Consider the following 190,802-nt stretch of genomic DNA (forward strand, 5'->3'; position numbering starts at 1 on the left):
GCAACCGCGTCGACCATACCGCGCAGATGGACGAACAGGCGCTGGCCAACTGGGAGGCGCTGCGGCGCTGGCGCGCCGAAACCGCGCGGGAGCACGGCGTGCCGGCCTATGTGATCTTCCACGATGCGACGCTGGCCCAGTTGGCGCGCAGCGCGCCCGACAGCATGGCGGAACTGGCGGAGGTGCCCGGTATCGGCGCGGCCAAGCTGGAGCGCTATGGCGACGAGCTGCTGGAAGTGCTGCAGAAGGCATGAGCGTCGCCCCCGCCACAGGCGGGTTGCCGGACCCCCGAGGGCCTGAGCGAAACTGGCGGGAGCTGCCGTCTCATAAAGCGATTTGCCCGAGGTAAAACAGCTTGACCGTTGATCGGTGCGCTGCTAGCATGCCGGATTCGAGTTTTTGGCTTCGGATTTCGCTCGCGCGTCGTTTGGTGGCACCCAGTGTCCGGCGATCGCCCCGGCAGGCAGGTCTTCCCTGGTCTGGCCGGCCCAGCGGGATCCCAGGCGAGCTCGCGCTCTTTGGCAAGTCTGGTTGTTCGCACAGTCCCGTCCCAGAGCGTTCTGCTCACCTGCTCCCGCCCAAAACCCGTCCTACCGTTTCGTCGATCGTCGTCGCGCTTGCGGGCGTGCCGCCGGTTCGTCGCCGAAGCGGTGTTTTTTTGTAAAACCAAGCTGGATTGAACAATGCCAACTATCAACCAACTGGTTCGCAAGCCGCGCGTCTCTGAAGTCATCAAGAGCAAGAGCCCGGCGCTTGAGAACTGCCCCCAACGCCGTGGCGTGTGCACCCGTGTGTACACCACCACGCCGAAGAAGCCGAACTCGGCACTGCGTAAGGTCGCCAAGGTGCGTCTGACCAACGGTTTCGAGGTCATCTCGTATATCGGCGGTGAAGGCCACAACCTGCAGGAACACTCGGTCGTGCTGATCCGCGGTGGTCGTGTCAAGGACTTGCCGGGTGTGCGTTACCACATCGTGCGCGGTTCGCTCGACCTGCAAGGCGTCAAGGACCGCAAGCAAGCGCGTTCGAAGTACGGCGCGAAGCGTCCGAAGGCTGCCTAAGCCTGCAACACAAGCGATGGTGGCTGGCGCCCAGCGTCATGTTGCTGTCAACAAGCGGCGGTACAACGGCCAGTTTGCTGCGCCGTGCCGTCGAGTAAGTGGTCCACCCGGCGAATTTGCCGCGCCCCTGGCGCAGGAAGGCAAGCTAGTTGGTGGCCGGAGCGCGGAAGAAACCGCACTCAACTGAATCCAAAGGAAAGAAGATGCCACGTCGTCGTGAAGTCCCCAAGCGGGAAATCCTGCCTGATCCGAAGTTCGGTAACGTCGAAGTTGCCAAGTTCATGAACGTCCTGATGCTGGACGGCAAGAAGTCGGTTGCCGAGCGCATCGTTTATGGCGCGTTCGACCAGATCGAAAAGAAGGCAGGCAAGGCCCCCATCGAAGTGTTCTCCGTTGCGATCAACAACGTGAAGCCGGTGGTGGAAGTGAAGAGCCGCCGCGTCGGTGGCGCCAACTATCAGGTTCCGGTCGAAGTCCGTCCGTCGCGTCGTTTGGCATTGGCGATGCGCTGGCTGCGTGAGGCCGCGAAGAAACGCAGCGAGAAGTCGATGGCGCTGCGCCTGGCAGGTGAGCTGCTCGAAGCCGCGGAAGGCCGTGGTGGCGCGATGAAGAAGCGCGACGAAGTGCACCGCATGGCCGAAGCCAACAAGGCGTTCTCGCACTTCCGCTTCTAAAGCGCGCGGGATTCGCAGTTGGTTGCCGGGCGGGCTGTGTTTTTACACATCTCGCCCGTTTGTGTTAGGGGCGTAGGCCAAGAGATGCCGGCGCCTCACTGACGAATTAGAGGATTAAAGTGGCTCGTAAGACTCCCATCGAGCGTTACCGCAACATCGGTATCTCGGCTCACATTGACGCGGGTAAAACCACCACCACCGAGCGCATCCTGTTCTACACCGGTGTGAACCACAAGATCGGTGAAGTGCACGACGGCGCCGCCACGATGGACTGGATGGAGCAGGAGCAGGAGCGTGGTATTACCATCACCTCCGCTGCCACCACCGCCTTCTGGAAGGGCATGGCCGGCAACTACCCCGAGCACCGCTTCAACATCATCGACACCCCGGGGCACGTGGACTTCACCATCGAGGTGGAGCGTTCCATGCGCGTGCTGGACGGCGCCTGCATGGTGTACTGCGCCGTGGGCGGCGTGCAGCCGCAGTCGGAAACCGTCTGGCGTCAGGCCAACAAGTACGGCGTGCCGCGTCTGGCGTTCGTCAACAAGATGGACCGTACCGGCGCCAACTTCTTCAAGGTCTACGAGCAGCTGAAGACCCGCCTGAAGGCCAACCCGGTGCCCGTGGTGGTGCCGATTGGCGCCGAAGACGGCTTCCAGGGCGTGATCGACCTGCTGGAAATGAAGGCGATCATCTGGGACGAAGCCAGCCAGGGCGTGAAGTTCGAATACAAGGACATCCCGGCCGAGCTGCAGGCGACCGCTGACGAATGGCGCGAGAAGATGGTCGAGTCCGCCGCCGAAGCCAGCGAAGAGCTGATGGAAAAGTACCTGGGCGGCGAAGAGCTGACCCGCGCCGAGATCGTCAAGGCGCTGCGTGACCGTACCATCGCCTGCGAAATCCAGCCGATGCTGTGCGGCACCGCGTTCAAGAACAAGGGCGTGCAGCGCATGCTCGACGCCGTGATCGACTTCCTGCCGTCGCCGGTCGACATTCCGCCGGTCAAGGGCGTGGACGAAAGCGACGACGAGAAGAAGCTCGAGCGCAAGGCCGACGACAACGAGAAGTTCTCGGCGCTGGCGTTCAAGATCATGACCGACCCGTTCGTCGGCCAGCTGATCTTCTTCCGCGTCTACTCGGGCAAGATCAATTCGGGCGACACCGTGTACAACCCGGTGAAGCAGAAGAAGGAGCGTCTGGGCCGTATTCTGCAGATGCACGCCAACCAGCGCGAAGAAATCAAGGAAGTGCTGGCCGGCGACATCGCCGCCGCGGTGGGCCTGAAGGATGCCACCACGGGCGACACGCTGTGCGATCCGTCGGCACCGATCGTGCTCGAGCGCATGGTGTTCCCGGAGCCGGTGATCTCGCAGGCGGTCGAGCCGAAGACCAAGGCCGACCAGGAAAAGATGGGCATCGCCCTGAACCGCCTGGCCGCCGAAGACCCGTCGTTCCGCGTGCGTACCGATGAAGAATCGGGCCAGACCATCATTTCGGGCATGGGCGAGCTCCACCTCGAAATTCTGGTTGACCGCATGAAGCGCGAATTCGGCGTGGAAGCCAACATCGGCGCGCCGCAGGTGGCCTACCGCGAAACCATCCGCAAGAAGGCCGAGGACGTCGAAGGCAAGTTCGTCAAGCAGTCGGGCGGCCGCGGCCAGTACGGCCACGCCGTGATCACGCTGGAACCGCAGGAGCAGGGCAAGGGCTTCGAGTTCGTCGACGCCATCAAGGGCGGTGTGATTCCTCGCGAATACATCCCGGCCGTCGAGAAGGGTATCAGCGACACGCTGCAGGCCGGTGTCCTGGCCGGCTTCCCGGTGGTGGACGTGAAGGTCACGCTGACGTTCGGTTCGTACCACGACGTGGACTCGAACGAAAACGCGTTCCGCATGGCCGGTTCGATGGCTTTCAAGGAAGCCATGCGCAAGGCCAGCCCGGTTCTGCTCGAGCCGATGATGGCCGTGGAAGTGGAAACGCCGGAAGACTACACCGGTACCGTGATGGGCGACCTGTCGTCCCGCCGCGGCATCGTGCAGGGCATGGACGACATGGTGGGCGGCGGCAAGATCATCAAGGCCGAAGTTCCGCTGTCGGAAATGTTCGGTTATTCGACCGCGCTGCGCTCGGCCACGCAAGGCCGCGCCACCTACACCATGGAATTCAAGCACTACGCCGAGGCACCGAAGAACATCGCCGAAGCAGTGATGGCGGCCAAGGGCAACAAATAAGGCTGTATGCCGCTGCGCCCACGAGGGCGCGGCGGCGTGATGAATCGACAAGACTGCATTCCATTAGGAGCTGAAGAAAATGGCAAAGGAAAAGTTCGAGCGGACCAAGCCGCACGTGAACGTTGGTACGATTGGTCACGTTGACCACGGCAAGACGACGCTGACGGCGGCGATTGCGACGGTGCTGGCTGCGAAGTTCGGCGGTGCCGCGAAGAAGTACGACGAAATCGATGCGGCGCCGGAAGAGAAGGCACGCGGTATTACCATCAACACCGCGCACGTCGAGTACGAGACGGCCAACCGCCACTACGCGCACGTTGACTGCCCGGGCCACGCCGACTACGTCAAGAACATGATCACCGGCGCTGCCCAGATGGACGGCGCGATCCTGGTGTGCTCGGCCGCTGACGGCCCGATGCCGCAGACGCGCGAGCACATCCTGCTGGCCCGCCAGGTCGGCGTGCCGTACATCATCGTGTTCCTGAACAAGTGCGACATGGTGGACGACGCCGAGCTGCTCGAGCTGGTGGAAATGGAAGTGCGCGAGCTGCTGTCGAAGTACGAGTTCCCCCGGCGACGACACCCCGATCATCAAGGGTTCGGCCAAGCTGGCGCTCGAAGGCGACAAGGGCGACCTGGGCGAAGAGGCGATCATGCGCCTGGCCGAGGCACTGGACACCTACATCCCGACGCCGGAGCGCGCCGTGGACGGCACGTTCCTGATGCCGGTCGAAGACGTGTTCTCGATCTCGGGCCGCGGTACCGTGGTGACCGGCCGTATCGAGCGTGGCGTGATCAAGGTCGGCGAGGAAATCGAAATCGTCGGTATCCGCCCGACGGTCAAGACCACCTGCACCGGCGTGGAAATGTTCCGCAAGCTGCTGGACCAGGGCCAGGCTGGCGACAACGTCGGTCTGCTGCTGCGCGGCACCAAGCGTGAAGACGTCGAGCGCGGCCAGGTGCTGTGCAAGCCGGGTTCGATCAAGCCGCATACGCACTTCACCGGCGAGGTCTACATCCTGTCGAAGGACGAAGGCGGCCGTCACACCCCGTTCTTCAACAACTACCGTCCGCAGTTCTATTTCCGTACGACCGACGTGACCGGCTCGATCGAGCTGCCGAAGGACAAGGAAATGGTCATGCCGGGCGACAACGTGTCGATCACCGTCAAGCTGATCGCCCCGATCGCGATGGAAGAAGGCCTGCGCTTCGCCATCCGTGAAGGCGGCCGCACCGTCGGCGCCGGCGTCGTCGCCAAGATCCTGGACTAAACCAGGCTGTCGGGACGGGTGGCCTCCGCCCGTCCCTGCTACCACCGGGCCGGTGACGGCCCATCGCTCTTTTAAGGAAAAATCATGCAGAACCAGAAGATCCGTATCCGCCTGAAGGCTTTCGACTATCGCCTGATCGACCAGTCGGCCGCCGAAATCGTGGATACCGCCAAGCGCACCGGCGCGATCGTCAAGGGCCCGGTTCCCCTGCCGACCCGCATCGAGCGCTTCGACATCCTGCGTTCGCCGCACGTGAACAAGACCAGCCGCGATCAGTTCGAGATCCGCACCCATCAGCGTCTGCTGGACATCGTCGACCCGTCGGAAAAGACCGTCGACGCGCTGATGAAGCTGGACCTGCCGGCTGGCGTGGACGTCGAGATCAAGGTGTAATCGATCCGACGAGACCGGCCGCCCCCGCGCGGCCGCTCTGCAGTGGAACGGCGAACGCGAGTTCGCCGTTTTCCTTTTTCGGTGCCGGAGCGCCGAAATAGCGACGTATCAACCACGTTGCAACAGCAAATCCCCCCATTTGCTGAATGCCTTGCCAGATTGCAGTTGCCCTTTCCAGGAGGCTGCGATATAGTGTAAGGCTACCCATCTATCTATGGGTATTGGGCTGGCCGCTTTGGCCGCGCGCCGTCTCTTTTGCGCAAGCCCCAGACACCAGAAACACTCAACACGTTTCGTGTATCAATCAGCCCCGGCCAATCGCAGCCGGGAATGGAGCAAACCATGAGCCTTGGCCTTGTAGGTCGCAAGGTTGGCATGACCCGTATTTTCACGGACGACGGTGAAGCAATTCCCGTGACCGTGATCGAGGTCGGCGACAACCGCGTGACGCAAATCAAGACGGACGAGACCGACGGTTATACCGCGGTGCAAGTCACCTTCGGCGCCCGGCGCGCAAGCCGCGTCACCAAGCCGCTGGCGGGTCATCTCGCCAAAGCCGGTGTGGAAGCGGGCGAAGTCATCAAAGAATTCCGCGTGGATGCAGCCAAGGCTGCCGAGCTGCAAGCCGGCGGCACGCTGTCGGTCGACCTGTTCGCGGTCGGCCAGAAGATCGACGTGCAGGGCGTGACGATCGGTAAGGGCTATGCCGGTACCATCAAGCGTTACCACTTCGCGTCGGGCCGTGCCACGCACGGTAACTCGCGTTCGCACAACGTGCCGGGTTCGATCGGTATGGCGCAGGATCCGGGCCGTGTGTTCCCGGGCAAGCGCATGACCGGCCACCTCGGTGACGTCACGCGTACCGTCCAAAACCTGGTCATCGCCAAGATCGACGCAGAGCGCAAGCTGCTGCTGGTCAAGGGCGCGATCCCGGGTTCGAAGGGCGGCAAAGTCATCGTTACCCCGGCCGTCAAGGCCAAAGCTGCGGCTTAAGGAGCGGACACATGGAACTTAAGCTCCTCCAGGACAACGGTCAGATCGGTGCAGGCGTCGCTGCCTCGCCCGAAGTCTTCGGCCGCGATTACAACGAAGCTCTGGTTCACCAGATCGTCGTCGCTTACCAGGCCAACGCGCGTAGCGGCAACCGGAAGCAGAAGGACCGCGAAGAGGTCAAGCACACCACGAAGAAGCCGTGGCGTCAGAAGGGTACGGGCCGTGCTCGTGCCGGTATGTCCTCGTCGCCGCTGTGGCGCGGGGGGCGGCCGTATCTTCCCGAACTCGCCGGAAGAGAACTTCAGCCAGAAGGTCAACAAGAAGATGTTCCGTGCCGGCATGCGCTCGATTTACTCGCAGCTGGCCCGGGAAGGTCGTATCAACGTGGTGGAGGGTTTCTCCGTCGACGCGCCCAAGACCAAGCTGCTGGCCGACAAGTTCAAGGCCATGGGTCTGGACTCGGTGCTGATCATCACCGACAGCCTCGACGAAAACCTCTACCTGGCTTCGCGCAACCTGCCGCACGTGGCGGTTGTCGAGCCGCGCCACGCCGATCCGCTGTCGCTCGTGCACTACAAGAAGGTGCTGGTGACCAAGGCGGCCGTCGCGCAGATCGAGGAGTTGCTCAAATGACGCAAGTAGCCAAGAACGATCATCGTTTGATGCAGGTGCTGCTCGCGCCGGTGGTTTCCGAAAAGGCAACCCTGGTCGCCGACAAGAACGAACAAGTGGTGTTCGAAGTCGCTCGCGACGCCAACAAGGCGGAAGTGAAGGCGGCGGTCGAGCTGCTGTTCAAGGTCGAGGTGCAGTCCGTTCAGATCCTGAACCAGAAGGGCAAGCAAAAGCGTTTCGGTCGCTTCATGGGTCGTCGCAACCATGTGAAGAAGGCCTACGTGTCGCTGAAGCCGGGTCAGGAAATCAATTTTGAAGCGGAGGCCAAGTAATCATGGCACTCGTCAAGACCAAGCCGACTTCCCCGGGTCGCCGCTCGATGGTGAAGGTTGTCAACCGCAACCTGCACAAGGGCGAACCGTACGCGCCGCTGCTGGAAAAGCAATTCCAGAAGTCGGGCCGTAACAACAATGGCCACATCACCACCCGTCACAAGGGCGGTGGCCACAAGCATCACTACCGTGTGGTCGACTTCAAGCGCAACGACAAGGACGGCATCCCCGCCAAGGTCGAGCGTCTGGAATACGATCCGAACCGCAGCGCCAACATCGCGCTGGTGCTGTTCGCCGACGGCGAGCGCCGCTACATCATCGCCACCAAGGGCATGGTTGCCGGCCAGCAGCTGATGAACGGCGCGGAAGCCCCGATCAAGGCCGGTAACAACCTGCCGATCCGCAACATCCCGGTCGGTACCACGATCAACAACGTGGAAATGCTGCCGGGCAAGGGCGCCCAGATCGCGCGTGCCGCCGGCGGTTCCGCCGTGCTGCTGGCTCGCGAAGGCGTCTACGCCCAGGTGCGTCTGCGCTCCGGTGAAGTGCGCCGCGTGCATATCGAATGCCGCGCCACCATCGGTGAAGTGGGCAACGAAGAGCACAGCCTGCGCGTGATCGGCAAGGCCGGCGCGACGCGCTGGCGCGGTATTCGCCCGACCGTCCGCGGCGTGGTGATGAACCCGATCGACCACCCGCACGGTGGTGGTGAAGGCCGTACCGCTGCTGGTCGCGATCCTGTGTCGCCGTGGGGCACCCCGACCAAGGGTTACCGCACCCGCAGCAACAAGCGCACTGCCAGCATGATCGTGCAGCGCCGCCACAAGCGTTAATCGGTAGGTAGGAGCTAAACACATGACTCGTTCTGCAAAAAAGGGTCCTTTCTGTGACGCCCACCTGCTGAAGAAGGTGGAAACGGCTGTCAGCGGCAAGGACAAGAAACCCATCAAGACGTGGTCGCGCCGCTCGACCATTCTGCCGGAGTTCATCGGCCTGACGATCGCCGTTCACAACGGCCGTCAACACGTGCCGGTGTACGTCACGGAAAACATGGTCGGCCACAAGCTCGGTGAATTTGCGCTGACGCGCACGTTCAAGGGCCACGCGGCTGACAAGAAAGCGAAGAGGTAAGGTGCCATCATGGAAGTGAAAGCGATTCATCGCGGTGCCCGCATCTCCGCCCAGAAGACGCGCCTGGTCGCCGACCAGATCCGTGGTCTGCCGATCGAGCGCGCGCTCAACATCCTGGCGTTCAGCCCGAAGAAGGCTGCCGGGATCGTGAAGAAGGTGGTCGAATCGGCCATCGCCAACGCCGAGCACAACGAAGGCGCCGACATCGACGAGCTGAAGGTCAAATCGATCTACGTCGACAAGGCAACCTCGCTCAAGCGCTTCACCGCACGGGCAAAGGGCCGCGGCAACCGCATCGAGAAACAAACCTGTCACATCACTGTGACGCTCGGCAACTAAGGAGTCACGATGGGACAGAAGATTCATCCGACTGGCTTCCGTCTGGCCGTCAGCCGTAACTGGGCTTCGCGTTGGTACGCCAACAACACGAAGTTCGCCGGCATGCTGAAGGAAGACATCGAAGTTCGCGACTTTCTGAAGAAGAAGCTCAAGAACGCTTCGGTGGGCCGCGTCGTCATCGAGCGCCCCGCCCGCAATGCCCGTCTCACCATCTACAGCTCGCGTCCGGGCGTGGTGATCGGCAAGAAGGGTGAGGACATCGAACTGCTGAAGGCCGAGCTGCAGCGTCGCATGGGCGTGCCCGTGCACGTGAACATCGAGGAAATCCGCAAGCCGGAAACCGATGCTCAGCTGATCGCCGACTCGATCACCCAGCAGCTCGAGCGCCGCATCATGTTCCGCCGCGCGATGAAGCGCGCGATGCAGAACGCGATGCGCCTGGGCGCCCAGGGCATCAAGATCATGAGCTCGGGCCGTCTGAACGGTATCGAAATCGCACGTACCGAGTGGTACCGCGAGGGCCGCGTGCCCCTGCACACCCTGCGTGCCGACATCGACTACGGCTTCTCCGAAGCGGAAACCACCTACGGCATCATCGGTGTCAAGGTGTGGGTCTACAAGGGTGATCACCTCGGCCGCAACGACGCGCCGGTGGTAGAAGAGCCGCAAGACGAACGTCGTCGTCGCCCGGGTCGTCCGGACGGTCGCCGTCGTGACGGTGAAGGCCGTCCGGGTGGCAACCGCCGCGGTGGCGCTGGTGCCGGTCGCCGCGCTGCGCCTGGCGCAGACGCGAAGAGTGGAGAATAACGATGCTGCAACCGAAGCGCAGAAAATATCGCAAGGAGCAGAAAGGCCGCAACACGGGTAAGGCTACCCGTGGCAACGCCGTGTCTTTCGGCGAATTCGGCCTGAAGGCTATGGGCCGTGGCCGTCTGACGGCTCGTCAGATCGAGTCGGCACGTCGTGCGATGACCCGTCACATCAAGCGTGGCGGCCGCATCTGGATCCGGATCTTCCCGGACAAGCCGATCTCGAAGAAGCCCGCCGAAGTCCGTATGGGTAACGGCAAGGGCAATCCGGAATACTACGTGGCTGAAATCCAGCCGGGCAAGATGCTGTACGAAATGGATGGCGTGAGCGAAGAGCTGGCGCGTGAGGCGTTCCGCCTCGCGGCGGCCAAGCTGCCGATCGCGACCAATTTCGTGGTGCGCCAGGTCGGGACGTAAGGAGAGCAGGGATGAAAGCATCCGAACTTCGCGGCAAGGACGCCGCAGGCCTGAACCAAGAGCTCTCCGAGCTCCTGAAGGCCCAATTTAGCCTGCGCATGCAAAAGGCCACCCAACAGCTGCAGAACACCAGCCAGCTGAAGAAGGTGCGCAAGGACATCGCGCGGGTGCATACCGTGCTGAACGAAAAGGCGAACTCGAAATGACTGAAACTGCACAAACGGAATCGTCGCTTCGCCGTACCCTGGTCGGCCGCGTGGTAAGCGACAAGATGGACAAGACCGTGACGGTCCTGGTCGAAAACCGTGTCAAGCATCCGCTGTATGGCAAGTACGTGCTGCGCTCGAAGAAGTACAAGGCGCATGACGAAGCCAACCAGTACAAGGAAGGCGACAAGGTCGAGATCCAGGAAGGCCGTCCGATCTCGCGGACCAAGTCCTGGGTCGTTTCCCGGCTGGTCGAAGCAGCGCGCGTCATCTAAGAACCAACAGGTTCTCGGTTGACTTGCAGGTCCAGGGTTATGTTGCTATAATCCTGGACTTCCGCTTTATTGCGGCCGTCTCTTGTAACACCACCCGGGCGGTCCGTTAAAGCGAACCCCAGGCCTAGCGGCTCCTGACTGTCACATCGTTCAGACCGCCTGGCACACCGACTTCAAGTTGATCAACCCAAACGGTGACTGGCGCAATGCCGGTGGCCGACGGGACCAAGACTGACCGGCGGGCGTACCTTTTTCGTGGGCCCGGTGGATTAAGTTGGGAAGACAAACACCATGATTCAGACAGAAAGCCGGCTCGAAGTGGCCGATAACACGGGTGCGCGCGAAGTGCTGTGCATCAAAGTGCTGGGTGGGTCCAAGCGCCGCTATGCGAGCGTAGGCGACATCATCAAGGTGACCGTCAAGGACGCAGCGCCGCGCGGTCGCGTGAAGAAGGGCGATATCTACAACGCCGTCGTGGTCCGCACCGCCAAGGGCGTGCGCCGCGCGGACGGTTCGCTCGTCAAGTTCGACGGCAATGCCGCTGTCCTGCTGAACAACAAGCTCGAGCCGATCGGCACCCGTATCTTCGGGCCGGTGACTCGTGAACTCCGTACCGAGCGCTTCATGAAGATCGTGTCGCTCGCGCCGGAAGTGCTGTAAGGAGCCGCCATGAACAAGATTCGCAAAGGCGACGAGGTCATCGTCCTGACCGGCAAGGACAAGGGCAAGCGCGGCAAGGTCCAGGCCGTGCTGGGCGACAAGGTCGCCGTCGAGGGCGTGAACGTCGCGAAGAAGCACGCGCGTCCGAACCCGATGCTGGGCACGACCGGTGGCGTGATCGACAAGGTCATGCCCCTGCATATTTCCAACGTTGCGCTCGTGGATGCCAATGGCAAGCCGTCGCGCGTCGGCATCAAGCTGGTGGAAGGCAAGCGCGTGCGCGTGCTCAAGACCACCGGCGCCGTCGTCGCCGCTTGATTCTGGGCACGGATAGGAGTTGAGCATGGCAGCACGTCTGCAAGAGCAGTACAAAGAACAGGTCGTTCCGGCCCTGATGAAGAAGTTCGGCTACAAGTCGGTCATGGAGGTGCCCCGCATCACCAAGATCACGCTGAACATGGGTCTGGGCGAAGCCATCAATGACAAGAAGGTCATCGAGCTGGCAGTGGGCGACCTGACCAAGATCGCTGGTCAGAAGCCGGTCGTGACGAAGGCCCGCAAGGCCATCGCCGGCTTCAAGATTCGCCAGGGCTATCCCATCGGTGCGATGGTGACCCTGCGTGGCGAACGGATGTGGGAATTCCTCGACCGTTTCGTCACCGTGGCCCTGCCGCGCGTGCGCGATTTCCGTGGTGTGTCCGGCAAGTCGTTCGACGGCCGTGGCAACTACAACATCGGTGTGAAAGAGCAGATCATCTTCCCCGAAATCGAGTACGACAAGATCGACGCGCTGCGCGGTCTGAACATCAGCATCACGACGACGGCGAAGAATGACGAGGAAGCCAAGGAGCTCCTCGCCGCATTCAAGTTCCCGTTCCGCAATTAAGGGGTAACCGTGGCTAAATTGGCTCTGATTGAACGTGAGAAGAAGCGCGCGAAGCTCGCGGCGAAGTACGCCGAGAAGCGCGCTGCCCTCAAGGCCATTATCGACGACCAAGCGAAGTCGGAAGAAGAGCGTTACGAAGCGCGCCTGGAGCTGCAACAGCTGCCGCGCAACGCCAATCCGACCCGCCAGCGCAATCGCTGCGCGATCACCGGTCGTCCCCGCGGTACCTTCCGCAAGTTTGGCCTGGCGCGTAACAAGATCCGTGAGATCGCCTTCAAGGGCGAAATTCCGGGTCTGACGAAAGCCAGCTGGTAATTACGCACAGGCTACAGGAGAAACAGTATGAGCATGAGCGATCCTATCGCCGATATGCTGACGCGCATCCGCAACGCCCAGGGCGTGCAGAAGGCGTCGGTTGTCATGCCGTCGTCGAAGCTGAAAGTGGCGATCGCCAAGGTCCTGAAGGACGAAGGCTATATCGACGACTACGCTGTCGCCGAGGAAGGCGGCAAGGCACAACTGACCATCGGTCTGAAGTACTACGCCGGCCGTCCGGTGATCGAGCGCATCGAACGCGTGTCGAAGCCCGGTCTGCGCGTGTACAAGGGCCGCAGCGAAATCCCGCAAGTGATGAACGGCCTGGGCGTCGCGATCATCTCGACCCCCCAAGGGTCTGATGACCGATCGCGCGGCACGTGCCACGGGCGTGGGCGGCGAAGTCATCTGCTACGTCGCGTAAGGAGTAACCATGTCCCGTGTAGGTAAGGCTCCCATCGCGCTGCCGAAAGGCGCGGAAGTGAATGTGGCGGCCGGCGTGCTCACCGTCAAGGGCCCGCTCGGTACGCTGTCCCAGCCGATTCACAGCCTGGTCAAGGTCAACGTCGAGAACGACACGCTGACCTTCGCCGCCGCTGACGAATCGCGCGAAGCAAACGCTCTGCAGGGCACCATGCGTGCTCTGGTGGCCAATATGGTCAAGGGCGTGACCACCGGTTTCGAGCGCAAGCTGACCCTGGTAGGCGTGGGCTATCGTGCCCAGCTGCAAGGCGCTGCGCTGAAGCTCCAGCTTGGTTTCTCGCACGACGTGATCCATGAGATGCCGGAAGGCGTGAAGGCGGAAACGCCGACGCAGACCGAGATCATCATCAAGGGTGCGGACAAGCAGAAAGTCGGTCAGGTTGCCGCGGAAGTCCGCGCGTACCGTCCGCCCGAGCCCTACAAGGGCAAGGGTGTTCGCTACGCAGACGAGCGCGTCATCCTGAAGGAAACCAAGAAGAAGTAAGGGGTGCAGTGATGAACAAGAAAGACGCTCGTTTGCGCCGTGCACGTCAGACCCGCGCCAAGATTGCCGAGCTGAAGGTCAATCGTCTGACTGTGTTCCGTACGAATACGCATATTTACGCTCAGGTCTACTCGCCGTGCGGCACCCAGGTGGTGGCGTCGGCTTCGACCGTCGAAGCAGAAGTGCGCAAGGAACTGACCGGCAGCGGTGCCACCACCGCTGCTGCCACCGTGGTCGGCAAGCGCATCGCCGAGAAGGCGAAGGCAGCCGGCGTGGAAACCGTCGCGTTCGACCGCGCCGGCTTCCGCTTCCACGGTCGCGTGAAGGCCCTGGCTGACGCTGCCCGCGAAGCCGGCCTCAAGTTCTAAGCGCAGAGAGAGATACGTCATGGCAAAGATGCAAGCAAAAGTCCAGCAGGACGAACGCGACGACGGCCTCCGCGAGAAGATGATCTCGGTCAACCGCGTCACCAAGGTGGTGAAGGGCGGCCGGATTCTCGGTTTCGCTGCGCTGACCGTGGTTGGTGACGGCGATGGCCGCATCGGCATGGGCAAGGGCAAGGCGAAGGAAGTGCCGGTGGCCGTGCAGAAGGCAATGGACGAAGCCCGTCGCAAGATGGTCAAGGTCCCGCTGAAGAACGGCACGCTGCAGCACGAAGTCGTGGGCAAGCACGGCGCCGCCAAGGTGCTGATGATGCCGGCGAAGGAAGGTACCGGCGTGATCGCCGGCGGCCCGATGCGCGCGATCTTCGAAGTGATGGGGGGTGACCAACGTGGTCACCAAGTCGCACGGCTCGACCAACCCGTACAACATGGTTCGCGCCACGCTGGACGGTCTGCAGAAGATGAGCACGCCGGGTGAAATCGCCGCCAAGCGTGGCAAGTCTGTCGAAGACATCCTCGGTTAAGGCAGGTGAACGAAATGTCGCAGAAAACCGTAAAAGTGCAACTCGTGCGCAGCCTGATCGGCACGCGCGAGGATCATCGCGCCACCGTTCGTGGTCTTGGCCTGCGCCGCCTCAACTCGGTGTCGGAACTGCAGGATACGCCGGCCGTGCGCGGCATGATCAACAAGGTCTCGTACCTGGTGAAGGTCATCGGCTGAGCCTGGGCCAAGATCGGGATATGGAGAGCAATATGCAACTGAACAACCTGAAACCGGCCGCCGGTTCGAAGCACGCCAAGCGTCGCGTCGGCCGCGGTATCGGCTCCGGCCTGGGCAAGACCGCCGGTCGCGGTCACAAGGGTCAGAAGTCGCGTTCGGGCGGCTTCCACAAGGTGGGCTTCGAAGGCGGTCAGATGCCGCTGTACCGTCGCCTGCCGAAGCGCGGCTTCACGTCGCTGACCAAGGCGTTCACCGCCGAAGTCACCCTGCGTGATCTGGAGCGCCTGGAAGCGGCCGAAGTCGACCTGCTGGTTCTGAAGCAGGCCGGCCTGGTCAGCGACCTGGTCAAGAGCGCCAAGGTCATCAAGGCCGGCGAGCTGACCCGCAAGGTGACGATCAAGGGTCTGGGCGCCACCGCTGGCGCCAAGGCAGCGATCGAAGCCGCGGGTGGTCAGATCGCGGAGTAAGTAAGCAGATTTCGCAGCATAGGCGAGTCACAAGTCGGAGCATCGTTTGGCCACGGCGAAACCCAATGCAAGCGCACAGGCCAGGAACACGGCGAAGTACGGCGATCTCAAGCGCCGGCTGATGTTCCTGGTGCTGGCCCTGATCGTCTACCGCATCGGTGCGCATATTCCGGTGCCGGGAATCGATCCGGAGCAACTGGCGCAGCTGTTCCAGAGTCAGTCGGGTGGCATCCTCGGGATGTTCAACCTGTTCTCGGGAGGCGCGCTGTCGCGCTTCACCGTGTTCGCGCTCGGCATCATGCCGTATATCTCGGCGTCGATCATCATGCAGTTGCTGACGATCGTGCTGCCGCAGCTGGAATCGCTGAAGAAGGAAGGGCAGGCCGGACAGCGGAAGATCACCCAGTACACCCGTTACGGGACCGTGCTGCTGGCGACCTTCCAGGCGTTCTCGATCGCAGTCGCGCTCGAGTCGCAACCCGGCCTGGTGATCGACCCCGGCATGATGTTCCGCGCTACCGCGGTGATCACGCTGGTGACCGGCACGATGTTCCTGATGTGGCTGGGTGAGCAGATCACCGAGCGCGGACTGGGCAACGGCATCTCGATCATCATCTTCGGCGGTATCGCGGCGGGCTTGCCCAATGCGATCGGCGGGCTGTTCGAACTGGTTCGCACCGGCTCGATGAGCATCATCGCGGCGATCTTCATCGTGGCGATCGTGATCGCGGTGACGTTCGCGGTGGTGTTCGTCGAACGCGGCCAGCGCAAGATCCTGGTGAACTATGCCAAGCGTCAGGTCGGCAACAAGGTGTACGGCGGCCAGTCGTCGCACCTGCCGCTGAAGCTGAACATGGCAGGGGTGATTCCGCCGATCTTCGCATCGTCGATCATCCTGTTCCCGGCGACGATCGCGGGCTGGTTCACGTCGGATTCGACCGGCGCCGTGGGCAGGTTCATCAAGGACCTGGCCGCGACCCTGTCGCCCGGCCAACCGGTGTACATCCTGCTCTATGCTGCGGCAATCGTGTTCTTCTGCTTCTTCTATACGGCGTTGGTGTACAACAGCCGGGAAGTCGCGGACAACCTGAAGAAAAGCGGTGCCTTCATTCCGGGCATCCGTCCTGGCGAGCAGACGACGCGCTATATCGACAAGATTCTGGTGCGACTGACGCTGGCTGGTGCGATCTACATCACACTGGTCTGCCTGTTGCCGGAATTCCTGGTGCTGCGCTGGAACGTGCCGTTCTATTTCGGCGGAACTTCGCTGCTGATCATCGTGGTCGTCACGATGGACTTCATGGCCCAGGTCCAGTCCTATGTCATGTCGCAGCAGTACGAGTCGTTGCTGAAGAAGGCCAATTTCAAAGGTAACCTGACTTTGCGCTGAGCCGGGTCAGGACAGGCTAGGTATGGCTAAAGACGACGTCATCCAGATGCAGGGTGAGGTAATCGAAAACCTGCCCAATGCGACCTTCAGGGTGAAGCTGGAAAATGGCCATGTCGTACTGGGCCATATCTCCGGGAAGATGCGGATGCACTACATCCGCATCCTGCCGGGGGACAAAGTTACGGTCGAATTGACGCCATACGATCTGTCACGCGCGCGCATCGTCTTCCGGACGAAGTGAGCCGAAACAGGAATTGAAGGAAGAGGAAAATCATGAAAGTGCTGGCTTCTGTTAAGCGCATTTGCCGCAACTGCAAAGTTATCAAGCGCAACGGTGTCGTGCGCGTGATCTGCTCGTCGGATCCCCGCCACAAGCAACGCCAAGGCTAATCGTAAAGAGGATTGACGAATGGCACGTATCGCAGGGGTTAACATCCCGAATCACAAGCATACCGAGATCGGCCTGACGGCGATTTACGGTATCGGCCGCTCGCGCGCTCGCAAGATTTGCGAGGCCACTGGCGTTCCTTTTGACAAGAAGGTCAAGGATCTGACCGACGCCGACCTGGAAAAGCTTCGTGACGAAGTGGGCAAGGTCACGGTCGAGGGTGACCTGCGTCGTGAAACCACGATGAACATCAAGCGTCTGATGGACCTTGGTTGCTATCGTGGCCTGCGTCACCGCCGCGGCCTGCCGCTGCGTGGCCAGCGCACCCGCACCAACGCCCGTACCCGCAAGGGTCCGCGTAAGGCCGGCGTGGCTCTGAAGAAGTAACGCCCAAGGCAGAGGAAGATAACTAATGGCAAAAGGTCCGAACAACGCCGCCCAGCGCGCGCGTAAGAAGGTCAAGAAGAACGTCGCCGACGGCATCGCGCACGTCCACGCCTCGTTCAACAACACGATCATCACGATCACCGACCGTCAGGGCAATGCCCTGTCGTGGGCGACCTCGGGTGGCCAGGGCTTCAAGGGTTCGCGCAAGTCGACCCCGTTCGCAGCCCAGGTTGCTGCCGAGAACGCCGGCCGCGTGGCGCAAGACCAGGGCATCAAGAACCTGGAAGTGCGCATCAAGGGCCCGGGCCCGGGTCGTGAATCGGCTGTGCGCGCGCTGAACGCACTGGGCATCAAGATCGCCGTGATCGAAGATGTCACGCCGGTGCCGCACAACGGCTGCCGTCCGCCGAAGCGCCGCCGTATCTAAGCGCCAGGCATCGCCGGACCCGCGTCGGATTTTCCGGGCGCGGGTCCTGTCGTTCTTGTTGTGATAGAATGCCGCGTTTTGTCGGCGAGGTATCCGCGCCAGCGGCTGCTGCCGGACAGATCGTCGGAATTCCGCGCGAATTCATGTGTGGCGCGCAGCCGTCCGGCCGCGCGCGTTGGATAAGCCCACCGTTCGCCGTCACCGCCCCTCCGGGCGGATGCAGCAGGCGGACTCGCGGCGCGTCGATCCTGGCGCCGCGATCGAATCAGTAAGGAAGATAAAGTGGCACGTTATACCGGCCCGAAGGCCAAACTTTCCCGCCGTGAAGGCACCGACCTGTTCCTGAAGAGCGCGCGCCGCTCGCTCGCCGACAAGTGCAAGCTGGACAGCAAGCCGGGCCAGCACGGCCGTACCTCGGGCGCCCGTACCTCCGACTACGGCACCCAGCTGCGTGAAAAGCAGAAGGTCAAGCGCATCTACGGCGTGCTCGAGCGCCAGTTCCGCCGCTACTTTGCCGAGGCCGACCGCCGCAAGGGCAATACCGGCGAAAACCTGCTCCAGCTGCTGGAAACCCGCCTGGACAACGTCGTCTACCGGATGGGCTTCGGCTCGACCCGTGCCGAAGCGCGCCAGCTGGTGTCGCACAAGGCGATCCTGGTCAACGGCCAGACCCTGAACGTGCCCTCGGCGCAGATCAAGGTCGGCGACGTGGTGTCGATCCGCGAACAGGCCAAGAAGCAGGCTCGTATCGCCGAGTCGCTGTCGCTGGCCGAGCAGTCGGGCTTCCCGAGCTGGGTGGCCGTCGATGCCAAGAAGTTCGAAGGCACGTTCAAGCAAGTGCCGGATCGCGCCGATATCTCGGGCGACATCAACGAGAGCCTGATCGTCGAATTGTATTCGCGTTAATCGCCCGGACCCGTTCGCCTACAACGGCCGCGGCTTGCGATTTCTCGTCGAGCTCCCTCTCCAGCCCGGCGCGCTTCGGCGCGCCGGGCTTATTGCCCATCGTACGATGGGTTTTTTCGGGTTCCAAAACTCAGCCTTATCGGTGTAACGAGCCGAGGGTATTGAAAAGGACAACCTAATGCAAACAGCACTCCTCAAGCCAAAAATCATCGCCGTCGAGCCGCTGGGCGATCATCACGCCAAAGTCGTGATGGAGCCGTTCGAGCGCGGCTACGGCCATACGCTCGGTAACGCCCTGCGTCGCGTGCTGCTGTCGTCGATGGTCGGCTATGCCCCGACCGAAGTGACGATCGCTGGGGTGGTCCACGAATATTCCACCATCGACGGCGTGCAGGAAGACGTCGTCAACCTGCTGCTGAACCTGAAGGGCGTCGTCTTCAAGCTGCACAACCGCGACGAAGTCACGGTGTCGCTGCGCAAGGAAGGCGAAGGCGTGGTGACGGCCGCCGATATCGAGCTGCCGCACGATGTCGAGATCATCAATCCCGGCCACGTGATCGCCCATCTGTCGGCCGGCGGCAAGCTGGACATGCAGATCAAGGTCGAACAGGGCCGCGGCTATGTGCCGGGCAACGTTCGCAAGTTCGGCGACGAGTCGAACAAGGTGATCGGCCGCATCGTGCTGGACGCCTCGTTCTCGCCGGTGCGCCGCGTCTCGTACGCGGTCGAGTCGGCCCGTGTCGAGCAGCGTACCGACCTGGACAAGCTGGTGATGAACATCGAAACCGACGGCGTGATCTCGCCCGAGGAAGCGATCCGTCAATCGGCCCGCATCCTGGTCGACCAGCTGTCCGTGTTCGCCGCGCTGGAAGGCACCGAGTCGTCGGCGGAAGCCGCTTCGAGCCGCGCGCCGCAGATCGACCCGATCCTGCTGCGCCCGGTCGACGACCTGGAGCTGACGGTGCGCTCGGCCAACTGCCTGAAGGCCGAGAACATCTACTACATCGGCGACCTGATCCAGCGTACCGAGAACGAGCTGCTGAAGACCCCGAACCTGGGTCGCAAGTCGCTCAACGAGATCAAGGAAGTCCTCGCTTCGCGTGGCCTGACGCTCGGCATGAAGCTCGAGAACTGGCCGCCCGCTGGCCTGGAGAAGTAATCTGCGCGGCGGGCGCCAGCCGGCGTCCGCTGCCAGTCCCTGCCGCCCGGCCAGCGATGGCCAGGCGGCGCAAACCGACTACCGGCCCGCGCCGGCGCGCTCCCGACGGGAAAGTGCTGGCGATAGAAGAGCTGGTCAAACACTGATCTAGAAAGGAATCATCATGCGTCACCGTCATGGTTTGCGGAAACTGAACCGCACCTCGTCGCACCGTCTCGCGATGCTGCGCAACATGTCCAACTCGCTGTTCCAGCACGAGCTGATCAAGACCACGCTGCCGAAGGCCAAGGAACTGCGCAAGGTCGTCGAGCCGCTGATCACGCTGGCCAAGAAGGACACCGTCGCCAACCGCCGTCTGGCTTTCGCCCGCCTGCGCGACCGCGACATGGTCACCAAGCTGTTCAACGAACTGGGCCCGCGCTACGCCACCCGTCCGGGCGGCTACACCCGCATCCTGAAGTTCGGCTTCCGTCAGGGCGACAACGCGCCGATGGCGCTGGTCGAGCTGGTCGATCGTCCCGAAGTGACCGAGGCCCCGGCCGAGGAAGCTGCGGAGTAAGACCTTCGCCCCTTCACCGATCCGACGCGGCGGCCGCCACGGGCGCCGCGGATTGGCGAACCGCTTACAATCGAGCCAGGCAATTGCCTGGCTCTTTTGTTTTTGGGCCGGCGTCATGCAGGAGCGATATCGATGGACGCATCGCAGGTATTGGTGGTGATCACCACGCTGCCGGACGAGGATAGCGCCGCCGCGCTGACTCGCGCGCTGCTGGAGGCCCGGGTGGCCGCGTGCGTGAACCGTTTGCCGGCATGCGAGTCGCAGTACTGGTGGCAAGGAGCGGTGGAGACCGCGCGCGAAGTCCCGCTGCTGATCAAGACCACGCGGGCGCGCTACGACGCGCTCGAAGCCGTCATCCGCCAGCACCATCCCTACGATGTGCCCGAGATCGTCGCGCTGCCGGTCGCAGCGGGCCTGCCGGCCTATCTCGACTGGGTCCGCGAGCAGACGGCGGGGCCGGACGGCGGCGCGTAAGCCGCCCGCAGGACAGGACAGGAAAAGACGCGGCGGGACGCGGCCGAACGCAGCGAGTTAGGGCAACCGTATAGCGCAGGCGTATAGCGCAACCGCATGGCGCAACCGCATGGCGCAACCGCATGGCGCAACGACCTGGCGCTGCGGCATTGTGCAAACGCAAAGCGCAACGACACAGCGCAACGACATAACGAATAACAGCAGGAACCGACGATGGGCAGCAGCTTGGGGTCGATGGACATGGTCACGGGGCAGGGCGCTCAGCGCTCGCAGCATTCGCAGGGCCTGCGAAGCTGGCAAGCCTGGCAATGGCTGGCCGCGATCGCCCTCGCGATGCTCGCCGTTTGCCTGTGCCTCGGCGCCGGCCCGGCCCGCGCCGCCGACCAGGACGACTTCCTGCCGCCGGAGCAGGCCTTCCGCTTCGCCGCCCGCACCATCGACCCGCGTACCGTCGAGGTCCGCTTCGATGTCGCGCCGGGCTACTACCTCTACCGCGAACGCTTCGCCTTTGCCGCGCAACCGGCGCAGGTCAAGCTCGGCGCGCCCGAGCTGCCCGCCGGCAAGGTCAAGTTCGACGAGACCTTCGGCAAGGAGATGGAGACCTACCGCGACACGGTGACGATCCGCGTGCCGGTCGAATCCGCGCCGGCCGACGGCAAATGGACGCTGGTCGTGACTTCGCAGGGCTGCGCCGACAGGGGCCTGTGCTACCCGCCGATGGAGAGCGTCTACGAGGTCGGCGGCGCCGGCATCGGCGCGCTGCTCGGCGGCCGCTCCAATGCGACGCCCGCCAACGCGACACCAACCAACGCGACGCCGGCCAACGCGACATCAACCAACGCCACGTCCGCCATCGCCGCCGCCACGCCGCTGCCCGCCGGCACCGGAAGCCGTAGCGCCGCCGCGCAGGCCGACCCCGGCAGGGCCGTCGACGACAGCGGCCGCATCGCCGCGACGCTCGCCGGCGGCCACCTGCTGACCATCGTCGCGCTGTTCTTCGGCCTCGGCCTGCTGCTGACCTTCACCCCTTGCGTGCTGCCGATGGTGCCGATCCTGTCGTCGATCGTGGTCGGCGAACATCTGCACCGTGGCCGCGCCTTCGTCGTCTCGCTGGCCTATGTGCTCGGCATGGCGGTGGTCTACACCGCGGTCGGCGTGGCCGCCGGGCTGATCGGGGAAGGGCTGGCGGCGACGCTGCAAAAGCCGTGGGTGCTGGCGCTGTTCGCCGCGTTGATGGTCGCGCTGGCCCTGTCGATGTTCGGCCTCTACGAACTGCAACTGCCGCAGCGGTGGCAGACGCGCCTGACCGACTCGGCCAATCGCCGCCCCGGCGGGCAGATCGCCGGCGCCGCCGCAATGGGCGCGATCTCGGCGCTGATCGTCGGTCCCTGCGTGACCGCGCCGCTGGCGGGCGCGCTGGCCTATATCGCGCAGAGCGGCGACGCCTGGACCGGCGGCGCCGCGCTGTTCTCGATGGCGATCGGCATGGGCGTGCCGCTGCTGCTGGTCGGCGTCGGCGCCGGCAACCTGCTGCCGCGCGCGGGCCGCTGGATGGAGGCGACCAAGCGCGTGTTCGGCTTCCTGCTGCTCGGCGTCGCGCTGTGGATGGTCGGGCCGGTGCTGCCGGCCTGGCTGTCGATGCTGGGCTGGGCGACGCTGCTGCTGGTCGGCGCGGTGTTCCTGCGCGCCTTCGATGGCCTGGGCGCGGACCCGCATCCGGTGGCGCGGCTGGGCAAGGGGCTGGGCGTGCTGTCCGCGCTGGCGGGCGCGATCCTCCTGGTGGGCCTCGCCTCGGGCAGCCGCAATCCGCTGCAGCCGCTGTCGCATCTGGTGGCGGGCGTGCGCGACGGTGCGCCGGCGGCCGAGGCGGTGCGCTTCGAGCGGATCCGCTCGGTGGCCGAGCTCGATGCCCGTATCGCGCAGGCCAGCGCCGCCGGCAAGCCGGTGCTGCTGGACTTCTATGCGGACTGGTGTGTCTCCTGCAAGGAGATGGAGCGCTTCACCTTCAGCGATCCGCGCGTGCAGGCACGGCTGGCCGACGTGGTAATGCTGCAGGCCGACGTGACCGCCAACAACGCCGACGACAAGGCCCTGCTGAAGCGCTTCGGCCTGTTCGGCCCGCCCGGCATCATCCTGTTCGGCGACGACGGGCGCGAGCTGCCGGTGCGGGTGATCGGCTATCAGGCGGCGGGACGGTTCCTGGCCAGCCTGGAACGCGCGTTCGGGCCGGCGGGCGCCTGAGGCAATGGCGTAAAGCCGCGGCCGGCCCGCGGCCCCGAATCACTCCCGCCACAACCAGCGGCCGACCGCCCACATCGCCGCGATTCCCACCACCACCGCGCCCATCAGCGAGATCGACCACCAGAAGCCGCTGGGCTCCTGCAGCCACGGCATGCGCTCGAAGTTCATGCCGAACACGCCGGTGATCAGCGTCAGCGGCATGAACAGCGCGGTGATCATTGTCAGCATCCGCATGGTGCGGTTGGTCCGGTGCGCGACCGCCGAGAAGTGGATCTGCACCGCGGATTCGATCGAATCCTCGAGGCGCCGCGCATGCGCCAGCACGCGCAGGATGTGTTCCATCACGTCGTTGATGCGCACCAGCAGCACCTCGTCGCGGTCGTTGGCGGTGCCGGCGGCCGGGTCGCTGTAGGTGTTGTCGAGCAGGCTGTCGCGGAATTCCTGCAGCGCGTCGCGCTGTTCCTCGCACAGATGTTCCAGCCGGCGCAGCTGGATGCGCGCATCGAGCAGGCCCTCCCAGCTGGAAAAGCCGCTGCGCGCTATTGAGCAGCGCTCGCTGCCAGCGGTCGAGCTGGCGCGTCAGCGGCGCCCGCAGTTCGAGATAGCGGTCGACCATCGCGTTCAGCAGCCGCAGCATCAGGTCCTCGGGACGCGTCGGCGGACGGATGCCGTGCACCAGCGCCGTGCCGCCGTTGGCGCGGACCTCGGGGCGCGGCGCGCGCGTCAGCTCGAGCAGCCGCTGGCGGACCTGCTCGATCGTGCGCGACTGCCCGGGCCGCACCGTGGCCAGCACGTGGTCGAACACGAAGAACGTCACCGGCTGCGTGTCGATGCGGGCGAGCGCGGGCAAGAAACCCGGCGGATGGCGGCGCGGCCTGGCTGCCGTGGCCGATGCGCCGGAGGGGCTCGGGGCGCCCGACGTCCCTGACGTCCCTGCGGCTCCTGCAGCCCCTGCAGCCCCTGCGGCGGTGTCGGCCCCGCCGTTGCCCGACGTGCTGGCGGTGCCGGTACCGCCGCCGCTCGCACCGGCACCCACCGCCGCCGGCCCCTCGCTGCCCGCCTCGGCAATCAGCCGGCTGGTCTCAAACGTCAGCTTGCGGAAGATCACCATGTCGTAGGCATGCGTTGTATCGAAGAACGACGGATGCGCGGCATTGGTGGCGTCGGCCAGATGCAGGTCCAGCACCGGCGCGCCGGTCAGCGTCTGCAGGTTGTCGCGCCAGGCCGACGGCGCCGCGCTGACCTCGGCGAGCGTGCAGTCGACCCAGACGAAGCGCGGCGCGGCCTGTTCGGCGAGAAAGGCGCGCGCGGCCTCGAGCGAGTCGAGCGGATGGACCTGGCTGGCGGAAAAACCGAGCAGCTGCATGCGCGAGGGATCAGCGCGCCAGCAGGCGGGCGGCGTCGAGCGCGAAATAGGTCAGGATGCCGTCGGCACCGGCGCGGCGGAACGCCAGCAGCGATTCCATCATGACCTTGTCGTGGTCGAGCCAGCCGTTCTGCGCGGCCGCCTTCAGCATCGCGTATTCGCCGCTGACCTGGTAGACGTAGGTCGGAAAGCGGAACTCGTCCTTGACGCGGCGGACGATGTCCAGATACGGCATGCCAGGCTTGACCATCACCATGTCGGCGCCTTCCATGATGTCCTGCGCGACCTCGCGCAGCGCCTCGTCGGTGTTGGCCGGATCCATCTGGTAGGTCATCTTGTTGCCCTTGCCCAGATTGGCGGCCGAGCCCACCGCGTCGCGGAAGGGGGCCATAGAACGCCGACGCGTACTTGGCCGAGTACGCCATGATGCGGGTGTGGATGTGGCCGGCATCCTCGAGCGCATTGCGCACGGCGCCGATGCGGCCGTCCATCATGTCCGACGGCGCGACGATGTCGACCCCGGCCGCGGCCTGGGTCAGCGCCTGGCGCACCAGGATCTCCACGGTCTCTTCGTTCAGCACATAGCCGTCGGCATCGAGCACGCCGTCCTGCCCGTGGCTGGTGTACGGGTCGAGCGCGACATCGGTCAGCACGCCGAGCTCGGGGAAGCGGTCCTTCAGCGCGCGCACCGCGCGCGGGATCAGCCCCTCGTCGCGGGTCGCCTCGATGCCGTCGGGCGTCTTCAGCGAGGGATCGATGACCGGGAACAGCGCGATCACCGGGATGCCCAGCTGCACGCATTGCTCGGCCACCGGCAGCAGCAGGTCCACCGACACGCGCTCGACGCCGGGCATCGACGCGACGGTCTGGCGCTGGCCCTGTCCGTCGAGCACGAACACGGGGTAGATCAGGTTGTCCGGCGACAGCCGGTGCTCGCGCATCAGCCGGCGCGAGAAGTCGTCGCGGCGCATGCGGCGGGGGGCGGAATTCGGGGAAGGTCGACATGGTGGGATCGTCAGTCAGGGGGACGGCGGAGCGCAGCGGCCCACGATACCTGGGCGATCGCAGCGTCACGGCGGAGGGACCGGATGTGGCAGGGGCTTGGCCTGCCGGGCGGCGGCGTCCCGCGTCCAATAAAAAACTAAACTTTTGTGCGTGCCCGCTATCATACTCGCGGACCCTTTGCGTTGCGCCGCGTGCGTGGCGCGAGGTCCCCCCGCTACTCCTCCCTGAGCGGGTACCCGCCTCGCGGCGGGAATATTCCCCCCCGTTGCTTGCAGCGGGGTTTTTTTTGCGCGCTCGCTTACGACGAGGTGCCGTCGCCGCCCGGCTTGCCGTCGGACTTGCCGGGAGGCGTGCTGTCCGGCGCGTCGTCGCCGGCGGCCTCCGGCGCTGCATCGTCCGTCGGCGATGCAGCTGCCGCCGGTGCATCGTCGGTCGCCGGCGCCGCGGCAGGCTGCGCTTCGGGCAGCCCCAGCCATCCGGCGATATGGCGCTGCGCCTCCTCGATGCCGCGGCGCTTCAGGCTCGAGAACAGCTGCGCGGTCAGCAAGGGCGGGTTTTCCAGCTGGGCCGCATAGTCGGCCAACACGCGGCGCGTCTCGCGCAGCGCCAGCGCGTTCTCGCTGCTGGTCAGCTTGTCGGCCTTGGTCAGCAGCACGTGGATCGGCTTGCCGGTGGGCAAGAACCACTCGACCATCTGGCAATCGAGATCGGTGAAGGGCCGGCGCGCATCCATCATGATCACCAGCCCGGCCAGCTGCTGCCGGGCCTGCACGTAGTCGCTCAGCAGCGATTGCCAGTGGTACTTGGCCGAACCGGACACCTGCGCGTAGCCGTAGCCCGGCAGGTCGACCAGGAAGGCCAGCGGATCGGGTGCCTTGACCGGCGCCACCGCGAAGAAATTGATGTGCTGCGTGCGGCCAGGGGTCTTCGACGAGAACGCCAGCCGCTTCTGGTTGCACAGCACGTTGATGGCGGTCGACTTGCCCGCATTGGACCGTCCGGCAAACGCGACCTCGGGCACGGCGGTGGCCGGCAGGTCGCGCAGATGGTTGACGGTGGTGAAGAAGCGGGCCTGGTGTAGGAGAGACATGAGGGAGAGGCAGGGTCGGGGAGGCCCGCGCGGGAGTGCGCCAAGCGTCTATCCGAGAAGCGATTTATTGTACAATACCGCGGTTAACGGCCTCCCGGCCGGGTGGCGTTCGACGTTCTTTTGGCCTTGTTGGCGGCCGGCATGACCTGATATTGCCGGCCGGCAGTGGTCTGCCAACGGGTCTGTCCCGTCTTTTCGCCCCAATGCGCGTCCTCACCGCAGGCCGGAGGCTGACCGGCACGCGATAGCGAATTCAAAACAATTCAGACAAGGTGTGCGAATGAATGGCATTGCGAAACTTGTGGCTGTCGTAGCACTGGCCTTGCCGGCAACGGCCTTCACGGGTCTGGCCTCGGCCGCCGAGCAAGCCGCCGTCAAGGCGGACCCGGCCAAGGGCGAGACCCTCTACACGCAGGGCGCGCCGGATCGCAATGTTCCCGCCTGTCTGAGCTGCCACGGCGCCAACGGTAACAGCGGCGCCGCGGTCAATCCGAAGCTGGCCGCGCAGCATCCCGAATACAGCGACAAGCAGCTGGCCGACTTCAAGGCCAAGGTGCGCAACAACCCGATCATGACGCCGATCGCCTCGCAGCTGACCGCCCAGGAAATGCGCGACGTCGGCGCCTACCTGGCCCGCCAGACGCTCAAGCCCGCCAGCGCGAAGAACAAGGGACACGATCGAACTGGGCCAGAAGATCTACCGCGCCGGCATCGCCAACAAGGGCGTGCCCGCCTGCGCGGCCTGCCACGGCCCGGCCGGCGCCGGCATCCCGGCGCAGTATCCGCGCATCGGCGGCCAGTTCTCCGAGTACACCGAGGCCCAGCTGGTGGCCTTCCGCCAGGGCGGCCGCAAGAACAACGCGGTGATGACCGAGGTCGCGGCGCGGATGTCCGATGCCGAGATCAAGGCGGTGGCGGACTACGTCGCCGGCCTGCGCTAAGCTCACCGGTAGCCCCGGGCCGGCCGGCCCTCGCCGGCGCGGCGCGGGGGCGCAACCAACCGGACCGGCGATAATCGAAGAGGGTGGCCCGCGTCAGCGCGCCTCCCCTCTTTGTCTTTGCGCCCAGCGCCTCCTGCCTTTCCTGCCATGCCGACCGCTTCCACTTCGGGCCTGCGCCTGAAGACCCCCCACCGCCTGCTGCGCGACACCGTCGAGCTGGTCTCGTCGATGCGCTTTGCGATCGCGCTGCTGTCGGTGATCTCGATCGCCAGCGTGATCGGCACCGTGCTCAAGCAGAACGAGCCGTACGCCAACTACGTGAACCAGTTCGGGCCGTTCTGGGCCGAGCTGTTCCACGCGCTGTCGCTGCAGAAGGTCTACGGCTCGTGGTGGTTCCTGCTGATCCTGGCCTTCCTGGTGGTCTCCACCTCGCTGTGCCTGGTCCGCAATGCGCCGAAGATGGTGGCCGACATGCGCTCGTGGAAGGACCATGTGCGCGAGCGCAGCTTGCGCGCCTTCCATCACCGCGTCGAGTTCGATGCCGGGCCGCCGCGCGCCGGCGCGGTGCAGCGCCTGGGCGCGCTGCTGGCCAACCGTGGCTATCGCGTGCGCCAGGTCGAGCACGACGGCGCCACGCTGCTGGCGGCCAAGGCCGGCGCGGCCAACAAGCTCGGCTATATCCTCGCGCACGCGGCGATCGTGGTGATCTGCATCGGCGGCCTGCTCGATGGCGACATGCTGATCCGCGCGCAGATGTGGTTCGGCGGCAAGACGCCGATCCGCGGCAACGCGGTGATCAACGAGATTCCGCCGCAGCATCGGCTCTCCAGCAGCAACCCGGGCTTTCGCGGCAACGCCTTCGTGCCCGAGGGCGCCACCGTGTCGACCGCGATCCTGAACGTCGCCGACGGCGCGCTGGTGCAGGACCTGCCGTTCACGCTGACCCTGAAGAAATTCATCATCGAGCATTACTCGACCGGCATGCCCAAGCTGTTCGCCTCCGACGTGGTCGTCACGGACCGCGCCACCGGCGAGCAGACCGCCGCCACCATCAAGGTCAACGAGCCGCTGATCGTCGACGGCATCGCAATCTACCAGTCCAGCTTCGAGGACGGCGGCTCGCGGCTCAAGTTCGTCGGCTATCCGATGCAGGGCAGCTCGGCGAAGTCCTTCGCGTTCGCGGGCACGGTCGGCAACAGCGCGCCGCTGAAGGGCACCGGCAGCGCGGTGGATGCGCAGGGGCTGGCGGTCGAGTTCAGCGACTTCCGGCTGATGAACATCGAGAACGTCACCGATGCCTCGGGCAAGGCCGATGCGCGTGGCGTGGCGACGCGCCCGCTGAACGAACGCATCGAGGCGCGCCTGGGCGCGGCCGCCAATCCCGAGCGCGAGAAGCAGCTGCGCAATGTCGGCCCGTCGGTGCAGTACAAGCTGCGTGACCGCAACGGCCAGGCGCGCGAATTCCACAACTACATGGTGCCGGTCCAGCTCGACGGCCAGTCGGTGTTCCTCGCCGGCACGCGCGATGCGCCGAACGAGCCGTTCCGCTATCTGCGCATTCCGGCCGACGAGCAGGGCAGCGTGGCCGACTGGATGCGGCTGCGCGCGGCGCTGCAGGACAGCGCGCTGCGCGGCGAGGCCGCGCGCCGTTTCGCGCTGGCCTCGATGCCGGGCGACGACAAGGGCGAGGTGCGGGCGCAGTTGGCCGAGAGCGCGCGCCGTGCGCTGGACCTGTTCGCCGGCGCGGCGCGGCACGATGCCGATGCGCCGCCGGGCGGCTTCGCCGCGATCGCGGCCTTCCTCGAGCGCTCGGTGCCGCAGGCCGAGCAGCAGAAGGCGGCCGACGTGCTGCTCAAGATCCTGAACGGCTCGATGTGGGAGCTGTGGCAGCTCGCGCGCGAACGCGCCGACCTGCCGGTGGTCGCCAACAGCGCGCAGAGCGGCGCCTTCCTGCAGCAGGCGATCAACGCGCTGTCGGACAGTTTCTTCTACGTCGCGCCGGTATTCCTGCAGCTGGACGACTTCCAGGAGGTCAAGGCCAGCGTGTTCCAGATGACCCGTGCGCCTGGCAAGAACATCGTGTATCTTGGCTGCCTGCTGCTGGTGCTGGGCGTGTTCGCGATGCTCTATATCCGCGAGCGCCGCGTGTGGGTCTGGGTGAAGGACGCGCAGCCGAATGCGGCTCCGGATTCCGCTCCGGATTCCGCGCCGAATGATGGCGCCCCACGCGTCGCCGGCAGCCACGTGCTGATGGCAATGTCGACCCAGCGGCGCACCCTGGACTTCGAGAAGGAATTCGCCGCGCTGCGCGAGGACGTGCAGCGTGCCGCGGCGGCAGCGCAGGACGCGCCGCCCACGGCGCCGGCGACACGGTAGGGATTTCGTCATGTCTTCCAATTCTTCCAAGCTGCACGCCCCCGCCAACCCCACGGCGAACCAGGGCCACGCCCCGTCGGCAGCGGACACCTCGTATCTGGAGCCCTCGTTCCTGCGCCGGCTGTCGTGGCTGGACTGGCTCTACGCGCTGCTGCTGGTGGTCGGCGCCGGCGTCGGCCTGTCGCGCTACGGCCAGTGGATGGACGGCTACGACAAGGCGGTGCTGATCGGCGCGGTGCCGACCTTCGCGCTGCTGGGCTGGCACTGGAAGCCGGTGCGCGCGCTGATGGCGGGGCTGGCGGTGCTGGCGCTGCTCGCGGTGCAGCTCTACCACGGCGAACTGGCCCGCGCCGAGCAAGCCTTCCTGCTCAAGTACCTGCTGTCGAGCCAGTCGGCCATCCTGTGGATGTGCGCGCTGGTGTTTCTGTCGACGCTGTTCTACTGGGGCGGCCTGCTGGCGCGCTCGCAGACCGGCTACGGCATCGGCCACAAGCTGGCCTGGGCGGCGGTGGTGCTGGGCTTTACCGGCATGCTGGTGCGCTGGTACGAGTCCTACCTGATCGGCCCCGATATCGGCCATATCCCGGTGTCGAACCTGTACGAAGTGTTCGTGCTGTTCGTGCTGATCACCACGCTGTTCCACCTGTACTACGAGGGCCGCTACCGCACCGGCGCGCTGGGCCCGTTCGTGATGCTGGTGGTGTCGGCGGCCGTCGGCTTCCTGCTGTGGTACACGGTCAGCCGCGACGCGCACGAGATCCAGCCGCTGGTGCCGGCGCTGCAGAGCTGGTGGATGAAGATCCATGTGCCCGCCAATTTCATTGGCTACGGCACCTTCGCGCTGGCCGCCATGGTCGCGGTGGCCTACCTGCTGAAGCAACGCGGCATCCTGGCCGAGCGCCTGCCCGCGCTGGAGCTGCTCGACGACGTCATGTACAAGGCGATCGCGGTCGGCTTCGCCTTCTTCACCATCGCCACCATCCTCGGCGCGCTTTGGGCGGCCGAGGCCTGGGGCGGCTACTGGAGCTGGGACCCGAAGGAAACCTGGGCGCTGATCGTCTGGCTGAACTACGCCGCCTGGCTGCACATGCGGCTGATCAAGGGACTGCGCGGCGCGATGGCGGCCTGGTGGGCGCTGATCGGGCTGTTGATCACCACCTTCGCCTTCCTGGGCGTGAACATGTTCCTGTCGGGGCTGCACAGTTACGGCGAATTGTGATCTTTGTGATCTGAAGCGCGCTTTTGCGGCGTGGAAGCGAGGAAACCTGCCCTTTCGGGCAGGTTTTTTATTGGAAAGGGAATAAAGCGGCGCCTGAGGGTGTTTACTGGGAAACACGGCGCCGGTGGGCGGCGCCGACCTTTCCTGGAGACAGACATCATGGCCCTCTCGCGCCTTACCGCTTCCGGTCGTCCTGGCCTTCCCGTCGCCGCCGTTACCGCCGCCATCAGCGCCGCCATCCTGCTGACCGCCTGTTCCGGCATGGGCATGGGCTCGGGCAGCAGCAGTGCCAGCGCCAGCAGCTCGGCCAGCACCACCGGCAACATGCCGCCGACCGTCAAGGTCAGCAACGGCGTGCTGACCGATCCGCAAGGACTGACGCTGTACACCTTCGACCGCGATACCGCAGGCAGCGGCAAGAGCGTCTGCAACGGACAATGCGCGGTCAACTGGCCGCCGCTGCTGGCCCAGCCCGGCACCTCGGCCACCGGCCAGTACACGATCATCACGCGCGACGACGGCAGCCGCCAGTGGGCCTATCGCGGCAAGCCGCTGTACCGTTTCGCCAAGGACACCAAGCCAGGCGACCGCACCGGCGACAAGGTGATGAACGTCTGGCATATCGCCACGCCGTGAGGCGACGTAACGCGGCGACGTAACGCGCTGACGTAAGGCGGTGCCGTAACGCGGTGACGCAAGGCGGTGCCATCAGCCGTCGGCGAAGGGCGCCGCGGCCCGACGCACCAATAGCCGGCCGGCCGGTCCAAACTGTGCCGGCCCGGCGCGATCCGTGGGACCGTCCGGCGCGCCGGCGCTCCGCCAAGCAAGGAACGACGATGTGGATTCCCTCTCCGAAATGGCTGCGCGGCGACGACATTCCGTCCAGCGAGATCACGCCGCCCGAGGCCTTCGCCGCGCGCCGCCGCTGGCTGGCGATGGTCGCCGCCGGCGCGGCCGGCAGCACGCTGGCACCGTGGGCCGCGCGCCAGGCGCTGGCGCAGCAGCCGGGCCGCGGGCAGAAGCTGCCCGCCACGCCCAACCCCGCCTATGTGGTGACCGACAAGCGCACGCCCTACGAGGACGTCACCACCTACAACAATTTCTACGAGTTCGGCACCGACAAGTCCGACCCCGCGCGCAATGCGGGCACGCTGCGGCCGCGTCCGTGGCAGGTCAAGGTCGAAGGGCTGGTGCGGCAACCCAAAACGTATGACATCGACGGCCTGATGCGCATGGCCGCGATGGAGGAGCGCGTCTACCGGCTGCGCTGCGTCGAGGGCTGGTCGATGGTGATCCCGTGGGTCGGCTTTCCGCTGGCCGAACTGATCCGGCGCGCCGAGCCCTTGGGCAGCGCCAAGTACGTCGAGTTCGTGACGCTGGCAGACAAGAAGCAGATGCCGGGACTCGGCAGCCCGGTGCTCGACTGGCCGTATCGCGAGGGCCTGCGCCTGGACGAGGCCATGCATCCGCTGACGCTGCTGACCTTCGGCCTGTACGGCGAGGTGCTGCCGAACCAGAACGGCGCGCCGGTGCGCCTCGTGGTGCCGTGGAAGTACGGCTTCAAGAGCGCGAAGTCGATCGTCGCGATCCGCTTCGTCGACAAGCAGCCCGCCACCAGCTGGAACCTGGCCGCGCCGCAGGAGTACGGCTTCTATTCGAACGTCAATCCGGAAGTCGATCATCCGCGCTGGAGCCAGGCCACCGAGCGCCGCATCGGCGACGACAAGGGCGGCGGCTTCGCGGCGCTGTTCGCGCCCAAGCGCAAGACGCTGCCGTTCAACGGCTATGCGCAGCAGGTCGCCTCGCTGTACCAGGGCATGGATCTGCGCAAGTTCTTCTAGGACGCCAGCCCGCGTCTGCCCCACATCCGCCAACGTTCGCCTACGCCGCCGCATGCCTTCCACCGACACGACGCCTGCCGCGCCCCCGGGCGCGAGCCATACCGCCGCGCAGGCAGCGTCGCCGACAGGCGCCCGCCGTTCCGCCGCCACGCCCGGCACCTTGCCGCCGGCGCGGCTGCGCGCGCTGAAGGCGCTGATCTGGGTTCTGGCACTGCTGCCGTTCGCACGGCTCGTGTATATGGGCGCGACCGGCCAGTACGGCGCCAATCCGCTGGAGTTCGTCACGCGCTCCACCGGCACGTGGACGCTGGTGATGCTGTGCGCGACGCTGGCGGTGACGCCGCTGCGGCGCCTGAGCGGGTGGAACTGGCTGCTGCGGATCCGGCGGTTGCTCGGCCTGTTTGCCTTCTTCTACGGCACGCTGCACTTCATGCTGTGGCTCGGCGTGGACCGCGGCTTCGATCCGGCCTATATGGCCAAGGACGTGTTCAAGCGCCCGTTCATCACGATGGGGTTTGCGGCGTTCGTGCTGATGGTGCCGCTGGCCGCGACCTCGACGCATGCGATGGTGCGGCGGCTGGGCGGCCGGCGCTGGCAGGCCCTGCACCGCAGCATCTACGCGATCGCGGTGCTGGCGATCCTGCACTACTGGTGGCACAAGGCCGGCAAGAACGATTTCGGCGAGGTGTCGATCTACGCCGCCGTGGTGGCGGCGCTGCTCGGCGCGCGGCTGTGGTGGTGGTGGCGCGGGACGGCCCGCGCGGCTGGCACTGCTGCTGCTGCTGCTGCGCCGAGGGAGTCCTCGCCGCAGTAGCCGCGGCAGTCGTCGCGGCAGTCGTCGCGCGGCAGCCTTCGGCGCCTTAGCGCGGCAGCAGCTTCTCGTCGCGGAACAGATCCTCGACACGCTCGCGGGCGCGCACCAGATGCACCGCCTCGCCGTCGACCATCACCTCGGCCGCACGCGCACGGGTGTTGTAGTTCGAGCTCATCACGAAGCCATAGGCGCCGGCCGACATCACGGCCAGCAGATCGCCCGGCGCCACCGCCAGCGCGCGATCGCGGCCCAGCCAGTCGCCCGACTCGCACACCGGGCCGACCACGTCATAGGTCACGGCTTCGCCCGCATGCGGCACCACCGGCTCGATGCGGTGGAAGGCCTCGTACATTGCCGGGCGCGCCAGGTCGTTCATCGCCGCATCGACGATGCAGAAGTTCTTGGCCTCGCCGGGCTTGAGGAATTCGACGCGCGTCAGCAGCACGCCGGCATTGCCGACCAGCGAGCGTCCCGGCTCGAACAGGACCTCGCGATGGCCATGGCCGCGCTGCGCCACGCGTTCGAGCAGCGTGCGCGCGAAGCCGGTGATATCGGGCGGCGTCTCGTCGTCATAGGTGATGCCCAGCCCGCCGCCGACATCGATATGCGACAGCACGATGCCTTCGCGCTCAAGTGCCTCGACCACGTCGAGCACCTTGTCCAGCGCCTCCAGATAGGGCGAGACCTCGGTGATCTGCGAGCCGATATGGCAATCGATGCCGCTGATCTCCAGGTGCGGCAGCGCGGCGGCCGCGCGGTAGGTCGGCAGCACGTCGTCGAAGGCGATGCCGAACTTGTTGCCCTTGAGTCCGGTGGAGATATACGGATGGGTGCGGGCGTCGACGTCCGGATTGATCCGCAGCGACACGCGCGCGCGCTTGCCGACGCGGCCGGCGACCGCGTTCAGGCGGTCCAGCTCCGGAATCGATTCGACGTTGAAGCACAGCACGTCGTGCGCCAGCGCCAGTTCCATTTCGGCCTCGGACTTGCCGACGCCGGAGAACACGACCTTGCGCGGATCGGCACCCACCGCCAGCACGCGCTGCAGTTCGCCGCCGGAGACGATGTCGAAGCCCGCGCCGAGCTGCGCGAACACCTGCAGCACGGCCAGATTCGAATTGGCCTTCATCGCGTATTGCACGCGGGCGCGATGGCCGGCGCAGGCGGCGGCGTAGGCCTGGTAGGCGGCGGTCAGCGCCGCGCGCGAATAGACGTAGGTCGGCGTGCCGAACTGCTCCGCGATACGGGCGAGCGGCACCTGTTCGACGGCGAGGGCGCCGTCGCGGCGATGGAAAAATGCGGTCATGTTATCGAGCGGCAGGGGCGGCAGGGGCCGCAGGAGCGGACGCAGGCGCGAACGACGAAGGCGTGCGGGCCGGCGGCGTGCGCGCGGGCATCGGCGCGGCGTCCGGCTGCGACAGGCCGGGATCGGGGACGCTGGGCTGCACCGGCGCGGGCGGGCGTTGCGGCATCACCAGCGGGCCGCGAATGCCGCATCCGCCGAGCAGGGGCATCGCTAGGCCGGCGGCAAACGCCGCTACAATCGCAACACGACGCAACATCGGGTCGTCCTTGGAAACAGGGGTCGAACGGGAGGCGGACCGGAGCAGCCGGGGCCGGGCAACGGTGCCCGCGGGCACTCGGGTCGGCGCCCGGATCGGCCCGCAGAACAATGCATCAGCCCGGAACGGGTCCCGGCAGGGACCGGCCGCGGCTGGCGGTCTTGGAGTGTAGCATGTCCCTTTTGAGCGAAAGCGAGTTCCTGGCGCTGGCGACCGGCGAGCTGGATCGGCTGGAAAGCGCGATCGAGCAGGCCGCCGATGCGGCCGACGCCGATATCGAAATCAACCGCAGCGGCAATGTGATGGAGCTCGAGTTCGAGGACGGCTCGAAGATCATCATCAACAGCCAGGCGCCGATGCAGGAGCTGTGGGTCGCGGCGCGCGCCGGGGGCTTCCATTTCCGCCGCGACGGCGAGCGCTGGGTCGACACGCGCGAGGGCACCGAGCTGTACCAGGCGCTGTCGCGCTACCTGAGCCAGCAGGCGGGGACCACGCTGACGCTGGGCTGATTTTCGGCATAGCGGCGCATCGGCACAACCGCATAACCGCATACCCGCATACCTGCCCCCGTGGCAAGCAAAAAGGCCAGCCCATCACTGGCCTTTTCGTTGTGCGATCGCGCTTTTGCGAGGGCGTTGTGCGATCGCGTTGTGCCATCGGTCGGCCGCATCAGCCGCCGCCGAACATCTCCAGGATGCGGCGCTTCTCCTGCTCCAGATCGGCCGGCGATGGCGCGCCGGGATCGGGCGCCTTGCCCGGCCACGGATCGCCCAAGCCGACCGAGGCCACACCGGCGCCGCCGGCGTTCTCTTCCAGGGTCCAGTCGCCGGCCACCATCACCACGCCCTCCGGCGGCTGGCGATCCGGGCTCTCGGGCACGCCCTTGAGCATCTTCGACATGTAGCTGATCCAGATCGGCAGCGACAGGCCGCCGCCGGTCTCGCGCACGCCCAGGCTCTTGGGCTGGTCGTAGCCCATCCAGGCCACCGCCACCAGCTTCGGCGTATAGCCGGCGAACCAGGCATCGACCGCATCGTTGGTGGTACCGGTCTTGCCCGCCAGGTCGTTGCGACCCAGCCGCTGCTTGGCCGTGTAGGCCGTACCGGTGCGCACCACGTCGCGCAGCATGCTGTCGGCGATGAAGGCGGTGCGCGCATCGAGCACCCGTACCGCGTCCTCGCCGGCGCGCTGCGGCTTGGTCTCCGACAGCACGTTGCCGCGCGCGTCGACCACCCGCTGGATCAGGTACGGGTTGATGCGATAGCCGCCGTTGGCGAACACCGAATAGGCGCCCGCCATCTGCAGCGGCGTCACGCTGCCCGAGCCCAGCGCCATCGGCAGGTAGGCCGCATGCTTGTCGGCATCGAAGCCGAAGCGCGTGATGTACTCCTGCGCGTACTGCGTACCGATCGCGCGCAGGATCCGCACCGACACCAGGTTCTTCGACTTGGCCAGCGCGCGGCGCATCGTCATCGGACCTTCGAAGCGGCCGTCGTAGTTCTTCGGCTCCCACACCTGGCCGCCGGTATCGGGGCCGATCGTCAGCGGCGCGTCGTTGATCACGGTCGCCGGCGAAAAGCCCTTTTCCAGCGCGGCCGTATAGATGAAGGGCTTGAAGCTCGAACCCGGCTGGCGCCACGCCTGCGTGACGTGGTTGAACTTGTTGCGGTTGAAGTCGAAGCCGCCGACCATCGCGCGGATCTCGCCGTCCTCGGGGTTCAGCGAGATGAACGCCGCGGCCACCTCGGGCAGCTGCGCCACGGACCACGCGCCCTTGTCGTTCTGCACCACGCGGATGATCGCGCCGGGACGGATCTTGACCTTGGGCTGCGCATTGGCCGCCAGCGACGGCGCGATATAGCGCAGCGCCTGGCCTTCGATCACCACTTCCTCGCCGGACAGCAGCACCGCGCGCACCTGCTTGCTCGATGCCGCGGTGACCACCGCCGAGCGCATGTCGTCGCTGGCCGGATGCTCGACCAGCGCGTCGTCGATGGCCTGCTCGCGCTCGGCCGGGTCCGACGGCAGGTCGATGAAGGCCTCGGGCCCGCGATAGCCGTGCTTGCGCTCGTAGTTCATGATGCCGGCGCGCACCGCCTCGTAGGCCGCGTCCTGGTCGGCCTTGGTCAGCGTGGTGTACACCGTCAGGCCGCGCGTGTAGGTCTCCTCGCGGTATTGGGCGTACATCAGCTGGCGCACGATCTCGGCCACGTATTCGGCGTGGGTCGAGAACTCGTTGCCCTCGTTGCGGACCTTCAGCTCTTCGTGCACCGCCTCGTCGTACTGCTGCGGCGTGATATAGCCCAAGTCGCGCATGCGCTGCAGGATGTATTCCTGCCGCACCTTGGCGCGCTTGCGGTTGACCACCGGGTTGTAGGCCGACGGCGCCTTCGGCAGGCCGGCCAGCATCGCGGCCTCGGCGACGGTCACGTCCTTGATGGACTTGCCGAAGTAGACGCGCGCGGCGCTGGAGAAGCCGTAGGCGCGCTGGCCCAGATAGATCTGGTTCATGTACAGCTCGAGGATCTGATCCTTGCTCAGATTCGCCTCGATCTTGTACGCCAGCATCATCTCGTAGATCTTGCGGGTGTAGGTCTTCTCGCTGGACAGGAAGAAGTTGCGCGCCACCTGCATCGTGATCGTCGACGCGCCCTGCGACAGGCCGCCGCGCAGATTGGCCAGGCCCGCGCGCAGCACGCCGATGAAGTCGACGCCGCCATGCTCGTAGAAGCGGTCGTCCTCGATCGCCAGCACGGCTTTCTTCATCACGTCGGGGATCTCGGCGATCGGCACGAAGTTGCGCCGCTCCTCGCCGAATTCGCCGATCAGCACGTTGTCGGCGGTGTAGATGCGCAGCGGAATCTTCGGACGGTAGTCGGTCAGCGTATCGAGCGACGGCAGATTCGGCGCCGCCACCAGAAGCGCGTAGCCGAGCAGCAGGGCCACCGTGACGACACCCGCGGCCATCAGGCCCAGCGCCCAGTAGCTGGCGCGTATCCACAGCGGGCGGCGAGCCGGTTTAGCCGGCTTCTGTTGTGCAGTAGCCATTGGGTAATACCTAGTTGGAGGTGCCCGGATTATATCGCTCGCGTTCGCGGCTCCCGGGCGGGTAGTGCCGTGGCGGGCGCATCCATGCTGTTACAAGATGTAAGGCCGAAAAACCGTCGCCGCTCATCGTCGCCGCTCATATCAGTATGGGCGCCCGCGGCCCAAGCGCAATCGCGCCGTGACTTGCGAAAACCGGCCCGATGGGCATGGCGTCGCATTGCCGGTGCCGTGTCGGGCTGCCGAGAATCGGTCCATCGGCGCGCCATGCCGGCGGGCGCGCGGCATGCGAGCAGCATGCGTGCGCCATGTGTGGCGCGTGTGTGGCGCCTGTGTGTGGCATGTGTGCGGCATGTGTGTGACACGCGTGCGGCAGGCGCGGGGCCATGCAGGCAGCACGCATGGGGCATATGGGCAGCACGCGTGCGGCAGGCGCGCGTCGTCGATCGTGGCGCGGATCGGCGTGATGGGCGAGAGCGGGGGGCAGGCAAACGGGCAGGCAGGGCGGCGGGATGTCGGACAGGCGGTCAGCAGTGGAAGCGCCGGTTAGAGCCGCGATCGCGCCGCCGAGTTCAACGCCGTGCCGGATCGACGACGGGAGGGGCATCGTGCGGGGGGCGGGGAATCTGGCGTGGGGGGATGGCATCGCGCGGCGGATCTGGCACGGCGTCTGGCGCCGCGCTGGATTCGGCATCTGGCGCCGCAACTTGCGCGGCGTCCTGCGCGGCATCTTGTGCGGCATCTCGGGCGACGTCTGGCACGACGTCTGGCTCGACCTCTGGCGCGGCTGGCCGGCTCGCTTCGGCCGGGGTGGCGCACCGCCGCGGGCGTGGCGGGGGGCCGCCGTGCTGGTCGGTGGCTATGTGCTCGATCGCCGGATCGCGGCCGTCGAGGGGGGAGAACCGCGCACTGGCGGAGCGGGCGCGCCAGTGGGAAGTGCCGGCGCGCGAGGCGGCACGGCTGCGGCAGGAGATTGCCGCGGTCAGCCGGCGCGGCAGCGTGCTGGATGCGCTGCTGCACGACCGAGTCCGGCCCGCGCAATTGCTGGATGCCCTGTCCCGCCACGTGCCGCGCGGCGTCCATCTGCGCAGCGTCAGCCGGCAGGGCGACACGGTGACGATCGAGGGCGCGGCGCGCCATCACGAGCGCGTGGCGGCCTTGGTGCGCGCGTTCGAGCCGTTGCCGTGGCTCGCGCGTGCCGAACTGATCGAGTCGCGCTCGACATCTACGGGGGGTGGGCACGGGCGGCGATCCCGCGGCGGCATTCGCGTTCTCGGTGCGGCTGGTCTACCGGCCTGTCGACACGGCGGGCGCGGCGGCCACGGCGGCTACGGCAAGCACGGCAAGCCGAGCAAGCACAGCAAGCACAGAAAGCACGGAAAGCATGGAAAGCACGGCAAGCATGGCAAGCACGGCGGGCGCGGGGCGCGCGGTTGGCACGGCGGGCATGGGGCGCGCGGGCGGCACTGGGCGCACGGGCGGAGCACCAACCCCAACATCGCCACCGCCGGACGGGAGCCCACATGGCGCCGGATGACGAAGACGAGATCCCGGCCGCCTCGGCGTCGTGGCTCGGCCAATGGGCCGAACGCGATCCGGGAGCGCCGCGCGGGTTTGCCGTCTGGCCTCCGCTGTGGCCCATTCTCGTCGCCTGCGCGGTGCTGGTGGCCGGCTGGCAATGGCATTGGCGCGACAAGCTGGACCTGTTGAACAGCCGGCAGGCCGAGCAGGCGGCGCTGCGCGAGTCCGCCGGACGGCAGGCGGCCGACGCGGCCAGCGTCGAGCCGATGCGGCGGCGCCTGGCCGAACTGACGCAGGCGCTGGCGATGCGGGAGCGCCATCTGCCCGACCATGGCGGCATCGACGATCTGCTGGTCGCGCTCAGCGCGCTCGCGACCGCGCGCGAGCTGCGGATCGCGCTGTTCCAGCCGCAGGCGGCGGAGGTAGGCAACGAATTTGGCCGAATTCCGCTGCGGCTGCGCGTCGACGGGGACTATCGAGAGATCGCGGCCTGGCTGGCCGACATCGCGGCGTTGCCGCGGCTGGTGACGCTGCAGTCCATGCAGTTGGCCGCCGGCAAGGGAAGGCAGGGAGAGCAGGGAGGGGCAAAGACGGCAGGGGCGGCAAGGACGGCAAGGACGGCAAGGACGGCAAGGACGGCAAGGACGACGGCGCGCTGACGATGGAGGCCGTCGCGCTGGCCTACCGCGCGCTGGACGCTGGAGAACGCGCCGCGCAGCAGCGGGCGGCGCGTTCCTCGCGCGGCAAAGCCGGAAGCCAGCCTTCGCCGCCGACGGCATGGACGCCCGCACCGCTGGATCTTGCGCTTCGCCTGCCGTTGCTCGACGGCCGCCGTGCCGGCGACACCGACCCGCCGGCAGCCGACCCCTTTGCCTACGCCCGGCTGGTCGCACCGGTGTTCGCGCCGCCGGACGATGCGCTCGCGGCGCGGCTGCGGGAGCCGCTCGAGGCGTATGCCCTGGAGCAGATTCGCATGGTCGGCAGCCTGCACAGCGCGGGCCGCGCCTACGGTGTGGTGCGCGTGGATGGTGCCGATGGCATGGTGGCGGCGCTGCAGGTCGGCCAGCGTCTGGGCCGCCGCGATGGCGTCGTGGTGCGCATCGGCCGGGACGAAATCGTACTGCGCGAGCGCGTCTGGAACGGAGAGGATCGATGGATCGAGACGACGGCCCGCCTGGCGCTGGATGCGCCGGCATGACGGGGCGCATCCAGCGGCGCCGCGCGTCGTGGACGCTGGCGTTCGCGCTCGCCCTCGCTGTTCCGCTCGCCGTTCCGCTGCGCGTGCTCGGCGCGCCCGCGCCCGGGCGCGCCACGGCTGCGCCCACCTCCACGCCGACGCCGGCGTCCACGTCCACGTCCACGCCCACGTCCACGCCCACGCCCACGCCCACGCCAACCACGCCAACCACGCCAACCACGCCAACCACGCCAACCACGCCAACCACGCCAACCACGCCAACCACGCCAACCACGCCAACCGCGCCCACCACGCCCACCACGCATGCGCCCACCACGCATGCGCCCACCACGCCCGCGGTCCTCGCGTCGGCGCCCGGGGCCGCGGCGTCGCCGATGCGCGACCGCCTGTCCCTCAATTTCCAGCGCGTCGATATTCGCGCCCTGCTGCAGGTCTTCGCCGATTTCACCGACCTGAACGTGGTTGCCAGCGACAGCGTGCAGGGCAATCTGACACTGCGGCTCAAGGACGTGCCGTGGGAGCAGGCGCTGCGGATCGTGCTCGATGCCAAGGGGCTGGCGTCGCGGCGCGAAGGCAATGTGCTGTGGGTCGCGCCGCGCGCGGAGCTGGCCGCCCGGGACAGGCAGGAGCTCGAGGCGCGGCAGCAACTGGCGGATCTGGAGCCGGTCGGCAGCCAGGTGTTCCAGCTGAACTATCAGCGTGCCGACGATGTCCGCCGGCTGCTGCTCGGTAGCGGACCCGGCGCGCCCGTGGCGGGTCACGGCCCCTATGGCGGCTCGTACGGGCACGGCGCGCCCGCGGGCACATCGGCTGGCACATCGATCGGCACATCGAGCGGCGCATCGGCGGGGCGCCTGCTGTCCCGCCGCGGCAGCCTGACGGCGGATGCCCGTACCAACCAGCTGTTCGTCTCCGACCTGCCCGAGCGGCTGCAGCAGATCGCCGCCTTTCTGTCCCGCATCGACGTGCCGGTGCGGCAGGTCATCATCGAGGCCCGCATCGTCGAGGCCGACGACAAGTTCAGCCGCAATCTGGGCGTCAAGCTGGGCTTTGCCGCGCAATACGGCCGCGGCCGCGTCGCCGATACTCTGCCCGACGTGCTGCCGGGCGCGGCCGGCGAGCCCGGCCCCTTGCTGAGCCTGCCGGCCGGTGCGCTGCGTGGCGCCGATCCGGGCCATCTGGCGGTCAGCCTGTTCAACAGCGCGGCGAGCGGCTTCGTCGCGCTGGAGCTGTCCGCGCTGGAGGCCGACGGCAAGGGCAAGATCGTCTCGAGCCCGCGCGTGGTCACCACCAACAACATCAAGGCGCTGATCGAGCAGGGCACCGAGCTGCCCTATCAGGCGGCCACCTCCAGCGGCGCGACGTCGGTGCAGTTTCGCAAGGCCAATCTGAAGCTGGAGGTGACGCCGCAGATCACGCCCGAGGGCCAGGTGCTGCTCGACGTCGACGTCAGCAAGGACAGCGTCGGCGTGCAGACCACGCAGGGCTTCGCCATCGACACCAAGCACGTGCAGACCCAGGTGCTGCTCGAGAACGGCGGCACCGCGGTGATCGGCGGCATCTATACGCGCGCCGAGCGCGGCGATGCCGCCAGGGTGCCGCTGCTGGGCGATATCCCGCTGCTCGGCCGGCTGTTCGGCAGCCGCTCGGTCTGGCACGACCGTACCGAGTTGCTGGTCTTCCTGACCCCGCGCATCCTGCACGATGCCATCGCGCCGGCACGGGCCCATTCGCACGCCCCGCTCGGCGGGATGCAGTAGACTGAGGCCCGCAAATGCAGCGGCGGCGCCGGCATGCGGCAGGATCGGCCGATTTTCGCCGGGGGATTTGCCGTCGGAGCCTGCCACGCGCGTGCACGGGTCTTGCCCCGCCGGCCCCGACATAAGAAGATGATGCCGTTTCCAACCCGCGAGCCGCCTGCAGAGCGCCGATCGGCTCGCCGCGAATCCGTGACCGCTTCCCGTCCGAACCTTTTTTTCGTCGGCCTGATGGGCGCCGGCAAGACTACTGTCGGCCGCACCGTGGCCCGCCGCCTCGGCTATGCCTTCGTCGATTCCGACCATGAGATCGAGGCGCGCTGCGGCGTGCGCATCCCGGTGATCTTCGATCACGAAGGCGAGAGCGGCTTTCGCGACCGCGAGGCGCAGATGATCGACGAGCTGACGCAGCGCGAGCGCATCGTGCTGGCGACCGGCGGCGGCGCGGTGCTGCGGCCCGAAAACCGCAGCCGGCTGAAGGCGCGCGGCACGGTGGTCTATCTGCGCGCCAGCCCGCACGACCTGTGGCTGCGCACGCGCCACGACCGCAACCGTCCGCTGCTGCAGACGCAGGATCCGAAGGGGCGTCTCGAGGCGCTGTACGCCGAGCGCGACCCGCTCTATCGCGAGGTTGCCGATTTCGTCATCGAGACCGGCAAGCCCTCGGTAGCCCAGCTTGCTAATATGGTGCTGATGCAACTCGAGATGTCCGGCTGGATCGCCGCGGCCGGCGGCAACGATGTCCACGGCGATGCCCGGAGCGATGTCCGCGGCGACGCCGCCAGCGATCCCCACCACGATGCCGACATCGAGCCGGCGCAAGATACCAAGACCGATGATCACGCTTGAAGTCGACCTGGGAGAGCGCAGCTATCCCATCCATATCGGCGCCGGCCTGCTCGACCGCGCCGACCTGCTGGCCCCGCATATCCGCGGCCGCCACGCCGTCATTGTCACCAACGAGACCGTGGGCCCGCTGTACGCGGCGCGGGTCGAGGCCACGCTGACCAGCCTCGGCAAGATCGTGCGCACGGTGACGCTGCCCGACGGCGAGTCCTTCAAGCACTGGCAGACGCTGAACCTGATCTTCGATGCGCTGCTCGGCGCGGGCGCGGACCGCAAGACCACGCTGATCGCGCTCGGCGGCGGCGTGGTCGGTGACATGACCGGGTTTGCCGCAGCCTGCTATATGCGCGGCGTGCCCTTCGTGCAGATGCCCACCACGCTGCTGGCCCAGGTCGATTCGTCGGTGGGCGGCAAGACCGGCATCAACCATCCGCTCGGCAAGAACATGATCGGCGCCTTCCACCAGCCGCAGGCGGTGATCGCCGATATCGGCACGCTCAAGACGCTGCCGCCGCGCGAACTGGCCGCGGGCCTGGCCGAGGTGATCAAGCATGGCGCGATCGCCGACGCGGACTACTTCGCCTGGATCGAGCAGCATATCGGCGCGCTCAACGCCTGCGACGACGACATGATGGCGCTCGCGGTGCAGCGCTCCTGCGAGATCAAGGCCGCGGTGGTGGCCGCCGACGAGCGCGAGGGCGGCATCCGCGCCACGCTCAATTTCGGCCATACCTTCGGCCATGCGATCGAGGCCGGCATGGGCTACGGCGAGTGGCTGCACGGCGAGGCGGTGGGCTGCGGCATGGTGATGGCCGCGGACCTGTCGCTGCGGCTGGGCTTCATCGACATCGAGACGCGCTCGCGCATCGAGCGGCTGGTGGCGGCCGCGATGCTGCCGGTGGTGGCGCCCGACCTGGGCGTGGACCGTTATATCGAGCTGATGAAGGTCGACAAGAAGGCCGAGGCCGGCCAGATCAAGTTCATCCTGCTCAGGAAGCTCGGCGAGGCGCTGATCACCAGCGTGCCCGATGCCGACCTGCGCGCCACGCTGCAGCACGCCGTATTGAAACGTCCCGCCGAGGCACCGGTCGCGTAAGCGGTCGGCCATGCCTCGCAACCCTCAGACGATGCCCGCATCGCCCAACCGGATTGCCGCATGACCGATCTCGAAAGCCATCTCGCTCCCTATGCCGCGCACTCGGCGCAGTCGCGCGGGCGTGTCCATGTCGAACCGGCGTCGTCCTCGCGCAGCGAGTTCCAGCGCGACCGCGACCGCGTGATCCACAGCACCGCGTTCCGCCGGCTCGAATACAAGACGCAGGTGTTCGTCAACCACGAGGGCGACCTGTTTCGCACGCGGCTGACGCACAGCCTCGAGGTGGCGCAGATCGCGCGGTCCATCGCCCGTAACCTGCGGCTGAACGAGGACCTGGTCGAGGCCATCTCGCTGGCGCACGACCTCGGTCACACGCCGTTCGGCCACGCCGGCCAGGATGCGCTGAACGCCTGCATGAAGAACCACGGCGGCTTCGAGCACAACCTGCAGAGCCTGCTGGTGGTGGACGAGCTGGAGGAGCGTTATGGCGGCTTCAACGGCCTGAACCTGACCTTCGAGACGCGCGAGGGCATCCTGAAACACTGCTCGCGCGTCAACGCCGCCGCGCTGGGCGAGCTGGGGCGGCGCTTCCTCGAAGGCACGCAGCCGTCGCTGGAGGCGCAGCTGGCGAACCTGGCCGACGAAATCGCCTACAACAACCACGATATCGACGACGGGCTGCGCTCGGGACTGCTGACGCTGGAGCAGATGGACGAGGTGCCGATGTGGGGCCGCCATCGCGCCGAGGTCATGGCGGCCTATCCGGGCATCAATGGCCGCCGGCTGATCAACGAGACGGTCCGCCGGATGATCAACACGCTGATCGTCGACCTGATCGAGACGACCCAGCGCAATATCGCCGCCGCCCGGCCGGCCGATATCGACGCGGTGCGCGCGGCCGGTCCGCTGGTCGCCTTCAGCCCCGCGGTCAGGGGAGGAGGCCCAGGCGCTCAAGCGCTTCCTGTTCCGCCATCTGTACCGCCACTACCTGGTGATGCGGATGTCGGCCAAGGCCCAGCGCATCATCAGCGACCTGTTCGAGGCCTTCATGGGCGACCCGCGCCTGCTGCCGCCGCAATACCAGGGCTCCCATGGCGGCGATCAGCCGCGGCTGATCGCCCACTACATCGCCGGCATGACGGACCGCTACGCGATCCGCGAGCATCGGCGGATGTTCGCGGTCGGCGAGCAGAACTGACGACCGGCCACCAAACCCGCGCATCAAGCCCGCGCATCAAGCCCGCGCACCAAGCCCAGCAGCTCGCGCACACCAGGTCCGCGCATCAGAAAATAGGGACAGATCAGCTATCATGGCGCCATCGCTCTGACACGATGGCGCCATGGCACGACTTCCCCCGCTTCTCTCCGACCGGCCTGCCGGCACTGGGTGTTGCAACGTGGCAACAACCGCCAGCCGGTCTTCCTCGGTCCCGATGACTACCGCTTCTACCTCGACTGCCTGCGCATGGCGGCGCGCGAGCACGATCTGGCGGTGCATGCCTATGGGCTGCGGCCCAACCATATCCATCTGGTGGCGACGCCGCGCCGCGACGACGCGCTGAGCCTGACCATGCAGGCGGTGGGCCGCCGCTACGCGCGCTACTTCAATCGCGTCGCCAACCGCACCGGTACCTTGTGGGAAGGGCGCTTCCGGTCGGCGGTGCTGGAGCCGGACGCCTGGATGCTGCCAGCCATGCTCTATGTCGAGGGCAACGCCGTCCGGGCGGGCGAGGCCAACACGCCGGAGGAGGATCGATGGAGCAGCCATCGCCATCATGTCGGGCTGGAGGCGAGCCCCTTTGTAAGCGATCACTCCGCCTATTGGGCGCTCGGCAATACGCCCTTCGAGCGCCAGTCGCGCTACCAATCGCTGGCGGCGGAAGGGCTGTCGTCGTCCACGCTGGCCGTGCTGCGCAAGCACGCGCATAGCGGCTGGCCGCTGGGCGGCGAGGCCTTCCTGCGGGGCCTGGAGCGCCATGCGGAACGGCGTGTGCAGCCCCTGCCGAAGGGGCGGCCGAAGCGTCCATCGGCCGAACCCGATGCTGCGGAAGCGTCATGATCGGTGCCCGGCCTCGGTCGATGGCCGTCGGGACGGCCCTGGATAGCGGCGGCGATAGCAGCCACGTATGACCGCCACGGATAACCCGCCGAAACCGCCCCCAAATGGTGCATTAGTAATATGTCCCCAATTAATGACCATCACCAAAACAGGGCATCGGTTAATATGATCCGACCCCATTTTATTTTTTGCGGGCCTCGGACGATTCTTTTATATTTGCTCCACCCACATTCATTGTGCGGCGCGTCACGTCCTGTGTACGCCGCTGCGGTCCCCTTCGCTGCCCCCCAGTCCGCCCGGACTGCACGCGAACGCCGTTCCGGCCGATGCCACACGAGGCGCGCTGCCCTCACCGGAATCGAAGCCCGTGGACCAATCGCAAATCCCGCCGGCCGAGCAGGCCCAACAGCAGATGGCCGCACAACCGGCCCCGCAACTGGCCGAAGCGCCCGCCGGCCGCCCGCAGGCGCAGGGCATGTACGACCCCGCCAACGAGCATGACGCTTGCGGCGTCGGCATGGTCGCCCACATCAAGGGCAAGAAGAGCCACGAGATCGTCCTGCAGGGCCTGAAGATCCTGGAGAACCTGGATCACCGCGGCGCGGTGGGCGCGGACCACCTGATGGGCGACGGCGCGGGCATCCTGATCCAGATTCCCGACCAGTTCTACCGCGAGGAAATGGCAAAACAGGGCGTGACCCTGCCGCCGGCCGGCGAGTATGGCGTCGGCATGATCTTCCTGCCGAAGGAACACGCCTCGCGCCTGGCCTGCGAACAGGAGCTCGAGCGCACTGTCCGCCTGGAAGGCCAGGTCGTGCTGGGCTGGCGCGACGTGCCGGTCGACGCGGCGATGCCGATGTCGCCGACCGTGCGCAAGACCGAGCCGGTGATCCGCCAGATCTTCATCGGCCGCGGCCGCGACATCATGACGACGGACGCGCTGGAGCGGAAGCTGTACGTGATCCGCAAGACCGCGAGCCACGCGATCCAGGCGCTCAAGCTCAAGCACGGCAAGGAATACTTCGTGCCGTCGATGTCGGCGCGCACCGTGGTCTACAAGGGCCTGCTGCTGGCCAACCAGGTCGGCGAGTACTACCGCGACCTGCAGGACCCGCGCGCCGTGTCGGCGCTGGCGCTGGTCCACCAGCGCTTCTCGACCAACACGTTCCCGGCCTGGGAGCTGGCGCACCCGTACCGGATGGTGGCCCACAACGGCGAAATCAACACCGTCAAGGGCAACGTCAACTGGATCAACGCGCGTACCGGCGCGATCTCGTCGCCGGTGCTGGGCGACGACCTGCCCAAGCTGTGGCCGCTGATCTATCCGGGCCAGTCCGATACCGCGTCGTTCGACAACTGCCTCGAGCTGCTGACGATGGCCGGCTATCCGCTGGTCCACGCGATGATGATGATGATTCCGGAAGCGTGGGAGCAGCACACGCTGATGGACGACAACCGCCGCGCCTTCTACGAATACCACGCCGCGATGATGGAGCCGTGGGACGGCCCCGCGGCGATCTGCTTTACCGACGGCCGCCAGATCGGCGCGACGCTGGACCGCAACGGCCTGCGTCCGGCGCGTTTCTACGTGACCGAGGACGACGTCGTGGTGCTGGCCTCCGAGGCCGGCGTGCTGCCGTTCCCCGAGTCGCGCGTGGTGCAGAAGTGGCGCCTGCAGCCGGGCAAGATGTTCCTGATCGACATGGAGCAGGGCCGCATCATCGATGACAAGGAACTGAAGGACAACCTGGCCAACGCCAAGCCCTACAAGAGCTGGATCGACGCCGTGCGCATCAAGCTCGACGAGATCGACGCGAAGCCCGAGGACGTCGCCTCCGAGGCCAAGCCCGCCGCCAAGCTGCTGGACCGTCAGCAGGCGTTCGGCTTCACGCAGGAGGACGTCAAGTTCCTGATGGCCCCGATGGCGCTGTCCGGCGAAGAGGCGACCGGCTCGATGGGCAACGACTCGCCGCTGGCGGTGCTGTCGTCGAAGAACAAGACGCTGTACCACTACTTCAAGCAGCTGTTCGCCCAGGTCACCAACCCGCCGATCGATCCGATCCGCGAGAACATGGTGATGTCGCTGGTGTCCTTCATCGGACCGAAGCCGAACCTGCTCGAGCTGAACAACATCAACCCGCCGATGCGCCTCGAAGTGTCCCAGCCGGTGCTGGACTTCAAGGACATCGCCAAGATCCGCAACATCGAGCACTACACCGGCGGCAAGTTCCGCTCGTACGAGCTCGACATCTGCTATCCGGCGCAGTGGGGCAAGGAAGGCATCGAGGCGCGCCTGGCCTCGCTGTGCGCCGAGGCCGTCGATGCGGTGAAGTCGGGCTACAACATCCTGATCGTGTCGGACCGCCGCGTCGATCCGTCGCACGTCGCGATCCCGGCGCTGCTGGCCACCTCGGCCATCCACCACCACCTGGTGGAGAAGGGCCTGCGCACGTCCACCGGCCTGGTGGTCGAGACGGGTTCCGCGCGCGAGGTCCATCACTTCGCGCTGCTGGCCGGCTACGGCGCCGAGGCCGTGCACCCGTATCTGGCGATGGAAACGCTGGCCGAGATGGCCGGCGGCCTGTCGGGCGACCTGTCGGCCGAGAAGGCGATCAAGAACTTCATCAAGGCGATCGGCAAGGGCCTGCAGAAGGTGATGTCCAAGATGGGCATCTCCACCTACATGTCGTACACCGGCGCGCAGATCTTCGAGGCCATCGGCCTGTCGCGCGAACTGGTGCAGAAGTACTTCCACGGGACCGCGTCGAACGTCGAGGGCATCGGCATCTTCGAGGTCGCCGAGGAAGCGCTGCGCCTGCACCGCGACGCCTTCGGCGACAGCCCGGTGCTGGAAAACATGCTCGACGCCGGCGGCGAATATGCCTTCCGCATCCGCGGCGAAGAGCATATGTGGACCCCGGACTCGATCGCCAAGCTGCAGCACTCGGTGCGCGCCAACGAAGGGCAGGGCGCCTACCAGACCTACAAGGAATACGCGAACCTGATCAACGACCAGAGCCGCCGCCACATGACGCTACGCGGCCTGTTCGAATTCAAGGTCGATCCGGCCAAGGCGATTCCGCTGGAGGAAGTCGAGCCGGCCAAGGAAATCGTCAAGCGCTTCGCCACCGGCGCGATGTCGCTCGGCTCGATCTCGACCGAGGCGCACACCACGCTGGCGATCGCGATGAACCGCATCGGCGGCAAGTCGAACACCGGCGAGGGCGGCGAGGACGAGAAGCGCTATCGCAACGAACTGCGCGGCATTCCGATCAAGAACGGCGACACGCTCAAGAGCCTGCTCGGCGACGACGTGGTCGAGCGCGACATCGAGCTCAAGGACGGCGATTCGCTGCGCTCGAAGATCAAGCAGGTCGCCTCGGGCCGGTTCGGCGTGACCGCCGAATACCTGGCCTCGGCCGACCAGATCCAGATCAAGATGGCGCAGGGCGCCAAGCCCGGCGAGGGCGGCCAGCTGCCCGGCCACAAGGTGTCGGACTACATCGGCAAGCTGCGTTATTCGGTGCCGGGCGTCGGCCTGATCTCGCCGCCGCCGCACCACGACATCTATTCGATCGAGGATCTGGCGCAGCTGATCCACGACCTGAAGAACGTCAATCCGCAGGCCGACATCTCGGTCAAGCTGGTGTCCGAAGTGGGCGTCGGCACGGTCGCGGCCGGCGTGGCCAAGGCCAAGGCCGACCACGTGGTGATCGCCGGCCATGACGGCGGCACCGGCGCCTCGCCGTGGTCCTCGATCAAGCACGCCGGCACGCCGTGGGAGCTGGGCCTGGCCGAGACGCAGCAGACGCTGATGCTCAACGGCCTGCGCAACCGCATCCGCGTGCAGGCCGACGGCCAGATGAAGACCGGCCGCGACGTCGTGATCGGCGCGCTGCTGGGCGCGGACGAGTTCGGCTTCGCCACCGCGCCGCTGGTCGCCGAGGGCTGCATCATGATGCGCAAGTGCCATCTGAACACCTGCCCGGTCGGCGTCGCCACGCAGGATCCGGTGCTGCGCAAGAAATTCCAGGGCAAGCCCGAGCACGTCGTCAATTTCTTCTTCTTCGTCGCCGAGGAAGCGCGCGAGATCATGGCGCAGCTGGGCATCCGCAGCTTCGACGAGCTGATCGGCCGCGCCGACCTGCTCGACACCCGTGCCGGCATCGAGCACTGGAAGGCGCGCGGCCTGGACTTCTCGCGCATCTTCTACCAGCCGCCGTTCCCGGGCGACCAACCGCGTTTCCACACCGATACGCAGGATCACGGCCTGGCGCCGGAAGCGGGCAAGGCGCTGGACCACGTGCTGATCGCCAAGTCGCGTGCGGCGATCGACAAGGGTGAGCGCGTGTCGTTCATCCAGCCGATCAAGAACGTCAACCGTACCGTCGGCGCGATGCTGTCGGGTGTGGTGGCGCGCCAGTACGGCCATGAAGGCCTGCCGGACGACACCATCCACATCCAGCTGCAGGGCACCGCGGGCCAGTCGTTCGGCGCTTTCCTGGCGCACGGCATCACGCTGGACCTGGTGGGCGACGCCAACGACTACGTCGGCAAGGGCCTGTCGGGCGGCCGCGTGATCGTGCGCACGCCGCACGAGTTCCGCGGCGATCCCACCCGCAACATCATCGTCGGCAATACCGTGCTGTACGGCGCGATCGCGGGCGAGGCCTTCTTCAACGGCGTGGCCGGCGAGCGCTTCGCGGTGCGCAACTCGGGCGCCGTCGCGGTGGTCGAGGGCACCGGCGACCATGGCTGCGAGTACATGACCGGCGGTACCGTGGTGGTGCTGGGCGCCACCGGCCGCAACTTCGCGGCCGGCATGTCGGGCGGCGTGGCCTACGTCTACGACGAGGACGGCCTGTTCGACAAGCGCTGCAACACCTCGATGGTCGCGCTCGAAGCGGTGCTGGGCGCCGCCGACCAGGAGAAGGGCCAGAGCGCGGCGAGCTGGCACAAGTTCGGCGGCAAGCGCCAGCTGGACGAGGTGATCCTGCGCGGCCTGATCGAGCAGCACTTCCGCTTCACCGGCTCGGAGCGCGCCAAGGCGCTGCTGTCGGACTGGACCACGGCGCGCCGCAAGTTCGTCAAGGTCTTCCCGACCGAGTACAAGCGGGCGCTGGGCGAGATGTACGCCAAGGAACAGGCCGCGCGCGACAGCGACCGCGAGGCGATCGCCGCCTGAGGGCGGGCACCGCAGCCGCGACGGCGAGGGCGGCAACGGTGGCGAATCGCTGCCGCCCTCGCCGTCCACCACACCACAATGACCTCACAACGGGGCGCGCGCGTCGCGCTGCGCCCCGAGCACAACCCAAGGAAGCGACATGGGCAAGGCGACTGGCTTTCTCGAATTTCCGCGCCAGAGCGAGAGTTACGAACCGGCACCGAAGCGGGTCCGGCATTACAAGGAATTCGTATTCCGGCTGAGCGACAACGAAGCCAAGGTGCAGGGCGCGCGCTGCATGGACTGCGGCATCCCGTTCTGCAACAACGGCTGCCCGGTCAACAACATCATCCCGGACTTCAACGACCTGGTGTATCGCCAGGACTGGAAGTCGGCGATCGACGTGCTGCACCAGACCAACAACTTCCCCGAGTTCACGGGCCGCATCTGCCCGGCGCCGTGCGAGGCAGCCTGTACGCTCGGCATCAATGAAGATCCGGTCGGCATCAAGTCGATCGAGCGCGCGATCGGCGACAAGGCCTGGGAAGAGGATTGGGTCAAGCCGCAGCCGCCCGCGCACAAGACCGGCAAGACGGTGGCCGTGGTCGGCTCGGGCCCCGCGGGCCTGGCCGCCGCGCAGCAGCTGGCGCGCGCCGGCCATGACGTCACGGTGTTCGAGAAGAACGACCGCATCGGCGGCCTGCTGCGCTACGGCATCCCCGACTTCAAGCTGGAGAAGACGCTGATCGACCGCCGCATGGCGCAGATGCAGGCCGAGGGCGTGACCTTCCGCGCCGGCGTGATGGTGACCGACGGCAAGCTGCCGGCAGGCATCAAGAACTACGCGAGCGAAACGATCTCGGCGCAGGAGCTGATGGACCAGTTCGACGCCGTCGTGCTGGCCGGCGGCGCCGAAGTGCCGCGCGATCTGCCGGTGCCGGGGCGCGACCTGCAGGGCGTGCATTTCGCGCTGGAATTCCTGATTCCGCAGAACAAGGAAGTGGCCGGCGACGGCCCCAACGAGATCCGCGCCGACGGCAAGCATGTCGTGGTGATCGGCGGCGGCGATACCGGCTCGGACTGCGTCGGCACCTCCAACCGCCATGGCGCGGTGTCGGTGACCCAGTTCGAACTGCTGCCGCAGCCGCCGGAGGAAGAGAACAAGCCGCTGGTGTGGCCGTACTGGCCGATCAAGCTGCGCACCTCGTCGTCGCACGAGGAAGGCTGCGAGCGCGACTGGTCGGTGGCGACCAAGGAATTCATCGGCGAGAACGGCAAGGTCACCGCGCTGAAGGCCTGCCGCGTCGAATGGAAGGACGGCCGCATGCAGGAAGTGCCGGACAGCGAGTTCGTGCTGAAGGCCGACCTGGTGCTGCTGGCGATGGGCTTCACCAACCCGGTGGGCTCGATGCTGGAGGCGTTCGGCGTCGACACCGACGCGCGCAAGAACGCCAAGGCCTCGACGGAGGGCGAGCGCGCCTACTTCACCAACGTGCCGAAGGTGTTCGCCGCGGGCGACGTGCGCCGCGGCCAGTCGCTGGTGGTGTGGGCGATCCGCGAAGGCCGTCAGGCCGCGCGCTCGGTCGATGCCTTCCTGATGGGGCATTCGGAACTGCCGCGCTGACGTTGTTCTGTATCGTCCCTCTTCCGCAACGGGAGAGGGACGAACCGCCAAGCGGCATCGCCCCGCAGGGCTACGCCCCGAGCTCCCTGCCCATCACCACCGCCCCGTCCCCATAGCGCGACAGCTTCGTCGCCGCTTCTTCGGCCAGCGCCACCTGCGCATAGCCCAGCCCCTGCCACCAGCGCGCCGCGCTCTGTACCGCGATCAGGCGCGAGCAGCGCAGGCCGGCCTGCATCGCGCCATGCCGCGCCTTCTCGTACAGCCGTTTCGCCAGCCCTCGCCCCTGCCCGGCGGGCGCCACCGCCATGTCGTGGATGAACCAGGTCAGCGGTGTTTCGCCGGCCCCCGGATCGCCGTGCCGCAGCACGCCGTCGAGCGGTGGCAGCGTCTCGCGCGGCCATGGGTGGGTCAGCAGATAGGCGGCGAGCCGGCGCGGCGCTTCGGCGTGCGCGGCGACCCAGCACAGCGCCGGCGCCAGCGCCAGGCGGCTGGCCAGCGCGTCGGCCGATTCGATCAATTCGGGGCGGTAGCACTGCGCCTGCACTGCCAGCACGTCAGGCAGATCGGCCGCCGCCATCGGCCGCAACAGGAATTCGGACATGGCGCGGATTATAGGGCTCGCCAATCGGCGGCCGTTCCGCAACGGGCGCTCGCTCGGCAACGGGCGCTCGCTCGGCAACGGGCGCTCGCTCGGCAACAGGCGCTCGCTGGGCAACAGGCGCTCGCTCGGCAACAGGCGCTCGCTGGGCAACAGGCGCTCGCTCGGCAACAGGCGCTCGCTTAGCCACAGGGACGGCTCGGCAACGGGCGACGGCTTAGCAACAGGCGACTCGGCAACAGGCGACGGCTCTGGGACAGGCGACGGCTCCGCAACAGACTGTCGCCGGATGTGCGTCCGGGTTGACCCGGCTATGGTTAACGCGGTCTGTGCTCCCCGGAACCGACTCCGTACAATCGTCCACAGCAAGAACAACGCTGCCTCGCTCACCCCTGTCAGCCAATCCAGGCGCCCCTCCAGCGCGGCGCCCCGGAGGATCTTGATGCCCGAAGTACGCATGCTTGCGCGGCTTTGGCGAGGTAAGGCGACGTTGCACTTCCCCGCCGTGACGGCGACCGGCGCGCACCACGCGACCGGGCGCGGCTTCCGGCCCCGGGCGCGCGGTGGTCACGCGGTGGTCGCGATGTGCCTTCTGTCGGCTCTCCTCGGCCCGGCCAGCGACGCGCTGGCCGGACCCCCGGTCGCGCGATCCGCCGCGCCATCCAGCGCGCCCGCCGCCGGGCAATCTGCGGCGACATCCTCCGCCGGACGCTCCGCCCCGATGTCCTTCCCCGCCCGCCCATTGCGGCTGGTCGTGCCGTTTCCCGCCGGCGGCGTGCCGGACGCCATTGCGCGCACGCTCGCCGAGAAGCTGACCGCCAAGCTCGGCGTGCCCGTCGAGGTCGACAACCGCCCGAGCGCCAACGGCACCACCGCCGGCGACGTCGTGGCCAAGGCCAGTTCCGACGGTCATACGCTGCTGCTGCACCAATCCACCATGCTGATCCAGTCCGGCGTGGAGCCGCTGCCCTACGACGTGGTGCGCGACTTCACGCCGGTGGCGCGGGTCGCGGCGATGCCGCTGTTCCTGGTGATCGACGCGCGGCTGCCGATCCGCACGGCGCAGCAGTGGCTGGCGGCGGTGCGGGCCAACCCGGGTGCCTACAGCGTCGGCACCGCGCAGGCCGGCACCCCGGCCCATCTGTATGCGGAATACGCGGTGCGCGGCATCCCCAACGGCGTGCCGCTGGTGACCGCCAAGGGCGAGGCGGCGCTGGTGCAGGAGATGCTCGCGGGCCGGATCAGCGCCTGTTTCTGCAATTTCGCCGCGGTCCAGCAGCATGTGCGCGAGGGCACGCTGCGGCTGCTCGGCGTGGCCGGCTCGGCGCGTTCGCCGCTGGCGCCGGGCGTGCCGACACTGCACGAGAGTGGACTCGACGGCTACGGCGCCGGACCGTGGCTCGGCGTGCTGGCGCCCGCCAAGACCCCGCGCGCGATCGTGGCGAAGCTGGCCACGGTACTCGACGAGGTGGTGCGCGAGGGCGACGTCGGGCGCCGGCTGGAATCGGTCGGGCTGACGCCGCTGCGCGACTCGCCCGAGGCCTTCGCCACCTCGATCCGCTCGGAATCGATCCAGTGGCAGGTGATCCTGCGCCAGGCCGGCGGACCGGTCGAACCTTGAGGCTCCCCACGGCCGGCGTTGCTGGAAGGGCATCAGCGGAAGGGCGTCAGCGAGAAGGGCGTCAGCGAGAAGGGCGTCAGCGAGAAGGGCGTCAACTGGAAGGGCGCGGGGCTGCGGTGCACTGCCATGCCTTGGCCCGGAATGCAACCGATTCCGCTTCGTCGCTCGATAGCGCACGTCGCGCCGCGTTGCAGCATTTCATCGCGGGCGCATTGCCCGGCACGCGCACGGACGAGTATAGGTATTAGCACTTATAATGCCGACCGTCCCTAGCGATGCCAACGTGACTGAAACCACACCCAACCTCGTCGAGCTGCAAGCGGTCGACTTCGCCTATGCGGCGGGCGGCAAGCCCATCCTGTCGGGCCTGTCCATGCGGATCCCGCGTGGCAAGGTCGTCGCGGTCATGGGCGGCTCCGGCTGCGGCAAGACCACCGTGCTGCGGCTGATCGGCGGCCAGGTCCGGCCGCAGCGCGGCCATGTCCGCTTCGACGGCGCCGATATCCCGACGCTGGACCGCGCCGGCCTCTATGCGGCACGGCGGCAGATGGGGATGCTGTTCCAGTTCGGCGCGCTGTTTACCGACCTGTCGGTGTTCGACAACGTCGCCTTCCCGCTGCGCGAACACACCGACCTGCCCGAATCGATGATCCGCGACCTGGTGCTGATGAAGCTCAACGCGGTGGGCCTGCGCGGGGCGCGCGACCTGATGCCGGCGCAGATCTCGGGGGGGCATGGCGCGCCGCGTGGCGCTGGCCCGGGCCATTGCCCTGGACCCCTCTCTGCTGATGTACGACGAGCCCTTTGCCGGGCTCGATCCGATTTCGCTGGGCCTGACCGCGCGGCTGATCCGCACGCTGAACGACGCGCTCGGCGCCACCACGATCATCGTGTCGCACGACGTGCACGAGACCTTCCAGATCGCCGACTACGTGTATTTCATCGCCGAAGGCCGCATCGCGGCGGAAGGGGGAGCCCGAGGCGCTGCGAGCCTCCACCGATCCCTTCGTCCACCAGTTCGTGCATGCCGAGGCCGACGGCCCGGTGCCGTTCCACTACGGCGGGCCGTCGCTCGCCGAGGACTTCGTCGGCGGGGCGGGGCGGTGATGGGCGCGCTCTACAACGCCATCGCGATGATCGGCTCGGCGGTGCGCCAGAGCGTCGAGGGCCTGGGCATGGCCACGCGGATGTTCCTCGCGATGCTGGCGATGTCGCCGTCGATGCTGCGGCGCTTCAGGCTGGTATCGGACCAGATCTTCTTCGTCGGCAACCTGTCGCTGGTGATCATCGCCGTGTCGGGGCTGTTCGTCGGCTTCGTACTCGGCCTGCAGGGCTACTACACGCTGAACCGCTACGGCTCCGAGCAGGCGCTCGGCCTGCTGGTGGCGCTGTCGCTGGTGCGCGAACTCGGCCCGGTGGTGACCGCGCTGCTGTTCGCCGGCCGCGCCGGCACCTCGCTGACCGCCGAGATCGGCCTGATGAAGGCCGGCGAGCAGTTGACCGCGATGGAAATGATGGCGGTGAACCCGTTGCAGCGCGTGGTCGCGCCGCGCTTCTGGGCGGGCGTGATCGCGATGCCGGTGCTCGCGGCGATCTTCAGCGCGGTCGGCATCCTCGGCGGCTATATCGTCGGCGTGCAGCTGATCGGCGTCGACGCCGGCGCGTTCTGGTCGCAGATGCAGGGCGGCGTCGATGTGCGCGACGACGTGCTGAACGGCGTCATCAAGAGCTTTATCTTCGGCATTGCCGTGACGTTTATCGCCTTGTACCAGGGCTACGAGGCCAAGCCGACGCCCGAGGGCGTGTCGCGCGCCACCACCCGCACCGTGGTGATCGCGTCGCTCGCCGTGCTGGGGCTCGATTTCCTGCTGACGGCGCTGATGTTCAGTACCTGAGCCCGGCATGGGCACTGTCGCATCCCGCTGGTTGAACTAGAGAATTCCGATGAGAAAGAACGCACTCGATTTCTGGGTGGGGCTGTTCGTGGTGGCCGGCTTCGTGGCCGTGCTGTTCCTCGCGCTGAAGGCCGGCAACATGAGCGCCTTCACCTTCGAGGACACCTACACCGTGCAGGCCCGCTTCGACAATATCGGCGGGCTGAAGGCGCGTGCCCCGGTCAAGAGCGCCGGCGTGGTGGTGGGCCGCGTCGCGCAGATCAGCTTCGACGACAAGAATTACCAGGCCACGGTGACGATGCACCTGGAGCAGCGCTACCAGTTTCCCAAGGACACGTCGGCCAAGATCCTGACGTCGGGGCTGCTGGGCGAGCAATACATCGGCCTCGAAGCGGGCGGCGATACCGCAATGCTGGCCGACGGCGCACGGATCACGATGACCCAGTCGGCCGTGGTGCTGGAGAATTTGATCGGGCAATTCCTATACAACAAGGCGGCCGACGCGGGCGGCACGGGAGCGGAGAAATGAGGGGTTCGGGAGTTCACGGGCGCTGGCTGCTGGCCGGCGCGATGGCGGTCGCCCTGGCGGGCTGCGCGACGGGGCCGGACGCCAATCCGCGCGACCCGCTCGAGCCGTTCAACCGCGAAGTCAACAAGATCAATGAGGACTTCGACAAGGGCGTGATGCGCCCGATCGCCGAGGTCTATGCCGACTACGTGCCGTCGCCGGTCCGCACCGCGGTCAGCAACGTGTTCTCCAATGTCAGCGACGTCTACTCGGCGCTGAACAACCTGCTGCAAGGCAAGCCGACGCGCTTCGCCGAGGACACCATGCGGGTGGCGATCAACACGGTGCTGGGCATCGGCGGCCTGATCGACATCGCCACGCCGGCCGGCCTGCCGAAGTACAAGGAAGACTTCGGCCAGACGCTGGGCGTGTGGGGCGTGCCGCCCGGCCCGTACCTGGTGCTGCCGCTGTTCGGCCCGAGCACGGTGCGCGACACCGGCGGCATGCTGGTCGACCGGCAGGCCGATCCGTCAGCCTACCTGCATCCGGTCTGGATGCGCAATACGCTGATCGGCGTGCGCGTGGTCAGCGCCCGTGCCGAACTGCTGGGCGCGAGCAACCTGGTCGAGATGGCCGCGCTGGACCGCTACTCGTTCATGCGCGACGCCTATCTGCAGCGCCGCGAGTACCTGGTCTACGACGGCAATCCGCCGGACCGCGAGGACGATGGCGTCGACAGCGACGCCAAGCCGACGCCGCCGAGCTCGGGTTCGGGCGAAAGCCTGCCGGGCCAGACCATGCCGGTGCCGCCGGTCGCGCCGTCGCTGTCGCCCGGCCGGCTTGGCCTGTGAGGCATTGCTTAACGCCGGCGCTGACCCTGATGTTGAGAGGCGCCGGCGTCACCGCGGTCGACGGGCGGCCCACCGGCTTTGTGAGCGCCCGGTCACCGCTGCAACAAACTGTGATAACCGGTGCCAGCGCCCCGTGCGCCCGGCACCATGAACTTGCCCGGGGTGCGCGCTCTCCAACGTACGCATCCCCCGCCGCCCCCGGCGGAACAAGATAGACAAGGAAAAACCATGTTCAAGCGACTGTTGCTTCCCTTCATCGCCGCCTTCGCCATGGCCGGCGCGGCCATGGCCCAGAGCCCGGATACCTCGACCCCGGACGGGCTGATCAAGGCGCTGGTGGACGACGTGATGGCCACCGTCAAGGCCGACAAGGAAATGCAGGCCGGCAGCATTCCCAAGATCACCGCGCTGGTCGAGCAGAAGATCCTGCCGAACGCCAACTTCCAGAAGACCACGCAGATCGCGATGGGCCGCAACTGGGCGAAGGCGACGCCGGAGCAGCAGAAGCAGATCGTCGAGGAATTCAAGATGCTGCTGATCCGCACCTACGCGGGCGCCGTCTCGCAGATCCGCGACCAGACTGTGCAGTTCCGCCCGTTCCGCGCCGCGCCGGAAGACACCGAGGTCACCGTGCGCACCCAGGTCATCAACAAGGGCGAGCCGATCCAGATGGACTACCGCCTGGAGAAGACGGCGCAGGGCTGGAAGGTCTACGACATCAACGTGCTGGGCGCCTGGCTGACCGAAGCCTACAAGGGCAGCTTCAACACGATCGCCAGCCAGCAGGGCATCGAAGGCGTGATCAAGACCCTGCAGGACCGCAACCGCCAGCTGGCCAGCGCGAAGGGCTAAGCCGGCTGAGCAAGTTGAGCCCCGGCGCGGCCGCCATGCCGTGACGACGCGGTGCAGCACGTGGAGGCTGCGCCGCGTTACAATGCCGGCTCGTGCCCGGGCTTCACCGCACCGGCCGTTTTCCCCGACCAAGCCCCTTACCGATCGACCGCCTCGATGCTCTCACTCGGAACTTCGCTGACCAACCGCAACGCCGCCGCCGTGCTGCGCGATGCGGCCGCGCGCGTGGCGCAAGGGGGAAGCGCAGGTCGATTGCAGCGCGCTCGGGCAGGTCGATTCGTCGGCGGTGGCGGTGATGCTGGCGCTGCATCGCGACGCCAGCGCGCGCGGCCGGACCCTGGCGTTCGTCGGCGTGCCGCAGCAACTGGCGGCGCTCGCCAGCCTGTACGGGGTCGATACGCTGCTGGCGCTGTCGCCGCAGGACCCGGCATCGGCGGCGGTGCAAGACATCGCCGACACTGCGGCCGAGACTGCGGCCGAGACTGCGACCGAACCTGCCGCCGATCCCGCGGCCGAATCCGCCTCCGCAGCGGCCCCCGCCCCCCCTCGAGCAAGCCGCCTTGCATCGACATTGAACCGGCATCCGCGGTGAGCGCCGGGCGATGGCCCGCGCCGGTACCGTCGCGATGCCTCGGCGCCGGCCGCCAGCCGACGCCGCGTCCCAAGCGGGGACATCCCCGCATCCCCTATAATTCCGGGTTATTCGTTCGTCAGCACCGCCGCGCGCCTACGCGCGATGCGCCTGCCACGCCGGCAGCCGGCAAGCCAGGCGGGCGACCAGTCCGGCAGCTGTATCACCCTCAGGCGGTCCCCGCCATTTCCAGGAGCCCGGCGCGGCAGCGCGACGCTCGCACGCCCGCCAGACGATATCGGCCATGAAAGCCATCGAAATCCAGGATGTCCGCAAGCGCTACCGCAATCTGCAGGCGCTCAAGGGCGTCAGCTTCAGTGTCGAGCGCGGCGAATTCTTCGGCCTGCTCGGCCCCAACGGCGCGGGCAAGACCACGCTGATCTCGATCCTCGCCGGACTGAACCGCGCCGACTCCGGCCAGGTGCGCGTGCATGGCCACGACGTGGTCGGCGATTACCGGGTGGCGCGCCGCATGCTGGGCGTGGTGCCGCAGGAGCTGGTGTTCGATCCGTTCTTCACGGTGCGCGAGACGCTGCGGCTGCAGTCGGGCTATTTCGGCCTGACGCGCAACGACGACTGGATCGACGAGATCATGGCCAACCTGGACCTGACCGACAAGGCCGACGCCAACATGCGCCAGCTCTCGGGCGGCATGAAGCGCCGCGTGCTGGTCGCGCAGGCGCTGGTGCATCGTCCGCCGGTGATCGTGCTCGACGAACCGACCGCCGGCGTGGACGTGGAGCTGCGCCAGACGCTGTGGAAATTCATCTCCCGGCTGAACCGCGAAGGTCATACCATCATCCTGACCACCCACTATCTGGAAGAGGCCGAGGCCCTGTGCGATCGCATCGCGATGCTCAAGTTCGGCGAGGTGGTGGCGCTGGACCGCACCAGCAGCCTGCTGAGCCAGTTCGCCGGCCTGCAGCTGGTGCTGACGCTGTCGGCCGGACGCCTGCCGGCCTCGCTGGAGCCGCTGCGGATGCCGTCCAATCCGGGCGAGCGCGCGATCCGGCTGCGGCTGTCCGGCTACCAGGTGGTCGAACCGATCCTCGCGGCATGCCGCGAGGCGGGCTGCGAAATCGAAGACATGGAAATCAACAAGGCCGACCTCGAGGACGTATTCGTGCAGATCATGGGGAGGGAAGGGCGCAAGCCGGCCTCGCGTGACGCCGGAGCGGACCGCGACGCGGACAGCGACGGGAACGCAGACGGCGGCAAGCGCGCCGCAGACCGGGCCGAACCGGTCAATGCCACCCCTTCCTCGCTGGAGAGCCCGGTATGAAACATCCTGCCGGACTTGACCAGGCGCAACAGGACGCCCGCGACGGCGGCGGCGACGACAGCCGGCACCTTGCGCCGATGGCGGTGGGCGGCCTGGTGGGCTTTCGCACGCTGCTGTACAAGGAAGTGCTGCGCTTCTGGAAGGTCAGCTTCCAGACCGTGGCCGCGCCGGTGCTCACCGCGATCCTCTATCTGCTGATCTTCGGCCACGTGCTGGAGGACCGCGTCCGGGTCTACGACCAGATCAGCTACACCGCCTTCCTGGTGCCCGGGCTGGTGATGATGAGCATCCTGCAGAACGCGTTCGCCAACAGCTCTTCGTCGCTGATCCAGTCCAAGATCACCGGCAACCTGGTGTTCGTGCTGCTGCCGCCGCTGTCGCACTGGGAGATGTTCGGCGCCTACGTGACCGCCGCCATCGTGCGCGGACTGGCGGTCGGCCTGGGCGTGCTGCTGGTGACGGTGTGGTTCGCCGACCTGCATGTCGCCAATGTCGCCTGGATCGTCGTCTTCGCGCTGCTCGGCGCCGGCATGCTAGGCACGCTGGGCCTGATCGCCGGCATCTGGGCCGAGAAGTTCGACCAACTGGCGGCCTTCCAGAATTTCCTGATCATGCCGGCGACCTTCCTGTCCGGCGTGTTTTATTCGATCCACTCGCTGCCCGCGTTCTGGCAGACGGTGTCGCACGCCAATCCGTTCTTCTACATGATCGACGGGTTCCGCCACGGCTTCTTCGGCGTCTCCGACGTGTCGCCGTGGTTCAGCCTGGCCGTGGTGGCGAGCGCCTTCGCCGTGGTCGCGGCGATCGCGCTGCGGCTGCTGCAGAGCGGCTACAAGCTGCGGCACTGATCTTGCGAGACCAAGCCGGGCCGACACGCGCGAGAGCGGGACGCAACCAGACGAAACGAGATTCACCATGCTGCCTACACCGGAACAAGTCAGGGACTACATCGCCCAGGGGCTGCCCTGCGAACACCTCGAAGTGGAGGGCGACGGCCAGCACTTCTTCGCCACGATCGTCAGCGCCGAGTTCGAGGGCAAGCGGCTGATCCAGCGCCATCAGCGCGTCTATGCCGCGCTCGGCGACCGCATGCGGGCCGAAATCCACGCGCTGTCGATGAAGACGCTGACGCCCGCCGAATGGCAAGGCGGGCAGGGCGAACATGCCGGCCAGCCCGGCCAGCGCTGAGCGGCCGCGCATCCTCATGGATCAACTCGAAATCCACGGCAACGGACCGCTGCGCGGCGAAATCCGCGTCTCGGGGGGCGAAGAACGCCGCCCTGCCGATCCTGTGCGCGAGCCTGCTGACGGCCGACACGCTGACCCTGGACAACGTGCCTGATCTGCAGGACGTGCGCACCATGCTGGCGCTGCTGCGCCAGATGGGCGTGCGCATCGAGCAGGACGGCACGCACCTGACGCTGAACGCGGGCGCGATCCTCTCGCCCGAGGCGCCCTATGAAATGGTCAAGACCATGCGCGCGTCGATCCTGGTGCTCGGGCCGCTGGTCGCGCGCCTGGGCGAGGCGCGGGTATCGCTGCCCGGCGGCTGCGCCATCGGTGCGCGGCCGGTCGACCAGCACATCAAGGGCCTGCAGGCCATGGGCGCCGACATCGCGATCGAGCACGGCTTCATCCACGCGCGTGCGCGCCGGCTCAAGGGCGCGCGCATCGTCACGGACATGATCACGGTGACGGGCACCGAGAACCTGCTGATGGCGGCCACGCTGGCCGAGGGCGAGACCGTGCTGGAGAACGCGGCGCGCGAGCCCGAGGTCACCGACCTGGCCAACCTGCTGGTGAGCATGGGCGCCCGCATCGAGGGCATCGGCACCGACCGGCTGGTGATTCACGGCGTCGAGCGCCTGCACGGGACCGAGCATCGCGTGATTGCCGATCGCATCGAGGCCGGCACGTTCCTGTGCGCCGCCGCGGCGACGCTGGGCGAGGTGGTGGTGCGCGATGTCCCGCCGGTCATTCTGGACGCGGTGCTCGACAAGCTGGTTGAAGCCGGTGCATCGATCGAGCGCGGCGCCGACTGGGTGCGGCTGTCGATGCGCCAGCGCCCACGGGCGGTCAGCTTTCGCACCTCCGAATACCCGGCCTTTCCGACCGACATGCAGGCGCAGTTCATGGCGCTCGATTGCGTGGCCGAGGGCGCGGCGCGGGTCACCGAGACGATCTTCGAGAACCGCTTCATGCACGTGCAGGAGCTGAACCGGCTCGGCGCCAACATCGCGGTCGAAGGCAATACCGCGGTGGTGACCGGCGTGCCGCGCCTGTCGGGCGCGCGCGTGATGGCCACCGATCTGCGCGCCTCGGCCAGCCTGGTGATCGCCGGCCTGATCGCCGACGGCCAGACCGTGATCGACCGCATCTACCACCTGGACCGCGGCTACGACCGCATGGAAGACAAGCTGTCCGCAGTCGGTGCGCGCATCCGCCGCATCGCCGGCTGACCCACGAACAAGACGATGAGCCCTTCTCCGAACCAGCTGACCCTGGCCCTATCCAAGGGCCGGATCTTTACCGAAACCATGCCGCTGCTGGCGGCCGCGGGCATCGAGGTCACCGAAGACCCGGAAACCTCCCGCAAGCTGATCCTGCCGACCACCGACCCGGACGTGCGTGTCATCATCGTGCGCGCCTCGGACGTGCCGACCTACGTGCAGTACGGCGCCGCGGACTTTGGCGTGGCGGGCAAGGACGTGCTGATGGAGCACGGCATGGCCGGCCTGTATGCGCCGATCGACCTGAATATCGCCCGCTGCCGCATGTCGGTGGCGGTGCCGGCGGGCTTCGACTATGTCCGCGCGGTGCGGCAGGGAGCGCGGCTGGCGGTGGCGACCAAGTATGTGCAGACCGCGCGCGAGCATTTCGCCAAGAAGGGCGTCCACGTCGATCTGATCAAGCTGTACGGCTCGATGGAGCTCGGTCCGCTGGTCGGGCTGGCCGATGCGATCGTCGACCTGGTCAGCACCGGCGGCACGCTGCGCGCCAACAATCTGGTGGAAGTCGAGGAGATCGTGCAGATCTCGTCGCGCCTGGTGATCAACCAGGCCGCGCTCAAGCTCAAGCGCGAGCGGCTGGCGCCGATCCTCGAAGCGTTTGAACGGGCCTCGGCGGCCGTGGCGTGATGCCATGGCCGACGGCCCGGGGAATGGAGTCATGAACGAACAAAGCCTGAACATCCGCCGACTGGACTCGGCCAGCACGGACTTCCCCGTGCGGCTGCGCCAGCTGCTGGCCTTCGAGGCCGGCGAGGACGAGGCCATCGAGCGCGCCGTTGCGCAGATCCTGGCCGACGTCAAGGTGCGCGGCGATGCCGCGGTACTCGAATACACGATGCGCTTCGACCGTGTCGAAGCCGAATCGCTGGCCGCGCTGGAACTGTCGCCGGCCGAGATGGACGCCGCGCTCGAGGAGCTCGAGCCCAAACGCCGTGCCGCGCTCGAGGCGGCCGCGGCGCGCGTGCGCGGCTACCACGAGAAGCAGAAGATCGAATGCGGCAGCCATAGCTGGGAATACGCGGAGGCCGACGGCACCGTGCTGGGCCAGAAGGTGACGCCGCTCGATCGCGTCGGCCTCTATGTGCCGGGCGGCAAGGCGGCCTATCCGTCGTCGGTGCTGATGAACGCGATTCCGGCCCGCGTCGCGGGCGTCAAGGAAGTGATCATGGTGGTGCCGACCCCGGGCGGCGTGCGCAACCCGCTGGTGCTCGCGGCCGCGGCCATCGCCGGCGTCGACCGCGTGTTCACCATCGGCGGCGCCCAGGCGGTCGGCGCGCTGGCCTACGGCACCGAGACGCTGCCGCAGGTCGACAAGATCGTCGGGCCGGGCAACGCCTATGTCGCCGCCGCCAAGCGCCGCGTGTTCGGCACGGTGGGGATCGACATGATCGCCGGCCCGTCCGAGATCCTGGTGATCTGCGACGGCAGCACCGATCCCGATTGGGTCGCGATGGACCTGTTCTCGCAGGCCGAGCACGACGAGATGGCGCAGTCGATCCTGCTGTGCCCGGATTCCGGCTATCTGCTCAAGGTCGAGGACAGCATCCGCCGTCTGCTCGACGACATGCCGCGCCGCGACGTGATCGCGGCCTCGATCGGCGGCCGCGGCGCGCTGATCAAGGTACGCGACATGGACGAGGCCTGCGACATCGCCAACGCGATCGCGCCCGAGCACCTGGAGATCTCCGCGCTCAATCCGCGCCAGTGGGCCGAGAAGATCCGCCACGCCGGCGCGATCTTCCTGGGGCAGTTCACCAGCGAATCGCTGGGGGACTACTGCGCGGGCCCGAACCACGTGTTGCCGACCTCGCGCACCGCGCGCTTCTCGTCGCCGCTGGGCGTCTATGACTTCCAGAAGCGCTCGAGCCTGATCGAGGTCAGCGAGGCGGGCGCGCAGATGCTGGGCCAGATCGCCGCCGAACTTGCCTATGGCGAAGGGCTGCAGGCGCATGCCCGGAGCGCCGAATACCGCCTCAAGCGCAGTTGATTTGCCGGGCGGCCTGCGTGCCGTCCCTTTACTCCCAACCGAAGAGGAATCCATGTCAGCAGTCGAGCCTTCCCTGATCGAGCGAATCATCCGTGACGACGTCCGCGCCATGGGCGCCTATCACGTGGCCGATTCGCACGGTCTGATCAAGCTCGACGCGATGGAGAACCCGTACCAGCTGCCCGCGCCGCTGCGCGAGCAGCTCGGCAAGCGGCTCGCCGAGGTCGCGCTGAACCGCTATCCGGTGCCGACCAGCGAGGCGCTGCGCGCGCGGCTGAAGAGCGTGATGGATGTGCCCGCCGGCATGGAGATCCTGCTCGGCAACGGCTCGGACGAGATCATCAGCATGCTGGCGCTGGCGGTCGCACGGCCCGGCGCCAAGGTGATGGCGCCCGTGCCCGGCTTCGTGATGTACGCGATGTCGGCGCAGTTCACCGGCCTCGAATTCGTCGGCGTGCCGCTGCGCGCGGACTTCACGCTGGACCGCGCCGCGATGCTGGCCGCGATGGCCGAGCACAAGCCGGCGGTGATCTACCTCGCCTATCCGAACAATCCGACCGGCACGCTGTTCGACGAGCAGGACATGGAGGCGATCGTGCGCGCGGCGCAGGGGGAGGTCTGCCACAGCCTGGTGGTGGTCGACGAGGCCTACCAGCCGTTCGCGCAGCACAGCTGGATGCCGCGGCTGCCCGAGTTCGGCAACCTGCTGGTGATGCGCACCGTGTCGAAGCTGGGCCTTGCCGGGATCCGGCTCGGCTACCTGGCGGGCGATCCGGCCTGGCTCGCGCAGATCGACAAGGTGCGCCCGCCGTACAACGTCAACGTGCTGACCGAGGCCACCGCGCTGTTCGTGCTCGAGCATGTCGACGTGCTCGACGAACAGGCCGCGCAATTGCGTGCCGAACGCGCCAGCGTGGCCGCCGCGATGGCCGCGCACCCGGGCGTTACCGTGTTCCCGAGCGCCGGCAATTTCCTGCTGGTGCGCGTGCCCGATGCCGCGCGAATCTTCGATCGGCTGCTCGCGCGCAAGGTGCTGATCAAGAACGTGAGTAAAATGCACCCATTGCTGGCCAACTGTCTGCGCGTGACGGTCAGCACCCCCGAAGAAAATGCGCAGTTTCTCGAGGCGTTTGCCGCCTCGCTGCAGGATTAGCACCATGCGTGTTGCCGAGGTCACCCGCAATACCTCCGAGACCCAGATCCGCGTCGCGCTGAATCTGGACGGCACCGGGCGCCAGCTGCTGGCTTCCGGCGTTCCCTTCCTGGACCACATGCTGGACCAGATCGCCCGCCATGGCATGTTCGACCTCGAGGTCGAGGCCAAGGGCGACACCCATATCGACGACCACCATACGGTCGAGGATGTCGGCATCACGCTCGGACAGGCGGTGGCCAAGGCCATCGGCGACAAGAAGGGCATCACCCGCTATGGGCACAGCTACGTGCCGCTGGATGAATGCCTGTCGCGCGTGGTGATTGATTTCTCGGGCCGCCCGGGGCTGGAGTTCCACGTGCCGTTCACCCGGGCGCGCGTCGGCAGCTTCGATGTCGACCTGACCATCGAGTTCTTCCGCGGCTTCGTCAATCATGCCGGCGTCACGCTGCATATCGACAATCTGCGCGGCATCAATGCCCACCATCAATGCGAAACGGTATTCAAGGCCTTCGGCCGGGCGCTGCGCATGGCGGTGGAACTGGATCCGCGCGCGGCCAACACGATTCCGTCGACCAAGGGCACGCTCTGATTTCGATAACGGTCCGATGAAGGGCGGCGGGGGTTTTCCTGCTGCCGCCCACGCCGACCGGTTTCTACCGATCTCTACCGGACTCCACCACCCTCCACCGTTTCCGAGGGGACGGCCGCGCGATGCCACGGCCGTTTCCAACATCATGACTACGATTGCAATTGTGGATTACGGCATGGGCAACCTGCGCTCGGTGGCGCAGGCGCTGCGCCGTGCGGCGCCCGACGCCGATGTGCGTGTCGTCGATGCGCCCGAGGGCATCCGCGCCGCCGAGCGCGTGGTGCTGCCCGGCCAGGGCGCGATGCCGGACTGCATGGCGGCGCTCAATGCCTCGGGGCTGCGCGAGGCCGTGCTCGAGGCCGCGGCCAGCAAGCCGCTGCTGGGCGTGTGCGTTGGCGAACAGATGCTGTTCGAAGCGAGCAGGGAAAGTAGGGCCGGTGCGGACAGCACGCCATGCCTGGGCCTGATGCCCGGCGAGGTGGTCCGCTTCGAGCTCGACGGCATGACGCAGCCGGACGGCTCGCGTTACAAGGTGCCGCAGATGGGCTGGAACCGCGTTCGCCAGACCCGGCCGCATCCGCTGTGGCAGGGTATTCCCGATCAGAGCTGGTTCTATTTCGTCCACAGCTACTATGTGCAGCCGCGCGATTCCGCCCATACTGCCGGGGAAACCGAATATGGCGTCGTGTTTACCAGCGCGGTGGCCCGAGATAATATTTTTGCCACGCAGTTCCACCCGGAGAAGAGCGCCGCGCTCGGCTTGCAGCTCTACCGGAACTTCGTGGACTGGAAGCCCTGATTCACCAAGCCGTTCGACGCAGGCAAGGCCGGGCCGGCAGCGCCGGTCCCGCCAGGACAACCTTTTACTTCAACACGCTCGTCACGCTTATGTTGCTCATTCCGGCCATCGACCTGAAGGACGGTCAATGTGTACGCCTCAAACAAGGCGATATGGACCAGGCCACCGTCTTCTCCGAAGAGCCCGCCGCCATGGCACGACATTGGGTGGAACAGGGCGCGCGCCGTCTGCACCTGGTCGACCTGAACGGCGCCTTCGTCGGCAAGCCCCGCAATGAGGCCGCGATCAAGGCCATCATCGCGGAGGTCGGCGAAGAGATCCCGGTCCAGCTCGGCGGAGGCATCCGCGACCTGAATACGATCGAGCGGTGGCTGGACGACGGCCTGTCGTACATCATCATCGGCACCGCCGCGGTCAAGAACCCGGGCTTCCTGAAGGACGCGTGCTCGGCGTTCGGCGGCCACATCATCGTCGGCCTCGATGCCCGCGACGGCAAGGTCGCCACCGACGGCTGGAGCAAGCTGACCGGCCACGAGGTGATCGACCTGGCGCGCAAGTACGAGGACTACGGCGTCGAGGCGATCATCTATACCGACATCGGCCGCGACGGCATGCTGCAGGGCATCAACATCGATGCGACCGTCAAGCTGGCGCAGTCGGTGTCGATCCCGGTGATCGCCAGCGGCGGCCTGTCGAACATGAGCGATATCGACCGGCTGTGCGGGGTCGAGAGCGAGGGCGTCGAAGGGGTGATCTGCGGCCGCGCGATCTACTCCGGCGACCTGAATTTCGCGGACGCGCAGGCGCTCGCGGACAAACTCGGCGCCGGCCAGTAAGCCGTCGCCATTGCGCCCCCGGGGGGCGCTGCTGCCCGCGTCGCGCCGCGCCTGCGCGCGCCGCGTGGCAAGGATTCCGATGCTAGCCAAACGTATTATCCCCTGCCTGGACGTGACCAATGGGCGGGTGGTCAAGGGGTCAACTTCGTCGAATTGCGCGACGCGGGCGACCCGGTCGAGATCGCGCGCCGCTATGACGAGCAGGGCGCGGACGAAATCACATTCCTCGACATCACCGCGACCAGCGACGGCCGCGACCTGATGCTGAACATCATCGAGGCGGTCGCCTCGCAGGTGTTCATTCCGCTGACGGTCGGCGGCGGCGTGCGCACCGTCGAGGACGTGCGCCGCCTGCTCAATGCCGGCGCGGACAAGATCAGCGTCAACTCGTCGGCGATCAGCAATCCGCAACTGGTGTCGGATGCCACCGCGCGCTACGGCTCGCAATGCATCGTGGTCGCGATCGACGCCAAGCGCAGCTCGGCACCGGGCGAGCCGTCGCGCTGGGAGGTATTCACCCACGGCGGGCGCAAGGCGACCGGGCTCGACGCGGTCGAGTGGGCGCGCGAGATGGCGCGCCGCGGCGCGGGCGAACTGCTGCTGACCAGCATGGATCGCGACGGCACCAGGAGCGGCTTCGATCTCGAACTGACCCGCGCGGTCAGCGACGCGGTCGGCGTGCCGGTGATCGCCTCCGGCGGCGTCGGCGGGCTGCAGGATCTGGCCGACGGCATCCGCATCGGCCACGCCGACGCGGTGCTGGCGGCGAGCATCTTCCACTACGGCCAGCACACGGTGGCCGAGGCGAAGGCATTCATGGCCCGCGAGGGCATTCCGATGCGGGTTTGACGATGCAAAAGAAGTGGCTCAACAAGGTCAAATGGGACGATCACGGCCTGGTGCCGGTGATCGTGCAGGAAGTCGGCTCCAACGACGTGCTGATGTTCGCCTTCATGAATCGCGAGGCGCTGCAGCGCACCGTCGAGCTCGGCGAGGCGGTGTTCTGGTCGCGCTCGCGCAAGCGGCTGTGGCACAAGGGCGAGGAGTCGGGCCACGTGCAGAAGGTGCATGAGATCCGGCTCGATTGCGACGAGGACGTGGTGCTGCTGAAGGTCACGCAGGCCGGCGACATCGCCTGCCACACCGGCCGCCATTCCTGCTTCTTCCAGAAATTCGAGGGCGACGTCGAGGACGGCGACTGGCAGACCGTCGAACCGGTGCTGAAGGACCCTCGTCCATCTACGGCAGCAATCACTGATGAGCGACTCTTCTTCGAACCAGGCCGGCGCGCTGGCCGACGTGCTCGCGCGCGTGGCCGCGGTGCTCGAATCGCGCAAGCCCGAACACGGCGGCGATCCCGACCAATCCTATGTGGCGCGGCTGTTCCAAAGGGCGACGACGCGATCCTGAAGAAGATCGGCGAGGAAGCCACCGAAACGGTGATGGCGGCCAAGGACGCGCGCGCCGCCGGTTTGGCCCGGCCCGCGCTCGACAAGGTCGTCTACGAGGTCGCCGACCTGTGGTTCCACAGCATGGTGCTGCTGGCCCACGTCGGCCTGAGTCCGGCCGACGTGGTGGCCGAACTGGCGCGCCGCGAAGGGCTGTCGGGACTGGCCGAAAAGGCGGCGCGCACGCCCGAGTCGAAGTGAGCGCCGGCGCCCCGGCGCGGGCGGCGGTGTATCGTGTGGCACAGTATCGTCTGGACCGAACCGTGCGCACACGCAAGGAGGTGCAATGAGCAACGACTATCCCGGCCAGGATTATCCCGGCCAGGTGGTGCCCAGCAGCGGCGGCGCGCAGCTCGACAGCCTGCGCAAGCTGACCCATATCCTGTACGGGCTGTATGCGATTTTCTGGCTGACCGGCGGCATCACCGCGCTGATCGCGATCATCATCAACTACGTCAAGCGCGACGATGCGCGCGGCACGCTCTATGCATCGCACTTTGCGTGGCAGATCCGCTCGTTCTGGTGGTCGGTCGCGTGGACCGTGCTCGGCGGCGTGCTGTTTGCCACCGTGGTCGGGATTGCGCTGGCCTTCATCGTCTGGGGCCTGTTGTCGCTGTGGATTCTTTACCGTATTGTCAAAGGCTGGTTGTATTTGAACGACAGCAAGCCGATGTACCCGGAGCAGCGTTTCTAGACGGCGCGAACCGGGCGAGGCTGAATTCCGGCTTGCCGGTGTCCTTCACTTCGCAATGAAACTTTCATGAACGCACACGAGAATTGCATCTTCTGCAAGATCGTCGCCGGCCAGATACCGTCGCGCAAGGTGTACGAGGACGCCGACATGCTGGCGTTCCACGATATCCATCCGAAGGCGCCGGTGCACTTCCTGATCATTCCGAAGGTGCATGTGGACTCGCTCGCCGACTGTGGCCCGGGCGAAGGTGACGTGCTTGCTAAAATGCTGCTCAAGGCGCCGCAGCTGGCCCGTGAAGCGGGCTGCGGCAATGGCTTCCGCACCGTGATCAACACCGGTTCGGACGGCGGCCAGGAGGTCTATCACCTGCATCTGCACGTGATGGGCGGGCCGCGGACCGAATGGAAGGTCGCGCTGCCGTAGGGCGCCGCGGCAAGCCTGCAGCACAGAATGACGTCCCGCCGTTCGCGGCGGACGGAACAGCGCCGGCTACCGTCGCCCGGCGTGCGAGCTCGGACGGAACAACGGGTCCGCGTGGCAAGGTGCCGCGCGGGGCTTCATCAGGAGCAGGAAAATGGGTTCGTTTAGCATTTGGCATTGGCTGATCGTGCTGGTGATCGTCATGCTGGTCTTCGGTACAAAGAAGCTGCGCAACATCGGCCAGGATCTGGGCGGCGCGGTCAAGGGCTTCAAGGACGGCATGAAGGATCCCAACGCCCCCGCGGGCGAGGACACCGCCGCCGGCACGCCCAAGGAACTGCGCGACTCGACCACGATCGACGTGGACGCCAAGGAAAAGTCGCGCCAGCAGCAGTAATCCGGATCATGCAGTCAGTCGGCGTCCGGCCGGCGCGGCCCCGCATCGGCCGGGCCGTCCCCCGGTACACTGATTCCCTCCTTCCTCCGGGCGGCGGCGCGGGGCATTGCGCCCGGCCGCACCCGGCACTGGCATTGAATCCCGCATGATCGATCTGGGCATTTCCAAGCTGGCGCTGATCGGCGCGGTCGCGCTGATCGTGATCGGTCCCGAGCGGCTGCCCAAGGTCGCCCGCACCGTCGGCGCGCTGGTCGGGCGCGCGCAACGCTATATCAGCGATGTGAAGGCGGAGGTCAGCCGCGAGGTCGAGCTGGACGAACTGCGCCGCATGCGCACAGAATTCGAGGAAGCCGCGCGCGATGTCGAGCGGACCATCCACAAAGAGGTCAACGAGCAGGCGCAGTCGCTGAACGAGGCCTTGTCCGGCGACACGAGCGAGTTCGGCACCGCCACCGGGGCCGATGCACCCGCCTCATACGTGCCAAGCTGGGACAGCGCGCACAAGATGCACAACGGCCGCAAGAGCTGGCGCGTCAAGCAGGCCGCGGTGCCGAAGTGGTACAAGCGCCAGAACAACGTCCGCGGCTGGGCGCAATCCGGCGCTGCCCGCGTCAAGCGGCACCGTCCGACGACGCGTCCCGCCCGTTCCTTCTTCGAGTGACCATGCGGCAGTCCGCCCCGATGCCGGCGGCCGACCGGTCCGCACGTTCGTCGCGCGCCTTGCCGCGCGCGATGTCGCTTTTCTCTTCCCTGTTGTCCGCCCACCGCTGCTGAGCGGCTGCCGCCATGAGCGAATCGCGTTCCCCCGATCCCCAAGACGAATCCCCGCAGGAAACCTTTATCTCGCACCTGGTGGAGCTGCGCGAGCGCATCGTCAAGGCCGTCGCCGGCGTGCTGGTGGTATTCGTCAGCCTGGTGTACTGGGCGCCGGATATCTTCAACCTGTTTGCGCGGCCGCTGATGGAGTCGCTGCCCAAGGGCGGCAAGATGATCGTCACCGACGTGACCGGCTCGTTCTTCGTGCCGATGAAGGTCACGTTGCTGGTCGCTTTCCTGATCGCGTTGCCATGGGTGCTGTACCAGGTCTGGCAATTCGTCGCGCCCGGGCTCTATCAGCACGAGAAGCGGCTGATCATGCCGCTGGTCACGAGCAGCTATCTGCTGTTCCTGTTCGGCGTGGCGTTCGCCTACTTCCTGGTGTTTCCGACGGTTTTCCATTTCATGGCGCACTACAACGCGCCGCTGGGCGCCGAGATGTCGACCGACATCGACAAGTATCTCGGCTTCGCGATGACGACGTTCCTGGCCTTCGGCATCACCTTCGAGGTGCCGGTGGTCGTCATCGTACTGGTGCGCTTCGGCGTGGTGGAACTGGAGAAGCTCAAGCAGATCCGCCCGTATGTGATCGTTGGCGCCTTCATCATCGCGGCGATCGTCACGCCGCCCGATGTGCTGTCGCAGCTGTTGCTGGCGATCCCGCTGATCCTGCTCTACGAGCTTGGCCTGCTGATGGCCAAGGTCATCGGCCATCCGCTGCCCAATGACGGCGCCGCAAAAGAGTCGCAAGCCGACTGATGAGTGCAAGAGAGCGCAAACCTTGCGTCCTTTTTTGCACCAAAATGGGGAAAATCACCGTTTCTCCTGTTGCTGTTCAGCAACAAAAGCCGCCCTCAGGAACGGTTTACGACGAAAAAGCCTTCTGAGCGCGCGGGAGCCTGACACATAATACGCAGCAGACGTGATGGTGAATGCGTCGCCCATGCACTTGGGCAACCCAAGATTTCCCAATCAGTTGACAAGGAAAGTGTCGATATGAAGATGAAACTGTTTGCAGCTGCAGTCGCCGCCCTGGCCGCTGGTGGTGCCTACGCCCAGTCGAGCGTGACCCTGTACGGCGTGGTCGACGCTGGTATCGAGTACAACAACAACTCCGGCGCAACGGGCGAAAACCTGTTCAAGATGACGTCCGGCGGCCAGTCGGGCTCGCGTTGGGGCCTGCGTGGCGTGGAAGACCTGGGCGGTGGCCTGAAGGGTCTGTTCGTGCTGGAAAGCGGTTTCGATCTCGACACCGGCCGTTCGGGCCAAGGTGGCCGTCTGTTCGGTCGTGCCGCCTACGTCGGTCTGCAGAACCAGTTCGGCACCCTGACCCTGGGTCGTCAACAGACCCCGTTCTACGACTTCGGTCTGCAGTTCGACCCGATGGCGATCGCTCCGCGTTACTCGATCACCTCGCAAGCTGTCGAGTTCCAATCGCGTGCTGACAACGCCGTCAAGTACGTCGGCAAGTTCGGCGGCCTGACCGCGTCGGCTTTGTACTCGTTCCGCGCTGACGGCCAAGAAGTTGCTGGCCGCAACGTGTTCGGCCGCGAAATGGGCGCCATGCTGTCGTACGCAGCTGGCCCGTTCGCGATCGGTGCTGCTTACGACGACCTGCACGTCGGTACCGAAGCTAACCAAGCTCCGGTGATCCGCCGCGCTACCGTTGCTGGTACCTACGCTTTCGGTCCGGCCAAGGCCTTCGTGGGCTACCGTTGGGCGAAGGCTTCGGACGGCGCTGTTCTGCCGGGCGCTGTTGGTGCTGACACCACGACGTCGAACCTGTACTGGGCTGGCCTGGCGTACCAAATGACCCCGGCCTTCTCGGTCACGGGTGCTGCGTACTACCAGGACTTCCGCCGCAGCGGTGCTGATCCGTGGCAATTCGTCCTGACCGGCGACTACGCGCTGTCGAAGCGTACCGACATCTACACCTCGCTGTCGTACACCCTGAACAAGGATGGTTCGGCTCTGGGCGTGTCGGGCTTCAACACCGCCGCTACCGCCACCGCACCGGCCACGTTCAACGTGGAGCCGGGCAAGGACCAGTTCGGCGCCATCATCGGCGTGCGTCACAAGTTCTAATTTGACGCGGGCAACCGCATCAAGTTAGCTTGATCGAAACGCCGGCATCCTTCGGGATGCCGGCGTTTTGTTTTGTGGTGTCTCGATCGATATCTTGCGCGGCGCTCGGTGGGCTTCGGCGAAGAGAGGCCCCGCAAAGAGGGCCCCGGCAAAGAACGCGCCGGTAAAGAGTCGCGCTCAGCCCGGGCAGCGCACGGAAAGCCAACAGGCAATAGCGATAGGCAACAGACCGCGCGGAGGCATACCCAGTCCTCGCCCATGAATAGGCATGTTCGCCGTGACGCATTGGCGATGTTTACCCGCCAACCGGATACTCTCAATCACCGTCGAAGCGCGGCATGGCCGTGTCGGGCTGTGAACGCAAAAGAGAGGGGCCCGGAGCCAGGGCGTACCTCGAAATGCCGTGCCGAACCTTGGTATCGGCAGTCGCCATCGCAGCCCCAGCGCCAGTCGGGAGCGGCACCCATACTGCCCCGCATCCCTACGTCGCCAGCAGGCGCCAACAAAAAAAGCCCCTTGGCATCACCAAGGGGCTTTTCAGTTCATCGCACGTTCAGAACGTCCTCAATCTTCCTCGTCGTAAGGCAATACGCGCCGCGGCGGAGGCGGGCGCTTGCCGATCATCACGGTCACCTCGGTCGGCTTGCCGCGACGTACCACCTTCATTTTCACTTCCGTACCCGGCTTGAGTTGCGCGATCGCATTGAGCAGTGCTGTGGTATCCGTGATCGGTTGATCCTGCACGGCAACCAGTACATCGCCCGGCCGCACCCCGGCCTTGTCGGCGGGGCCGCCCTGGACGATGGCGGCGATCAGGGCGCCTTCCTTGGCTTCGAGCCCAAACGATTCGGCGATCTCCGGCGTCATGTCCTGCGGCTCGACGCCGATCCAGCCGCGCGTCACTGAGCCGGTCGAGATGATCGATTCCATCACCTGCTTCGCCGTCGACACCGGAATCGCGAAGCCGATGCCGAGCGAGCCGCCCGAACGCGAGTAGATCGCCGTGTTGATCCCCAGCAGATTGCCCTGCGCGTCGACCAGCGCGCCGCCCGAGTTGCCCGGGTTGATCGCGGCGTCGGTCTGGATGAAGTTCTCGAAGGTATTGATGCCCAGATGGCTGCGGCCCAGCGCGGACACGATACCCATCGTCACGGTCTGGCCGACGCCGAACGGGTTGCCGATCGCCAACACCACATCGCCGACCTTGACGTTCTCGAGGCGTCCCAGCGTGATCGCCGGCAGATCCTTCAGCGTGATCTTGAGCACCGCCAGGTCGGTTTCCGGATCGGAGCCCACGACCTTGGCGTTGGCCTTGCGGCCATCGGTCAGCGCGACCTCGATCTCGTCGGCGCCGTCCACCACATGATGGTTGGTTAGAATGTAGCCCTCGGCGCTGACGATCACGCCCGAACCCAGGCTCGACACCGGCTCCTGCCGCTCCGGCAGCCGGTCACCGAAGAAGAAGCGGAACCAGGGATCGTCGGCCTGCGGATTGCCTCGGCGCGCGCCGTTCTTGCTGGTGAAGATATTGACCACCGCCGGCATCGCCAGCTGCGCCGCCTCGCTATAGGAGCGTTCCGCGGATGGGCCTGTGACGTTCGGCACCACTTCCTTGAGCGCGACGATCGGCGAGCCGGATTGGACCGCGACGCGCCCGCGTTGCAGCCAATCCGGTTTCAATGTCGCCACGACAAACCAGATGGCCAGCACGACTGTGACGGCCTGGGCAAAGAACAGCCAGAAGCGGCGCAACATATTGGAGTTTGGGCTGAAAATGAAAACAAAAGAGCTTGAATTGTACTTGAACGACCTGTTGGAAGTCCCCCGCTACAAGGACTATTGCCCGAACGGTCTGCAAGTACAAGGTCGGCCGGAAGTCACCCACATCGTGACGGGAGTGACGGCCAGTGTCGCTCTGCTCGATGCCGCGATTGAAGCCGGCGCCGATGCGATCCTGGTCCATCACGGCTATTTCTGGCGCGGCGAAGATGCCCGCGTCATTGGCCAGAAGCATGGCCGGCTGCGCCGCCTGCTGGTGTCCGACACCAATCTGCTGGCCTATCACCTGCCGCTGGACGGTCATCCCGAGCTCGGCAACAACGCGCAGCTGGGACGAGAGCTCGGCTTGAATCCGACCGGCCGCTTCGGCGACGACCAGCTCGGCTGGACCGGCACGCTGCCGCAATCGATGACCCTGCGCATGCTGGCCGACCACATCGCCGGTGTGCTCGGCCGCGAGCCGCTGGCGATCGGCGATCCGGACCAGCCCGTTCGGACAGTGGGCTGGTGCACCGGCGGCGCGCAGGGCTATTTCGGCGCGGCGATCGCCGCGGGAGTCGATGTCTATCTGAGCGGCGAGGTTTCCGAGCAGACCACGCACCTGGCGCGCGAGAGCGGCGTCGGCTATATCGCCGCCGGCCATCACGCGACCGAGCGCTATGGCATTCGCGCGCTCGGCACCCATCTGGCGCAGCAGTTCGGCCTGCGCCATACCTTCATCGACATCCCGAATCCGGTCTGAACGACGTGTGAACGCGGTCTGACCTAAGGGCCCGACCGGGACGCCGCGGGCCCCCGGGGCCTCAGGCCCGCGTCGTCTTCAGGCTGTCGCGAATCTCGCGCAGCAGCTTGATGTCTTCCGGATCTTCGGGCGCGGGGGCCGGCGGTTCGGCGGCGCGCAGGCGATTGATCGCGCGCACCATCATGAAAATGATGAAGGCCAGGATCAGGAAGTTGACCAGGATGGTCAGGAAATTGCCGTAGGCGAATACCGGCACGCCGGCCTTTTTCAAGGCATCGAGCGTCATTGGCGTTCCGGCTGGCGGGTCGGACAGCACCAGAAACAGATTCGAAAAGTCGAGTTTGCCGATGATGCGGCCGACCAACGGCATGATCAGGTCATTGACCACGGAATCCACGATTTTTCCGAAAGCTGCGCCGATAATCACGCCGACCGCGAGGTCGACCACGTTCCCGCGCATCGCGAAGGTCTTGAATTCCGACATCATGCTCATGGCTTAACTCCTTGCTGTTGTTCATTTTTCACCACGGACCGCAGCGCAAGACTGCCGCAAGGATGCCGCAAACGCAAGCCTGTCGCGGCATTCGGGCCGATCGGCGCGGCCGCCTTACACGCTCGCGCGATGACCGAACACCCCCGGGTTACCGCGCTTTCACTGCCCAATGTGCCTAAGGTACAATTTACGGTTGACGCAAAATCTAAATTGACTTCCCCTGGGGTTTGGAATGAATGACCAGCAAAGCGTGAAGAGCGTGGATAAGGGGCGTCGCAACTGGTTGATCGCGACGTCTGTGGCTGGCGGCATCGGAGGAGTGGCGGTTGCGGTGCCGTTTGTCAGTACCTTTGCACCGTCGGAAAAGGCCAAGGCGGCAGGTGCGCCGGTCGAGGCCGACATCAGCGGGCTCAAGCCCGGCGAAATGATGACGGTCGAATGGCGCGGCAAGCCCGTCTGGATTCTGCGTCGCACGGACGAGATGCTCGCGTCGCTGAAAAAGACCGACGCCGAAGTGGCCGACCCGAACTCGGAAATTCCGTTCACGATGGAAACCCCCGAGTACTGCAGGAACGAAACCCGCTCCCGGCCCGAGCACAAGGATATCCTCGTCGTCGTCGGTATCTGCTCGCATCTCGGTTGCTCCCCGTCCGGCCCGTTCGCGGCTGGCGCCAATCCCACCCTCGGTTCCGACCCCGGTTTCCTCTGTCCGTGCCACGGCTCGACCTTCGACCTGGCAGGCCGCGTCTTCAAGAACAAGCCGGCACCGCAGAACCTTGACGTTCCCCCATACCAGTTCCTCACCGACACCACGATCGTGATCGGCAAAGACGAAAAAAGGAGAGGCTTGATCATGGCGGCGGAAAAGCAAGTCAAGACGACCGGCCTGCTGGGCTGGATCGACGCGCGCTTCCCGGCGACGCAGCTGTGGGAAGACCATCTGTCCAAGTACTACGCGCCGAAGAACTTCAACTTCTGGTACTTCTTCGGCTCGCTGGCGCTGCTGGTGCTGGTGATCCAGATCGTCACCGGCATCTTCCTGGTGATGAACTACAAGCCGGACGGCACGCTGAACGCCGCCGGCATCCCGGTGGCGTACGCCAGCGTCGAATTCATCATGCGCGAGGTGCCCTGGGGCTGGTTGATCCGCTACATGCACTCGACCGGCGCCTCGGCGTTCTTCGTGGTCGTCTACCTGCATATGTTCCGCGGGCTGCTGTACGGTTCGTACCGCAAGCCGCGCGAGCTGGTCTGGATCTTCGGCTGCCTGATCTTCCTGACGCTGATGGCCGAGGCCTTCATGGGCTATCTGCTGCCGTGGGGCCAGATGTCGTACTGGGGCGCCCAGGTGATCGTCAACCTGTTCTCGGCGATCCCGGTGATCGGCCAGGACCTGTCGCTGTTCATCCGCGGTGACTACGTGGTCAGCGACGCGACGCTGAACCGCTTCTTCTCGTTCCACGTGATTGCGGTGCCGCTGGTGCTGCTGGGCCTGGTCGTCGCCCACATCATCGCGCTGCACGAGGTGGGTTCGAACAACCCGGATGGCGTCGAGATCAAGGCCAACAAGGATGAAAACGGCGTGCCGATCGACGGCATCCCGTTCCACCCGTACTACTCGGTGCACGACCTGATGGGCGTGGGCGTGTTCCTGATCATCTTCTCGGCCGTGATCTTCTTCTTCCCGGAGATGGGCGGCTACTTCCTGGAACACAACAACTTCTTCCCGGCCGACCCGCTGAAGACGCCCCCGCATATTGCGCCGGTCTGGTACTTCACGCCGTTCTATTCGATGCTGCGTGCGACCACGGCCAACTTCCTGCCGATCCTGTGGATCTTCTTCGCGGTGCTGCTCGGCATCCTGTTCCTGCGCAGCAAGAGCCTGAAGGTCAAGGGCATCGCGGTCGCGATCGCGGTGCTGCTGGCGCTGGGCTTTTACTTCATCGATGCCAAGTTCTGGGGCGTGGTGATCATGGGCGGTTCGGTGATTATCCTGTTCTTCCTGCCTTGGCTCGACCATTCGCCGGTCAAGTCGATCCGCTACCGTCCGGCTTTCCACAAGACGATCCTGATGGTTTTCGTCGCGTTCTTCCTGATCCTGGGCTACCTCGGTGTGCAGCCGCCGTCGCCGGTGGGCGAGAAGGTGTCCCAGCTCGGTACGCTGCTGTACTTCGCCTTCTTCCTCGCCATGCCGCTGTGGAGCCGCGTCGGCACCTTCCAGCCGGTGCCCGACCGCGTGACGTTCAAGCACCACTAAGCCAGGCCCAAGGACAAGGAACAACGATGAAAAAGCTGCTTTCCATTCTCGCGCTGGCCGGCGCGTGCTTTGCCGGTGCGCCCGCCATCGCCGCCGAAGGGGGCTATCCGCTCGAGCCGGCGCCGGTCAACACCAGCGACCTGTTCTCGCTGCAGCGTGGCGCCAAGCTGTTCGTCAACTACTGCCTGAACTGCCACGGCGCGTCGATGATGCGCTACAACCGCCTGCGCGATATCGGCCTGACCGAAGACCAGATCCGCGAAAACCTGATGTTCACCGCGGACAAGGTCGGCGAAACGATGACCATCGCGATGCAGCCGAAGGACGCCAAGGCGTGGTTCGGCGCGGCGCCGCCGGACCTGTCGGTGATCGCCCGCGCCCGCGGCGACGCCTGGCTGTATACGTATCTGCGTACCTTCTACCGCGACGACACCCGCGCGACCGGCTGGAACAACCTGGTCTTCCCGAGCGTCGGCATGCCGCACGTGCTGTGGGAGCTGCAGGGCCAGCGCGCCGCCAAGTTCGCCGACGTGGAAGAGCATGGCGAGAAAGTGCACAAGTTCGTCGGTTTCGAACAGCTGACGCCCGGCAGCATGACGCCGCTGCAGTACGATACCGCCGTCGCCGACCTGGTCGCCTATCTGGACTGGATGGCCGAGCCGGCGCAGAACCATCGCCGCCGTCTGGGCGTGTGGGTGCTGCTGTTCCTGGGCATCTTCACCGTGTTCGCCTGGCGCCTGAACGCCGCCTACTGGAAAGACATCAAGTAATTCCGGTAGACCGCCCGAGGGCTAGTGCGGAGTTGCGTATGCGACACCGCCTGGCCCTTTTTCCTTTGTGACGGAATGAAAAATGGATACGGCGCGGACGGGCCGCATGCGTCTCCCGCGAAGCCACTGATCCGGCATTCCGTTACGCTATTTGTAACGAATTTGCTTTCCGATGGTGGGTTCTGACAGAATGTTTGACCCAACTTCGGCCTAGCGCCGCCTCCAAGGAATCCCAACCATGATGGTGTTGTATTCGGGCACCACCTGCCCGTTCTCTCAGCGTTGCCGCTTGGTCCTGTTCGAAAAGGGCATGGACTTCGAAATCCGCGACGTCGACCTGTTCAACAAGCCGGAAGACATCTCGGTGATGAATCCCTACGGCCAGGTGCCCATCCTGGTCGAGCGCGACCTGATCCTGTACGAATCCAACATCATTAACGAGTACATCGACGAGCGCTTCCCGCACCCCCAGCTGATGCCGGCCGACCCGGTCCAGCGCGCCCGCGCCCGCCTGTTCCTGTTCAACTTCGAGAAGGAACTGTTCACCCACGTCTACGTGCTGGAGAACGAAAAGGGCAAGACCGCGGAAAAGAGCCACGAGCGTGCCCGTGGCGCGATCCGCGACCGCCTGACGCAACTGGCGCCGATCTTCGTCAAAAACAAGTACATGCTCGGCGAAGAGTTCTCGATGCTGGACGTCGCCATCGCGCCGCTGCTGTGGCGCCTGGACCACTACGGCATCGAGCTGTCGAAGAATGCCGCGCCGCTGCTGAAGTACGCGGAACGGATCTTCAGCCGCCCCGCCTATATCGAAGCGCTGACCCCGTCGGAAAGGTGATGCGCCGCTAAGCCGGCCCGGCCCGAGTCCGCTCGGGCCACCGGCGCGACGCCACTGGAAGTCTTATGCCCGAAACCTCGACCAAGCCCTACCTGATCCGCGCCATTTACGAATGGTGCACGGACAACGGCTTCACTCCGTATATCGCCGTGTTCGTCGACGCGAACACCAACGTGCCGCGCGAATTCGTCAAGAACAACGAGATTGTGCTGAACGTCAGTTTCGACGCGACCAGCGGTCTGGAAATGGGCAACGAGTGGATCAGCTTCAGCGCCCGCTTCGGCGGCGTCTCGCGCAAGCTGGACGTGCCGGTCGATAACGTGCTGGCGATCTACGCGCGGGAAAATGGCCAAGGCATGGCCTTCCCGGTCGAGCGCAGCGTGCCGGAAACCCAGGCCGCGACCGAACGCGAACTGAATCCGCCGCCGAAACTGGCCCCGGTCGAAAGCGACGGCGCCGCGCAAGCCGACAGCGCCGACGCTTCGGACGACGACGATCCGAATCCCCCGCCGGTCCCGCGCATCGGTACGCGCAAGCCTTCGCTGAAGGTCGTCAAGTAAGCCCCTTCGACCGGTCAGCTCTGACGGGTCAACCATCGCCAACGCAGGCCGCATGCAGTAGAATCGCGGTCTGCATTTATGCCGGCTTAGCTCATCAGGTAGAGCAGTTGATTTGTAATCATCAGGTGGCGGGTTCGAGTCCTGCAGCCGGCACCACATTCCTTCCCAGCGTTTCCAGACGTTGCACAGAAAACCTCGCCAAGCCTAGCTTCGCGGGGTTTTTGTTTTCCAGTATCGCCGACCGCCAACGGTGGCTTTCTGGCGACCAACGTTGATCGGTCTTAAGGCGTTACGTAGGTTGGCGTGGCGACTCGTCATTATCAAAAGGAGACGCATCGACAACTCAAAATGGTACGATACATCAAAATCGTAAGTACCATGTATTTTTTGCAAATATCCCAAAAGCATGGGCGAACACACAGAGTCGGCCTGCATGGCGAACGAACAGCTTGCATATTTCGCCCACCCCCAACGCGACCGGCTCGCGTATGTTGAACTACGCGTGCGCTTCATCGGCGCAATACGCCGCCAGGACTTGGCGACGCGGTTTGGCATCCAGTCCGCCGCTGCATCCAGGGATCTGGCGCTATACAAGGAGCTGGCTCCCGGCAACATCGACTACGACTCCAAGGGCAAGTCCTACGTCCTGGGGCCGAGCTTTCAGCCGGTCTTCGACTTCCCCCCGGAGCGGGTGCTGTCGTGGCTGACCCAGGGCTTTGGCGACGGCGAGCCAATGCGGCTCAAAGCGTGGGTGGCCAGCGAGAGCCCGTCACGTCTCACGCACCCGGACCTGGATGTGCTGGCGAGCGTGACCCGTGCGATCCACCAGGAATGCCCGCTTGGCATCGAGTACCACTCCATCTCCAGTGGACGCACTGAGCGGGAGATCGTCCCGTTCGCGCTGATCGACAACGGCCTCCGTTGGCACGTCCGCGCCTTCGACCGCAAGTCCAAGGAGTTCCGAGATTTCGTCATCACCCGGATCAAATGCCCCGTCGTGCTCAAGGGGCAGCCGGTGGCGGCCCACGAGATGAGCGATCAAGACATTCAGTGGACCCGGATCGTCGAGCTGGAGCTAGTTCCCCATCCCGATCAGCCCCGACCAGAGATCACCGAAATGGACTACGGCATGCGCGACGGCGTGCTGCGGATGAAGCTGCGAGCCGCCACGGCCGGATACATCCTGCGCAAATGGAGTGTCGACTGCTCCCCGGACCACAGCCTGCGCGGCCATGAGTACCGGCTTTGGTTGAAAGACCACCTTGCCATCTACGGTGTGCGTAATGCTGTGCTGGCCCCAGGATATGCGGTGCCAGAAACCACTGGCGCAGGAGCAGCTTATGACTGAACAACGGATGCCTTTGCTTGCCCCGGTTGCGTCGGCAGAACCAACGAAAAATGAGAAATGAGATGAAGGAATCCTACCTACCGACATTGTTGCAAATGAGGTTGCTCGTCGGCTTCCTCGGAGAGCGTGCTCAGTGCGCCTGGTGGCCAACGGCGTTTTATGAGGCATCAAGCCGGCTCTTCTTGGAGCCAGTGTTTTCGAAAACGTCTCGCCTAGCTCAGTACCACGGTGTGCTGGAGGCAGCCAGACGTTTGCACGACGAGCACCTTAGTGTCGGCAGTTACCACTTGTTCCGGTTGCCCGAGGAAGTCGAGCAAGACCTGCACGCGACCGTGCAAAGCAGCGTGGGAGAAGAGCTCGCCAGCCAGGCGCCACAAAGTAAAGAGGCTGCGCTTGAAGCGTTGAAGCGATTGTCCGCCACAGGCGGTACGTTTAGCGTGGGGCCAACGGTGGTCGGAAGCATCAAGGATATCGATTCCACCGACACCCTGAAGGCCATCTCAGCGGCCTACCTATCGGCGTTCACGCAGAACGCGAAAACTTATCCGTATCTGGTGGGGTGATCGTGGCCGACAACACGCCCTACACGACTCAGCTGCAAGCAGGCCTTGGACTCGTCAACGAGACCAAAACGCTGCTCGACCTGTGGTCACCTGGCATGTCGGCGAATCAGTTGCATCAGGTCGCACTGGAATCGGGTCGATTCCCCACCGTCACTGCACGCAGGCTTCGCAACATCGTCGTTGAATGCTTCGCTCCACGCTACCTCGTGGCAGGCGGCGCACCGGCGGCACATCTCAAGCGGCTGTCCGCAACGATATCCACGGCTGACCTGACGCAGCTCATGCTCGTGTTTACGAGTCGAGCCAACCCGATCCTTGGCGACTTCGTGCGCCACGTTTTACTGGGCTCGGTTCGCGGGTGGATATACCCAGATCACCAATGACGACGCTCGTACCTTTGTTGAGCGTGGCATCGATGACGGTAAGACAGTCAAGCGCTGGTCGGAAACCACTGTGCGGCGTGTCTCCGCCTACCTGACCGGATGCTGTGCCGACTACGGAATGCTTGAACGCGGGTTGCGTTCGGGCCGCCGCATCCTGCCATTCCGTATCTCACCATTGGTAGCAGCTTACTTGGCCTACGAACTGCACTTTTCCGGCGTCGGCGACAACGCGCTGCTGACCCACGAAGACTGGCAGCTGTTTGGCCTGGCACGCGAAGACGTGCTGGAGGAAATCAAACGACTCTCGCTGAAGGGGTTGCTCATCGTCCAGGCTGCTGGCGACGTGATCCGCGTCAGCTGGAAACAACAAGACATGGAGGCGCTCTGCAATGTCCTCACTCAAAGCTGATTTCGACGAGTTGCGCGAGCGCATCCGCCATGGACGTGAGCTCGGTCATGCGAGCTTCGAGCCGATCTACTACCTGGTCTTCCCGCCAGAGCAAATCCTCGAGGTGAAGCGACAAACGCCCGCCTGGGTGGCGAAACTCCACCAAGAAGGCTGGGACGTGCACACGTTCTCCATCGCCGAACAGATCTGGGCCCTGCTCAAAGACGACCCGTTCTGGTCGCTCTGCGTGATGGAGGACAAGTCAGCACCATTGGATTGGCCGCGTACCAACAAGGCGCTGGCGGACATCCTGACGGCGGATAACGGGCTACTGAAGCGACTAGAGGATGCCCTACAGCCGCTCGAAGGCCAGCAGAACGCGCTGCTGTTGGTAACGGACCTTGAGGCACTGCATCCGTTTATGCGGATCGGCGCTATCGAAAGCCAGCTCCAGGGCAAGTTTCACGTGCCGACGATTTTTCTGTACCCCGGCGTGCGAACCGGCAAAACACGCTTGAAGTTTCTCGGCTTCTACCCGGAAGACGGCAATTACCGCTCCGTCCACGTCGGCGGCTGAACAAACAAAAGAACCCTGGGACACGACTATGACCATTCGCTCACTCTTCGATCCAAGCAAGGACATCTACCGGACCATCGAGAAAGTCATCACCTATGGCGCCTCGCAAGAGAGCCGCCTCAAGGCTGAGATCTCTGAATACGTGGTCACCGAGAGCATTGAGGAGCAGTTCCGCAAGCTCCTCGATCGCATGCAGCTCGCAATGGAGTCCGGTGGCGAAAATGAGGTGGGCGTCTGGGTTTCTGGCTTCTACGGCTCCGGTAAGAGTTCGTTCACCAAATACCTCGGCCTGGCGTTTGACGATCAGCGCACCATTGATGGCACGCCGTTCATCAACTACCTGCAGGACCGCCTTCACAAACCACAGACCAAGGCGCTCCTCAGCACGGTGGCGAAGCGCTTTCCGGCCGCTGTGGTCATGCTGGACCTTGCGAGTGAAATGCTCGCCGGCGCCACGATGGAAGACGTCTCCACCGTCCTCTACTTCAAGGTGCTGCAGTGGGCCGGTTATTCGCGCAACCTCAAAGTCGCTGCTTTCGAGCGCATGGTCGAGAAGGACGGGCGCACCCCTGAACTGCATGAGCGCATCGCCCAGGCATTGCCAGGTGCGACTTGGGCGCGTGTGCAAAACAACCCGCTGGCCATCGACGGGCTGATCCCAAAAATCGCCCATGAAATGTACCCGGCACTCTTCCCTGAGGCCAAGTCCTTCTCTTCCAGCACCGAGGGCTTCTTCCAGTTCGAAGACCAGCGTGTGCAGGAGATGATCGACATCGTCCGCGAAAAGAGCGGCAAGCAGAACATCATCTTCATCGTTGACGAAGTCGGTCAGTACGTTGCCTCGCGCGACAACCTGATTCTCAACCTGGATGGCCTGGCGAAGAACCTCAAGCGGCTGGGCGACGGCAAGGCATGGATCATCTCCACCGCGCAGCAGACCCTTACCGAGGACGACCCTCGCGCAGCGCTGAACTCGGACAAGCTCTACAAGCTGAAAGACCGCTTCCCGATCCAGATCGACCTCGAATCGAGTGACATCAAGGAGATTTGCTACCGCCGTCTGCTCGGCAAATCACCGGCTGGAGAGACCGAACTGGGCAAGCTGTTCGAAGCCCACGGCCAAGCGCTGCGGCACAACACCAAGCTGCAAGACGCCAAGTATTACGACGCGGATTTCAGCAAAGAGACTTTCACCAATCTCTACCCGTTCCTGCCGGCTCACTTCGACATTCTGCTGCACTTGCTTGGCGCCCTGGCCAAGTCCACCGGCGGTATTGGCCTGCGCTCTGCGATCAAGGTGATCCAGGACGTCCTGAAAGGTGAAGGCGGCTCCAAGGCGATGGCCGATCAGCCCGTGGGCTGGCTCGCCACCACCGTCACCCTGTACGACGAGCTGGAGAAGGACATTCGCCGCGCCTTCACGTCCATTCACCAGGCTGTTGGCAAGGTCCAGATTCGCTTTCCGGATTCGCAGCTCCATCAGGACATCGCGAAGTCCGTCGCAGTGCTGCAGATCCTGGGCAACCTGCCGGTGTCGGTGCAGAACGTCACCAGCCTGATGCACCCATCCGTCACCGCACCATCGCAACTCGACATGGTGAAGAAAGCCGTCGAAGAAATGCTCAACGACGTGCATGTGCCGTTGGGCGAGAAAGACGGCAACCTGGTCTTCCTCAGCGAAAAGCTGCGAGATATCGAGCAGGAGCGCGGCGCCATTGCACTGCGCACTGTCGATGTGAAGCGCATCTTCAACGATGCCCTGCGCGAGTCTTTCGATCCGCTGCCCCGCGTCAGCCTCCACGGCACGATGGCCGTCGCAACGGGTCTGAAGGTCCAGGCCGGTAGCGCCATCACCAGCTTGGCCGGTGATCAGAGCACCATTCAAACCGTCGTTGAGCTGGTGCCTGCCAGCGACTACGAGACCGCCAAGAACCGGATGCTGGATGACTCTCGCAGCCGCGCAGGGCGGAACGTCATTGGATTGTTGGCTCGCTCCAACGCCGACCTCGACGATCTCGCCAACGAGATTTATCGCTGCCAGCGCATCGCCGAGCTGCACCGTAACGAGCCCGACCAAGAGGTCAAGGATTATTGCACCGGTCAGCTCGACCGCGCTGCCAAGCTCGCTACCCAACTCCAGAGCAAGATCAAACAAACGCTGCAGGCAGGCTCGTTTGTATTCCGGGGGGCAGGCCACTGCCGTGTCGGCGTTGGATGCCGACCTGCTCGAAGCCGCCAAGAAGCTGCTTTCGGACGTGGCCGACCAGGTGTTCGACCGGTACGTAGAAGCTCCGGTACGCGCGGGCACCGACACCGCCGAGAAATTCCTGAAGGTCGCCAACCCCGCTGCCATCAGCAGTGCGCTGGACCCGCTCGGCCTGGTGCAAACCGTTGCAGGTCGCGCATCCTTCAAGACCGACCACAAAGCGATGATCAGCATCCGCGACTACATCGACAAGCGCGGCACAGTCGATGGCAAGCGGCTGCTCGACGATTTCAGCAACGATCCGTTTGGCTGGTCACCCGATACGACGCGCTACATCGTGGCTGCCATGCTGATGGCCGGCGAAATCAAGCTGAAGGTCTCGGGGCGTGAAGTCACGGCCGCTGGCCAACAAGCGATCGATGCCCTGAAGACCAACAACTCCTTCAAGCAGATCGGCGTCGCACTGCGCGACGAGCGTCCGTCTATCGAAACCCTCGGTCGGGCGGCGGAGCGACTCTCTGAACTGGTCGGTGACATGGTCATCCCGCTGGAGCAGGAAATCAGCAAAGCGGCGGCGAAGCACTTCCCACGCTTCCAGCACGATTATGGTTCCCTGGCCGAAAAGCTCAGCGGGCTGGGGCTGGCGGGCAGCGAGCGCATCCGCACCTTGAACCAGGATATTGCCGATGTCCTGTTTACCGATGCATCCGATGCGCCGCAGCGCTTGGGCGCTGAAACTTCCGCCATTTACGACAACCTCAAGTGGGCGCAGGAAGTGAAGCGCGTGCTCGACAACGGGCTCGACACCACCCTGCGAGACTTGCAGGCCCATCGCCGCGACATTGAGGCCTTGCCGGACACCGGCGTGCCGGGTGAGCTGCGCCGCGAGGTAGCCGAGGACCTGGCGACCCTGTCAGAGCGATTGGGCAAGGAGGACTTCTACAAGCACACCGCCGACTTCAACTCGCAACTCACGCATCTGAAGGGCCGGGTGCGCGACGCGGTCATCACCGTGTCGGAGCAGCAGAAGCTGCGCTTGAAAGAAGGCGTCGAGGACCTGCAACGCATCCCGGAGTGGGAAGAGCTCACCCAGGAGGAGCGCGGCAACGCCGTGAACCGGTTGGATGGCCTCGCCCTGGCAGCCACCCAGGACCTAGTAGGACTCAAGAAACTCCTGGCGCGCGATTACGACATCAACAGCACCCTCGAAGACCTCAAGCGCTCCATCCAACGCCAGGGCCAGGAACGCCTGCGTCAGCGCATGGAGGAAGAGCGCGCCAAAACCGGCGAGAAAGGTCCAGCCAAGCTCTCCAAGTCGATCGCGGTGCCGGCCAAGATGACTTCGGCAGCAGACATCGACTCGCTTATCCAGCAGCTCCACGAAATAAAAGCGCAGATCGGCCTCTACGCAGAAATCGAAGTGACGTTCTCGTTGGGTAATGGGGGGCGATAAATGACAGCCTCGACTCCTTGCCAGGCATGCCAGGAGCAGTTGAAGAAGGGGCGGCATGATTCACCCCATTCGGATCTACGCCATGTTGATACGAGGCCGTTCCGAGGTTCGATGTTCGGCGGCTCGGAGGAGTCAACCTATCAGTGCACCGTGTGCGGCTCGGTCATCGAGCACACCAATGACAAGAATGAGTTTGCCCCTTGGTGGTGGCTCGCGAGCACGGAGAAGAAATAAGCATGGCTTTCGACCAAACAACAAGAAACCGCCTGCAGCGCTTCGTCAACGACGCGCGCCGTGTGCTGGAGGAGGAATTCACCCGCCAGCTCCAGAACGACTACGGCATGGACCCCAACGCGGGCGCCGTGGCCGAGCTTGCCAGCCTGCGCCACATCAACGACGCGCAGCGCGAAACTGCCCGCATCCTGCGCGACACCCTGGCGCACTACACCGCCAGTGGCGACATGAACGCCACGCAAGGTTTGGATCGCATCGTGCGCGAGCAGGCCTTCACCGTGCTCAATCGCCTGGCGGCGCTGCGCATGGCGGAGGCTCGTGGTCTGCTGGTTGAATCAGTGGGCAATGGCTTCCAGGCCAAGGGCTTTCAGCTGTATGCGCGCCTGGCCGGCACCGGCCTGGGCGAAACCGGCGATGCCTACCGCGTGTACCTGTTCAGCGTGTTCGATGAACTCGCCCAAGACCTGCCGGGCCTGTTCGACCGCTACTCCCCGCAGGGCCGCCTGTTCCCGCGCGAAGCGGCGTTGTTGCAAGTGGTGAATCTGATCAACGATGCCGACATCGCTCCGCTGTGGAGCGAGGACGAGACCATCGGCTGGATCTACCAGTACTTCAACTCCAAAGAAGAGCGCAAGGCGATGCGAGAGGCCTCGCAGGTTCCACGCAATAGCCGCGAGCTGGCGGTGCGCAACCAGTTCTTTACGCCGCGCTACGTGGTCGAGTTCTTGGTGGACAACACCTTGGGCCGCCTGTGGTTCAACGCCACTGGCGGGGCAACGGACCTGCGCGAGCGCTGCCGGTACCTGTTGGTGAAACCCGACGAAACGCCCCCAACAGCCACCAAGCTGCGTGACCCACGCACCCCTGAAGCTGCTGGACCCGGCCTGCGGCTCCATGCACTTCGGCCTGTATGCATTCGATTTGTTTGCCGAGATCTACCGCGAAGCCTGGGTCTGGGAGCAACAGCACGGCCCTGGCTCGCTGGATGTTTCCACCCAGCCCCAGGCTGCACTCAAGCCACTGAGCCAGATCTATGAAGATGAGGCGGCATTTCTGCGCGACGTGCCGCGTCTGATCATCGAACACAATATCTATGGCGTGGATATCGACCCGCGCGCCGCGCAAATCGCCTCCCTGGCCCTGTGGTTGCGAGCGCAGCGTGCCTGGCACGACGCCGGTGTCAAAGCCAAAGACCGCCCGTTGATCGGGCGAGGCCATGTAGTCGCCGCCATTGCGCCGCCCGCAGAGCGTGAGCTGCGCCAGCAGTTTGCGGCCAGCCTCGATCAGCGCGATGCCGAGCTGTTCGAGAAGACTCTGCAATTGCTCAAGGGCCTGCCGGAAATGGGCGTGCTCCTCCAGGTCGAGCGTATGTTGCCGAACTTGATTCGCCAGATCTATGTGGGCAAAGGCACCGGCCTTTTTGCGGCGCAAGAGCAGGAGAGTTGGCAACACGCTGAGACACGGCTGAGCACGGCGCTCAATGATTTCGCCCGAGCAGCGAAAGCCACATATCAAGGCCGATTGTTTGCCCAGGATGCTCTACAGGGCCTGCGGCTCATCGATCTGTGTCGTGAAGTATTTGATGTGGTGGTGATGAATCCGCCGTTTGGAGCGTTGGCATCAGGCACAAAGGATCAGCTCGCTAAGGCATATCCTCGCAGCAAGAACGATCTGTTGGCCATTATGGTGGAAAGGGGTCTGGAACTGTTGCGTGCTGGTGGTCGCATTGGTGCCATCACGTCGCGCACTTGCTTTTTCCTCTCCAGTTTCCAGAAGTGGCGCGATGAGGTGGTGTTGGGCGTTGGACATCCTGAGGTGATGGCTGACCTGGGCCTTGGCGTAATGGACGATGCGTTAGTCGAAGCAGCGGCGTATGTATTGGAGAAACAAGTATGAGTCGCTTTATTCGATTGCTGGCTGACTATGACAAGGCGTCTGCTCTTGCCGCCGCCTGCAAAGCGTACCGAGCGGGTGAAGACAATGATCGCTTGTTTTGGGTAGAACCGAAAACGTTCAACTCAATTCCGGGAAAGCCATTCGCATACTGGATAACGGAATCTGTTCGTCGCGCACTGCAAACGTTTCCGTCCTTTGAGCAATCAGATTGCGTGGCGGAGCATGGCGCATCAACTAAAGATGACTTCCGATTTCTTCGAACTAGCTGGGAGGTATCGGAATCCTCCAACAAATGGACTCCTTTCGCAAAGGGGGTAGCTACGCTCCTTTTTACGCGGATATACCTCTTTGCGTAAATTGGAGCGGAGATGCTGAGGAGCTCGAGGCTGCACTTCTGCACAAATATCCCTACCTCGGTGAGTCTGCGAATTGGGTGCTGCACCGAGAGTGCCGCTACGGGCACCCCGGTCTTACTTGGTCGAAGAGAACCAAGAGTGCGCTATCAATGCGTGTTCTGCCAATGGGTTGTGTATTTAGCGACAAAGGGTCAGCCGCATTCGTTAAGAGCGATTCTTCCATCGCTCTGCTTGCATTGCTTGGGCTATGTTCGAGCAGAGCATTTCGCGTCTTTATTGAGTTGCAACTTGCAGCGGCCGACGCCCGTGCAGGCGGCGCAGCAAATTCTTACGAAGTGGGGGTAATTCAGAGAACGCCATTGCCACAGCTAGATGAAGCTTCGCAGAATCAACTGGCGATGCTTGCTCGGCGTGGTTGGTCTTTAAAGCGCACCCTGGATACGGTTCAAGAAACATCTCATGCGTTCATAGCGCCCGCTGCTGTGAGAGGCCGCCTTGGCGACTACGATCCATCTGCAATTGAGGCCGAGCTACAACAGATCCAGGCCGATATTGATGATCTCGCCTTTGGACTCTATGGGTTCTCTGAATCCGACCGAGAAATCGCGGCCCGGCCGTTGTCAATGATTTCCGAAGATGGCGCCAGTGAAGAGCCTGAGGAGGATGAAGAAGATGCCGTGGTGCCTGATGATATGCAGTCAGCAATGCTTTCCTGGGCAGCCGGTGTTGCCTTCGGTCGCTTTGACTGGACTCTAGTCACAGGACAGTGCAAAGCTCTCCCGGAGCCTGATCCCTTCGAACCATTGCCCGCCAAGAGCCCGGGCATGCTGTCAAATGGCGCTGGTCCCTTCCATGCGCATCCGGGCATCCTGGTGGACGACCAAGGGAATCCGCATGACCTCGCACGCTTGATCGAGGAAGTGCTGGTTCGCGTCGAGGTGCCCGAATCGGAAGACGTGCGTCGCTGGCTGCAACGAGAGTTTTTCGCTTTCCATCTGCAGCGTTACTCCAAGAGCCGCCGCAAAGCGCCCATCTACTGGCCGCTGGGCACCCCGTCCGGCAGCTACACGCTGTGGGTGTATTACCCCAGCCTCACCAGCCAGACGCTGTACACGGCGATCAACGACTTCGTCGAGCCGAAGCTAAAACAAGTCGGCGCTGACGTGACGGCGCTGCGCAATAAGGGTTCGGCCCGCACGCGCGACGATGAGAAACAGTTCGAGGCCATGCAAACTTTCGAACTAGAACTGATCGAGCTGCGCGACACCCTGCTCAAGCTTGCGCCCAACTACAAACCCAACCACGACGACGGCGTGCAGATCAGCGCCGCGCCACTGTGGCAGTTGTTCCGTCACAAACCTTGGCAGAAGGTGCTCAAGGACACCTGGGCAAAGCTGGAAAAAGGTGACTACGACTGGGCGCACCTGGCCATGAACTACTGGCCGGAGCGCGTGCGCGAGAAGTGCAAGACCGACAAATCGCTCGCCATCGCGCATGGTCTGGAGGATTTGTACGTCGAGCCAGAGGCCGCTCCGAAGAAGGCACGCAAGAAGAAGGCTGGGGGGCGACGAATGATCAGCAGTGTTCAGGATTACCCGGTCAGCCACTACTTCAATCCGGACGCTGCGCAGCGGTTCTTCATTCCGAAGTATCAGCGCGAATACGTGTGGAAGCCGAGGGACTGGGAGGCGCTGTTCAATGATCTGGAAGATTCCCCCAAGGGACATTTCCTGGGCTCGATCATCTGCGTGAACAACCAGAAGGATTCGATGGCGGGAGGACGTCTGGAACTGATCGATGGTCAGCAGCGTTTCACCACCATCAGCCTGCTGTTCTGCGCGCTCTACGACCGGCTGAAGGCCCATCCAGACCCGGATGACGACTTCAATGTCGAGATGGTGAACCTCAAGAACCGGCTCTTTATCAAGTCGACCAATCATTGGCGCTTTGAGCCCAGCGAGCAGGCGCAGAACAAGGCCGATTTCCAGAAGGTGCTGAGTGACCTCTTCCCGAAGTTGGTCACGGCGCCCAAGGGGCTAAGCTACTTTGGCAATCGCCGTATCGCTAAAGCGTATAGCTATTTCCGTGAGCGGCTGCAACCACTGAGTATCGAGCAAGCATTGTCGCTGTTGGATAAGCTCAAGGCGGCGGTCCTGGTCAAGATCGAGGTGCCCAGCCACTCAGATGCTTTCGTGCTGTTCGAGACGATCAACAACCGTGGCATTCCGCTCTCTGCCATCGACATCATCAAGAACAACCTGCTGGCCGAATTGGACAAGCGCCCCGACTACGGCATCGACCGTGCGTTTGACGAGTGGAAAGACTTGATCGACCTGTTACCCGACCCGGCGGTGCAGGAGCGCTTTCTGCGCCAGCTGTACAACATGTTCAAATACCTCAAGCGGATCGAGGTCAAAGGCTGCACGCGCGCCACGCGCTCGAACCTGATCACCATCTACGACACCCTGCTGCGAAAGCGCCCGGTTTGGCTGTTTGGCGCGCTGCAAGATAAGGGCAAGACCTATTCGGCGTTGCTCAACCCCGCCGTGGCACAAGGGGGAATGGGGGAGACGCTGCGGCAGTCGCCTTGCAGGACCTTCAGCGCTTGGGCGCTGCGCCGGCTTACGCGTTTTTGTTGTGGGCCAGCCAGGTTGCGCAGAGCCAGAAATGGAGTGAGGGCGATGCTGTGAGCCGCTTGGCCGCTTTGCTCACCAAGTGGTTCTTTTGGCGCAACCTCACCGATATGCCGCCCACCCGCGAACTCGACCCGATGTTCATGGATTTGGTCAGCCACTTGCTGAAGCAGATCCGTGGCGGCGACATCAAGATCCTGGATGACTTCGTACAGCAAGCCAGTAATTGGCTGCTGGCAAAGGCAGCTCCACAGGATGTTTGCGAGTCGCGCCTCAAGGGCGATGTCTACCTTGAGAACTACGAGGCCACCCGGTTCATGCTGTGCAAGCTTGAAGAAGCGCACCAAACCCGCGAAAACAAACGCGACCTGTGGGCGCATGACACCAATGATCGCCCCGTCTTCACCGTCGAACACATCCTGCCGAAGACCGAGAACTTGGGGCCAGGCTGGGTGATGATGCTTGAAGGTGATCAGAAAGGCACTGCTGCTGCCATTCGTGAGCGCTGCGCTCACCAGCTCGGCAACCTGACCCTGAGTGGCTACAACTCCAAGCTCGGCACGATGGAATTTTTGAAGAAGCGTGATCGCAAGAACGATCAGGGTGACTTCATCGGCTATCGCAATGGCTTGTACCTGAATGCTGATTTAGCCAGCCGAGATGATTGGAACGAGGCCGCCATTGCGGCGCGAACAGACAAGATGCTCAAGGAGGTGAAGTCCATCCTGAGCCTGCGGGAGGACAAATGACGATTGCGGAGTTCATTCGAGAAAGCGTGCTGCGGCCGCGCTTGAAGCAAGCTGGTTGCTTGGTGGTGTACGACGCTGACAAGCGCTACCGCGAGCAGTGCTTCGACCTAGCGGCCGACAAGGTGCGGGTGGTGGATGCGTCTGACAGCAGCATCGAAAGCCGTGAGGCGGCGTTGCTGGCGCTGCGCGACGTTGGTCAGCCCAAGGCACCGCTGGAAGGCGTGTTGATCTATGTGCCTGCCAAGCGGCCTGAGACCGACGAGCAGAAGCAGGCTGACCCGTTCGCTCTGTATGCAGAATGCGGCGCAGTTTTCCCGCAAGATGATGGCGACGAGTACCTGAGCATCTGTCTGCGTGCCAGGCCGGATCACGCGACCGAGATTCGGCAGGTATTCGCCGGGTCGCCTGCGGGGCCGACCTTTGCCGTGATCGATGCGATCGGCGGTGGCGTGAGTTGGCCCCAGTTGCGAGCCACGCTGAGGGTGGAGTCTGGCCGCGAAATTCTGGCGGCCCTGCTGGCGCCGAGCGTCAGTCAATCTGAAGCGTTGAAGGGCCAGGAAGGCTGGGTGCAAGAGGCACGCGACTTCCTGCGAGCCACCTTGGGCTTGAACGTGAAGACGCGCGGCAAGACGTGGTCCGCTTTGGCGGATGAGCTGTGGCGCTATGTGCTGTTCAGCGAGTTCGTCTTTGATTTGCCGGTGGCGCTGCCGGAGACCCTGAAGGGGGTACCACACGCACCTATGGAAGCCAGACCTATCGTCGAGGATGTGTGCGACCGCCTGCGCACCGATCCTAAGACGCGCGCGGCTTACATCGAGCGCGCGGAAGCCATTGAGGCGGAGCTCAACCTGACCGATCTGTGCGGGGCCATTGAAGACCTGGGCGAGCGCGACACTTTCCCGTTCGAGGAGCGAACCTTCCTGCGCACGGCGATCAAGGGCATTGTCACGGGCGATACCGATGCCACACGCCGGGTGCTGACTCGCCACAAGAGCTCTGTCTGGCTGGGTAAGGGCGAAAGCCAAGCTCAGTGGGAGCTGGTGCGCTCCGGTTTGAGTCTGGTCGAGGCCTGCGAGGACTTCGAACGCCAGTTGCCAGACCACGCCCGCTCCCAGGCCGACCTGATCGATTTCTACCTGGGCAGCCTACGCGAGGCTGACCGCCTGCAACGCGAGTTTGAGCAGGCGGCAGGCGACTTTCTCGACCAGCATGGGTTGATGCACGATGTCATCAGCCAGGCGCGCGCTCGCTATCGCCGTTTAGCTGAGAAGGTCCAGGGCGTGTTCGTGAAGCACGTCGAGAGTGCTGGATGGCCGCCGAACGGGCGCTTGGCGAACGCCGATGCCTTTGATCGCCTGGTGGCAGATCGCCTCAAGGAAAGCGGACGCAAGGTGGCTTACCTGATGGTGGACGCCCTGCGCTACGAATTGGGCGTGGCCCTCGAAAAGCTGCTGGCGGAAGACGGGCCCGTCGAGCTGCAAGCGGCCTATGCGCAGCTGCCAACTATTACCTTGGTTGGCATGGCCAGCTTGCTGCCTGGCGCCTGCACGGGTTTGGCCCTGTCGCTGGAGAACGAATCACTCGTTCCTAAGCTGGATGGGGTGGCGGTGAGCAATGTTGCGCAGCGCATGGGCGTCCTGAGCAAGCGGTACGGAGATCGCTTTGCGGAGATGCCGCTCAACGATTTCGTGCGCGGCAAACCGAAGATTGCCGAGACCGTCGACCTGCTGGTACTGCGATCCACCGAGATCGATAGCCAACTGGAGAGCAACCCCGAAACGACGCTGGGGCTGATTCCGGGCACGCTCAAACTGATACGTGTGGCACTGCACAAGCTGCGGGGCATGGGCTTCAAGGAGGCAATCATCGTCACCGACCACGGCTTCTTCCTCAACGCACAAGCTGAGGCAGGCGATGTGTGCGTCAAGCCACAGGGCAAGTGGCCCGTGACAGCGCATGATCGGATGATGTTGGGTGACGGCACGGCAGATGGGCACAGCCTTGTGGTCAGTGCAGAGAAGGTCGGCATTCGGGGCGACTTCACTCAAGTGGCGCTACCGCGCAGCATGGCCCCCTATCGCTCGGGACATCTGTATTTCCACGGCGGAGCATCCCTGGCAGAGGCCGTCGTCCCTGTGTTGGTCGCGCGGCTGGATACCGCCGCCCATGCGGAATTGCGCAAGGTGGTGGTGGAGCTGAGCTACAAGAACGGCGCCAAACGAATAACTACGCGATTGCCGGTCATCGAAGTGATACTGGTGGCCGACGATATGTTTTCACAAGACATGAGCGTGGAGATATTGCTGGAAGCGCAGGACAGCAAGGGCAATGTGGTGGGAGAGCCGCGCCCAGGCGGCGATGTGAACCCCGCGACCAGAACCGTGACTCTGATGCCAGGACAGCGCAAGCAGATTGCGCTGCGAATGGATGATGAGTTCAGAGGCAAGTTCTCGGTCAAAGCGCTGAACCCCACAACCCTGGCGGCCTACAGCAATCTCGCGCTTGAAACCGACTATACGGAATGATCCCTATGGACGAACTCGACCAAAAACTAAACGCCACATTCGACGGCAAGGTGCTCCGCAAGGATCTGCTGCATCGAATCAAGAAAGGCACCAACGTCCCGACGTTCGTCCTGGAGTTTCTGCTCGCCAAGTATTGCGCCAGCAATGATCAGGCAGAGATGGATGCCGGCATGGAAGCCGTGCTGTCGTCGCTGCAGGAAAACTATGTGCGGCCGGATGAGGCCAACGCAGCGCAGTCCAGGGTGGCGACCAAGGGCAAGCACCGCTTCATCGATAAGGTTCACGTTCGCTACGTTGAGAAAGAGAAGCGCCACTGGGCCTCCCTGGAGAACTTCAATTCGCAGCGCATTGCGATTGGCGAGAAGTTTTACCGGGACAATGACCGGCTACTGGAAGGCGGCATTTGGGCGGAAGTCACCCTGGCGCACAACGATATTGATGAGGACGACTACGCGTTTTCCATTGAAGACCTGCGTCCTATCCAGTTGACGCGCTTTGACTTCGACCGCTACGCAGAGGGGCGCGCGGCGTTCACGCGTGATGAATGGCTTGCGGCGGTGTTGCGCTCCGTGGGGCTGGAACCCAGCAAGCTCTCGAAGCGCGTGCAGATGCATTTCATCGCCAGGTTGGCCGCGCTGGTGGAGCCTAACTACAACTACATCGAGCTGGGTCCACGTGGTACCGGCAAGTCCTATTTCTTCAGTGAGTTCTCTCCCTACGCCACCTTGATCTCGGGTGGCCAGGCAACCAAGGCCACGCTGTTCTACAACAACGCGCGGCGCAAGGTTGGCCTGGTTGGGTTTTGGGACACGGTGGCCTTTGACGAAGTGGGCGGCATCAAGGTCAAAGACCCGGACACCATTCAAATCATGAAGGACTTCATGGCCAACGGGCGCTTTTCGCGCGGTGCCGAAGTTATCGCCGATGCGAGCCTCAGCTTTGTCGGCAACATCGATGTGTCGGTGCAGCAGGTCGTGAACTCGAATGAGCACGATCTGTTTCAGCCCTTGCCGCCGGAGCTCGACTTGGCGGTGATGGACCGATTTGCAGCGTACATCCCAGGCTGGGAGATGCCCAAGAACAGCAGCGAGTTCCTGACCAGCAACTATGGCTTCATCACCGATTACCTGGCAGAGGCCTTCCACTACCAGTTCAAGCACACGAACCGGTACGAGGAAGTGAGCAAGCGCATCCGACTTGGCAAGGCCATCGAGGGACGCGACGAAAAAGGCATCAAGAAGACTGTCTGCGCATTCTTGAAGGTGCTGCACCCCAACGGTCCGCCGACCGACGACGAGTTCGAGGGAATACGTGGCCTACGCCACGGAGTGCCGCCGCCGCGTCAAGGAGCAGATGAACAAGCGCAAACCGGATGACGAGTTTGCGCGTATCAATCTGTCCTACTTCAAGGCCAGTGGCGAGGAGGTTGTGGTTTTCTGCCCAGAGTCGAAGGATGCGCCCGCGACGCAAGAGCCTGCTCGCCGTCGTTTGAATCAGGCAGATGGCCAGCCTGCTGACGTCGTCGAGGTGCAACCCGCCGCGCAGCCGACGCCTGCTGCGGAGTCATCTCCATCAGTGCCGACGCCGATATCACCGGCCCCGGTCGCTATTGCGCCGTCGTCAGTCGAACTCAAGGAACAGCACTTCACCATTCTCTATGGCGACACGGGCTACAGCTATGAGTCGATCATGGGTCCCTATCTGCGGGGTGCCAAATCCGTCGTGATCGAGGACCCCTACATTCGGCTGCAGCACCAGATTCAGAACTTTGTTCGCTTTTGCGAGACGGTTCTGAAAGCTGGAACCGTGAAGAAGATCAACCTGATCACCGGCTACGACGACAAGACCCAGTTGGCTGACATCGCAGAGAAGCTCGATGAGCTGAAGCAAAGCCTGCTGGAGTTGGATGTGGAGCTGGAAGTGAAACTCAACGCGAATATCCACGACCGTGAAATTCGTCTGGATAACGGATGGGTCATCAAGATCGGGCGTGGACTCGACTTCTACCAGAAGCCGGGGGGGCTGGTTTGAAGTGGGTGCGAACGATCTGAGTCTGCGGAAGTGCCTTGAAACCAAAGTTGATATCTTCCGCATATAGCTGCAGTCCGCCCTTCGGTAGCGGGCATGAAGAAGTGAGGGTATCCCGCTTCACCGTGCCTAGTTGAAGCACGGTGAAAGAAGGAAAACGGTCGACTACCGAGGACCGGGGCAGCTACCGCAGTTTCCATCCGTAGAAGTTAGTCGCATTACACTGCCTATGGCTATCGGCAGATTGAGTGACCACTGCGTAGCTTGGCCTCACGCATAGTCGCGTGACCCTTCTTCATTTCCTGGCCCCTCAAAAACGACAGTCCAACTACGGTCGTCGCTCTCACCCGCCATCCAAACTCGTCGGAAAATGCACCCCCGCCCGCTGTGCCGCCTGCACGATGTGGTCCGCCATCGCCCGCTGTGCCAGTGAAGGATCCCCCGCCGCCAGCGCATCAATAATCGCCGTGTGCTCGTTAAACGTCGCCCGCCGCGCACCGCGCTTGTAGAACGGCAGTCGCTGGCTCTCCTGAATGATCTCGGCGCTGTTGCGCAGAATCTCCGCGATCGCGCGATTGCCGGAGATCGCGATGATCTGCATGTGGAAATCGAAATCGAGCTGCGCGGCCTGGGTGAAGTCCGACGCTTCGATGCAGGCCTGCATCGCTTCCGCGTTGGCACGCAGCGCGTCGATGTCGGCCGGCTCCACCACCAGCGCAGCGAGCCGCGCGGTGAAATTTTCCAGCGCGAAGCGCAGTTGGTAGATATCGGTCAGCGAATGCGAGTCGGCGAAGCGCCAGGGATGGGCAGAGGGCGCAGGGCCTTCCGCGACGTACACGCCCTTGCCGGGGCGCGCCACGATCAGACCCAGTCCCTGCAAGGTGGAGAACGCCTCCCGCAGCGAAGTCCGGCTGATGCCGAGGCGCTCGGAGAGCTCGCGCTGGGACGGCAGCAGCGAGCCTGCGGGGTAGGTGCCGTCGGTGATCCATTGCTGGATCAGCCGGGCGGCATTGGCGGCGACTGCGGTCGAGTTGAACATGCCTGATGTCTGAACGAGGAAGAGCGCCGAGGCAGCAGCAAGCGAACTGCCGCGCATCGCAGCGGAGGGGCGCCGCTCAGGCAGACGATTGTACCCGAGCGTCGGCGCGCCCCTCGCGCCGCGGCGCCTACTTGTTGACCAGCTTGGCGGGCACCGTGTACGTCAGCAGGGCGCCCATCAGCAGCACGCCGGCCAGCACGAACATCGCCAGGTTGGTGCTTTGCGTCGCGTCCTTGATGAGCCCGATCATGTAGGGGCTCAGGAAGCCGGCGAGGTTGGCGAAGGAGTTGATCATCGCGATGCCCGCAGCCGCGCCGGCACCCGACAGGATCGCGGTCGGCAGGCTCCAGAACAGCGGCGAAGTCGCGAGGCTGCCGCCGGCCGCGAGCGCCAAGGCGGCGAGAGACCACGCCACGTTGTCGCTGAACACGGCGCTCAGCATCAGGCCCGTGGCGCCGCAGCAGAAGGGCACGATCAAGTGCCAGCGGCGCTCGCGCATCCGGTCGGAGCTGCGGCTGACGAGAATCATCGAGCAGACCGCGACCGAGAACGGCACGGCGGTCAGCAGGCCGATATGCAGCGCACCCGATACGCCGGACTGCTTGATCAGCGTCGGCAGCCAGAACGTCAGCCCGTACTGGCCCATCACCGTGCAGAAGCAGATGAAGGCCATCTTGACGATGCGCGTATCGGCGAACAGCGCGCGCAGCGTCGGGTGCGCGTCCTTGGTCTGGCGTTCGTTGGCGATATTGCGTTCGAGCAGGGCCTTCTCCGATTCGGTCAGCCACTTGGCGGCGCGGATGTTGTTGTCGAGGTAGAACATCACCGCCACGCCGACCAGCAGCGAGGGGATGGCCTCGATCAGGAACATCCATTGCCAGCCGCGCAGCCCCGATACGCCCTGCATCGATTCCATGATCCAGCCCGACAGCGGTCCGCCGAAGATGCCCGACACCGGGATCGCGCACATGAACAGCGCCACCATCCTGGCGCGGCGGTGCGACGGAAACCAGTAGGTCAAATACAGGATCATGCCGGGATAGAAGCCGGCCTCCGCGGCGCCGAGCAGCAGGCGCAGCACGTAAAACTGCGTCGGCGTGGTGACGAACATCATCGCCGCCGAGATCAGCGCCCAGGTAATCATGATGCGCGAGATGGTCGCCTTGGCGCCGATCCTGTGCATCAGCATGTTGCTGGGCACCTCGAAGAAGAAGTAGCCGATGAAGAAGAGACCCGCACCCAGGCCGTACATCGCTTCGCTGAACTGCAGGTCGGCGAGCATGTGGAGCTTGGCGAAGCCGACGTTCACGCGGTCGAGGTAGGCGACGACGTAGCACAGCATCAGGAAGGGCAGCAGTCGCCAGGCCACCTTGCGGTAGAGCGCGTTCTCTTGCGCGATGGCCGGGATGTCGGCCGCGGACGCCGGCGTAATCGCCGGGCCGGCTTGGTAGGGTGTCATGGCAGGTCTCTTCGTGTCTGTTGTGTCGCCGGGTGGGATTGCAACTGGTATGACCAGTATGATTTTTACATCAGGGCGCAACAATAACGCCTGCATGCGCCCCCACAAATCAGCGTTTACCCGCCGATTTCCGGCATTGACACGGAAACGTCATATCGTAATACTGGTAAGACCAGTCTGCGAACCTGATTCTGCCCAGCCATGCCTATTCCGACCGAACCGCTGTCCCTGATTGCACAACCGCTGACCGCCGATGCCTTCGCGCCGTTCGGCGACGTCATCGAAAGCGATGGCCACGCGCCCATCGCCATCAATCGCGGCATGTGTCATCGCTTTCACGACCTTGCCGAGGTCGACGTGTCCTCGAACGAGGGACGCCCGCTGATCAATCTGTTCGAATCGCAACCCTATGCGCTGCCGCTGGTACTGACCTCGTTTGAGCGGCACCCGCTCGGCAGCCAGGCGTTCATTCCGCTGGGGGATGCGCGGTTCCTCGTCGTGGTGGCGCCGCCTGGCGACACGGTCGAGCCGCATGCGGTGCGGGCCTTCGTCACCAACGGCCGGCAAGGCGTCAACTATCGGAAGGGCGTGTGGCACCACTCGCTGATCGTGACGGAAGGCGTGGCGCGGTTCATCGTCGTGGACCGCGGCGGGCCCGGGAACAACTGCGACGAACTGGATCTGTCCGGCGGCGCCACGCTGCGGCTGGACTTGCCGAGGACCGAGCGGGAAGGGGCGTCGGGAATGGAAGCCACGTTGTTTTGAGTTGCGGGCCGCCGTAAGCGATGTCCGTCGGTGGCGCCCGCGCGGAAGCATCAGAGGCGGGGCCAGCGTCCGCCTTCAAGTTTGCGACGACAGGTCGACGTTATGTCGCCGGAATAGCGGCGCCATGTCTCGCCGACGTATTGCGCTACTCATACTGCAGCAAGATATCCAGCTGCTCCGGAAACATCCGCCAGCTTGCGTTCCATCACGCGCTTCGCGTCGAGCACGCCCTCGTTGTAGGCATGCGACCGCACCAGCTTGTACAGCTTCTCGGCAAAGGGCACCACTTCCATATTGCCGACCGATACCTGAAGCTCGCTGTCCAATAGATCGCGGACCGCGGAGGAAAATTGGATCAGGTCGAATTTGTCGTTGTGCATGAGATTCCCGGATCGTTGAAATTGGACTGGTCCCATCCTCAGTCTTGCTCCCGGAAATGTAATTCATCTGACGGCGCCGAAGGCATTGACGAGCCAGGCGGGCCGCCGCCGCTTGACCGCCAGCTCGCTGGTCAGCATCGTCGGGCCCGAAGGGCATTGACCCGAATATCGTCAGGACCCTGCACGATGCCTTCAGAAATGCGACGCCGGATCCGACATACCTGAGGTCGATGGAGGCCGTCGACCTCGAGCCGGTCTACCTGAGCAGCGAGCAATATGCGAAGTTCCCCCGCCGAGCAGTTGGAGGTCGAAAGACGGACCGTGCAGCCGCTCGATATCAAGCTGAACTGACGAGGGTTAGGCGGAACAGCGGCACGACCGAAACCGGCCGCGCCGAGCGGCGATGGCCAGGTTTTCCAGGGCCGTCACGGTCGGTATGCGATCATTGGCCGCAACCGCAGAACCCGCTTTCCCCATTAATGCTGTTGAAGTCTCTTTCCAGATTCCGCCGTTCGCAAACCGATCCAGCGCCAGAAGTCGCCATCATCGTCCCCTGCTACAACCAGGCGGGCGTGATCGCCGACACGCTCAAATCGGTGCAGCGCCAGACCTACCGGCACTGGCGCTGCATCGTGGTCGACGACGGCTCCACCGACGATACCGCGCAGCGCGTGCAGGCCTTCGTGCAGAAGGATCGCCGCTTCACCTATATCCGCAAGCAGAACGGCGGCGTGGCGTCGGCGCGCAATCTCGGTATCCGGCTGACCGGCGGCGAATACATCGTGCCGCTGGATGGCGATGACAAAATCCATCCCGACTACCTGCGCCGCGCGCTTGCGCATTTCCGCAGGCATCCGGACACCGCGCTGGTCTACTGTCAGGTCAAGCGATTCGGCGCGAAAAAAGGCAAATGGCGGCTGCCCGAGTACAGCTATCAACGGCTGCTGTTCGAGAACATGATCCACAACTGCGCGGTGTATCCGCGCGCGTTGTACGACCGGACCTCCGGCTATTCCGAAGCGATGAAGCACGGCTTCGAGGACTGGGAGTTCTATATCCGTTTGCTGGAGCCCGAGGCCAAGGTGCATCGGATCGATGCGCCGCTGTTCTACTACCGCATCAGCAAGCGTTCGCGAACGACGCAACAGCTGGCGGGCGGCCACGAGCGCGAATCGTTGGCGACGATCTATCGCAACAACACCGAGGCCTATTCCGACGTCGTGGCCGATCCGATTTCCAGCTTCAAGACGGCGCGCCAACTGTTCCTGCCCGACGTGGTGCGGCGCTACAAGCGGCAGCGCACGCGCATGCATCTGGGCTATCTGGCGGTGATTTTGCTGCTCGCGGTGCAGGCGTTCGATTGAATCGGTAGAACGGCGGGGTGATGCCCTTCCAGGTCGTCGACCCATTCGTTCCCGAAATTACAGCACCGCACCAGGCCTGCGACCAGTGGTATTACCGAGCGGTAATTTTTTCCTTGACGATGCGTGGTTCCCATATAAAATTACCGAGCGGTAATATCAGGGGCGCAAGATGGCAGCGGAGAAGCAAAACTTCCCAAGCGGTAACTTGGCCGCCGGCGGCATCGTGGTTCACAGCTCGGCCGAACTCGGCGCCGCCATTCGCCAGCGCCGAGAGCAGCTCGAACTGAAGCAAACCGATCTCGCCGGTCTCGGCGGTACCGGCAACCGCTTTGTCATCGAACTGGAGCGGGGCAAGCCGACGGTCCAGCTGCAGAAGGTTCTCGACATCATGGACTTGCTCGGGCTGGAAGTGGTCGTGAAGCCGAAGACCAGCGGAGGCTTGTGATGGCCCGGCCCGAACGGCTCAGCGTCCTGTGGGGCGATGAAGTGGTCGGCACCATCCACGATACCGCGCCATTGGCCTTTGCCTATTCGCCAGCGTGGCTTGCCAGGGAGGACCGCTTCCCGGTCGCCGCCATTCCGCTGCTGCCGGGGCAGCAGGACGCCGAGGTCGTGCAGGCCTTCTTCGAGAACCTGCTGCCCGAGGGGGAATTGCGCGACTATCTCGCGCAGCAGAAGAAGGCGTCCACCTTGTTTTCGATGCTCCTGGAGGTGGCGGGGGGACACGGCCGGCGCCTTCGTCATCGTGCCCGAAGGCGAAACGCCGAAGCCTCCCACGTACCAGGCGACCTCATGGCAGGCGCTGGGCGCGGCGCTGAGCAAGCCGTCTGCGACTGCCGTCGATCTGAAGGGCGCCCGCGCGCGGATCTCGCTCGCGGGCGCACAGGACAAGACCAGCCTGGCGATCTTCGAGGATGGCATCCCGCGCCTTCCTCGCGGCGTCGCGCCGTCGACGCATATCCTGAAGCCGGACATCAAGCGCCTCGCCAAGGTATGGCAGTCGGCCGCGAACGAAACCATCGTGATGCGCGTTGCCGCGGAGTGTGGATTGCCTGCCGCCGAAGTGTTCTATGAACCGATGACGCGAGCATGCGTCGTGCGGCGCTTCGACAGATACCAGCGGCCGGATGGAACGTTGGGACGATTGGTCCAGTACGACCTGTGCCAGTTGGCCGGCACCGTGTCCGACCGCAAGTACGAAAAGGAGGGCGGTCCCGGCATCGCGGCCTGCGCCGCTCTGATCCGGCAACGCAGCGTCCAGCCCGCGATAGACCTGCGCCACTTCCTGAACTGGATCTTCTTCAACCTCTACGTCGGCAACAACGACAGCCACGCGAAGAACCTGTCGTTGTACGTGCTGCCTGGGCAGGGCGTGAGGCTGACCCCCTTCTACGATCTGATGTGCACCCGCTTGTATGCCGGGCTGTCAGGGGGAGTTCGCGTTTTCGATCGGGGGAGAAAACCGGCCGGGCGAGATTGCGCGCCGGCACGTGGTGGCGATGGCCGAAACCCTTGGCATGCAGCCGCGCTTCGTATTGGGCCAGGCGGCGGAACTGGCGCAACGGATCCCGGGCGCGGTAGCGCGGGCGGTGGAGCAGACCTTGCCGTCGTTGCCGCATGGCGCGCGCGATCTCGCCGATCGCCTCGGCCGATTCATTCAGTCCACGACGCGCAAGGTCTCCGCTCGCATCGCAGCCTGAACCAGCCATCGCTCAATGATGGTGATGATGGTGATGCGCCCAATGGATATCGTTCGACTCCACGAACGACGCCACCGCGTCCTTGTCTCCGGTGGCGTGGCGCATCATCTCGCCGCACTTGCAGAAGCCCTGGTATGGCGTGATATGCGAGCAGGCCGATACCTTCTGCAGGTACAGGGTCACGGGCTTGTTGCACTTCTTGCACTTGAAGGTCAGCGTGCGGGCGGGTTTGGGGCTCATGGTGGTACTCGGTCAGCAGGAATTTGCCCGAAGGCGAAGGGTCCGATGATACCGCGCCGGCGGGCGGCGCCTCGGCCCGCGCTTCGGCCGGCACATCGGCCGGTACATCGGCCGGCGCATGGGCTCGTGCAGGGCGCACCGCGTCCGCCGGCGGCCGGTGCATGGGCCCGTGCAGCGGTCACCGCGTCCGCCCGCGGCCAGTGCCTAGGCCACGGCATGGGGCCGTGCAACGGCCACCCCATCCGCCCGCCGCCCCCGGTTTGCTACACTGCGCCATCCCCCTCCAACACAGTCATTTCACTGGGTAAGCCGCATGGCACAGTACGTTTATACGATGAATCGCGTGGGCAAGATCGTTCCGCCCAAGCGTCAGATCCTGAAGGATATTTCGCTGTCCTTTTTCCCCGGCGCCAAGATCGGCGTGCTCGGCCTGAACGGTTCGGGCAAGTCGACGCTGCTCAAGATCATGGCTGGCGTCGACAAGGACATCGAGGGCGAAGCGATCCCGATGCCGAATCTGAACATCGGCTATCTGTCGCAGGAGCCGCAGCTCGATCCCGAGCAGACCGTGCGTGAAGCGGTCGAGGGCGGCCTGGGCGAGGTGTTCGAGGCGCGCAAGAAGCTCGAGGAAATCTACGCGGCCTACGCCGAGCCGGATGCCGACTTCGATCAGCTGGCCGCCGACCAGGCCAAGTACGAGGCGATCCTGGCCGCCAGCGACGGCAACAATGCCGAGCAGCAGCTGGAAGTCGCGGCCGACGCGCTGCGCCTGCCGCCGTGGGACGCCAAGGTCGGTCATCTGTCGGGCGGCGAGAAGCGCCGCGTGGCGCTGTGCCGGCTGCTGCTGTCGCGCCCCGACATGCTGCTGCTGGACGAGCCGACCAACCACCTGGACGCCGAATCGGTGGAATGGCTGGAGCAGTTCCTGACCCGCTTCCCGGGCACGGTGGTCGCGGTGACCCACGATCGCTACTTCCTCGACAACGCGGCCGAGTGGATCCTGGAACTGGACCGCGGCCACGGCATTCCCTGGAAGGGCAACTACAGCTCGTGGCTGGACCAGAAGGAAAACCGGCTGAAGCAGGAAGAGTCCAGCGAGTCGGCGCGGCAGAAGGCGCTGAAGAAGGAGCTGGAGTGGGTCCGCCAGAATCCGAAGGGCCGGCAGGCCAAGTCGAAGGCGCGTCTGGCGCGTTTCGACGAGCTGAACAGCCAGGAATACCAGAAGCGCAACGAAACCCAGGAGATCTTCATTCCGGTCGGCGAGCGGCTCGGCAATGAGGTGATCGAGTTCGAGAACGTCTCGAAGGCCTACGGCGATCGGCTGCTGATCGACAACCTGAGCTTCAAGGTGCCGCCGGGCGCGATCGTCGGCGTGATCGGTCCGAACGGTGCCGGTAAATCGACGCTGTTCCGCATGCTGACCGGCAAGGAGCAGCCGGACAGCGGCACGATCAAGATCGGGCCGACCGTCAAGCTGGCCTATGTCGACCAGAGCCGCGACGCGCTCGACGGCAGCAAGACGGTGTTCGAGGAAATCTCCGGCGGCGCGGATGTGCTGACCGTGGGCCGCTACGAGACGCCCTCGCGCGCCTATATCGGCCGCTTCAACTTCAAGGGCTCGGACCAGCAGAAGCACGTCGGCACGCTGTCCGGCGGCGAGCGCGGGCGCCTGCATCTGGCCAAGACGCTGATCGCCGGCGGCAACGTGCTGCTGCTGGACGAACCGTCGAACGACCTCGACGTTGAAACGCTGCGCGCGCTGGAAGACGCGCTGCTCGAGTTCGCCGGCTGCGTGATGGTGATCTCGCACGATCGCTGGTTCCTGGACCGGATCGCGACGCATATCCTGGCCTTCGAAGGCGACTCGCACGTCGAGTTCTTCGCCGGCAACTATCAGGAGTACGAGGCCGACAAGAAGCGCCGCCTGGGCGAAGAAGCGGCCAAGCCCAAGCGCATCCGCTACAAGCCGATCGCCCGCTGAAGGCAAAGCGCTTTCCCTGTCCCCCGGCCCCTCTCCCGCCTCGCGGGAGGGGGGAAACAGTCGGAGCGCCCTTCGTTGTCAGCGCTCGTACTCGGCTCCCCTCCCCACTTGTGGGAGAGGGGAGAGGGCGGACCGCCGAGAGGGCGCCTTCGTCAGCCCGGCCACTGAAACGGCGCCGGCCGCTTCTCCAGGAACGCCTCGACCGCCTCGCGATGGTGCGCGGTGCCCATCGCCAGCGCCTGCGCATTGGCTTCCAGCTCGAGCGCGGTCGCAAGATCCCCCGTCCGCGGCCACCGCACGCTTGATCAGGCTGACCGCCATCGGCGAGGCCCCGACAAAGCTGCGCGCGATCGCATGGACGCGCTGCGCCAGCGCTTCCGGCGGATGAATCTCCATTGCAATCCCCAGCCGCAGCGCCTCCTCGGCGCCGACCTCGCGCGCCGACAGCATCAGCTCCCTGGCGCGCTGCACGCCGACCACGCGCGGCAGCGTGTGGAAGATCCCGCAATCGGGCACCAGGCCGACCTTCAGGAAGGACACGCAGAAGCGCGCCCGCGGCGTGGCAAGCAGAAAGTCCGCCGTGAGCGCAAGGCCAAAGCCCGCGCCGAAGGCCGCGCCATCGACGGCCGCAATGACCGGCTTGTCGAGGCCGATCAGGTCGCGCAGCCATCGGTGCAGATCGCCGAGCCGCTCGCGCCAGCCCTGGTTGTCCAGACCGGCGGTCGCGATATTGCGCAGGTCGCCGCCCGAGCAGAAGTGCCCGTCGGCGCCGGTCAGCACCAGCGTGCGAATGCCGTGGTCGGTCGCCACCACGTGCACCGCCTCGGCGATTTCCTCGCGCATTGCGGACCCGAGCGCGTTGCGCGTCTTCGGATCCTTCAGCGTCAGCGTGGCGACGCCGTCCCGTACCTCGAAGTCGATTCGTTCCATCGGAATTCCTCTTGCTGATGGGTTCGCGGCGCCGACGATCAGCGCCCGCCGGCCGCCATCGCCCCGCGGTAGCGCTGCCGCAATTCGTTCTTCAGCACCTTGCCGGCCGCCGACAACGGCAGCCCATCGACATAGGCGAAGCTGCGCGGACACTTGTAGCCCGCCAGCCGTTCGCGGCACCACTGCGTCAGCTCCGCCGACACCGCGGCCTCGTCCCGAGGCGCGCTGCCCTCCACGACCACCACGGCATGCACGCGCTCGCCCCAGCGCGCGTCCGGCACGCCGATCACCGCGGCCTGCGCCACGCGCGGATGGCTGCGCAGCGCGGTCTCGACTTCGCCCGAGTACACGTTCTCGCCGCCGGAAATGATCATGTCCTTGAGCCGGTCGGCGATGAACAGATAGCCGTCCTCGTCCATCCAGCCGCCGTCGCCGGTATGCAGCCAGCCATCGCGCAGCGCCTGCACGGTGGCATCCGGCTGGTTCCAGTAGCCGCGCATCACCATCGGCCCGCGCACGACGATCTCGCCGACGGTGCCGCGCGGCACTTCTTCGCCGTGCGGATCGACCACGCGGATCTCGGTGCCGAGCCCGGCGCGGCCGACCGAATGCCGGTGGCGTTCGGCGCCAGGCCCCAGACGATGATTGGCCGGCGGATTGATGCAGACGGCGGCGGCGGTCTCCGTCATGCCATAGGCCTGAAAGAACTCCGCGTCGGGCCACGCGTCGAGCGCGCGCGCCAGCAGGTCCGGCGGCATCGGTGCGGCGCCGAAGGCGATGCGGTTCAGGCTCTGCAGCCGCGCCGCGTCGAAGGCGGGATGATCGAGCAGCGACTGCAGCATGGTCGGCACCACGATGATGTCGGAGATCCGATGTGTCTCGATGGCGGACAGCACGATGTCGGCGCGAAACTGCGGCAGCGTCACGCAGCTGCCCCCGGCGATCAGCTGCCCGATCAGCCGGCCCAAACCGGCGACATGGAACAGCGGGGCAACCAGCAGCGATACGCTGTCCGGCGCATTGTTCAGTTCCGCGGCGCGCGAGATCGACGCGGCCCAGAAGTTGGCGTGCGACAGCATCACCCCCTTGGCGCGACCGGTGGTGCCGCCGGTGTAGAGGATCGCGGCCAGCGCATCGCCGCCGGTGCGCGTATCGTCGAGCGATTCCGCGCCGGCCGTTGCCGCGGCGTCGGCATCGGCCAGGAAGGTGTCGATCGGCATCACCGTGGCGAGGTCGTCGAGTTCCTCCGCCATCGCGGTCAGTTGGCGATCGGGCAGCAGCAGCCGCGCGCCGCAGTCGCCGATCGCATGGCGCAGCTCGGGCACGCTCCAGCGCGTATTGAGCGGACACGCCACCGCGCCGCGCCACCAGCACGCCAGCAGCATAGCGATCAGGCCGTCGCCGTTCTGCGCGAGCAGCGCGACGCGGTCGCCGGGTTCCACGCCGTGACGCTTCAGCGCCGCGGCGGCACGCGCCACGCGCGTACCCAGTGCAGCGAAATCGGTGGTAAGCGTGTGGCCATCGGCTACGTGGCAAAGCGCGATCTTGGCGGGATGGCGCTGTATCGCGCGGTGCAGTCCCTGGGTCAGGTACATCGCGTGGGTCTCCGGAGCTGACAACGGATCAGGCTTGCTGAAGCGGCTTGTCGAGGCGGCCGGCGTTGGCTTCGCCCAGAGCCGGCGCATCCGCGGCCTCGGCGCCTGTCTCCACGGCACGGCACTGCTCCGCCTGAATCTCCCGCCAGAGCACCTTGCCCGTACCGGACTTCGGCAGCGCACTGCGGAACTCCACGGCCCGCGGCGCCTTGTATGCCGCCATCTGTTCCCGGCACCACGCGATCAGGTCGGCCGGATCCAGCCTCGTGCCGGGCTTGAGGACGACGACCGCCTTCACCGATTCGCCCTGCCGCCTGTCGGGCACCGCGACGATGCAGGCTTCGTGAATCGCGGGATGCTGGTACAGCAGGGTCTCGACCTCGGCGGGCCAGACCTTGTAGCCGCTGACGTTGATCATCCGTTTGAGCCGGTCGCGCATGAAGAAGTAGCCTTCCTCGTCGACGCTGGCCAGGTCGCCGGTGCGGAAGAAGCGCTTGCCGTCGCGCTCGAAGAAGGACTCGCGGTTCGCCGCCTCGTCGTTCCAGTAGCCGAGCATCAGCTGGTCGCCGCTGGTCACCAGCTCGCCGACCTCGCCGGGCGGCAACGGCGCGAGCGTGGCCGGGTCGACGATGCGCGAATCGACGCCGAAGGCCGGAATGCCGAGGCACTGTCGCTTGGGCCGGTGCAGCGGATTGCAATGCAGGAAGGAGGCGGTCTCCGTCATGCCATAACCCTCGATATAGCCCAGGTCGAAGCGCGACTTCAGCATCGCGGCCACCGCCTCCGGCATCGCGGCGCCGCCGCCGTTCAGCAGCGTCAGGCTGGACAGGTCGCGTGCGCTTGCTTCCGGGTGCGCGAAGAAGTCGATCAGCATCGCCGGCGGCGCACCCCAGGTCGTCACGCGATAGCGTTCGATCAGGCGGGCCGCGGTGGCGGCGTCCCAGCGCGGCAGCATCACCACCGTCGCGCCGATCGCGATCGGCATCAGCATCGCGTTCTGCATGCCGAGCAGATGGAACAGCGGGGCCACGCCCATCACCACCGCTTCGGCATGCAGGCCGCGCCAGAGCACCGCGGAAAAGGTCGACGCCAGCAGCGTGCGGTGCGTATGCATGCAGCCCTTCGGATGGCCGGTGGTGCCGGAGGTGTAAGGCAGCACGCAGAGATCGTCGGGGCTGGCCTGTACATCCGGCGCGGGCAGCGCGGCCGCCAGCGCATCGGCCCAATATGTCAGGCGCGCGTCGTCCAGGGCCGCGCGCGGGGCGCGCACCCAGTCCGGCACGTCGAGGTCGGTATCGGCGTCGATGGCGTCGGCATAGTTGTGCACCACCACATGTCGCAAGCGATCGCTCGCCAGCGCGGGCCGCAGCGCCGGCAGCAGTTCCTGCGCGACCAGCGCGACCTGCGCGCCGCTGTCGCGCAGATAGTGGTCCAGCTCGTTGGCGGTGCACATCGCATTGACCGGCACCACCACCGCGCCGCAGCGGACGATCGCATGGAAAGCCACGACGAACTGCGGGCAGTTCTGGCTCATCAGCAGCACGCGCTCGCCCGGCCGCACACCGCCATGGCGATGCAGATGCCCGGCCAGTGCCTCGGTCTGGCGCCGCAGTTCGGCATAGCTCATCTCACGGCCGTAGAAGACGATCGCGGGCTTGTCGGGATAGCGGTCCGCCTGCACCGACAGGTTGTGGCACAGCGTGACGCGCGGCACGCGGATGCGATGCGGCAGCCCGCGCGGCCAGCTGCCGAACCACGCCGCCTGTGCCGATGGGCTGGATGGCACTGCTTCGGATGTCATGCCTGCTGGTCTCCTGTCGTTGGTCCGGCGTCTGCTTTGCGACGACGCGCGCCATTCGCCCCGATACCCCGATACCCCGATACCCCGATACCCCGATACGCCGATACGCCGATACGCCGATACGCCGATACGCCGATACGCCGATACGCCGATGCACCGATGCACCGATGCACCGATACGCCGACGCCTCAGTCTTCCATCGCCCGCGCCACGATTTCCTTCATCACCTCGTTGGCGCCGCCGTAGATGCGGCCCACGCGCGCATCGGTGTACATCCGTGCGATCGGGTATTCGTTCATATAGCCGTAGCCGCCATGCAGCTGCAGGCATTCGTCGATGACCTGGCACAGCGTCTGCGTGCTCCACCACTTGGCCATTGCGGCGGTCGGCACGTCGAGTTCGCCGCGCAGCAGCCGGCCGATGCAATCGTCGACGAAGCTGCGCGCGATGGTGGCATGGGTCTGGCACTCGGCCAGCTTGAAGCGCGTGTTCTGCATCGCCATCAGCGGCTCGCCGAACACGTGGCGCTGCGTCACATAGGCGAGGGTGTCGTCGACCGCCCGCTGCATCGTGGCCGCGGCGCCGATCGCGATCAGCAGTCGCTCGCGCGGCAACTGTTGCATCAACTGCCGGAAGCCGCGGCCTTCCTCGTTGCCGAGCAGGTTCTCGGCCGGCACCATCACGCCGTCGAAGAACAGCTCGACGGTGTCCTGGCCGCGCTGGCCGATCTTGTCGAGCAGGCGCCCGCGCTGGAAGCCGGGCAGGTCGCGCGTTTCGATCATCAATAGCGACACGCCGCTGGCGCGCGCCTCGGGATCGGTCTTGACCGCCAGGCAGACCAGGTCCGCGTGCCAGCCGTTGGTGATGAAGGTCTTGGCGCCGTTGACCAGATAGTGCCGGCCATCGCTGCTGAGGATCGCGGTGGTCTTGATCCGCTGCAGGTCGGTGCCCGCACCCGGCTCGGTCATGCCGATCGCCGCGACCATCTCGCCGCGCGCCATTGCCGGCAGCCAGCGCTGCTTCTGCGCCTCGCTGCCGTAGGCGAGCAGATAGTGCGCGACGATGCCGCTGTGCACGTTGATGCTGAAGCTGGTGATCAGCGCGCGCTGCTGCTCCTCGCAGATCACCGCTTCGTGCAGGAAGCTGCCGCCGCCTCCGCCGTAGGCCTCGGGAATGCCCGAGCACAGCAGGCCGAGCTCGCCCGCGCGGTGCCAGATTTCCCGGTCGCAATGCTTCTGTTCGACCCACGCCTTGCTGGCGCGGCACGCATTCGGTCTCGAAGAAGCGCCGCGCGGTATCGCGCAGCAGCTCCAGTTCGCTGTTCATCCAAGGACGGGACGCATGCTGGATCGTCATGGCGCGGCTCCGGTGAGAATTACGGGCGCCCGCCGCCGCAGACCAGCACCTGGCCGCTGACGTAGTTGGACTCGGGAATGCAGAACAGGTAGACCGCGCCGGCCGCTTCCTCGGGCGTGCCGCCGCGTCCCAGCGGAATCAGCGCCTCGGCGTTCTTCAGGATCTGCGGATTGACGCCGACCTTGATCTTGCGCCCCGCGATGTCGATGCTGGCGTCGGCCTGCGCATCGGCCTCGGTCAGCCGCGTCTTGATCAGGCCGAACGCGATGCTGTTGACATTGACCTTGTAGCGGCCCCATTCCTTGGCCATCGCGCGCGTCAGGCCGTTGATGCCGGCCTTGGCGGCGGCGTAGTTGGCCTGTCCCGCGTTGCCGTAGACACCGGACGTCGACGAGATATTGACGACCTTGCGGAACACCGGCGTGCCGCGTTCGGCCTCCTGCCTGGCGGCCTCGCGAATGAAGCCGGACGCGGCGCGCAGGATGCGGAAGGGCGCGGTCAGGTGCACCGCCAGGATGTCCTCCCACTGCTCGTCGCTCATCTTTTGGATCACGTTGTCCCAGGTATAGCCCGCGTTGTTGACGATGATGTCGAGGCCACCGAACTGCTCGAGCGCGCTATTGACGAAGCGGTCCGCAAAGCCCGCCTCGGTCACGCTGCCGACGCAGGCCGCCGCCTTGCCGCCGCTTGCGCGGATCGTCTCCACCACGTCCAGCGCCGGTGCCTCGTCGAGATCGTTGACCACCACGCGCGCGCCTTCCGACGCGAGCTTCAGCGCAATCTCGCGGCCGATGCCGCGGCCCGATCCCGATACCAGTGCCACCTTGTCCTGCAGCTTGCTCATGCGTCTGCTCCTCCCTGTCTCTGTGCTATTGCCGTGATATTCCGATTTGGCCAACTGTCGTCAGGGCAGCGCCACCACCGCGTCGCCGGCCACCTTGACCTCGCCGTTCTGGTCCACGGTGCTCAGTTCGATCCGCACCCACTTCTCGCCGTGCGCCTCCATCTTCTCGACCACGGTGCCGCGGCAGGTCAGCCGGTCGCCCACATGCGTGATGGCGACGAAGCGCACGCCGAAGTCGCGCAGCGCCTGCTGCGGAACCCAGTTGGTCAGCAGCCTGCCGAGATAGGCCATCGACAGCATGCCGTGCGCGAACACATCGGGCTGGCCCGCGGCGTGCGCGAAGTCGGTGTCGACGTGGATCGGGTTGTGGTCGCCCGAGGCGCCGCAATAGAGCGCCAGGGTCAGCCGCGAGACCGGTTCGGTCTCGAAGGCGGGCAGGGCGTCGCCCACCTGCAGGGCGTCGTAGCGCAGCGTTGGCATCGATCGGGCTCCGTTATCCATGGCGCATCACCGTGACCGTGCGCAGGTCGGCGACATGCGCCCCGTGCTGGTTGCTGACGCGGGTGCGGCGGACGACGAATTCGAGCGCGCCGCCCTTCTTGTCGTAGATGTCCTCGATGCATTGCTCGAAGGTCAGCCGGTCGCCCGCATAGGTCATCGCGTGATAGGTGAAGCGCTGTTCGCCGTGCAGCAGGCGGCGATAGTCCAGGCCCAGCAGTTCGCGGATCGCGGCCGGGTTGGGCGCGTCCATCTCCAGGCAGAACAGGAAGGTGGGCGGCACCGGCAGCCCCGGGTGGCCGGCATCGTGGGCGGCGGACTCGTCGGTATAGACGGGGTCGTGCTGGCCGGTGGCCTTGGCGAACAGGCGCAGCCTGCCCGCCTCCACCGGCACGGTGAAGGGCGCCATCCGGTGTCCGATGTATTGGCGATCGATCATGGTTCAGGCCGCCTGATACAGCGTCACCACGCAGGCGCCGCCGAGTCCGAGGTTGTGCTGCAGCGCGAGCCGCGCGCCTTCGACCTGGCGCTGGTCGGCCTGGCCGCGCAGCTGCCAGGTCAGCTCCGCGCACTGCGCGAGGCCGGTGGCGCCCAGCGGATGGCCCTTCGACAGCAGGCCGCCGGAGGGGTTGGTCACCACGCGGCCGCCATAGGTGTTGTTGCCCTCGAGAATGAATTTCTCCGCGGTGCCCTCGGGCGTCAGCCCCAGCGCCTCGTAGGTGATCAGCTCGTTCGCGGTGAAGCAGTCGTGCAGTTCGACCACGTCGATGTCCTCCGGCCCGATGCCGGCCATCTCGTAGACCTGCGCGGCGGCGGCGCGGCTCATGTCGTAGCCGACCAGCTGGCGCATGTCGCGCTGGGCGAAGGTGCTCGGCGTATCGGTGGTCATCGCCTGCGCGGCGATGGTGACGCGCATGTCCAGACCATGGCGACGGGCGAAGTCTTCCGAGCACAGGATCGCCGCCGCGGCGCCGCAGGTCGGCGGACAGCATTGCAGCCGCGTCAGCGGCTCGAACACCATCGGCGCGGCCATCACCTCGTCGAGCGTCACGGTGTCGCGAAAGACCGCCAGCGGATTGCGCGCGGCGTGCTGGCGCGCCTTGACCGAGATGCGCGCAAAGGTGTCGGCGCGGATGCCGTGCTGCCTGACGTAGTCGCGTCCCGCGCCGCCGAAGAATTGCGCCGCGCGCGGGGCGTTGGGGTCGTAGCCCTGCAACTCGCCCATGGTCTCGGCGAAGCGCGCCATCGGCGAGGGGCGGTCGTCATAGGCGCCCTTGAGCGCGCCGGGCACCATCTGCTCGAAGCCGAGGGCGATCGCGCATTCGACCGCGCCGCTCTGCACCGCCTGGCGCGCCAGGAACAGCGCGCTCGATCCGCTCGAGCAGTTGTTGTTCAGGTTGAAGACCGGGATGCCGGTCAGGCCGACGCGATAGATCGCCGCCTGGCCCGCGGTCGAATCGCCGTAGACGTAGCTGACGTAGGCCTGCTGCACCGCGTCGTACGGCACGCCGGCATCGTCGAGCGCCAGGCGCGCGGCCTGCTCGCCCATGACCATATAGGGCTCGCTCTTGCCCGGCTTGCTGAAGGGAATCATGCCGACACCGGCGACATGGACGTTGCGTGTCATGGTCTGGCCCTCGTTGTTTGCCTGCTGCGTGGTCCCACTTTGCCGCTCGCGCCGCGATGCGCCAATGGCCCGCGCCACCAAAGCGCTTGGCCGAAACGATCAGCGCCGCCTGCGTTTGCCGGATGCCTGGCTGCGGCGGATTCCTTCTTGCTGCTTCTTGTTGCTTCTTGTTGCGCCTTATTGCAGCTTGACGCCGATCTGGCTCAAAAACACCTTCTCGCGCGCGAACTGGTCGATCGCGTACTGGCGATACTCGGCGCTGCTCATGTACATGTCGACCTGGTCGTAGTCGGCCAGCATGCGCTGGTAGTCCGGGTCGCGCATCGCCTTGCGCAGCGCGTCATGCAGGGTCTTGAGCACGGCCGGCTCCATGCCCTTGGGCGCGACGATGCCCACCGGCGAATTGACCGTGATGTCGTAGCCCAGCTCCTTCAGCGTCGGCACGTTGGGGCGCCGCGGCAGCCGCGTGTTGCCGAGCGTGGCCAGCAGGCGGGCCTTGCCGCCGTCGACCAGCGCGCCCCAGCCCGGGTCGGAGATCACGTCGAGGTGCCCGCCGAGCAGCGCGGTGGTTTCCTCGGCCATGCCCTTGAAGGGAATGAAGTTGAACTTGACCCCGGCCGCCAGCGCGAGCCGTTCCATCGCCACGTGGCCGCCGCTGCCGATGCCGGTGGAGCCGTAGCTGATCTGGCCGGGCCGCGCCTTGGCATCGGCGAACAGGTCCTGCAGCGTTTTCCATGGCGCATCGGCGCGTACCACCAGGCCATTGGTATAGCCGGTCAGGCAGATCACATAGGTGAAGTCGCTGAGCGGATCGAAATTGACCTTCTGCAGATGCGGCAGGCGGAACAGCGTCGCGGGGGGCCACCGAGAACGTATAGCCGTCGGGCGCCGCGCTGCGCGCCATCGCGGCCGGGCCCATGGTGCCGGCGACGCCGGGCTGGTTGACCACCACCACCTGCTGCCCCATCTCCTTCGACAGCGCGTTCGCCAGCGCACGCATCTGCACGTCGGTGGCGCCGCCCGGCGGGAACGGCATGATCATCGTCAGCGTGCGAGAGGGATAGCTGTCGGACTTCGCCAGCGCCGCGGCCGGCCACGGTGCCCAGGCGCCGAGCGCGCCGCCGGCCAGGGCCCACAGTGCGCGCCGGCGCGACTTCGATGTGTCTGCCATGTCTGTCTCCTGTTCTGTGTCCGCTGGTCGACGGTCCTGCCGCCACGGTGACCACAGTCTAGGAAGGCAACGCGCGCCGATACATGGCCGAAGCGCTGAATCGCATTGGCATGAACGATCAAGCCGGAGCGCGGGCGACCGCGTCGCGGCGCGCGGGTCCTGCGGCTACGGGGAAACCCGCAGAGCGGGCGCCGATGCGCGAAGGCGGCTCAGTGCTCGCGCAGATGCGATTGGCGATATTGACCGGGCGCGACCCCGGTCCAGTGCTTGAAGGCGCGATGGAAGGTGCTGGCCTCGGAGAAGCCCAGCAGGCTGGCGATCTCGGGCAGCGTCAGTTCGGGGCGGGCCAGGTATTCGATCGCGGCGTCGCGGCGCAGGTCGTCCTTGATGCCGCGAAAGCCCTGGCCTTCCTCGCGCAGCCGGCGGCGCAGCGTCTGCGGCGTCATCGCCAGCTGCTCGCCGACGTCCTCGAGCGTCGGCAGCTCGCCGGTCAGGTTGCGGCGCAGGATGCGGCGGATGCGTTCGGTAACGCTGGTCTGGTCGCGGTACTTGATCAGCAGGCTGGCGGGCGCGTGCCGCAGGAATTCGCGCAGGCTGGCCTCGTTCTGCACCACCGGCAGATCGAGCCAGCGCGCCTCGAAGCGCCAGCCGGTGTAGTCGTGGCCGTAGGACGCCGGCGCCTGGAACAGCAGCGCGGCGTCGGGGCTGGGGCCCAGCTCGGAATCGGGGTAGTCGACGCCGATCAGCGGCACGCGGCGCGCCGCCAGCCAGCAGGCCAGGCCGTAGCCGAGAAACGCGAAGGCACGGGCCGCATAGGCCAGGCGCGCATCGTAGGGGGACGCGCGGGGACAACGACAGCATCGCGATCTCGCCATGGCGGCGCAGCCGCGGCACGAAGTCGTCGATCAGCAGCCGGTAGTAGCGCAGCCCCGCCTGCATCGCCTCGCCCAGCGTGCGCGTGCGCACCAGCATCTGGCAGCACTGCGCGAAGCTGCCCAGCGGCAGCGGCCGGCTGCACAGGCCCCACATCTCGTCGCGCATCGCGCGCCGCATCGCGAACGCCAGCGCCGCGTACTGGCCCTGCGTGACGCGCGCCACCGGCGAATCGAGCAGCGCCGGCGCGATGCCGGCCCGGCGCAGCAGCGCGGCGATGTCGGCGCCGCGATGGCGCGCGCCCAGCAGGGTCTGCTGGACCTGCTGGATGGCGATCGTGTGGTGGGTGAAACTGGCAGTGTTCATGGGGCCGGACCGGAGACCATGGATGCTGCTGGCTCGCACGGGGACTGCGTCGAAGGAGGGCCGCGGCGACCGCATGCCGCGGCAAGGCTCTGCCGCCGCGCGCGGCACGCAGGACCGCAGGCGCGGCGGGGTGCGGCGATTATAGACCGGCGTCGGATGGGGTCGGCCGGCGCTCGGGGCTTGCTCTGGCCATGCTCTGGCCGCGCTGCGACCGCGAGCTCAGCGCTTGCCCTGGCCCTGCCCAGACATGGGTCATGCCGCTTCACGCGGCGCTCGAGCCGTGCCCACGCCGCGCTCGTTTCCCCCGCTACGTCGGCGCGCGCCGCAGCCGTATCCGCGTGATCTCCGACGGCGCGCCGAAGCGCTTGGGCGGCCCCCAGTAGCCGGTGCCGCGGCTGACATAGACCCACATGCTGCGGTGGCGGTGCAGCCCGGCGACGTAGGGCTGCTGCATCGGCACGAACAGGTTCCACGGCAGGAATTGCCCGCCGTGCGTATGCCCCGACAACTGCAGATCGAAGCCGGCCTCGGCCGCCGCGATCGCGCTGCGCGGCTGATGGGCCAGCAGCACGCGCACCGCCGCATCGGCCGGCGCGCCCGCCAGCGCCGCCTTGGGATCGCTGCGATGCGCGGGATCGAAATGCCCGGCGCTGAAGTCGGTGACGCCGGCCAGCACCAGCCGGGCGCCGTCGCGTCCGATCGCCACGTGCTCGTTCAGCAGGACCCGCAGCCCGAGCCGCCGCAGCTCGTCGATCCACGCATGCGCGCCGGCGTAGTACTCGTGGTTGCCGGTGACCACGTAGACCCCATGCGGGGCGCGCAGCGAGCCCAGCGGCGCCGTGTGTTCCCTCAACTCCGGCACCTTGCCGTCGACCAGGTCGCCGGTGATCGCGATCGCATCGGCGCCGAGCGTATTGACGCGTTCGACGATGCGCTGCAGATACGGCCGCTTGATGGTCGGGCCGACGTGGATGTCGCTGAGCTGCGCGATGGTGAAGCCGTCGAGCGCGGCGGGCAGGCCGGCGATCGGCACCTCGACGTCGACCACGCGCGCGACCCGCCGCGCGTTCCAATAGCCGAGCAGCGAGACCAGCAGCGCCAGCGCGACGGTGGCGACGGCGCTCCAGACCGGCAGCGCGGGCGGATACCAGCCGGCCAGCGCGCAGGCCAGCAGCACCAGTTCGCGCAGCACGGTCAGGATCAGCAGCGTCGAGAACAGCCCCATCGCCAGCATGCCCAGCCAGGAGAGGCGATCGCCCCAGGGCGGCTCGAAGCGGCGCGCCAGCAGCGCGGTCGGCATCGACACGGTGGAGACGGCGAGCCACAGCGCGGCCAGCGCTTTTGCCGCCAGCGGCCACGGCAGCGCGGGCAGCAGGCGCGCGCCGATATAGACATGCAGCAGGGCGACGATCAGCGCGGCCGTCACGATCGATCGGCGAGGGGTCATGGTGCTCCGGGCAGGCGTGCCGCGTCGGCACGATAAGCCGCACGATACCGGGGGATACGGCGTGCGCGCATGCGTGGGGCGCCGAGCCGCGATGGCGGCCGCGTTCCAGCCTCGCCGCTTTGGCGGTGCCAAGCGCCGCCTTGCCCCCGCATTAGCGCCGCCTCACAGCCGCCTCAGCGCCGCCTTAGCGCCGCCTTCGCGCCGCACTACCGCCCTGGCTCTACCTCAGCGCCGCCCCGTCTCAACCCCATGCCGGCCCACCGCCTCGCTACCGTCCCGACCACACCTCGCGCCGCACGCCCATCGCCGTCACCGCGCCATAGGCGGTGATGCCGAGCGCCACGCCGAGGAAATGGCCGTCCAGCCCCATGCCGCCGACATGCGCCAGCAGCCAGCCGCCGCCGGCGGCGAGGCCAATCCGGGCGATGCCGGCCGCGATCGGCCAGCGCATCCGGCCGGCGCCCATCGAGGCGAAATACAGGGCCATGCCGAGGCCGAAGCCGCCGAAGGCCGGCGCGATCCACGACAGCGCGCGCGCGGCGATCGCCGCCACTTCCGCGTCGCTGGTGAACCAGCTGGCGAAACGCGCCGGCGCGAGCCCGACCGCGATGCCGATGGTGCCGGCCAGCGCCAGCGCCAGCAGCGCGCCGATCCAGGCGGTGCGCCGCGCCCCGGCCCAGTCGCCGGCGCCGACCGCCCGGCCGACCAGCGCGGTCAGCGCCGAGCCCACGCCGAAGGCCAGCGGGATCATCAGGAATTCGAGCCGCGCCGAGATGCCGTAGGCGGCGACGGCCGCGGTGCCGTAGGGACGCAGCTGCGCGGTCACCAGGATGGTCGCCAGGTTGGCCAGCGCGGCCAGCCCGCAGGCGACCAGCCCGACCGACAGGATGCGCTGGAACAGCGCCGCGTTCGGCCGCACGCGCAACACCGGCACGAAGCCGGCGCCGCCGCGCAGCACCACCACCGCCATGCCCAGCGCCGCGGCCCACGACACCAGCGCGAAGGCGGCGCCGATGCCGGCCAGGCCCATGCCGGCCGGCTCGGCGAGCGCCCACGCAAGCAGCGGGAAGGCGACCCACATCAGGGACAGCACGCGCGCCGCCAGCGCATGGCGGCCGCCGCCGCGCAGCACCGACGCCATCGTGTTGGACAACCAGGCCGGTACCGCGCCGGCGCCGAACAGCCAGATCGCATAGCCGGCGGCGGCCTCGGCGGCCGTCGCACCGGCCACCGCGCCGAGCACCGCATGCGGAAAGCCCGCCAGCGCGATGGCGAACGCCAGCCCGGCCAAGGCCGCGATGATCAGCGCGTGCAGCACCAGCGCGGAGGCGTCCTCCCGCTTGCCGGCGCCGAGCGCGCGGGCGATCGCCGACACCACGCCGCCGCCCATCGCGCCGGTCGACATCTGCTGCAGCAGCAGCGCGAACGGCAGCACCACGGCCCAGCCGGCCAGCGCCGCGGTGCCCTGGCGGGCCGCCAGCCAGGTCTCGATCAATTGCGCGACGGCTTGCAGCAGCGCGATCAGGCTGGTCGGCGCGGCCAGCTTGACGATGGCCCGCAGCACCGCGCGGGGCGGCGCCACGCCGGGCGCGCCCGCCATCGCGGCGCCGGCCGCAGCGGGTGCGGGGGTGAGAGCAGAAGCGGGAGCGGCAGCGGGTTCGGAAGCGGGTTCGGAAGCGCGTTCGGAGGCGGGTTCGGAAGCGCGTTCGGAAACGCGTTCGGAAACGCGTTCGGAAGCGGGACCGGGAGTCCGAGTCGGAGCGCGGGTCGGAAACGCCCCGGCAGGCGCGCCCACCCGTACGGCGTCATGCAGTTCGGTCATCGCCTGCCTCCGTGGCTTCGACGGTATCGGTTTCGGGCGCGAAGCGGCGGCGCAGGTGGTTGCCGGCGGCCGGACCGGCGGTGACGCGCAGGTCGTCCAGCGTGACCGTGCTGCCGTCGGCGCGGGTCAGCGCCGGTGCGGCGATCTCGTCGCCGGTGCGGCGGTCCAGCAGCACCGTCATCGGGCCGCGGTCGGTCATCCAGCGATCGGCCCAGGCCTTCAGCGCGACGAAGGCCGGGAAGAAATCGCGGCCCTTGTCGGTCAACAGGTAATGGTGGCGCGCGCCGCCCTCGGCCGGCACGCGCTCGAACATGCCGTGCTCGACCAGCGTCTTCAGCCGCGCGCTCAGGATATTGGGCGCGATGCCCAGGTTGCGCTGGAATTCGTCGAAGCGCGTGCTGCCATAGAAGGCCTCGCGCATCAGCAGGATCGCCCAGCGCTCGCCCAGCACCGCCATCGAGCGGGCGATCGGGCAGGGCATGCTGGCAAAGTCGGTATGGCCCACGTCTCCTCCGTCTGTTTCCGATTGGTCTTGCCAATGACTCTACTTTCAATTTGCAAGCATTCTAGCTTGCAAATTGAAAGTGCGTGAGGATCGGATGGGCGGACTGGCTCGCCGCCGTCCGGCGCAGGTCCGGACGCGGTTCAGACTGAACCGTCGGGCGCGTCCCGGAACACCGGCAGCGCGGGAATCTGCTCGCGCAGGAAGTCGATCAGCGCGCGCGTCGCCATCGGCGGATGCGGGTTCGGCGTGGTGATCAGATACAGGCGGTCGCCCAGTCCTTCCGGCCGCCAGTCGGGCAGCACCTGTACCAGCCGGCCGGCGTGCGCGTCCTGCCAGCCGGCGTAGACCGGCAGCAGGCAGACGCCGTGGCCGGCCTGCACCGCGCGGATCAGGAAGGGGAAGTGCTCGGACTGCAGGCGCGGCAGCAGCTGCACCGCATCGCGTTCGCCGCCGCGCATCAGATGCAGCTCGAAGGGGCGGGCGAAGTAGGGCGGGCACAGGAAGTCGGTCGCGGCGAGGTCCGCCGGCACCCGGATCGGTCCGATCCGTTCCAGATAGGACGGCGCCGCATAGAGGCCCCATTCGATCGCGCAGACGTCGCGCGCCACGTGATCCAGCGGCGGCTGCGAGGTGACCTTCAGCGCCACGTCGATCTCGGCGGCGATCAGGTCGTTGACGCGATTGTTGAAGAAGACGCGCAGCGTGATGCCCGGATGCCGCTCGGCGAAGGCCAGCAGCAGCGGCGCGACGAAGGTGTCGCCCAGACCGGTGGGCACGCTGAGCCGAACATGGCCGCGCAGCGCCTTGCCCAGGCTGTCGATCTCCGCCTGCGCCGAGGCGACCTCGCGCAGGATCGCCAGCCCGTGGCGGTACAGGGCGTGGCCGGGCTCGGTCAGCTCCAGCCGGCGCGTGGTCCGGCGCATTAATTGTGCGCCCGCCTGGACCTCCAGCTCACGCAGCTGCCGGCTGACCTGCGAGCGCGTGACGCCGCGCCGGCGGCCGGCTTCGGCCAGATTGCCCGCGTCGACGATATCGACGAAGGCCTGGATCAGGTTCAGGTCCATGGTGCGTCCATCGGGGGATTGCTCGGGGGGATTGTCGCGCTGGGCTCAACATTGTGCTGCGCGGCCAGGCAATTGTCGACGGCGGTGCCCGCCGTTACAGTGACCCCTCAATATGACGGCGCCCGTGCCCGCACGCGCGCCCAGCGCAAAGGAGCACTCGAATGGCGGCGGACCTCTGGTTCCAGGATCTACATCGCAGCGGCGACGAACTGCTGTCGCGCGGCAGCCGGCTGGCGGGCGGGCTGCGCGCGCTCGGCGTGGCGGAAGGCGACGTGATCGCGGTGCTGCTGCGCAACGACGCGCCGTTCGCCGACATCGTCCACGCCTGCCGTACCGCCGGCTGCTACTACTGCCCGATCAACTGGCACTTCACCGCCGACGAGGTGCGCTACCTGCTCGAGGACAGCGGCGCCAAGGTGCTGATCGCCCATGCCGACCTGCTGCCGGCGGTGCAGGCCGCGGTGCCGGCGGGCATGCCGGTGCTGGCGGTCGGCGAAGCGGCCGCCCAACCCGCGCGCGATGCCCAGGCGCTCGACGCCGTGGCGTACGAGCCTTGGCTCGCGGCCCAGCCGCCCTATGACGGCCCGCGCGTGGCCCCGCGCGGCCATATGGCCTACACCTCCGGCACCACCGGCCGGCCCAAGGGCGTGCTGCGCCAGGCCGTGCCGCTGGACCGCCTCGACGCGCAGCAGGCCGCGATGCGCTCGGTCGTCGCGCAGTCGATCGGCATCGTGCCGGGCTGCCGCGCGCTGATGTCGGCGCCGCTGTATCACAGCGCGCCCGGGGTCTTCATCCAGAACGCGCTGCAGATCGCCGAGCGCCTGGTGCTGACGCCGCGCTTCGATGCCGAGGAGGTGCTGGCACTGATCGAGCGGCATCGCATCGATGTCGTCTACCTGGTGCCGATCATGTATGTGCGGCTGCTGAAGCTGCCCGACGAGGTACGCCGGCGCTACGACCTGTCGTCGCTGCGCTTCGTCGCCTCGACCGGCTCGCCGTGCGCGCCCGAGGTCAAGCGCGCGATGCTGGAGTGGCTCGGCCCGGTGATCCACGAAACCTATGCGTCGAGCGAGGCCGGCATGATCACCGTCGCCACGCCCGCCGATGCGCTGGCCAAGCCCGGCACCGCGGGCCGGCCGGTCGACCAGGCCAGCGTGCGCATCCTGCGCGAGGACGGCACGCCGTGCGAGACCGGCGAAGTGGGCCTGATCTACGTACGCCAGCCCGCCTACCCCGACTTCACCTATCGCAACAACGACGCGGCGCGGCGCGCGATCGACGTCGACGGCCTGGTGACGCTGGGCGACATGGGCTACGTCGACGCCGACGGCTATCTGTTCCTGTGCGACCGCGCGTCCGACATGGTGATCTCGGGTGGCGTCAACATCTATCCGGCCGAGATCGAGCATCAGCTGGTGCGCTATCCGGGCGTGGCCGACTGCGTAGTGTTCGGCGTGCCCGACGACGAATACGGCGAGCGGCTGCTGGCGATGGTGCAGCCGATGCCGGGCGAGCGCCTGGACGAGGCGCAGATGATCGGCTGGCTGCGCGAGCGGCTGTCGGGCTTCAAGGTGCCGCGCACCATCGTGATCGCCGAACAACTTCCGCGCGACGAGACCGGCAAGCTCGCCAAACGCCGCCTGCGCGACCAATACTGGCAGGGGCGGACGCGGCGCGTCTGAACGCGGCGGGCATCGCCCCACCGGAACGCAGCACACCACGAAGCAGCACATAACGAAGGAGACACCATGGAAGGCTGGAATGCGGGAAGGCGGGCCCGGCGGGGCATCGCGGCGGTGGGGGCGAGGTCTGCGCTGACGTTGGCGCCGAGGGTTGCGCTGAGGTCTGCGCTGAGGGTTGCGATGAGGTCTGCGCTCGTGTTGGCGGCGACATTCGGTGCGGTGACTGCGGCAGGCGCGGCCTATCCGGACCGCCCGATCAAGCTGATCGTGCCGTACACACCGGGCGGATCGACCGACCAGTTCGGCCGCGCGCTGGCCGAGGGCATGAGCAAGGTACTGAAGCAGCCGGTGGTCGTCGACAACAAGCCCGGCGCGGCCACCATGATCGGCACCAACCTGGTCGCCCGCGCGCCGGCCGACGGCTATACGGTCGGCTTCGCGACCAACGGCAGCATGGTGCTGAACCCGATGCTGTACAAGAAGATCACCTACGACCCGCCGAAGGACTTCAAGATCTTCAGCATCGGCGCCGAGGTGCCGCTGGTGGTGGTCACCAATACGCAGGTGCCGGCGAACAACATCCGCGAGTTCGCCGCCTATGCGAAGAGCCAGGGCGGCAAGCTGAACTACAGCTCGGTGGGCCTGGGCAATGCGCTGCAGCTGGCCACCGAGATGCTCAAGACCGAGCTCGGCATCGAGCTGACCCATGTGCCGTACAACGGCAGCGCGCCGGCGCTGGCGGCGCTGCTGGCCAACGACGTGCAGCTGATGGTCGATGTGGTCAGCACCTCGCTGCCGCATATCAAGGCCGGCAAGCTGAAGGCGCTGGCGGTGACCAGCCGCAACCGGCTCGACGTGCTGCCCAATGTGCCGACGGTCGCCGAGAGCCATCCGAACTTCCAGGCGGCGACCTGGTTCGGGCTGGCGGTGCCGGCGCAGACGCCGCCCGAGGCGATCGAGAAGCTGCGCGCCGCGGCCGACCAGACGCTGCGCGATCCGCAGTTCCGCGCGACCTTCAACGGCCTGGGCCTGCAGGTGCTGCAGCCGATGAGCCAGGCGGAGATCGACCGCTACGTCGCCGCCGACCGCGAGCATTGGGGCAAGGTGATCCGGGCGAAGAATATTTCGCTGGATTGAGGGGGGAGGGCGGGCGCCGCGGGAGCGATGCTCGGAAGCCGGTATAGTTGTGCGCCGTTGTCGCCCACGGCCGCCTGCGTCAGCCGGGCGGACCCGCATGGGCCCCCGCGAGCCAATTTGCCGCAGCGCCGCCGCCACGCGCGCTTAATGTGAGCCGCCGGCAACGCCCGCGCGCCTCCGGGCGGGTCGATCGCTCGCGGCGGCGTCACATTCGGAACATCGGGCGGCCCGGCCGCTCCAACGCCCGACCCCAAAATCAGGAGTTTGAATGCGATTCCATCTTGCCGGCCTCGCTATGGCCGGTTTTACCGCGGCCGGTGTGCTGGCCGCGGCGCCTGCAGTCCATGCTGCCAGCGCGGCCGGCGCTCAGCCGGCGAACGCCGCGAAGTCGGCCTCCAACCCCACCGCCACCTCCGCCTCTGCAACGCCTGCGGCCCAGTCCCCCGCGACCCAGTCCGCGTCGTCCGATGCCGACATGCTGGCCCCGATGCTCGGCGCGCTGAAGATCGGCAATCCGATGCCCGACCTGCCCGACTGCGCCGACAAGCGCACCCCCGACGGCACCGATGTGACCGCCTTCTGCGTGGAAGTGCGTGGCGATGGCGCGATGCGCCAGGTCGGCGTGCCCCGCAAGCAGCGGCCCGCCTTCATGGACGGCCCCCATGCGCTGGCGGTGGTCGATCGCAATGCGCTGGTCGGCCTGATCGTGCCGACCGACGGCGTGCGCTCGGAACGGTCGACGCTGCGCACGCTGACCGCGCGCTATGGCAAGCCGTTCCGCGAGGAGCAGGTGGCGCTGCTGGACAAGGACGGCAAGACCGTCAACAGCGTGCATGCCGGATGGATGCAGGCGCCGCTGACCGTCGAGGTCTATTCGATTCCCGACGATCCCGATACCGGCAGCATCGAGCTGTTGCTGCCGCGCGCCCGCACCGTGATGGCGCAGAAGGATGCGGCCATCACGCAGCAACTGAACCCGGGCGCTGCCTCGGCACCGAGCGCGCCGAAGGCCGTGGTGCAGAAGCCGAAGAAGGGCGAGAGCGGCGGCAAGCCGGGCAGCTGGTAAGCCCGGCCTGCGTCGTCCGTATTTGCTGTCGTTCCCGCGCAGGCGGGAATCCGGCCGGTTGATCGAGCGATATGCCGGTTGCCGAGCAGAGCGAAAGTCGCCGGGCCTCCGCCTTTTGCCGGGCCCGGCGTACTTTGAGTCCCAGTCGGCGTACTGGGAGTCCGTGCCAGCCTATTCGGAGTCCCTGCGGGCCTACAGCCCTTCCATCACCTTGTCCAGGCCCCGCACGACGCCGCGCAGCGTGTGCACCTTGCGGATTGCCAGCAGCGCGCCAGACACATAGGGCTTGGAGCCGTCGCCGGCCTCGTGCTTCAGATGCAGACGCTGGCCGTCGGCGCCGAAGATCACCTCGACGCCCAGCTGATAGCCGGGCAGCCGCACCGCATGCACCTGCGTGCCGGACATCGTGGCGCCGCGGGTCTCCACCGGTCCCTTGACCTGGTCCAGCGGCACCGTCTGCGTGGCGGCCTTGACCTGCCCGAGCCGGTAGGCCAGTTCCCGCACGGTGGCCGACGGCACATCGACCTTGCCGGCCTTGGCGTAGTCGATGATTTCCCACTGGTCCAGATGGCGTGCGGCCATCTCGGCGAACTTCTGCAGCAGCACCACCGTGATCGCGAAATTGCCGCAGGCGAGCACGCCGCGGTCGGCCGCGCGCGCGGCGGCGTCGATCTCCGCATAGTCCTCGTCGGACAGCCCCGAGGTGCCGACCACCACGTGCGCGCCCTGCGCCAGCGCCTGCAGGATGTTGTGCTTGGCGATGTCCGGCTTGGTGTATTCGACGTAGACGTCGTACGGCGTGCCGGCCAGCTCGGCGATGCTGGCAACGGCCTTGCCCGGCGTGTCGGCGTGGCCGGTCAGCTGCGCCAGCGTCTGGCCCACCGCGCCGCGCGACAGCCCGGCCACGAGCGTCATATCCGGCGCGTGCGCGACGCCGCGCGCCAGTTCGCCGCCGGCCCAGCCGGTCACGCCGCCCACGGCGACACGGATTGCTGTGTTCATCGGGATTCCTCCTGAAGCGATGTTGCGATGCTGCGTTCTTGCGAACGGGCCGCCAGTTTGCCGCGTTTGGGCGATGTGCGCTGGCGGGCGCCGGAAGTGCGGGGCGGGGGCGCCGGGGCGCGAGGGCATCGGGACGTGGGAGCGCGGGTGCGCGGGTGCGCGGGTGCGCGGGGACGCGGGGACGCGGGGACGCGGGGACGCGGGGATGCGGGGACGCGGGGATGCGGGGGGCGCGGGGGCGCGGGCAAGGGGGCAGGAGCAGGGGCAGGGGGGCGGGGACGCCAAGGAGCCCCAATGCCGAAGCCGAGGCTGCCCGTCACCCCACCGGCCGCCGCCGGTCGATCTTGCGGGCCAGCACGATCGACGTGCTGGTGTGATTGACGCCGTCGAGCGCGCCGATCTCGTCGAGTAGCCGGTCCAGCCGCGCATGCGTATCGCAGCGGATCACCGCCATGTAGTCGACCGGCCCGCTGACCGAATCGAGCTCCACCACCTCGGGGAAGCGCTGCAGCGCGCGCAGTACCGTCGGCGCGGTCTTCGGCTGCACGGAGAGCCCGCAGAAGGCGAGGATCGCGTTGTCCTCCATCTGCTGGCCCAGCCGCACGCCATAGCCGGCGATCACGCCGAGCCGTTCCAGCCGGGCGATGCGGGCGACCACCGTGGTGCGGGCGATGCCTAGCTTGCGGGCCAGGTTGGCGGCGCTGTCGCGGGCATTGGCCTGCAGCAACGACAGCAGGTGACGGTCGGTCTGGTCGAGGTCGGTCATGCGGTCTCCGTCTATGGTCTCCGGCTCCGGCTCCGGCTCCGCCTTCGGCTCCGGCCGGTGCGGTCCGGTCCGGTCCAGTGCGGTGCGGTGCGGTGCGGTGCGGTGCGGTGCGGTGCGGTGCGGTGCGGTGCGGCGCCGGGGTCTCGTCGTTTCGTCGAGATACGGCGCCGATTCGACCGATTATGGCCTGTTTTTGTCGATGTTGTCTGTTCAATCCGACGGCGCTCCACACCATACTTGGGGTACGGGATGGCAACGGCGCTCCCGCCCGTGGCCACCCCTCGCGACACTTGCGCGCTTCCATTCCCCGCGTCGGAGGACCGTCATGAACAACAATTTCTCCTTCCCTTCGGCTCGTTCCGGTGCGGCGCTGCCCGTCACCGTGCTCGGTGCCGGCAAGATCGGCCGCACCATCGCCGCCATGCTGCAGGACAGCGGCGACTACGCGGTGACCGTGGTCGACCGCTACCGCGACGCGCTCGACGCGCTGCCGGCTGGCGTCTCCACGCGCCTGGCCGATCCCCTCCGAGCGGCAGGCCTGCCTGGCGGCGCTGGACGGCGCCGCCGCGGTGATCAACGCCTTGCCCTTCCATGCCGCGGTGCCGGTGGCGACCGTTGCCGCCGAACTGGGCGTGCACTACTTCGACCTGACCGAGGACGTCGCGGCCACGCGGGCGATCCGCGCGCTGGCCGCCGATGCGCGCGCCGTGCTGATGCCGCAGTGCGGGCTGGCGCCGGGCTTTATCGGCGTGGTCGGCCACGACCTCGCGCAGCGCTTCCTGCGCGGCGGCGGCCAGCTGCTGGACCTGCGCATGCGCGTCGGCGCGCTGCCGCGCTATCCGAACAATGCGCTGAAGTACAACCTGACCTGGAGCACCGAGGGCCTGATCAACGAGTACTGCAACCCCTGCGAGGCGATCGTCGATGGCCGCCGCGTCGAGGTGCCTGCGCTCGAGGGGCTGGAGAGCTTCGCGCCGGACGGCATCGAGTACGAGGCCTTCCATACCTCGGGCGGGCTCGGTACGCTGCCCGAAACGCTGGCCGGGCGCGCCCGCCACGTCGACTACAAGTCGATCCGCTATCCTGGCCATTGCGCGGTGATCAAGCTGCTGCTCGACGACCTGCGGCTGCGCGAACGGCGCGACTGGCTGCGCGAGATCTTCGACAGCGCGATTCCGCTGACCGAGCAGGACGTGGTGGTGGTGTTCGCCAGCGCCACGGGCCGCGCGGCCGGCGAGGACGGACGCCTCGGCCCGCTGACGCAGGCCTCGTTCTCCGCCCGCATCGGCGGCGCCGAGAGCGAGCATGGCCATCTGAACGCGATCCAGCTGACCACCGCCGCGGGCGTCTGCGCCGCGCTCGACATGGTGATCGCCGGCCAGCTGCCGCAACGGGGCTTCGTCCGCCAGGAGGACATGCGGCTCGAGGCCTTCCTCGCCAACCGTTTCGGCAGGCACTACACCTGCCATCCGCTACAGGAGGCCCTCGCATGAAAGCCGACGCATTCGAGCGCTGCTGGCGCGCCATCGGCCAGCCCATTCCCTGGCGCGACGGCGCCGGCGGCCACGGCGCGCTGCCGGCGCGCTCGCCGATCGACGGCGAGGTGTTCGGGCATATCGCCGCCTGCAGCCCGGACGAGGCGGACGCGCGCATCGCGCAGGCGCACGCCGCGCAGAGCGGCTGGGCGCTGGTGCCCGCGCCCGTGCGCGGCGAGGTGGTGCGGCGCTTCGGCGAGGTGCTGCGCGAACATCGCAGCGCGCTCGGCGAACTGGTCTCGCTCGAAACCGGCAAGATCCTGCAGGAAGGGCTGGGCGAAGTGCAGGAGATGATCGACATCTGCGACTTCGCGGTCGGCCTGTCGCGCCAGCTGCATGGACTGACGATCGCCAGCGAGCGGCCGCAGCATGCGATGCGCGAGACCTGGCATCCGTTCGGTGTCTGCGGCGTGATTTCGGCGTTCAACTTCCCGGTGGCGGTGTGGGCGTGGAATGCCGCGCTGGCGCTGGTGTGCGGCAATGCGGTGGTGTGGAAGCCGTCGGAGAAGACGCCGCAGTGCGCGCTGGCGGTGCAGGCGCTGCTCGATCGCGTGATCGAGGCCGCGGCGCCCGAGCATGTGGGCATCGCCACCGTGCTGTGCGGTGGGCGGCAACTGGGCGAACGGCTGGTCGCGCATCCCCATGTGCGGCTGGTCAGCGCCACCGGGTCGACGCGGATGGGACGGGAGGTGGGCATCGCCTGCGCCGGCCAGTTCAAGCGCAGCATCCTCGAGCTCGGCGGCAACAACGCCGCCATCGTCGCGCCGTCGGCCGACCTGTCGCTGACGCTGCGCGCGATGACGTTCGCCGCGGCGGGCACCGCCGGACAGCGCTGCACCACGCTGCGCCGCGCCTTCGTCCATGTCGACCTGTTCGGCACGGTGCGCGAGCAGCTGACGCAGATCTTCGCGCGGCTGCCGGTCGGCGATCCGCTGGAAGCGGGCACGCTGGTCGGCCCGCTGATCGACCGCGCCGCCGGCGACAACATGGCCAACGCGCTCGCCAGCTGCCGCGCTCAGGGCAATGCGGTGCATGGCGGCGAACGGCTGCTGGCCGACCGCTATCCGCATGCCTGCTATATGCGGCCGGCGCTGGTGGTCACCGACACGCAGCACGACACCATGCTGACCGAGACCTTTGCGCCGATCCTGTACCTGATGCCGTACACCTCGCTGGAGGAGGCCATCGCGCTGAACAATGCGGCGGCGCACGGCCTGTCGTCGTGCATCTTTACCGAGTCGCTGCGCGAGGCCGAGCGCTTCCTGTCGTCGGCCGGTAGCGACTGCGGCATCGCCAACGTCAATATCGGCACCAGCGGCGCGGAGATCGGCGGTGCCTTCGGCGGCGAAAAGGCGACGGGCGGCGGGCGCGAATCGGGCTCGGATGCGTGGAAGGGCTATATGCGGCGGGCCACCAATACGATCAACTACGGCGACGCGCTGCCGCTGGCGCAGGGCATCCGCTTCGATCTGTGAGGCGGGCGAAGGCGGGCGAAGGCGGGCCGCTGCAAGGGTTAACGAGGGTTACCGCGGCGGCGCGTCCCTCTAGGTGCGTCTTCCCTCTCCGGTCCCTGTCCGGTCCCTCTCCGGTCCCTGTCCGGTCCTATGCCGAACGGCGGTCGGGCCCGCCCCCCGGCTTGTAGGGAACGGTAACGTGGGTTACAGGGCCCTGACCCCGTATTACCAAGCCGCCCCGTATAACGGCGTCATCGATTCCGTATAACAGGGGCAAAAAATGAAAGCGTGGTTGGCAGGTCTGGGGGGCAGTGGCGGCGGCAGGCTTGTCCGGCTGCGCCGTCTACCCGGCGCCGGTCGATGCCGGCGTCACGGTCGGCGTGGGGGCACCCGTCTATGTCGCGCCGCCGCCGGTGGTGGTCGCGCCGCGGCCTTACTACTACGGCTATCCGTACCGCGGCTATTACCGCGGCGGACACGGCCACTGGCATGGGCATGGCCACGGCCATGGACGGGGGGCACTGGCGCTGAGCGCTGAGCGCTGAGCGCTGAGCGCGGAAGCGCTAAAGCGTTAATACGTGAGGTGGCCACCGTGGCCGGCGAGGCGCCGCGATGCGCGCGGCTCAGATCTGTCCGTTCAGGCCGGCCCAGCTCGGCGCCAGCGTCTGCGGCACATCGATCAGGTCGAGCACGCGGCCGATCGTATGGTCGACCAGCTGCGCGATGGTATCGGGCTTCTGATAGAAGCCGGGCACCGGCGGAAAGACGATGCCGCCCATTTCGGTGACGGCAGTCATATTGCGCAGATGCGCCAGGTTCAGCGGCGTCTCGCGCACCATCAGCACCAGCTTGCGGCGCTCCTTCAGCGTGACGTCGGCCGCGCGGGTGATCAGGTTGTCGGACAGGCCATGCGCGATCGCGGCGAGCGTGCGCATCGAGCACGGCGCGATCACCATCGCCTGCGCGCGGAACGAGCCGCTGGCGATGGTCGCGCCGATATCGCGCACGTTGTGCACCACGTCGGCCAGCGCCTCGGTCTCGGCCTTGCCGATGTCCAGTTCGTGCTGCAGGTTCATCACGCCCGCCGGCGAGATCAGCAGATGCGTCTCGACGTCGGCGACCGCGCCCAGCACCTGCAGCAGGCGCACGCCATAGACCGCGCCGGTGGCACCGGTGATCGCGACGATCACGCGCCGCGGCGCGGCGGCGGGCCCGGCGCTCATCGCGGGCTCCAGAACCTCAGCCCTTCAGCAGGGTTTGCAGCTCGCCGCTCTGGTACATCTCCATCATGATGTCCGAGCCGCCGACGAATTCGCCGTTGACGTAGAGCTGGGGAATGGTCGGCCAGTTGGCGTATTCCTTGATGCCCTGGCGGATGCCGTCGTCTTCCAGCACGTTGACCGTCATCGGCGCGTCGACGCCGCAGGCCTTCAGGATCTGGATCGCGCGGCCCGAGAAACCGCACATCGGGAACTGCGCCGTGCCCTTCATGAACAGCACGACGGGATGGCCCTTGACGATCTGGTCGATCTTTTGTTGCACGTCACTCATGATTTTCGCTTCGGAAGGTTGGCGCTGAGGCGAACCGCGCGCCATGGAATCGGAGACGCGCGCCGGCCGATGGGATGAAAAGCCTAAGGGTGGCGCGCGGGATCGGGAAGATTCTACCGGATTCGGACTGCGGCTTCAGGCGCTGGACCCGCGCCGGATCCGCGCCGGGGCCTCGTTGAACCGGGCCTCGGGCGCGTGGAAGCCGGCCCTGTACCCGGCCCTGTACCTGGCCCTCTAGCCAGTCCTCTACCCCGCGTTCCCGCCCGGCCACCGCCCGCCGCTGCAGCGTTCGTTGCCGCCCAGGTCGCGCTCGGTGAAGACCTCGGCAAAGCCCGCATCGCGCAGCAGTTGCCGGGCCGCCTCGCCCTGGTCGAAGCCGTGCTCCATCAGCAGCCATGCTCCCGCTTCCAGATGCGCGCCGGCGCCGGCCACGATGGTCGCGAGGTCGGACAGCCCGTCGCGATGGTCGGTCAGCGCATCGACCGGCTCGAAGCGCAGGTCGCCGCTGGACAGGTGCGGATCGCCGGCCGCGATATAGGGGGGGTTGCTGACGATCAGCGTGAAGCGGGCATCGTCGGGCAGCGCCGAATACCAATCCGATTCGAGAAAGCGGACGTGGTCGGCGCGCAGCGCCGCCGCGTTGTCCCGCGCGACATCGAGCGCGGCCGGCGAGATGTCGGTGGCCCAAACCTGCGCATCGGGCCGTTCGCAAGCGAGCGTGACGGCGAGGATGCCCGAGCCGGTGCCGAGGTCGAGTACCCGCGGCGCCTGCACGCCCGCCAATCTGGCCAGCGCTGCCTGCACCGCGATCTCGGTGTCCGGGCGCGGAATCAGCACCGCGGGACTGACGCGGAACGGACGGCCGTAGAACTCGCGCTCGCCAAGCAGATAGGCCATCGGCTCGCCCGCCAGCCGCCGCGCGAACAGCGCGGCGAGCGCGGCATGCTGGGCGGCGTCGAGCGGCTGCGTATCGCGCGTGATCAGCTGCGTGCGGGTCAGGCCCGTCACGTGGGTCAGCAGCATGCGCGCTTCCAGCGCCGGCAGCCCGGCCTGCGTCATGGCGGCGAGGGCCTCGCGCAGCGTCGCCTGCGCCGGCAGGGTGCCGGCGGGCAGCGGTGCGGAGGACGGGGAATCGGTCATTCGAGGAATCGGAGGTTCGGCGCGCGGGCGCGAAAGGCATTGGCCGCGGCGCGATGCGCCATGCGCCTTCAAAGAGAAGAGCCCCGCCGGCGCACTGCCGTGGCGGGGCTCGGTACGGCGCGGGCGACGGCTTAGTTCTTGGTCGCTTCCTTGGCCTTGTCGGCGGTCTCGTTGACCGCGTTGCTGGCGGCGTCCTTGGCGTTCGCCATGGCGGCGGCCGCCTCGTCCTTGGCGCGCTCGGCGGCGGCGGACACGTCCGAAGCTGCGTTGCTGGCCGCGGCCTTGGCGGCGTCGGCGGCGGATTCCGCAGCCGCGGCGGCGTCGCTGGCGGCGGACTTCGCCGATTCGGCGGCGCTGGCCATCGCGCTGTCGACGTTCGACGAGGCGGGGGCTTCATCCTTCTTGCCGCAAGCAGCCACTGCAGCGGTGACCATCAACAACGCAAGCAGTTTCTTCATGATTTCGTCCTTTTGTCCGTTATCGAGAAAAGACTCGCCCGGTATTTGTGCCGGGTTAGCCGTTTCCGATTATAGCGACCAACCATGTCGTTACCATGGCTGTTTCAGGCATTTACAAGAAATACAAGTATTTTGCCGGCGGAAAACAACCGTAGCGATTATCAGCGCCCGTAATCCCACGTCTCGCACGCCTCGCACGCCTCGCACGCCTCGCACGCCTCGCACGTCGCGCACGTCGCGCACGTCGCGCACGTCGCGCGCGTCCCGCTAGCCTTATGCGTCTTCGCCCAGCGCCGCCAACTGATCGGCCTGGTGTTCCGCCGCGAGCGCACCGACCAGTTCGTCGAGATCGCCGTCCATGATCATGTCGATCTTGTACAGCGTCAGGTTGATGCGATGGTCGGTCACCCGGCCCTGCGGAAAGTTGTACGTGCGGATGCGGTCGCTGCGATCGCCCGAGCCGATCAGATTGCGCCGCGTGGTGGCTTCCTTCGCCTGCGCCGCGCGCAGCTGCATGTCCTTGAGCCGGGCCGCCAGTACCTTCATCGCCTTGTCCTTGTTGCGGTGCTGGCTGCGGTCGTCCTGGCATTCGACCACGATGCCGGTCGGCAGGTGGGTCAGCCGCACCGCCGAATCGGTCTTGTTGATGTGCTGGCCGCCGGCGCCCGAGGCGCGGAAGGTGTCGACGCGCAGATCGCCCGGATTGATCTCGATCTCGCCGAGCTCGTCCGCCTCGGGCATCACCGCGACCGTGCAGGCCGAGGTATGGATGCGCCCCTGCGCCTCGGTGGCCGGCACGCGCTGCACGCGGTGGCCGCCCGATTCAAACTTCAATCTGGAGAACGCCGCCTCGCCCGCGATGCGGACGATCACTTCCTTGTAGCCGCCCAGGTCCGACGGCGATTCGCTCATGATCTCGACCTGCCAGCGCTGCCGCTCGGCATAGCGCGTGTACATCCGCAGCAGGTCGCCGGCGAACAGCGCGCTCTCCTCGCCGCCGGTGCCGGCGCGGGATTTCCAGGATCAGGTTGCGGTCGTCGTTGGGGTCCTTGGGCAGCAGCAGCGTCTGCAGGCTGGCCTCCAGTTGTTCGAGCTTGGCGCGCGCGGCATCGATCTCGTCGCTGGCGAAGGCCTTCATCTCCGGATCGTCGAGCAGCGCCTGCGCGGTGGCCAGGTCGTCCTGCGCCTGCCGGTAGTGCGCATATTGCTCGGCCACCGGCGACAGCTCGGCATGCTCGCGCGTCAGCTTGCGGTACTGCTCCATGTTCGCGGTCGCGTCCTCGCGCGCGAGCAGGGCGTTGACTTCGTCGAGGCGCTCGGCCAGTTGGTCGAGCTTGGCTTGCATGCTGGCTTTCATCGGAATCCGGATTTGGCGTCTGGCTGCGGGGCGCCGCCTGATGCGGGCGGATGCCGCAGGGGCGGGGCGCGGCGGTGCGGGCGAGGCCGTCGGCGCAAAGGCGCAGAGGCGGCGCGGACGCTCGCGGCGAGCGCGGCTAGCGCTCGGAGTGGCTGCTGTGGCGGAACAGGCCGGGCACCAGGCGCAGCAGCGCCTCGCGGTCCTCGCCCTGGGTGTGGTTCAGCGCGTGGGTCGGGCCGTGCAGGAACTTGCGGGTCAGCGCGCCCGACAGCGCCTCGAGCACGGCCTCGGGATCGTCGCCGCGCGCCAGCATCTTGCGCGCGCGTTCCAGTTCCGCCTGGCGCATCGCCTCGCCGTTGGCCTGCAGTTCGCGGATCACCGGCACCACGCTGCGCGTCTCCAGCCAGTGCATGAAATGCTGGACGCGCGTTTCGATGATCGCCTCGGCCTGCGCGACCGCGGCTTGGCGCATCGCGTTGCCTTCGCGCACGATCGCGCCGAGGTCGTCGACGGTATAGAGGAACACGTCATCGAGCCGCGCCACTTCGGGCTCGACGTCGCGCGGCACGGCCAGGTCGACCATCATGATCGGCCGGTGCTTGCGCTGCTTGACCGCGCGTTCGACCGCGCCCAGCCCGATGATCGGCAGCGAGCTGGCGGTGCTGGAGACGACGATGTCGAACTCGTGCAGCCGCGAGCCGAGCTCGGACAGGCGGATCGCTTCGGTATTGAGTCCTTGCGCCGCCAGCTGCTCGGCCAGCTTCTCGCCGCGTTCCACCGTGCGGTTGGCGACGACGATCTGGCGCGGACTCTGCGCGGCGAAATGCGTGGCGCACAGCTCGATCATCTCGCCCGCGCCGATGAACAGCACGCGCTGGCCCGAGATGCTCTCGAAGATCCGCTGCCCCAGCCGTACCGCGGCCGCCGCCATCGACACCGAATGCGCGCCGATCTCGGTCTGGCCGCGCACTTCCTTGGCCACGGCGAAGGTGCGCTGGAACAGCTGGTTCAGATAGGTGCCGAGCGTGCCGGCCTCGCCGGCGGTACGCACCGCGTCCTTCATCTGGCCCAGGATCTGGGTCTCGCCCAGCACCATCGAATCGAGGCCACTGGCCACGCGGAAGGCATGGCGCACCGCCTCGGATTGCGGCAGTGCGTACAGATGCGGGGCCAGTTCGCCGGCAGGGATGTTGTGGTGCTGCGCCAGCCAGCGCAGCGTGTGCTCGAAGCCTTCGGAGCCGGACAGCACGAGGTCGGTGGCGCAGTAGATCTCGGTCCGGTTGCAGGTCGACAGGATCGCGGCCTCGGTGCCGCGCTTGCCGGCCAGCTGGGTGCGCAGCGCCCCCAGCGCCGGCTTGATCTGCTCGAGCGGAAACGCCACCCGTTCGCGTAGCGAGACGGGCGCCGTGTTGTGATTGATTCCGATTGCGAGCAGTTGCATGGTTTGGGGACTTGTCGCTGTCCGGCTGCCGGGCCATTCCGGCCTCGCGGCAGCGTTGCCTGCGCTGGGCATGGCGGCGCACATATTGCTCTTGCATCGCCTGCGTACTGCCTGCGCAGGTTGCGGAGCGTCTTGAATCTATTCGGGCCCTGGTCGAGCGCCGCCGGGACGGCTTGCATTATACCGCCCGGGCGCGATCCTTGCGTTCGCGGGCCGGCCGGGACTGTCTGATATCGGTCCGCACGCCGAGTTGAGTTATCGTTACGCCGCTGCGGCCCCGGGGCGGCGGCGGATCGAGCGGATAGTCGAACAACGGAAGCGGGCGATGCTGGGGACGTTCTTGGTGGGCATGGTGGTCGGACTGGTGGCGCGGGCGATGCATCCGCGCGGACCGGTGCTGACCGTCGCGATGGCGCTGCTGCTCGGCGGCGTCGGCGCGCTCGCCAGCTTCTACCTGGGCCGCGCGCTGCGCTGGTTCATCGACGGGCAACTCAGCGGCTGGACCGCCGCGATCCTCGGCGCGGCACTGCTGGTCGGGCTGGCCGGCCTGTTCGCCCGGCGCGGCCGCTGAGCGCCGGCCTTCTGCGCGCCCCAGCCTCACGGCTGCGTGCGGCCTCACCGCCGCGCCCAGCCTCACGACTGCGCGTGCGGCCTCACCGCCGCGCCGCCAGGAAGCGCCGGATCACGCCCTCGGAGTAATGACTGGCCACTTCGGCCAGGAACGCCGGGAAATCGACATGGGCGCTGTCGTCGGCCCGGTCCGATACGGTCCGCATGACCGCGTGCGGCACGCCGTATTCGTGGCAAACCTGGCCGACCGCGGCGCCTTCCATTTCGACCGCCAGCAGTCCGGGCAGCCGTGCGCGCAGTTCCGCCACCGTGGTCGGCGCGCCGATGAACTGGTCGCCGCTGGCGATCATGCCCAGATGCAGGTTGGGCGCGGTGACGCCCGCAGTGACGCCCGCAGTGACGCCAAATCGGGCACGCACCGCGGCCGGCACGGCGCTGGCCAGATCCTCCGCCAGGAAGGCCTGCGCCGCCTCGCGCAGCGCGGCCGTCAGCGCCGGATCGGTGGGGAATTCGTCCCGGCCCAGCAGCGGCACCTGATGGCGCGGAAACAGCGGACGCGCGTCCATGTCGTGCTGCACGGTGCGATCGGCCACCACCAGATCGCCGACCTGCACGCCCGCGCCGATGCCGCCCGCCAGGCCGGTGAAGACGATGCCGTCCACTCCGAACTCGCGGATCAGCGTCACCGTGGTCGCCGCGGCCGCCACCTTGCCGACCCGCGCCAGCACCACCACGCAGCGCTGCCCGTACAGCTCGCCGACGTAGTAGTCCCGCATGCCGATCCGATGCACGGTGGCGCGGGCGTGGTCATGGCGCATCGCGGCGATCAGGCCGTCGATTTCGTCGTGGAGGGCGGCGAGGATGCCGAGGGTCATGGTGTCTGGGGATCGAAACGGAAAACGGGATGGATCACGGTGCGGCTGCGCGCGCAGCGGGAGCCGGGGGCCCGAACCGCAAGCCCGGGACCTAAGCCTTAAGCCCTGAGCCCTGAGCTCTGAGCCTTGCGCCCAGAGTCCAGAGACCAGAGTCCAGAGTCCAGATCCAGAGTCCAAAGTCCAAAGTCCGGAGCCCGGAGCCCGGAGCCCGGAGCCCGGAGCCCGGAGCCCGGAGCCCGGAGCCCGGTGCCCGGTGCCCGGTGCCCGGTGCCCGGTGCCCGGTGCCCGGTGCCCGGTGCCCGGTGCCCGGTGCCGCGGCCCGGTCCCGCGAACCGCAAGCCGTGAGCCGGGAAAAGCCGACAGCATACCGGCACCGCCCGGTGCTTCGCTGGTTTGCGCCCCACCGCCTTTGACCGTGCGCCCGCCACGGCGCTTTGCTAGAGTGCAGCCAACGCCTTTCCGGAGCGCTGCTCATCCCATGCCGACCGATCGCCAAGCCCATCGTCTGAACATCCGGCATGCCCAGCGGCGCGCGCTGGTGGACTGGTGCGCACAGGGGCGGCTGGCGATGGAGCCGGCGCGCCAGGCCTGGGCCGATACCGAGCCCCGGCCTGCAGACTGGCATCGCTGGCTGCAACGGGCGCTGCTGGCGCTCGGCGTGGCGCTGCTCTGCGCCGGCGTGATCGTCTTCTTCGCCTTCAACTGGCAGGCCCTGCACAAGTTCACGCGTTTCGGCGTGCTGGCCGTGCTGATCAGCGCGCTGGCGGCCTTCGCCTGGCGGCGGCCGGACGGCGACGCCGCCGGCCGCGCCGCGCTGTTCGCCGCGCAAATGATCACCGGGGCGTTGCTGGCGGTGATCGGACAGGTCTACCAGACCGGCGCCGACGCGTGGCAACTGTTCGCCTGGTGGGCGCTGCTCGCCGTGCCCTGGGCGCTGGCCGCGCACGCCCCGCCGCATTGGTGGCTGGTGGTGGTGCTGGCCAATGTCGCGCTGCTGCGCTTCTTCAGCGTCGAGCTCGGCGCCGGCCTGCCGTTCACGCTGCTGTTCGGCGTCGACGACGGCAAGCTCGTTGGCCTGTGGCTGCTTGCCGCCGCCTTGCTGCAGCTGGTGCTATGGCTGGTGCTGTCCGCCCACGCGCCGCGTGCCGGCGTGCGCGGCCAGGGCGGCGTGCGACTGCTGGCGTTTCTCGCCTGCGCGCATGCGGTCTGGCTCGGTCTCGCCGCCTTGTTCGGCGACCGCTTCGACGGCGCGATGCTGATCGTCGCGCTGGCCGCGTTGCTGGGACTTGGCGCCTGGTTCCGGCGGCGCAACGTCGATCTGCTGGTGCTGAGCGGGATTGCGCTGTCCCTGATCGCGCTGATCGTCGCGGGGCTTGGGCGCTTGCTGTTCGAGGCCGGCGCGGAATTCGGCGGCTTCCTGCTGCTGGGCCTGCTGACGCTCGGCCTGTCGGCCGTGTCGGCGACGTGGTTGATGCGCTTGCATCGCGGTCATGCGCAGACGTCGCTGGCTAACGGGGAGCCGCGGTCCCGTGAACAGGACGAGACTGCGCGACCGGCGGCGGCCGTGCAGGCGCTGTGGCGCAAGCTGGCCGCCGAGGGCGCGGTCGAAGGGCAACCGCCGGCGGACACCGAGGCACCGTGGTCGGTGCGTCTGTTGACGGGGCTGGCGGGCTGGCTCGGCGCGGTGTTCTTCCAGTTGTTCCTCCTCGGCACCGTATTCGTCGCCGCGCGCGAGAACCGCGGCGCCATTCTCGTCTGCGGGCTGGCGCTGATCGCACTGGCCGCGCTGCTGTACCGGCGCCGCGCCGGCCATACCGGCTTCGAACAATTCGCGCTCGCCAGCAGCCTGACCGGGCAGGGGCTGGCCTTCTATGCCGCCGCCGACCTGCTCGGCCGCGCCCGCGCCGTGGAGACCGCTGCGTTCTGGTGTGGGATCGCGGCCTGCGAGATGCTGCTCTATGCGGCGATCGGCAATCGGCTGCATCGCCTGTTGTGCGCGCTTGCGGCAATGGTTTCGATTGCAATCGCGTTGACCATCGCCATCGCGATGGGGCCGTCCACGCCCTGGCAGGGGATCGGCTGGGCGCTGGTCTGGCTGGCGCCGATCGCCGCGCTGAAGGCGACGCTGTTCGCGGGCGTCGAGGGACGGCCCGCCGCGCTCGGGCGACATCACTGGCTCGCCCCGGCCGCGGACGCCTTGCTGTTCTGCAGCCTGCTCGGCGCGCTGATCGTGACCGGCATCGGCCATCCGCTTGGCCTCTTCACCGAACCCGCGGCACGCGGCGTGCCGCATTGGCTGGCGGGCGCGCTGTTTGCGGTGCTGCTGGTCGGCTTTGGCATCGTCGAAACGGCCCGGCTGCAACGGTCGCCCCGCCGGCGCGCCGCGGTCGGCGGGGTGCTGGCGCTCTGTGCCGCGCTGATGATCGGCGCACCCGCCGTGGTGGCAGGCGTGCTCGTTGCAGGACTCGCCTTGCGGCGCGCTTCCGTGGCCTGGCTCGGGCTCGGCCTTGCGACGATCGGCCTCGGTTTCATCTGGTACTACAGCGCGCTGCACTGGACGCTGGCGATCAAGTCGGCAACGCTGGTTGCGGCCGGTATCGTCGTGCTGGCGGCACGCGCGTGGCTGTCGCGGCCCCGGTCCGCACTCGGTGCGGCCGACATCGCAGAGGAGGTCGGCCGATGAAACGCTGGATCCTGATTGCCTGGGTGCTGACGCTCGCGGTCGCCGGCGCCGGCGTGATCGGCAAGGAACGACTGCTCGCGCGCGGCGATGTGGTGCTGTTGCGGCTGGCGCCGGTCGACCCGCGCTCGCTGATGCAGGGCGACTATATGGCGCTGAACTTCGCCATCGGCGCGCCCATCCTGCGCGCGCTGGAGACCACCGACGACCGTATCCGCACCGCGGTGGTCCGACTCGATGCGCGCGGCGAGGCCAGCTTCGTACGGCTGCATCGCGGTGAGCCACTGGTCGCCGGCGAGCATCTGCTGCGCTTTCAGCTGAGGCCGTCGCGCTGGGGGACGGACCAGGTCCAGATCTCGACCGACGCCTTCTTCTTCCAGGAAGGCCAGGGGCGCCGCTACGAGGGCGCGCAGTTTGGCGCGTTTCGTGTCGATGCACAGGGACAGGCGCTGCTGGTGGAGCTGCGCGACGCCGAAGGACATCCCCTGTGAAGACGTCGAGCACCGCGCCCTCGGTCCCGCTGGTGCTCGGCTGTACCGCGCTGTCGATGCTCGCCTTCGCCGGCAATTCGCTGCTGTGCCGGCTTGCGCTGCGGGACACCACCATCGACGCGGCCAGCTTCACCACCGTGCGGCTGTTGTCTGGCGCGATCACGCTGTGGGCGCTGGTCCGCCTGCGTCATGGCGTTTCGCGCGCGCCTGAGCCAACGCCCGCGGCATCGAGCGGCAACTGGTGCTCGGCGCTGGCACTGTTCGCCTACGCCGTCTTTTTCTCGTACGCCTACGCCCAACTGTCGGCCGCCACCGGCGCGCTGCTGCTGTTCGGCGCGGTGCAGGTCACCATGATCGGCCGAGGCTTGTGGCTCGGCGAACGGCCTCATCTCGTGCAGACGGCCGGCTATCTGATCGCCGTCGCGGGGCTGATCGGCATGCTGCTGCCCGGCCTGTCCGCGCCGCCGTTGCTTGGCGCGCTGCTGATGCTGGCTTCCGGCGCGGCATGGGGCGTCTATTCGATCCGCGCCAAGGGCGTACGCGATCCGGTGCGCGCCAATGCCGGCAACTTCCTGCGCGCCGCGCTCTGCTGCGTGCCGCTCTATCTGGCAGCACTGCCGTGGGCCAGCCACGATGCCGAAGGGATGCTGTACGCGGTGCTGTCCGGCGCGATCGCCTCGGCGCTGGGCTATGCCATCTGGTACGTCGCGCTGCGGGGCTTGACGGTGACCACGGCGGCACTGGTGCAGCTAAGCGTGCCGGTGATCGCCGCGGCGGGTGGGGTGGTGGTGCTGGGGGGAGGCGGTGACGTGGCGGCTGGTGGTGGCGTCGGTGGCGGTGTTGGGTGGCGTAGGGATGGCAATGGCCTATCGCGGATCCGAGCGACCTCAATGAGCTGCCTGGTATCGGATCATCGTGCTTACACCGGTCGCAACGCCTCCAGCATGATCTCCGCCAATCGCTGCGAAACCTCGGAGGCCGGACCCGGCGCGCGCAGCAGCATCAGCGGCATCTTGCCCAGCGGAGGCAGACCGTCGGCGGGCCCGAGTTGCCGCAGCGATGCCGGCAAGCCGTAGGGCGTGCGCACGACCAGGCCGAGGCCGGCCGCGGCGGCGGCCCACAGGCCACCGAGGTTCGGACTGGTGAACGAGACGCGCCACGGAATGCCGGCGCGATCCAGCGCGGCAGTGGCGGCGTCGTGGAAATGGCAGGGTCGGTCGAACACCGCCAGCGGTACGGGTTCCCCAGGCACCAAGCGCCAGGGCAGCGCGGCCGGTCCGACCCAGCACATGCGCGGTTCGGCGACCAGCGTGATATCCGCGCCCCGTGCTCTCGCGGCGGCAGCCCCATCCGTACCGCCCCAGACCAGCGCCAGCTCCAGCGTCCGCGCCTGGATGCGCGAGAACAGATCGTGATTGCGCGCCACCATCGCTTCGACCCGGACCTTCGGATGCGCGCGTGCAAACCGGCCCAACACCTCGGGCAGCATCGCCTCACCGAACTCTTCCTGCAGGCCCAGCCGCACTCCCCCTGACAGATCGACACCACGCACCGCGGCGGCGGCCTCGTCGTTCAGCGCGACGATGCGCCGTGCATAGCCCAGCAGCAGGCTTCCCGCCTCGGTCAGCTCCAGCGTCCTGCCGGCCTTCCGAAACAGCGGCGTGCCGGCCATGTCCTCCAGCTTGTGGATCTGCGCGCTGACGGCGGAGGTGGAACGGCCAACCTGATCGGCCGCGCGAGCAAAGCTGCCGAGGTCGATGCCCGCGACGAGGCTGCGCAGCGCGGCGATGTCGAGATTCAGTGCCATGGGGATCGTCCGGAAATTCAAAACAATCGGTTCAAAACTTTCCGATTTTCATGACGAATGGTCGTTGCAATACTGGCGCTCCGTCAACTGCCTGATCGGAGAGCCGTCGTGGCCGAATCCCTCTGTTTGTCCCGTTCTTGCCGCGCCGACGGCGAACCCGTGGCCACCGCCGCTGCCTCGCATCGCTGGAAAGTCCTGGGCGTGGGCGTGGCCGCCAATGTGAGCTTCATCGCGGCTGCCAACGGGCTGCCGGCCACCGCGGTATGGCTGCGCGGCGCTTACCACCTCGATAACGCGGGACTCGGCTTGCTGCTCGGCGCGCTGGGCGTCGGCGCCGCGCTGTCGGAATTGCCATGGGGCGCGGCGGCCGATCGCTGGGGCGACCGCCGCGTGCTGCTGTACGGGCTCGGTGCCACCGCGTTGACGCTGGCGGTCATGGCGTTGGTCCTGGCCCCGGCGGCGGATCGCGTGCCGCCGCTGTGGATGGCGATGGCCTGCATGGCGCTGCTGGGACTGGCGGGCGGCAGTGTCAACGGCGCCAGCGGGCGCGCGGTGATGCGATGGTTCGCCGAAGGCGAGCGCGGCCTGGCGATGAGCATCCGCCAGACGGCGGTGCCGCTCGGTGGCGGACTGGGGGGCCCTGGTGCTGCCGTGGTTGGCCGTCGCTGCGGGCTTTCGCTGGGTGTACGCGGTGCTCGCCGCCTTCTGCGCGGTATCGGTCTGGCTGACCTGGCGGTGGCTGCACGAGCCGCCACATGCCGATGTGGCCGCGGCGGGACGGCGCCATGCCCACAGCGACGCCGGGCCGTTGCGCAGTGTCGGGGTCTGGCGCATCGCGGCGGCCATCGGCCTCCTGTGCGCGCCGCAATTCGCGATCCTGAGCTTTGCCTCGGTATTCCTGCACGACGTCGCGCACGTCGGCGTGGCGGGCATCGCCGCGACGCTCTGCGCGGTGCAGGTCGGCGCGATGGCGATGCGGATCTGGAGCGGCCGCCATACCGATCGGCGTGGCAACCGTCGCGCGTGGCTGCGCCAGTGCACGATGGTCGCGGCGCTGATGTTCGTGCCGCTGGCGCTGTGCGCGGCAATCGGAACCAGCGTGCCGGCGCCGCTGACGATGGTCGCGGTCGTACTGGCGGGTATCGCCGTGTCCGCCTGGCATGGGGTCGCCTATACGGAGCTGGCAACGCAAGCCGGTGCCGAGCGTGCCGGCACTGCGCTGGGGCTGGCCAATACGCTGGTCTTTGTCGCGTACTTCGTTGCGCCTTCGGCGATCCCGCAGCTGCTCGACCGCAGCGGCTGGACCGGTGTCTGGCTGGTTGCGGGGGCCTGTGCGGCGATGGCGTGGCCGCTGTTTCCGCGGGCGGGCAAGGACACAGGGAGCCTGAGCCCCTGAACGCTGGAACGACGGAACGACGGAACGACGGAACGTCGGAACCCGGAACGACGGAACCCGGACGCCGGAACCCGGACGCCGGAACGCCTGAACCCGGAATCCTGAACCCGGAACCCGGAACGCTATTCCATCTGCTTCGGCAGCTCGGCCGCGAGCGCATCGACGGCCAGCCGCACCTTGCGGGCGAGATGCGGCGTACGCAGCCAAAGCGCATAGGCGTCGTACAGGAATGCCGGTTCATTCGGCAGCAGCTGTACCAATGCACCGGCGTCGATCCGTTCGCGAACGAGCCAATAAGGCAGCCATGCGATGCCCATGCCTTCCGTCGCCGCGTCGGCAATCGCATCGAGGTCGTCGAGCAGCAGGCGGCCGGTGGGCTGCAATTCCACCGGCCGCCCGTCCTCGCTAGGGAACAGCCACGGCGCGACGGGTCCGGAGCGGCGATAGACGATCGCATGGTGCTGGCGCAGGTCGTCGATCGATTGCGGCTCGCGGTGCTGGGCAAGATAGGAAGGAGAGGCGCAGACGACCATGCGCTGTCGGCCTACCCGGCGCGCGATGGTGTCGGCCCGGTCCTGCAGGCTTCCGGTGCGGATCGCGAGGTCGTAGCCGTCTTCGGCCAGATCGATCAGCCGGTCGCTGAACGACAGCTCCAGTTCCAGCGCCGGATATTGCCGTGCGAGCGCCAACAGGATCGGCATCGCGCAATGCCGGCCGAAATGCACGGGCATCGTGACGCGAAGCCTGCCCCGCGGCTCGGCCAGTTGATCGGCCGCCAGAGCGTCGGCGGCCTCGGCCTCGGCCAATATCAGGCGGCAGCGTTCGTAATAGGCGCGTCCGAAGTCGGTCAGGCTTTGGCGGCGCGTGGTCCGGTTCAGCAGCCGCGTGCCGAGGCGCTCTTCGAGGAAGCGGACATGCTTGCCGACCATCGGGCCCGTGATGCCGAGCGCGTCCGCCGCGGCCGCAAACGAGCCCAGGTCGACGGCTTTGACGAACACGGACATGCTGGTCAGACGGTCCATATTGAAAACCAATGGTTTCTACCGTTGTGCCGGAGCGGCTATTTATCGGCGTCAGACGCCAAATCATACTGGATTCGTCCTGATCGATTTGGAGTCAAGCCAATCATGCAAACCGCTCGTGTCGTTCGTTTCCACCAATATGGCGGGCCCGAAGTCCTGCGCATCGAAACGGTCCAGGTGCCGGATCCCGCGGCCGGCGAGGTGCGGATCCGCGTCAGGGCGCTGGGACTGAACCGCGCGGAGGCGCTGCTGCGTACCGGCCGCTATATCGAGACGCCGGCCTTGCCGTCGGGGCTCGGCCTCGAGGCGGCGGGCGTGATCGAATCGGTCGGTCCGGACGTGGAAGGCCTTGCGCCCGGCGACGCCGTCAGCATCGTGCCGCCGCGGTCGATGGTGCGCTGGCCCGCGTATGGCGAACTGGTCCGCTGCCCCGCCGAGCTCGTGGTCAAGCATCCGCCCTCGCTGAGCTGGGAAGCCGCCGCGGCGCTATGGATGCCGTATCTGACCGCTTATGGCGCGCTGGTCGATATCGCTGGGCTCGGCAAGGGCGACGTCGTGGCCATCACGGCGGCATCGAGCAGCGTCGGCCTCGCCGCGATCCAGATCGCCAATCGAGTCGGCGCCATGCCGATCGCGATCACGCGATCGTCGGCGAAGCGGGCCGCCTTGCTCGACGCCGGGGCCCGGGATGTGGTGGCCTCGGACGAGGAAGACCTCGAAGCGCGCCTAAAGGAAATCGCGGGAGAGCAGGGCGTGCGCGTCGTGCTCGACGCGGTCGGCGGCCCGATCTTCGAGCCCCTGACGGCAGCGATGTCGCGCGGCGGCATGCTCATCGAATACGGCGGTCTCAGCCCGGCGCCGACGCCGTTTCCGCTGTTCACCGTCCTGAGCAAGTCGCTGACGCTGCGGGGGGTATCTGGTTCACGAGATCGCTGGCGACCCGGTGCGGCTTGCGGCCGCCAAGGCGTTCATCCTGCGTGGCCTGGAGGAGGGCGAACTGCGGCCGGTCATCGCCAGGACGTTCGATTTCGACCAGATCGTCGAGGCGCATCGGTATCTGGAGTCGAATGAACAGTTCGGGAAGGTGGTGGTGAGGGTTTGAAGGAGATAACGCGGCAGGGTCTAGAGCATGACCTGCTCGAACCGGCCCTTGCCGGAAAAGTTGTACGGCACCTTGAACGCCGCGCCACCCCGAAGGCCGTCCGACTGTTCGATGACGCGTGGCCACCATCGGACCAGGTTGCAGGCAATGTCCCAGAATCGATGGTTGGACCAGCTCCGGTCCAGAAAGAACACAATCAGGCCCGCCCGACGCAGGGCTTCCCGTTCGATACCCTTGTTCAGCTTGTCATGCGTCACCACGGACCATCCGCCTTCCCTGGATAGACGTTCGATCCAGTCGGCGTCGGCGGTGTTCTCTGCAAACACATCTCTTAGATGGGCGACGGAATGCCCATGCACGTCGGACAGCGCATGCAACGCCCGCGCCAACGCAGGGGGCAGGTTGTTGTCGACGAAGAATTTCACGCGGCAAGTCGTTCTTCGAAGGCGATGGCGGCGTCTACCGCGGCGAGGGGAACCTCATGCAGTCTGGCGACAAACTGCCTGTCGTTCTCGGCGAGGAATGAGGCGTAAAGGATGGACGTCCTGACCTGACCTTCGGCCACGATTGGCTTGCCGAACGCAATTTGCGGATCGATTACGACTGCCTTGCTGCAAGGCGACGGATACCAGCGCAGCGCGGTATCGTCTGATCCAAACTCGATGCCTTGATACAGAGACGGTTCGATGATCTTCTGGAACGCGTACTGTCCTTTGAGCAGGTCCAGCAAATCGACCTCGCCGGTTTCGCGAATCGCCGAGGCAAAGATGGTACGGCCATCGGTCTGAAAGCGGCGCGACGTGAAGGGGTAGGTCAAGTCGAACAACTGACGAGCCTTTTCACTGGCCACGCGGATGGTTTGCAGGCTGACCCCATGCTGACGGAAGGCGCGAACGAAGCGGACCTCGAGAAGATCGTGGAAGCTCATTCCATCGATTTCCGCCGGCAGCAGTTCAGGCTCCCACAGCGGACTGACCGGGACAGTGCTCCGGTCCGCCTTGCGCCGATAGGCGTAGCCGTCCAGCCAACGACGCAGATCGCGGGCCGGAATGCCTGTGAGTTTCGATGCTTCCTGGAAGGTGTAGAGGCCGATGCCGGTAAGGTCCATGGGACCTCCTTGATGCAAGCGTTTCGCTGGCCGCCACGTTACCCATGCGGAGCGGAAAATTCTACCGAAAAACGTCGCTATCGAAGTGCCACTGTATCGGTGATGGCGGCCGGTCGAAGCCCTTACCTGTAAAAGCAAAACAGCCCGGCAAGCCGGGCTGTCGAACATGGCCGCTGACGCGGATGTGGGAACCGTTCGCCGTCCTCAGACGTTGAACAGGAAGTTCATCACATCCCCATCCTTGACCACATACTCCTTCCCTTCCGCCCGCATCTTGCCCGCTTCCTTGGCGCCCTGTTCGCCCTTGAAGGCGATGAAGTCCTCGAAGGCGATGGTCTGCGCGCGGATGAAGCCGCGTTCGAAGTCGGTGTGGATCACGCCGGCCGCCTTGGGGGCGGTGTCGCCGACGTGGATGGTCCAGGCGCGCACTTCCTTGACGCCGGCGGTGAAGTAGGTCTGCAGGCCAAGCAGGCTGAAGCCGGCGCGGATCACGCGGTCCAGGCCCGGCTCTTCCATGCCGAGGTCGGCCAGGAACACGGCCTTGTCCTCGTCCTCGAGATCCGCGATCTCGGCCTCGATCGCGGCGCAGACGGCGACGACCGGCGACCTGGTGGTCTCGGCGTACTTGCGCACCGCGTCCAGGTGCGGATTGTTCTCGAAGCCGTCCTCGCGCACGTTGGCGACGTACATGGTCGGCTTGGCGGTGATCAGGCAGAACGGGCGCAGCGCGTCCCATTCCTCGGGCGCCAGGTCCAGCGTGCGCACGGCCTTGGCCTGGTCGAGCACGGCCTGGGCCTTCTCCAGCACGGCGACCAGCCGTTGCGCTTCCTTGTCGCCGGCGCGGGCCGGCTTGACGTAGCGGGCCAGCGCCTTGTCGACGGTGGCCAGGTCGGCCAGTGCCAGTTCGGTATTGATGACCTCGATGTCCGACAGCGGATCGACCTTGCCGGCCACGTGGATCACGTTGGGATCCTCGAAGCAGCGCACCACGTGCGTGATGGCGTCGGTCTCGCGGATATTGGCCAGGAACTGGTTGCCCAGGCCTTCGCCCTTGGACGCGCCGGCCACCAGGCCGGCGATGTCGACGAACTCGACCGTCGCGGGCACGACGCGCTCGGGTTTGACGATGTCGGCGAGGGCCTTAAGCCTCGGATCCGGCACTTCCACCACGCCGACATTGGGCTCGATGGTGCAGAACGGATAGTTTTCGGCGGCGATGCCGGCCTTGGTCAGGGCGTTGAACAGCGTGGACTTGCCGACGTTGGGCAGGCCGACGATGCCGCATTTGAGGCTCATGGAAAACCTTTAGAAATCATTGGGTTGCAGTGCTGCTCACCTTGCTGGAGGGGCCGTCGTGGGAGCGATGGACGCTACCAAGGCCGAGGGAGTCAGCGCGGGAAAAGACCAGCAAATCGGGGCTTTTTCTCAACGATTTTGTACTGGATTTGTCACGAAAAAGATGGCTATTGTAACCTTCTCAGAAGCCGCGCTGGAGCGCCACAGGACCAAGCATGGAGCCATCCTGCGGGATAGTGTGCTTTGCGGCTTGTGCGCTCGCGTTGGGCGGCGACACCTGACGTTTTTCGTAGCTACCAGTGCCCGAAGCAGGCAGGTAAGGGTTAGCTTGGGGCGATGGCCGCTGGTCAGCATCAACGAGGCACGAGAGTTGGCCTTGCCGATTCTCCGCATGTGCCGTGCAGGGGAAATCCCTGTTCGGCCTTCTGTTGCCAGCTTGCCCAATCTCAGTGAAGCATTGACGGCCTACGCAACCGCCAAGAAGATCAGGCCGTCTAGCCATGCTCGGTATCAATCGGTACTGAAGACTCATTTCCAGGATTGGCTTGAGCAACCCGTTTCCGCACTCAAGGGCGCAGCCTTTGCCGAACACTGTCACGCCTTCGTTCAGAAGAATGGCGCGGCAATTGTGGAGCTTGGAAGAGGGCTTATCGGGTCCCTGCTGCGATATCTGCACGCAGTACATGGACTTGAGGTGCCGAACCCCTTTCTGAAGCTCGGGGCAGCTGGATTACTCCCTTCACGAGCCCAGCCAAGAACCAGGAAACTGAGGGAAGCGGACCTACCCGCATGGTCTGCCGCTGTGGACAAGCTCCCAGAGCTCCAACGAGATTACCTTCGCTTGGTCTTCCTGACAGGCCTTCGCAAGAACGAATGTGGGGCCATTCTGCGAGACCATGTAGACCTGGAGGGCGGTGTCTTGCTGATCCCCAATACAAAGGGCGGGAAGCCCCATACGCTACCGATAACAATGCCTATGCGGGAGGTGTTGGAGAGGCGCTGTGCAGCTAGGGGATCGGCCGCGAGGTTGTTCGCTGGGCTGTCAGTGGACCACGTTACAGAGAGGGCGCAAAGGGCGGGAGCCCAAGAATTCACGCTGCATGACCTGCGGAAACTGCTGGCGACGGTGGGAGCCCGTTTGGAGATTGGTGACGCGATTCTGCGAAGAATCCTTGGGCACGCTCCAAAGAGGTCGGATGCATTGCATAGGCATTACGTTGGATTGGATGAGCGGGACGTGGCGGATGCCCTTGTGCGCATTCAGCAGGCGCTTAGCCTGTCGTGCATGTCATTGGAGGATAGGGAGAGCCGTGGTCCACAATCGCCGGAGGACACCCGGCGGCTTGCTACGGTTGTCGCCGATGTAGCAAAGACTTCTGTTGACGCGGACCTCTGAGTCAGATGCCAAGAGACGAAAGACGATGCTCTACAGAAACGGAAACAAGCGTTGGAAAGACCAAACAGCAGAAGCTACGAAATACCCACAGGGATACTTCAATCCGAAGCCTTGTCGGCGTTGCACTTCTATTTTCACCCCTAAGGCCCCTAGTAACCTCTATTGCTCTCAGGAGTGCGCAGACTATGGGGTAGTTAGTGCGTACCTCATGAGGAGTTATGGGATCGACTACGATCGTTATATATCGTTGTTGAATGAGCAGGGGCATGTTTGCGCCCTGTGCGGTGGTGAGGGTTTCTTGATGAAGGGTTGTCACAGGGTCAAGCTTGTTGTCGACCATTGCCATCAGACCGGACGAGTTCGCGGTCTTCTCTGCCATAACTGCAACCGGGCGTTAGGCCTTCTCCAGGACGACCCGGCGATTCTCCGGGCGGCTATCGACTATCTGAAGGGGGGTATAAGGCCGATGTGGAATCGGGGGGCTTCGGCAGGATTAAGCTCCCCCGCCACTGCGCAATCGTGGCCGGTTGAGAGCCAAGTACAGAAGGGACTTAAGCAGCGATAGATTTCTCGTCGTTCGCTGCTAGGTCTTGTGGTCTCCCAGCGAACCGCCTCAGGGCGCTGAGCATCTCTGGATTGTCTGGCAACTCAAGCATCAGATCAGAAAATGAGGGTTGGCCTCCCTTTTCGATTGTTATGGTGTGGTGCCATGTCCGCATCAATTCTGCCAGTTCGCTGCTGGTGTATTCGTTGGGCTTGGCGGAACGTCTCTGTGTCCTCTCCACGACCTTTGCGAGGTGGGACAGGCTGCGGGGACACTCTCGCTCCTTATCTAGTTCTTGTCTACGTACCGTTTGTTGCGTTTCGGCAAACCGCTTGGCTGCATCGTCCAACTGCTGGAACTCTCCGATGCTGATGTTTCTCAGCTTGAGTACGGTGACCAGAGGGACCTCAGCGCTCCCGATGCGAATGCAGAGATCGTTCCAAGGCGTCCCCGTAGGAGTTGTTCTACGCTCTCGGTATCGATAGATTGTCCCGTCGATGGAGACCGCATCTGGGAAGAAGATCGTTGGCGAGGGCGGCGATGACTTCCCGTCGACTATGCGTTTGATATCGGTGCCTTTGACTAACCCAGTTACCTCATATCCGTGACTCCTAAGGATTTCAGCAACGTAGGAGACCTGTGGGGCGCTGAGTTTCTTTGACATGATCTTCGGAGCCAATCCAGTCTTGCCTTCGTACTGTTCGATAAGAGAAGCCAGCTTGTGGTTGGGTTCCTTCGCAAGTTCGGGGTTCTTGCAGAGTATCTTGGCTAGGGTGGTTGCCCAGTTTGGGAACTCACTGACCGGGAACACTGCGACCTTGGCGACTGCTTCGACCCCCTGCGATGCAGCGATAGCTACTTGCTCTTGGGCAACTCGTTCGGTTTCTGTGCGAACTGACTCCAGCACGGCTAGTTTTTCGTTGTACATGTGTGAAAAGTTTGTTTGTTGACCGACGCTTGATGATGATTGCTTGGCTTTGGTGAAAGGATGGAAAGCGACACGCCCCTAATTCACTGTGGAATTCACAGTAGTTTGGTGGCCCCCTAACAGACCTAAGAAGACCTCGGGTGGGTGTCTTTGAATAAGAGGGAGGGTTCCACTATGGACATAATCCATAATGTGAGACATAAATCACTATCGATATCTCCCCTGCTTGTACCTTGCTACGGCGTTTCCTCATCCTTATCCAGTCCTCCCAGAGCTTTACTGGAATAGTGTCGATGTATAGGTCCCATGACTCATCAGAGCTGGGCCATCGACCATAACTCCAATAAAAATTGACATCACACTTTGCTGTGGCTTTGGCAAAGGCTGCTTCAATATCCCTGTCTTGACGGTTCCATCCATTTGCTACGCCTGGAGGTCTCCCTATGCGCTTCCCACGTTGCTGTGCAATGCGATGAGGTTCGTTCCCGCTTGGCAGCGTCCTTTCGGGATGGTCGGTACGTACTCTCTGGCCTTTCTTGTGGTCGATGGGTTTGGCTAACCCTGCTGCCGCTAGCCATACCTGTTGTTCGGCTTCCGACAAGGTCATTCAATCTCCACGGGGTCTGCTTAGGCTCCCATACAGGACTGCTGTAGGAGACTTCGTCAGTAACGCATACGGGAAAGGTATTGGGCCATCGAAGCAGCCATTGCGTTTGTCGTTACACGCTTGGCACACACCACGACCGCCAGCCACAAGATGTGTCGTCCAATCGTCATGCGTCTTGCAGTACCAACCTATGGTCTTGAGTCCGGCCCAGGGCGCTTCGGCCCCTTTTTTGGGGCTGGTCTGTTCGTATTCATGTGTTCCTTTCTGTCATTTTTTGCGTATGGTTCTCTCGTGGTGACGGGGCATTGGTAAGTGGTTGATTCATAAGGGGCCTACGTATTAACTTCGGACCCTGCTGGCACATCTAGGATGAGGTTGCTGGTCAGAACGTCGAGGGTTCCCTCAAGATGAGGCGACGCCTATTGGCTGCGCGGCGAAGACCGCTCAAGAGGATGCACCCCTGAGCGCTGACCGAACCTAATCAGGAGGTGTCACAGTGGGAGGCAAAGTGGGGCAGACGCAGGCTTAGGCTTCCGAGCGCCCCTCCCGACAGACTGTCGGACCGAATGGGGCCCGCACTTCCTCGTAGTGGGCGGGTATTTCTAAGCCCCTGATTTCATTTGTGTTTCACTAGATAAAATCTAAGGGCTTGTGGTGCGGGCTGAGCAGCCTGAGACGATGCCTGGCAAAGAGACGTCTCAGAGGTCGTGAGAGCCAGATTGGACCTTGTCTCGCAGACGCATGATGGTCTGACGGCTGGTGCTGAACTCCCTAGCGAGCTGGGCCACAGAGACGCCTTGAGCGAGCTGCGAGCGCACGGCCTCCTGTTGCGTTAGCGACAACGCTGACGGCCTACCAAAAGCCTTCCCTTCAGACTTCGCCCTACTGATGCCTGCGGTCGTGCGTTCGATGAGCAGGTCCCGCTCAAACTCAGCCACGGCGGCAAGAACTTGCATGGTCATCCGCCCCGCTGCGCTAGTCAGGTCCACGCCCCCCAAGGGCCAAGCAATGGACCCTGATGCCATCAGCAGCCAGCCTATCAATCGTGCTTCGGACGTCCATGGCATTGCGGCCCAGCCGGTCCAGCTTGGTCACAACCAGCACATCCCCGCTCTCCATCCGATCTACCAAGCGGGAGAAGCGAGGGCGCTCAAACGCTGCAACGGACCCGCTTACCACCTCAATCTCAATGCGCTTTTCCTGTATGGCGAAACCCGCTGCTTCGATTTCCCTGACCTGGTTGTCGGTTGTCTGGTCGGATGTGGAAACGCGGCAGTAAGCGAAGACTCTGGACATTGGGTGCGATGATGTACGAAAAGGACGTACGAATTATACATGCTGTACGAAAGAAGCCCAGGGTTACTTTCGTACATGCCCCGCAAGGGTAGTCCGAATGGGGTCGGTTTCGTACTGAGGTGGGTGTTTTCCCTAGGATTTAAGGCCTAGCCTTAAAAACGACCGTATTCGAAGTGTGAGCTGTTGGCGTCGCTATGACGCGAGGAATAGAATCAATCGACTACAACGGGAGGCATACGTGAGCAAGGGAAATCGAATTGCAACGCTTCCTTGAACTGATGGCACGCGCTGCAAAAACTGGTGAGAACCTCGGCGCCGAACTGAGGGAACAACGAGAGCGTCTGGAAGCGCTCGGCCTCAGCGCAGGAGAGATAAACGAAGCGATCCATGACCGCCGTTTGCGGGGACAATACAAGCTCCGCCATGCATTGCAAGACACTGTTTTGAACGTCCCGTATTCGGACAAGGACCGGGCGAAAGCGCTCGGCGCTCGGTGGAACCCCACGCGAAAGGTATGGATAGCCCCCGCGGGTGTAGACCTTAATAAATTCCGGCGCTGGCTGCCTTGATTGCCTCAAGTTGATCCACGCGACCAACGGATAGAAAGAGCCAAATGCAACGACCGAACCCGAACCGTTGAGGTATTCACTGCGGAACTTGATGTCGAGCACGCCATCTATTCGGAGTCGTTTCTGGTATTCCCGCGAGACTAATCGCGAAGTACCCCCATTCCCCTGCATCTCCCCCGAGTTTCAAAAAAGCAGCTAAAGGTCAATTTGGCGTTGTTGTTTGATTACTCGCAATGGAGACAACGGCGTCTGCGGGGGAGTCGGCAGTTGTCTGGCGGGAGATATGTCGCTTCACCCGTATCGCGAATCTAATACAAGAGAGCGCAGTGCGCCCGCTTAATGCCTGCCCAGTGTGTCCCCACAATTAGGTAGGTTTTCGAAGTCCCAAGAGACCTACTTGGGCGCAACCTCAGGTTGGACTCATAATCGCCAGATGGCTTGCGATTCAGCAGGTGCACGTACGCCCATTCATTATGTCGGATAACTCTTGTATCTTGCGATTTATCTCGATATTATAGATGCCGAGAAAAGTAATTCCGCGTGATATTCGGCCCTCTGTCTATAGTCGACTACTAAGATGCCGATGTAATGCGTCAGAGAACCCGTGGGATAGCGCTTGCCTCATCGCCCTATATTCTCCTAATCGCTCATTTTGTCTGTCGAGTAGCGAAACGATTTCACTCGATTCAGGGATGGAGTCGCGCTCCAGTTCATCGAAAAACGCCTGCAGTTCATTTTGGATTCCACGAGCATTGATTTCACTGTCTTCGAAAAACCATCCTGCTTCAAAGTTCTCGAAGCAAGCACGATCGGTTAGATTACATGATCCGATATATGCCCCCCATCCCTTCCACCAAATTACTTTGGCATGCAAGTATTCCTCTATAAAGAAAAATTTGCATCCTTCTGATGAAAAATCTCTTATAATTCTGGTGTCGAAGGGGACGCTCCAGTCTAAGCGACAATAGGTTGTACAGGGTATTCTCGTTGCGGTTATCGTCTTATAGAAATCGTCGCTTGCTACACCCTTCATCGCGTACGGGATGGAGGCAAGAATATTCGTGCAGCGCAAGCAGCCGGTTTCGTTGAGGCGCAAAAAATCTTCAATCTTGCCGCTGCTGTGAATTAGCATTTTTGCCTTCCGATTGTACGGATTTGCTCTAGTTCTTCCTCCAGTGAGGTCTCGAACGCGGCTTCATCAAATACGGTTCTGCTTGAGTCGGCCTCGATCCGTAGCTTGATCGCTATATCCGTCAGGATTCTGGCAACTGTCTCCACGGAGTCTGGTTCGCATCCTGCTGCCACGTTGCTGGTCCGCCAAAGTGAAATACCATCTCGTGATAGCCCCATTAATTTGGGTCCTTTCCATCCGCTATTCAGTAGTCGCAGTACTTCGCGTTCCAATTTTACTCTAGCGCGGAACCGTTCAGATCTTGATGCCATACTTATTCCTCAATTTATCGGTCCACAAACGGACGTTTGAAAGAATACCCTGAATTGTGGAAGCGGAAGGCGGCGGTATGCTGTAATCTCCGCGATTTGAGAGGCGCCGGCAAGCGATAAGCAGATCGTACTGTGCGGGGCCGATCGGGGGGGCGTAACTCCGCAGGCAGACGAATTGCGGCGTAGCGCGAAAAATCCGGTCTTCCTTTTTCGATATGGCTGAGAATCATTCCGATATTTCTCAAGGCTAGATGGCAAATGCCGGCCTCAAATATATAGTTATGGCCCCTATCGAGGGAATCAAGAGATTCTTCGAGTATGGAGACAAATTGCTCAAGATCCAAGCTCGCCTCTTTATATTCCGACGGGCGACCAAGAGACTTGAACCAGTCATCATGGACGAGCGAACCGTATGGCACGGATTCCAGATACAAATGCCAAGCAAATAGGTGGCCTTCGGCAAACATCGAAGCAATTCTCTCCGCGGAGTAGAGAGAAACATCCGTGTTGTTTGGCAGTGCCAAGTTGGAGGGTGAATTTGATGCGTCGTGGACCACAACCAGTATGTCCACGTCGCTACCTTCGTCTGCCTCTCCCCGCGCATGCGAGCCGAATAGCCGAACGGTCAAAATGTTGTCTGTGCTATCGTGCATAGCGACGATATATCACTGTTATGAATAGACCCAAAATTATGACCCGAACTGCAACCAAGAAGCCGAATATAACGCGATGTGCGTCCAGGACTTCTGAGTCGATGAGGGCGAGATCTAACACAGCAAAGGCGGCAAGAAGCATTTGACTGCCTATCCGGCTTAATAATGCGGCATTTACAACAACGTCGCCGGGCCCTGATATCGCCATGGCGACACCGCAGAAAAACAGTATAAGGAGAAGCCAAAGCACAAGGCGAATAGGCGATAGCCCATAGCCCCAAGCGATCTCCTCCAGTCGAAGGCCCCAGTATTTGAAGAACGCTTCGATTTTTTGGGCCCTAGAATATTTTGAGTAATACGAATGATTATCTCGATGCATGCGGCGATAGTGCTCTGTGTTCGCCCTTAGTTCTAAGGAAAGAAGGCTATTACTGGCCTCTTGGTTGCCCATTGACGCCGCATTTGCACGGAGGGTTCTTACTAGGTCGCGTCGCTTATTGGGCTGATCTGGCAGGTTCTTCGCTATTTCTTCCTCGGATACGATTGTTGTGAAAAACGTCGCGTATGAGAAATCGCAATTGGCGAACGTTGCAGAGCGGAAATTGCAAGAGATGAAGCGCGTTCCGGTGAACGTGCAGTTCTCGAACTTGGCATCATGAAAGTACCCGCGTTCGATAATGCAGTAGCTGAAATTGCAGTCTTTAAAGTGGACCTTTTTTCCGCCAGCATCAAGAATGTGTGTCCCCGAATAACTCTTTTTCTCAAATCCGTTGATTTTGAAATAGTCTTTTTGATTATTCATGGGCGTCGGAGGCGCTACTAGTCGCAGGAGGAAGCCGGCCGCATCCTATCGGATAACTACGGTGGAGCGCCAAATCTACCTCGGTGCCGAGGCGTTGCGCAAGATTCCCCGAAAAGCGGGGTTGCTGGACTTACTCAGATTTGGTTGGGACAGCACAGTGAGGGTTCCTGCTGATCGGACCGAGACCAAGCAGCACAGGAACGCTCAAGGGACATGGGGTATCAGGCCGCGGGAGTGGCCGTCGTGAAGACAGGTCCCGGTGTGTCGGCTATCATCTGTAAGCCGCATTTGGTGCATGCAAGCGGCCCCGCGATTTTTGTTATGGCTTTGTCCGCAAGTCTGACGAGACTTGCTAACTAATTGATCTATAAAGATTATCTGCCGGGAGCGTCAGAACGGATAGTTTTCGGCGGCGATGCCGGCCTTGGTCAGGGCGTTGAACAGCGTGGACTTGCCGACGTTGGGCAGGCCGACGATGCCGCATTTGAGGCTCATGGTGTTCCGGGCGGTAAGCGATGGCAAAGCCGGTATTCTAGCGGATGGCCGTCCGGACGCCCGCCCGTCCGAGCCGTCCATGCCAGGGGGCTTGCCTGCCCGTTCGAGCCGCCATGCCACGAGGCTTGCCCGCCCGTCCGAGCTGCCCGTACCAAGCGGCTCGCCCGTCCGCCGGCTGAGTACCGGGTGACCCCTCAAAGCCGCTGGCTATAATCGCCCCATGACCAGAGCCAGCGCGTCCACGCGGACCTCGTTTTCCCATTTCCAGATTGCCGTGGTTGGCGGCGGCATCGTCGGCAAGACTTGCGCGTTGCTGCTGGCGCAGCAGGGCATGCAGGTCGCGCTGATCGCGCCGCGGCCCGGCAATGCCTCGGCCGCCGCTGCCGTGCCCGGTGAAGGCGAGTGGGACAGCCGCGTCTACGCGTTCTCGGCCAGCTCGCAGGCACTGCTGAGCCGGCTGCGCATCTGGGAAGCGCTGGACCCGTCGCGGATGCAGCCGGTGCGCGACATGCGGGTGTTCGGCGACGATACCGCCGCGCGCGACGATGCCGGGCTGACCGGCGATCTGCATTTCTCCGCCTACGCCGCCGCGGTGCCGGAGCTGGCGTGGATCATCGAATCGGGCCATGTCGAGCGGGTGCTCGACACCGCGCTGCGCTTCCAGCATCAGGTCCATTGGTATCAGCAGGCCGCCACCGGCTTCGAGCGCGACGAATTGGGTGTCACGCTGACGCTGGCCGACGGCGCGCGAGTGCGCGCCAATTGCGTGGTGGGTGCCGACGGCGCCCGTTCCTGGGTACGGACCCAGTGCCATATCGGCGTCAGCACGCGGCGCTACCGGCAGTCGGGCGTGGTCGCCAACTTCGCCTGCGAGCTGCCGCATCATGCGACCGCGTGGCAGTGGTTCCTCGGCGCGCCGCCGAAGCTGCTGGCCGACGAGGAGTCGTGCAACTGCGAGATCCTGGCGATGCTGCCGCTGCCGGGCAATCACCTGTCGATGGTGTGGTCGGCTGACGAGGCCCATGCGCGCGAGCTGACGGCGCTGGCGCCGGAGCAGCTGGCGCAGGCGGCGATGGACGCGGCCAGCGGTGCGGTCGGCCGCCAGTTCGGCGCGCTGCGTTGCGTGACGCCCGCGCAGGCCTTCCCGCTGGTGCTGCAGCATGCCGACTGCGTGGTGCAGCCGCATGTGGTGCTGGTCGGCGACGCGGCCCACGTGGTGCACCCGCTGGCCGGGCAGGGCATGAACCTCGGTTTGCGCGATGTCGCGGAACTTGGCCGCGTGATGGCCGCCAAAGAGTCGTTCCGCGACGAAGGCGACCTGCGCCTGCTGCGCCGCTACGAGCGCGCGCGCGCCACCGACCTGCTGTCGCTGACGGCCGCCACCGATGGCCTGCATCGGCTGTTCTCGCTGCAGGGCGGGGTGGCGCGGATGGTCCGCAATACCGGCATGCGTGCCGTGGGCGCTCAGGCGCTGCTGAAGCGGTTCCTGATCGGACGGGCGCTCGGCTGAGCGCCCGCGCCTTGAACCGGTCTCGTCCACGCAACCGCCGTGCCCGACCGATCCCGCCGATCCGATCGATCCAGAAAAACCCGCGGCCGATTCGCCCGCTCCACCCACATCCGAGCCAACCAGAACCCGGAGTCAACATGTCGTATTCCCTCGGGCGCTCCGCCCGCCCGAACCCGCAGCGTTCCATCACGCGGTCCAACGTGCTGACCGAGCGCGCCGCGCGAGCGATGGCCGTGCTGACGCTCGCCGTGGCCACCGCCGCCTTCGCGCATCCGGCGCTGGCGGCGGCCGATCCGACCGCGGAGCGCATCAAGACCAATGTGCAGAAGATGCTGGGCGGCCGCGCGGAGATCAAGAGCGTGGAGAAGACGCCGATCGCCGGCCTCTACGAAGTCAATATCGGCGGCCAGCTCGTCTACGCCGATGCGAGCGGCCGCTACATCCTCAATGGCGAGCTGCTCGACACGCGCAGCGGCACCAACCTGACCGAGCAGCGCCTGGCCGAGATCAATCGCATCAAGTGGTCCGACCTGCCGCTGTCGCGCGCGATCAAATGGAGCAAGGGCGACGGCAGCCGCCAGGTCGCGGTGTTCTCCGATCCGAACTGCGGTTACTGCAAGCAGATCGAGCAGACCTTCCAGCAGATGGACAACATCACGGTCTACACCTTCCTCTATCCGGTGCTGTCGCCGGATTCGACCGCGAAGGCCAAGCAGGTCTGGTGCGCGGCCGATCGCACCAAGGCGTGGCGCGACTGGATGCTGTCGAAGGTCGCGCCGAGCGGTGCCGGCAATTGCAAGACGCCGCTGGAAGAGAACCTGGCGCTGGGCCACAGCCTCAATGTCACCGGCACGCCCGCGGTGTTCTTCACCGACGGCACGCGCATTCCGGGCGCGGCCGATGTCGCCACGCTGGAGCGCAAGCTGTCGAGCCTGAAGAAGTAAGGCATCACGGAGGTCCGGCGCGGCGGGCCGGCGTGGGCCGGCACGGCCTTCCGGCGCGCACGGTCGCATCACCGATCGCATAGCGGATCGCAGGCCGGGATCGCAAAACGGATCGCAGACCGGATCGCAGAACAGAACGCACAACGGACCGCACAACGGATCGCATCCACAGGAGACACCACCATGACCTTCCGCGCCCTGCTGCTGACCCAGACCGACGGCGACAAGCCGTCGACGCGCGCCGAGATCGCGACGCTGCAGGACGACCAGCTGCCCGCCGACGGCGACGTGCTGGTCGAGATCGACTATTCGACGATCAACTTCAAGGACGGGCTGGCGATCACGGGCCGCAGCCCGGTCGTACGCAAATGGCCGATGGTGGCCGGCATCGATGGCGCCGGCACCGTGCTGGAGTCGTCGAACTCGCGCTGGCAAGCGGGCGACAAGGTGGTGCTGAACGGCTACGGCGTCGGCGAGACACACTGGGGCTGCCTGGCGCAGCGTGCGCGCCTGAAGGGCGATTGGCTGGTGCGCCTGCCCGAGTCGCTGACCACGCGGCAGGCGATGGCGATCGGCACCGCGGGCTATACCGCGATGCTGTCGGTGCTGGCGCTGGAAGCGTCGGGCGTGCGGCCCGAGCAGGGCGAGGTGCTGGTGACCGGCGCCTCGGGCGGCGTCGGCACCGTGGCGATCGCGCTGCTGGGCAAGCTCGGCTATCGCGTCGTGGCCTCGACCGGCAAGACCGGCGAGGCGGACTTCCTGAAGGCGCTCGGCGCGGCCGACGTCATCGATCGCGCCGAACTGTCGGCGCCGGGCAAGCCGCTGCAGAAGGAGCGCTGGGCCGCGGTGGTCGACGCGGTCGGTTCGCACACGCTGGTCAATGCCATCGCGCAGGTCCGCTACGGCGGCGTGGTGACGGCCTGCGGGCTGGCGCAGGGCATGGACTTCCCGGGCTCGGTGGCGCCGTTCATCCTGCGCGGCGTGACGCTGCACGGCATCGACAGCGTGATGGCGCCGATGGCGCGGCGCGAGCAAGGCGTGGGCGCGGCTGGCGCAGGACCTCAAGCCGGACCGCCTGGCGGCGATCACCCAGGAGATCGGCCTGGCTGAGGCGATCGAGGCGGGCCAGCGCATCATCGCGGGCGGCATGCGCGGACGGGTGGTGGTGGACGTCAATCGTTGATGTCGGAGGCGGTGCCGCGCGCGGCGGGCGTACGGCGGCGGCACCAACACGGCGCCACCGCGCCACCAACGTGGCACCAACGCGGCACTAACGGGGCATTAACGCGGCACCGACGCAGGGCCAACGCAGAGCCAACGCAGCGCCAACGCAGCGCCAACGCAGCGCCAACGCAGCGCCAACGCAGCACCGACGCAGGGCCAACGCAGCGCCAACGCAGCGCCAACGCATTAGCGCACCGCTGCATCAGCGCATCCACGCACCACGGCATCAGTTCGTCACCGCATCGGCGCCGCAGCCCCGCAGCCGCGCAGCGCCGGGTGCCCGTGACGCTACAATCGTGGCCATGAAGCCGATCCACTACGCCATTGCCCCGCTTCAGCCCGAAGCGCATCTGTTCGCGGTCACCGTCACGGTGGACGATCCCGATCCCGCCGGCCAACGTTTCTCGCTGCCGGCGTGGATTCCCGGCAGCTACATGATTCGCGAGTTCGCGCGGAACATCGTGCGCATTCGTGCCGATGTCGGTGCCGATGCGGGCGGCGATAGCGGCGATGACGCCAAGCGCCAGCCGGTCGCGCTGACCAAGCTCGACAAGCACACCTGGCAGGCCGAGCCGATCGACCCGGCGCGCGGACCGCTGACGCTGTCGTACGAGGTCTATGCCTGGGACCTGTCGGTGCGCGCCGCGCATCTGGACCAGACCCACGGCTTCTTCAACGGGACCTCGGTGTTCCTCTGCGTCGAAGGCAAGGCCGACCGGCCCTGCACCGTCGACATCCATCCGCCGCAGGGCGAGGCCTATCGCAACTGGCGCGTCGCCACGGCGCTGCCCGAAGCCCCGGGCCGCGGCGGTGCGAAGCGCTACGGCTTCGGCCGCTATCGCGCCGCCGACTACGACGAGCTGATCGACCATCCGGTCGAGATGGGCGAGTTCACGATGTGCACGTTCAAGGCCTGTGGCACGCAGCACGACGTGGTGTTCACCGGCCGCGTGCCGCAGCTCGACATCGAGCGCGTCTGCCGCGACCTGAAGCGGATCTGCGAGGCGCAGATCCGGCTGTTCGAGCCGCGCAGCGAACGTGCGCCGTTCCTCGACAGCAATCGCCGCTACGTCTTCATGACGATGGTCACCGGCGACGGCTATGGCGGGCTCGAGCATCGCGCCAGCACCGCGCTGATGTGCGCGCGCGGCGATCTGCCGGTGCGCGGCAATCCGGAAAGCAGCGAGGGCTATCGCGGCTTCCTCGGCCTGTGCAGCCACGAGTATTTCCATACCTGGAACGTCAAGCGAATCAAGCCGGCGGCCTTCGTGCCGTACCGGCTCCAGGCCGAAACCCATACGCCGCTGCTGTGGCTGTTCGAGGGCTTCACCAGCTATTACGACGACCTGATGCTGGTGCGCAGCGGCTGCATTACCGAGCAGCAATACATCGAGCTGCTGGCCAAGACCTGGAACGGCGTGCTGCGCGGCAGCGGCCGCACCAAGCAGAGCGTGGCCGACAGCTCCTTCGACGCCTGGACCAAGTACTACCGCCAGGACGAGAACGCGCCCAATGCGATCGTCAGCTACTACACCAAGGGCTCGCTGATCGGGCTGGCGCTGGACCTGACCATCCGCAGCCGCACCAACGGACGCCGCTCGCTCGACGACGTGATGCGGATGCTGTGGCGGCGCTATGGCCGCGATTTCTACGCCCCCGGCGCGGTGCAGCGCGGTGTCACCGAGGACGAGGTCCATGCGCTGATCGACGAGGTGGCCGGCGTGCGCGTGTCCACGCAGCTGCGGGCCTGGACCGAGGGCACCGGCGAATTGCCGCTGCCCGCGCTGTTCAAGCCCTTCGGCATCCGCGCCGAACCGCGCAAGCCCACCCGCGCCGCGGCGCTGGGCATCAAGACCAGGAGCGAGGACGGCTGGGTGCGCGTGACGCAGGTGCTCGACGGCGGCGCGGCGCAGGCGGCCGGCTGGTCGGCCGGCGATCTGCTGGCCGCGGTGGACGGGCTGCGCGTCACGCCAAACGGCGCGGGGCAGCTGGACAAGCTGCTGGCGCGCTATCGCGCCGGCGACGCCGTGCCTTGCCACCTGTTCCGCCGCGACGAGCTGCACGTGCTGCCAGTGACCTTCGCGCCGGAGCCGGCGACGGAATATCGCCTGCAGCTCGAGGAAGGCGACGATCGGCGCCAGCGCGGCCGCCATCCATTGCGCGCGCGCTGGCTGGGCCAGTAAGCTACCGGCCCCGCCGTCCGCCGTAGTCAGTCCGCCGTAGCCGCCCGCCGCGCCCGCATGCAATACGCCCACGATCCCCGCACCTTCGTTTTTTCGCACTACGTCTATCGCGGGCTGCGATCGGCGACGGGCGTCATCGGCGCGACGCTGATCGCGCTGCAATTGGCCGACCTGCCGACCGCGATGGTGGTGTCGATGGGCGCGCTGTGTACCAGCCTGATGGACCTGCCCAGCCCGGTGAATCACAAGTTCAACGAGATGCTGGCCAGCGTGCTGCTGTGTACGGCGGTGACGCTGATCGTCGCGCTGGTGACGCCGTTCCCGCGCGTGCTGCCGGTCGTGCTGGTGCTGGTCACGTTCCTGGCCGGCATGATGACGGTCTACGGCAACAAGACCATGCCGTTGCAGTTCTCGACGCTGTTCGTGATGACGCTGACGTTGAGCGAGGACTTCGTCGTGCGGCGGGCGATCGAGCACGCGCTGCTGTTCGGCGCCGGCGCGGCGGCGTACATGGCGTACGCGATGGCGGTCAGCTGGCTGATGGAGCGGCGCACCAAGCAGCAGATCCTGGCCGAGTCGCTGTACGAGCTGGCCGGCTACCTCGAGATCAAGGCCGGCTTCTACGATGCCGGCAACGACTACGACGAGCAGTTCAACGCGCTGGTGCGCCAGCAGATCGTGGTCGCCGAGCGGCAGCAGGCGGCGCGCGACCTGGTGCTGCGCGGCAACCGCACGCCGCACGACGGGCTGCTGGTACAGGTCCATCTGCGGATGCTGGACCTGTACGAATACATCCTGTCGACCAATACCGACTACCCGCTGCTGCGCCAGACCTTCGCCGGCACGCCGGTGCTCGACGCGCTGCGGCGGCTGATCCGGCTGATGTGCGAGGACGTCGAGGCGATCGCCTACGACGTGACGCGCGGCCGGCCCTCGTACGCCGAGGTCGACTATCGCGAGGCGCTGCGCGCGGTCGCCGACGAGATCGCGATGCTGCGGCACCACCATATCGATCCGGCCGCGATGACGGCGCTCGGCGAGACGCTCGACATGATCAAGGGCGCGATCGCGCTGGTCGAGCAGCTGCACGTGGCCTCGCGCACGCCGGTCGAGCCGCGCCAGGTGCTGCCCGGCCCCGACATGACGCCGTTCCTGACGCGCCAGCGCTACGAATGGCGCGTGCTGCGCGACAACCTGCACTGGCGCGCGCCGGTGTTCCGCTTCGCGCTGCGCGTCACGATGGCGGTGGCGGCGGGGCTGGTGGTGGCGGGCTATCTGCCCTACGCCTCGCACAGCTACTGGATCCTGCTGACCATCATCGTCATCCTGAAGCCGAACTTCAGCATGACCAAGCAGCGCTACAACGACCGCCTGATCGGCACGCTGATCGGCTGCATCATCGCGCTGGCGATCCTGCGCGTGGTGCACGAACCGCTGGTGCTGCTGGCCGTGCTGTTCGTCTCGCTGGTGGCCAGCGCGACCTTCGTCACGATCAAGTACCGCTACACCGCGATCGCGGCCTGCGTGCAGGTGCTGGTACAGATCAACCTGCTGATGCCCGGCTCGACGGTGGTCGGCGAGCGGCTGGTGGATACCGTGATCGGCGGCGTGATCGCGTCGATCTTCAGCTTCGTGCTGCCGAGCTGGGAATATCGCGCGATTCCGGCGCTGGTCGAGAACGTGCTGAACGCCAACCGGCGCTATATCGCCGCCACGCGCGACCTGCTGCTTGGACTGACGCGCGACGATTTTGCCTATCGGGTCGAGCGCAAGCAGTTCATGGACAGCCTGTCGGCGCTGATCGGCTCGTTCCAGCGCATGCTGGACGAGCCCAAGAGCCGGCACCGCGCGGTCGACAACCTGAACCGCTTCATCGTGCAGAACTACCTGGTCGCGGCCCATGTCGCGGCGGCGCGCATCCAGGTGCGCCAGCATGCCGACGAGCTGGACCTGCCGGCCGCGCGCGCCGCGATCGAGGAAGCGACCGAGGCGGCGAGCCGCAGCCTGCGGCTGGCCAGCGAGCGGCTGCTCGAAGGCGACCGGGGCGAGGGCAGGGGCGCGGGGTTCATCCGCCGGCGGGCGGCGCCGCCTGAGGAGCCGGCCGCGGCCGCTGAGGGCGCAGCTGCGAAGGGGCGCGGCGGCGGGCGAGCATGCCGAACCAGCGGCGGCGACAGCGGCGACGATGGACGCAGGGGCGGCAGCGCACTCGCCTGCAGAGGCGGCGGAGGCAAAGCCAGCGACGGAGGTGGCGGAGGCAAGGGAGGCGGCCGCGATGGCCGTAGTAAAGGAAGCGACGGAATCTGCGGAAGCCGCGGTGGCCGCCGAAGCCGCCGTGGCCGCCGTGGCCGCCGTGGCCGCTGATACCCGGGCCGCCGACACCGAGGCGGCCGAGGCTGCCGATGCCGCGCTCGCCGAAGCCAGCGAACGCCGTGCCCGGCTGGCGGATTCGGCCGACCGCTGGCATACCGAAACGCTGGTGCAGACCGCCGGCGCGCCGGAACCGGGCGGCACCGCCAGCTCGACCGGCCGCGCCGCCAACGCGGTGCTGGAGCGCCGGCTGCGCGCGCTGCGCGCCGACGCCGCCAAGATCGCGCTGCGCACCGGCGCGATCGGCCGCGCGATCCGCCAGCGCGCCTGAGAGCCCGAGGGGCGCAGGACGCAGCGCGCAAGGGCGCAACGGCCCAAGGGCGCAGGACGCAAGGCGCCGGGGTCCACGGGCGCAGGCTGAAGACCGCCCGCCTCGCGCGGGGGTGGTCATGCCCGCGTCATCGCACTAGTCTAGGGTTGTACGGATGCACGGGTGTACGGACTCGCAAGGAGGAACGGCGATGGAAACCTGGCACATGGTGGCGCACGGCAAGGTGCAGGGCGTTGGCTATCGCGCGGCCTGCGAGGATCTGGCGATCGAGCTCGGCCTGGGCGGCTGGGTACGCAACCGCAACGACGGCACGGTCGAGGTGATGGCGTACGGCCCGCCGGAGCGGCTGGCGAAGCTGCGCGAATGGATGGAGCATGGCCCGCCCGCGGCGAAGGTTGAGCGGTTGGAGGTCGAGCCGGGCGAGGGCGAGTTCGAACTGTTCGAGTGGCGCTCCAGCGAGTGACCGGCGCCCGCCAGTGGTCGACACCCGAGAATGACCCGCGCCCGCGAGTGATCGACGCCCGCTAGTGATCGACGCCCGAGAGTGACTGGCACCCGCGAGTGATCGAGGCCCGCGCCTGCGAGCGACGGATCGGCGCCCGGGTCTAGGAGCGACCGATCGGCGCCCGCGCCTGGTGCGCGCTCCAGTCGATCGGCTCGCGCTGGTGCTCCACCAGCCAGTCGTTGGCCAGCCTGAAATGCCCGCAACCCAGGAAGCCGCGATGCGCCGATAGCGGCGACGGGTGCGGCGCCTCCAGGATGCAGTGCTCGCCGGCCAGCAGGTCCTTCTTGGCCTGCGCGTGGCTGCCCCACAGCAGAAAGACCAGATGCGGGCGGCTCGCCGCCAGCGCCGCGATCAGGCAGTCGGTGACCGCTTCCCAGCCGCGTTTGGCGTGGCTGGCGGCCCGTCCCTGCTCGACCGTCAGCACGGTATTGAGCAGCAGCACCCCCTGGCGCGCCCAGCCTTCCAGATTGCCGGAGGCCGTGGGCCGCGCCACCGCCGGGTCGCCGTACTCGGCGGCGATCTCCTTGAAGATGTTGCGAAGGCTCGGCGGCACCCGCACGCCGTCCGGCACCGAGAAGGCCAGCCCATGCGCCTGCGGCACCTCGACGCCATCGACCATGCCGACACCGTGATACGGGTCCTGGCCCAGGATCACGACCTTGACCGCCTCGGGCGGTGTCAGGTGCAGCGCGTGAAAGACGTCGCGCGGAAACACCGGCTTGCCGGCGGCGCGCTCGCCGTCGACGAAATCGGCGAGCCGCTGCCATGCGGGCGTGGCCAGGCACGGGGCCAGCAGCGCGCGCCAGGCCGGCGGCAGGGCGTCGGCCTGGGCCGCCAGCGGGGTCCATTGGTGCGGCGGCGCGCCGGCGGCGGCATTGGCCGATGCATCGGCCCGCGTATCGGCCCGCGCGTCGGCCTGTGCATCAGCCCGTGCATCGGCTCGCGCATCGGCCCGCGCATCGGCGCGTGCATCGGCGCGTGCGTCGGTCCGTGCATCGGGGCGCGCGTCGACACCGGCATCGCTCGCCGCGCCGGCAAACAACTCGCCCTGACCGGTTTCGGCGGCGGATCGGCTCGGACGGCGGCCCATCATGCGGCTCCCGCCGGCGAGCCGGCTTGATCCGCCTGACCGGCCTGCCTTGCCAGCGCATAACCGCGCGCGGCCTTGCTGCGGTCCGACGGCGTCAGCGCGGCCACCGCGCCGAGCCGCTCCCCCAGCGCGCGCAGCGTCGCGGCAGCCTGCGACGGATCGCCCGACAGCCATTCCAGCTCGAGCTCGTGGATGATCTCGCGCGCCGATGCCGATGCCGATGCCGATGCCGATGCCGACGACGCCGACGCCGACGTCCGCGTGGCGCCATCCGGCGCCACCGCGGCGATCTCGCCGGCGTCCAGCGCCGCTTCGATTTCGCCTTCGATCCCGGTTCGGGCCTGCGTTCCGTCGGCGCTCGTCAGCGGAAAGCGCAGCCGCCAGGTCCGCCGCACGAAATCGGTGCGGAACACCGGCTGCAAGCGGCCCAGCAGCGGCTCGAGCAGCGTGCGGGCCTCGGTCTCCAGCCGCGCCGGCTCCAGCGCTTCGCCGGCGACTTCGGTTTCCCATTCGTTGCGCGTCGCCAGTCCGGCCTCGCTGCGTCCCGCGGTCTTCAGCGTCTGCAGCCAGCGCGTGCCGTCGCGGCGCAGCCGCAGCGCGGCGCGCGCCTGCGCCAGCTCATGGGCGGGCGTGTCGAAGTAGACGTTGAGCAGACGCGATTCGCCGACGGCGCGCGCGTTGGCGTCGAGCCAGGCGACCAGCGCGGCCGCGGCGGCGGCATCGGGCACTGCCAGTTTCAGTTCGATTTCCTGGGCCATCGGATCGGTCGGTGCGCCGGGGTAAGCAGCGGTGGGAGTCAGGCGAACAGCCGGGCCAGCTCGGCGCCGGGGTCCTTGGCGCGCATGAACGCCTCGCCGACCAGGAAGGCGTGCACATTGGCCTCGCGCATCCGGGCCACGTCGTCCGGTCCGAGAATGCCGGACTCGGTGACCACCAGCCGGTCCGCCGGCATCGCCGGCAGCAGGTCCAGCGTGTTCTGCAGCGAGACCTCGAAGGTGCGCAGATTGCGGTTGTTGACGCCGACCAGCGGCGTCTTCAGCCGCAGCGCCGCTTCCAACTCGGCGCCGTCGTGGACCTCGACCAGCACGTCCATGCCCAGTTCGTGCGCGCAGGCCTCGAGCTCGGCCATCAGGCCCGGATCGAGCGCGGCGACGATCAGCAGGATCGCATCGGCGCCCCAGGTGCGCGCCTCGTAGACCTGGTACAGGTCCACCATGAAGTCCTTGCGCAGCGCCGGCAGCGGACAGGCACCGCGCGCGCGCTTCAGGTAGTCGGCATGGCCCTGGAAGAAATGCTCGTCGGTCAGCACCGACAGGCAGGCCGCGCCGTGGCCGGCATAGCTCTCGGCGATCGCCTCGGGCACGAAGTTCTCGCGCAGCACGCCCTTGGACGGCGACGCCTTCTTGATCTCGGCGATCACGCCGGCGTGGCCGGCATCGATCTTCGCGCGCAGCGCCGCGCCGAATCCGCGCGGCGCGAGGCCCGCCTCGTCGCGCAGGCTTTCCGCTTCGGCGCGCAGGCTGGGCAGATCGCGGCGCTTGCGCGCGGCGCTGACTTCGTCGGCCTTGACGGCCAGGATCTTCTGCAGGATGTCGGACATGCTTGCTTGCCTCTGATTACTGGAACTGGCGCGTCGCCTGCACGAACTCGTCGAGCTTGGCACGCGCCGCGCCGCTGGCGATCGCCTCGCGCGCGCGGGCGATGCCATCCTCGATCGACGAGGCGACGTTGGCCGCGTACAGCGCGGTGCCGGCGTTCAGCGACACGATCTCGCGCGGGGTGCCCGGCACGTTGGACAGCGCCTCGAGCAGCATCTCCTTCGATTCGGCCGCGTCGGCCACCTTCAGGCCGCGGTTGGAGATCATCGACAGGCCGAAGTCCTCCGGATGGATCTCGTACTCGCGCACCTCGCCGTCCTTGAGCTCGCCCACCAGCGTGGCGGCGCCCAGCGACACCTCGTCCATGCCGTCCTTGCCGTAGACCACCAGCGCATGGCGCGCGCCCAGGCGCTGCATCACGCGCACCTGGATGCCGACCAGGTCCGGGTGGAACACACCCATCAGGATATTTGGCGCGTCGGCCGGATTGGTCAGCGGGCCCAGGATGTTGAAGATCGTGCGGACACCCATCTCCTTGCGGATCGGCGCGACGTTCTTCATCGCGGGATGGTGGGTCGGCGCGAACATGAAGCCGATGCCGGTCTGTGCGATGCACTGGCCCACCTGCTCGGGCGTCAGCATGATGTTGACGCCGAGCGCCTCGAGCACGTCGGCGCTGCCGGACTTGGAGCTGACGCCGCGGTTACCGTGCTTGGCGATGCGCGCGCCCGCCGCGGCGGCGACGAACATCGACGCGGTCGAGATATTGAAGGTATGCGAGCCGTCGCCGCCGGTGCCGACGATGTCGACGAAATGCTCGCGCTCGGACACGGTGACCTTGTTGGCGAACTCGCGCATCACCTGCGCGGCGGCGGTGATCTCGCCGATGGTCTCCTTCTTGACGCGCAGGCCGGTCAGGATCGCGGCGGCCATCACCGGCGAGATCTGCGCCTGCATGATCTGCCGCATCAGATGCAGCATCTCGTCGTGAAAGATCTCGCGGTGTTCGATGCAGCGCGTCAGCGCTTCCTGGGGCGTGATGGGCATGGCGGTCTCGCAGGCGTGGGGTTCGTTCGATCGGTCGCGTGAAGGCGCAGGAGCAAGGGCAGGCGCGAGCGGGGCATCGAGCCGTTTCATCGCGCCACCTTCAGGAAGTTATCCAGCAGCGTGTGTCCGTGTTCGGACAGGATCGATTCGGGATGGAACTGCACGCCCTCGATCGCAAACTGCTTGTGCCGCACGCCCATGATCTCGCCGTCGGGCGTCCATGCGGTGACCTCCAGACAGTCGGGCAGCGTCTCGCGCTCGATCGCCAGCGAATGATAGCGCGTCACGTCGAACGCCTTCGGCAGGCCGGCGAACACGCCCTGCTGCGTGGTCTCGATGCGGCTGACCTTGCCGTGCATCACCTGCTTGGCGCGGATCACCTTGCCGCCGAACGCCTCGCCGATCGCCTGATGGCCCAGGCACACGCCCAGGATCGGCAGCTTGCCGGCGAAGTGCTTGAGCACGGCCACCGAGATGCCGGCCTCGGCCGGGCTGCACGGGCCGGGCGAGATGCAGATGCGCTCGGGCGCCAGCGCCTCGATTTCCTCGATCGTGATCTCGTCGTTGCGGTGGGTCCGCACGTCGGCGCCGAGCTCGCCGAAGTACTGCACCAGGTTGTAGGTGAACGAGTCGTAGTTGTCGATCATCAGCAGCATGATTCACCCGGCTTGATGTTGGTGGAAACGGAAGGCGCGTACGGCGTGCGTGGACGGACCGCGCAAGGACGCATGAATGCACGAAGCGGCAAGCGTTCGCGGCGCGGGCTTGCGCGCGGCGGGATTCGAAACGATTGAAGCGGGGGGAGGGATTCGACGGCATCGGCAGATCTCCTGGGTATCTAGGAGCCGCCGCACCGGTGAGCTGTCGGACCGCACGTTTGCCAACCGGAACGGCGGCAAGGTGCGAACAAGAACGCAACGACGTGCCGCTTCCTAGTGGAAGCGCCACCAACGGGACGAATGCGACGAAACGGTCCGGAGCCCGGAAGGTCATCGTGGTTCTGCGTCAGGCGATTGGGTGATCGGGGATCGGGTGATTCGGGATGCGTGTAGGAGGTTACACGGAAAGCGACGCTCTGTGGGACACCGCGCATCCGGAACGAAGTCGCTACTTTAACTTGCCTCGCATGCCGGTGTCGAGCGCGAGCGCCGCCCGGCGGCGGGCCCGTCCCGCAATCCCCGACCAAGGTAGGGGCCTGCGGCAGCGGAATTTGGCGCGTTTTCTATCGTTCACAATCGATTTTCAGCTTCTTCACTACACTTTGCGAAGTTTTGCGGCTCCGCACCTTGCGCTTCATCTGCGCTTGCGGTTGCACGACGCCATCCCTGCTGCGGATGGCCATCCGGCGCGGTTCTTCGGTGCCCGCCGGATCCCGTAGGTCCTCCCCCGTCGATCTCCGCAGGCGGGACAGACCCGATCGGGTTCCGTGCCCTCGTGCCGCCTCTTCCTAGCCGATAACGGACTCGCGTGCGCGCTTCGATGGCACGCCGCGGGCGCTTGACCATCACAGCGAGACAGGCTGCGGAGTCCCCATGGAGTCATTGATGACGCGTCATTCGCGCTCTCCTGCCCGCGTTCCGGCCGATACCCGCCGTTTGCAGACGTTGCGGCGGCGTACCCCGGTGCAGCTGGCCGTCGGGCTGGCGGCGGCGATGTCCTGCCTGGCGGTGCCGGCGCATGCCGCACCGGCGCAGGCCGACCAGCAATACGATGCGCTGATCCAGCGCGCCCGCGCCGGCGATCACGAGCCGGCCCTGACCGCGCTGCGCGAACGGCTGGCGCAGGCGCCGACCGATCGCCGCGCGGCCTACGACCGCATGATCATCGCCGGCTGGGCAGGCCGCCCGGCGGAGGTTCTGGAGACGTACGGCCAGCTTGGCGACGCCGTGCAACTGCCTGCCGACGCGCTGGCCGCACTGGCCCGCGCCCATCGGGACGAGCGCCAGTGGGACGCATCGCTGGCGCGCTACCGCGAAGGCCAGCAGCGCTTCCCGGCGCGCCAGGACTTCGTGCTGGGCGAGATCCTGACGCTGGCCGACAGCGGCCGCAGCGCCGATGCGGTCGCCGCGGGCCAGGCGCTGGTGCGCCGCCAGCCGTCGAACGCGGATGCGCGCATCGCGCTGGCGTACGCCTATATCCGCGCCCGCGAACCCTACGAGGCGCTGTACGAGGCCGACAAGGCAAATACGCTGGCGCCGCAGCGCAACGACATCGTGCGCGAGTACGTCCGCGCGCTGCAGCATGCCGGCCTGCCCGAGGCCGCGCTGCGCATCGCCGGCGAGCGTCCCGGCCTGCTGAGCCGGATGGACTCGCTGTCTCTGCAGCTGGACGCGGTCGCCGAGCAGGTGCGTCTTGCCGACAAGCCGACCCGCACCGAAGCCGAGCGCTTCGCCATCGCCGACCGCGCGCTGGCGCGCTATGACGAACTGATGCCGCAACTGCGCGCGCTCGGACCGCAGGGCGAGGGCGAATTGCGCCGTGCGCGCGTCGACCGGCTCGCCGCGCTGCATGCCCGCGTGCGCATGCGGGAGGTGGTCGACGAATACGAGTCGCTGCGCGCCGAGGGCGTGCAGGTGCCCGCCTACGCGCTGACCGATGTCGCCGCCGCCTATCTGTATCTGCGCCAGCCCGAACAGTCCGAGCGGCTGTACCAGCAGGCGCTGAGCGAGGCCTACCCGCCGGAGGGCGACACCGAGGCGCGGCTGGCGGCGCAGACCGGGCTGTACTACTCGCACGCCGAGGCCGAGAAATTCCCGCCGGCGGGCGACGTGGTGCAGCAGGCGAGCGCCGAGCAGCCGCTGTGGCGCTGGGTGCAGGGCCAGCCGGCCGCGCAGCCCAACGACCTGTGGCTCGATGCCGCGCAGGTCGCCGCGCAGTCGCGCCTGCAGGCCGACGACACCGTCAACGCGCAGCAGCGGCTCGAGGAGATGGTGCAGCGCGCGCCGGCCAATTCCCGCCTGCGCGTCGCGCTGGCCGACGTCTACCGGGCACGCGCCTGGCCGCGCCGCGCCGAGAGCGAACTGAAGCTGGCCGAGGCGCTGGAGCCGCGCAGCATGCCGCTCGAGGTCCAGCAGGGCCATGCCGCCCTCGACCTGCAGGAATGGCGCCAGGCCGAGATGCTGCGCAACGACACGCTGGCGCGCTATCCCGAGGACCTGGCGGTCAGGCGCCTCGATCGCGAATGGAACGTCCACAACAAGGCCGAACTGCGCATCGAGGGCTATCGCGGCCTCGCCAATGACAGCGCCGTGGTCGGCAATGGCAACTTCGGCATCGAGTCCGTGCTGTACAGCCCGCCCATCAACTACGACTGGCGCGCCTTTGGCGGCATCGGCTATGCGACCGGCCGTTTCGAGGAAGGCAACGTCGACTACCGCTGGGCCCGTACCGGCGTGCAGTACCGCGTGCGCGACCTGACCCTCGAGGGCGAGGTCTCGACGCATTCGTACGGCGGCGGTGGCCGCGCGGGCGGCCGGCTGTCGGCGCAGTACGACATCGACGACCGCTGGCAGGTGGGCGCATCGGGCGCGCTGCGCTCGACCGGCACGCCGCTGCGCGCGTTGAAGCAGGGCATCTATGCCGACACGCTGTCGGTGTTCACTCGCTACCGCGCCAGCGAGCGCAGCGAATGGCTGTTCACGGTGGCGCCGTCGCGCTTCAGCGACGGCAACGACCGCCTCGAGGCCGGCGTGACCGGCGTGCAGCGCTTCTACACCGCGCCGCATCTGAAGGCCGATCTGCTGGTGGACCTGTGGGCCTCGCGCAATACGCGCGACGACACGCCGTACTACAACCCGCGCTCGGACCTGACGATGCTGCCGTCGGTGCGGCTGACCCACACGCTGTACCGGCGCTACGAGACCGCCTGGGAGCAGCAGTTCCTGGCCGGCGCGGGCGCCTACGCGCAACGCGGCTTCGGCACCGGCGCCATGATGCTGATCGGCTATGGCCAGCGCTTCCGCACCAACGACGTGTTCGACGTCGGCGCCACGATCACCGGCACCAGCCGCCCCTACGACGGCCGGCGCGAGCGCGAACTGCGCATCGTGTTCGACCTGACCTATCGATTCTGAACGGGATGCATGCCATGGACGCAACGCTGATGCGCCCCTATCGAGCCCTGCTGCTGATCTTTCTGGCAGTGGCGACCTTCCTGCTGGCGGCCTGCGCCAAGGATATTCCGGTGTTCACGCCGCCGGCCGAGCGCCCGGTGTCCAAGGCCGAGCAGCCCTGGCCGCGCAATCATGTCGCGGTGCTGGCGTACCACGACGTCGAGGACAAGGACGCCGACCAGGCCTACCTGAGCGTGCGCACGGACCACCTGATCGAGCAGCTGGCGTGGCTGCGCGAGAACGGCTACCGCCCGGTCACGGTCGACCAGATCCTGGCCGCGCGTGGCGGCGGTCCGGCGCTGCCCGAGCGCGCCGTGCTGCTGACCTTCGACGACGGCTATCGCAGCTTCTACACGCGCGTGCTGCCGATCCTGAAGGCCTACCGCTGGCCCGCCGTGCTGGCGCCGGTCGGCGTGTGGCTGGACACGCCGGAGGGCAAGCCGGTCGACTTCGGCGGCAAGGCCACCGAGCGCGACCGCATGCTGACCTGGCAGCAGGTCCGCGAGATCGCCGCCTCCGGCCTCGTCGAGATCGGCGCGCACACCGACGCCCATCACTATGGCGTGCTGGCCAACCCGCAGGGCAACACGCAGCCGGTCGCGGCGGTGCGCGCCTTCGACAAGGAGACCGGCAAGTACGAGACCGATGCCGCCTACGAGGCGCGCGTGCGCAACGACGTCAAGCGGATCACCGACAAGGTCCATCGCATCACCGGCAAGCCGGTGCGCGTCTGGATCTGGCCGTATGGCGCCGAGGGCGGCACGGCGCTGCGCATCATCGGCGAAAACGGCTACCAGATGGCGCTGACGCTCGAGGACGGGCTGGCGACCGTCGACAAGCTGATGTCGGGCGCGCGCCTGCTGATCGGCGACGATCCGGTGCTGCGCAGCTTCGCGCAGTCGGTGGTGTCGATGGAGCAGCAGCAGAACATGCGGGTCGCCCACATCGACCTCGACTATGTCTACGATGCCGACCCCGAGCAGATGAACCGCAATCTGGACAAGCTGGTCCAGCGCATCTTCGACCTGAAGATCGACACGGTATTCCTGCAGGCCTTCGCCGACCCGGATGCCAGCGGGCTGGTCAAGTCGGTGTACTTCCCCAACCGCGTGCTGCCGATGCGGGCCGACCTGTTCAACCGCGTGGCATGGCAGCTGGGCAACCGGACCGACGTCAAGGTCTATGCCTGGATGCCGGTGCTGAGCCTGGACCTGGACCCGTCGATCGCGCGCGTATCGCGCTGGGATCCGCAGAGCGGCCGCACCGACATCGATCCGAAGCAGTACCGCCGCCTGTCGCCGTTCGATCCGGTGGCCCGCCAGCGCATCGGCGAGCTGTACGAGGACCTGGCGCGCCATGCGATGTTCGACGGCATCCTGTTCCACGACGACGCGCTGCTGAGCGACTTCGAGGATGCCAGCGCGCCGGCCCTGGCGGCATATCGCAAGGCCGGGCTGCCCGACTCGATCGAGGCCCTGCGCGCGAACCCGGAAACGATGCAGCGCTGGACCCGTTTCAAGAGCCGTGCGCTGGTGGACTTCACGCACGAGCTGACCGCCAGGGTGCGCGCCATTCGCGGTCCGGCCATCAAGACCGCGCGCAACATCTTCGCCGCGCCGATCCTGCAGCCCGAGAGCGAGGCCTGGTTCGCGCAGAACCTCGACGACTTCCTCGGCGCCTACGACTGGACCGCGCCGATGGCCATGCCCTACATGGAGCAGGTTCCGGCCGGCAAGGAAAACGCGTGGCTGGACTCGCTGGTCGACACCGTGGCCAAGCGCCCGGGCGCGCTGCGCCGCACGGTGTTCGAGCTGCAGGGCCGCGACTGGCGCAAGGCCGATGCGCCGCCGGTGGACAGCGCCGTGCTGGCGGGCTGGATGCAGCGCCTGCAGCGCCGCGGCGCCCGCAACTTCGGCTACTACCCGGACGACTTCCATAACAACCAGCCTCGGCTCGACGTGATCCGGCCGGCGCTGTCCAACGCCTGGTATCCCGCGCCATGATCGAACGTCTATTTGCCCTGATCGTCCTGTGCATCGCGCTCGGCCTGCCGATCGGCCTGGCCGTGCTGGCGACCGGCGACCTGCTGCTTGCCTTCGTCTTCTTCTACCCGCTGTTCATGTCGGGACTGTGGATGGCCGGCGGCGTCTATTACTGGTGGCACTGGGAACGCAAGTGGTCCTGGGACGAGGATCGCCAGCCGCCCAAGGTGGCAGGCGAGCCCTTCATCTCGATCCTGGTGCCGTGCTTCAACGAGGAGAAGAACGGTGAGGAAACGCTGCGCGCCGCGCTGGCGCAGCGCTATCCGAACTTCGAGGTGATCGCGATCAACGACGGTTCGCGCGACGGCACCGGTGCGCTGCTCGATGCGATGGCGGCGAAGCACGAGCGGCTGCGCGTGGTCCACCTGGCCCAGAACCAGGGCAAGGCGATGGCGCTGCGCATGGGCGCGCTGGCCGCGCGCGGCGAGTATCTGGTCTGCATCGACGGCGACGCGGTGCTCGATCCGGATGCCGCCGCCTATCTGGTCGCGCCGATGGTCGACAACCCGCGCGTCGGCGCGGTGACCGGCAACCCGCGCATCCGCACCCGCTCGACGCTGATCGGCCGCATCCAGGTGGGCGAGTTCTCGTCGATCATCGGGCTGATCAAGCGCACTCAGCGCGTCTACGGCCAGGTGTTCACGGTGTCCGGCGTGGTGGCGGCCTTCCGGCGCCGCGCGCTCGATCGCGCCGGCTACTGGAGCCTCGACATGATCACCGAGGACATCGACATCAGCTGGAAGCTGCAGCGCGACCACTGGTCGATCTTCTACGAGCCGCGCGCGCTGTGCTGGATCCTGATGCCCGAGACGCTGCGCGGGCTGTGGAAGCAGCGCCTGCGCTGGGCCCAGGGCGGCGCCGAGGTGTTCCTGAAGAACGTGCGCTCGATCTGGATCTGGCGCCATCGCCGGCTGTGGCCGCTGATGGCCGAGTACTGCCTGTCGGCGGGCTGGGCATTCATCTTCGCGATGTCGATCATCCTGTGGGCGCTGGGCCATTTCGTCGACCTGCCCGACAACCTGCACATCGAGCGGCTGGTGCCGCCCGGCTTCACCGGCATGGTGCTGGCGGTGGTGTGCGTGCTGCAGTTCGCCATCAGCGTCGCGATCGACCGCCGCTACGAGCCCAAGCTGGGCCGTTCTATGTACTGGACCATCTGGTATCCGCTGGCCTTCTGGATGATCGGCATGCTGACCACGCTGATGGCCTTCCCCAAAGTCATGCTCAAGACCCGGCGCCGTGCCCGTTGGACCAGCCCGGATCGCGGCATCAAGTCGATGAGGTCGTGATGAATCCCGATGACATGATCGTTCGCACCAGGCGCACCCGCCTGGGCTGGTTGATCGATGCGCTGCTGACCGCGCTGGCGTGGATCGGCTTCGGCTACCTGTGCGTGACCGGTCTGCAGGCGGTGCTGCGGCACGCCAATGCCGGACCCGACGTGCCGTTCTGGTCGGCGCTGCTGCCGACCGCGGGCACGCTGTCGATCTACGTGGTGGTGGGGCTGTTCAACGGCGTGGTGCTGCTGAGCTGGGCGCTGTACAACCAGTACCGCTTCTCCGGGCTCGATCGCCGCAAGCCGATCCCGGCCCTGCGCGACGACGAGCTGGCGCGCAGCTTCAACGTGTCGGGCCAGCAGCTGAGCGCGCTGCAGCGGGCCAAGGTGGCCGTGGTCGACCATGAGGGCGACGGCACCATCGCCGACGTGCATCTGCCGCCGACGGCGGCCTGGGAGCGGGTGGCGGTGAAGTAAGGGCCGTTGTTCCCGCGCCGGCGGGAACGACGGCGTCGCGCGGTCTCGGGCGGCCCTTCACGCGAAGTCCGAGTCAGCCTCGGCCGGCGCTTTACGCGAAGTCCGAGTCCAGCCCGTCCTGGACCTGCTCGGCGGCGCGGATCACCGCGCGCGCCTTGGCCTCGGTCTCGCGCCATTCGGCGTCGGGATCGGAGTCGGCGACGATGCCGGCGGCCGCCTGCACATAGAGATTGCCGTCCTTGACGATGCCGGTGCGGATCGCGATCGCCAGGTCCATCTCGCCGCCGAACGACAGATAGCCGACCGCGCCGCCGTAGATGCCGCGCTTGCGCGGTTCCAGCTCGTCGATGATCTCCATCGCCCGCACCTTCGGCGCGCCGCTCAGCGTGCCGGCGGGGGAAGGTGGCGCGCAGCACGTCGAGATTGCTGATGCCGTCCTTCAGCGTGCCCTCGACCGAGCTGACGATGTGCTGCACGTGCGAGTATTTCTCGATCACCATCTGGTCGGTGACCTTGACCGAGCCGGTCTCCGCGATGCGGCCGATGTCGTTGCGCGCCAGGTCGATCAGCATCACGTGCTCGGCGATCTCCTTCGGATCGTTGAGCAGCTCGGTGGCCAGCTGCGCGTCGCGCTCGGGCGTGTTGCCGCGCGGCCGCGTGCCGGCCAGCGGGCGGATCGTCACCACGCGGCGCGAGCGCGTCTCGCCCTGTTCGCTGGTGCGGCGCGTTTCCTGACGCACCAGGATCTCCGGCGAGGCGCCGACGATCTGGAAGTCGCCGAAGTTGTAGAAGTACATGTACGGCGACGGGTTCAGCGAACGCAGCGCGCGGTACAGCGACAGCGGCGCGTCGCGATAGGGCTTGGTCAGCCGCTGGCCGATCTGCACCTGCATCATGTCGCCGGCGACGATGTATTCCTTGGCCTTGGCCACCGCGGCCAGGTAGTCGGCCTTGTCGAACTCGCGGTAGACCTCGGTCTGCACCGAGGGGCTGGTGACCGGCACGTCGACCGGCTGGCGCAGCTTCATGCGCAGGTCGCGCAGCCGCTGGCGTGCGCGCGAATAGGCTTCCGGCATGCCGGGGTCGGCGTAGACGATCAGATAGAGCTTGCCCGACAGGTTGTCGATCACGGCCAGCTCCTCGCACAGCAGCAGCTGGATGTCGGGCAGGCCCAGGTCGTCCGGCTTCTGTGTGTCGGCCAGCTTCTTCTCGATGTAGCGCACCGTGTCGTAGCCGAAGTAGCCGGCCAGGCCGCCGCAGAAGCGCGGCAGGCCGGGGCGCAGCGCGACCTTGAAGCGCCGCTCGAAGGCGGCGATGAAGTCCAGCGGATTGCCCTCGTGGGTCTCGACCACCTTGCCGTCGGTCACCACCTCGGTGCGCTGCCCGTAGGCGCGCAGCAGCGTGCGCGCATGCAGGCCGATGAAGGAATAGCGGCCGAAGCGTTCGCCGCCGACCACCGATTCGAGCAGGAAGGTGTTGACGCCGCGGGTTTGCGACTGCGCCAGCTTCAGGTACAGCGACAGCGGCGTCTCGAGGTCGGCGAAGGCCTCGGCGATCAGCGGAATGCGGTTGTAGCCCTGGTCGGCCAGCGATTTGAATTCGAGTTCGGTCATGACGGTCCTCTGGGACGGCGCACGGGGCTGCGGCAACGCGATCCCCGGCGGGCGATTCTGGGAGGGGCAGGATGGCCGAAGCACCGGCCCCGTCGGGCGGCTCGACGGTGGCAGGCGGACGGTCCGAGGGGTCGGCCGTTCCGCTGTCGCTCCGTGTCGAGCCAGGGGGCGTAATGCGTGTTCGGGTAACGCTAGCAGGGATTGCCGGGAAGGAAAACCGGGCCGGCAGGGCCGCCGGTCTGATCGAAACGCCTTGCCGATCGAATCGGCCGGGCGCGATCAGCGCCGTCGCGAACGCACTTTACGCCTGTTGGGAGGCGCGCCAGCGACGCCAGGGCCAAGCCTGCCGATCACTGTCAGTAAAGATGCGTTTGCGGTTCAGGAACATGAAATCGTGTTCGGGGGTGTCTGCGCGGGATGCGGAGAGGGCGGTCTCGCGGATTGCCGGAGGCCCGGCGCCATTTCGATTGGAACGGCTGGGGCTGGCATCGGAAACTGCCCGGAGACTACCGGTGTGCCGTCAAGACCTCAGCAGCCTTGACAAGCGAGCCGACTATACCATCGGCGTCGACGCCTTGTACAGGGTTGCCATGGTTGTAGCCATAGGGCACCAGCAGCACGCCGATACCGGCCGCGCGGGCCGCCATCGCGTCGTTTTCCGAGTCGCCGATCGCCACCATCTGCGCCGGTTCGAGGCGGAACGCCTCGCATACCTTCAGCAGCGGCAGCGGGTCCGGCTTGCGGAACGGAAAGGCATCGCCGCCGTAGACCAGCTCGAAATAGGGCGCGAGGCCGGACTTGTCCAGCAGCGGCGCGGTGAAGTCGTGCGGCTTGTTGGTGACGCAGGCCAGCCGCAGGCCGGCCGCCTTCAGCGCGGCCAGACCCGCCTCGACGCCGGGATAGAGCGCCGAGAACTGGCCGTTGATGCGCAGGTACTCGCGGTTGTACAGCGCCAGCGCGTCGGCGAACAGGCCGTTGGCCGCGGCGGGCGGCAGGCGCGTGTCGAGCACGCGCCGGATCAGGTTCTCCGAGCCCTTGCCGACGAAGCTGACGATCTCGGGCAGGGGCAGCGGGGCGATGTCCCCAAGCGCCGGATGCAGATGCGACAGGGCCTGCAGCGTCGCGTTGACCGCCGCATGGAAGTCGCCCGCGGTATCGACCATGGTGCCGTCCAGGTCGACGATGGCGCCACGGATGCCGCGCCAGTCGGTGCGCTTTAGCGTCGCCCCTTCCATTTACTGGCCCACCTTGGCCAGTTCCGCGCGCAAGGCCGACAGCACGCCGCGATAGCCGCCGTCGGCGTCGGGCTTGCCGAACACGGCCGAGCCGGCGACGAAGGTGTCGGCCCCGGCCGCGGCGATCTGCGCGATGTTCTCGACCTTGACCCCGCCATCGACCTCCAGCAGGATCGTGCGCCCGGTGCGGGCGGCGTAGGCGTCGATGCGCTCGCGCACCGCGCGCAGCTTGTTCAGCGTCTCGGGGATGAAGGCCTGGCCGCCGAAGCCGGGGTTGACCGACATCAGCAGGATCACGTCGAGCCGGTCCATCACGTGGTCCAGGTGGTGCAGCGGCGTGGCCGGATTGAACACCAGTCCGGCCTGGCAGCCGTGGTCGCGGATCAGCGCCAGCGAGCGGTCGACATGGTCGCTCGCCTCGGGATGGAAGGTGATGATGTTGGCGCCGGCCTTGGCAAAGTCCGGGATGATGCGGTCGACCGGGCGGACCATCAGGTGCACGTCGATCGGCGCGGTCACGTGCGGGCGGATCGCCTCGCAGACCAGCGGGCCGACCGTCAGGTTCGGCACGTAGTGGTTGTCCATCACGTCGAAGTGGATCCAGTCGGCGCCGGCCTCGGTGACGCGGCGCACTTCCTCGCCCAGGCGGGCGAAGTCGGCGGACAGGATGGACGGGGCGATGCGATAGGTGGGCGTGCTCATGATGGCGTGGGTGACGGCTTGGGTTGCGGCGCTGGTGGCGACGTGGCAAGGAGGCAATGGCGCGTCCCGCCAGTGCGGCCGGCGCGCAAGGGCGCCATTTTACGCCGCCTTGGCGGCGGGCGAGGGCGGCACGGCGGACGCCGGCCCGCGCTGGCTGCGGCGCCGGGCCGACTTGCCCCACCCCTCCCCTTGCCGCACAATGCCGCTACCTTGTCCCGCCACAGGCCTTCCCGACAATGAGCGAGTACGCTTTTTCCGTTTCCGTGCGCACGCAGTATCTGCCCGATCAGTCCGACCCGGAACACGGACGCCATGCCTTTGCCTACACCATCACGATCCAGAACACCGGCGAGGTCGCGGCCCAACTGATCTCGCGGCACTGGCAGATCACCGACAGCGACAACGCCACGCAGGAGGTGGCGGGGCTCGGTGTGGTCGGGCACCAGCCGCTGCTCAAGCCGGGCGAGCACTTCGAATACACCAGCTGGGCGACGATCTCCACGCCGGTCGGCTCGATGAAGGGCAAATATTTCTGCGTGGCCGAGGACGGCCATCGCTTCGAGGTACCGATTCCCGAGTTCGCGCTGGTGCTGCCGCGCATGCTGCATTGAGGCGCGGCGGGGAACGGGTGCGGGCCGCGGTGGGAACCGCCGCCGGAACCTAGGCGCCCGGCGCGTTGTCCTTGCTGTGCGCCTGCCCCGCGGCCTGGCCCGCGTGGCCGGATTGACCGGATTGGCCCGGCGCTGCCGCCGAAGGGGCGCGCGACGGATGATCGGCCGGGGCGCGGGTGGGACGCGGATGCTTCTTCGCCGTGCCCATCGTCCAGACCACGATGAAGATCAGCAGAAACAGCGCCACGCCGGCCTCGAGGGCGAACAGCAGCATGGGATGGTCTTGAAAGAATTCGCTCATGGATGATTCCCGCGTTCGAGGCAACGCCGATCCGGTACGGCGGAATCCACCCGCAGAATTCTGTCCGAACCAGCCCGAGCATTGTATGGCATCGGCCCCGTGCCGGTCCCCCGTCAGCACCGCTGAGAGCCACCAACCTTGCCACTGTCCTTGCCGCCGCGGCCGCGCCCGGCGACAACCACAACGCAAACGATGACTGACCACGACTCCGCTTTCGCCATCTGCCGTCTTCCCCTGCTTTCCACCCGCTCTGCCCGCGCTGCCGGCGTCCCGAGCCGCCTGCCCGGTGCCCGCGCGCTGTGGGCCATCGTCGGCGCGGCCGCCGTGCTGGCCGGTTGCGTCAGCGGTCCGCCGCCGCGCATCGAGACCGGGCAGCCGACGCCCCCGGTGACCGGGGTGGGCGGCAAGGGCCGGCTGCAGCCGGCGAGCTGGAGCGAGATCGGCGGCTGGACGCGCGACGACGTGCGGGCCGCGTGGCCGGCGCTGCAGGCCAGTTGCCAGGCGCTGAAGAAGCGCCCCGAATGGCGCGCCCCCTGCACGGCCGGGCTGATGGTCGATGCCAGCGATCCGCAGGCGCTGCGCGGCTACTTCGAGCAGCATTTCCAGCCGTACCGCGTCATCAACGGCGACGGCACCGACAGCGGACTGGTGACCGGCTACTACGAGCCGATCCTGCACGGCTCGCGCACGCGCCAGGGCGCCTACCAGATCCCGCTGCACCGCAAGCCGCCGCAATGGGGCAACCGGCCGCTGCCGCCGCGCCGCGCAGCTGCTGCAAGATCCGGCGCTGCGCGGCAACGAGGTGGTCTGGGTCGACGACGCGGTCGAGGCCGCCTTCCTGCAGATCCAGGGCTCGGGCCGCATTCGCCTGGCCGACGGCACCATGATGCGGGTCGGCTTCGGCGGCACCAACGACCAGCCGTTCCGCTCCTTCGGCAAATGGCTGCTGGACCGGGGCGAGATCACGCCGGCGCAGGCCACCATGCAGGGCATCAAGGCCTGGGCGCGCGCCAATCCAGCGCGGGTCGAGGAGATGCTGAACGTCAATCCGCGCTATGTGTTCTTCCGCGAGCTGCCGCCGAACAACGACGGCCCGATCGGCGCGCTGGGCGTGCCGTTGACGCCGGAGCGCTCGATCGCGGTCGATCCGGCCACCATCCCGCTCGGCGTGCCGGTGTTCCTGTCGACCACGCGGCCGCTGTCGAGCGAGCCGATCGAGCGGCTGGTGTTCGCGCAGGACACCGGCAGCGCGATCAAGGGCGGCGTGCGGGCCGACTTCTTCTGGGGCGCGGGCGATGCCGCGGGCGAGACGGCCGGCCGCATGAAGCAGGCCGGCCGGATGTGGGTGCTGATGCCTCGCAGTTGAGCGGGTGGTATCGGCGGGGCGCAGCGCGGTTCGGTGCGGGTCGGCGGGCGCAGCGCCGTCCAACCCTGGGCAGTGCGGGTCAGCGTGGGTTTGCGCCGGTTAGCGGGCCACCGCCCCGTTCAGTGTGAGTCAGCGTGGTTCAACGCGGAGCGCAGCGCCGTTCAACGTGGCTCAACGCGGCCGCTGGTCGACGATCCGCCGCGCCTTGCCCACCGAGCGCTCGACCCCACCCGACGGCAGGATCTCCAGCGCCACCGTCACGCCGATATAGGCCTTGATCTCGTGCGTCAGCGTGTCGCGCGCTTGGCGCACGGTGTCGGGCTCGACGCCATGCGCGCATTCGACGCGCACGGTCAGCGTATCGAGATGGCCTTCCTTGCCGAGCACGCACTGGTAGTGCGGCGCCAGTTCGGCGTGCTTCAGGATCAGTTCCTCGATCTGCGACGGAAACACGTTGACCCCGCGGATGATCATCATGTCGTCGGAGCGGCCGGTGATCTTCTCCATCCGGCGGAACGCGGGCCGCGCGGTACCGGGCAGCAGCCGGGTCAGGTCGCGCGTGCGATAGCGGACGATCGGCAGCGCCTCCTTGCTCAGCGAGGTGAACACCAGCTCGCCGAAGCTGCCGTCGGGCAGCACCTCGCCGGTGTTCGGGTCGATGATCTCGGGATAGAAGTGGTCCTCCCAGATGGTCGGGCCGTCCTTGGTTTCCGCGCACTCGTTCGCCACGCCCGGGCCCATCACCTCGGATAAACCGTAGATATCGACCGCGGAAATGCCCATGCGCCGCTCGATCGCCACGCGCATCTCGGGGGTCCACGGCTCCGCGCCGAAGATGCCGACCTGCAGCGAACTGGCGGCCGGGTCCAGCCCCTGGCGCTCGAACTCGTCGGCGATCGCCAGCATGTAGCTGGGCGTCACCATGATGATCTCGGGGCGGAAGTCCTGGATCAGCTGCACCTGCCGCTCGGTCTGGCCGCCGCCGAACGGGATCGCCGTCAGGCCCGCCTTCTCGACGCCGTAGTGCGCGCCCAGGCCGCCGGTGAACAGGCCGTAGCCGTAGCTGATATGAACCTTGTCGCCGCGCCGCGCACCGGAGGCGCGGATCGAGCGCGCCATCACCGTGGCCCAGGTGTCGATGTCGCGCAGCGTATAGCCGACCACGGTGGGTTTGCCGGTCGTGCCCGAGGAGGCGTGGATGCGCGCGACCTGGTCCTGCGGCACCGCGAACATGCCGAACGGGTAGTTGTCGCGCAGGTCTTGCTTGGTGGTGAACGGAAAGCGCGCCAGGTCGGCCAGCGATTTCAGGTCTTCCGGGTGCACCCCCGCCTCGTCGAACTTGCGCCGATAGACCGGCGAATGCCGATAGGCATGGTCGAGCGACCACTTCAGGCGCTGCAGTTGCAAGGCCTGCAATTCGTCGCGGCTGGCGGTCTCGATCGGCTCCAGCGGCAGATCGGTCAGGCGCGTGCTCATCGTTCTCTCCTGCTATGGGTGGCGCTTTGGGGTGTCGCTACGGGTGTCGTTGCGGGTGTCGCTACGGGCGTTGCTATGGGCGTCGCTATCGGTGTGGCTATGGGTGCGGCTACGGGCTGCGGGTATCGCTACGAGTGGACTGCAACGATTGGGCGATGGAAGGCGGGCTGCCGTCAGCCCGCTTCGGGCGGCGGCACCACATGGCCCTTGATCTGCGCCGACTTGCCGCGGAACATCGCCACCACCTCGCCGTCGCGGTTGGTCACACGGATGTCGTAGATGCCGTGCCGGCCCGACAGGACCTGCTCGGTCGCCTCGGCGGTCAGCACGTCGCCGCCGCGCACCGGCTTCAGGAACTCGATGCTGCAGCCGGCCGCAACCGTGTTGATGTTGTGGCTGTTGCAGGCGAAGGCGAAGCACGAATCGGCCAGCGTGAACATCAGGCCGCCGTGGCAGATGCCGTGGCCGTTCAGGAATTCATTGCGCACCGGCATCGACAGCCGGGCATAGCCGGGGGCGATCGCGTCGATGGTGATGCCGAGCCAGCGGCTGCAGCTGTCGGCCTCGTACATGCTGGCCGCGGCGGCTTCGGCCAGGGCTTGCGGATCGGGAGTCAAGCGGATCTCCTGAAGGGAAGAAGGGGTAAGGGGCGGCGCGTTACTGTCCGGTGAAACGCGGGGCGCGCTTCTCGAGGAAGGCGTTGACGCCCTCCGCGTAGTCGTGCGATCCGCCGAGGGCGCGCTGCAGGTCGCGCTCCATGTCGAGCTGGGCGTCGAGGGTCTGCGTCGCGCTGGCATACATCGCGCGCTTGATCGCCGCTAGCGCGCGGGTCGGCTGCGCGGCCAGGTGCGTGGCCAGCGCCAGTGCCTGTTCCATCAGCAGCGGATCGTCCATCGCCTCCCAGATCAGGCCCCACTTCTCGGCCTCGTCGGCGGACAGCTTGTCGCCGGTCATCGCCAGTCCCAGCGCGCGTGCCATGCCGAGCCGCTTGGGCAGGAACCAGGTACCGCCCGAATCCGGCACCAGTCCGATCTTGACGAAGGCCTGGATGAAGCTGGCCGAGCGGGCCGCCAGCACGATGTCGCAGGCCAGAGCCAGATTGGCGCCGGCACCCGCGGCCGTACCGTTGACCGCCGCGATCACCGGCAGCGGCATCGATTGCAGCCGGCGCACCAGCGGGTTGAAGGCGCTGTCGATCAGGTCGCCCAGATCGGTCATGCGGCCCGGCGTGAAATCCAGGTCGGCCAGATCCTGGCCGGCGCAGAAGCCACGCCCGGCGCCGGTCAGCAGCAGCGCGCGCGCGTGGCCGGCCTCGGCGTGGTCGAGCGCCTGCACCAGCGCCGCGTGCATCTCGCGGGTGAAGCTGTTGAGCTTGTCGGGGCGGTTCAGCGTGACGAGGGCGACGTCGCCGTGCCAGGCGAGCAGTACCGGGCCGGCGTCGACGGCGGTACGGGGCGACGGCGTGGGCGTGGCGTGCATGGGCTTGTCTCCTGCCATGTCCCGGTTGCGGCGGTGCTGCGCTGACCGCTCCGGAAGGTTGTTCTGGATCGAAACCGGTTGGCGGCTTCGTCTGGCATTGTAGGGAAGCGTGACGGCCGTTTTAATTAACCGACCAGTCGGTCGGCAAATGTTAGCATTAATCTTTTGCGGTTTGCTATGGCCAGCTGCCGGTTTGCGACCGCGTAGTGCCCGCAGTAGCCGGGCGGCGGCGAAGCCGGGTATCGTTGCGGGTCGCAGCGATGCTTCCGGGCTCGCGATCAAGGCCCGCAGCCAAGGCCCGCAGCCAAGGCCCGCATCCAAGGCCCGCATCCAAGGCCCGCATCCAAGGACCGCATCCCCTTTTTCATTGGAGACAGAGGAAACCCATGGCGTACGAGAACATCCTGGTGGAAAACCGTGGCCGCGTCGGGCTGGTCACGCTGAATCGTCCGAAAGCGCTGAATGCGCTCAACGACGCGCTGATGGACGAACTGGGCGCCGCGCTGACGGCCTTCGACCAGGACGA

At 66.2% G+C, this 190,802-nt stretch carries 160 protein-coding genes, 1 tRNA gene and 35 pseudogenes (2 of these 196 cut by a window edge); 135 read left to right on the forward strand and 61 right to left on the reverse strand.

The window, feature by feature from the left end:
• From recQ to dsbD, 36 genes and pseudogenes are all read left to right on the forward strand, one after another.
• Positions 1–254, forward strand: partial view of a DNA helicase RecQ gene (gene recQ, locus OJJOAM_RS10365; protein WP_422647908.1) — the final stretch only. 1,597 nt of this gene lie to the left of the window's left edge; the window shows 254 of its 1,851 coding nt (coding positions 1,598–1,851); the start codon falls outside the window, past its left edge; its stop codon occupies positions 252–254.
• 429 nt (positions 255–683) lie between these two features.
• The gene (gene rpsL / locus OJJOAM_RS10370; protein ID WP_006576501.1) at positions 684–1,061 is read left to right on the forward strand and encodes a 30S ribosomal protein S12; all 378 of its coding nucleotides are present in this window, start codon (positions 684–686) and stop codon (positions 1,059–1,061) included.
• A 203-nt stretch (positions 1,062–1,264) separates the two neighbouring features.
• Positions 1,265–1,735, forward strand: a complete 471-nt coding sequence (rpsG, locus tag OJJOAM_RS10375) for a 30S ribosomal protein S7 (protein ID WP_006576502.1) — start codon at positions 1,265–1,267, stop codon at positions 1,733–1,735.
• 119 nt (positions 1,736–1,854) lie between these two features.
• Positions 1,855–3,966 (forward strand): elongation factor G, encoded by a 2,112-nt coding sequence (gene fusA / locus OJJOAM_RS10380; RefSeq protein ID WP_422647909.1) that lies wholly within the window; start codon positions 1,855–1,857, stop codon positions 3,964–3,966.
• A 79-nt stretch (positions 3,967–4,045) separates the two neighbouring features.
• Positions 4,046–5,237: pseudogene (tuf, locus tag OJJOAM_RS10385) on the forward strand (elongation factor Tu).
• An 84-nt stretch (positions 5,238–5,321) separates the two neighbouring features.
• Entirely contained in the window at positions 5,322–5,630 is a 309-nt protein-coding gene (gene rpsJ, locus OJJOAM_RS10390) for a 30S ribosomal protein S10 (RefSeq protein ID WP_006576248.1), read from the forward strand.
• A 342-nt stretch (positions 5,631–5,972) separates the two neighbouring features.
• Positions 5,973–6,623 (forward strand): 50S ribosomal protein L3, encoded by a 651-nt coding sequence (rplC, locus tag OJJOAM_RS10395; RefSeq protein WP_006576247.1) that lies wholly within the window; start codon positions 5,973–5,975, stop codon positions 6,621–6,623.
• A gap of 11 nt (positions 6,624–6,634) precedes the next feature.
• Positions 6,635–7,256, forward strand: a pseudogene (rplD, locus tag OJJOAM_RS10400) (50S ribosomal protein L4).
• On the forward strand, positions 7,253–7,567 hold the full coding sequence (gene rplW / locus OJJOAM_RS10405; protein ID WP_006576245.1) for a 50S ribosomal protein L23: 315 nt from the start codon (positions 7,253–7,255) through the stop codon (positions 7,565–7,567). Before rplD ends, rplW begins: the two are co-directional and overlap by 4 nt.
• A 2-nt stretch (positions 7,568–7,569) precedes the next feature.
• A complete protein-coding gene (gene rplB / locus OJJOAM_RS10410) occupies positions 7,570–8,400 on the forward strand; it encodes a 50S ribosomal protein L2 (RefSeq protein ID WP_149319746.1) in 831 nt (276 codons plus the stop codon).
• A gap of 22 nt (positions 8,401–8,422) precedes the next feature.
• Positions 8,423–8,698, forward strand: coding sequence for a 30S ribosomal protein S19 (gene rpsS, locus OJJOAM_RS10415; protein WP_006576244.1), 276 nt, complete (start codon positions 8,423–8,425; stop codon positions 8,696–8,698).
• 9 nt (positions 8,699–8,707) lie between these two features.
• Complete coding sequence (gene rplV / locus OJJOAM_RS10420) at positions 8,708–9,037, forward strand: 50S ribosomal protein L22 (protein WP_061956552.1); 330 nt, start codon at positions 8,708–8,710, stop codon at positions 9,035–9,037.
• Between the two features lie 9 nt (positions 9,038–9,046).
• On the forward strand, positions 9,047–9,844 hold the full coding sequence (gene rpsC / locus OJJOAM_RS10425; RefSeq protein ID WP_023264853.1) for a 30S ribosomal protein S3: 798 nt from the start codon (positions 9,047–9,049) through the stop codon (positions 9,842–9,844).
• A 2-nt stretch (positions 9,845–9,846) separates the two neighbouring features.
• The gene (gene rplP, locus OJJOAM_RS10430) at positions 9,847–10,263 is read left to right on the forward strand and encodes a 50S ribosomal protein L16 (protein WP_006576240.1); all 417 of its coding nucleotides are present in this window, start codon (positions 9,847–9,849) and stop codon (positions 10,261–10,263) included.
• 11 nt (positions 10,264–10,274) lie between these two features.
• Positions 10,275–10,469 carry a 50S ribosomal protein L29 gene (gene rpmC / locus OJJOAM_RS10435; RefSeq protein WP_006576239.1) on the forward strand — a complete coding sequence of 65 codons (195 nt, stop codon included), beginning with the start codon at positions 10,275–10,277 and terminating at the stop codon, positions 10,467–10,469.
• Positions 10,466–10,744 carry a 30S ribosomal protein S17 gene (rpsQ, locus tag OJJOAM_RS10440; RefSeq protein WP_149319745.1) on the forward strand — a complete coding sequence of 93 codons (279 nt, stop codon included), beginning with the start codon at positions 10,466–10,468 and terminating at the stop codon, positions 10,742–10,744. The genes rpmC and rpsQ overlap by 4 nt, the downstream gene beginning before the upstream one ends.
• Positions 10,745–11,035: 291 nt before the next feature.
• Entirely contained in the window at positions 11,036–11,404 is a 369-nt protein-coding gene (rplN, locus tag OJJOAM_RS10445; protein ID WP_006576237.1) for a 50S ribosomal protein L14, read from the forward strand.
• Between the two features lie 9 nt (positions 11,405–11,413).
• On the forward strand, positions 11,414–11,722 hold the full coding sequence (rplX, locus tag OJJOAM_RS10450; protein ID WP_006576236.1) for a 50S ribosomal protein L24: 309 nt from the start codon (positions 11,414–11,416) through the stop codon (positions 11,720–11,722).
• Positions 11,723–11,747: 25 nt separating this feature from the next.
• On the forward strand, positions 11,748–12,290 hold the full coding sequence (gene rplE / locus OJJOAM_RS10455) for a 50S ribosomal protein L5 (RefSeq protein WP_006576235.1): 543 nt from the start codon (positions 11,748–11,750) through the stop codon (positions 12,288–12,290).
• A 9-nt stretch (positions 12,291–12,299) separates the two neighbouring features.
• Entirely contained in the window at positions 12,300–12,605 is a 306-nt protein-coding gene (gene rpsN / locus OJJOAM_RS10460) for a 30S ribosomal protein S14 (protein ID WP_006576234.1), read from the forward strand.
• 27 nt (positions 12,606–12,632) lie between these two features.
• Positions 12,633–13,029 (forward strand): annotated as a pseudogene (gene rpsH, locus OJJOAM_RS10465) (30S ribosomal protein S8).
• Positions 13,030–13,038: 9 nt separating this feature from the next.
• Complete coding sequence (gene rplF / locus OJJOAM_RS10470) at positions 13,039–13,572, forward strand: 50S ribosomal protein L6 (RefSeq protein WP_149319744.1); 534 nt, start codon at positions 13,039–13,041, stop codon at positions 13,570–13,572.
• Between the two features lie 11 nt (positions 13,573–13,583).
• On the forward strand, positions 13,584–13,940 hold the full coding sequence (gene rplR, locus OJJOAM_RS10475; protein ID WP_422647910.1) for a 50S ribosomal protein L18: 357 nt from the start codon (positions 13,584–13,586) through the stop codon (positions 13,938–13,940).
• 19 nt (positions 13,941–13,959) lie between these two features.
• Positions 13,960–14,479: pseudogene (rpsE, locus tag OJJOAM_RS10480) on the forward strand (30S ribosomal protein S5).
• Between the two features lie 14 nt (positions 14,480–14,493).
• Positions 14,494–14,676, forward strand: coding sequence for a 50S ribosomal protein L30 (gene rpmD / locus OJJOAM_RS10485; RefSeq protein WP_006576229.1), 183 nt, complete (start codon positions 14,494–14,496; stop codon positions 14,674–14,676).
• A 32-nt stretch (positions 14,677–14,708) separates the two neighbouring features.
• Positions 14,709–15,143 (forward strand): 50S ribosomal protein L15, encoded by a 435-nt coding sequence (rplO, locus tag OJJOAM_RS10490; RefSeq protein ID WP_006576228.1) that lies wholly within the window; start codon positions 14,709–14,711, stop codon positions 15,141–15,143.
• Between the two features lie 46 nt (positions 15,144–15,189).
• A complete protein-coding gene (secY, locus tag OJJOAM_RS10495) occupies positions 15,190–16,533 on the forward strand; it encodes a preprotein translocase subunit SecY (RefSeq protein ID WP_149319742.1) in 1,344 nt (447 codons plus the stop codon).
• Positions 16,534–16,555: 22 nt separating this feature from the next.
• Entirely contained in the window at positions 16,556–16,774 is a 219-nt protein-coding gene (gene infA, locus OJJOAM_RS10500; RefSeq protein ID WP_006577442.1) for a translation initiation factor IF-1, read from the forward strand.
• A 32-nt stretch (positions 16,775–16,806) separates the two neighbouring features.
• Positions 16,807–16,923 carry a 50S ribosomal protein L36 gene (gene rpmJ, locus OJJOAM_RS10505; RefSeq protein WP_006160433.1) on the forward strand — a complete coding sequence of 39 codons (117 nt, stop codon included), beginning with the start codon at positions 16,807–16,809 and terminating at the stop codon, positions 16,921–16,923.
• Positions 16,924–16,942: 19 nt separating this feature from the next.
• Positions 16,943–17,308, forward strand: coding sequence for a 30S ribosomal protein S13 (gene rpsM / locus OJJOAM_RS10510; RefSeq protein WP_006577443.1), 366 nt, complete (start codon positions 16,943–16,945; stop codon positions 17,306–17,308).
• Between the two features lie 25 nt (positions 17,309–17,333).
• The gene (gene rpsK / locus OJJOAM_RS10515; RefSeq protein ID WP_023264857.1) at positions 17,334–17,735 is read left to right on the forward strand and encodes a 30S ribosomal protein S11; all 402 of its coding nucleotides are present in this window, start codon (positions 17,334–17,336) and stop codon (positions 17,733–17,735) included.
• A gap of 282 nt (positions 17,736–18,017) precedes the next feature.
• The gene (gene rpsD, locus OJJOAM_RS10520) at positions 18,018–18,641 is read left to right on the forward strand and encodes a 30S ribosomal protein S4 (RefSeq protein WP_006577444.1); all 624 of its coding nucleotides are present in this window, start codon (positions 18,018–18,020) and stop codon (positions 18,639–18,641) included.
• Positions 18,642–18,819: 178 nt separating this feature from the next.
• Positions 18,820–19,800: a DNA-directed RNA polymerase subunit alpha gene (locus OJJOAM_RS10525; RefSeq protein WP_149319741.1), complete on the forward strand. Its 981-nt coding sequence runs from the start codon at positions 18,820–18,822 to the stop codon at positions 19,798–19,800.
• Between the two features lie 163 nt (positions 19,801–19,963).
• On the forward strand, positions 19,964–20,359 hold the full coding sequence (rplQ, locus tag OJJOAM_RS10530; protein ID WP_006577446.1) for a 50S ribosomal protein L17: 396 nt from the start codon (positions 19,964–19,966) through the stop codon (positions 20,357–20,359).
• Between the two features lie 132 nt (positions 20,360–20,491).
• On the forward strand, positions 20,492–20,833 hold the full coding sequence (gene cutA, locus OJJOAM_RS10535) for a divalent-cation tolerance protein CutA (RefSeq protein ID WP_422647911.1): 342 nt from the start codon (positions 20,492–20,494) through the stop codon (positions 20,831–20,833).
• Between the two features lie 333 nt (positions 20,834–21,166).
• Positions 21,167–23,074 (forward strand): protein-disulfide reductase DsbD, encoded by a 1,908-nt coding sequence (gene dsbD / locus OJJOAM_RS10540; protein ID WP_422649565.1) that lies wholly within the window; start codon positions 21,167–21,169, stop codon positions 23,072–23,074.
• Between the two features lie 39 nt (positions 23,075–23,113).
• On the opposite strand, the pseudogene OJJOAM_RS10545 reads toward dsbD, so the two are convergent.
• The 3 genes and pseudogenes from OJJOAM_RS10545 to yihA form a co-directional block, all read right to left on the reverse strand.
• Positions 23,114–24,440, reverse strand: a pseudogene (locus tag OJJOAM_RS10545) (magnesium transporter CorA family protein).
• A gap of 10 nt (positions 24,441–24,450) precedes the next feature.
• A pseudogene (gene hemB, locus OJJOAM_RS10550) lies at positions 24,451–25,445 on the reverse strand (porphobilinogen synthase).
• Between the two features lie 298 nt (positions 25,446–25,743).
• Entirely contained in the window at positions 25,744–26,535 is a 792-nt protein-coding gene (gene yihA / locus OJJOAM_RS10555) for a ribosome biogenesis GTP-binding protein YihA/YsxC (protein ID WP_422647912.1), read from the reverse strand.
• Between the two features lie 280 nt (positions 26,536–26,815).
• Between yihA and OJJOAM_RS10560 the strand changes: the two are divergent.
• From OJJOAM_RS10560 to msrQ, 6 genes and pseudogenes are all read left to right on the forward strand, one after another.
• Positions 26,816–27,476: pseudogene (locus OJJOAM_RS10560) on the forward strand (c-type cytochrome).
• Positions 27,477–27,623: 147 nt separating this feature from the next.
• Positions 27,624–29,852: a cytochrome c biogenesis protein ResB gene (locus OJJOAM_RS10565; protein WP_422647913.1), complete on the forward strand. Its 2,229-nt coding sequence runs from the start codon at positions 27,624–27,626 to the stop codon at positions 29,850–29,852.
• Between the two features lie 10 nt (positions 29,853–29,862).
• Positions 29,863–31,071, forward strand: a complete 1,209-nt coding sequence (gene ccsB, locus OJJOAM_RS10570) for a c-type cytochrome biogenesis protein CcsB (RefSeq protein WP_422647914.1) — start codon at positions 29,863–29,865, stop codon at positions 31,069–31,071.
• A 159-nt stretch (positions 31,072–31,230) separates the two neighbouring features.
• Positions 31,231–31,707: a hypothetical protein gene (locus tag OJJOAM_RS10575; RefSeq protein WP_422647915.1), complete on the forward strand. Its 477-nt coding sequence runs from the start codon at positions 31,231–31,233 to the stop codon at positions 31,705–31,707.
• Between the two features lie 200 nt (positions 31,708–31,907).
• Entirely contained in the window at positions 31,908–32,912 is a 1,005-nt protein-coding gene (msrP, locus tag OJJOAM_RS10580; RefSeq protein WP_422647916.1) for a protein-methionine-sulfoxide reductase catalytic subunit MsrP, read from the forward strand.
• Positions 32,913–32,964: 52 nt separating this feature from the next.
• Positions 32,965–33,726, forward strand: a complete 762-nt coding sequence (gene msrQ, locus OJJOAM_RS10585) for a protein-methionine-sulfoxide reductase heme-binding subunit MsrQ (protein ID WP_422647917.1) — start codon at positions 32,965–32,967, stop codon at positions 33,724–33,726.
• Positions 33,727–33,772: 46 nt separating this feature from the next.
• Here msrQ and lysA read toward each other — a convergent pair whose 3' ends face one another.
• Positions 33,773–35,032, reverse strand: coding sequence for a diaminopimelate decarboxylase (lysA, locus tag OJJOAM_RS10590; RefSeq protein WP_422647918.1), 1,260 nt, complete (start codon positions 35,030–35,032; stop codon positions 33,773–33,775).
• A 429-nt stretch (positions 35,033–35,461) separates the two neighbouring features.
• On the opposite strand from lysA, the gene cyaY reads away from it, so the two are divergent.
• Complete coding sequence (gene cyaY / locus OJJOAM_RS10595; RefSeq protein ID WP_265632938.1) at positions 35,462–35,797, forward strand: iron donor protein CyaY; 336 nt, start codon at positions 35,462–35,464, stop codon at positions 35,795–35,797.
• A gap of 160 nt (positions 35,798–35,957) precedes the next feature.
• On the opposite strand, the gene OJJOAM_RS10600 is transcribed toward cyaY, so the two are convergent.
• Entirely contained in the window at positions 35,958–38,336 is a 2,379-nt protein-coding gene (locus OJJOAM_RS10600) for a penicillin-binding protein 1A (protein ID WP_422647919.1), read from the reverse strand.
• Between the two features lie 858 nt (positions 38,337–39,194).
• Here OJJOAM_RS10600 and OJJOAM_RS10605 point away from each other — a divergent pair.
• From OJJOAM_RS10605 to OJJOAM_RS10650, 10 genes and pseudogenes are all read left to right on the forward strand, one after another.
• A pseudogene (locus OJJOAM_RS10605) lies at positions 39,195–39,503 on the forward strand (PilN domain-containing protein); the annotation flags it as partial.
• Positions 39,504–39,856: 353 nt separating this feature from the next.
• A complete protein-coding gene (locus tag OJJOAM_RS10610) occupies positions 39,857–40,513 on the forward strand; it encodes a type 4a pilus biogenesis protein PilO (RefSeq protein ID WP_422647920.1) in 657 nt (218 codons plus the stop codon).
• A 2-nt stretch (positions 40,514–40,515) separates the two neighbouring features.
• Positions 40,516–41,052 carry a pilus assembly protein PilP gene (locus tag OJJOAM_RS10615; protein ID WP_422647921.1) on the forward strand — a complete coding sequence of 179 codons (537 nt, stop codon included), beginning with the start codon at positions 40,516–40,518 and terminating at the stop codon, positions 41,050–41,052.
• A 332-nt stretch (positions 41,053–41,384) separates the two neighbouring features.
• A pseudogene (locus OJJOAM_RS10620) lies at positions 41,385–42,812 on the forward strand (type IV pilus secretin PilQ); the annotation flags it as partial.
• 228 nt (positions 42,813–43,040) lie between these two features.
• The gene (locus OJJOAM_RS10625) at positions 43,041–43,658 is read left to right on the forward strand and encodes a shikimate kinase (RefSeq protein ID WP_422649566.1); all 618 of its coding nucleotides are present in this window, start codon (positions 43,041–43,043) and stop codon (positions 43,656–43,658) included.
• Positions 43,645–44,751: a 3-dehydroquinate synthase gene (gene aroB, locus OJJOAM_RS10630; RefSeq protein WP_422647922.1), complete on the forward strand. Its 1,107-nt coding sequence runs from the start codon at positions 43,645–43,647 to the stop codon at positions 44,749–44,751. Before OJJOAM_RS10625 ends, aroB begins: the two co-directional genes overlap by 14 nt.
• 60 nt (positions 44,752–44,811) lie before the next feature.
• Positions 44,812–45,949, forward strand: a pseudogene (locus OJJOAM_RS10635) (deoxyguanosinetriphosphate triphosphohydrolase).
• A gap of 134 nt (positions 45,950–46,083) precedes the next feature.
• A pseudogene (locus OJJOAM_RS10640) lies at positions 46,084–46,810 on the forward strand (transposase).
• 412 nt (positions 46,811–47,222) lie between these two features.
• Positions 47,223–51,995, forward strand: a complete 4,773-nt coding sequence (locus tag OJJOAM_RS10645) for a glutamate synthase-related protein (RefSeq protein ID WP_422649567.1) — start codon at positions 47,223–47,225, stop codon at positions 51,993–51,995.
• A gap of 139 nt (positions 51,996–52,134) precedes the next feature.
• Positions 52,135–53,598, forward strand: a complete 1,464-nt coding sequence (locus OJJOAM_RS10650; protein ID WP_422647923.1) for a glutamate synthase subunit beta — start codon at positions 52,135–52,137, stop codon at positions 53,596–53,598.
• 70 nt (positions 53,599–53,668) lie between these two features.
• On the opposite strand, the gene OJJOAM_RS10655 is transcribed toward OJJOAM_RS10650, so the two are convergent.
• A complete protein-coding gene (locus OJJOAM_RS10655) occupies positions 53,669–54,199 on the reverse strand; it encodes a GNAT family N-acetyltransferase (RefSeq protein WP_422647924.1) in 531 nt (176 codons plus the stop codon).
• Positions 54,200–54,638: 439 nt separating this feature from the next.
• Here OJJOAM_RS10655 and OJJOAM_RS10660 point away from each other — a divergent pair, with 439 nt between their 5' ends.
• From OJJOAM_RS10660 to OJJOAM_RS10785, 26 genes and pseudogenes are all read left to right on the forward strand, one after another.
• On the forward strand, positions 54,639–55,817 hold the full coding sequence (locus OJJOAM_RS10660; protein WP_422647925.1) for a Bug family tripartite tricarboxylate transporter substrate binding protein: 1,179 nt from the start codon (positions 54,639–54,641) through the stop codon (positions 55,815–55,817).
• 256 nt (positions 55,818–56,073) lie between these two features.
• Positions 56,074–56,924: pseudogene (locus OJJOAM_RS10665) on the forward strand (ABC transporter ATP-binding protein).
• Between the two features lie 26 nt (positions 56,925–56,950).
• The gene (gene mlaE / locus OJJOAM_RS10670) at positions 56,951–57,712 is read left to right on the forward strand and encodes a lipid asymmetry maintenance ABC transporter permease subunit MlaE (RefSeq protein WP_422649568.1); all 762 of its coding nucleotides are present in this window, start codon (positions 56,951–56,953) and stop codon (positions 57,710–57,712) included.
• Positions 57,713–57,761: 49 nt separating this feature from the next.
• Positions 57,762–58,241: an outer membrane lipid asymmetry maintenance protein MlaD gene (mlaD, locus tag OJJOAM_RS10675; protein WP_422647926.1), complete on the forward strand. Its 480-nt coding sequence runs from the start codon at positions 57,762–57,764 to the stop codon at positions 58,239–58,241.
• On the forward strand, positions 58,238–59,071 hold the full coding sequence (locus tag OJJOAM_RS10680) for an MlaA family lipoprotein (protein WP_422647927.1): 834 nt from the start codon (positions 58,238–58,240) through the stop codon (positions 59,069–59,071). The genes mlaD and OJJOAM_RS10680 overlap by 4 nt, the downstream gene beginning before the upstream one ends.
• Before the next feature lie 228 nt (positions 59,072–59,299).
• Entirely contained in the window at positions 59,300–59,923 is a 624-nt protein-coding gene (locus tag OJJOAM_RS10685) for an MlaC/ttg2D family ABC transporter substrate-binding protein (protein ID WP_174107841.1), read from the forward strand.
• A 156-nt stretch (positions 59,924–60,079) separates the two neighbouring features.
• Positions 60,080–60,332 (forward strand): annotated as a pseudogene (locus tag OJJOAM_RS10690) (STAS domain-containing protein); the annotation flags it as partial.
• A gap of 466 nt (positions 60,333–60,798) precedes the next feature.
• Positions 60,799–61,836, forward strand: coding sequence for an ABC transporter ATP-binding protein (locus OJJOAM_RS10695; RefSeq protein ID WP_422647928.1), 1,038 nt, complete (start codon positions 60,799–60,801; stop codon positions 61,834–61,836).
• A 77-nt stretch (positions 61,837–61,913) separates the two neighbouring features.
• A complete protein-coding gene (locus OJJOAM_RS10700) occupies positions 61,914–62,684 on the forward strand; it encodes an ABC transporter permease (RefSeq protein WP_422649569.1) in 771 nt (256 codons plus the stop codon).
• A 67-nt stretch (positions 62,685–62,751) separates the two neighbouring features.
• Positions 62,752–63,024: a BolA family protein gene (locus tag OJJOAM_RS10705; protein WP_149319715.1), complete on the forward strand. Its 273-nt coding sequence runs from the start codon at positions 62,752–62,754 to the stop codon at positions 63,022–63,024.
• Positions 63,025–63,040: 16 nt separating this feature from the next.
• A pseudogene (gene murA / locus OJJOAM_RS10710) lies at positions 63,041–64,295 on the forward strand (UDP-N-acetylglucosamine 1-carboxyvinyltransferase).
• Between the two features lie 15 nt (positions 64,296–64,310).
• Positions 64,311–64,973: an ATP phosphoribosyltransferase gene (hisG, locus tag OJJOAM_RS10715; protein WP_149319713.1), complete on the forward strand. Its 663-nt coding sequence runs from the start codon at positions 64,311–64,313 to the stop codon at positions 64,971–64,973.
• 31 nt (positions 64,974–65,004) lie between these two features.
• Positions 65,005–66,333 carry a histidinol dehydrogenase gene (gene hisD, locus OJJOAM_RS10720; protein ID WP_422647929.1) on the forward strand — a complete coding sequence of 443 codons (1,329 nt, stop codon included), beginning with the start codon at positions 65,005–65,007 and terminating at the stop codon, positions 66,331–66,333.
• Between the two features lie 52 nt (positions 66,334–66,385).
• A complete protein-coding gene (gene hisC, locus OJJOAM_RS10725; protein WP_422647930.1) occupies positions 66,386–67,486 on the forward strand; it encodes a histidinol-phosphate transaminase in 1,101 nt (366 codons plus the stop codon).
• A 4-nt stretch (positions 67,487–67,490) separates the two neighbouring features.
• Positions 67,491–68,078: an imidazoleglycerol-phosphate dehydratase HisB gene (gene hisB / locus OJJOAM_RS10730; RefSeq protein WP_006575772.1), complete on the forward strand. Its 588-nt coding sequence runs from the start codon at positions 67,491–67,493 to the stop codon at positions 68,076–68,078.
• Positions 68,079–68,223: 145 nt separating this feature from the next.
• Positions 68,224–68,877: an imidazole glycerol phosphate synthase subunit HisH gene (gene hisH / locus OJJOAM_RS10735; RefSeq protein WP_149319710.1), complete on the forward strand. Its 654-nt coding sequence runs from the start codon at positions 68,224–68,226 to the stop codon at positions 68,875–68,877.
• A gap of 89 nt (positions 68,878–68,966) precedes the next feature.
• The gene (gene hisA / locus OJJOAM_RS10740; protein ID WP_422647931.1) at positions 68,967–69,713 is read left to right on the forward strand and encodes a 1-(5-phosphoribosyl)-5-[(5-phosphoribosylamino)methylideneamino]imidazole-4-carboxamide isomerase; all 747 of its coding nucleotides are present in this window, start codon (positions 68,967–68,969) and stop codon (positions 69,711–69,713) included.
• Between the two features lie 79 nt (positions 69,714–69,792).
• Positions 69,793–70,562, forward strand: a pseudogene (hisF, locus tag OJJOAM_RS10745) (imidazole glycerol phosphate synthase subunit HisF).
• A gap of 2 nt (positions 70,563–70,564) precedes the next feature.
• Positions 70,565–70,945: pseudogene (hisI, locus tag OJJOAM_RS10750) on the forward strand (phosphoribosyl-AMP cyclohydrolase); the annotation flags it as partial.
• 25 nt (positions 70,946–70,970) lie between these two features.
• A pseudogene (locus OJJOAM_RS10755) lies at positions 70,971–71,362 on the forward strand (phosphoribosyl-ATP diphosphatase).
• Between the two features lie 85 nt (positions 71,363–71,447).
• Positions 71,448–71,855 carry a DUF4870 family protein gene (locus OJJOAM_RS10760; RefSeq protein WP_223819515.1) on the forward strand — a complete coding sequence of 136 codons (408 nt, stop codon included), beginning with the start codon at positions 71,448–71,450 and terminating at the stop codon, positions 71,853–71,855.
• A gap of 66 nt (positions 71,856–71,921) precedes the next feature.
• Entirely contained in the window at positions 71,922–72,278 is a 357-nt protein-coding gene (locus OJJOAM_RS10765) for a histidine triad nucleotide-binding protein (protein WP_149319705.1), read from the forward strand.
• A gap of 151 nt (positions 72,279–72,429) precedes the next feature.
• Entirely contained in the window at positions 72,430–72,672 is a 243-nt protein-coding gene (tatA, locus tag OJJOAM_RS10770) for a Sec-independent protein translocase subunit TatA (protein WP_149319704.1), read from the forward strand.
• Between the two features lie 145 nt (positions 72,673–72,817).
• A complete protein-coding gene (tatB, locus tag OJJOAM_RS10775) occupies positions 72,818–73,333 on the forward strand; it encodes a Sec-independent protein translocase protein TatB (RefSeq protein WP_422647932.1) in 516 nt (171 codons plus the stop codon).
• Between the two features lie 125 nt (positions 73,334–73,458).
• Complete coding sequence (tatC, locus tag OJJOAM_RS10780; protein ID WP_422647933.1) at positions 73,459–74,247, forward strand: twin-arginine translocase subunit TatC; 789 nt, start codon at positions 73,459–73,461, stop codon at positions 74,245–74,247.
• A gap of 237 nt (positions 74,248–74,484) precedes the next feature.
• A complete protein-coding gene (locus OJJOAM_RS10785; RefSeq protein ID WP_422647934.1) occupies positions 74,485–75,573 on the forward strand; it encodes a porin in 1,089 nt (362 codons plus the stop codon).
• Positions 75,574–76,137: 564 nt separating this feature from the next.
• Here the strand turns inward: OJJOAM_RS10785 and OJJOAM_RS10790 are convergent.
• The gene (locus OJJOAM_RS10790) at positions 76,138–77,328 is read right to left on the reverse strand and encodes a Do family serine endopeptidase (protein WP_422647935.1); all 1,191 of its coding nucleotides are present in this window, start codon (positions 77,326–77,328) and stop codon (positions 76,138–76,140) included.
• 19 nt (positions 77,329–77,347) lie between these two features.
• Here OJJOAM_RS10790 and OJJOAM_RS10795 point away from each other — a divergent pair, with 19 nt between their 5' ends.
• Entirely contained in the window at positions 77,348–78,094 is a 747-nt protein-coding gene (locus tag OJJOAM_RS10795; RefSeq protein WP_422647936.1) for a Nif3-like dinuclear metal center hexameric protein, read from the forward strand.
• Positions 78,095–78,155: 61 nt separating this feature from the next.
• Here the strand turns inward: OJJOAM_RS10795 and mscL are convergent, their stop codons facing one another.
• Positions 78,156–78,587: a large conductance mechanosensitive channel protein MscL gene (gene mscL, locus OJJOAM_RS10800; protein ID WP_149319698.1), complete on the reverse strand. Its 432-nt coding sequence runs from the start codon at positions 78,585–78,587 to the stop codon at positions 78,156–78,158.
• A 232-nt stretch (positions 78,588–78,819) separates the two neighbouring features.
• Here mscL and petA point away from each other — a divergent pair.
• The 19 genes and pseudogenes from petA to OJJOAM_RS10895 form a co-directional block, all read left to right on the forward strand.
• Positions 78,820–79,353, forward strand: a pseudogene (gene petA, locus OJJOAM_RS10805) (ubiquinol-cytochrome c reductase iron-sulfur subunit); the annotation flags it as partial.
• 87 nt (positions 79,354–79,440) lie between these two features.
• Positions 79,441–80,844, forward strand: a complete 1,404-nt coding sequence (locus OJJOAM_RS10810) for a cytochrome b (RefSeq protein WP_422649570.1) — start codon at positions 79,441–79,443, stop codon at positions 80,842–80,844.
• A gap of 26 nt (positions 80,845–80,870) precedes the next feature.
• The gene (locus tag OJJOAM_RS10815) at positions 80,871–81,614 is read left to right on the forward strand and encodes a cytochrome c1 (protein ID WP_149319695.1); all 744 of its coding nucleotides are present in this window, start codon (positions 80,871–80,873) and stop codon (positions 81,612–81,614) included.
• A 238-nt stretch (positions 81,615–81,852) separates the two neighbouring features.
• On the forward strand, positions 81,853–82,452 hold the full coding sequence (locus tag OJJOAM_RS10820) for a glutathione S-transferase N-terminal domain-containing protein (RefSeq protein ID WP_422647937.1): 600 nt from the start codon (positions 81,853–81,855) through the stop codon (positions 82,450–82,452).
• 65 nt (positions 82,453–82,517) lie between these two features.
• Positions 82,518–83,012: a ClpXP protease specificity-enhancing factor gene (locus tag OJJOAM_RS10825; RefSeq protein WP_149319694.1), complete on the forward strand. Its 495-nt coding sequence runs from the start codon at positions 82,518–82,520 to the stop codon at positions 83,010–83,012.
• 80 nt (positions 83,013–83,092) lie between these two features.
• A tRNA-Thr gene (locus OJJOAM_RS10830) sits at positions 83,093–83,168 on the forward strand.
• Positions 83,169–83,445: 277 nt separating this feature from the next.
• Positions 83,446–84,360, forward strand: a complete 915-nt coding sequence (locus tag OJJOAM_RS10835; protein WP_422647938.1) for a WYL domain-containing protein — start codon at positions 83,446–83,448, stop codon at positions 84,358–84,360.
• A gap of 62 nt (positions 84,361–84,422) precedes the next feature.
• Positions 84,423–84,923, forward strand: a complete 501-nt coding sequence (locus tag OJJOAM_RS10840) for a BrxE family protein (protein ID WP_422647939.1) — start codon at positions 84,423–84,425, stop codon at positions 84,921–84,923.
• 2 nt (positions 84,924–84,925) lie between these two features.
• Positions 84,926–85,306, forward strand: coding sequence for a BrxA family protein (locus OJJOAM_RS10845; protein WP_422647940.1), 381 nt, complete (start codon positions 84,926–84,928; stop codon positions 85,304–85,306).
• Positions 85,239–85,715: a BrxA family protein gene (locus OJJOAM_RS10850; protein WP_422647941.1), complete on the forward strand. Its 477-nt coding sequence runs from the start codon at positions 85,239–85,241 to the stop codon at positions 85,713–85,715. The genes OJJOAM_RS10845 and OJJOAM_RS10850 overlap by 68 nt, the downstream gene beginning before the upstream one ends.
• Positions 85,696–86,271, forward strand: a complete 576-nt coding sequence (locus OJJOAM_RS10855) for a BREX protein BrxB domain-containing protein (RefSeq protein ID WP_004146420.1) — start codon at positions 85,696–85,698, stop codon at positions 86,269–86,271. Before OJJOAM_RS10850 ends, OJJOAM_RS10855 begins: the two co-directional genes overlap by 20 nt.
• A 28-nt stretch (positions 86,272–86,299) precedes the next feature.
• On the forward strand, positions 86,300–88,867 hold the full coding sequence (brxC, locus tag OJJOAM_RS10860) for a BREX system P-loop protein BrxC (RefSeq protein WP_422647942.1): 2,568 nt from the start codon (positions 86,300–86,302) through the stop codon (positions 88,865–88,867).
• Between the two features lie 1,299 nt (positions 88,868–90,166).
• Positions 90,167–91,201 carry a hypothetical protein gene (locus OJJOAM_RS10865; RefSeq protein WP_422647943.1) on the forward strand — a complete coding sequence of 345 codons (1,035 nt, stop codon included), beginning with the start codon at positions 90,167–90,169 and terminating at the stop codon, positions 91,199–91,201.
• 61 nt (positions 91,202–91,262) lie between these two features.
• The gene (locus OJJOAM_RS10870; RefSeq protein WP_422649571.1) at positions 91,263–92,060 is read left to right on the forward strand and encodes an Eco57I restriction-modification methylase domain-containing protein; all 798 of its coding nucleotides are present in this window, start codon (positions 91,263–91,265) and stop codon (positions 92,058–92,060) included.
• A 505-nt stretch (positions 92,061–92,565) separates the two neighbouring features.
• Positions 92,566–95,106, forward strand: coding sequence for a DUF262 domain-containing protein (locus OJJOAM_RS10875; RefSeq protein ID WP_422647944.1), 2,541 nt, complete (start codon positions 92,566–92,568; stop codon positions 95,104–95,106).
• Positions 95,052–95,798, forward strand: coding sequence for an HNH endonuclease family protein (locus OJJOAM_RS10880; protein WP_422647945.1), 747 nt, complete (start codon positions 95,052–95,054; stop codon positions 95,796–95,798). Before OJJOAM_RS10875 ends, OJJOAM_RS10880 begins: the two co-directional genes overlap by 55 nt.
• Positions 95,795–98,323, forward strand: coding sequence for a PglZ domain-containing protein (locus OJJOAM_RS10885; RefSeq protein WP_422647946.1), 2,529 nt, complete (start codon positions 95,795–95,797; stop codon positions 98,321–98,323). The genes OJJOAM_RS10880 and OJJOAM_RS10885 overlap by 4 nt, the downstream gene beginning before the upstream one ends.
• 5 nt (positions 98,324–98,328) lie before the next feature.
• Positions 98,329–99,699 (forward strand): BREX system Lon protease-like protein BrxL, encoded by a 1,371-nt coding sequence (gene brxL / locus OJJOAM_RS10890; RefSeq protein ID WP_422647947.1) that lies wholly within the window; start codon positions 98,329–98,331, stop codon positions 99,697–99,699.
• Positions 99,677–100,354 carry an MIT C-terminal domain-containing protein gene (locus tag OJJOAM_RS10895; RefSeq protein WP_422647948.1) on the forward strand — a complete coding sequence of 226 codons (678 nt, stop codon included), beginning with the start codon at positions 99,677–99,679 and terminating at the stop codon, positions 100,352–100,354. Before brxL ends, OJJOAM_RS10895 begins: the two co-directional genes overlap by 23 nt.
• 340 nt (positions 100,355–100,694) lie before the next feature.
• Here OJJOAM_RS10895 and OJJOAM_RS10900 read toward each other — a convergent pair whose 3' ends face one another.
• Complete coding sequence (locus OJJOAM_RS10900) at positions 100,695–101,390, reverse strand: FadR/GntR family transcriptional regulator (RefSeq protein WP_422649572.1); 696 nt, start codon at positions 101,388–101,390, stop codon at positions 100,695–100,697.
• A 127-nt stretch (positions 101,391–101,517) separates the two neighbouring features.
• Positions 101,518–102,849: an MFS transporter gene (locus OJJOAM_RS10905; protein ID WP_422647949.1), complete on the reverse strand. Its 1,332-nt coding sequence runs from the start codon at positions 102,847–102,849 to the stop codon at positions 101,518–101,520.
• 201 nt (positions 102,850–103,050) lie between these two features.
• Here OJJOAM_RS10905 and OJJOAM_RS10910 point away from each other — a divergent pair, with 201 nt between their 5' ends.
• Positions 103,051–103,614, forward strand: a complete 564-nt coding sequence (locus OJJOAM_RS10910; protein ID WP_422647950.1) for an ureidoglycolate lyase — start codon at positions 103,051–103,053, stop codon at positions 103,612–103,614.
• A gap of 149 nt (positions 103,615–103,763) precedes the next feature.
• Here OJJOAM_RS10910 and OJJOAM_RS10915 read toward each other — a convergent pair whose 3' ends face one another.
• Complete coding sequence (locus OJJOAM_RS10915; RefSeq protein WP_422647951.1) at positions 103,764–103,994, reverse strand: DUF2164 family protein; 231 nt, start codon at positions 103,992–103,994, stop codon at positions 103,764–103,766.
• A 179-nt stretch (positions 103,995–104,173) separates the two neighbouring features.
• On the opposite strand from OJJOAM_RS10915, the pseudogene OJJOAM_RS10920 reads away from it, so the two are divergent.
• The 6 genes and pseudogenes from OJJOAM_RS10920 to OJJOAM_RS10945 form a co-directional block, all read left to right on the forward strand.
• Positions 104,174–104,224, forward strand: a pseudogene (locus OJJOAM_RS10920) (hypothetical protein); the annotation flags it as partial.
• The gene (locus OJJOAM_RS10925; protein ID WP_422647952.1) at positions 104,225–105,358 is read left to right on the forward strand and encodes a glycosyltransferase family 2 protein; all 1,134 of its coding nucleotides are present in this window, start codon (positions 104,225–104,227) and stop codon (positions 105,356–105,358) included.
• Positions 105,359–105,527: 169 nt separating this feature from the next.
• On the forward strand, positions 105,528–105,803 hold the full coding sequence (locus OJJOAM_RS10930) for a type II toxin-antitoxin system Y4mF family antitoxin (RefSeq protein ID WP_422647953.1): 276 nt from the start codon (positions 105,528–105,530) through the stop codon (positions 105,801–105,803).
• Positions 105,803–106,003 (forward strand): annotated as a pseudogene (locus OJJOAM_RS10935) (HipA N-terminal domain-containing protein); the annotation flags it as partial. The gene OJJOAM_RS10930 and the pseudogene OJJOAM_RS10935, both read left to right, overlap by 1 nt.
• A gap of 100 nt (positions 106,004–106,103) precedes the next feature.
• Positions 106,104–106,718: pseudogene (locus OJJOAM_RS10940) on the forward strand (HipA domain-containing protein); the annotation flags it as partial.
• Positions 106,719–106,773: 55 nt separating this feature from the next.
• Positions 106,774–107,058, forward strand: a complete 285-nt coding sequence (locus OJJOAM_RS10945) for a hypothetical protein (protein WP_422649639.1) — start codon at positions 106,774–106,776, stop codon at positions 107,056–107,058.
• Positions 107,059–107,070: 12 nt separating this feature from the next.
• Here the strand turns inward: OJJOAM_RS10945 and OJJOAM_RS10950 are convergent, their stop codons facing one another.
• Positions 107,071–107,298, reverse strand: coding sequence for a hypothetical protein (locus tag OJJOAM_RS10950; RefSeq protein WP_006575803.1), 228 nt, complete (start codon positions 107,296–107,298; stop codon positions 107,071–107,073).
• Positions 107,299–107,611: 313 nt separating this feature from the next.
• On the opposite strand from OJJOAM_RS10950, the gene ettA reads away from it, so the two are divergent.
• Positions 107,612–109,279 carry an energy-dependent translational throttle protein EttA gene (gene ettA / locus OJJOAM_RS10955; protein ID WP_422647954.1) on the forward strand — a complete coding sequence of 556 codons (1,668 nt, stop codon included), beginning with the start codon at positions 107,612–107,614 and terminating at the stop codon, positions 109,277–109,279.
• Positions 109,280–109,431: 152 nt separating this feature from the next.
• On the opposite strand, the pseudogene OJJOAM_RS10960 reads toward ettA, so the two are convergent.
• The 16 genes and pseudogenes from OJJOAM_RS10960 to OJJOAM_RS11035 form a co-directional block, all read right to left on the reverse strand.
• Positions 109,432–110,209: pseudogene (locus OJJOAM_RS10960) on the reverse strand (enoyl-CoA hydratase/isomerase family protein).
• A 38-nt stretch (positions 110,210–110,247) separates the two neighbouring features.
• Positions 110,248–111,804, reverse strand: a complete 1,557-nt coding sequence (locus OJJOAM_RS10965; protein WP_422647955.1) for a class I adenylate-forming enzyme family protein — start codon at positions 111,802–111,804, stop codon at positions 110,248–110,250.
• Between the two features lie 28 nt (positions 111,805–111,832).
• On the reverse strand, positions 111,833–113,605 hold the full coding sequence (locus tag OJJOAM_RS10970; RefSeq protein ID WP_422647956.1) for a long-chain-fatty-acid--CoA ligase: 1,773 nt from the start codon (positions 113,603–113,605) through the stop codon (positions 111,833–111,835).
• Between the two features lie 188 nt (positions 113,606–113,793).
• Positions 113,794–114,961 (reverse strand): annotated as a pseudogene (locus OJJOAM_RS10975) (acyl-CoA dehydrogenase family protein).
• A gap of 19 nt (positions 114,962–114,980) precedes the next feature.
• Entirely contained in the window at positions 114,981–115,805 is an 825-nt protein-coding gene (locus tag OJJOAM_RS10980) for an SDR family NAD(P)-dependent oxidoreductase (protein ID WP_422647957.1), read from the reverse strand.
• 60 nt (positions 115,806–115,865) lie between these two features.
• Positions 115,866–116,285 (reverse strand): MaoC family dehydratase, encoded by a 420-nt coding sequence (locus OJJOAM_RS10985; protein ID WP_422647958.1) that lies wholly within the window; start codon positions 116,283–116,285, stop codon positions 115,866–115,868.
• A 13-nt stretch (positions 116,286–116,298) separates the two neighbouring features.
• The gene (locus OJJOAM_RS10990; RefSeq protein WP_422647959.1) at positions 116,299–116,742 is read right to left on the reverse strand and encodes a MaoC family dehydratase N-terminal domain-containing protein; all 444 of its coding nucleotides are present in this window, start codon (positions 116,740–116,742) and stop codon (positions 116,299–116,301) included.
• A gap of 3 nt (positions 116,743–116,745) precedes the next feature.
• Positions 116,746–117,930 carry a lipid-transfer protein gene (locus OJJOAM_RS10995; RefSeq protein WP_422647960.1) on the reverse strand — a complete coding sequence of 395 codons (1,185 nt, stop codon included), beginning with the start codon at positions 117,928–117,930 and terminating at the stop codon, positions 116,746–116,748.
• Positions 117,931–118,107: 177 nt separating this feature from the next.
• Positions 118,108–118,926: a tripartite tricarboxylate transporter substrate binding protein gene (locus OJJOAM_RS11000; RefSeq protein WP_422647961.1), complete on the reverse strand. Its 819-nt coding sequence runs from the start codon at positions 118,924–118,926 to the stop codon at positions 118,108–118,110.
• Positions 118,850–119,101, reverse strand: a pseudogene (locus OJJOAM_RS11005) (tripartite tricarboxylate transporter substrate binding protein); the annotation flags it as partial. The pseudogene OJJOAM_RS11005 and the gene OJJOAM_RS11000, both read right to left, overlap by 77 nt.
• 209 nt (positions 119,102–119,310) lie before the next feature.
• Positions 119,311–119,976, reverse strand: coding sequence for a helix-turn-helix domain-containing protein (locus OJJOAM_RS11010; protein WP_422647962.1), 666 nt, complete (start codon positions 119,974–119,976; stop codon positions 119,311–119,313).
• A 22-nt stretch (positions 119,977–119,998) separates the two neighbouring features.
• Positions 119,999–120,415 (reverse strand): annotated as a pseudogene (locus tag OJJOAM_RS11015) (AraC family transcriptional regulator ligand-binding domain-containing protein); the annotation flags it as partial.
• Between the two features lie 232 nt (positions 120,416–120,647).
• Positions 120,648–121,787, reverse strand: a complete 1,140-nt coding sequence (locus OJJOAM_RS11020) for a metallophosphoesterase (protein ID WP_422647963.1) — start codon at positions 121,785–121,787, stop codon at positions 120,648–120,650.
• A 268-nt stretch (positions 121,788–122,055) separates the two neighbouring features.
• Positions 122,056–123,387 (reverse strand): MATE family efflux transporter, encoded by a 1,332-nt coding sequence (locus OJJOAM_RS11025; RefSeq protein ID WP_422647964.1) that lies wholly within the window; start codon positions 123,385–123,387, stop codon positions 122,056–122,058.
• Between the two features lie 205 nt (positions 123,388–123,592).
• Entirely contained in the window at positions 123,593–124,114 is a 522-nt protein-coding gene (locus tag OJJOAM_RS11030) for a winged helix-turn-helix transcriptional regulator (protein ID WP_422647965.1), read from the reverse strand.
• Positions 124,115–124,254: 140 nt separating this feature from the next.
• Positions 124,255–125,178, reverse strand: coding sequence for a LysR substrate-binding domain-containing protein (locus tag OJJOAM_RS11035; protein WP_422647966.1), 924 nt, complete (start codon positions 125,176–125,178; stop codon positions 124,255–124,257).
• Positions 125,179–125,339: 161 nt separating this feature from the next.
• Here OJJOAM_RS11035 and OJJOAM_RS11040 point away from each other — a divergent pair, with 161 nt between their 5' ends.
• From OJJOAM_RS11040 to OJJOAM_RS11050, 3 genes are all read left to right on the forward strand, one after another.
• On the forward strand, positions 125,340–126,860 hold the full coding sequence (locus tag OJJOAM_RS11040; RefSeq protein ID WP_422647967.1) for an acyl-CoA synthetase: 1,521 nt from the start codon (positions 125,340–125,342) through the stop codon (positions 126,858–126,860).
• Between the two features lie 180 nt (positions 126,861–127,040).
• The gene (locus OJJOAM_RS11045) at positions 127,041–127,997 is read left to right on the forward strand and encodes a Bug family tripartite tricarboxylate transporter substrate binding protein (RefSeq protein ID WP_422647968.1); all 957 of its coding nucleotides are present in this window, start codon (positions 127,041–127,043) and stop codon (positions 127,995–127,997) included.
• 268 nt (positions 127,998–128,265) lie between these two features.
• On the forward strand, positions 128,266–129,063 hold the full coding sequence (locus OJJOAM_RS11050; RefSeq protein ID WP_422647969.1) for a hypothetical protein: 798 nt from the start codon (positions 128,266–128,268) through the stop codon (positions 129,061–129,063).
• Between the two features lie 192 nt (positions 129,064–129,255).
• Here the strand turns inward: OJJOAM_RS11050 and dapB are convergent, their stop codons facing one another.
• Both dapB and OJJOAM_RS11060 read right to left on the reverse strand, forming a co-directional pair.
• Positions 129,256–130,065 (reverse strand): 4-hydroxy-tetrahydrodipicolinate reductase, encoded by an 810-nt coding sequence (gene dapB / locus OJJOAM_RS11055; RefSeq protein WP_422647970.1) that lies wholly within the window; start codon positions 130,063–130,065, stop codon positions 129,256–129,258.
• A gap of 316 nt (positions 130,066–130,381) precedes the next feature.
• The gene (locus OJJOAM_RS11060) at positions 130,382–130,831 is read right to left on the reverse strand and encodes an Lrp/AsnC family transcriptional regulator (RefSeq protein WP_053822624.1); all 450 of its coding nucleotides are present in this window, start codon (positions 130,829–130,831) and stop codon (positions 130,382–130,384) included.
• Between the two features lie 325 nt (positions 130,832–131,156).
• On the opposite strand from OJJOAM_RS11060, the pseudogene OJJOAM_RS11065 reads away from it, so the two are divergent.
• The 3 genes and pseudogenes from OJJOAM_RS11065 (at position 131,157) to OJJOAM_RS11075 (ending at position 134,365) form a co-directional block, all read left to right on the forward strand.
• Positions 131,157–132,324: pseudogene (locus OJJOAM_RS11065) on the forward strand (saccharopine dehydrogenase C-terminal domain-containing protein).
• Positions 132,321–133,841: an aldehyde dehydrogenase family protein gene (locus OJJOAM_RS11070; RefSeq protein WP_422647971.1), complete on the forward strand. Its 1,521-nt coding sequence runs from the start codon at positions 132,321–132,323 to the stop codon at positions 133,839–133,841. Before OJJOAM_RS11065 ends, OJJOAM_RS11070 begins: the two are co-directional and overlap by 4 nt.
• Before the next feature lie 305 nt (positions 133,842–134,146).
• Positions 134,147–134,365, forward strand: a complete 219-nt coding sequence (locus tag OJJOAM_RS11075; protein ID WP_422647972.1) for a hypothetical protein — start codon at positions 134,147–134,149, stop codon at positions 134,363–134,365.
• A 78-nt stretch (positions 134,366–134,443) separates the two neighbouring features.
• Here OJJOAM_RS11075 and OJJOAM_RS11080 read toward each other — a convergent pair whose 3' ends face one another.
• From OJJOAM_RS11080 to hemA, 6 genes and pseudogenes are all read right to left on the reverse strand, one after another.
• On the reverse strand, positions 134,444–135,043 hold the full coding sequence (locus OJJOAM_RS11080; RefSeq protein ID WP_265632910.1) for a UbiX family flavin prenyltransferase: 600 nt from the start codon (positions 135,041–135,043) through the stop codon (positions 134,444–134,446).
• Positions 135,044–135,059: 16 nt separating this feature from the next.
• Positions 135,060–135,371, reverse strand: coding sequence for a Grx4 family monothiol glutaredoxin (gene grxD, locus OJJOAM_RS11085; RefSeq protein WP_006577774.1), 312 nt, complete (start codon positions 135,369–135,371; stop codon positions 135,060–135,062).
• A gap of 246 nt (positions 135,372–135,617) precedes the next feature.
• Positions 135,618–136,511 carry a peptide chain release factor N(5)-glutamine methyltransferase gene (gene prmC / locus OJJOAM_RS11090; protein ID WP_422647973.1) on the reverse strand — a complete coding sequence of 298 codons (894 nt, stop codon included), beginning with the start codon at positions 136,509–136,511 and terminating at the stop codon, positions 135,618–135,620.
• A 131-nt stretch (positions 136,512–136,642) separates the two neighbouring features.
• Positions 136,643–136,969 (reverse strand): hypothetical protein, encoded by a 327-nt coding sequence (locus OJJOAM_RS11095; protein ID WP_006577776.1) that lies wholly within the window; start codon positions 136,967–136,969, stop codon positions 136,643–136,645.
• Between the two features lie 273 nt (positions 136,970–137,242).
• Positions 137,243–138,326: pseudogene (gene prfA, locus OJJOAM_RS11100) on the reverse strand (peptide chain release factor 1).
• A gap of 136 nt (positions 138,327–138,462) precedes the next feature.
• Entirely contained in the window at positions 138,463–139,767 is a 1,305-nt protein-coding gene (gene hemA / locus OJJOAM_RS11105) for a glutamyl-tRNA reductase (protein ID WP_422647974.1), read from the reverse strand.
• A 325-nt stretch (positions 139,768–140,092) separates the two neighbouring features.
• Here hemA and OJJOAM_RS11110 point away from each other — a divergent pair, with 325 nt between their 5' ends.
• On the forward strand, positions 140,093–140,338 hold the full coding sequence (locus OJJOAM_RS11110; protein ID WP_422647975.1) for a hypothetical protein: 246 nt from the start codon (positions 140,093–140,095) through the stop codon (positions 140,336–140,338).
• An 82-nt stretch (positions 140,339–140,420) separates the two neighbouring features.
• Here the strand turns inward: OJJOAM_RS11110 and OJJOAM_RS11115 are convergent, their stop codons facing one another.
• Positions 140,421–141,212, reverse strand: a complete 792-nt coding sequence (locus tag OJJOAM_RS11115) for a 5'-methylthioadenosine/adenosylhomocysteine nucleosidase (RefSeq protein WP_422647976.1) — start codon at positions 141,210–141,212, stop codon at positions 140,421–140,423.
• A gap of 478 nt (positions 141,213–141,690) precedes the next feature.
• Here OJJOAM_RS11115 and OJJOAM_RS11120 point away from each other — a divergent pair, with 478 nt between their 5' ends.
• The 3 genes and pseudogenes from OJJOAM_RS11120 to OJJOAM_RS11130 form a co-directional block, all read left to right on the forward strand.
• A complete protein-coding gene (locus OJJOAM_RS11120; protein ID WP_422647977.1) occupies positions 141,691–143,895 on the forward strand; it encodes a DUF4401 domain-containing protein in 2,205 nt (734 codons plus the stop codon).
• Positions 143,892–144,383 carry a GDYXXLXY domain-containing protein gene (locus tag OJJOAM_RS11125; protein WP_422647978.1) on the forward strand — a complete coding sequence of 164 codons (492 nt, stop codon included), beginning with the start codon at positions 143,892–143,894 and terminating at the stop codon, positions 144,381–144,383. The genes OJJOAM_RS11120 and OJJOAM_RS11125 overlap by 4 nt, the downstream gene beginning before the upstream one ends.
• Positions 144,384–144,439: 56 nt before the next feature.
• Positions 144,440–145,120 (forward strand): annotated as a pseudogene (locus OJJOAM_RS11130) (DMT family transporter); the annotation flags it as partial.
• A 182-nt stretch (positions 145,121–145,302) separates the two neighbouring features.
• On the opposite strand, the gene OJJOAM_RS11135 reads toward OJJOAM_RS11130, so the two are convergent.
• On the reverse strand, positions 145,303–146,190 hold the full coding sequence (locus tag OJJOAM_RS11135; protein WP_422647979.1) for a LysR substrate-binding domain-containing protein: 888 nt from the start codon (positions 146,188–146,190) through the stop codon (positions 145,303–145,305).
• 126 nt (positions 146,191–146,316) lie between these two features.
• Between OJJOAM_RS11135 and OJJOAM_RS11140 the strand changes: the two are divergent.
• Positions 146,317–147,586: pseudogene (locus OJJOAM_RS11140) on the forward strand (MFS transporter).
• A gap of 122 nt (positions 147,587–147,708) precedes the next feature.
• Here OJJOAM_RS11140 and OJJOAM_RS11145 read toward each other — a convergent pair.
• Positions 147,709–148,608 carry a LysR family transcriptional regulator gene (locus tag OJJOAM_RS11145; RefSeq protein ID WP_422647980.1) on the reverse strand — a complete coding sequence of 300 codons (900 nt, stop codon included), beginning with the start codon at positions 148,606–148,608 and terminating at the stop codon, positions 147,709–147,711.
• 105 nt (positions 148,609–148,713) lie between these two features.
• Here OJJOAM_RS11145 and OJJOAM_RS11150 point away from each other — a divergent pair.
• Positions 148,714–149,710 (forward strand): annotated as a pseudogene (locus OJJOAM_RS11150) (zinc-dependent alcohol dehydrogenase family protein).
• Positions 149,711–149,730: 20 nt separating this feature from the next.
• On the opposite strand, the gene OJJOAM_RS11155 reads toward OJJOAM_RS11150, so the two are convergent.
• From OJJOAM_RS11155 to ychF, 3 genes are all read right to left on the reverse strand, one after another.
• The gene (locus OJJOAM_RS11155) at positions 149,731–150,135 is read right to left on the reverse strand and encodes a hypothetical protein (protein WP_422647981.1); all 405 of its coding nucleotides are present in this window, start codon (positions 150,133–150,135) and stop codon (positions 149,731–149,733) included.
• Positions 150,132–150,818, reverse strand: a complete 687-nt coding sequence (locus OJJOAM_RS11160; protein WP_422647982.1) for a DUF433 domain-containing protein — start codon at positions 150,816–150,818, stop codon at positions 150,132–150,134. Before OJJOAM_RS11160 ends, OJJOAM_RS11155 begins: the two co-directional genes overlap by 4 nt.
• A gap of 204 nt (positions 150,819–151,022) precedes the next feature.
• Positions 151,023–152,114, reverse strand: coding sequence for a redox-regulated ATPase YchF (ychF, locus tag OJJOAM_RS11165; protein WP_422647983.1), 1,092 nt, complete (start codon positions 152,112–152,114; stop codon positions 151,023–151,025).
• Between the two features lie 391 nt (positions 152,115–152,505).
• Between ychF and OJJOAM_RS11170 the strand changes: the two genes are divergently transcribed.
• Positions 152,506–153,510: a tyrosine-type recombinase/integrase gene (locus OJJOAM_RS11170; RefSeq protein ID WP_422649573.1), complete on the forward strand. Its 1,005-nt coding sequence runs from the start codon at positions 152,506–152,508 to the stop codon at positions 153,508–153,510.
• Between the two features lie 208 nt (positions 153,511–153,718).
• A complete protein-coding gene (locus tag OJJOAM_RS11175; RefSeq protein WP_422649574.1) occupies positions 153,719–154,075 on the forward strand; it encodes an endonuclease VII domain-containing protein in 357 nt (118 codons plus the stop codon).
• Here the strand turns inward: OJJOAM_RS11175 and OJJOAM_RS11180 are convergent.
• The 7 genes and pseudogenes from OJJOAM_RS11180 to OJJOAM_RS11210 form a co-directional block, all read right to left on the reverse strand.
• The gene (locus tag OJJOAM_RS11180; RefSeq protein ID WP_422647984.1) at positions 154,062–154,982 is read right to left on the reverse strand and encodes a hypothetical protein; all 921 of its coding nucleotides are present in this window, start codon (positions 154,980–154,982) and stop codon (positions 154,062–154,064) included. The genes OJJOAM_RS11175 and OJJOAM_RS11180 overlap by 14 nt on opposite strands.
• A gap of 1,305 nt (positions 154,983–156,287) precedes the next feature.
• Positions 156,288–156,885: pseudogene (locus OJJOAM_RS11185) on the reverse strand (recombinase family protein).
• A 212-nt stretch (positions 156,886–157,097) separates the two neighbouring features.
• Positions 157,098–157,556 carry a hypothetical protein gene (locus OJJOAM_RS11190; RefSeq protein WP_422647985.1) on the reverse strand — a complete coding sequence of 153 codons (459 nt, stop codon included), beginning with the start codon at positions 157,554–157,556 and terminating at the stop codon, positions 157,098–157,100.
• 457 nt (positions 157,557–158,013) lie between these two features.
• Positions 158,014–158,586, reverse strand: a complete 573-nt coding sequence (locus OJJOAM_RS11195) for a phospholipase D-like domain-containing protein (protein WP_422647986.1) — start codon at positions 158,584–158,586, stop codon at positions 158,014–158,016.
• Between the two features lie 325 nt (positions 158,587–158,911).
• Positions 158,912–159,550, reverse strand: coding sequence for a nucleotidyltransferase domain-containing protein (locus OJJOAM_RS11200; protein WP_422647987.1), 639 nt, complete (start codon positions 159,548–159,550; stop codon positions 158,912–158,914).
• Positions 159,540–160,352 (reverse strand): pentapeptide repeat-containing protein, encoded by an 813-nt coding sequence (locus OJJOAM_RS11205; RefSeq protein ID WP_422647988.1) that lies wholly within the window; start codon positions 160,350–160,352, stop codon positions 159,540–159,542. The genes OJJOAM_RS11200 and OJJOAM_RS11205 overlap by 11 nt, the downstream gene beginning before the upstream one ends.
• Positions 160,353–160,745: 393 nt before the next feature.
• Positions 160,746–160,847 (reverse strand): annotated as a pseudogene (locus tag OJJOAM_RS11210) (GTPase); the annotation flags it as partial.
• Positions 160,848–161,067: 220 nt separating this feature from the next.
• Here OJJOAM_RS11210 and OJJOAM_RS11215 point away from each other — a divergent pair.
• From OJJOAM_RS11215 to OJJOAM_RS11245, 7 genes and pseudogenes are all read left to right on the forward strand, one after another.
• Positions 161,068–162,357: a UbiH/UbiF family hydroxylase gene (locus OJJOAM_RS11215; protein ID WP_422647989.1), complete on the forward strand. Its 1,290-nt coding sequence runs from the start codon at positions 161,068–161,070 to the stop codon at positions 162,355–162,357.
• Between the two features lie 227 nt (positions 162,358–162,584).
• Positions 162,585–163,301 (forward strand): DsbC family protein, encoded by a 717-nt coding sequence (locus tag OJJOAM_RS11220; protein ID WP_150082632.1) that lies wholly within the window; start codon positions 162,585–162,587, stop codon positions 163,299–163,301.
• Between the two features lie 183 nt (positions 163,302–163,484).
• Positions 163,485–164,484, forward strand: a pseudogene (locus OJJOAM_RS11225) (MDR family oxidoreductase).
• A 343-nt stretch (positions 164,485–164,827) separates the two neighbouring features.
• The gene (locus tag OJJOAM_RS11230) at positions 164,828–166,708 is read left to right on the forward strand and encodes a M61 family metallopeptidase (RefSeq protein WP_422647990.1); all 1,881 of its coding nucleotides are present in this window, start codon (positions 164,828–164,830) and stop codon (positions 166,706–166,708) included.
• 57 nt (positions 166,709–166,765) lie between these two features.
• Positions 166,766–169,069: an FUSC family protein gene (locus OJJOAM_RS11235; protein ID WP_422647991.1), complete on the forward strand. Its 2,304-nt coding sequence runs from the start codon at positions 166,766–166,768 to the stop codon at positions 169,067–169,069.
• The gene (locus OJJOAM_RS11240) at positions 169,059–169,346 is read left to right on the forward strand and encodes a hypothetical protein (RefSeq protein ID WP_422647992.1); all 288 of its coding nucleotides are present in this window, start codon (positions 169,059–169,061) and stop codon (positions 169,344–169,346) included. The genes OJJOAM_RS11235 and OJJOAM_RS11240 overlap by 11 nt, the downstream gene beginning before the upstream one ends.
• A gap of 190 nt (positions 169,347–169,536) precedes the next feature.
• Positions 169,537–169,809, forward strand: coding sequence for an acylphosphatase (locus OJJOAM_RS11245; protein WP_422647993.1), 273 nt, complete (start codon positions 169,537–169,539; stop codon positions 169,807–169,809).
• Positions 169,810–169,951: 142 nt separating this feature from the next.
• Here the strand turns inward: OJJOAM_RS11245 and OJJOAM_RS11250 are convergent, their stop codons facing one another.
• The 5 genes from OJJOAM_RS11250 to OJJOAM_RS11270 form a co-directional block, all read right to left on the reverse strand.
• Positions 169,952–170,944, reverse strand: coding sequence for a uracil-DNA glycosylase (locus tag OJJOAM_RS11250; protein WP_422647994.1), 993 nt, complete (start codon positions 170,942–170,944; stop codon positions 169,952–169,954).
• Complete coding sequence (locus OJJOAM_RS11255; RefSeq protein WP_422647995.1) at positions 170,941–171,699, reverse strand: CYTH domain-containing protein; 759 nt, start codon at positions 171,697–171,699, stop codon at positions 170,941–170,943. The genes OJJOAM_RS11250 and OJJOAM_RS11255 overlap by 4 nt, the downstream gene beginning before the upstream one ends.
• A gap of 38 nt (positions 171,700–171,737) precedes the next feature.
• Positions 171,738–172,541 (reverse strand): indole-3-glycerol phosphate synthase TrpC, encoded by an 804-nt coding sequence (gene trpC, locus OJJOAM_RS11260; RefSeq protein WP_422647996.1) that lies wholly within the window; start codon positions 172,539–172,541, stop codon positions 171,738–171,740.
• Between the two features lie 16 nt (positions 172,542–172,557).
• Positions 172,558–173,586 carry an anthranilate phosphoribosyltransferase gene (gene trpD / locus OJJOAM_RS11265; RefSeq protein WP_064576979.1) on the reverse strand — a complete coding sequence of 343 codons (1,029 nt, stop codon included), beginning with the start codon at positions 173,584–173,586 and terminating at the stop codon, positions 172,558–172,560.
• Positions 173,587–173,672: 86 nt separating this feature from the next.
• Positions 173,673–174,242 (reverse strand): aminodeoxychorismate/anthranilate synthase component II, encoded by a 570-nt coding sequence (locus OJJOAM_RS11270; protein WP_149319646.1) that lies wholly within the window; start codon positions 174,240–174,242, stop codon positions 173,673–173,675.
• An 888-nt stretch (positions 174,243–175,130) separates the two neighbouring features.
• On the opposite strand from OJJOAM_RS11270, the gene pgaA reads away from it, so the two are divergent.
• Genes pgaA through pgaD form a run of 4 tightly spaced genes read left to right on the forward strand, consistent with a single transcriptional unit; the run spans position 175,131 to position 181,493 of the window.
• Positions 175,131–177,659, forward strand: coding sequence for a poly-beta-1,6 N-acetyl-D-glucosamine export porin PgaA (gene pgaA / locus OJJOAM_RS11275; protein ID WP_422647997.1), 2,529 nt, complete (start codon positions 175,131–175,133; stop codon positions 177,657–177,659).
• Between the two features lie 14 nt (positions 177,660–177,673).
• Positions 177,674–179,701: a poly-beta-1,6-N-acetyl-D-glucosamine N-deacetylase PgaB gene (pgaB, locus tag OJJOAM_RS11280; protein ID WP_422647998.1), complete on the forward strand. Its 2,028-nt coding sequence runs from the start codon at positions 177,674–177,676 to the stop codon at positions 179,699–179,701.
• On the forward strand, positions 179,698–181,029 hold the full coding sequence (pgaC, locus tag OJJOAM_RS11285) for a poly-beta-1,6-N-acetyl-D-glucosamine synthase (RefSeq protein ID WP_422647999.1): 1,332 nt from the start codon (positions 179,698–179,700) through the stop codon (positions 181,027–181,029). The genes pgaB and pgaC overlap by 4 nt, the downstream gene beginning before the upstream one ends.
• Positions 181,029–181,493 carry a poly-beta-1,6-N-acetyl-D-glucosamine biosynthesis protein PgaD gene (gene pgaD, locus OJJOAM_RS11290; protein WP_422648000.1) on the forward strand — a complete coding sequence of 155 codons (465 nt, stop codon included), beginning with the start codon at positions 181,029–181,031 and terminating at the stop codon, positions 181,491–181,493. Before pgaC ends, pgaD begins: the two co-directional genes overlap by 1 nt.
• Positions 181,494–181,584: 91 nt before the next feature.
• On the opposite strand, the pseudogene trpE reads toward pgaD, so the two are convergent.
• The 3 genes and pseudogenes from trpE to rpe all read right to left on the reverse strand — a co-directional run bounded on the left by trpE (position 181,585) and on the right by rpe (position 185,043).
• Positions 181,585–183,106: pseudogene (gene trpE, locus OJJOAM_RS11295) on the reverse strand (anthranilate synthase component I).
• Between the two features lie 506 nt (positions 183,107–183,612).
• Entirely contained in the window at positions 183,613–184,341 is a 729-nt protein-coding gene (gph, locus tag OJJOAM_RS11300; protein ID WP_422648001.1) for a phosphoglycolate phosphatase, read from the reverse strand.
• The gene (gene rpe / locus OJJOAM_RS11305) at positions 184,342–185,043 is read right to left on the reverse strand and encodes a ribulose-phosphate 3-epimerase (RefSeq protein WP_422648002.1); all 702 of its coding nucleotides are present in this window, start codon (positions 185,041–185,043) and stop codon (positions 184,342–184,344) included.
• Positions 185,044–185,279: 236 nt separating this feature from the next.
• Here rpe and apaG point away from each other — a divergent pair, with 236 nt between their 5' ends.
• A complete protein-coding gene (gene apaG / locus OJJOAM_RS11310) occupies positions 185,280–185,654 on the forward strand; it encodes a Co2+/Mg2+ efflux protein ApaG (RefSeq protein WP_006579374.1) in 375 nt (124 codons plus the stop codon).
• A gap of 49 nt (positions 185,655–185,703) precedes the next feature.
• Here apaG and OJJOAM_RS11315 read toward each other — a convergent pair whose 3' ends face one another.
• Complete coding sequence (locus OJJOAM_RS11315) at positions 185,704–185,955, reverse strand: hypothetical protein (RefSeq protein ID WP_422648003.1); 252 nt, start codon at positions 185,953–185,955, stop codon at positions 185,704–185,706.
• Positions 185,956–186,147: 192 nt separating this feature from the next.
• On the opposite strand from OJJOAM_RS11315, the pseudogene OJJOAM_RS11320 reads away from it, so the two are divergent.
• A pseudogene (locus OJJOAM_RS11320) lies at positions 186,148–187,321 on the forward strand (murein transglycosylase A).
• A 171-nt stretch (positions 187,322–187,492) separates the two neighbouring features.
• Here OJJOAM_RS11320 and paaK read toward each other — a convergent pair.
• The 3 genes from paaK to paaG all read right to left on the reverse strand — a co-directional run bounded on the left by paaK (position 187,493) and on the right by paaG (position 190,276).
• The gene (gene paaK, locus OJJOAM_RS11325) at positions 187,493–188,797 is read right to left on the reverse strand and encodes a phenylacetate--CoA ligase PaaK (RefSeq protein ID WP_422648004.1); all 1,305 of its coding nucleotides are present in this window, start codon (positions 188,795–188,797) and stop codon (positions 187,493–187,495) included.
• A gap of 173 nt (positions 188,798–188,970) precedes the next feature.
• Positions 188,971–189,414 (reverse strand): hydroxyphenylacetyl-CoA thioesterase PaaI, encoded by a 444-nt coding sequence (gene paaI, locus OJJOAM_RS11330; RefSeq protein ID WP_422648005.1) that lies wholly within the window; start codon positions 189,412–189,414, stop codon positions 188,971–188,973.
• Positions 189,415–189,454: 40 nt separating this feature from the next.
• Entirely contained in the window at positions 189,455–190,276 is an 822-nt protein-coding gene (gene paaG / locus OJJOAM_RS11335; RefSeq protein WP_422648006.1) for a 2-(1,2-epoxy-1,2-dihydrophenyl)acetyl-CoA isomerase PaaG, read from the reverse strand.
• 386 nt (positions 190,277–190,662) lie between these two features.
• Between paaG and OJJOAM_RS11340 the strand changes: the two genes are divergently transcribed.
• Positions 190,663–190,802 carry the start of an enoyl-CoA hydratase gene (locus OJJOAM_RS11340; protein WP_150082557.1) on the forward strand. The gene runs 637 nt beyond the window's last position, so the window shows 140 of its 777 coding nt (coding positions 1–140); the start codon lies at positions 190,663–190,665; its stop codon lies beyond the right edge, outside the window.

The organism is Cupriavidus sp. H18C1 (assembly GCF_049311595.1).
Taxonomy (GTDB): Bacteria; Pseudomonadota; Gammaproteobacteria; order Burkholderiales; family Burkholderiaceae; genus Cupriavidus; species Cupriavidus cauae.

What these genes read in the sequence shown, in the direction of transcription:
- rpsL (WP_006576501.1), top strand. Translation starts at nt 684, where the DNA reads ATGCCAACTATCAACCAACTGGTTCGCAAGCCGCGCGTCTCTGAAGTC.
- rpsG (WP_006576502.1), top strand. Translation starts at nt 1,265, where the DNA reads ATGCCACGTCGTCGTGAAGTCCCCAAGCGGGAAATCCTGCCTGATCCG.
- rpsJ (WP_006576248.1), top strand. Translation starts at nt 5,322, where the DNA reads ATGCAGAACCAGAAGATCCGTATCCGCCTGAAGGCTTTCGACTATCGC.
- rplC (WP_006576247.1), top strand. Translation starts at nt 5,973, where the DNA reads ATGAGCCTTGGCCTTGTAGGTCGCAAGGTTGGCATGACCCGTATTTTC.
- rplW (WP_006576245.1), top strand. Translation starts at nt 7,253, where the DNA reads ATGACGCAAGTAGCCAAGAACGATCATCGTTTGATGCAGGTGCTGCTC.
- rplB (WP_149319746.1), top strand. Translation starts at nt 7,570, where the DNA reads ATGGCACTCGTCAAGACCAAGCCGACTTCCCCGGGTCGCCGCTCGATG.
- rpsS (WP_006576244.1), top strand. Translation starts at nt 8,423, where the DNA reads ATGACTCGTTCTGCAAAAAAGGGTCCTTTCTGTGACGCCCACCTGCTG.
- rplV (WP_061956552.1), top strand. Translation starts at nt 8,708, where the DNA reads ATGGAAGTGAAAGCGATTCATCGCGGTGCCCGCATCTCCGCCCAGAAG.
- rpsC (WP_023264853.1), top strand. Translation starts at nt 9,047, where the DNA reads ATGGGACAGAAGATTCATCCGACTGGCTTCCGTCTGGCCGTCAGCCGT.
- rplP (WP_006576240.1), top strand. Translation starts at nt 9,847, where the DNA reads ATGCTGCAACCGAAGCGCAGAAAATATCGCAAGGAGCAGAAAGGCCGC.
- rpmC (WP_006576239.1), top strand. Translation starts at nt 10,275, where the DNA reads ATGAAAGCATCCGAACTTCGCGGCAAGGACGCCGCAGGCCTGAACCAA.
- rpsQ (WP_149319745.1), top strand. Translation starts at nt 10,466, where the DNA reads ATGACTGAAACTGCACAAACGGAATCGTCGCTTCGCCGTACCCTGGTC.
- rplN (WP_006576237.1), top strand. Translation starts at nt 11,036, where the DNA reads ATGATTCAGACAGAAAGCCGGCTCGAAGTGGCCGATAACACGGGTGCG.
- rplX (WP_006576236.1), top strand. Translation starts at nt 11,414, where the DNA reads ATGAACAAGATTCGCAAAGGCGACGAGGTCATCGTCCTGACCGGCAAG.
- rplE (WP_006576235.1), top strand. Translation starts at nt 11,748, where the DNA reads ATGGCAGCACGTCTGCAAGAGCAGTACAAAGAACAGGTCGTTCCGGCC.
- rplF (WP_149319744.1), top strand. Translation starts at nt 13,039, where the DNA reads ATGTCCCGTGTAGGTAAGGCTCCCATCGCGCTGCCGAAAGGCGCGGAA.
- rplR (WP_422647910.1), top strand. Translation starts at nt 13,584, where the DNA reads ATGAACAAGAAAGACGCTCGTTTGCGCCGTGCACGTCAGACCCGCGCC.
- rpmD (WP_006576229.1), top strand. Translation starts at nt 14,494, where the DNA reads ATGTCGCAGAAAACCGTAAAAGTGCAACTCGTGCGCAGCCTGATCGGC.
- rplO (WP_006576228.1), top strand. Translation starts at nt 14,709, where the DNA reads ATGCAACTGAACAACCTGAAACCGGCCGCCGGTTCGAAGCACGCCAAG.
- infA (WP_006577442.1), top strand. Translation starts at nt 16,556, where the DNA reads ATGGCTAAAGACGACGTCATCCAGATGCAGGGTGAGGTAATCGAAAAC.
- rpmJ (WP_006160433.1), top strand. Translation starts at nt 16,807, where the DNA reads ATGAAAGTGCTGGCTTCTGTTAAGCGCATTTGCCGCAACTGCAAAGTT.
- rpsM (WP_006577443.1), top strand. Translation starts at nt 16,943, where the DNA reads ATGGCACGTATCGCAGGGGTTAACATCCCGAATCACAAGCATACCGAG.
- rpsK (WP_023264857.1), top strand. Translation starts at nt 17,334, where the DNA reads ATGGCAAAAGGTCCGAACAACGCCGCCCAGCGCGCGCGTAAGAAGGTC.
- OJJOAM_RS10525 (WP_149319741.1), top strand. Translation starts at nt 18,820, where the DNA reads ATGCAAACAGCACTCCTCAAGCCAAAAATCATCGCCGTCGAGCCGCTG.
- rplQ (WP_006577446.1), top strand. Translation starts at nt 19,964, where the DNA reads ATGCGTCACCGTCATGGTTTGCGGAAACTGAACCGCACCTCGTCGCAC.
- cutA (WP_422647911.1), top strand. Translation starts at nt 20,492, where the DNA reads ATGGACGCATCGCAGGTATTGGTGGTGATCACCACGCTGCCGGACGAG.
- dsbD (WP_422649565.1), top strand. Translation starts at nt 21,167, where the DNA reads ATGCTCGCCGTTTGCCTGTGCCTCGGCGCCGGCCCGGCCCGCGCCGCC.
- yihA (WP_422647912.1), bottom strand. Translation starts at nt 26,535, where the DNA reads ATGTCTCTCCTACACCAGGCCCGCTTCTTCACCACCGTCAACCATCTG.
- OJJOAM_RS10565 (WP_422647913.1), top strand. Translation starts at nt 27,624, where the DNA reads ATGCCGACCGCTTCCACTTCGGGCCTGCGCCTGAAGACCCCCCACCGC.
- ccsB (WP_422647914.1), top strand. Translation starts at nt 29,863, where the DNA reads ATGTCTTCCAATTCTTCCAAGCTGCACGCCCCCGCCAACCCCACGGCG.
- OJJOAM_RS10575 (WP_422647915.1), top strand. Translation starts at nt 31,231, where the DNA reads ATGGCCCTCTCGCGCCTTACCGCTTCCGGTCGTCCTGGCCTTCCCGTC.
- msrP (WP_422647916.1), top strand. Translation starts at nt 31,908, where the DNA reads ATGTGGATTCCCTCTCCGAAATGGCTGCGCGGCGACGACATTCCGTCC.
- msrQ (WP_422647917.1), top strand. Translation starts at nt 32,965, where the DNA reads ATGCCTTCCACCGACACGACGCCTGCCGCGCCCCCGGGCGCGAGCCAT.
- lysA (WP_422647918.1), bottom strand. Translation starts at nt 35,032, where the DNA reads ATGACCGCATTTTTCCATCGCCGCGACGGCGCCCTCGCCGTCGAACAG.
- cyaY (WP_265632938.1), top strand. Translation starts at nt 35,462, where the DNA reads ATGTCCCTTTTGAGCGAAAGCGAGTTCCTGGCGCTGGCGACCGGCGAG.
- OJJOAM_RS10600 (WP_422647919.1), bottom strand. Translation starts at nt 38,336, where the DNA reads ATGGCTACTGCACAACAGAAGCCGGCTAAACCGGCTCGCCGCCCGCTG.
- OJJOAM_RS10610 (WP_422647920.1), top strand. Translation starts at nt 39,857, where the DNA reads ATGGCGCCGGATGACGAAGACGAGATCCCGGCCGCCTCGGCGTCGTGG.
- OJJOAM_RS10615 (WP_422647921.1), top strand. Translation starts at nt 40,516, where the DNA reads ATGGAGGCCGTCGCGCTGGCCTACCGCGCGCTGGACGCTGGAGAACGC.
- OJJOAM_RS10625 (WP_422649566.1), top strand. Translation starts at nt 43,041, where the DNA reads ATGGGCGCCGGCAAGACTACTGTCGGCCGCACCGTGGCCCGCCGCCTC.
- aroB (WP_422647922.1), top strand. Translation starts at nt 43,645, where the DNA reads ATGATCACGCTTGAAGTCGACCTGGGAGAGCGCAGCTATCCCATCCAT.
- OJJOAM_RS10645 (WP_422649567.1), top strand. Translation starts at nt 47,223, where the DNA reads ATGGCCGCACAACCGGCCCCGCAACTGGCCGAAGCGCCCGCCGGCCGC.
- OJJOAM_RS10650 (WP_422647923.1), top strand. Translation starts at nt 52,135, where the DNA reads ATGGGCAAGGCGACTGGCTTTCTCGAATTTCCGCGCCAGAGCGAGAGT.
- OJJOAM_RS10655 (WP_422647924.1), bottom strand. Translation starts at nt 54,199, where the DNA reads ATGTCCGAATTCCTGTTGCGGCCGATGGCGGCGGCCGATCTGCCTGAC.
- OJJOAM_RS10660 (WP_422647925.1), top strand. Translation starts at nt 54,639, where the DNA reads ATGCCCGAAGTACGCATGCTTGCGCGGCTTTGGCGAGGTAAGGCGACG.
- mlaE (WP_422649568.1), top strand. Translation starts at nt 56,951, where the DNA reads ATGATCGGCTCGGCGGTGCGCCAGAGCGTCGAGGGCCTGGGCATGGCC.
- mlaD (WP_422647926.1), top strand. Translation starts at nt 57,762, where the DNA reads ATGAGAAAGAACGCACTCGATTTCTGGGTGGGGCTGTTCGTGGTGGCC.
- OJJOAM_RS10680 (WP_422647927.1), top strand. Translation starts at nt 58,238, where the DNA reads ATGAGGGGTTCGGGAGTTCACGGGCGCTGGCTGCTGGCCGGCGCGATG.
- OJJOAM_RS10685 (WP_174107841.1), top strand. Translation starts at nt 59,300, where the DNA reads ATGTTCAAGCGACTGTTGCTTCCCTTCATCGCCGCCTTCGCCATGGCC.
- OJJOAM_RS10695 (WP_422647928.1), top strand. Translation starts at nt 60,799, where the DNA reads ATGAAAGCCATCGAAATCCAGGATGTCCGCAAGCGCTACCGCAATCTG.
- OJJOAM_RS10700 (WP_422649569.1), top strand. Translation starts at nt 61,914, where the DNA reads ATGGCGGTGGGCGGCCTGGTGGGCTTTCGCACGCTGCTGTACAAGGAA.
- OJJOAM_RS10705 (WP_149319715.1), top strand. Translation starts at nt 62,752, where the DNA reads ATGCTGCCTACACCGGAACAAGTCAGGGACTACATCGCCCAGGGGCTG.
- hisG (WP_149319713.1), top strand. Translation starts at nt 64,311, where the DNA reads ATGAGCCCTTCTCCGAACCAGCTGACCCTGGCCCTATCCAAGGGCCGG.
- hisD (WP_422647929.1), top strand. Translation starts at nt 65,005, where the DNA reads ATGAACGAACAAAGCCTGAACATCCGCCGACTGGACTCGGCCAGCACG.
- hisC (WP_422647930.1), top strand. Translation starts at nt 66,386, where the DNA reads ATGTCAGCAGTCGAGCCTTCCCTGATCGAGCGAATCATCCGTGACGAC.
- hisB (WP_006575772.1), top strand. Translation starts at nt 67,491, where the DNA reads ATGCGTGTTGCCGAGGTCACCCGCAATACCTCCGAGACCCAGATCCGC.
- hisH (WP_149319710.1), top strand. Translation starts at nt 68,224, where the DNA reads ATGACTACGATTGCAATTGTGGATTACGGCATGGGCAACCTGCGCTCG.
- hisA (WP_422647931.1), top strand. Translation starts at nt 68,967, where the DNA reads ATGTTGCTCATTCCGGCCATCGACCTGAAGGACGGTCAATGTGTACGC.
- OJJOAM_RS10760 (WP_223819515.1), top strand. Translation starts at nt 71,448, where the DNA reads ATGAGCAACGACTATCCCGGCCAGGATTATCCCGGCCAGGTGGTGCCC.
- OJJOAM_RS10765 (WP_149319705.1), top strand. Translation starts at nt 71,922, where the DNA reads ATGAACGCACACGAGAATTGCATCTTCTGCAAGATCGTCGCCGGCCAG.
- tatA (WP_149319704.1), top strand. Translation starts at nt 72,430, where the DNA reads ATGGGTTCGTTTAGCATTTGGCATTGGCTGATCGTGCTGGTGATCGTC.
- tatB (WP_422647932.1), top strand. Translation starts at nt 72,818, where the DNA reads ATGATCGATCTGGGCATTTCCAAGCTGGCGCTGATCGGCGCGGTCGCG.
- tatC (WP_422647933.1), top strand. Translation starts at nt 73,459, where the DNA reads ATGAGCGAATCGCGTTCCCCCGATCCCCAAGACGAATCCCCGCAGGAA.
- OJJOAM_RS10785 (WP_422647934.1), top strand. Translation starts at nt 74,485, where the DNA reads ATGAAGATGAAACTGTTTGCAGCTGCAGTCGCCGCCCTGGCCGCTGGT.
- OJJOAM_RS10790 (WP_422647935.1), bottom strand. Translation starts at nt 77,328, where the DNA reads ATGTTGCGCCGCTTCTGGCTGTTCTTTGCCCAGGCCGTCACAGTCGTG.
- OJJOAM_RS10795 (WP_422647936.1), top strand. Translation starts at nt 77,348, where the DNA reads ATGAAAACAAAAGAGCTTGAATTGTACTTGAACGACCTGTTGGAAGTC.
- mscL (WP_149319698.1), bottom strand. Translation starts at nt 78,587, where the DNA reads ATGAGCATGATGTCGGAATTCAAGACCTTCGCGATGCGCGGGAACGTG.
- OJJOAM_RS10810 (WP_422649570.1), top strand. Translation starts at nt 79,441, where the DNA reads ATGGCGGCGGAAAAGCAAGTCAAGACGACCGGCCTGCTGGGCTGGATC.
- OJJOAM_RS10815 (WP_149319695.1), top strand. Translation starts at nt 80,871, where the DNA reads ATGAAAAAGCTGCTTTCCATTCTCGCGCTGGCCGGCGCGTGCTTTGCC.
- OJJOAM_RS10820 (WP_422647937.1), top strand. Translation starts at nt 81,853, where the DNA reads ATGATGGTGTTGTATTCGGGCACCACCTGCCCGTTCTCTCAGCGTTGC.
- OJJOAM_RS10825 (WP_149319694.1), top strand. Translation starts at nt 82,518, where the DNA reads ATGCCCGAAACCTCGACCAAGCCCTACCTGATCCGCGCCATTTACGAA.
- OJJOAM_RS10835 (WP_422647938.1), top strand. Translation starts at nt 83,446, where the DNA reads ATGGCGAACGAACAGCTTGCATATTTCGCCCACCCCCAACGCGACCGG.
- OJJOAM_RS10840 (WP_422647939.1), top strand. Translation starts at nt 84,423, where the DNA reads ATGAAGGAATCCTACCTACCGACATTGTTGCAAATGAGGTTGCTCGTC.
- OJJOAM_RS10855 (WP_004146420.1), top strand. Translation starts at nt 85,696, where the DNA reads ATGTCCTCACTCAAAGCTGATTTCGACGAGTTGCGCGAGCGCATCCGC.
- brxC (WP_422647942.1), top strand. Translation starts at nt 86,300, where the DNA reads ATGACCATTCGCTCACTCTTCGATCCAAGCAAGGACATCTACCGGACC.
- OJJOAM_RS10865 (WP_422647943.1), top strand. Translation starts at nt 90,167, where the DNA reads ATGGCTTTCGACCAAACAACAAGAAACCGCCTGCAGCGCTTCGTCAAC.
- OJJOAM_RS10875 (WP_422647944.1), top strand. Translation starts at nt 92,566, where the DNA reads ATGCGTGTTCTGCCAATGGGTTGTGTATTTAGCGACAAAGGGTCAGCC.
- OJJOAM_RS10885 (WP_422647946.1), top strand. Translation starts at nt 95,795, where the DNA reads ATGACGATTGCGGAGTTCATTCGAGAAAGCGTGCTGCGGCCGCGCTTG.
- brxL (WP_422647947.1), top strand. Translation starts at nt 98,329, where the DNA reads ATGGACGAACTCGACCAAAAACTAAACGCCACATTCGACGGCAAGGTG.
- OJJOAM_RS10895 (WP_422647948.1), top strand. Translation starts at nt 99,677, where the DNA reads ATGAACAAGCGCAAACCGGATGACGAGTTTGCGCGTATCAATCTGTCC.
- OJJOAM_RS10900 (WP_422649572.1), bottom strand. Translation starts at nt 101,390, where the DNA reads ATGTTCAACTCGACCGCAGTCGCCGCCAATGCCGCCCGGCTGATCCAG.
- OJJOAM_RS10905 (WP_422647949.1), bottom strand. Translation starts at nt 102,849, where the DNA reads ATGACACCCTACCAAGCCGGCCCGGCGATTACGCCGGCGTCCGCGGCC.
- OJJOAM_RS10910 (WP_422647950.1), top strand. Translation starts at nt 103,051, where the DNA reads ATGCCTATTCCGACCGAACCGCTGTCCCTGATTGCACAACCGCTGACC.
- OJJOAM_RS10915 (WP_422647951.1), bottom strand. Translation starts at nt 103,994, where the DNA reads ATGCACAACGACAAATTCGACCTGATCCAATTTTCCTCCGCGGTCCGC.
- OJJOAM_RS10925 (WP_422647952.1), top strand. Translation starts at nt 104,225, where the DNA reads ATGGAGGCCGTCGACCTCGAGCCGGTCTACCTGAGCAGCGAGCAATAT.
- OJJOAM_RS10930 (WP_422647953.1), top strand. Translation starts at nt 105,528, where the DNA reads ATGGCAGCGGAGAAGCAAAACTTCCCAAGCGGTAACTTGGCCGCCGGC.
- OJJOAM_RS10945 (WP_422649639.1), top strand. Translation starts at nt 106,774, where the DNA reads ATGCCGGGCTGTCAGGGGGAGTTCGCGTTTTCGATCGGGGGAGAAAAC.
- OJJOAM_RS10950 (WP_006575803.1), bottom strand. Translation starts at nt 107,298, where the DNA reads ATGAGCCCCAAACCCGCCCGCACGCTGACCTTCAAGTGCAAGAAGTGC.
- ettA (WP_422647954.1), top strand. Translation starts at nt 107,612, where the DNA reads ATGGCACAGTACGTTTATACGATGAATCGCGTGGGCAAGATCGTTCCG.
- OJJOAM_RS10965 (WP_422647955.1), bottom strand. Translation starts at nt 111,804, where the DNA reads ATGTACCTGACCCAGGGACTGCACCGCGCGATACAGCGCCATCCCGCC.
- OJJOAM_RS10970 (WP_422647956.1), bottom strand. Translation starts at nt 113,605, where the DNA reads ATGACATCCGAAGCAGTGCCATCCAGCCCATCGGCACAGGCGGCGTGG.
- OJJOAM_RS10980 (WP_422647957.1), bottom strand. Translation starts at nt 115,805, where the DNA reads ATGAGCAAGCTGCAGGACAAGGTGGCACTGGTATCGGGATCGGGCCGC.
- OJJOAM_RS10985 (WP_422647958.1), bottom strand. Translation starts at nt 116,285, where the DNA reads ATGCCAACGCTGCGCTACGACGCCCTGCAGGTGGGCGACGCCCTGCCC.
- OJJOAM_RS10990 (WP_422647959.1), bottom strand. Translation starts at nt 116,742, where the DNA reads ATGATCGATCGCCAATACATCGGACACCGGATGGCGCCCTTCACCGTG.
- OJJOAM_RS10995 (WP_422647960.1), bottom strand. Translation starts at nt 117,930, where the DNA reads ATGACACGCAACGTCCATGTCGCCGGTGTCGGCATGATTCCCTTCAGC.
- OJJOAM_RS11010 (WP_422647962.1), bottom strand. Translation starts at nt 119,976, where the DNA reads ATGGCGAGATCGCGATGCTGTCGTTGTCCCCGCGCGTCCCCCTACGAT.
- OJJOAM_RS11020 (WP_422647963.1), bottom strand. Translation starts at nt 121,787, where the DNA reads ATGACCCCTCGCCGATCGATCGTGACGGCCGCGCTGATCGTCGCCCTG.
- OJJOAM_RS11025 (WP_422647964.1), bottom strand. Translation starts at nt 123,387, where the DNA reads ATGGCGGGCGCGCCCGGCGTGGCGCCGCCCCGCGCGGTGCTGCGGGCC.
- OJJOAM_RS11035 (WP_422647966.1), bottom strand. Translation starts at nt 125,178, where the DNA reads ATGGACCTGAACCTGATCCAGGCCTTCGTCGATATCGTCGACGCGGGC.
- OJJOAM_RS11040 (WP_422647967.1), top strand. Translation starts at nt 125,340, where the DNA reads ATGGCGGCGGACCTCTGGTTCCAGGATCTACATCGCAGCGGCGACGAA.
- OJJOAM_RS11045 (WP_422647968.1), top strand. Translation starts at nt 127,041, where the DNA reads ATGAGGTCTGCGCTCGTGTTGGCGGCGACATTCGGTGCGGTGACTGCG.
- OJJOAM_RS11050 (WP_422647969.1), top strand. Translation starts at nt 128,266, where the DNA reads ATGCGATTCCATCTTGCCGGCCTCGCTATGGCCGGTTTTACCGCGGCC.
- dapB (WP_422647970.1), bottom strand. Translation starts at nt 130,065, where the DNA reads ATGAACACAGCAATCCGTGTCGCCGTGGGCGGCGTGACCGGCTGGGCC.
- OJJOAM_RS11060 (WP_053822624.1), bottom strand. Translation starts at nt 130,831, where the DNA reads ATGACCGACCTCGACCAGACCGACCGTCACCTGCTGTCGTTGCTGCAG.
- OJJOAM_RS11070 (WP_422647971.1), top strand. Translation starts at nt 132,321, where the DNA reads ATGAAAGCCGACGCATTCGAGCGCTGCTGGCGCGCCATCGGCCAGCCC.
- OJJOAM_RS11080 (WP_265632910.1), bottom strand. Translation starts at nt 135,043, where the DNA reads ATGAGCGCCGGGCCCGCCGCCGCGCCGCGGCGCGTGATCGTCGCGATC.
- grxD (WP_006577774.1), bottom strand. Translation starts at nt 135,371, where the DNA reads ATGAGTGACGTGCAACAAAAGATCGACCAGATCGTCAAGGGCCATCCC.
- prmC (WP_422647973.1), bottom strand. Translation starts at nt 136,511, where the DNA reads ATGACCGATTCCCCGTCCTCCGCACCGCTGCCCGCCGGCACCCTGCCG.
- OJJOAM_RS11095 (WP_006577776.1), bottom strand. Translation starts at nt 136,969, where the DNA reads ATGAAGAAACTGCTTGCGTTGTTGATGGTCACCGCTGCAGTGGCTGCT.
- hemA (WP_422647974.1), bottom strand. Translation starts at nt 139,767, where the DNA reads ATGCAACTGCTCGCAATCGGAATCAATCACAACACGGCGCCCGTCTCG.
- OJJOAM_RS11110 (WP_422647975.1), top strand. Translation starts at nt 140,093, where the DNA reads ATGCTGGGGACGTTCTTGGTGGGCATGGTGGTCGGACTGGTGGCGCGG.
- OJJOAM_RS11115 (WP_422647976.1), bottom strand. Translation starts at nt 141,212, where the DNA reads ATGACCCTCGGCATCCTCGCCGCCCTCCACGACGAAATCGACGGCCTG.
- OJJOAM_RS11120 (WP_422647977.1), top strand. Translation starts at nt 141,691, where the DNA reads ATGCCGACCGATCGCCAAGCCCATCGTCTGAACATCCGGCATGCCCAG.
- OJJOAM_RS11125 (WP_422647978.1), top strand. Translation starts at nt 143,892, where the DNA reads ATGAAACGCTGGATCCTGATTGCCTGGGTGCTGACGCTCGCGGTCGCC.
- OJJOAM_RS11135 (WP_422647979.1), bottom strand. Translation starts at nt 146,190, where the DNA reads ATGGCACTGAATCTCGACATCGCCGCGCTGCGCAGCCTCGTCGCGGGC.
- OJJOAM_RS11145 (WP_422647980.1), bottom strand. Translation starts at nt 148,608, where the DNA reads ATGGACCGTCTGACCAGCATGTCCGTGTTCGTCAAAGCCGTCGACCTG.
- OJJOAM_RS11160 (WP_422647982.1), bottom strand. Translation starts at nt 150,818, where the DNA reads ATGGACCTTACCGGCATCGGCCTCTACACCTTCCAGGAAGCATCGAAA.
- ychF (WP_422647983.1), bottom strand. Translation starts at nt 152,114, where the DNA reads ATGAGCCTCAAATGCGGCATCGTCGGCCTGCCCAACGTCGGCAAGTCC.
- OJJOAM_RS11170 (WP_422649573.1), top strand. Translation starts at nt 152,506, where the DNA reads ATGTGCCGTGCAGGGGAAATCCCTGTTCGGCCTTCTGTTGCCAGCTTG.
- OJJOAM_RS11175 (WP_422649574.1), top strand. Translation starts at nt 153,719, where the DNA reads ATGAGGAGTTATGGGATCGACTACGATCGTTATATATCGTTGTTGAAT.
- OJJOAM_RS11180 (WP_422647984.1), bottom strand. Translation starts at nt 154,982, where the DNA reads ATGTACAACGAAAAACTAGCCGTGCTGGAGTCAGTTCGCACAGAAACC.
- OJJOAM_RS11195 (WP_422647986.1), bottom strand. Translation starts at nt 158,586, where the DNA reads ATGCTAATTCACAGCAGCGGCAAGATTGAAGATTTTTTGCGCCTCAAC.
- OJJOAM_RS11200 (WP_422647987.1), bottom strand. Translation starts at nt 159,550, where the DNA reads ATGCACGATAGCACAGACAACATTTTGACCGTTCGGCTATTCGGCTCG.
- OJJOAM_RS11205 (WP_422647988.1), bottom strand. Translation starts at nt 160,352, where the DNA reads ATGAATAATCAAAAAGACTATTTCAAAATCAACGGATTTGAGAAAAAG.
- OJJOAM_RS11215 (WP_422647989.1), top strand. Translation starts at nt 161,068, where the DNA reads ATGACCAGAGCCAGCGCGTCCACGCGGACCTCGTTTTCCCATTTCCAG.
- OJJOAM_RS11220 (WP_150082632.1), top strand. Translation starts at nt 162,585, where the DNA reads ATGGCCGTGCTGACGCTCGCCGTGGCCACCGCCGCCTTCGCGCATCCG.
- OJJOAM_RS11230 (WP_422647990.1), top strand. Translation starts at nt 164,828, where the DNA reads ATGAAGCCGATCCACTACGCCATTGCCCCGCTTCAGCCCGAAGCGCAT.
- OJJOAM_RS11235 (WP_422647991.1), top strand. Translation starts at nt 166,766, where the DNA reads ATGCAATACGCCCACGATCCCCGCACCTTCGTTTTTTCGCACTACGTC.
- OJJOAM_RS11245 (WP_422647993.1), top strand. Translation starts at nt 169,537, where the DNA reads ATGGAAACCTGGCACATGGTGGCGCACGGCAAGGTGCAGGGCGTTGGC.
- OJJOAM_RS11250 (WP_422647994.1), bottom strand. Translation starts at nt 170,944, where the DNA reads ATGATGGGCCGCCGTCCGAGCCGATCCGCCGCCGAAACCGGTCAGGGC.
- OJJOAM_RS11255 (WP_422647995.1), bottom strand. Translation starts at nt 171,699, where the DNA reads ATGGCCCAGGAAATCGAACTGAAACTGGCAGTGCCCGATGCCGCCGCC.
- trpC (WP_422647996.1), bottom strand. Translation starts at nt 172,541, where the DNA reads ATGTCCGACATCCTGCAGAAGATCCTGGCCGTCAAGGCCGACGAAGTC.
- trpD (WP_064576979.1), bottom strand. Translation starts at nt 173,586, where the DNA reads ATGCCCATCACGCCCCAGGAAGCGCTGACGCGCTGCATCGAACACCGC.
- OJJOAM_RS11270 (WP_149319646.1), bottom strand. Translation starts at nt 174,242, where the DNA reads ATGCTGCTGATGATCGACAACTACGACTCGTTCACCTACAACCTGGTG.
- pgaA (WP_422647997.1), top strand. Translation starts at nt 175,131, where the DNA reads ATGACGCGTCATTCGCGCTCTCCTGCCCGCGTTCCGGCCGATACCCGC.
- pgaB (WP_422647998.1), top strand. Translation starts at nt 177,674, where the DNA reads ATGGACGCAACGCTGATGCGCCCCTATCGAGCCCTGCTGCTGATCTTT.
- pgaC (WP_422647999.1), top strand. Translation starts at nt 179,698, where the DNA reads ATGATCGAACGTCTATTTGCCCTGATCGTCCTGTGCATCGCGCTCGGC.
- pgaD (WP_422648000.1), top strand. Translation starts at nt 181,029, where the DNA reads ATGAATCCCGATGACATGATCGTTCGCACCAGGCGCACCCGCCTGGGC.
- gph (WP_422648001.1), bottom strand. Translation starts at nt 184,341, where the DNA reads ATGGAAGGGGCGACGCTAAAGCGCACCGACTGGCGCGGCATCCGTGGC.
- rpe (WP_422648002.1), bottom strand. Translation starts at nt 185,043, where the DNA reads ATGAGCACGCCCACCTATCGCATCGCCCCGTCCATCCTGTCCGCCGAC.
- apaG (WP_006579374.1), top strand. Translation starts at nt 185,280, where the DNA reads ATGAGCGAGTACGCTTTTTCCGTTTCCGTGCGCACGCAGTATCTGCCC.
- OJJOAM_RS11315 (WP_422648003.1), bottom strand. Translation starts at nt 185,955, where the DNA reads ATGAGCGAATTCTTTCAAGACCATCCCATGCTGCTGTTCGCCCTCGAG.
- paaK (WP_422648004.1), bottom strand. Translation starts at nt 188,797, where the DNA reads ATGAGCACGCGCCTGACCGATCTGCCGCTGGAGCCGATCGAGACCGCC.
- paaG (WP_422648006.1), bottom strand. Translation starts at nt 190,276, where the DNA reads ATGCACGCCACGCCCACGCCGTCGCCCCGTACCGCCGTCGACGCCGGC.